The organism is Kitasatospora sp. P5_F3 (genome assembly GCF_054049135.1).
The window spans coordinates 55787-284587 of record NZ_JBFUMY010000012.1; the positions used below are offsets into that span (position 1 = coordinate 55787).

Sequence of the window (228801 nt, forward strand, 5' to 3'; positions counted from 1 at the left end):
AGGAGGACCAGGCCGAACTGCTGGCCGCCGAGCCCGAGGTGTACTCCTCGGCGCCGTACGTCGGGCGGCACGGCTGGGTGCTGGTCCGGCTCGTCGGGGTCGACCCGGACGAGCTGCGCGACCTGCTCACCGACGCCTGGCGGAGCATCGCGCCGAAGAGGCTGGTCAGGGAGTTCGAGGCATCCGGACCCACCCCCGAAACCATGTGACCCATCCCACAGTTTAGCCAGGCACGCCCCGCCTCCCCAGCCCATACGCTGGCTGGCAGTTGTCGGCGGGGGTACACCTACGCGGGCCCGAAGGATGGTGACCAGTTGCCGCAGCAGAACCAGCGCTCCGTGCAGCGTCGCAGGCGGATCAAGCGCCTGCTGATAGGCGTCTTCGCCACCACCGTGGTGCTGGTCGACACCGGCGCCGCCGCCGCGCAGGCCGCCGTGGGCAGCGAACAGCTCGCCATCACCACGCCCCCGGCCGGCAGCGACCGATGGGTCGCCGACCACTCGCTCGGCCGTGACCTGCCCGACCCGGCGACCGCCGACGCCCGCAGTGTGGCCGCCTTCTTCGCCGCGCTCACCGCCGCCCAGACCTCGCGGCTGGTCACCGACTACCCGCTGGTGGTCGGCAACCTGGACGGCGCCCCGCTCCAGCTCCGCTACCGGGCCAACCGGCTGGCGATCGCCGCCGAACGCGACCGCGCCCGGGCCCGCGCCGCCGACCCGCGACTGGACGCCGACACCCGCGCGCTGGCCGAGGCCAGGGCCAACGACAGCGACCACCTGCTCGCCCCCGAGCGCCAGATCCTGGCCTTCGACCCGCGCGGCCGGGGCCTGGTCAGCGAGGTGTACGGAGACCTGACGACCGCTCAGCGGGTGGCCGTCCTGGTGCCGGGCTCGGACGCCGACCTCGGCCACTTCGACCAGGCCGTCGACCCGCTCCGCTCCCCCGCCGGGATGGGCCGCGCCCTGTACGCCGAGGAGCACCGCCACGCGGCCGGCACCCGTACCGCCGTGATCGCCTGGACCGGCTACGTCACCCCCGACGGCCTCGGCCCCGACGCGGTCACCGACCGGCTCGCCCAGGCCGCCGCCCCCCGGCTCGCCCGTCTGCTGTCCGGCCTCGCCGTCACCAGCGACCCCGTCACGCCGCCGGCCCTGTTCTGCCACTCGTACGGGACCGTGGTCTGCGGCACCGCCGCCCCCGGTATCCACGACTCGACCCCCACCGACCTGGTGGTCTTCGGCAGCCCCGGGATGGGCGTGGCCGACGCCGCCGACCTCGGCACCGGCGTCCGGGTCTGGGCCACCCGCAACCCCACCGACTGGATCGGCAACGTCCCCTACCTGGAGGTCGGCGGCCTCGGCCACGGCGCCGACCCCACCTCCGCCGCCTTCGGTGCCACCAAGCTCTCCTCGGCCGGCGCCGACGGCCACACCGGCTACCTCGCCGAGGGCACCGCCAGCCTGCGCAACTTCGCCGACATCGCCCTCGGCGACTACGCCGACGTGACCCGGGCCGCCCGCAGCTGAGAACCGCGCGCGGCAATCGGGCGTCTGCACCGGCAGGGCCCTGCGTACCGAGCCGGCCCGGTCACCGAACCGACGAAGGTGAACGCCCGGATGGAACCAGCCGCCGTTTCCGCTCCCAGCCCGACGAACCCGGAGCGATGGCGGATCACCCTCCCCAACCGGATGGCCCTGGCCGGGCTGGTCGCCGGGGCGATCTGGGGAGTCGGCCTGGTCCTGATCACCCTGCCGGACCCCTACCTGATCCTGGTCGGCCTGGTCACGGGGTCCTGCCTCGGCGGCGTCCTGCTGTACCTGGGCGGCATCCTGCTCTCCTGGCTGCCCCGCCGGCTGGTCCTGCACCGAGTCGGTGCGGCCGTGGCGGGCTTCCTCTGGCTGCTGCCCGCGCCGTACCTGCTGGTGTACGCGGTGATGCCGGACGAGCCGCTCCGGATGCCGCTGCTGTACCCGCTGTCCGCCGCCCTCCTCGCCGCGATCGGCACCGCCTGCGCGGCCGAGCTGACGGCTCGGCAGTACCCGTCAGTGACCGGGCCTACGGTGGACCCCTCGGGACCTACGGAAGGCTGGTAGTTGAGGTGACGGTGATTCAGGAGGGGCTGTACCGCCTGCGCAACGTCGGCAGCGGGCAGCTGCTGGCGGTCGCGGGCGACAAGCAGCGCAGCGGCGCCAAGATCCGGCAGAGCCCGGCCGACGGCTCACCCGGTCAGCTCTGGCGGATCACCGCCGTGCACCCCGGCGGTGGCCTCTACCACCTGGAGAGCGACGGCAGCGGCAAACGCCTCGACGTCACCGGCGCCCGGACCGACAACGGGGTACCCCTCCAGCTCTGGGGCCCGAACGGCTTCGGCGCCCAGGAATGGCTGCTGGAGCAGCACGTCGACACCCCCGACACCTACAACCTGGTCAGCTTCGTCAGCGGCCTCACCCTCGAGATCGCCGACGACGACACCGCCCGCCAGTGGGAGGACCTCGACAGCCCGGCGCAGTGGTGGCAGTTGGAGCCCGCTGCGCCGTAGGCAGGCAATCCAGGGGCTCGGGGCTCTGCTGACTTGCGGCTCCGCCGCGTGGGCGAGGAGATCTGGCGCGCGGGTCACGGACGAGAGTGCCTGACCACCCACGGACGGATCACCTGATCCGAGGTCGGCGTCGCCCACGCGGCGGAGCCGCACATCAGCAGAGCCCCGAGCCCTTGATGGCTGAGCCCGGAGCGCCCGCCGGGCTACTCGCGGCCCGCCGAGGTGAAGCTCATGTCGGCGTAGCGGTTGCCGGTGACCTGGGCGGAGATGGGCTCCAGGGTGGCGAGTTCGGCCGGGGTGAGGTGCAGGGTGGCGGCGGCGGTGTTCTCGGCCAGGCGGGTGCGCTTGCGGGTGCCGGGGATCGGGACCACGGTCAGGCCGTGCACCTCGGCGCGCTGGTGGACCCAGGCGAGGGCGATCTGGGCGGCGGTGACGCCACGATCGGCGGCGATCTTCTGGATCGGGGCGACCAGGGCCGCGTTGGCGGCGGCGTTCGGGCCGCTGAACTGCGGGTGGTAGCGCCGGTAGTCACCCTCCGTCAGCTGTTCGGCGGCGGCGAAGGAGCCGGTCAGGAAGCCCCGGCCGAGCGGCGAGTACGGCACGAAGGTGACGCCCAGTTCGGCGGCGGCCGGGACGGCGGTGCGCTCGACGTCCCGGGAGAACAGCGACCACTCGGACTGCAGGGCCGCGATCGGGTGCACCGCGTACGCCTCGCGCAGCTCGTCCCCGGTCACCTCGGAGAGGCCCAACTCCCGTACCTTGCCTGCCTGGACGAGCTCGGCCATCGCGCCGACCGACTCGGCCAGCGGCACGGCCGGGTCGCGCCGGTGCATGTAGTAGAGGTCGATCACGTCGATGCCGAGGCGGCGCAGCGAGGCGTCCACGGCGGTCCGGATGTAGGCGGGGTCGTTGCGGACGGCCCGGTAGGTCGGGTCGTCGGCGCGGCGCTCGATGGCGAACTTGGTGGCCAGTACCACCCGGTCGCGGTTGGCCCGGACGAACGGGCCGACCAGCTCCTCGTTGGCACCGGAGCCGTAGATGTCGGCGGTGTCGAACAGCGTGACGCCCGCTTCGAGTGCGGCGTCCAGGGTGGCCAGGGCCTCGGCGGTGTCGGTCGGGCCGTAGAACTCGGACATGCCCATGCAGCCGAGACCCTGGGCTCCGATCAGCTTGCCGCTGCGGCCGAGGGGGACGGTGGGGAGACGCATTCGGTGCTCCTGCCTTCGAGTGCTTCGGAGGATTCGAGGGTGTCGAGGGTGTCGCCGTAGAGGTCGATCTTGTAGTCGAGGACCGCCAGGGTCGCGTGCAGATCCGCGAGCCTCAGCCGGACCTCCTCGCGGTGGGCCACCAGCAGATCCCGCCGGTCCGCCATGGTGTGTTCGCCCTCCCGGACCAGCTCGACGTAGCGCAGCATGTCCGCGACCGACATCCCGGTCAGCCGCAGCCGGCCGAGGAACTCCAGCCGCCGGACGTCGGCGTCGCTGTACCGGCGCTGCCCCGAGTGCGAGCGGTCGACCGGATCGAGCAGGCCGATCCGCTCGTACCAGCGCAGCGTGTGCGCGCTCAGGCCGGTACTGGCCACCATCTCGCTGATGGTGTGCCGGCCCGAACGGTCGGCGGTCTCGATGGCGACGCCGGAGTGGGCGCCGCAGTTCAGCAGGTTCGGTGCGGCGGTCTGCGGTGCTGCGGTCGTGGTCACGGTGATACCCCCGGTGGAAATCGACGTTGACGACGCTACTGACTTGGAGCGCACTCTAGGCAAGCCCGGCACTCCGGGGCGACCGGGCGAGTCGTTAGAGTCGAGGCCATGCAGAGCTTGCGGATGATCGAGGACTGGCCGGTGCCCACGGCGGCGGCTGCGGTGGTGCGAGGCAGTGACGGGACGGTGCTGGGTGCGGCCGGGCCGCAGGACCAGCTGTTCCCGCTGGCGTCGGTGACCAAGCCGCTCACCGCGTACACGGTGCTGGTCGCGGTCGAGGAGGGCGTCTTCGAACTGGACGACCCGGCCGGGCCCGAGGGTTCGACGATCCGTCACCTGCTCGCGCACACCTCCGGTCTGGCCTTCGACGAGCACCGGGTGATGGCCCCTCCCGGTGAGCGACGGCTCTACTCCAACGCCGGGTTCGACGTGCTCGCGGACGCCCTGACCAAGGCGTCCGGGATCAACTTCGCCCAGTACGCCGAGGAGGCGGTCTTCGCCCCGCTCGGGATGACCTCCACCCTGATCAACACCGCCCACCGGACCCCGGCCGGCGCCGGCGGCCTCTCCACCGTCGCCGACCTGGCCCGGTTCGCCGCCGAGCTCCAGGCCCCCCGACTGCTCGACCCCTCCACCGTCCGTGCCGCCACCCGCGAGGTGGCCTGGCCCGGGCTGGGCGGCGTCCTCCCCGGCTTCGGCCACCGGCGGCCCAACGACTGGGGGCTCGGCTTCGAGATCCGCAGCGAGAAGTCCCCGCACTGGACCGGCACCCACAGCTCCCCCGCCACCTTCGGCCACTTCGGCCAGTCCGGCACCTTCCTCTGGGTCGACCCGGCGGCGGGCGTCGCCTGCATCGCGCTCACCGACCGGGACTTCGGGCCGTGGGCGGCAGAGGTCTGGCCGACCTTCACCGACGCGGTGCTCGCCGAGCTCGCGTAGGACATGTGGCAGGCGAGCACCTGCCGAAGGATCAGCCGTACGCGACGGGTGAGTGCATCTCCCAGAGCAGCAGCTCCGCGCCGTCGGCCCCCGCCGTGGGGTCGGCGAAGGCGTCGCCGGTGGCGCGGACGCTGTCGCCCGGGTCCATCGACCGCCCGCCGCCCTGCGGTCCCGGCACCGTCCGGTAGCCCAGCGAACCCGCCGTCAGATGCACGTAGCGGAACGGCGCTTCGGGCAGCGGAGGGAGCGGTTCCCAGGGCCCGGCCGTGACCAGCCAGAGCGCCGCGTCGCTGCGCCGCAGCCGCAGCGCCTCCGAGGAGACGTCCCGCTCAAGCCCGGAGGCGAGCAGCGTCAGCCCGTCCGCCGCTCGCTCGACCCGCCGCAGGCCGTACGACGGGGGTGCGTCGAAGGCGTCCGGCTGGAGCCACATCTGGACGAAGCGGACCGGCTCCGCCGCGCCGCCGACGTTGCGTTCGGTGTGGGTGATCCCCGAGCCCGCGCTCTGCCACTGGACCATGCCGGGCCGGACCACGCCCGCGTGGCCGTGGCCGTCCCGGTGGGCGAGGGCGCCGGACAGCACCCAGGTGAGGATCTCGGTGTCCCGGTGCTTGTGTTCGTCGTAGCCGGCGCCGGGGGCGAGGGTCTCCTCGTTGACCGCCAGCAGGGCGCCGAAGTGGACGTTCTTCGGGTCGTAGTGGCCGGAGAAGGAGAACGCGTGCCGGGTGTCGATGCCCTCGGCCGGGGCGGATCGGTAGCGTTCGGAGGCCCGGCGCAGGTCGGCACGGGCACGGGTGGCGGCTTCGGTCACGGGACCACCGTAGTGCCAGAGCGGCACGGTCTCGAGGAGGCCACAGCGGGTCGATGTGACGTGGGCCACCGGTCCGATCGGCGGGGGCGGGTACGAGCTGCGCCGTACGTGAGGCAGTCTTGTCCCTGTGCCATCCGCTTCAGCGAGTTCCGACAAGAAGACCGCGGCCGAGCAGGCCACCGCGGCTGCCAAGCAGCCCGAGCAGCCGAAGCCCCGGCGGGGCAGTCGGCTGACCGCGCAGGAGCGCAGGCTGGCCACCGAGCGGGCCGAGCTGCGGGCTGCCACGCTCAAGCGCCTGGAGAAGTCCTCGGGCAAGCTGGCCACCGCCGCGATCACCCGGATGGACGACCAACTGGGCTGGTACCGGCGGATGCCGCCGGAGCACCGGTCCTGGATCGGTCTGGTCGCCCAGGCCGGTATCGCCGCGTTCACCGAGTGGTACCGGCACCCGGACGCCCCGCAGGCGATCTCCACCGACGTGTTCGGCACCGCCCCGCGCGAGCTGACCAGGGCCATCACGCTCCGGCAGACGGTGGAGCTGATCCGCACCACGATCGAGGTGATGGAGGAGGCCATCGACGAGGTGGCCGCGCCCGGCGACGAGGCGGGCATGCGCGAGTCGGTGCTGGTCTACGCCCGGGAGATCGCCTTCGCCACCGCGCAGGTGTACGCCCAGGCGGCCGAGGCGCGCGGCGCCTGGGACGCCCGGCTGGAGGCGCTGGTGGTCAACTCGCTGCTCTCCGGTGACGCGGACGAGGGTGTACTGTCCCGGGCGGCCGCGCTGGGCTGGGGCCAGCCGAGCCAGGTCCGGGTGGTGATGGGCAGTGCCCCGGACGGCGACAGCGAGCTGGTGGTGGAGGCGATCCGACGGGCCGCCAGATACGCCAAGCTGCACGTGCTGACCGGGGTGCTGGGCAAGCGTCTGGTGGTGGTGGTCGGCGGGGACAGGGAGCCGGTGCACGCCGCCCGGGCGCTGATCGGACAGTTCGCGCCAGGACCGGTGGTGGTCGGCCCGACCGTCGGTGACCTGCTCTCGGCGACCAGGTCCGCGCATGCGGCGGCGGCCGGGCTGAAGGCCTGTGCGGCCTGGCCGGACGCCCCGCGCCCGGTGCTGGCGGACGATCTGCTGCCCGAGCGGGCGCTGGCCGGGGACCAGGCGGCCCGGCAGCAGTTGGTGGAGGAGATCTACACACCGCTGGACGAGGCCGGGTCGGCACTCCTGGAGACGTTGAGTGTCTATCTGGAGCAGGCCTCCTCGCTGGAGGGCGCCGCTCGGATGCTCTTCGTTCACCCAAACACCGTGCGCTACCGGCTTCGACGTGTGACCGACGTCACCGGCTATGCTCCGTCCGACGTGCGTTCGGCCTTCACACTGCGGATCGCGCTGGCCCTGGGCCGACTCGGCTCGGCCACCACTCATGACTGACACGCTGTAGGGATTCCACAATCCGGCGTGCTTTTCTTCGTTACCGTCGCCTACCCGCCCTCGGGTGCCTGGCGAGAGAGGGTTGAACCGTGCTCGTAATCGTCGCCCCTGGACAGGGTGCCCAGACCCCCGGATTCCTCAACGCCTGGCTTGAGCTGGACGGCGCCGCCGACCGGTTGAAGGCCTGGTCCGACGTGGCCGGTCTCGACCTGGTCCGGTACGGGACCGAGGGCTCCGAGGAGGAGATCAAGGACACCGCCGTCGCCCAGCCGCTGCTGGTCGCCGCAGGCCTGCTCACCGCCACCGAGCTGTTCGGCGCTCCCACCGGCGGCCCGTTCGCCGCAGTTGCCGGCCACAGCGTCGGTGAGATCACCGCCGCCGCGCTGGCCGGGGTGCTCAGCGTCGAGGAGGCGCTGGTCTTCGTCCGCGAACGCAGCCTGGCGATGGCCGAGGCCGCCGCCGTGACGGCCACCGGGATGACCGCCCTGCTGGGCGGCGACCCCGAGATCGTCGCCGCGAAGCTGGCCGAGCACGGCCTGACCGCGGCCAACAACAACGGCGGCGGCCAGCTGGTCGCGGCCGGCACGCTGGACCAGCTGGCGGCGCTGAAGGCGGACCCGCCGGACGGGTCCCGGGTGATCGCGCTCAAGGTGGCCGGCGCCTTCCACACCGAGCACATGGCTCCGGGCGTGGAGCGACTGGCCAAGCTCGCGCCGACCCTGACGGTCCATGACCCGAAGGTCAGCTACCTGTCCAACAAGGACGGTGAGGTCGTACAGTCCGGTACCGAGGTGCTGGACCGCCTGGTCTCCCAGGTCTCCAACCCGGTCCGCTGGGACCTCTGCATGGAGACCCTGCAGCAGCTCGGTGCCACCGCCGTCATCGAGCTCTCCCCGGCCGGCACCCTCACCAACCTGGTCAAGCGCAACGTCAAGGGTGTCGCGACGCTGGCCCTCAAGACCCCGGCCGACCTCGACAAGGCGCGTGCCCTGATCGAGGAGCACGGCGGGCAGGAGCACGACGCATGACATCGCCTCAGATCCAGTCGTCCACCGGTGCCGCGTTCGCGCGCATCCACGGTGTCGGCGGCTACCGCCCCGTTCGGGTGATCCCCAACGCCGAGGTCCTGAACTGGATCGACTCCTCGGACGAGTGGATCCGCTCCCGCAGCGGGATCACCGAGCGCCGCTGGGCCGGCCCGGAGGAGAGCGTCGCCGAGATGTCGGTGCAGGCCGCCGGCAAGGCGATCGCCCAGGCCGGCATCGGCCCGGAGCAGATCGGCGGCGTGATCGTGGCCACCGTCTCGCACCTCAAGCAGACCCCGGCGATCGCCACCGAGATCGCCCAGCGGCTCGGCTGCGGCACCGCCCCGGCCTTCGACATCTCCGCCGCCTGCGCGGGCTTCGGCTACGGCCTGAGCCTGGCCGACGGCATGGTGCGCGGCGGCAGCGCCGAGTACGTGCTGGTGATCGGCGTCGAGCGGCTCAGCGACCTGACCGACACCTCGGACCGGTCGACCGCGTTCATCTTCGGTGACGGCGCGGGTGCGGCCATCGTCGGCCCGTCCGACACGCCCGGCATCGGCAAGGTGATCTGGGGCTCGGACGGCGCGCAGAAGGACGTCATCTCGCAGACCCAGGCCTGGGACACCGCGTTCGCCAAGGCGGACGCGGTCAACGGGACGGGCGAGGAGGTCAAGTGGCCGGCCCTGCGGATGGAGGGCCAGTCGGTCTTCCGCTGGGCGGTCTGGGAGATGGCCAAGGTGGCCCAGCAGGCGCTGGACGCCGCCGGGATCACCGCGGACCAGCTCGGTGCGTTCATCCCGCACCAGGCCAACATGCGGATCACCGACGCCATGATCAAGGCGCTCAAGCTGCCCGCCACGGTCCCGGTCGCCCGCGACATCGCCGAGACCGGCAACACCTCCGCGGCCTCCATCCCGCTGGCCATGGAACGCATGCTGGAGAGCGGCGAGGCCCGCAGTGGCGACCTCGCGTTGATCATCGGCTTCGGGGCGGGTCTCGTGTACGCCGCGGCAGTCGTTACTCTCCCCTAGGCGTCTACGTCTACGCCCCATCACAAACCTGCGACGGCCCGCCGGGTGGTCGCTGTCAACACCGAAGAGGAGCAGCCAGTATGGCTACCAAGGACGAGGTTCTGACCGGTCTTGCCGACATCGTCAACGAGATCGCCGGCATCCCGGTCGAGGACGTCGAGGCCGACAAGTCCTTCACGGACGACCTGGACGTCGACTCGCTCTCCATGGTCGAGGTCGTCGTGGCCGCCGAGGAGAAGTTCGACGTGAAGATCCCGGACGACGAGGTCAAGAACCTCAAGACCGTCGGCGACGCCGTGGACTACATCCTCAAGCACGCCGCCGCCTGATCCACGGTCAGTTCGAAAAACTGACCGCCCGGGCGGCCGGAGTGCACACCCCGGCCGCCCGGTCACCCCACCCCCGGCATCGCCGCCACCTGCCACACGTGAGAGAAGAAGAAACCAGTGACCGCTGAAAACCGCACCGTGGTCGTCACGGGTATCGGCGCCTTCACGCCGCTGGGCGGCGACGCCGCCTCGTTCTGGGAGGGCCTGATGGAAGGCCGTTCCGGCGTGGCAGTCCTGACCGAGGAGTGGGCCGCCGACCTGCCTGTCCGGATCGCGGCGCGCACCGCCGTCGAGCCGGGCGACGTCCTGCCCCGTCCGCTGGCCCGCAAGCTGGACCGCTCGGCGCAGTTCGCGCTGATCGCGGCCCGCGAGGCCTGGGCCGACGCCGGCTTCGAGACCCCCGCCACCGACGAGTCCTCCAAGCTCGCCCCCGAGCGCCTGGGCGCCGTCATCGCCTCCGGCATCGGCGGCGTGACCACCCTGCTCGACCAGTACGACGTACTGAAGGAGAAGGGCGTCCGCAAGGTCTCCCCGCACACCGTCCCGATGCTGATGCCCAACTCCCCGGCGGCCAACGTCGGCCTGGAGGTCGGCGCCCGCGCGGGTGTGCACACCCCTGTCTCCGCCTGTGCCTCCGGCGCCGAGGCGATCGGCTACGCGATCGAGATGATCCGTACCGGCCGCGCCGACGTCGTGGTGGCCGGCGGCACCGAGGCGGCGATCCACCCGCTGCCGATCGTCGCCTTCTCCAACATGATGGCGATGTCCAAGAACAACGAGAACCCGCAGCAGGCCTCCCGCCCGTACGACAAGGCCCGCGACGGCTTCGTGCTCGGCGAGGGCGCGGGCGTGGTCGTGCTGGAGTCGGCCGAGCACGCCGCCGTGCGCGGCGCCCGGGTCTACTGCGAGGCGGTCGGCCAGGGTCTCTCCTCGGACGCCCACCACATCGCCCAGCCCGAGCCGACCGGCTCCGGGGTGGCCCGCGCGATCGCTCAGCTCTTCGAGCAGAACGACCTCGACAAGGCCGACATCGTGCACGTCAACGCGCACGCCACGTCCACCCCGCAGGGTGACCTCGCCGAGATCAAGGCGCTCCGCAAGGAGCTCGGCGAGCACCTCGACCACGTCGCCGTCTCGGCCACCAAGTCGATGACCGGTCACCTGCTCGGCGGCGCCGGCGGCATCGAGACCGTCGCCACCGTGCTCGCCCTGCACCACCGGCTGGCCCCGCCGACCGTCAACCTGGACGACCCGGACCCGGAGATCGAGGCCGACATCGTCCAGGGCGAGCCGCGCAAGCTGCCCGAGGGCCGGATCGCCGCGCTGAACAACTCGTTCGGCTTCGGCGGCCACAACGTGGTGCTGGCCTTCCGCACCATCTGACCGTCCGTCACGTCAAAGCCCGGTACGCGAGTCCGCGTACCGGGCTTTTGACGTACTCAGACCACCTGGTGCAGCCAGCGCACCGGGGCTCCCTCGCCCGCGTAGCGGAACGGCTCCAGCTCGTCGTCCCACGGCTTGCCGAGCAGCCGGGACAGGTCGGCCTCCAGGTCGGTGCCCTCGTTCCTGGCCCGGAGCAGCACGGCCCGCAGCCGGTCCTCGGGGATCAGGATGTCGCCGTGGATGCCGGTGACGGCGTGGAAGATGCCGAGCGCGGGGGTGGAGCTGTAGCGCTCGCCCTCGGTGCTCGTGGTGGGCTCGCTGGTGACCTCGAAGCGGATCAACTGCCAGCCGCGCAGGGCGGATGCCAGCCGCGAGGCGATGCCGGACTCCCCCTGCCAGGAGAGCTCGGCCCGCCAGTGACCGGGCGCGGCCGGCTGGCGGATCCAGTCGAGACTGATCCGCACGCCGAGCACGCCCGCCACCGCCCACTCGACGTGCGGGCACAGCGCGCGGGGCGCGGAGTGGATGTACAGGACTCCACGTGTCGTCACCGGGACCTCCAGGCTGTGGACGAGGGTCGCCTTCCCCAGCTGCCTCGTGCCTGTTGCCGGTTGCGCCGCTTCTGTCGTGATTCGGTACTGCCCCCGTGCTGCCCAACTTATTCGACATATAGGTAATTAAGTTGAGCAAAACGGACAAGCTTTCACCCAATGCTAGCCCGATCCACCCCGAGGTCTACCCCTCGTCGGGATCTCTCCCCCGAACGGCCCCATCCCGGACCGGTTCCACCGTAGCGCCCTGCCAGGGGCCCCGCATGACGGTCCGTCGGATCGGGGCCGCGCGTCGGCCCACACGCGCCCGTACCCAAACCGCCCCCGCCCGGGAGGGCGGGGGCGGTGCACAACGGCCGGGCGTCGCGCGGGCGTTCGTCAGTGGGTCAGCCGGACCACCATCTTGCCGGTGTTGGCCCCGCCGAGCAGGCCGATGAAGGCGTCGACGGTGTTCTCCACGCCGTCGACCACGGTCTCGTCGTAGCGAAGCTGCCCACTGGTCAGCCAGCCGGCCATCTCGGCGATGAACTGACCCTTGAGTGCGGCGTGGTCGTTGACCAGCATGCCCTGCAGGCGCAGCCGCTTGCCGATCGCCAGCGCCAGGTTGCGCGGTCCTGACGGGGCGGTGGTGTCGTTGTACTGCGCGATGGCGCCGCACAGGGTGGCCCGGCCGTGCACGTTGAGCGCACCGATCGCGGCCTCCAGGTGGTCGCCGCCGACGTTGTCGAAGTAGACGTCGATGCCGTCCGGGGCGGCGGCCGCGAGCTGCTCGCGGACCGGGGCGTCCTTGTAGTTGAAGGCGGCGTCGAAGCCGTAACCGTCCACCAGGGTGGCCACCTTCGCCGCCGAACCGGCCGAACCGATCACCCGCTTCGCACCCTTGAGCCTCGCGATCTGGCCGACCAGCGAACCGACCGCACCGGCCGCGCCGGAGACGAAGACGGTGTCGCCCTGCTGGAAGCTCGCCACCTCCAGCAGGCCCGCGTACGCGGTCAGGCCGGGCATCCCGAGCACGCCCAGGTAGTAGGAGAGCGGGGCGAGTTCGGCATCCACCTTGACGGCGTGCTTGGCATCCAGGGTGGCGTACTCGCGCCAGCCGAGCCCGTGCAGCACCGCGTCGCCGACCTGGAAGCCCTCGGCCTCGGAGGCCACCACGTAGCCGACCGCGCCGCCGTCCATGGTCTTCCCGAGCTGGAACGGCGGGACGTACGACTTCACGTCGTTCATCCGGCCACGCATGTACGGGTCGACCGAGAGGTACTCGTTGCGGACCAGGATCTGGCCCGGGCCCGGCTGCCGGACCGGCGCCTCGACCAGCGCGAAGTCGGTCGGCTGCGGCCAGCCGTCCGGGCGGGCGGCCAGCTGCCACTCGCGGCCGGTGGTGGGCGTCGCCTGCTCTGCCATGGCGGTACTCCTCGTCGTTCCGAGCCTGAAAGGTTGACCTACTGAAGCAATCGTGGGCATGAAAGGTTCACCTTGTCAAATATTCAGCTAGACTGGTGTCATGGAGACGAAGCCCGCCCAGGAAGCCACCGCGCCCACCGACGCGATCACCCGCGAGGTCGTCGACCTGATGGCCGGCCTGGTCGCGCTCTTCCACCGTGAGTACGAGGAGGCCGCCGCGGCCCGTTCGCTCACCGGTGCCCAGGCCAAGGTGCTCGCCCTGCTCCGGCGCGGCCCGATGCCGATGCGGCACATCGCCCAGACCCTGAGCTGCGAGCCGTCCAACATCACCGGCATCGTGGACCGCCTGGAGGGCCGCGGCTTCGTGACCAGGGAGGCCGACCCGCAGGACCGCCGGGTCAAGCTGGTGGCCGCCACCGACTCCGGCGGCGCCGCCTCCGAGGAGCTCCGCGAGTCGCTCAACTTCGCCCGCGAGCCGCTCGCCGCGCTCGACGACCACGAGCGCACCCAGCTCCGCGACCTGCTCCGCCGGATCCTGGAGCACGCGGGCGAGGACGACCCCCGGGCCTGACCCCCGCCCGTCGCAGAGGGGGGCGATGCGGCTCGTACAGATCTTCCGGGTTAGATTGCGCATTCGTGTAACCGACCGCCGCGCCGAACCGTCTTTAGAGGTGAGGGCCCCCGACCAGGCCCCGCAACCCGACGGTGTCCGCCGAGCGGCCGCAGCAGAGAGTGCCTGAGACCTCATGAGCGACCCGAAGATCCGGCCTGCCTCCCGCCGAAAGCGGCTGGCCAAGTTCGCCGGCGCGACGGCCGCTGTCCTGGTGCTTGCCACCGCGGGCACCGGGGCCTGGTACTACCACCGCCTCGACGGCAACCTCAGCACCTTCGACGCCGACGGCATCGCCACCAGCCGTCCCCCGGCCCCCACCCCCAGCAAGGTGGGCGGCGGGCTGCCGGTCAACGTCCTGCTGCTCGGTTCGGACACCCGCAACGACGGCAACGACAACCTCGGCGGCGGTGACGAGGGCGTCGGGCACTCCGACACCGCGATCCTGCTGCACGTCTACGGCGACCGCAGGCACGCCGTCGCGGTCTCGATACCCCGGGACACCCTGGTCACCATCCCGCCCTGCAAGCAGGCCGACGGCAAGTGGACAACCCCGCGCGCCAACCAGATGTTCAACTCCGCCTTCACCATCGGCGGCTCCGAGCAGGGCAACCCCGCCTGCTCGCAGAACACCGTGGAGGCCCTCACCGGCCTGCGGATCGACCACACCATCGTGGTCGACTTCAAGGGCTTCGCCGCGATGACCGAGGCGGTCAAGGGAGTCGACGTCTGCGTGCCGAACGCCGTCGACTCCTACGGCATACACCTGGAGAAGGGCCGGCAGACCCTCGCCGGGCAGCTCGCCCTGGACTACGTCCGGGCCAGGCACGGCTTCGGCGACGGCTCCGACATCGGCCGGATCAAGCGTCAGCAGGCCTTCCTCTCCTCGCTCATCAAGAAGGTCCAGGCCCAGGGCTTCAACCTGACCACCCTGCTCCCGCTGGCGGACGCCGCGAGCAGGTCGCTCACCGTCGACCCCGGCCTCGGCACCCCGATGAAGCTGGTCGACTTCGCCCAGTCGCTCCAGGACATCAAGCTCGCCGACATCGAGTTCGTCACCGTCCCCTGGCGCTACCAGGGCGACCGGGTCGCCCTGGTCCACCCCGACGTCGACCAGCTCTGGAACCTGCTCCGCCAGGACCGCACCCTTGACGGTCAGTCAACCGGCCTGGTCACCACGGCCCCGTCGGAGACCCCCTCGGTCCCCGCCGTGACCATCCCCGTGGTGCTGCTGAACGCCACCCGGACCGCGGACCTGGCCGCCCGGACCGCCGACACCCTCAAGGCCCAGGGCTACACCGACGTCACCGTCGGCCCCACCCCCACCAGCACCCGCAAGGCCACCCAGATCGGCTACCCGCCCGCCCAGCTCGACGCCGCCGAGGCGCTGGCCCGCTACTTCCCCACCGCCGAGCTGCACCCCGACCGCACGGCCACCGGCCTCACCGTCACCCTCGGCCGCGACCTGTCCCCCACCACCCCCACCAGCACCCCGGCCCCGACCCCCACCGGCACCGGCGTCCCGACCGGGATAACCGACAACACCCGCACCGCCGACGCGGACCTCTGCTCCAACCTGACGTTCGGGTGAGCCCCTCCGGGGGACGGCTTGAACGGATGCCGACCACCCATCCCGGCTGAGTTGTACTCTGTGGCCCATCAGGCTCAGAACGGAGGTGTGCGATGACGGCGATCGAGGATCGGCCGCAGATGCTGGCCGAGGAGTTCGAGCGCATCGCTGTCGCAGCCGAGCGCGAGGGCGTCCGCCTGGAGTTCATCCACGGCAGGCTGGGGGTCAAGGCGGTCCCGGACGGCGACCACGACGAAGTCATCCGCTGGGTCATGGAGCGTTGCATGCAGCAGCGGCCCGACCTCTGGCTGTATCCCGAGCGCGGCCTGAAGGTCGACACCTACCGTCGTGGTTACGCCAAGCCGGACGGCACGCTCGCCCCTCGGGGGAGCTTCGCGGGCCAGGGCGAGTGGGCTGATGCCGATCTGGTTGCCATGGTGGTCGAGGTGACGTCCTACGACTCGGACACCGACCAGCGCGATCGAGTGGACAAGCCCCGGGCATACGCAGAGACCGGCATCCCGGTCTACCTGATGGTCGACCGCACCAACTGCGAGACCCTCGTCTACAGTCAGCCGGAAAACGGTGCCTACACCGTTCTTGTCCACTACGCGTTCGGCAAGACCATTGAAGTCCCCGCCCCGGTCGCGCTCACGATCGACACCGAGCCGTTCAAGCAGTGGGTCCGCTGACGCCCGTTCAACGGGACCACTGCTTGAGCCGTTCGGTGTCCGGATCTCAAACCGGGTCGGGCAGGCCGGTGATGATCACGGTGATGCGGGTGCCCGGGGGGAACTGGCCGGTGGTGGTGGCGTGGTGGACCGCCTGGAGGGTTTTGGCGACATAGCGACGTTCCAGGGCGAGACCGTGGCGTTGCTCGAACTCCTCGGCGAAGGCGGTGAGTTCGGGGGTGAGGCGGCCGTAGCCGCCGCCGTGGTGGGTGTGGGTGATCCGCCAGTTGGTGAACTGGCGGGCGTAGGTGGCCTGGTGGAGGTCGGCGACCTCGCTTTCCAGGTAGCCCTCGCCGCGGAGGACCGCGACACCGAGCGCGCGGGCCCCGGGCGGGAGACCGGCGGCGATACCGGCCAGGGTGCCGCCGGTGCCGACCGGGCAGGCCAGCAGGTCGGCCGGGCCGAGGTCGGGGATCTCGGCGGGGACGGCGGCGGCGCCCTGGACCGCCAGCGGGTTGGAGCCCCCTTCAGGGAGGACCAGCCAGCCGGGCGCCGGGGGCCGGCGATCCGTCAGGAGGGCGCGGTAGTCGGCCCGGGAGACGAAACGCAGCTCCATCCCGTACCCCTCGGCGGCCCGCAACGACCAGTTGCGCGGGGCTGCGGCGAGCTCGTCCCCCCGTACCACCCCGATGCTCGGCAGCCCGAGCGCCTGCGCCGCAGCCGCCACCGCCCGCAGGTGCGTGGAGTACGCCCCGCCGAAGGTGAGCAGCCCCCGGGCGCCGGTCTCCACCGCGTACGCCAGGTTCGGCGCGAGCTTGCGCCACTTGTTGCCCGGGACGGTCGGGTGCGCGAGGTCGTCCCGCTTCAGCCGCAGCTCCACCCCGGCCCGCGCGAAGTCGGGGTCGTCGAGCACCTGCAGGGGCGTCGGCAGGTCGGCGGGCAACAGCATCCGCCCAGCATAGGCACCCCGGTCCGGGCGGTTGATCTCGGATGAACAGTTGCTGTCCGGAGCGGGAACCGGCACTCCTCCGGGCCCGGCAGCGGCCAGGATGGCAACCGACCAGCCACCGCCGCAGAACCGCACGGGGACAGAACTTGGGAACCACCGCCACCGCCCTGTCCCTGGCCTCCGGCGCAGCCGTGCTGCACGCGGCCTGGAGCCTGGTCAGCAAGCGCCTCGCCCGGTACGACGCGACGGCCTTCGTCTGGCTGGCCTCGCTGGGCTCGTTCCTCGCGTACGCGCCGGTGGTGGTCTGGCTGACGAGCACCGGTGACGGGTGGCGGCTGACTGCCACTCAGGCGGGCTTCGTCGGTGGCAGCGTGGTGATCAACCTGGCCTACTTCCTGGTGATCCAGTACGGCTACCGGCTCGGCGACCTCTCGCTGGTCTACCCGATCGCCCGGGGCAGCGGGCCGATCCTGGCGATCGTGGGCAGCACGGTCTTCCTCGGGGTGCTGCCCAGCGCCGTCGGACTGTTCGGGGCACTGGCGGTGGTCGGCGGGGTGGTGGCGCTCGGGCTGTCCGCACGGCCGGTCGCCGGCAGCCTGCCCAACGACGGTGTCCCCGACGGCGGGCACGGCCGGGTGCTCGGCTACGCGCTGCTGTCCGGCGTCACGATCGCCGGCTACACGCTCTGGGACCAGCACACGGTGGGCCCGCTCGCGGTCTCCCCGCTGCTGCTCAACTGGGTGGACGACCTCGGCCGGGTCGTGCTGCTCGGCCCGCTGGTACGCCGCCGCCGGGCCGAGCTCGGGCGGCTGTGGCGGGAGTGCCGGCTGCTGATCCTGGGCGCGGCCACGCTGATGCCGCTGCCGTACCTCCTGTTCCTGTTCGCCCTGCGGCTGGCGCCCGCCGCCGTGGTCTCGCCGGTCCGCGAGGCCAGTGTGCTGCTGGTCGTACTGCTCGGCGGCACCTTCCTCGCCGAGGGCCGTCTGCGGGCCCGACTGCTGGCCGCCGGGGCCATCGTGACCGGCCTGGCCCTGATCGCCCTCGGGTAGGGCCGGGCCCGCACCGGCTGACGGTCCCTCATGACGGCGGCACCGCACCGCAGTTCACGCGGGTGTCAACGCTCCCCTAACGGGGTGAACTTCTTTACGAGGCCCTTGGATGTACGAAGGGATGCTCTAGAGTTCTCGCAGGTTAAGGGCGAGGTAAAGGCTGGACTGCCGCACAGCTGAATAGGTGGGGCGGGTGGGACTCGAACCCACGACCAAGGGATTATGAGGTTCCAGCTCCCCCGCCCCACACCGCACCAAGTCGCACCGCATTGCACTGCACTGCAGGTCAGGCGGGCGCTAGCTGATTCATGCTGCACTGCATCGCGCCGGGTTGCACCCCCGTGTCGTTCCCATCCGAAGTTGGCCGTGCAGCCACCGGCACACCTCAACCAATTTGAGCTGGGCCTTGGCCATCCCTCGAAACAGCTATCCAAGGGACCCGCCTTCCCGTGCGAAACGACCTTCGACTACCGCTCTGATGCCACCAGGCCGACGGCGGCACGACACATCGCCGTCGAACCCGGAGATCCGCCAGCGCCGCCTCGAAGGCACCCCAAGCTGCTGGACTTCTTTCCGCTCTCCGGCTCCCAGGTCAACGTCAACGCCCTCGCGTTCACCAACTCGCAGAGCGGCGCCAAGGCCACCCAGGTCGCCAACGCCGGCGCCCTCTACGAGACGGCGATCGGCACGCCCGCGGCGATTCCCGGCCTGCTGCTGGTCGTCAACGGCCAGCTCGCCCTGACCAGCGGCGCCGGCATCCCGGGCGGGTACGCGGCCGCCGACGCGAGCGTCCCGCTCACCAACACCAACCCCGCCGACGGCGCCGACTGGACCGGATGGACCGTCACCACCGCGCTGGTCAACAACCTGCCGGCGCTCTACGCCCGCAACACCGCCAACGGCGAGCTCTGGTACTACAGCCCGACCGTGCTCAGCAACTTGGCCGCTATCCAGCTCCAGGGCACCAACCCGACGCCCACCGCGCCGGTCAAGCTCGCCTCCAGCGGCTGGACCGCGCTCGACAAGACCGTGCTGCAGGCCGCGGACATCAACGGCGACGGCACCGCCGACCTGTGGGCCGTCGACAGCACCGGCAAGGCCGCGCCCTACCTGCTGAGCGGCACCACCCTCACCGGCAACGCCAACCAGGGCCTGTTCACGCCGACCCACACCTGGCAGCTGAACGACAGCACCGCCAACGGCACCACCGCCACCACGGCGAAGGACAGCACCGGCAACACCCCGCTGACCGGCCAGTCCGGGGCGACCTGGAACACTTCGGACATCTTCAGCCCGGACGTGCACTTCAACGGCACCAGCAGCGCCGTCCTGAGCGCTGGCTCCGTGCTCGACCTGACCCAGAGCTTCACCGTCTCGGTCTGGGCCAAGGCCGGCCCGAACGGCGGCGTGATGGTGTCCCAGGACGGCACCCAGAACTCCGGGTTCATGATCTACGCGGAGCCCCCGGGCGGCCAGTGGAAGTTCTGCATGTCCCGGATCGACAACGGCGGCTGGAACTATGACTGCGCCAATGCCGGCTCGGGCGGCGGCATCGTGCAGGCCGGCATCTGGACGCACCTGACCGCCACCTACAACCGGCTGTCCAACGTGATGGCCCTGTACATCAACGGCATCGCGGTCGGCTCGCTGACCCACACCCCGGTCTCCGGCTTCAACGGCAGCTTCCGGGTCGGCGACTTCGGCTCCTCGAACGGCGGCCACTTCGCCTTCTTCAACGGCGCCATCTCCAACGTCCAGGTCTGGAACGGCACCGCGCTCAGCCCGACCCAGTCGGCGCTGCTCTCCGGCACCCCGGGCTACGTGCTCTTCCCCGCCGACGACACCAACTACAACAGCGGCTCCAACTGGAGTGCCGCGCACGGCAACCTGTCCTTCACCGGCGGGCAGCTGAAGATCACGCAGACCGGCTGGGCCAACGGCAACACCTGGACCGCCGGCCCGACCGGCTACCCGAACGCCGTCCTCAGCCTGCAGCGCGACGGCAACCTGGTCATCTACCCGACCGCCGCGAAGACCTTCGGCTCCGCCCTGTGGGCGAGCGGCACCTACAACAACGGTGACGACTGCATGTTCCTGCAACCGGACGGCAACCTCGTCATCTACCGCATCGACGGCGTATCGCTGTGGAGCTCCAGCACCTACAACTGACCGACCGTTGACTGACCGGACCGGCCGCCGCCCTGCCAGGGCGGCTCCGCGTCAGCGCCCGCCCGGGCCGGCGGCCGCGACCGTGCGCAGCAGCGCCTGCCAGCCGTCGGCGACCGCGGCCAGGTCGAAATGCTCGATCGCGTGCGCCCGCGCGGCGCTCCCGGAGGCCACGCGGTCCGCGGCCAACAGCTTTCGCAACGCGCCCGTGAGGGCCGCCGCGTCGCCGCGCGGGGCCAGGAACAGCTGCTCGGCGCCCCCAAGGCCCGCCTGCTGACGCTGCTCCACGAGCCGCCCGCCACCACCGAACTGGCCCGCCGCCTCGGCGTCACCCCCGGCGCCGTCAGCCAGCACCTCGCCGTCCTGCACGCCACCCGCCTGGCCACCCGGGCCCGCCACGGCCGCCTGGTGCTCTACACCCGCAGCCCGCTCGTCGACCGGCTGCTCGGCGACTGACGCGCCCCTGGCCATGTGTCAACCCCCGTAAGGTGTAGACCTGTTGACGAGTCTGCCCGGTCCACCTGCCCTGCCAGTGGCTAGCTCCCCGGCACCCCTGTACGGAATCCCCCACACCAGACAGGGAGTACCGACGCACGTCCGATGAAGGCACCGTCCCAGGGCCCGTCTGCTGGCCCTGCTCGCAACGCTGGCACTGCCGCTCGCCCTGCTCACCGCCCAGCCGCGCACGCGGCCGGCAAGCTCACCGCCTCGTTCACCAGCGCCGACAACGGCTCCTGGTGGAAGGGCACGTACATCGTGAGGAACGCCACCACCACGGCCGTCACCGGCTGGACGCTGGAGTTCGACCTGCCGCCCGGCGCCACCGTCTCCGGCACGTACAACGGCCAGGCGCCCGTCACCGGCTCGCATGTGTCGGCAACGAACGCGTACTACAACGCCACGGTGCAGCCGAACTCCACCACCGAGCCGTACAGCTTCTGGTTCATCGGCAACGGCCCGAACGCCGCACCGCTCAACTGCCGCATCAACGGCGACAAGTGCGACGGCACCCCGGACGTCCCGCCGGGCGCCCCGGGCACGCCCCAGCTGGTCGACGCCACCGCGCACAGCCTGGCGCTGAGCTGGACGGTGGCGAAGGCCGGGGACTTCCCGGTCGCCTCGTACGAGGTGCTGAGCGGCTCCACCGTGCTCGGCACGGCCACCGGCGCCGCCACCACGCTGACCGGGCCTCACCCCGGCCACCACAGCCTGACCGTCCGCGCCAAGGACACCCGCGGGCAACCCCGGCCCGGTCAGCGCCGCACTGAGCGCCACCACCGTCGACCCGGCCACCGACACCGTCCCGCCGAGCACGCCCGGCAACCTGCGCGCCACGGCCGTCACCAGCACCACCGTCGCGCTGGCCTGGAACGCCGCCACCGACAACCAGCGCGTCGCCGCCTACGACGTCTACCAGGGCGCCGCGCTGGTGCAGACCGTCACCACCACCTCGGCCACCGTCGGGCAGCTCTCCCCAGCCACCGCGTACACCTTCACCGTGAAGGCCCGCGACGCCGCCGACAACAGCTCCGCCGCCTCTGCCCCGCTCAGCGTGATCACCGGCGACCTGGCCGGGCCCGGAAAGCCACCCGGGTCGGCTACTTCACCCAGTGAGGCATCTACGACCGACAGTACTTCGCCAAGAGCCTCGACACCTCCGGCAGCGCGCCAAGCTCGACGTCGTCAACTACGCCTTCGAGAACATCGACCCGGTCAACCTGACCTGCCTGTCCGGCGTCACCAAGGGCACCACCGCCGACCCGCAGGACCCCGACCAGGGCACCGGCGCGGGCGACGCGGACGCCGACTACTCCCGGCCCTTCAGCGCCGCGCAGTCCGTGGACGGCGTCGCCGACGACGGCTAGGCCCCGCTGCGCGGTAACCTCAACCAGCTGCGGAAGCTCAAGGCCAAGTACCCGAACCTCAAGGTCCTGGTCTCGCTGGGCGGTTGGACGTACTCCAAGTACTTCTCCGACGCCGCCGCCACCGACGCCTCCCGCAGGCAGCTGGTCTCCTCCTGCATCGACCTCTGGATCAAGGGCAACCTGCCCGCCTACAACGGCGCGGACGGCCCCGGCACCGCCGCCGGCATCGACCTCGACTGGGAGCGGCCCGGCTCCCCCGACGGCCACGCCGACAACCACTACTCCACCGGCGACAAGGCCAACCTGGCCCTGCTGCTGGCCGAGTTCCGCCGCCAGCTCGACGCCCTCGGCGGCCCGCACCGGCTGCTCACCGCCTTCACCCCCGCCGACCCGGCCAAGATCGGCCAGGGCTGGGACCTCGCGCAGATCTTCGGCTCCCTGGACATCGCCAACGTCCAGGGCTACGACTTCCACGGCGCCGGCAGCGACAACTCCTGGGAACCGGGCCGGACCGGCCACCAGGCCAACCTGCACGCCGACCCGGCCAACCCGTACGGCTTCCACTTGTCGATCGAGAACGCCGTGAACACCTACCTCGCCGCCGGCGTCAACCCGCGCAAGCTCACCATCGGCTTCCCGTTCTACGGGCGCGGCTGGCAGACCGTCACCGACGGCGGCGTGCACGGCGCCTGGCAGGCGGCCGGCGGCGCGGCCCCCGGCCAGTTCGCGGAGGAGGCCGGCACCCGCGGCTACCACAACCTGATCACCGGCGTCCCGAACCTGACCGTCTACCACGACCCGGTCTCGGTCTCCACCTACGGCTACACCGGCGGCGGCGGCCAGTGGTGGACCTTCGACGACACCTGGTCGATCGGCCAGAAGACCGCCTGGCTCAAGTCCCAGAACCTGCTCGGCGCGATGATCTGGGAGATATCGGGTGACACCCCGTCCGGCACCCTGATCACCGCCCTGGACAGCGGCCTGAAGTAACCCCCTGTCAGGGGCGCGGGGACCCCCCGAATCCCAACCCCCGCGCCCCACCCGGGAGTCCGTTCACTCCGCCCCGGCGGGCCACTCCTCGCCGGTGCCACCGTCCAGGCGCCGCATCCCGCTCTCGTCCGCGCCGAACAGGGCGACCCGGCCGCCCACCTCGACGGCGCACACCGCCTCGCAGTACTCGTCCCACCCGTCAACCGGCTCCCCCACCGGCTGCCCGGTGAGCCCGTCGTACCGGTAGAGACGGTCCGAGGCCGCCGCCAACACCGCCCGCCCGTCCACCTGGTAGGCGCACAGGCCCAGCGTGTTGTCGCGCTGCACCATCATCTCGCCGAGCGGCGTCCAGCTCTCCGCGTCCCAGATCCGCACCGCGTGGTCCGTGCCACCCGTGGCCACCCGGGTCCGGCCGTCCGCCGTGTACGGAACGACGTACTTGATGGGCCCGTTGTGCGCCTTGACCGGACCGCCCACCAGCTGCCCGGTCTCCAGGTCCCAGACCCGCAGCATCCCGTCGGCGTCCACGCCGACTAGCCGGGGCATGCCGTCCGCCGCCGCGAACGCGGCCAGCGACCGGACAGTGGTACGGCCGGTACCACTCATCCGGGGCCCGGTCGCCTCCCCGGTCACCGGATCGACCCGGTCGACCCGGCCGTCGCTCCACCCGAGGAGCAGGCTCCGCCGCTCGTCGGTGCCGCGGTGGGTCACCACCGCGGACATCTGCGGCCACTTCCGGCCCCACGGCTTGCGCCGCTTGCCCCAGATGTCGGGGCAGACCCGCTCACCCGTGGCCGGGTCGAACTGGACCAGCGTCCCGCGCAGCCCCTGGAAATCGTCCACCGCGACCAGCACCCGTCGCCCGTCACCGGCGTCGATGTGCGCCCCGCGCAGCCGACCGCCGATGAACCCGGCGCCGAGTGCGAACTCCCGTACTTGGGTGCCGTCTTCGGCGTCGAACGCCGCGAAGTCCCGGCCCCGGGCCGAGCTCAACGCCACGACCACCGGTCGCCCGTCGAGCTCGGCACCGAGCAGTTGAATCCCCGCGGCGGTCGAAAAACCGTCCCGGGCCGTGAAAGGGGCCACCCTACGCATTTCTGCCGAACCTCACTGTCCTCAAGAGGGAGGGAGACCGGCACCATCCGCGGGGCGGCCCCTGAACTGCCGCGACGCTACCTCAAGATGTTCCGTGGCCCACGCCGCGGCGAGTGCTGCGCCCTCCCTGGGCCGAGACCGATCTTGAGGCACTCCTCATCACGATCAGCCGACAGGTCATCTCCGTCGCGTACGCGCTCTTCGAAGAGGAGCCGAAGGCAGACAGCGAGCGGACCATCCCGATCGACCAGGAGACCGGGAAGCTGCTTCGGCTCCGGCGGGACCGGCAGCAGGCCGAGAGGGACCGGCGCCTGGCGGCCGGCCTGGAGTGGATCGAGAGCGGCTTGGTCTTCACCAAGGAGAACGGCAAAGGCTTTCACCCGGACTATCTGACCGCCCGCTTCAAGAGGCTGGTGGAGAAGGCGGGCTTGCCACCGACCCGGCTACACGATCTGCGCCACCTCGCTGCGTCACTCGCGCTGCTTGCCGGTGTCGCCATGAAGGTGATTCAGGTGCAGCTCGGCCACTCGTCCTTCCAGATCACCGCCGACACCTACACCAGCGTGCTCCCCCAGATGGAGCGAGCCGCTGCCGAGGCGACCTTGGCCGTGGTGCCACGCGCAGGGCAGACCGCTCGGAGCACGTCGCCAGAAGCACCGTCCCTGGCCGACCTACCCAGGGCAACGGAAGGCCCTGCGGCTGCTGGGAACATCGCCGCAGCGGCGTAACGATTCGCGTGATCCAACCGAGGGCCCAGCGGGAACGTTCCGCTGGGCCCTCGACGTATCCAGGCCCCATGCCTTGGCCCTGGGAACAGCTCTTCGAAGCGTTGTTCCCAGGATGTTCCCAGACGGGTGAATTTCGGCCCGGCTGTCGTGTCCATCGCCGCAATGTGCTCTACGCTACCGATCGGTGCGGAGCTGTTTTCCCAGGTCAGCGGCAACTCATGTGACGAACCATCAGATGCTGTGGGTGGGGCGGGTGGGACTCGAACCCACGACCAAGGGATTATGAGTCCCCTGCTCTAACCGGCTGAGCTACCGCCCCGGTTCGCCGTGCCTTCGGCCGCAAAGGGCCGGAGCAGCAGCAGACGGCCCATCAGGGCCGTCCTCCGCAGCATAGCCGGTCGGTCCGTCATGGTGCTCGCCGGGGGCGCATCCGAGTGCGCGGGCCGTGCGCTCCCCGTCCGGGTGAGCTGCGGTGGGCACCGGGCAGGCGGCCGCCGAAGACTGGAGGCTCGTGGGTCCGGTCGCAAGGGGCGGTGGTGGCAGTGCGCAGCAGGTGGGCGGCCGGTGTGGTGATCCTGGGGCTGGCGGCGGCGGGGTGCGGGTCGGGAGCGGCGCCGGAGAGCACGCCGAGCAGTAGCAGCAGCGCAAGCCTCCCGACCGGCACGAGCCTGAGCAGCGCGAGTGCGGCCGCCGCCGCGCACGGGTGGAGCCAGGACCGGATCAAGGCCGCAATCGCCAAGCACGCGGGCACCACCCGCACCGCCAAGCCGACCCCGCTGAACGCCCTGGTCGGCGCGGTGTTCACGCACAACTCGGACGGCGACCACTTCTGCACCGCCAGCGTGGTCGACAGCGCCGGGCAGAACCTGATCGTCACGGCGGCGCACTGCGTCTACGACCCGATCGCGGGCCAGCGCAGCGATCTGGTCTTCGTGCCCGGCTACCGCGAGGGGGACACCCCCAGCGGGGTGTGGCCGCTGGCCTCGGTCACGGTCGACCAGACCTGGACGGACCACGGCAACCAGGACATGGACGTGGCGTTCGCGATCGTCAAGCCGCAGAACGGCCAACAGGTGCAGCAGGTGCTCGGCGCCAACCGACTGGGCGTCAACAAGGGGTACGAGCTGCCCGTGAAGGTGACGGGGTATCCGAGCAGCGGCGAGGTGCCGATCACCTGCGGCAACAAGACCACCGAGGAGAGCCCGACCCAGCTGCGGATCGAGTGCCCCGACTACACCGGCGGCACCAGTGGCAGCCCCTGGGTGACCGACTTCGACCCGACCACGAGGACCGGCACGGTGGTCGGCGTGATCGGCGGTTACCAGGAGGGCGGGGACACCCCCGACATCTCGTACAGCAGCTACTTCGGCGACCAGGTGCAGGAGCTGTACGACCGCGCGACGGGGTAGCGCGTCGGCGGCCGGGGCTGGTAGATCTTGGCGGCAGGCACTCCCGGCAGCTGAGGACGGACGGCATGACACGCGTACGGCGGCACGGCGCAGCCCTCGGACTGGCCCTGGCGCTGGCGGGCTGCGCGCAGGGCACCACCGGCACCAGCGCCGCACCGGTCCCGGACGACATGCCGTCCGCCAGGCCCGCCCCGCAGAGCCGGACCGGGGACCGGATCGGCATGCTGTTCGTCGGCGACGAGGACGGCCCCCGGGCCTGCACCGCGAGCGTGGTGGACAGCCCGCGGCGGAATCTGCTGGTGACCGCCGCGCACTGCGTGCGTCCGACGTTCGGCCGGCTGGACAAGCTGGTGTTCGCCCCCGGGTACCGCAACGGGCAGCTTCCGTACGGGAGTTGGCAGGTGGACCAGGTGGTGGTCGACCAGGAGTGGACCGACCGGGCGGACCCGGAGTACGACGTGGCGTTCCTCACCGTGGCGCCGGTCGGCGGGCTGGAGATCGCGGACGTGCTGGGCGGGTTCCGGCTCGGTACGGACCAGGGGTTCGGGCTGCCGGTGTCGGTCACCGGCTACCCGCACGAGGCCGAGGAACCGATCACCTGCAGCAACCGGACCACCGAGCAGAGCACCACCCAGGAGCGCTTCGACTGCCACGGCTACACCAACGGCACCAGCGGCAGCCCCTGGCTGACCGGGGCCGGTGAGGTGGTCGGCGTGATCGGCGGCTACCAGGAGGGCGGGGACACCGACCGGACCTCGTACAGCATCACCTTCGACCACCGGGTCAGTGAGCTCTACCGCCGCGCCACCGCCTGAGCGCGGCCGGCGGCCGGTGGCCCCGGGAAAACACGAAAGCCCTTCGGCGATCCGAAGGGCCTTCGCTCTACGCAACTCACCTCAACTGCCGGTGAAGCTCCCCCAATTGGACTCGAACCAATAACCTGCCGATTAACAGTCGGCTGCTCTGCCAATTGAGCTATGGGGGAATGCACGTGTCGGACGGGCCTGGGCCCTTCCGCGCTCCCGCAATTGGACTCGAACCAATAACCTGCCGATTAACAGTCGGCTGCTCTGCCAATTGAGCTATGCGGGACCGAGCTTGCGTCCTGGTCCGGATCGGTGATCCGGGCTTCGGCGCTCGCTGCGGGTCATACATTAGCGCACTCAGGGGGGTGGTCCGCCAATCGCTTTCGCCGGGGCCGTCCGGGAGTGACCGGGAGCACGGCCGGTCGGGGCTCCCCCGGCGCGCCCGGAGGGCGACCCGGGCGCCCGGCGGGGATGCTGGAGCCTGGCTGGCCCGGGTGCCTCGGGCCCGCCTTCTGCCGGGCGGTTCGCCGCCGGGCCGGACGGGTAGGGCACGCAGGGCAACGCGGCAGGGTCCGCAAGGAAGGGTGGAGACCGAGCATGTGGAAGCTGACGTTCGTCGTGGGGGTCGGGGTCGGTTACGTCCTGGGCGCCAAGGCAGGCCGCAAGCGCTACGAGCAGATCGCCGGGGCGGCCCGGCAGGTGGCGCAGAACCCCAAGGTGCAGGACGTGGCCGGCAAGGCCAGGCAGCAGGCCGGAGTGGTGGCCGGGAAGGCGGCCGGCGCGGTGGCGGGCAAGGTCGGTGACCGGCTGCCGAACGCGCTCACCGACCGGGTCCCGTACTTCAGCGCCCGGGGCGCGGAGGACGACAGCTGGGGTACGTACCGCCCGTAGCGCCTCGGACGTACGGACTTCCGGGCAGAGTGTGGGCAACACTTCGCCCGGTCGGCTCCGTCCGGGCGCCGAGCTGAGGCATGATCTCGACATGGCCATCGTCGCGGGCATCGACAGCTCCACCACTCGCACCCGGATCGTCGCGTGCGACGCCGAGACCGGCGCCGTGCTGCGGGACGGCCGGGCGCCGCATCCCACGCCCGAGGGCGGTGATCCCCGGGCCACCGAGGTCGACCCCCAGCTGTGGCTGCACTCGCTCGGCGAGGCGGCCACCGGCGGCCTGCTGGAGGGCGTCCGGGCGATCGGGGTGTCCGCCCAGCAGCACGGGCTGATCGGGCTGGACGCGGGCGGGGTGCTGGTCCGTCCGGCGCTGCTGTGGAACGACCCGAGGTCGGCCGGGGCCGCCGCGCAGCTGATCGACGCGCTGGGTGGCCCCGAGCCGTGGGTGCGGGCGATCGGCTCGGTGCCCGCCCCGACCTACACGGTGGCCAAGCTGCGCTGGCTGGCCGAGTTCGAACCAACCTCGGCCAAGCGGATCGCCGAGGTGCTGCTGCCGCACGACTGGCTGGTCTGGCAGCTGCTCGGCCACCCCAAGCGCCGCACCACCGACCGGGGCGACGCCTCCGGCACCGGGTACTGGTCGCCACTCACCGGCGAGTACCGGCAGGACCTGATCGAGCTGGCCCTCGGGCACGAGCTCCTGGTGCCCGACGTGCTGGGCCCGGCCGAGCCCGCCGGACACACCCCCGAGGGCCTGCTGATCTCGGCCGGTACCGGCGACAACATGGCCGCCGCGCTCGGCCTCGGGCTCGGCCCCGGCGACGCGGTGGTCTCGCTCGGCGGCAACGGCACCATCTTCGCGGTGCACGACCAGGCCGTGGTGGACGTCACCGGCGCGGTCTCCTCGTTCGCCGACGCGACCGGCCGCCACCTGCCGATGGTCGGCACCCTGAACGCCGCCCAGGTGCTCCGCTCGATGGCCGGGCTGCTCGGCACCGACCTGGCCGGGCTCAGCGAGCTGGCCCTGCAGTCCTCCCCCGGCGCGTACGGGCTGGTGCTGCTGCCGTACCTGGACGGCGAGCGGACGCCCCAGCTCCCGCACGCCGCAGGCACCCTGACGGGCCTTCGGGCCGAGTCGATGACACCGCAGCACCTGGCCAGGGCCGCCGTGGAGGGCATGCTCTGCAACGTCGCGGACGCGGTGGACGTGCTGCGCGACAACGGCGTGACGGTCCGTCGGATCTTCCTGCTCGGCGCGGTCGGACGGCTGCCCGCCGTCCGGGAGGCCGCACCGCTGATCTTCGGCGTGCCCGTGGTGATACCGCCTGCCGGGGACCACGCCGCCCGGGGCGCCGCCCGGCAGGCCGCCTGGGCGCTGGCCGGTACGGCAGAGCCGCCGCACTGGGAGCTGCCGGAGGCGGTCACCCTGGTCGCCGAGCGGGACAGCGACCTGGCGGTCGGCGGCTCGGTCCGGCAGCAGTACCGGACCGTCCGGGACCAGGTGCACCCGGAGCTGGCCGCCTCCGACTGAGGTCAGCCCCTCCGTCGGTTGGAGGGGCTTAGTCGAGGTAGGCCCGCAGCTGGTCGGTGAAGGAGTGTGCGCGCAGGCGGCTCAGGGTCTTGGCCTCGATCTGCCGGATGCGTTCGCGGGTGACGCCGAACAGGTGGCCGATCTCCTCCAGCGTGCGCGGGTGTCCGTCGTCCAACCCGTAACGGAGCTGGACGACTTGACGCTCGCGCTCGCCGAGGGTGGCCAGCACCGCGTCCAGGTGCTGACGGAGCAGCAGGAAGGCGGCGGTCTCCACCGGTGAGGCCGCGTCGGCGTCCTCGATCAGGTCGCCGAGCGCGACCTCGTCCTCCTCGCCGACCGGGGTGTGCAGCGAGACCGGCTCCTGGGCCAGCCGGAGCACCTCGAGCACCCTGGTCTCCGAGAGCTCGAGCACCGCACCGACCTCGGCGGGGCTGGGCTCGGCGCCGCGCTCCTGCAGCAGCGTGCGCTGCACCCGGATCACCCGGTTGATCAACTCGACCACGTGCACCGGGACCCGGATCGTCCTGGCCTGGTCAGCCAGCGCCCGGCTCATCGCCTGCCTGATCCACCAGGTGGCGTAGGTGGAGAACTTGTAGCCGCGCGCGTAGTCGAACTTCTCCACCGCCCGGATCAGCCCGAGGTTGCCCTCCTGGACCAGGTCGAGCATGGTCAGGCCGCGACCGACGTAGCGCTTGGCGACCGAGACCACCAGGCGGAGATTGGCCTCGATCAGGCGGCGTTTGGCCCGTCGGCCGAGCTGCACCAGGTGCTCCAACTCCCGCTTCAGCGGCTCGTCGTGGCCCTGCCGGGCGAGTGCCTGTTCGGCGAACAGGCCGGCCTCGATCTGCCGGGCCAGCTCCACCTCCTCGACGGCGGTGAGCAGGCGGATCCGGCCGATCTCGCGCAGGTACTGCCGGAGCAGGTCGGCCGCCGGCCCGGACGAGTCGGTGAACTCCGGCGCCACGAGAGCCGGTTGTGCAGCGGAAAGGTCCACAGGGGCATCCCTCTCTCGGCCGACGCACGGCTCGTGGGGGAACCGCGCCACAGCAAGGGGGATACCCGCGTAGGCGGGTGATCAGCCATGTGAGACCAGGGTGTGAGAAGGTCCGGCGCCGAGGGTCACTGCGAAAGTGCCTGGCCCGACACGCAGCGATCACGCACCAGGGGCCGGCCTCGCAGTTCCCCGAGCCCCTGGCGTGTGCCACCAGGGCGTGTGCCTTGGCAGCCTGCCACCTAGAGGCCCGCGGAGCCTCGGGTGCGGAGGGTCTGGGTGTACTGCTGGAGGGCCCAGAGTTCGCCCTGGACGGCGGTGAGTTGCTCCGGGGTGCCCCGGTTGCCCAGGCGTTGGAGTTGGGCGCGGACCTCGGCGATCCGCCGGTCGACGGCCTGGAGCCGGAGCTTGACCAGGAACTCGCCCGCGTAGACGGCGTCGGGGGCCCGCCGGGTGCGGATCGGTTCGACGGTCAGCTCGGTGACCAGGGAACGGACCTGGTCGTCGGGACAGGCCTCCCGGACCACCGAGGTGAAGTCCGGCAGGGTGGCCCCGTACGCGGCGCCGCCGGCCTGCCGGATGGCCCGGCGGACGGCGGTGTACGGCGGGGTGGGGAACTCCTCGTCGCCGTAGTTGTCGAAGGCAGGGCTGACCAGGTCGGGGTGCTGGAGGGCGAGCTTGAGCAGCTCGCGTTCGACGAACTGGGCCGGGTCCTTGGGGTCCAGGCGGAACAGCGGGCGGACCGTCGCCGTCGGCTCGGGAGCGCCGGGGCGGCGCGCCTGCTGACGCTGCTGCGGGGGGTTGTCGCGCTGCCAGCGGGCCAGTTGGGAGATCCGGCGGACCACGAACTGCTCGTCCAGGATGCCGAGCAGACCGGCCAGCTGGACGGCGTACTCGTGCTGGATCGAGCGGTCCTTGATCTTTGTGATGATCTTCGACGCCTCCTCCAGCGCCGCCGCCCGGCCCTCGGCGGTGTCCACCCGGTGCCGCTCGACGGCCGAGCGGAGCGCGAACTCGAAGAGCGGGACGGGGTTCTCGATCAGCTCACGGACCGCGTCGTCGCCCTTGGCGAGCCGCAGCTCGCACGGGTCCATCCCGCCCGGGGTGATCGCGATGGAGGTGCGGGCAGCAAACTTCTGGTCGTCCTCGAAGGCCCGCAGGGCGGCCTTCTGCCCGGCGGCGTCGCCGTCGAAGGTGAAGACCGTCTCGCCCCGGTACTGGGAGGTGTCCATCAGCAGCCGGCGGATGATCTTGATGTGGTCCTCGCCGAAGGAGGTACCGCAGGTGGCCACCGCGCTGGTGACGCCCGCCAGGTGACAGGCCATCACATCGGTGTAGCCCTCGACCACCACCGCCCGGCCGGACTTGGCGATCTCCTTCTTCGCCAGGTCGAGGCCGTACAGCACGTTGGACTTCTTGTAGATCGGCGTCTCGGGGGTGTTCAGGTACTTCGGCCCGTTGTCGTCCTCGCGCAGCCGGCGGGCGCCGAAGCCGATCACCTCGCCGGTGGTGTCCCGGATCGGCCAGACCAGCCGGCCCCGGAAGCGGTCGATCAGGCCGCCGCGCTGGCCCTGCGAGGCCAGGCCACCGAGCAGGATCTCCTTGTCCGAGAATCCCTTGCCGCGCAGGTAGCGGACCAGGTGCTCCCAGCCCACCGGGGCGTAGCCGACCCCGAAGTGCTTGGCCGCCTCGGCGTCGAAGCCGCGCTCGGCCAGGAAACTGCGGCCGATCTCGGCCTCGGGCGTCTCGAGCTGCTCCTGGTACCAGTCGGCGGCCACCTTGTGGGCCTCGACCAGCCTGGTCCGCTCGCCCTTCTGGTGCCGGGGCGAGTAGCCGCCCTCCTCGTACCGCAGGGTGATGCCCGCCTGGGCGGCCATCCGCTCGACGGCCTCGGCGAACGAGAAGTGCTCGATCTTCATCAGGAAGGTGATCGAGTCGCCGCTCTCACCGCAGCCGAAGCAGTGGAAGACACCCTTGCTCGGGTGCACGTAGAACGAGGCGGACTTCTCGTCGTGGAACGGGCAGACGCCCTTGAGCTGGATCCCGCCCCCGTTGGTCAGCTGGACGTAGTCGTTGACGACAGCGTCGATCGGCAGTGCGTTACGCACCGCTTGTACATCTTCGTCCCTGATCCGCCCGGCCACCTCGGAAGTCTACGGCCCCGGCGTGACAAGCCGGCCGTGCAGAGCGAGCGCGGAGGCGTCGGTGAGGGTGGCGATCTGGTCGATCACCGCGCGCAGCGCGGCCCGGTCGTCCTCCGCCTCCTCGTACAGCGCGGCGAACACCGGGTCGAGCCCGTACGGCGCGGTGCGGGTCAGCGTCTCGGCCAGCTCGGCGATCACGATCCGCTGGCGGGAGCGGAGCTGGGCCTGCTCGTCGCGCTGCATCACGTAGCGGACCGCGACGGCCTTGAGCACCGCGCACTCGATCCGCACCTCGGCCGGGACGACCAGCTCGGCGGCGTACCGGGTGAGCGGGCCGGGGCCGTAGCGGGCCCGGGTGGCCTGCTCGGCGGACAGGCAGAACCGGCCGATCAGCTTGCTGGTGAGATCCTTCAGCCCGGCCCGGGCGCGGGCCGAGCCGTCGTACGCCCGGGGCCACCACTCCTCGGCCTGCAGGCGGTCGAGCGCAGCGCCGAACTCCTCCGGCTCGGCCTCGGCGTACCGCTCGGCGATCTTGAACAGCTCGGCGCGCTCCTCGGCGGCGCGCAGCGCGGCCAGGTCGATGTGACCGGCCTGGATGCCGTCCTCGACGTCGTGAGTGGAGTACGCCACATCGTCGGACCAGTCCATCACGGTGGCCTCGAAGCACTTCCGGTCGGCGGGCGCACCGGTGCGCAGCCAGCGGAAGACCGGGAGGTCGTCGCCGTAGACCCCGTACTTGGTGGAGCCCGGGTCGGTCGGGTGCGAGCCGCGCGGCCACGGGTACTTGGTGGCGGAGTCGAGGGCGGCCCGGGTGAGGTTGAGGCCGACGCTGCGGCCCGGCCAGGGGGCCAGCCGGGCCGGCTCCTCGTCGAGCGGGGCGAAGCGCTTGGGCTCCAGGCGGGTCAGGATGCGGAGCGACTGGGCGTTGCCCTCGAAGCCGCCGCAGGACTCGGCGGCCTGGTCGAGCGCCTCCTCGCCGGTGTGGCCGAACGGCGGGTGGCCGATGTCGTGCGCGAGGCAGCCGGTCTCCACCAGGTCGGGGTCGCAGCCGAGGGCGGCGCCCAACTCCCGGCCCACCTGGGCGCATTCGAGGGAGTGGGTGAGGCGGGTGCGGGGGAAGTCACTGCGCATCGGGGCCACCACCTGGGTGGTGCCGGCCAGTCGGCGGAGCGCGGCGGAGTGCAGCACGCGGGCGCGGTCACGCTGGAACGCCGTCCGGCCGGGCCGCTTGTCGGGCTCGGGCACCCAGCGGGCTTCGGCGGCGGGGTCGTACGTGGTGTCGTTCATATACGAGCACCGTACGCCGGGGTGGGGACATTCTGGAGGAGGTGCGAGGTACAGGTCAGAGAACAGTGCCTGACCTTTGCTCTCAGTGTGACGCTACAAGGGTCGGCGTCGCCCCGCGGCAGAGCCGCACATGAGCAGGGCCCCGAGCCCCTGTGGTGTACCGGTCGAGGATCAAGTTGACGATGAGTGGGTGCGCGCCCAGGGGGGTGGCCGTGATCCACGGGCCTGCGGCGGCGGCGAGGCGGGCGAAGTCGCCCGGGGCGGTGAAGTAGGAGGCGACGGCGACCCTGCGGTGGCCCTCGGCGGTGAGCCCGGCGACCGCCTCGGCCACCGAGCGGCCGCCGGTGACGGCGCCGGTGCGGACCGGGACGCCGAGGCGGGTGGCGAGCAGGGCGGCCTGGGTCTCGGTGTCCACGGCGGCGTCCGGGTCGCGGGATCCTGCGGCGGCGAGCACCACGGCGTCGCCGTCGGGGCCCCAGCCCGCTTCGAGCAGGCGGCCGTGCAGGACGTCGGTGAGCAGCGGGTCGGGCCCGAGCGGCGGGGCGATCAGCCCGGTCACCTGGGGTGCGGCGGCCAGCAGCGCGGGCAGGTCGACCTTGACGTGGTAGCCCCGGCTGAGCAGCAGGGGCACCAGGACGGCCGGGCCGCTCAGGCCGTCGAGGACGTCCGGGAGCAGGGGGGCGTTCAGGCCCAAGTGGGCGAGTCGTACGTCGAGTTCGGGGCGGGTGGCGCGGAGCAGGGCGAGCAGGCGGTGGATCTCGGCCGACGTCTCCGGGTCCCGCGAGCCGTGCGCGACCAGGACCAGGGCGGGGCGGCGGCGGGCGTGCAGCACCCGCACGGTGGAGGTCGTCGTCATGCGGACCAGCCTGCCGGTGGGCTGTTTCGGCCCCGTTGCCCGACCGTCACCGTTGATGAACCCGTCCTCACAGCGGTGCGGACCGCCCGCGAGAGGGCCGTGAACAGCAGTTGTAACCGGGCGGCCGCCGACCGGAAACAGCCTCGTAGCAGGCTGGCGGCCATGAGCGAGACTGCCACCGACACGCACTGCCCGTACTGCGCCCTGCAGTGCGGAATGGGCCTGCGCCGCACCGGGGGCGCGGTGCCGGTGGAGGTGGTGGAACGGCCTGGCTTCCCGGTCAACCTCGGCGCGCTGTGCGGCAAGGGGTCGAACGCCGCAGCGGTGCTCGCGCCCGGTGCCCGGCTGACCACGCCGCTGGTGCGGGTGGACGGCGAGCTGCGGCCGGCGGGCTGGGGCGAGGCACTGGACCGGATCGCCACCGAGCTGTCGGCCACCGCCGCCGCGCACGGACGGGACGCCGTGGGTGTGTTCGGCGGTGGCGGACTGACCAACGAGAAGGCGTATCTGCTGGGCAAGTTCGCCCGGGTGGTGCTCGGCACCTCGACCATCGACTACAACGGCCGGTTCTGCATGTCCTCGGCGGCGGCCGGCGGGATCAGGGCCTTCGGCCTGGACCGGGGGCTGCCGTTCCCGGTGGCGGACATCCCGAAGGCGGGCTGCGTGATCCTGGTCGGCGGGAACCCGGCCGAGACGATGCCGCCGTTCGTCCGCTACCTGCGCGAACTCCACGACAACGGCGGCACGTTGATCGTGGTCGACCCGCGCCGGACCAGGACCGCCGAGCTGGCCGACCTGCACCTGGCGCCGCGCCCCGGCACCGACCTGGCGCTGGCGCTGGGCCTGCTGCACCTGGTGGTCGCGGACGGCCGCACCGACGAGGCGTTCATCGCGGAGCGGACCACCGGCTGGCCCGAGACCCGGGCGGCGGCGATGGCGCACTGGCCCGAGCACGTGGAGTCGGTGACCGGCGTACCGCTGCCCCAACTGCGGGAAGCTGCCGGGATGTTCTGCGCTGCCACGAGCGCGATGGTGCTCACCGCGCGCGGGCCCGAGCAGCAGTCCAAGGGCACCGACACGGTGAGCGCCTGGATCAACCTCTGCCTGGCCACCGGCAACGCGGGCCGCCCGTACGCGGGTTACGGCTGCCTGACCGGCCAGGGCAACGGCCAGGGCGGCCGGGAGCACGGCCAGAAGGCCGACCAGCTGCCCGGCTACCGGAAGTTGGACGACCCGGCGGCCCGCGCACACGTCGCGGCGGTCTGGGGCGTGCACCCCGACAGCCTGCCGGGTCCTGGCCCGAGCGCGTACGAGCTGCTGGACTCGCTCGGCACAGCGGTCCGTTCGCTGCTGCTGATGGGCTCCAACCCGGTGGTCTCCGCGCCGCGGTCGACGCACATCACCGAGCGGCTGCGCTCGCTGGACTTCCTGGCGGTCTGCGACGTGGTGCTCTCCGAGACCGCCGCGCTGGCTGACGTGGTGCTGCCGGTCACCCAGTGGGCCGAGGAGACCGGCACCCTGACCAACCTGGAGGGCCGGGTCATCCTGCGCCGGAAGGCAGTTGACGCACCGCCGGGCGTCCGCAGCGACCTCGAGGTGCTGCACGGTCTGGCCGGGCGGCTGGGCCACGGCGAGGGTTTCGACACCGACGCCGAGAAGGTCTTCGACGAGCTGCGGCGGGCCTCCAGCGGCGGCCCGGCCGACTACGCGGGCATCAGCTACCGGCGGATCGCCGAGCAGGACGGGGTGTTCTGGCCCTGCCCGGACGGCGACCACCCGGGCACCCCCCGGCTGTTCCTGGACCGGTTCGCCCACCCGGACGGCCGGGCCAGGTTCACCCCGGTCCAGCACCGCCCGGCGGCCGAGGAGCCGGACGCCGAGTACCCGGTGCGGCTGACCACCGGCCGGGTGCTGGCCCAGTACCAGTCCGGCGCCCAGACCCGCCGGGTCGAGGCCCTGAACTCCGCCGCACCGGGCGCCTTCGTCGAGCTGCACCCGCAGCTCGCCGAGCGCCTCGGCGTGGCGGACGGGGACCGGGTCGCGGTGGTGAGCCGACGCGGACGGACCGTCACCCCCGCCCGGCTGACCACCGCGATCCGCCCCGACACCGTCTTCATGCCGTTCCACTGGCCCGGCGAGGCCAACGCCAACGTGCACACCAACCCGGCCCTCGACCCGACCTCCCGGATGCCGGAGTTCAAGGTCTGCGCGGTCCGGCTGGAGGCCGTCACCTAGACCACGGTCAGCACGAGCTTGCCCGAGGTCCGGCCGCTGTCCAGCAACTCGTGGGCCTTGGAGGCGAGTTCGAGCGGCAGTACGGTGTCCAGCACCGGCCGTAGCTGCCCGGCATCGACCAGCGCGGCCAGCTCCCGCAGGCCGGTCTGGTCCGCCTCGACCGCCATGAAGGCGGCCCGCTTGCCCAGCGGGCGAGCCTGCTCGGCCAGGTAGGCCTCGGCGGGGGAGGCGAGCGAGACCAGGAAGCCGCCCTCGCGGAGCAACCGCAGCGAGCGCGGCCCGTACTCGCCGCCGATGGTGTCGATCACCACGTCCACCGGGTCGGTCGCGGTCTCGAAGTCGGTCTCGGTGTAGTCGATCAGCTCGTCCGCGCCGAGCCCGCGCAGGAAGTCGTGCTTGGCCGCCCGGGCGGTGCCGATCACGTACGCCCCGCGTGCCTTGGCGATCTGCACCGCGACATGGCCGACCCCGCCGGCGGCGGCGTGGATCAGCACCCGCTGCCCGGGCTGCACGTCGGCGGTGTCCACCAGCGCCTGCCAGGCGGTCATCCCGACCAGCGGAAGGGCCGCCGCCTCCGTGTGGTCGAGCCCGGCAGGCTTGCGCAGCAGGTGCCGGGCCGGTGAAGTGACGTACTCGGCGTACGTCCCGGCAGCCACCGGATGGCGCGGCATGCCGAACACCTCGTCACCCGGCGCCAACGTGGTCACACCGAGGCCGACCGCCTCGACCACGCCGGAGACGTCCCAGCCCAGCCGGACCAGCTTGCCCCCCAGCCCACCGCTCCCCCGGTGCCACGAGTCGGTCGGGTTGACCCCGGCCGCGTGCACCCGCACCAGCACCTCGGCGGGGGCCGGCTCCGGGCGCTCCACCTCGACGATCTTCAGTACCTCGGGGCCGCCGAACTCGTCCTGGCCGATCGCACGCATCGTCATCTCCCTTGTCCCCGGCGGCCGGTCCGGCTGCCTGACGACAAGATTTCCGCATCGGGAGGGACCCAACGAGTGGCAAGAATGCCGAGATGTGCAAGGATCTTGCCATGCATCGCGTCGTGGTCCTGGCCCTCGAAGGCGTCTACCCCTTCGAACTGAGCATCCCGGTACGCATCTTCGGCACCGCCGAGGACCCCGACGGCAAGCCGCTGTACGAGGTGCTCACCTGCAGCCTGGACGGCGGCCCGGTGACCACCTCCGCCGACTTCACCGTCACCGTGCCGCACGGCGCCGAGGTGCTGCGGACCGCCGACACCGTGGTCGTCCCCCCGTTCGCCTGCGGCCCGGACGGCCTCCGGGACTGGCTGCCCGACGACCTGGCGGCAGCACTCGCCCTGCTGCCGCCGCAGGCCCGGATCGTCTCGATCTGCACCGCCTCGTACGTGCTCGCCGCCGCCGGGCTGCTGGACGGCCGCCGGGCCACCACGCACTGGACCGAGGCCGAGCACTTCCAGCGCACCTTCCCGCAGATCGAGGTGGACGCCGACGTGCTGTTCGTCGACGACGGCCTGGTCCTGACGGCGGCGGGGGTCGGCGCCGGGGTCGACCTCTGCCTGCACCTGGTCCGGCGCGACCACGGCAGTGAGATCGCCAACCGGGTGGCCCGGCTCTGCGTGGTGCCGCCGTGGCGCGAGGGCGGGCAGGCCCAGTACATCGAGCGGCCGCTGCCCGAGCCCGCCGCCGCGTCCACCGCCGCCACCCGGGTCTGGGCGCTGGAGCAGCTGCACCGACCGCTGCCGCTGGCCGAGTTGGCCGGGCACGCCCGGATGAGTGTGCGCACCTTCTGCCGCCGGTTCGGCGAGGAGGTCGGTATGCCGCCAGGACAGTGGCTGACCCAGCGGCGGGTGGACCGAGCCCGCCGTCTACTGGAGACCACCGACCTGCCGGTCGACCAGGTCGCCGCCGAGGCGGGCTTCGGCACCGCCGTCTCGCTCCGCCAGCACCTGACCGGCACCGTCGGCGTCTCACCTTCCGCCTACCGCACCGCGTTCCGCACCCGCACGGACGTCTAGGCATGTTGTCCGCGGACAACACGCCCTCGGCCGCGCGGGTTGAACAGAACGGACAATCAGCTAAATTTCGCACATCTCGGTCGTGTCGCGGGTTCTGACGACACCTCAGGGGTTAACTCCCCCACATGACCGTACAAAGCCCGTCCGACGACCGGGACAAGGTCGTCACCAGACTCCCCCCGCAGCTCCGGCGCGAGCTGAAGCTCCGCGCCGCCATCGCCGGCGTCGCCATCCAGGACGCCGTCACCGAAGGCATCCTGGCGTGGCGTCAGGCCGGCGGCCCGCTCACCACCGTCGACACCGCACGCGGCGCCTCGTTCTCCACGTACGTCCCCTCCGGCCTGTACCGGAGCTTCCGGGCGGACTGCTCCGAGCGCGGCATCCAGTACACCCAGGGGCTGGCCCAGTCGATCCGGCTCTGGCTGGACAGCCACCCCCTCCCCCAGCGCCGACGCGCCTCCGCCGGCCCCCGCCGGATCGCCCTGGGCAACCAGAAGGGCGGCGTGGGCAAGACCGCGCTGGCCGCCGGCATCGCCGCCGCCCTGGCCGAGACGGGCTTCCGGGTCTGCCTCGTCGACTTCGACCCGCAGGGCCACCTGACCAGGCAGCTCGGCCACGCGCACGTCCCCATCAAGGGCTGCAGCCTCACCAAGGTGATGGTCGGGGAAGGCGAGCACGACCTGCGCACCATCCTGATCCGGATCGAGGGCCCGGGGCTCGGCGACCGGCTGCACCTCCTGCCGGCCTGCACCGACGGCTTCCTGCTCGACGCCAAGCTCGTCACCTCCCGCGAGGTACGGGTCAAGGAGACCGCGCTCGAGAAGGCCCTCGCCGAGCTGGAGAAGGACTTCGACTTCGTCATCGTCGACTGCCCGCCCAGCCTCGGCTACGCCATGGACACCGCCCTCTACTACGTCCGCACCCGCGAGGCGGAGGACCGGGCCGACTCCGGGATCATCATCCCCGTCCAGGCGGAGGACTCCTCGGCCGACGCCTACGAGCTGCTCCGCGAGCAGATCGACTCGCTCTGCGACGACCTCGACATCGACATCGCCGACCTCGGCTTCATCGTCAACCTCTTCGACTCCCGCAAGGGCTTCGTCGTCAAGTCCGCCCTCGAGGGCTGGGAGTCGATCGGCACGCCGCCCGTCCTCGCCGTCGTCCCGGACCTCAAGGACCAGCGCGAGGCCGTCCGGATGAAGCTCCCGCTGCTCACCCACGCACCCGACAGTGAGCAGGCCGAACTCATGCGCACCATCGCCCGGAGGATCGCCCCGTGACCAGAGCAGCCGACCGCCTCGGCACAGGCGCCTTCGGCAGCCTCGGCCCCCGCGCGGAACGTACGGCCCGCAGCGAGCGGGGCCAGGCCAAGGCCGTCACCGAGGGCCTCATCCCCGCCTACGAGCTGCGCCGCCTCGATCTGGCGAAGGTCGTACCGGCCGCCAAGAACCCCCGGCTCGACTTCGGCAGCCACGAGTCCCAGCTCGCCCTCGGGAACAGCCTCGCCAAGCGGCAGCTGACCGCCTGCGTGGCGGTCACCCGGGAGGCCTACCTCCGGCTCTGGCCGCACGTCGCCGCGCAGCTGGGCGACGCCGAGTTCGTCATCCTGAACGGCGAGCGCCGGTACCGGGCCGCCCTGCTGGTGGGTCTGGCGCAGCTCGACTTCGTCGTCCGGGACGACCTCGCCACCACCCGCGCGGACTTCGTCGACAACCTGCTGCTGGAGAACGAGGACCGCGAGGACTTCAACGTCATCGAGCGGGCCCGGGGCGTCAAGCACCTGCTGGACGAGTGCGAGGGCAACGCCGCCGAGGTGGCCCGCCGCCGGGGCCGGGACCGCTCCTGGGTCGGCAACCAGATCGCGCTGCTCACCCTCCCCGACGAGATCCAGCTGATGCTGGTCAACGGGACGATGGCCGAGCGGTACGCCCGTCGGCTGGCTCGGGCCGTCAAGGAGGACGGCTCCCTGACGGCCCGTGAGCTGCTGGACCTCGAAGCGCAGATCAAGGGCGGCGAGAAGGCCAAGCGCGAGCAGGACCGCGCCCTGCTCGGCCTCGCCAAGGGGCAGGTGTTGTCCGCGGACAACACCGCCGTCCCCCGCCAGGGCAGCAGCCCCGCCGCACCTGACGGACCATCGGCCGCCGAGCTGGTGGCCGCGCTCGGTGCCACGCCGGCCGAGCAGGCCGCGACCCTCCGCCAGGGGCTGGACGGCGAGGCGTTGGCCGCCCTGCTCGAGGCGCTCTGCGCCTCGGCCTGACGGCCCGCTTGGTCAGACCTGCGAGCGGCGGCGCGAGGCCACCACCGTGCCGGCGCCCAGCAGGACGGCTGCGCCGCCGATGCCGGCGAGCTGCGCGAGCGGGGTGGTCGGGCCGGTGGCGGCCAGCGAGTCGACCGTGGCCTGGCCGTCCGTGGTGGTGACCGTGGTCGAAGTGGTCGTCGTGCCGGCGGTAACGGAGGCGGGGACCACGGTGGTGCCCGAGTTGTCCTGCGCGGCCTTGGCAGCAGCCTCGGCAGCCGCCTTCTCAGCCGCCTTCTCAGCCGCCTGGTCCTTGGCGCGGGCCGTGAACTGACCCTCCTTCAGGAAGGCCCGGACATCCTCGATGCTGCCGGACAGCGCGGCACCGGCGGCCTTCCGCACCTCCGGGCCACCGACAGACATGATCTGGCTGAGCAGGAGCCGGTCGTCGTCCTCCGCGGCCCTCTTCAGCCCCACCTTGAGGAACTGCTCGACGCCTGCGGCACTACCCGCGAGCGCCTTCTGCGCACCCTCACGCACACCCCGCCCGCTGCTCGGGTCGTCGAGGAGCCGCTGCACCTCGGCGCGGTTCTCGTCCTCGGTGCGGGCCGCGTACTGACCGACGGTCAGGAAGGCGCGGAACGTGGCGATGTCGTCCGACTCGAACGCGACGACGGCCGCCTTGTAGACGACCGGGCCGCCCACGCTCATGATCCGCGAGATCGCGACCCGCGCGTCGTCCCGGCGGATCCGGTCCACCTCTGCCGTGAGGAAGTGCGCCCGGTCCGCCGGGGTTCCGGCGAGAGCCGCCGCCGCATGCTCCCGGAGGTAGGCGCTCGGGGCGGTGACCAGGTAGTCGTTCGGGTAGACGAGCAGCCGCTCGATCGCTGCCCGGTTCTCCTCGTCCGCCTTCGCCTCGGCCGGGTCGGTCTGCTCCTGCCCCGCCGGGGTGGTGTCAGCGAACGCCGGGGTGGCGGCCATGACGACGGGCGCGGCAGCGGTGGCAAGGAAAACGGCAGCGGCAAGCGAACGACGAATCTTCAACGGTCCCCCGGGTTCTGCATGTGAATGAGCCCGCATCGCGACTTCACAGCGATCGGCGACGTGATCGTACAGCGACGAAACCCGATGGCGAACACATTTTCGCCACGTGCCAATGCTTCGACCACAGGGGGCTCACATCCACCCACCCCGCCGTTTGAGGTCGAAGTTCCGCCCGCGAAACAGCGCGGCCCCGGCCGGGTAACACCCCCGGATCATGCTCGTCGGCATGACAGCAACCGATTCCCGAGTGGTCGTGGTCGGCGGCGGGATGGCCGGCCACCGACTCGCCCAGCAGCTCGCGCTGCACGGCGGGCGCGAGGTGCTGCTGCTCGCCGAGGAGGAGCACCGCCCGTACAACAGGGTGCTGCTCGCCGAGGTGCTGGCCGGGCGGTACGCGCCGGAGATCGCCGAGCTGGCCGCGCTGCCGCCGACGGTCGAGCGGCGCCGGGCCCGGGTGGTGCGGATCGACCGCGAGCAGCGCCGGGTGCTGTGCGACGACGGCGCGGAGCTCGGGTACGGCGACCTGGTGCTGGCCACCGGGAGCAACCCGGTGCTGCCCCCGCTGCGCGGCCTGTTCGACGACTCCCTGGCCGGCCGCGAACGCCACGAACTGCCCGCCGGGGTCCACGCGTTCCGCACCATGGCGGACTGCGCCGACATCGACGCCCGGCTGCCCGAGGTGCGGCAGGCCGTGGTGGTCGGCGGTGGGCTGCTCGGGGTGAGCGCCGCCCGGGCGCTGGCCGCCCGCGGCATCCCGGTGGTGCTGGCCCACCAGGGCGAGCACCTGATGGAGCGTCACCTCGACCCGGAGGCGGCCGAGCTGCTCCGGGCCCATCTGACCGAGCTGGGCGTCGAGGTGCACACCGAGTGCCGGGCCCGCTCGGTGCTCACCACCGACCGGGCCGTCACCGGGGTCGAACTGGCCGACGGCTTCCGGCTGGACGCCGACCTGCTGGTGATCGCGGTCGGCGTCCGCCCCCGGACCGGCCTGGCCCAGGCCGCCGGTCTCGCCGTCCGCCGGGGTGTGCTGGTCGACGACCTGCTGCGCACCGACGACCCGCACATCCACGCGCTCGGTGACTGCGCCGAGCACGGCGGCACCGTCTACGGCCTGGCCGGGCCCGCCTTCGAGCAGGCCGACGTGCTGGCCCAGGTACTCACCGGCCGTCCGGCCGTCTACCGGGGCAGCCGGCTGCTCACCCGGCTGACCCTGGCCGCCACCCCCGACCGGGGCCCGCTGGACATCGCCGCTTTCGGCGTCACCAGCCCCAGCCCTGAGGACCGGGTGGTCCGCCTCGCCGACGCCGGCCGGGGCAGCTACCGCAAGGTGATCGTCCGCCGGGACGAGAACGGCGACCGGCTGGTCGGCGGCGTCCTGCTCGGCGACCTCGACACCGTCGGGCAGCTCGCCCACACCTGGGAGGGCGACGAGGCCCTCTCCGCCCACCCGCTCCACCTGCTCACCACCCGGAGCACACCCCCCGGAAGGCCCTCCAGATGAACGCCAGCCCGATGACCACCACCAAGCCCACCGTCGTCCTGGTCGGCTACGGCATGGTCGGCCACCGCTTCCTGGAAGCCCTGGCCGACACCGGCACCGCCGACCGCTTCCGCGTCGTCGTGCTCGCCGAGGAGCCCCGTCCGGCGTACGACCGGGTCGCGCTGACCTCGTACTTCTCCGGGAAGACCCCGGAGGACCTGCTGCTCGGCGAGCCCGGCTTCCTGGACACCCACGGCTTCGAGCTGCACCTGAACTCGCCGGTCGCCGAGATCGACCGGACCGGACGGACCGTCACCACCGCCGCCGGGCACACCGTGGCGTACGACACCCTGGTGCTGGCCACCGGCTCCTACCCGTTCGTCCCGCCGGTCGACGGCCGGGAGGCGGACGGCTGCTTCGTCTACCGCACCATCGAGGACCTGCACGCCATCGAGGCGTACGCGGCGGGCCGCAAGGTCGGCGCGGTGGTCGGCGGCGGACTGCTCGGCCTGGAGGCGGCCGGTGCGCTCAAGGGTCTCGGCCTGGAGACCCATGTGGTCGAGTTCGCCCCGCGCCTGATGCCCGTCCAGGTGGACGAGGGCGGCGGCGAGGCGCTGCGCCGCACCATCGAGGAGATGGGCGTCACGGTGCACACCGGGGTCGGCACCAACGCGATCGTGGTCACCGACGGCGCCGCCACCGGGATGACCTTCACCGACGGCGAGCGGATCGACACCGACCTGGTGGTCTTCTCGGCCGGCGTCCGCCCGCGCGACCAGCTGGCCAGGGACTGCGGCCTGACGGTCGGTGAGCGCGGCGGCATCGCCGTGGACGCGCTCTGCAAGACCTCCGATGACGCGGTCTACGCGATCGGCGAGTGCGCCCTGGCGGTGGACGGCCGGGTCTACGGCCTGGTCGCCCCCGGCTACGAGATGGCCGCCACCGTCGCGCACCAGCTGGCCGGGCAGGCCGCCAAGGAGTTCACCGGCGCCGACCTCTCCACCAAGCTCAAGCTGCTCGGGGTCGACGTGGCCAGCTTCGGCGACGCCTTCGGCACCACCCCGGGCGCGCTCGACGTGGTCTACTCCGACTCCCGCTCCGGCATCTACAAGAAGCTGGTGGTCACCCCCGAGGGCGCGCTGCTCGGCGGCATCCTGATCGGCGACGCGGAGGCGTACTCCTCGCTCCGCCCGCTGACCGGCACCGGCACCCCGCTGCCCGTCCCGGCCGAGTCCCTGGTGCTCCCCGCCGGTCTCGGCGCACCGGTCTCGCTCGGCAGCTCGGCGCTGCCCGACGACGCGGTGGTCTGCAACTGTCACAACGTCACCAAGGGCGCCGTCCGGGCGGCGGTGACGGACCACCGGTGCGGCACCGTGCCCGAGGTGAAGAAGTGCACCAAGGCGGGCACCGGCTGCGGCTCCTGCCTCAAGCTGCTCTCCACCATCGTCACCGACGAGCTGGAGGCCAGTGGCGTCGAGGTCGACAAGGGCCTCTGCCCCTGCTTCGCGCACACCCGGGCCGAGCTGTACGAGATCGTCCGGGTGAAGCGGATCGCGACGCACCGTCAGCTGCTGGCCGAGCACGGCCGCCTCAGCGGTGAGGGCTGCGAGGTCTGCAAGCCCACCGTCGGCTCGATCATCGCCTCGCTGGCCCCCGAGCTGCCCGCCTCCGGGCACATCCTGGACGGCGAGCAGGCCGCGCTCCAGGACACCAACGACCACTTCCTGGCCAACATCCAGAAGAACGGCTCCTACTCGGTCGTCCCGCGCATCCCCGGCGGCGAGATCACCCCCGAGAAGCTGATCGTGATCGGCGAGGTGGCCCGGGACTTCGGGCTCTACACCAAGATCACCGGCGGCCAGCGGATCGACCTGTTCGGCGCCGCCGTCGACCAGCTGCCGCTGATCTGGTCCCGGCTGGTGGCGGCCGGCTTCGAGTCGGGACACGCGTACGGGAAGTCCCTGCGCACCGTCAAGTCCTGTGTCGGGTCCACCTGGTGCCGCTACGGCGTGCAGGACTCGGTGGCGATGGCGATCCACCTGGAGCTCCGCTACCGGGGCCTGCGCTCGCCGCACAAGCTCAAGTCGGCGGTCTCCGGCTGCGCCCGGGAGTGCGCCGAGGCCCGGGGCAAGGACTTCGGCGTGATCGCCACCTCGAACGGCTGGAACCTCTACGTCGGCGGCAACGGCGGTGCCACCCCCCGGCACGCCGACCTGCTGGCCCAGGACCTCACCGACCAGGAGCTGATCCGGCTGATCGACCGCTTCCTGATGTTCTACATCCGCACCGCCGACCGGCTGGAGCGCACCTCCGCCTGGCTGGAGCGGATCGACGGCGGCCTGGAGCACGTCCGGCAGGTGGTGGTCGAGGACAGCCTCGGCATCGCCGCCGACCTGGAGGCCCTGATGGACCGTCACGTGGACGACTACCAGGACGAGTGGGCCGCCACCCTGGCCGACCAGGACCGGCTGCAGCGCTTCGTCTCCTTCGTCAACGCCCCCGGTGTGCCGGACCCGAGCATCCGGTTCACCCCCGAGCGCGACCAGGTCAAGCCCGACCTCGGCGTGCTGGCCACCGCCGAGGACCTGCTCGCCACCCTCTCCGCCGACCTCCTGGAGATCCGATGACCACCGTCACCGCCACCGCCCGGGTCGAACTCCGGACCCCCGAGGGCTGGGTCGCGGTCTGCGACCGGACCCGCCTGACCCCGGGCCGGGGAGTCGCCGTGCTGCTCCCGGACGGCAGCCAGGCCGCCGTCTTCACCGACCGGCAGGGCGGCCTCTACGCGGTCGCCAACCGGGACCCGTTCACCGGCGCGTACGTGCTCTCCCGGGGCCTGCTCGGCTCCACCCCCGAGGGCCGGGTGTACATCGCCTCCCCGCTGCTCAAGCAGCGTTTCGACCTCAGCACCGGCGAGTGCCTGGACGACCCGGCGGTCAGCATCGCCGTCCACTCCGCCCGGCTGGGCTGACCGACCCCGCTACCCCGGTGGCCGTGGACAACGCCCTGATCCACGGCCACCGGCCCTACCTCACCGCCGCCAGTACCGCCGCCGCCATCCCGCGCTGACCCGCCGCGTTCGGGTGCACCGGGGCCAGCCCGGCCGCCGGGAACGGCGGCTCGATCCACCGGGTGTCCGCCGCCGCGCACATGTCGTGCCCCGCCACCACGGTGTCCACGTACCGGGCACCGGCCGCCGCCGCCCGCCGCTTCAGCTCCGCGTTCAGCTCCTCGGCCTTCCCGGCCAGGTAGCCGAGGTCGGCGGCCGCGATCCTGACCCCGAGCGCCTTGGTGCAGCTCGCCGCGTCGGTGGGGAACAGCGCCGGGTAGCCGACCACGAAGACCTTCGCGGCCGGGGCCCGCCGCTGCGTCTCGGCCAGCACCGCGCCGAGCTTCTCCCCCGCCGTGCCGATCCGCCGGGTCACCTGGTCCGTCCCGTCGGCCGACTCGAAGGTCTTCCGGCAGCCCGCCCCGGTCAGCCCGGCCATCGCACAGCGGCTCAGCACGTCCAGGAAGCCGACGTCGTTGCCGCCGATCCCAAGGGTCACCAGCTTCGTCCCGGCCGACAGCGCGTCCAGCTGCGGCCGGTTGGCGCCGCCACCGGACAGCTTCTGAGCCCCCGTCAGATCGGCCGTGGTGGCCGAGCTGCAGCTGACGTCGGTGAACTCGGCCACCCCCAGCTGCTCGGCCACCAACGCCGGGTAGTTGACCGCCGACCGCCCGCACCCGGCCGGTTCACCGGTCTGCGGCGCGATCCCCAGGCCCGAGGTGTACGAATCCCCCAGCGCCACGTACGGGCCCCGGGGCGGCGTAGCCGGGGTGGCCTCGGTCGCGGTCGCGGTGCAGCCGGTCAGCAGGGCCAGGCCCAGCAGACCGGTGAGAACCTTCCGCACTACTCCGCGCCGCGCTCGTGCTCGGCCAGGAACTCCTCGAAGCGGCGCCCGAGTTCGTCCGCCGACGGCAGGTCGCTGCTCTCCGCGAGCAGGCTCTCCCGGTCCTCGGACCCGGCCACCGCGTCGTACTGGCTCTCCATCCCCCGGATCGCCGAGCTCAGCTCGCCGTCACCCTGGGCCAGCTGCTCCTCGATGTCCGCGTACACCTCGCCGACCCGGTCGCGCAGCTCGGTGCCGGGCAGCACCAGGCCGCTGGCGGACTGCACCGCCTCCAGGATCAGCACGGCGGCGGCGGGGTACGGCGAGCGGGCCACGTAGTGCGGCACGTGCACCGCGAAGCCCAGCACGTCGTGGCCGGACTCGGCGAGCCGGTACTCCAGCAGCGCCTGCGCACTACCGGGCACCTGGGCCTGGTCGAACCACTTCGGGTAGCCCGCGGCCAGGTCCAGCCGGGTGCCGTGCGGGGTGAGGCCGACCGGGCGGGTGTGCGGCACGCCCATCGGGATGCCGTGGAAGTCGACCGCGAGGCGCACCTCGAAGCGGTTCACCAACTCCTGTACGGCGGCGGCGAACAGCTCCCACTCGGTGTCCGGCTCCGGGCCTGTGATCAGCAGGAACGGGGTGCCGACCGCGTCCTCGACCAGCTGGAGCAGGATCTCCGGCGGGTCGTACGAGGTCCAGCGCTCGCGGTCGAAGGTCATCGCGGGGCGCCGGGCCCGGTAGTCCACCAGGCGGTCGTGGTCGAAGCGGGCGACCACCTGCGGGGAGCCCTGCTCCAGCAGGTGGGTGACCACCTGACCGCCGGCCTCACCGGCGTCCATGAAGCCCTCGAAGTGGTAGAGCAGCACCAGCCCTGCGGCGTCCGGACCGGCCTCGGCCTTCGCGGCGGCCAACGCGTCCACGCCCTGCTGCTCCAGCCGGTACAGCTCCTTGGCATCACGCACCGCGCACCCAACCCCGTCCGTCTAGTCGTTCGTCTCGTCGCTCAGTCCAGCGCGCCCCGGAGCGTCGGCATTCCCACTCTGCCGGGCCGCCGGTGTACGCGTGTGGCGAACGTCCGAGAATCATCGCATCCCCCCACGAAACCGCAGGTGAGGGCCCTGTCGAGGAGCGCGGGGCAGCGGTGACGGCGCGGGCCCCGGGGCCGCGCGCCACGGATGACGCGCCGTGAAGTGACGCACCGCCTTCGGACGGGTATCGTCCTCTCGCTGCCTCGCATCGCCGCGTCGTCGTCACGTCGTTCGTCACGCCGTCGTCACGTCCCGGCCCGGTGCGGTCAGCCACCCCCACATCGCACCTTGCCTTCACCTGGCCGCCTGTTTCTCTTCGCGCTCTCTTAGCTCTCTCGGCCATCTCGCGGACGCACACTGTCCCCTCGCTCATCCCTCGCCGGACCGGCCCCGTGGTTCCGTGTCCGTTCCGGCATCGCGCTGCCCGACTCCGGGCTGTCGCCGTCCCTCCGTACCGCCGGGCGTCTCCGGCGTACGCCGAGACCGGTGGCAGGCCCCCGGAGCGGGGCGAACGTCCCCTGCCCGAGTGCCGCTCCACGGTTCCCGGGCTCCTACGACAGCCGAAGGACCGAAGGTTCCGTGCCCGTACCCGTCACCCTCATCGGCCGCACCGTGCGGCTGGAGCCTCTCGCCGAGCACCACGCCGAGGCCCTCGCCGACGCCGGCGCCGAGGACCGTACGACCTACGCCTTCACGCCCGTCCCGCACGGCCTCGAAGCCGCCCGGGACTACATCGGGCGGGCGCTCGCCGACCAGGCCGTCGGACGGTCACTGCCGTTCGCCACGGTGGCGGTGGCGGACAACCGGGTGGTGGGCTCCACCCGGTTCCTGGAACTCGACTACTGGCAGGGCCCGGTGGTCTGGCCGCCGACCCCCGGTGTGCCGTACGGCGACCCGCAGAGCGCGGTGCCGGACGCGGCCGAGATCGGCGCCACCTGGCTGTCCGCCCGGGCCCAGGGCACCGGGATCAACACCGAGGCCAAGCTGCTGATGCTCCGGTACGCCTTCGAGCAGTGGCAGGTGCGCCGGATCTCGCTCCGGGCCGACGCCCGTAACCTGCGCTCGCGGGCCGCGATCGAACGGCTCGGTGCCACCTCCGAGGGCGTCCGCCGGGCCCACTCGCGCGGCCTGGACGGGGTGGTCAGGTCGACCGCCTTCTACTCGATCCTGGACGAGGAGTGGCCCGCGGTCCGCGACATCGTCGAGCTGCGGATCGCGGCCGCCAACTCGCCGAGCGCCCCGGACCGGGCCATCCCGCAGGAGTGCCTCAGACACGGTTCGCCGCTGATCACCGCCTAGCTTTTCGGAGCCGTCCGCCGACGGGCCAGCTCCCGGGTCTTCTCCGGGAGTTCGGCCACGTCCACCAGCTTCGGCAGCAGCGCGGGCTCGGTGGTCAGCGCCCGGAAGGTCTCGGCGACGGTCAGGTCGTGGGCCGGCCGGTACTCGACGGTGATCTGGTCCCCGGCCCGGATCACGCCGGGCTCCAGCACCCGCAGATAAGCCCCGGGCAGCGCCCGCTGGGTGAACCGCTTCACCCAGCCCTGCTCGGCCAGCCAGTCGGCGAAGGTCGAGCAGGGCACCCGGGGCACCGTCACCTCCAGCAGCACCTGCTCCCCGACCCGCCAGCGCTCCCCGATCAGCGCGTCGTCCACCGCGATCCCCCGGGTCGTCAGGTTCTCCCCGAAGCACCCGTCGGACAGCTCCCGCCCGAGCTCCTGCTCCCACTCGTCGAGCGCCTCCCTGGCATACGCGTACACCGCCTGCAGCTCACCCCCGTGGTGCGCGGTGTCGAAGATCGCGTCCCCGGCCAGCCCCGACCCGGCCTCCCCCGGAGCCCGCACCTCCACTGCCCGATCGGTCGGCCGCTTGTCGATTCCGGTGCTCCCGGTCTCCGGCTTGGCCGGGTTCGGGCGCGGGTGGGCAAGGTTGACGGAGCGCAGATGTCCCATACTCCGCAGCGTACGGCGGCCCTCGGCCCACCCGCAGCCCGATTTACCGCACTCCCGCCGTCCCGGGTGCGGCGGTGGCCCAGGCGGGCAGCGGTTCGGTGGCGGCCAGCCAGGCGGCCGGGATCCCGGCGCTGCCGGTGTGCGCGGCCACGATGCCGCCGACGATGGCGGCCGTGGTGTCCACGTCGCCGCCGGCCGAGACGGTCTCCCAGAGGGCCGCCTCGAAGTCGGCCAAGTTCCGGGCCGCTGCCCAGAGGGCGAACGGCACGGTGTCGGCGGCGCTGGTCCGGCTGCCGTTGCCGAGCACGTACGCGGCGGTGCGGTAGTCGGGCTCCCCCAGCAGCGCAATCGCCTCGCCGATCCCGGCACGCACCGCCCCGGGCGGGGTCAACGCCCTCACATCCGTCAGAAACCGTGCGGGGGTGGTCGGTTCGGTCCTGGCCCGGACCGCGTACGCGGCGGCCACCGCGACGGCGACCGCCCCGGCCACACCCTGCGGATGGGTGTGGGTGATCACGGCGCTGACCGTGGCGGGCCCGACCACGGCGGCCGGGTCGGCGGCGAAGGCCGCGCCGAGCGGGGCCACCCGCATCGCGGCGCCGTTGCCGAACGAGCCCTGCCCGTCGAACAGTCCGGCGGCCAGCGCCCGGGCGTCACCGCCCTCCCGGATCAGCCGGAGCAGCCGGTTGGCCGCCGGGCCGTAGCCCCGGTCGAAGTCGTGCCGCCGGGCGAAGGAGTACGTGAGCTCGGAGCTGTCCAGCGCCCCGCGCTCGGTCCAGCAGGCGTAGACCGAGCAGGCCATCTCGGTGTCGTCGGTCCACGGCCACGGTGCGGGCGGGAGCTGACGGTTGATCAGGTGCGGGCGGTTGGCGGGGACGAAGAACTGGGCGCCGAAGGCGTCGCCGACAGAGAGGCCCTGGAGGGCCTGGTAGGAGGGAGTCATTGCCCCCGATCCTGCCAGGCCCCGGGCTCAGCGGCCGAGGAATTCCCGGACGGCGCCGACGAAGCCGGCCGACTCGCCGACCCAGGGGAAGTGGCCGATCGCGGGGAGTACCGAGGACTCGCCGGCCGGGAAGGCGGCGGCGATCCGGGCCGCGAAGGCCGGGTTCGGGCTGCCGTCGTACCCGCCCGCCAGCACCAGGACCGGCGCGGTCAGGGCGGCCAGCGCGGCCCGGGTGGCTTCGGGGTCGAAGGCGCCCTCCGCGTAGTAGCGACCGCCGAGTTCGGGGTGCGCCTGGGTGGCGCGCTGGGCGACGTGGTCCTGTTCGGCGCTGCCCCAGCGGCCGTAGATCAGCGGGGCGAACGCCTCGAAGTCGAACACCCCCTGCCGGGTGGCCGCCAGCGCCGCCAGCGCGGCGGGGTGCCACGGCTCACCGGCCGTCAGCTCGGCGGCCTCGGCCCGGTCGTCCGGCCCCTCCGCGAGCCCGAGTGCGCCCGCCGCCGGGGTGACCAGCAGCAGCCGGCTCACCCGGGCCGGGTAGCGGGCGGCGTACAGCACGGCCAGGTCGGCCGCAGCGGAGTGCGCGAGCAGGTCGAAGGCGTCCAGGCCGAGGTGCTCGCGCAGCGCCTCGACGTCCTCGACCTGCCGGTCACAGCGGTAGCTCTCCGGATCGGCCGGCACGGCGGATTCGCCGGTACCGCGCAGGTCGAGGCGGATCAGCGTGCGGTGGGTGTCGAGCCCGCCGAGGTCGCCGAAGTACGCGGAGTCGCGCATCGGGCCGCCGGGCAGGCAGACCAGGGGCGCACCGTGCCCGGACTGGTGGTACGTCAGAACGGTGCCGTCGGCGGCGGAGAGAGTAGGCATCCGTAGATCATCTCCGCACCGCGCCGCCGGGACAACTGGCAGACCGTCAGCCTGACGACCCACCGGCTGCCGCGGCGGCACTGGCCAGTTGCTGGAGCGCGGCCAGGTGCCCGGCCAGCGCGCCCCGGCCCGCCCGGGTGGCGGCCAGCCAGGTACGGGGCCGCTTGCCCACGTACCCCTTCTTGACCTTGATGTAGCCGAGCTCCTCCAGGGTGGCGGCGGTCTTGCTCAGCACCGAGTCGGAGACCTGGCAGTAGTCCCGGACCGCGCCGAACTCGGCCTCCTGGCACCCGCTCAGGAAGGCCAGCACCGTCAGCCGGGTGGGGTGGTGCAGATTCGGGTCGAGGCCGGTCACCGGCCCTCCTCTCCCAGCTCGCGGCGGATCTGCCAGTTGACCCGGAGCATCGCCAGCCAGAACGCCCCACCGGCGGTGGCGCCCGCCACCAGGCCGACCGGCAGCATCGGCAGCCCGCCCCACCAGCCCAGGCCGCCGACCGCCAGATAGGCCGCGGCGATCACCAGCACGGTGACCACCGCCAGCTTGGCGACACCCGGCCTCGGCCGCTGGGCCACCCCGCTGGACCGGGCGGCGATCGCGGCCAGCATCCCGATCAGCGGGGCCGCCATCGCGCAGCCGACGATCCGCAGCCACTCCACCTCGAACTGGATCGCGGCCCCGACGAGCACCCCCTGCACCAGGAAGACGGCACCGATCCCCGGCCCGTACCAGTCGGGCAGCGGTATCGGCCGCTCGGCGGCGGCGGTGGCCCGGCCGGCCAGTGCGAGTGCTTCGGCGGGCGTGAGCGGCTCATCCATGGAAATCCCCCTCGGATCGGCAAGTGGTTCCATAGTGACATCTACTTTCCTAGTTGGAAAGTAGTTTCTCAGCACCGCCCGTCGATCTCCTCGAAGGTGTCGTAGTGGTCCGCCGTCCAGTACTGCTCCCCCGCCGACCCGGTGACCACCCGGCGGGCGCCCCGGGKCGGCGAGCCCGGGGTGACCACGGTGTACTCGTGGTAGTAGTCGCCCTTCATCCGGGGCAACCGCCCCTCCCGGTTCTCGAAGACGATCCCGTCCGAGCGGTAGGGGTACGGGCCGCCCTTGGCGACCAGCGCGAGGGTGTCCCTGGCCTGCACCGGCAGCTTGGTCCGGCAGACGTCGGCGTACGCGGCGCTGCTCGGCACCCAGCCGGCGCTCGCGGGGGCATCGGCCTGCTGACCACCGCCGCAGCCGAACAGCCCGAGGGCCGGCAACAGGACGGCGAGGAGACGGAGACGGCGGTTCATCCGCCCAGCTTGCCGCCCGGCCCCGCCGCGCAGAGGACAAAACGCCGCTGGGGCAGGTACGGACGCCATTGTCCGTACCGGGATCAGCGCGAATCGCTGCCCGCGGCTTCGAGGGCGGCGCGGCCTGCCTCCAGGCGCGCCACCGGAATCCGGAAGGGGGAGCAGGACACGTAGTCCAGGCCCACCTCGTGGAAGAAGTGCACCGACTCCGGGTCGCCGCCGTGCTCGCCGCAGACGCCGAGCTTGAGGTCGGGGCGGGTGGCCCGGCCGGCCTCGACGGCGTGCTTGACCAGCGCGCCGACGCCGTCCCGGTCGATGGTCTCGAACGGGCTGACCCCGAAGATGCCCTTCTCCAGGTAGGCCGTGAAGAAGGAGGCCTCCACGTCGTCCCGGGAGAAGCCCCAGACGGTCTGGGTCAGGTCGTTGGTGCCGAACGAGAAGAACTCGGCGGCCTCGGCGATCTGACCCGCGGTCAGCGCGGCGCGGGGCAGCTCGATCATCGTGCCCAGCTTGATGTCCAGCGCAACCCCGGTGGAGGAGACCACCTCGGCGAGTACTCGCTCGCACTCGTCCCGGACCAGCTCCAGCTCCTGCACGGTGCCGACCAGCGGGATCATCACCTCGGGACGCGGGTCGCCGCCGGCCAGCTTGCGCTCGGCGGCCGCCTCCGCGATCGCCCGGACCTGCATCCCGAACAGACCGGGGATGACCAGGCCGAGCCGGACGCCGCGCAGACCCAGCATCGGGTTCTGCTCGTGCAGCTTGTGCACCGCCTGGAGCAGCCGCAGGTCGTTCTCGTTCGGGTCCTTGCGGGCCTCGGCGAGGGCGACCCGGACCGACAGCTCGGTGATGTCCGGGAGGAACTCGTGCAGCGGCGGGTCCAGCAGACGCACCGTCACCGGGAGCCCGTCCATCGACTGGAACAGCTCCAGGAAGTCACCCTTCTGCAGCGGCATCAGGGTGGAGAGCGCGAGCTCCCGGTCCTTGTCGTTGTCCGCCAGGATCAGGTGCTCGACCTCCTTGCGGCGCTCCTCACCGAGGAACATGTGCTCGGTGCGGCAGAGGCCGATGCCCTGCGCGCCGTACCGGCGGGCGCGGTTGGCGTCCTCGGCGTTGTCGGCGTTGGCGCGGACCGCGAGCCGGCGGCGGACGTCGGCGTGCGACATCAGCCGGTGCACGGCCTGCACCAGGCCGCCCTGGACGTCGGCGCCCGCGTGCAGGGTGCCCTCGAAGTACTCCACCACCGGGGACGGCAGCACCGGCACCTCACCGAGGTAGACCCGGCCGTTCGCCCCGTCGATCGAGACGATGTCGCCCTCCTCGATCACCAGACCGTCGGAGGTGGTCATCCGGCGGCGCTTGGTGTCGACCTCGAGTTCCTCGGCACCGCAGACACAGGTCTTGCCCATGCCACGGGCCACCACGGCCGCGTGCGAGGTCTTGCCACCGCGCGAGGTGAGGATGCCCTCGGCCGCGATCATGCCCTCGAGGTCGTCCGGGTTGGTCTCCCGGCGGACCAGGATCACCTTCTCGCCGGAGCGGGACCACTTGACGGCGGTGTAGGAGTCGAAGACCACCTTGCCGACCGCCGCGCCGGGCGAGGCGGCGATGCCCCAGCCGACCTGCTTGGACTCGGCGTTCGGGGCGAAGCGCGGGAACATCAGCTGCGAGAGCTGACCACCCGTCACCCGGTGCAGCGCCTCGTCCAGGTCGATCAGGCCCTGGTCGACCAGCTGGACGGCGATCCGGAACGCGGCGGCGGCGGTGCGCTTGCCGATCCGGGTCTGCAGCATCCAGAGCTTGCCGCGCTCGATGGTGAACTCAATGTCGCACAGGTCGCGGTAGTGCAGTTCGAGCTTCTGCATGATCGCCATCAGCTCGTCGTACGACTTCTTGTCGAGCTGCTCCAGGTCGGCCAGCTGGAGGGTGTTGCGGATACCCGCCACCACGTCCTCGCCCTGGGCGTTGGAGAGGTAGTCGCCGTAGACGCCGACCGCACCGGTGGAGGGGTCGCGGGTGAACGCGACACCGGTGCCGGAGTCCTCGCCGAGGTTGCCGAAGACCATCGAGCAGACGTTGACCGCCGTGCCCAGGTCGTTCGGGATGCGCTCCTGGCGGCGGTAGAGCCGGGCCCGGTCGCCGTTCCAGGAGTGGAAGACGGCGTGGATCGCCAGGTCCATCTGCTCGCGCGGCTCCTGCGGGAACGCGCGGCCGGTCTCCCGGAGCACGATGCCCTTGAAGGTCTCCACCAGCACCTTGAGGTCCTCGGCCGTCAGGTCGAGGTCGTTCTCGGTGCCCTTGGCCTGCTTGGCCTCGTCCAGCGCCTCCTCGAACAGCTCACCGTCGACGCCGAGCACGGTCTTGCCGAACATCTGGACCAGCCGGCGGTACGAGTCCCAGGCGAACCGCTCGTTGCCGGACTGCGCGACCAGGCCGAGCACCGAGGTGTCGGAGAGGCCGATGTTCAGGACGGTGTCCATCATGCCGGGCATGGAGAACTTGGCCCCGGAGCGGACCGAGACCAGCAGCGGGTCGTCGCCCTGGCCGAGCTGCTTGCCCATCTCGGCTTCGAGGGACTCCAGGTGGCTGCTGATCTCCCGGTGCAGCGATGAGGGCTCGCTGCCGGTCTCCAGGAAGACCTTGCAGGCCTCGGTGGTGATGGTGAACCCCGGAGGGACCGGGAGACCGAGGTTGGTCATCTCGGCGAGGTTGGCACCCTTGCCACCAAGAAGGTCCTTGAGGTCCTTGTTTCCTTCGGTGAAGGAGTAAACAAACTTCTGCTCGGACGGCACGGGTCGTCTCCTCGCACACGGTTGCCCTGACGCCGGAGAACATACCCATTTCGAAGGCGCCGCCGCGCCCCCAACAGGCCCTATATGCCTAGGGGTGGCGGCCGACCCGACAGATCTAATGCCCGTCCAGGCGTTCACCTCTGTTGTTGAAATCGTCCGGCTGACGCTAGCAATGCTTCAAGTCTTGAACACAACGAAACGCCAAGATCACACGAACCGGACGGAGAGTAGCGGCAGATCGACTGCCGTGTTGCCCCGGCTTGATTTCCTGCAGCCAGTCCGGCGGTTCGGTGCTCGGGCCCTTCGGGAAGCGTTCGACCCCTCCGAAGCCCGTCCGGCCCACCTGACCGGCCGTCAGGGCCACGGTATGTGGCCAGCGTCACGGGCGCATCTCAGCCGTCGAGCGTACGCCGAACGGACGGTCGGTCACCTTGTGTCTACCTTCGACTGCCATGGGTCACCAAAATCTGCCACAAAGGAGCCCTCTTGGCCAGGTTGTCCAAGAGGGCTCGGCCAGGGCGGCCTGTGCGCCTTTGCGGCCGACTTGGCCACTCCGTAGCGGTCAGCCGCCAGATGTGTCCGATTCGGCGTCCAGGCTGGGTCGGGCGCAGTCGTACGGATCGTCCAACCAGCCCTCGGGGAGTACCACCCGGTTGTTGCCGCTGGTCCGGCCGCGCGGACCGTCGGCGCTCTCCGGCCAGAGCTGGGTCTGCTCGACCTGGGCCAGCGTCTCGGTGAGTTCGGCCAGTGAACTCGACATCGCCAGCTTCACCCGGAGCTCGGAGCCGACCGAGAAGCCCTTGGTGTACCAGGCGACGTGCTTGCGGAAGTCGACCACGCCGCGCGTCTCGTCCCCGATCCACTCCCCCAGCAGCTCGGCATGGCGCACCATCGCGCGGGCCACGTCGGCGAAGGCCGGCCGGGCGTAGTCCACCTCGCCCTCGAAGATCTGCACCAGGTCCTTGAACAGCCACGGCCGCCCCAGGCAGCCGCGCCCGACCACCACACCGTCGCAGCCGGTCTCGCGCATCATCCGGATCGCGTCCTCGGCCGCCCAGATGTCCCCGTTGCCGAGCACCGGCACGTGCGCCGGAACGGACTCGCGCAGCCGGGCGATCGCCGACCAGTCGGCGGTGCCGCCGTAGTGCTGGGCGGCCGTGCGGCCGTGCAGCGCGATCGCCGACACCCCTTCCTCCGCGCCGATCCGGCCGGCGTCCAGGTAGGTGAGGTGCTCGTCGTTGATGCCCTTGCGCATCTTCATGGTGACCGGCAGGTCCCCCGCGTTGGCCACCGCCTCGCGGAGGATCTCGCGCAGCAGGTTCCGCTTGTACGGCAGCGCCGAGCCGCCGCCCTTGCGGGTCACCTTGGGCACCGGGCAGCCGAAGTTCAGGTCGATGTGGTCGGCCAGGCCCTCGTCCGAGATCATCCGGGCCGCCTTCCCGACGGTACCCGGGTCGATCCCGTACAGCTGGATCGACCGCGGCTTCTCGCTCGGGTCGAAGTGGATCAGCTGCATGGTCTTGGCGTTCCGCTCCACCAGCGCCCGGGTGGTGATCATCTCGCTCACGTACAGGCCCTTGCCGCCACTCTGCTCCCGGCACAGGGTGCGGAACGGGGCGTTGGTGATCCCGGCCATCGGCGCCAGCACGACCGGCGGCCAGACCTCCATCGGCCCGATGTTCAACGGCTTGAACTCGGACGTCGGTGCAACGGGCGTGGTCGTCATGGCGCGGCAGGTCCTCGGGCGTCGGCGGGTGGGCAGGACTCTCTATTCTCCCCCACTCGGCGCAGCGTCCAGCCGCAGCAGCTTCTCCTGGCTCTCCTGGTCCCGCGGGGTGTAGGTGACCAGCCGGGTGCCAGGCCGGGGGCCGAGCCAGAGACTGGTGTACTCGAACCGGATCAGCCCCGCCTCGGGGACCAGGAACCGCTTGACCCCGTTGCCCGCCGCCGCGACCTCGTGGCGGCCCCAGAGCTCCTCGAACTCCGGCGAGGCCGTGCGCAGCCGGTGCAGCAGCGTCTTCCAGGCCGGCTCCGCCCCGTGGTCGGCCATCGCGGACCGGAACCGGGCGACCATCCCCTGCCGGTCCGTGTCCTGGTCCACCAGCCGCTGAGCGAAGGTGCCGCCCGTGAAGACCAGCCACATCAGGTTGCGCTCCTCGAACGGCAGCTCCTCCAGATCACCGGCCAGCCAGTGGTAGGAGCGGTTGAAGGCCAGCACGTCGTACCTGCTGTTGATCACCGCTGCCGGGTAGGGCGCCAGCTGCTCCAGCAGCAGCCGGACCGCCGGGGTCACGGTCGGGCACTCCGGCCGGGCCACCGGGTCCTCGCTGCCCGCCAGGACGAACAGGTGGGTCCGCTCGGTCGGGTCGAGTTGCAGCGCCCTCGCCACCGCGTCCAGCACCTGGGCCGAGACCTGGATGTCGCGGCCCTGCTCCAGCCAGGTGTACCAGGTGACCCCGACCGCCGAGAGCAGCGCCACCTCCTCGCGGCGCAGCCCCGGCGTCCGGCGGCGGCCGACCACCGGGAGGCCGACCTGCTCGGGGGAGATCCGTTCGCGGCGGCTGCGCAGGAACGCGGCCAGTTCGGTGCGGGCGGTGGTGGTCATGGTCATGGGTACCAGGATGCCGGTGGTCTTCTCCTGTTGCCAGGTGCTGCTGATACCAGGATAAAGACCATCTGGTACCCGGCTCGGCCCGGCGCCAGAGTAGCGGACGTGACTCAGCAACTGACGCTCCCCCAGCTCGCACCGTCCCGTTCCCTGCTCTCCACCGCCGGGCTCGCCACCGTCCTGCTCGGGGCCTTCCTCCCCTCGCTGGACTTCTTCGTCGTCAACGTCGCGCTGCCCACCATCGAGCACGACCTCAGCGCCGGGCCCGCCGTCCTGGAGCTGATCGCCGCCGGGTACGGGATCTCCTTCGCCGTCCTCCTGGTGCTCGGCGGCCGCCTCGGCGACGCGCTCGGCCGCCGCCGGCTCTTCCTGTACGGCGCGGTCGCCTTCGCGCTCACCTCGCTGGTCTGCGGCCTGGCCCCGGACGCCTGGAGCCTGGTCGCCGGACGGGCCGCCCAGGGCGCGGCCGCCGCACTACTGATCCCGCAGGTGCTCGGCACCATCACCGCCGCCACCGACGGCCACCGCCGGGCCCGGGCGCTCAGCGTGTACGGCGCGGCGGGCGGGGTGGCGGTGGTGGCCGGGCAGGTGCTCGGCGGGCTGCTGGTCGCCGCCGACCTGTTCGGCACCGGCTGGCGCTCGGTCTTCCTGCTGAACGTCCCGTTCGCGCTGCTCGCCGCCCTGCTGGCGCTCCGTCACGTCCCGGAGAACCGCGCCGACCGGGCCACCGGGGTCGACCTGCCCGGTACCGCTCTGCTCACCGCCGCCCTGCTCGCACTCTTCGTCCCGCTGACCGAGGGGCGGGCGCTGGGGTGGCCGGTGTGGGGCTGGGTGCTGCTGGCCGCCTTCCCCTTCCTCGCCTGGGCCTTCGTCCGCGTCGAACTGCGCACCGAGCGGGCCGGAGCCGTACCGCTGCTGCCCTTCTCGCTGCTCCGCCTCCCGGAGATGCGGCGCGGGCTCGGCATCGCGCTCCCCTACTTCACCGGCTTCGGCGGCTTCATGTTCGTGATCGCCGTCCTGCTCCAACAGGGCCTCGGGCTCGGTCCGGTGACGGCGGGCTGGACGCTGGCGCCGATGGCCGTCGGCTACTTCTGCGCCTCGCTGTCCGGCCCCCGGCTGGTCGGCCGGTTCGGCAGCCGGGTGATCACGGTCGGCGCGGTGGTCCAGGCCCTCGGCCTCACCACTCTGGCCGCCACCGCCCTGACCACCGACCTCACCCCGCTCCGGATGCTCCCCGGCGTCGCCCTCGCGGGCATCGGCCAGGGCCTGATCGGCACCCCGCTCTTCCGCGTCGTCCTCTCCCGCATCCCCACCACCCGGGCCGGCGTCGGCAGCGGCGTCCTCGCCACCACCCAGCAGTCCAGCCTGGCCCTGGGCGTCGCCACCCTCGGCACGCTGTACCTGGCGCTCGCTCCCTCGCTCGGCTTCGCGCACGCCCTGGTGGTGGTGCTCGCCCTGCAGACGCTCGGGTCGCTGGCGATCCTGCTGCTCAGCCTGCGGCTGCCCCGCTCGGTAGCATGAGAGGCAGGACAAAGGGCATGAGTGAACCCACCCAGAAGTACTCGATCACCATGCCCCGGGACATCGCCGAGGCCGCACGGGCCCGCAGCGGCCCGTCCGGCCTCTCCGCGTACGTCGCGGCAGCGGTCGCCCGCCAGGTCGAGCGGGACAATCTCAACGAGCTCATCGCCGTCGCGGAGGCTGAGCACGGCCCCCTCACGGCAGAGGAGATCCAGCAGAAGCGCGACCTTCTCCGCCACGCTCGCGAGGAGCAGAACGGCACTGGAGCGAGCGCGGCATGAGCCACGACCCCGCTCGATGTCATCCACCCCCGCATCAACCGGCCGGCGCTCGAGTGGACGCTGTCCCGCCTCGTGATCGAACCTGTCACCGAACCGATCGCTCGCCATGCTGCGGCCCTCCTCGACGACGCCGAGCCGCACGGGCACAAGTACGCCATTGACGCGATGCTGTCCGCCACCGCCCTGGCCGCCCCGGGGTCGGCCACCGTTCTGACCTCCGCACCGGAGGATCTCACCGCCCTGTGCGGACATCGCGTCACAGTGATCAAGGTCTGAGTCCGCCGCAGCGATTCCTGTGAGCTGGAGTCACAGGATGATTGGCTGTCTGGCTGCCCGTCAGCACGGGGCACACGCTGGGGTCTTCCTACAGGTGACTCCGAAAGCAGTGATGCCCCATGACCAGCGTCGCCGAGGCGCCAACCGCAACGTTCGACCGCCTGCGCTACGCGGGCGTGTTCGTGTTGCTGTTCCTGTTCGGCACCGAGACGTTCCTGATCTCGCCGTTGCTGCCGACCATTGCCGAGTCGATCGCCGTCAGCGAGTCGGCGGCGGCCGCCAGTGTGACCGCGTACGTGCTGGTGTACGCCGTGTTCGCGCCGTTCCTGGGGTTGCTGAGCGACCGGTTCGGCCGACGCAGGGCGTTGGTGGCGGGCACGGTGCTGTTCGTGCTGTCGAACGCCGGGGCCGCGCTGTCGAGTGATCTGACCACGCTGGTGCTCTCCCGGGGGCTGGCCGGGCTGGCGGCTGCGGCGGCCGGGCCGGCGATCTGGGCGCACATCGCCGAGACCGCGCCGGACGCGGTCCGGGGGCGGGCGCTCGGGCTGGGGATGGCGCTGTTCTCGACCGGGCAGGTGCTCGGGGTGCCACTGGGCGGGCTGTTGGCGGGGGCGGCGGGGTGGCGGTCGGCGTTCTGGGCGCTGACCGTGGGGACCGCCGCGGCGCTGCCGCTGCTGCTGCGTCAGGTCCCGGCGCAGGAGGCCGTCGGGGCCGCGCCGGGCGGCTCGGTGAAGGCGCTGCTCGCAGGCTGGGGTGACCCGGTGCTGCGGCGGGCGCTGCTGGTTAACACCGTGTTCAGCGCGGCCAACCTGGGGGCGTTCACCTTCCTCGGGGCGGTGCTGGTGCAGCGCTTCGACCTGTCGGTGGAGGCCCTGGGGCTGGTCGGCGTCCTGGTCGGCGCGGGCAGCATCGCCGGTTCGCTGCTGGGCGGGCGGCTCGGCGACCGGGCCAGGGCGGCCGGGCGGAACAACCTGCCGCTGCTGGCGCTCTGGGGCGTCCTGCTGGCGGTCGGCATCGCGCTGACGGTGCGCGGCCCCGGTCTGGTGGTCGCGCTGGCCGGGGTGGTGGTCTGGTTCCTGGCCAGCGGCGGGTTCGTGACGGACCAGCAGACGCTGGCCGGCACGGTGGCGCCCGAGCTGCGGGCCACCTCCAGCGCCTGGCTGACCTCCACCATGTACGCGGGGACCGGGCTGGGCGCCTGGGCGGTCGGCTCGTTCTCGGACGTCGCGGACGGCACCCTGCTGGTCGGCACCGTGCTGGCGCTGGTCGCCGCGCTCGGCGGGCTGCTGGTCAGCGCCGGACTGCGCCGCCGCTGAGTCCACGACTGAGTCCACCGCTGGAAACCGCCCGGGGCGCGCGCCCCGGGCGGTTCCGCGTCAGCCCGCCTCCCGCGCGGGCACCGAGCGCAGCGGACGATCGGCCAGCGAGGTCATCCGGGCCCGGTCCTCGGCCCCGGCCGGGGTGAAGAGCAGCACCAGCGCCGACGGGTCGTCCACCGGGTGGAAGGACGACAGGGTCAGCCGGACCGGACCGATCCCGGCCGGTTCCACCAGCACGGCCCGGGCGGTGAGTTCGGCCACCGAGTGGCAGCCCCACCAGTGCCTGAGCTCCGGTGCGTCCTCGTCCAGGTGGCGGTAGACCTCGCCGGTGCGCGGGTCGGCGAGGGCGGGCCCGGCCTGGGCCCGGAAGTGCTGGAAGACGTTCATGGCCAGCGGTTCCCAGTCGTGCAGCACCGTCCGCAGCCGCTGGTCGGCGGCCATCAGCCACATCAGGTTGCGCCGGTCGGCGGGCACCGCCTCGGGCGGGCCCCAGAGCGCGGACCAGGGCGCGTTCCAGCCGAGCAGGTCGAAGTGCCGGTCCAGCAGCACCGCCGGGCTCAACGGCCAGGCGTCCAGCACGGGTTGGACGGCGGCGGCCAGGCCGCCCGCCACCGGGGCGGGGCCGGCCGGCGCGGTGGATCTCAGGCCGACGTCGGCGGGCTTGAGCTGCTCGCGATGGGCGCGGAGGAAGGCACCGAGTTCCTGGCTGACGAGGGGAGTTGACATGCTGTGAGCTCCTCGGGCGGATGGTCGTTCCGTCGTACGTCAGCCTAGAGCGGCCCGAGCCTCCACAGGCGTACGGGCATGTGGCTCACCCAGCCGAGTTCGTCCTGCCGCCGCAGCGCGGTCTCGCCGATCGCCCGGAAGAACGCGGTGCGCAGCGCGGGAGGCACCAGCCGGCTGTAGTAGTCGCCGAAGGTGGCGGCGTGGAAGTGCTCGTACTGGGCGGCGTCCGCGACGGTGACCACCGCGTCCCGCTCCAGGTACGAGTCCACCGTGAAGTACCGGGCCAGCAGGGTGCCGAGCTCCTCGGCGGGCCTGGTCCTGGTGCCGATCGGCAGTACCTCGCCATGCTCGAACACCCTTGGCACATCGGTGAGTTCGACACCTGTAGCGACCAGTGCGGCCCGGACCAGCTCGTCCTCGCCGCCGAGCCCGAACGCGTCCCGGGCCGGGTGGTAGGTGGTCAGCAGGAAGCTGCCGTCGGGGGCGAGCCGGTCGGCCACCCAGGAGAAGATCCGGTCCTCCACGGGGTACAGCCAGTGCAGCACCGAGGTCATGGTGACCACGTCGGCGACCAGCGGCAGCGGCTGCGGGTCGGTCAGGTCGGCCTGGTGCAGGGCGGTCCGGCCGGGGAAGCGTGCCAGCCGCTGGGTGGCCTCGGCGATCCGGTGTTCGGAGCGCTCCAGGCCGACGGCGAGCCGCAGCGAGGAGTGGCGGTCCAGGGCGGTCTCCAGCAGCTGGCCGATGCCGCTGCCGAGGTCGATCAGGGTCTCGGGGCTGCCGGTCACCTGGTCCAGCACCCAGTCCCGGTCGAGGACTTGACGCAGTCGGCTGGCATCGGCGTAGCCGGCCAGCGTGCCGGCCTGGATCTCGACGGCGGATGCGGTGGTCACTGCTGGGCCTCCTCGGGGGCGGGGGTGTCGATGAGCTGCAGCAGCCGTTCCCGGACGCTGCTCTGGTCGTAGCGGCGGAAGATGTTGATCCGGTTCCGGGTCAGATCGCCCCGGTGGACGTACTCGTAGAGGTCCTGGCGCTGGCCGAAGCCGTCCCCGGTCAGCTCCCAGGCCAGCCGGAACAGCCGGGACTTGTGCTCGGCGTCGATCCCCCGGCCGCGCATGTAGCGGTCCAGGTGCGGGCGGAGCCGGGGGTTGGCCAGGTCGTTCGCGGTGGGCTGCATCAGCAGCCCGGAGGCGCCGATCTTGCGGACGATCTCGACCGCACTCGCCGCCACCTCGGCCGACCAGACCCGGCTGGCGGCGGTGTCGCCGGGTGCCAGCAGGCCGCTGTCGGTGACCTTGGCGCGGGCCTCGGCGGCGTCGATGAAGTACTCGGTGAGTTCGGCGTAGCCGGCCAGCCGGCCCAGGTCCTCCTGGACGTTGCGGAAGCCGTCCACCCCGATCGACTCGGCCACCAGGGTCGCGGTGGCCAGCAGGGTGCGCAGCCGCTCGCGGTAGCGGACGTGGCCGATGTACGCGCTCCAGGCGTTGATCCGCCCCAGGCCGGCCCGGGCCAACTCGCCGTCCCTGAGCAGGAAGACCCGGTCCCAGGGGACCAGCACGTCGTCGAAGAACAGCATCGCGTCCTGCTCGTCGAACCGGGCGCCGAGCGGGTGGGCGTGGCCCCACGGGGAGCTGCCGAGCGGCTCCCGGCAGAGGGTGACCAGACCGGGGGTGTTCAGTGGCAGCGCGAACCAGACCACGAACTGCTCGCCGCGCCGCTGGGTGAACGAGGCCGACAGGTAGACCAGCACCTCCTGGGCCAGCGGCGCCAGCGTGGTGAGCTGCTTGGCGCCGCGCACCACGATGCCCTGCTCGTTCTCCTCCAGCACCCGCAGCGCCAGGTCGGGGTCGTCCACCGGGTCGGCCGAGCGGTCGATCTGCGGGTCACCGAGGGCGTGCGAGAGCACCAGGTCGTTGCTCGACACGTGCCGGTACCAGGCTTCCGCGTTGGCGCCGAACCGGGCGTCGCTGCTGGCGAGCTGGTGCCGGAAGTCGTACACGCCGAGCGCGATCGAGGCCATGAAGGCCGGCGAACGGCCGTGCTGGCCGAGCGCCTCGGCGTGCCAGAACTCGGCGCTGCGGCGCTGCAGTCGGAGGTCCTCCAGGGTGCGCGGCGGCTGGAAGGCGCGGGCGATCCGCTGCCCGGTGTCCGGGTCCTGCCAGGTCAGCAGGTCCCGGTGCGCGGGGTCGTGCTGGAGGTCGAGCAGCCGGGCGAGCTCCTCGGCGGCGGGCCGGAAGGCGGGGTGTTCGGCGACGTTGTCGACCCGCTTGCCGTCGAGGTAGAGCTCGCGGCCGTCGTCGAGTTCGGCCAGGTACCGCTCACCCGTGAGCAGGCCCCGTCCGAGGGCGGGCGTGTCCAGCAGGGTCATGCGTTGGCTCCTGTCGAGGTCATGGCGTGGTGGGCGGCCAACTCGCGGTACTGGCCGTCGTGGTAGAGCAGCGGTTCGCCCGGGCGGCCGTCCACGGCCAGCACCTCGCCGATCAGCAGGGCGTGGTCGCCACCGGGCAGGGCGGCCTGGAGCCGGCAGTCGAACCAGGCCAGGCAGTGGTCGAGGACGGGGGCTCCGGTGACCTCGGTGTGCATCGGGACGGTGGTGAACATCCCGAGCGCACGGCCCGCGCCCGGAGTGGCGAACCGGCGGCCGACCGACTGCTGACCGGCGGTCAGCACCGAGACCGCGTACCGGCCGTCGGTACGGACGGCCGTGGCCAGCGGGCTGTGCGCGGCCACCGCGACGCTGATCAGCGGTGGGTCCAGGGAGAGGGTGGTGAAGGAGGAGACGGTCTTGGCGAACACCTCGTCACCGGACCGGGCGGTGAGCACCGCGACACCGGTGCTCCAGTACCGGGCGGCGGCTCGCAGCGCGTCCGACCGGGCCGCAGGGCGCGGGCTCACCGCAGCCCCACCCGGTAGGCCCGCAGCCACTCGTCGACCTGGACCAGGTGGTCGAGACCGCCGACCGGGTTGGGCGCGGTCCGGGGACTGGGCAACGGCCGTCCCTCGGCGAGCAGTTGCCGGACCAGCGCCCGGTCGACCAGGTCGAAGACCGGGGCCTGCGGGTCGGCCAGCAGCGCGTGCGCCCGCTCGGTGAGCACCTCGGTGTAGCGAACCGCCGGGGTGGACGGGTAGCCGCTCTTCGGACGGTCCGTCACCTGCGGGGGCAGCAGATCCCGGACGGCGTCCCGGAGCAGGCCCTTGGCCCGGCCTTCGGGTGCCTTGAGCGCCCACGGCACGTTCCACAGGTACTCCACCAGCCGGTGGTCGCAGAACGGCACCCTGACCTCCAGGCCGACCGACATCGACACCCGGTCCACCCGGTCCAGCAGTGGCGGCAGCCATCGGGTCAGCGCCAGGTGGAACACCTCGCGGACCCGGGCGTCGGCCGCCGACTCCCCGGCCAGCACCGGCACTTCGGCGATCGAACGGCGGTACGCCTCGGCGGTGTACTCCTCGGGGCGGACCTCGGCCCTGACCTCGGGGCGGAGCAGGTCGGCCGGGGTGGCCCGGCCGTGCAGCCAGGGGAAGGTGCCCGAGGCCAGCGCCGCGGCGTCGTGGAAGTAGGGGTAGCCGCCGAAGATCTCGTCGGCGGCCTCGCCGGAGAGCGCGACGGTGGAGCGGTGCCGCACCTCGCGGAAGAGCAGGTGCAGCGAGGCGTCCATCTCGCCCCAGCCGGGCCGGTCCCGGGCCCGAAGCACGGCGTCCCGGGCGAGCAGCAGGTCGTCGTCGGGTATCAGGACCGAGGTGTGCAGGGTGCCGATGTGCTCGGCGGCAGCCTGCACGTACGGTGCGTCCAGGCTGGTCCGCCAGGCGTCGGGGGTGCGGTCGGCGCTGCCGGGGAAGTCCACCGAGAAGCTGGTGATCTTGCCCTGGCCGTTCCGCTCCCGGGCGATCGCCGCCAGGGCGGTGATCGCGCTGGAGTCCACCCCGCCGGAGAGCAGCGTGCAGAGCGGTACGTCAGCGAGCAGCTGACGCTCCACCGCGTCGGCCAGCAGCTCCCGGACGTGCGCCCGGGTCGCCTCGGGCGAGTCGGTGTGCGCGGCCGACTCCAGCCGCCAGTACCGGACTTCGGTGGTGGCACCCCGGGTGATCCGGACCAGGTGGCCGGGACGGACCTCGTTCAGCCCCCGGAACAGCCCGTGCCCGGCGGTCGGGGCGGCGGGCAGGGCGAACAGCTCGGCCACCCCCGTCGCGTCGAGTTCTGCCGGGAACAGCGGGTTGGCCAGCAGGGCCTTGGGCTCGGAGCCGAACAGCACCCCGCTGCGGTGCGGGTGCCAGTACAGCGGCTTGATGCCCAGGTGGTCCCGGACCAGCAGCAGTTCCTCACCCCGGGTGTCCCAGACGGCGTACGCGAAGATGCCGTTGAACCGTTCCGGGGCCGCGGCGCCCCACTGCAGGTGCGAACGGAGCACCACCTCGGTGTCCGAGTCGGTCCGGAAGCGGTGCCCGTACGCCTCCAACTCCCGCCGCAGTTCGCGGTAGTTGTACAGCTCGCCGTTGTAGGCCAGCACCGCCTGCGGAGTCTCCGCGTCGGCCAGCGGCTGCAGCCCGCCGGCCAGGTCGATCACCGACAGCCTGCGATGGCCGAGGGCCAGGTGCCGGGAGAGCCAGACGCCCTCGGCGTCCGGGCCCCGGCAGGCCAGGGTGGCGGTCATCTCCCGGACGGTGCGGCCCGCTTGGCGCAGGTCGGTGTCCCAGTCGAGCCAGCCGGTCAGGCCGCACATCACGCCTCCTGGCGGGGGTCGGGGTGGGGTTCGACGTCGGGCGCCGTGGCTTCCCAGCGGCAGCCGTGCCCGGTCGGGCCGCTGCGCAGCCGGTACTCCGGGCGGAAGCCCTTGGCCCGGATGTTGGCGGAGGTGGCCTCGGTGCAGTAGGTGCACGGCGAGGCCAGGGTGAGCCGGACGCCGCTGCGGCGGGCCTGCTCGCGGTAGTCCCAGATCGCGCAGTGCGTGATGGTGAGCGCGGCCCGGTCGGCGCTCGGCGGCGTCTCGTCGTCGAACTCGTAGTCGGATCCGTACAGTTCGGCCTGCCGGGCGATCCGGTGGATCGGGTCGGCGGCGCCCCGGCCGTGGTCCGGCTCCACCTCGCGGTGCACGTCGGCGTTGGACCTGGCCCACTCGGCCAGGGCGGGCTCGCCGTACCGGCCGACCAGGAAACGCTCCATCAGCGCCTGGCCCCGGAAGAACACCCGCTGCCACTCCGCCGCCCCGGCGGTCGCCTGGTCCGGCAGGTCGGCGAAGATCGCGGACTGCAGGGCGAACCAGTCGGTCAGATGGACGCCGTCCCCCCGGGAGACCAGATAGCGGGTCAGCCCGGCCTCGGCCTCGTGCAGCCGCTGGCGCCAGAGCGCAGAGCGCTCGGCCTCCGGCATCGTGCGGTACGGCGATCTGGGCGCCTCGTCCCAGCGGCCGAGGCTGGGGACAGCCACGGGCTGGGGAAGGACGGCGGTGGCCGGCGCGGGCTGCGCGGGCGCTGCGGCACCCTCGGGCACATCGCTCAACGGACTGCTCCCTTCGGCGGGTTCTGGCGTGTACCTCCACGCTAGGAACCGGGCGACCTGCCGAAGTAGCCCCGAACGGACCCGGTTCGGGCGACCATCGGAGCACCGGACTACTCCGAAGGTCGCCTTCACAGGCAGGCGGACGCACACGCTGCACCACCAGGGGCTCGGGGAACTGCGACGCCCACCCCGAGACGGTTCACGGTGCGGAAGTGGTCAACCCCGGGCGCGGCTGACGTCTGCCTGGCGTGCGGGTTCAAGCGAAAGTGCCTGACCTTTTACGCGGCGATCACGCTCCTGAGGTTGGCGTCGCCCACGCGGCGGAGCCGCACATCAGCAGAGCCCCGAGCCCCTGGCTTCCGAAGCGTGTGCCAGAGGTCAGCCCGCCAGGCCGTGGCGGTGGGCGTACAGTGCGGCCCGCAGCCGGTCGGACTGGCCGATCTTGCGCATCGCCTGGGTCAGGTGCTTCTTCACGGTCGCCTCGGCCAGCGCCAGCTCCCGGCCGATCTCGGCGTTGCTCAGCCCCCGGGCCAGCTGCGCCAGCACGTCCCGCTCCCGGCCGGTCAACCCGACCTGCTGGAGCGGTGGTTCGGCCGCCTGCCCGGCCAGGCTGGCCGGGTGCACCCGGGCCGGCGGTGGTGCGGGCAGGAACACCGACCCGCCGGCGGCGGCGAGTTGGACCGCGCCGATGATCCGGTCCTCGGACAGGTCGAGCGGGAAGCAGCCGCTGGCCCCGGCCAGCAGGATCCTGCCTGCCTCGGTGGTGGACTCGGCCCGCCGCAGCAGCAGCACCCTGGCCTCCGGCGCACCGTCCGGGCCGCGCAGTGCGGCCACCATCGCCAGGTCGTCGCCGAGCGAGGCGCCCCGGCCGAGCAGGATGACGTCCGGCCGGACCCTGCGTACCGCCGCCACCGCTCCGGCCGGGTCGCCGGTGCTGCCGACCACGGCCAGGCCCGGCACGGTGGCCAGTACCGAGCGCAGACCGGCGCTGGCCACCGGGTGACGCTCCATCAGGAAGATCCGGGTCCGGTCCGTCCGGTGGCCGCCGCACACCGGGTGACCGCAGTCGCACTGCTGCGTGGCGGGGCGGCGGCCGGCCGGTTCGGTGAGCAGCTGGTGACCCGCGATCAGGTCGAGCGGGTTGTCGATCTCGGCGTGCAGGGCCTCCACGTACGGGGCTTCGCCGTACGGAGCCCCGACCGCCGGGCCGGCGCCGAGGTGCGGGTAGCGGCGCGGTCCGGCCCGGTGGCCGCGCGCGGTGGACGGTGCGCTCCGGCCGGCCAGGGCCGCCATCACACACCGTCCCGGTGCGGGGCGAGGGAGGTGGCGAGGGAGGTGGGATGAGCTGGCAGGACATGGTGAGGCATGGCGTTACGGTCCCCTCGGACGTGGCGGGCCGGGCCCGGGGGCTCGGCACTGCGGCGGGCTCGGTACGACGGCCGCTAGCCGTGGGGGACGGGCGGCGGGCCGGACGGGCCTGGAACGTAAGGGCGCTGCCGAGAGGGTGGCTGGGCGGTCAGCGCCGAGGTGCGCGGGGACACAGCTCGTCGAAACACCGTCGGTGCCACGAGCCGCCGATCCCGACCAGGGTGAAGTCGGTCCGCCGGATTGCCATACCGGCACCCTAGGTCGGGGCCCGTAGCAGGTCAAGGACGGGACTGCGGTCCGACGGCCAGGGCAGCACCCTGCCGGGGCCTGTTCGTCCTATGACCAGGGGTATCCGCATGAACTGCTGACTGGCTGCCAACCTCCCTGGCCCGCAACCTTCGTGACACCACCACCCCGCATTCCCGGAAGGAAGTCCGCCATGCCCGCCGCCCAGCCCACCACCCTGCCGAACGGGGTGTGCGGATGACCGGGTTCCTGCTGCGCCGGGTGCTGCTCGCGGTGCCGACGCTGTTGGGCGTGACGGTCGTGGTGTTCGCCACCGTGGCGCTGGTGCCCGGTGATCCGCTGACCGCCTTCCTCGGCCCCGGCGCACCCCCCGAGGCCCGGCAGGAGCTGTCCGAACGGCTCGGCCTGGAACGGCCGTTGCCGGTGCGCTACCTCGGCTGGCTGGCCCATGCGCTGCACGGGGACCTGGGAGTGTCGATCTCCGCCCAACGCCCGGTGCAGGACCTGCTCGGCTCGGCGCTCGGCCAGACCCTGCTGCTGACCGGCGCGGCCTTCCTGCTGGTGCTGGTCGGCGGGGTGCTGCTCGGCGCGCTCGGCGCCGTCCGGCCCGACCGCCTGCCGGGCAAGGTCTGCGACGCGCTGAGCACCCTCGCGGTGTCCGCGCCGCAGTACTCGGTGGCGCTGCTGCTGATCGCCGTGTTCGCGGTCCGGCTGCGCTGGCTGCCCGCCGGCGGGACGCACGACGTGTTCGGCTCCGGCGGCCCGGCCGACCTGCTGCGGCACCTGGTGCTGCCCGCCGTGGCCGCCGCGCTGGTGCCGCTCGGGCTGACCGCCAAGGTGTTCCGGGCCGCGCTGGCCGCGGTGCTGGCGGGCGAGTTGGCCGACAGCCTGCGGGCCCGCGGCCTGAGTCGGGCGGCTGTTCTGCGGCACTGCGTGCACAACGCCTCCCCCGCCCTGCTCACCATCGGCGGCCTCCAACTGGCCTACCTGCTGGAGGGCGTGGTGTTCGTGGAGACCCTGTTCGCCTGGCCGGGCATCGGCCGGCTGCTGTTCGACGCCCTCTCCGCCCGCGACCTGCCGCTGGTGCAGGGCGGGGTGCTGCTGGTGGCGGTCGCCTTCGTCGGCATCAACCTGCTGGTGGACGCGGCACACGCGGCCGTCGACCCCCGGGTGCGGGGCTGACCATGAGACCGACCCTCCGTCAGGACCCCGTCCTGCTGCTCTCCCTCGGCGCCGCTCTGCTGCTGCTCCTGCTCACGCTGGCCGCGCCGCTGGCCGCCCCGTACGACCCGGCGGCCGGCTCGCTGGACGCCCGGCTGCTCGACCCCGGCGCCGCCGGTCACCCGCTCGGCACCGACGGCCAGGGCCGGGACCTGCTCAGCCGGCTGATCTGGGCGGCCCGCGCCTCGCTGGTCGGTGGGCTGGTGCCGGTCCTGCTGGCCACCGTGCTCGGCACCCTGTTGGGTATCGCGGCCGGCCTCGGCGGCCGGATCACCGAACAGGCACTGCTCCGCTCGCTGGACGTGCTGTACGCCTTCCCCGGGGTGCTGCTGGCCATCGCGGTGGCCACCCTGCTGCGGCCCGGGCTCGGCGCGACCGTGCTAGCGCTCTCGGTGGTGCTCACCCCGGCGGTGGCCAGGGTCGGGTTCACCGAGGTCCGCCGGATCCGCACCGCCGAGTACCTGGAGGCGGCCCGGGTGAGCGGCGCGGGGGTGTTCGAGCTGGCGGTGCGTCAGGTGCTGCCGGTGGTCGCTCCGGTGGTGCTGGTGTACGCGTCCTCGCTGGTCGGGCTCGCCGTGGTGTACGCCGCCGGACTGTCCTTCCTCGGCCTCGGGGTGGCCCCGCCGACCGCCGAGTGGGGGGCGATGCTGGACGAGCTGCGGCCCGCCCTGCTCACCCACCCCTGGGTGGCGGTCCAGCCCGCCGTGGTGATCCTGCTGGTCTCGGTGCTCTTCAACACCCTCGGCGAACGCCTGCGCCGCCGCCTCGGCGACAGCGGCGCCCAACTCCCGGCGGTGGCCCGGTGAGCGCGGCCCTGAGCGTCACCGGCCTGACGGTCGGCTACCCGGGCGGGGTCCGGGCCGTGGCCGGGGTCTCGTTCGAGGTCGGCGCCGGGGAGGCGCTGGTGCTGCTCGGCGAATCCGGCAGTGGCAAGACCACCGTCGCCCGGACCGTGCTCGGCCTGCCCGGACGCGGCGCCGAGGTCTCCGGCGAGATCCGGCTCGGCGGCACCGAGCTGCGCGGGCTGAACGCCCGGGACTGGTCCCGGGTGCGCGGCAGCCGGATCGGCTACGTACCGCAGGACCCGACCGCCGCGCTGGACCCGCTGCGCCGGATCGGCCCGCAACTGGCCGAGGTGCTCCGGCGGCACGGCCGGGCCGACGGGCGGCGGGCTGCCCGGGAGGCGGTCCCCCGGCTGCTGACGCTGGCCGGGATCCCCGAGCCCGAGCGGGTCGCCCGGAGCTACCCGCACGAGCTGTCCGGTGGTCTGCGGCAGCGGGCCGCGATCGCCATCGCGGTGTGCTGCGGACCGGAACTGCTGATCGCCGACGAGCCGACCACCGCACTGGACGCGCTGGTGCGCGGCCGGATCCTGGACCTCTTCGACGAGCTGCGCCGGGAGTGCGGCCTCGCACTGCTGCTGGTCACCCACGACCTCACGGCGGCCCGCCGGATCGGCGGCACGGTCGCGGTGCTGCGGGACGGCCACGTCGTCGACTCCGGCCCGGCCGAACTCCTCGCCGCCGAACCAGGAGCCCTCCGATGACCCCTCCGGCAGACGATCAACCCCCAGGGGCCCGAGGAACGGCGGCGCCGACCCCAGAAGCGTTCAACGTACGTGCGGGGTCAGGCACTTTCGCAGTGATACCCGCCAGCCACGAACCGTCGCCCTGCGGCGGAGCCGCACATCAGCAGAGCCCCGAGCCCCTGGAAAGTGCAACCGTGCGCCCTGCAGAAAGCCTGCTGACGATCGAGGCGGTCCACAAGACCTACGGCACCCGCACCGCGCTGGCCGATGTCAGCCTCCGGGTGACCCCTGGTGAGACGGTCGGCCTGGTCGGCGAGTCGGGATCCGGCAAGTCCACCCTGGCCCGGCTGGCGCTCGGGCTGCTGGCGCCGGACGGCGGCACGGTCCGGTTCGCCGGGCACGACCCGTACCGGCTGCGCGGCCGAGGCTCCCGGGCGGTCCGGGCCCGGCTCCAGTTCSTGCCGCAGCACCCGCGCGGCTCGCTCAACCCGGCGCTGCGCGCGGGCGACGCGGTGGCCGACCCGCTGCGGCTGCACGGCACCCCGCGCCGGGACCGCCCGGCCCAGGTCGCCGAGCTGTTCGAACAGGTCGGCCTGAAACCGGAGTTGGCCCTGCGCTACCCGCGCGAACTGTCCGGCGGACAGCTCCAGCGGGTGGCGCTGGCCCGGGCCCTGGCCACCCGCCCCGAGCTGGTGGTCTGCGACGAGCCGACCTCGGCGCTGGACCGCAGCGTGCAGGCCCGGCTGCTCGACCTGCTGACCGGTCTGCAGGAACGGACCGGTCTGGCCTACCTGTTCATCTCGCACGACCTGGCCGTGGTCCGGCACCTCGCCCATCGGGTGCTGGTGCTGCGCAACGGCCTGGTGGTCGAGCAGGGCCCGGCCGACCAGCTCTGGTCGGCCCCGCAACACCCGTACACCCGCGCTCTGTTGGACGCCGCTACCGGCGCCCCTCGGACGTCCGATCACGCACTGAGGACCACATCATGACGCACCGTCACCTGATCGCCCGTACCCGCTCCAGAGCCGTCGCCCTGCCGGCCGCCGCCGTTCTGCTCACCGCCGTCGGCTGTGCCTCCGGCACCACCACCGCGCCGGGCTCGGACGCCGGCGGCAAGGGCCGGGGCGGCACCCTGGTGATCGGTGCCACCGGCAAGCTCCCAAACCCGGACACCGTGATCGGCGGGGCCGGCTTCGAGGGCAAGCGGCTGGTCAGCTTCCAGATCTACGAGGGCCTGACCCGCTACGACCTGTCGGTCACCGACAAGCCGCCGGCCGTCACCGGGGCGCTGGCCGAGTCCTGGCAGGTCGCCCCGGACGCGAGGACCTGGACCTTCACCCTGCGCAAGGGCGTCACCTTCCAGGACGGCACCGCCTTCGACGCCGACGCCGTGCTGTTCAACCTGGACCGCTACCTGAAGAAGGGCAGCGAGTACTGGACCGACGCACTCGGCGCCGCCGCCAAGGAGTACGCGGGCGGCATCACCGGCTACCGCAAGCTGGACGCGGACCACGTCGAGCTGGTCACCAAGGACCCCAACGGCCACTTCCCGGAGGACCTGGCGCACGTCCTGATCGCCAGCCCGACCGCCGTCAAGCTGACCGGCTCCGCCAAGTTCTCCCAACACCCGGTCGGTACCGGTCCGTTCGCGTTCTCCTCGTACACCGAGGGCCAGCAGATCGAGCTGGTCGCCAACAAGACCTACTGGCGCGGCGCACCCAAGCTGGACAAGCTGGTGGTCAAGCCGATCCCGGACGCCGCCGCCCGCACCGCCGCGCTCCGCTCCGGCGGGGTGAACTGGATCGAGTACCCGAACCCGGACGACCTCGACAGCCTGAAGGCCGACGGCGTCCAGGTGCTCACCAACAGCTACGACCACCTCTGGTACTGGATCCTGGACACCACCAAGGCGCCGTGGAGCGACCCCCGGGTGCGCCGGGCGGCCAACTTCGCGATCAACCGCCAGGCGATCGCCGACAAGCTGCTGCACGGCACCGCCGACCCGGCCTACCAGGCCGCGCCGCGGGCCACTGCCGCGTACGACAAGGCGGGCGACGCGTACTCCTACGACCCGGCCAAGGCCAAGCAGTTGCTCGCCGAGGCGGGTCTCTCCGGCGGCTTCGCCAGCTCGGTCACGGTGCCCACCGGCGGCTCGGGGAACCTGGTGCCGGTGCCGATCGCCGAGGCGATCCAGCGTGATCTGGCGGCCGTCGGCATCAAGGTCGAGCTGCGCACCACCGACTGGTCGACGCTGATCGGCGCCGAGGCCAAGGGCGAGGTCGCACTCGGCTCGGACGCCATCGCGCAGTCCACCACGCTGTTCCAGTCGGAGGCGCTGCTGCCGCTCTTCGTCGGCTCCAACAGCCCGTTCTGGACCGGCCATTACGCCAACCCGAAGGTGGACGAGCTGCTCAGGTCCGCCGCCGCCTCGCCCGACCAGACCAAGCGGCAGGGCGACTACCGGCAGGCGCTCAAGCTGGTGACCGAGGACGCGCCGTGGCTGTTCGTGGTCAACGACCGCAACCCCAGGGCCCTTTCGCCGAAGGTGCAGGGCCTGGTCCAGCCGCAGTCCTGGTTCCTCGACCTCACCACGGTCTCGGTCCGGCCGTGACCCCCGCCCGCAGGAAGGCCGCCCGATGACCACCGCGTACACCGCAGAACCGCCGAAGTGGGGCATCACGCTGCCGCTGCCCGGCCTGACCATCGACCGGCACCGCTTCATCGTCGAGCGGCTCCCCGACCTCGGCTACACCGACGTCTGGAGCGCCGAGGGCGGCGGCACCGACGCCTTCACCCCGCTGGCCGCGACCGCCGCCTGGTCGCCGAGCCTGCGGATCGGCACCGGCATCGTGCCGGTGCACACCCGGGGCCCCGCGGTGCTCGCGCAGACCGCCGCCACGCTGGCCCAACTCGCGCCCGGGCGACTGCTGCTGGGGATCGGCGCGTCCGTCCCGGCGCATGTCACCGACATCAACGGCATCCCGTTCGACGAGCCCTTCAAACGGACCAGGGACGTGCTGCGCTTCGTCACCCGGGCGTTGCGCGGCGAGCACATCGCCGGGGACTTCGACACCTTCTCGATCACCGGGTACCGGCTGCCGCACCCGCCGGCCGAGCCGGTCAAGGTGATCCTCGGCGCGCTGCGCCCCAACATGCTCCGGCTCGGCTTCACCGAGGGGGACGGCGCGATCTCCAACCTGCTGTTCCCCGAGGACGTGCCGAAGGTGCTGGACGCGGTCGGCCCGCAGCCGCCCGGCAAGGAGCTGGTGGTCAAGGTCTTCGTCTGCCCGACCGAGGACACCGACTACGCGCACCGGGCCAGCCGGCCGTTCCTGGCCTGGATCCTCAACCGGGAGCCGTACCGCAAGTTCCACGAGTGGCTGGGCCACGGCGACTTGCTCGCCGACACGCACAAGCTCTGGGCGGCCGGCGACCCGGAGGGCTCGCAGGCCGCCCTGCCCGACGAGGTGGTGGACGGCCTGTTCATCTCCGGCTCCCCCGAGGAGTGCCGGGAGCGGATCATGCGGTACCACCGCCCGGGCGTCACCACCATCCAGCTGTACGTGTCGCTGCCGCCGGAGGTGTTCGTCAGCCGGGCCCGGCTGTTGGACACCCTGGCCCGGCTCGGCCCGGCGGCGGGCTGAGGAGCCGTGATGGAACTCGAACTGCGCGGCGGCGTACGGGCCGCCCCGGTCACCGGCCGGACCCCTCGGGAACGGCAGGCGCTGCGGTTCGCCCCCGACCCCAGGGACCGCACCGCCGACCCCGGGCACGTGGCCAGGACAGCCAGGGAGAACGAGGAGGACGGGCTCGACAGCGCCCTGGTGGTGCAGTCGAGTTCCTGGCCCGACCCGTGGCTGGTGGCCAGTTGGGCGCTGGCTGCCACCAGCCGACTGCGGATCGCCGTCGCCCACCGGGTCGGCACCACCGCCCCCACCGTCGCGGCCCGCCAACTCGCCACCCTGGACCGGCTCTCCGGCGGCCGGGTGGCAGCGCATGTGATCGTCGGCTCCAGCGATCTGGACGTGGCCAGGGACGGCGACACCCTGGGCAAGCCGGACCGCTACCGGCGGGCCGACGAGTACCTGGGGCTGCTCCGGCGCTCCCTGACGGCTGATCAGGAGTTCGACCACAAGGGCGAGTTCTACCAGGTCAAGGGTGCGCTGGCCGGGCTTCGGCCCGAGCCGGGCGGTGAGCTGATCTCGTTCGGTGGCTCGTCCCCGGCCGGTGTCGAGCTGGCCGCCCGGCACGCCGAGGTGTACGCCCTGCCGTCGCTCCCGCTGCCCGACACCCGGCGCCGGATCGGCGAGATCCGGGCCACGGCAGCCGGGTTCGGCCGGAGCCTGCGGATCTGGCGGCACCTCACCCTGGTGCTGGCCGACACCGACGAGGCCGCCCGGCGGCGGGTCCAGGAGCTGCGCCGGGACGCTCTGCGGCTCACCTCGGGGCCGGACGGGCCCCGGTTCGCCGAAGCGGTGGCGCTTGACCGCGACCGCGAGCGCGGCTGGGTGCCCGACCAGCGGGCGGCCGACCAGGTGGCCGCGTACGTCCGCCGCTCGTTCGCCACCGCCTACGCCGGTTCACCGGCCACCGTCGCCGACCGGATCGGCTCGCTGCACTCGGCCGGGGTGGACATCGTCCAGCTCGACCTGGCGGTGGAGACCGACCAGGACCGGGCACTGCGCCGGGAGTTGGTCTCCCGGCTGCGGACCGGCAGCCATCGGCACGGCTGGTGACCGCCCCACCTTCCGAGGGAGCACCGATGACCGAGTACGCCGCCCACGGGCAGATCGTGATCAGTGGCTCGATCGCCACCGACCACCTGATGACCTTCCCCGGCCTGATCTCCGACCAGCTGCTGCCCGATCAACTGACCAAGGTCTCGCTCTCGTTCCTGGTGGACGGGCTGGAGATCCGGCGCGGCGGGGTCGGCGCCAACATCGCCCTCGGCCTCGGCCGGCTCGGCCTGCGTCCACTGCTGGTCGGGGCGGCCGGGGGCGACCACGGGGAGTACGACGACTGGCTGCGCGCCAACGACGTGGACACCCGGGGTGTGCTCACCGTCCCCGGCCGTTACACCGCCCGCTTCCTGTGCACCACCGACCGGGCGCAGAACCAGATCGCCTCGTTCCACCCGGGCGCGATGAGCCACGCCGCCGACATCAGCCTCCCCGAGGTGCTCGGCCGCACCGGCCCGGCCCGGCTGGTGCTGATCGGGGCGGACGACCCGGCGGCCATGCTGCGCCGCACCGAGGAGTGCCGGGCGGCGGGTATCCCGTTCGCCGCCGACCCCTCCCAGCAGCTCGCCCGGCTGACCGGCGATCAGACCCGCGCCCTGGTCGACGGCGCGCGGTGGCTCTTCACCAACGCGTACGAGCGCGGCCTGCTGCTGGAGCGAGCCGGGCTGACCGGGGCCGAGCTGCTCGGCCGGGTCGGCACCTGGTTCACCACTCTCGGCGCGGACGGTGTACTGATCGAGCGTCAGGGCGAAGCACCGATCGAGGTCCGCCCGCCGCAGGAGCTGCGCCGGGCCGACCCGACCGGCGTCGGCGACGCCTTCCGGGCCGGGGTGCTGGCCGGTGAGGTCTGGGGCCTGCCGCTGCCGGTCGCGGCCCGGGTCGGCTGCCTGCTGGCCACCCTGGCACTGGAGTCGGTCGGCACCCAGGAGTACCCGTACCGGCCGGACGACTTCCTCGCCCGGCTCGCCGAGGCTTACGGCCGGGAGACCGCCGAGCAGGTACGGCCGCACCTGGCCGGGGAAAACCGGAGGCCGGGTGTGGGTGGCGGGTGACAGCATGCCGGTATGACCGATGCTCCGCTCCCCTCCGCCACCCGTACCCGTGAGGACCTGGCCGCCCTGGTGGCGGCGGGCGCGCGGCCGAAGTACCTGATGTTCTGGGGCCACCGGCCGGAGCGGGACGGCCGCGTCGGAGCCGGCTCGCTGAGCCAGTGGTGGCCGTCCGAGTTCACCGTGGACGGGCTGAAGTTCTCCACTGCCGAGCACTGGATGATGGCGGGCAAGGCCCGGCTGTTCGATGACGAGAAGATGTTCTGGCGGATCCTGACGGCCCGCACGCCGGCCGAAGCGAAAAAGCTCGGCCGGCTGGTCCGCGGCTTCGACGACCAGCGTTGGACGGCCGCCCGGTTCGACCTGGTGGTGGCGGGCAACGTCGCCAAGTTCGGCCAGGACCCGGCCCTCCGGTCCTACCTGCTGGGCACCGCCAACCGCGTGTTGGTCGAGGCCAGCCCACTCGACCGGGTCTGGGGCATCGGCCTGGCCGCCGACGACGAGCAGGCCCTCCGCCCGGCCGACTGGCGCGGCCTCAACCTGCTCGGCTTCGCCCTGATGGAGGCCCGGGCCCAGTTGGCCTCCTGAGGCACACGGTTCGGAAGACAGGGGCTCGGGGAACTGCGACGCCGGCCTCAGGAACGTGATCGCCGCGTAAAAGGTCAGGCACCTTCGCTTGAACCCGCACGCCAGGCACACGTCAGCCGTGCCCGGGGTTGACCACTCCCGCACTTTGCCCCCGTCCCGGGGCCGGCGTCGCCCACGCGGCGGAGCCGCACATCAGCAGAGCCCCGAGCCCCCGGTGGTGCAGCGTGTGCCGCCCTACGCGGGGTGCCGCTCGCGGAAGGCTGCGACCTTGGCCCGGTTGCCGCAGGCCGCCATGTCGCACCAGCGCCGCACGCCCCGGCGCGAGCGGTCCACGTACAGCCGGGTGCACGGCTCGAACGCGCACTCCCGGATCGGCGCACCGAGCGGGAGCGCCAGCAGCTCCTGCGCCGACCTGGCCACCGTCGCCAGGGCGGCGGCTGCGCTGCCGGTCCGGCGCAGGGTGCCGTCCGGGCGCAGGTCGAGCCGGAGCGCAGGGCCACCGGCCAGCCGGTTGAGCAACCTGCGGTCGGCCGTCGGGTAGGGCTCGCCCGCCACTGCCGCCAGCCCCAACCGGTAGACTGCTTCCCGGAGTTGGCGCGCCTGCCCCAAGTCCTCGACCCCCGCCTCGACCGGCTGGTCGACCAGTCCGGCCGCAGCCGTCCAGGCCCCCAGGTCGGCCGGGGTCTGCAACAGGTCGCGGGCCAGGGTGGTGCGCCGCTGCACGGTACCGACCAGATCGAGAGCGGGATCACCGCCGACAAAGACGAACTCCATCTCGCCAGCATAACCAACTAACCCCTCAGACCGGTTGCACCGGTGATCGCCGACCCGTACGCTTCCAGTAACCACTTAGAGCGGTTACCAGCCGACGAAGCCTGGCATCCCACCAAGTGACCCCATCTGCAAGGGAGTCGAGAATGGCGATCAAGGTAGCGATCAACGGATTCGGCCGGATCGGCCGGGGCTTCGTCCGCGCAGCCCTCCAGCAGGGCACCGACCTGGAGATCGTCGCGGTCAACGACCTGACCGACGCCGCCACCCTGGCCCACCTGCTGTCCTACGACAGCACCATGGGCCGGCTGGAGCGCGAGGTCGAGGTGGACGGCGACAGCATCGTGGTCAACGGCCGCAAGGTGAAGGTGCTGGCCGAGCGCGACCCGGCCCGACTGCCCTGGGGCGAGCTGGGTGTGGACGTGGTGGTCGAGTCGACCGGGGTGTTCACCGACGCCACCAAGGCCCGGGCCCACCTGGAGGCGGGCGCCCGCAAGGTGCTGATCTCGGCCCCGGCGTCCAACGAGGACCTCACCCTGGCCTACGGCGTCAACCACGACCGCTACGACCCGGCCGTGCACCACATCGTCTCGAACGCCTCCTGCACCACCAACTGCCTGGCTCCGCTGGCCAAGGTGCTGGACGAGGGGATCGGCATCGAGCACGGCCTGATGACCACCGTGCACGCCTACACCCAGGACCAGAACCTCCAGGACGGCCCGCACAAGGACCTGCGCCGGGCCCGGGCCGCCGCCACCAACATCGTGCCCACCTCGAGCGGCGCGGCCAAAGCGATCGGCCTAGTGCTCCCGCAGCTGAACGGCAAGCTGGACGGCGCCTCGCTGCGTGTCCCGGTCCCGGTCGGCTCGATCACCGACCTGACCGCCTACCTGGCCCGCCCCACCACCGTCGAGGAGGTGAACGCGCTGTTCGCCAAGGCCGCCGCCGAGGGCCCGCTGGCCGGAGTCCTGCGCTACGCCGAGGCGCCGCTGGTCTCCAGCGACATCGTCGGCGACCCGCACTCCTGCATCTTCGACGCGCAGCTGACCACCGTCGGCGGGAACGGACGGCACGTCAAGATCTTCGGCTGGTACGACAACGAGTCCGGCTTCTCGCACCGGGTGGTGGACGTGGTCCGGCTGCTCGGCGCCTGACCTCCGCCGAAAAGAGCCGGACTTCGCTCCGTAACACAACTGCCTTGTTCTGCGGCCAGGATGACCCTCCAGGGACGGCCGGAAGACTCAGGACGGTGCGATGACGGTGCGCGAACTCGACCCCAGGACGGCGGAGGACGTCCAGGCCCTGCGGACGGAACTGGACGAACTGCTGCGGGCCCGCCGGTACGCGGCCCAGCGCGAACAGCGGCTCGCCGAGGCCCTGAACGCCGAATCCCGGTCCGGCAGCGCCGATCCCGAACTGCACCACCAGCTGGCCCAGATCCGCACCCTCCGGGACGGACTCGGCACCCGGCACCTGGAGTTGAGTGAACGTCTGCTCGCGCTGGAGGACCACCGGCGCGAGCAGACCGCCGTCCCAGGCCGGCGCCGCCCGACCGGAGCCCGGTTCGGCGGCGCGTACGAGGCGAGTGCGGCGCCGCAGCCCGCCCCGGTGGTCACCACCGCCCCGATGCGGGGCGCCAGGTTCGCCGGGGTCACCACCCCGGAGCCGGAGCCGGCCGCCCCACCGAAGCAGCCGGTACAGCCACCCCGGCCCAAGGCGCCCGAACCGCGCAGCGCAGCCGAGTTGGCCGCCCTCGCGGCCCGGATCACCGCCCTGCACAGCCGTGGTGCTGCCCAGGAGTCGGCCGCCGTCACCGCGCAGGCCGCGGTGGTGCTGGCCCCCGCCGACGTGGCCCGGCTGATCGCGCTGCTGCGTACCGAGGGCCCGTCCGGCGCGGCGGGCTACCTGGCCCGGGCGGTCGCCCACGGCGCCGCCGGTCAGGCCGCCGGCACCCTGGCCGAGCTGCGCCGGGGCGGTCTCGCCGAGGAGGCGGCCGCCCTGTTCCACGCCCTCTGGGGCTACCCGGCCGCCGAACTCCCCTCCCTGCTGGCCGCCTTGGAGCAGTCCGGGCTCTCCGCCGACGGCCTCACCCTGCTCTGGGAGTGGGGCTCGGCCCCGCCCGCCGACCTGGCCACCCTGGCCGACCACCTGCGCGCCGCGGGCCGCACCGAGGACGCGTACCGCCTGCTGCACCAGGCGGCGGGCCGCCGGACCGACGAACTCGCGGCCACCGCCCTGCAGTTGGACGACCAACTGGCCGCCGCACTGACCCACCAGGTCGCCCGGCTGCGCTCCGCCGCCGACCTGGCCCAGTACGCCACCGCCCTGACCCACTCCCCCACCCGCTACCGCGCTCTGCTGACCGCCGTCGCCACCCTGGACGAGGGCCGCCACCGCGCCGCCCGCGCCGCCCTCCGCTCGGCCGGCCTGCCCCTCGGGCCGTGACCCGCCCCCTCCAGCAGTGGGGGGACGGAACCGCTCCCGGCTCCCCGGCGTACTCACCGGAGGGCGATGCGCCCCGGAGCAGCCGGAGCAACAGGGGGTTCGGGATGCCGGGACGGGACGCGCAGGGGCCGGACACGGCCGAGCCGGCGCAGGCGCGTGCGGAGGTGGCGCGACTCCGGCGGTCGGCGGCCGGAGCCCCGGAGCAAGCAGATCTCGGGCTCGCCCTGTACCGGCTCGCCATGCTGCTCGGCAGCACGCCCGGCGGCCTGGCGGAGGGGGCCGAGCTGATGGCGGAGGCCGTGGCGGTCTTCCGCCGGCTCGCGGACCGGGACCAGGCCGGTTACCGGCCGGCCTTGGCATCCGCGCTGGACATGCTCGCGCTGTTCGTGGGTCTGCTGGGCCGCCGTGCGGAGGCCCGGGTGCTGGCCACCGAGGCGGTCGCCCTGCTCCGCGAAGCCGCCCGTCTGGAACCGGAGTTGGAGCCGGAGCTGGCCGGGGCGCTGGCCCGGCTCGGGAACCAGCTGGCCGAGACGGGCGCCCACCAGGAGGCACTGGCCCGGATCGAGGAGGCCGTGCTGCTCCGCCGCCGACTGGTGGCGAGCAGCAGAACATCCTTCGCCGCCTTCCCCTCGACGGCGAGCCATGGCATGGACGACGCCCGAGCCGAACTCGCGTCCGCCCTGGGGGACCTGGGCATCAAGCTCGCCGAGATGGGCCGAGGTGAGCAGGCCGTCCCGGTGCTCGAGGAGTCGGTCGGCATCTACCACTTGCTGGGCCGCCGCTCGCAAGCTCCGTCGGACCAAGCTGCCTACGGGGCAACCCTGTTCACGCTGACCGGAGTGCTGACCGAGCTCGGCCGGGCCACCGAGGCGGCACCCTACCGAGCCGAATCGGCGGGCCTGCGCGACAGGTTGGCCGCAACCGCCCCGGATCTGCTCGCCTCGCTGGACCACCTGGGCCAACAGCACGGCTTCCGCCTGACCCACGACGGTGAGTTCACCCGCACGTCCACCCCGGGGCCGCGAATACCGGCACCCGACCCGACCTTGTTGAAGCGGATCGGACGGCTGAACAGCGAGGGCCTCGCGCTGGGCCGTTCCGGGCGCGCCGGCGCGGGCGCCGAGCTGCTCCGGGACGCCGTCGGTCTGTCCGCCGGCCACGACCATCCCGGGCTCCACCTCGTCCACGCCAACTGCCTGCACAGTCTCGGCCTGCTGCTGGCCTGGGACGGCCGCGCCACCGAGGCGCTGTCCGTCACCGAGCAGGCGGTCCGGATCTACCGGCACCAACTCCCGCGTTTTCCGGGCCAGGTACGCCACCTCTACGCGGACGCCCTGGACAGCCTGGGCCGTCGCCTCGCCGTACTCGGACGGCACCGGGAGGCGCGGGCCGCCACCGAGGAGGCGGTCGTCCTGTACCGGCAGCTGGTCGCCGCCGGAGCGGCCGGACACACCGCCGGCCTCGCCACGGCGCTCAACCACCTGGGCATCCGGTACGCCGACACCGACGACCACACCGCCTCGCTGACCGTCACCAGCGAGGCCGCCGACCTCTACCGGCAGCTGTACGCGCAGGACCCGGAGCAGCACCGGTCCGGTGCCGTGCACGTGCTGTCCAATCTGGCGCTTCGGCACTCCCGGCTGGAACAGACCGAGCAGGTGCTGGCCCCGTTCCGGGAGGCCGTCGCGATCCTGGACAGCCTCGGCGCCCACTCACCCGGCAGCGACGTCGAGCAGCTCGCCGTATCCATGGAGTGGCTCGACCACTACCTGCGCCACCACGGCCACCGCAGCGAGGCCAGGGTCGCCCGCCGCACCGCCGACCGCCTGCGCCGGGCGAGCCGCTGACGTCCGACCGACCGGCACGCGAACGGCCCTCCCGCCGGAGCGGAAGGGCCGTTCGAGAACCGACGGAGCGTCAGCAGACGACAGAGCGTCAGCAGCCGATCAGGCGCGCACCCAGGTAGGCCTTCACCTGGTCGAGCGAGACCCGCTCCTGCGCCATGGTGTCACGCTCGCGGATGGTGACCGCGTTGTCCTCGAGGGTGTCGAAGTCGACCGTGACGCAGAACGGCGTGCCGATCTCGTCCTGACGGCGGTAGCGCTTGCCGATCGCGCCCGCGTCGTCGAACTCGACGTTCCACGCGGTGCGCAGGTCGGCCGCCAGGCCGCGGGCCTTCGGCGACAGGTCGGCGTTCCGCGACAGCGGCAGCACCGCGACCTTGACCGGGGCGAGCCGGGGGTCGAGCCGCATGCCGACCCGCTTCTCCATGACGCCCTTGGCGTTCGGCGCCTCGTCCTCGAAGTAGGCGTCGATCAGGAAGGCCAGCATGGCGCGGTTCAGACCGGCTGCGGGCTCGATGACGTACGGGTAGTACCGCTCGCCGGACTCCTGGTCGAAGTACTTGAGGTCCTGGCCGCTGGCCTCGCTGTGCACCCGGAGGTCGTAGTCGGTGCGGTTGGCCAGGCCCTCCAGCTCGGAGAACTCGCTGCCGCCGAAGTTGAAGCGGTACTCGATGTCCACCGTGCGCTTGGCGTAGTGGGACAGCTTCTCCTTCGGGTGCTCGAAGAAGCGCATGTTCTCGGTCCGCAGGCCGAGGCCGACGTACCAGTCCCAGCGCTGCTGGAGCCAGTACTCGTGCCACTGCTCGTCCTCGCCCGGCTTGACGAAGAACTCCATCTCCATCTGCTCGAACTCGCGGGTCCGGAAGATGAAGTTGCCGGGGGTGATCTCGTTCCGGAAGCTCTTGCCGACCTGGGCGATGCCGAACGGCGGCTTCTTGCGCGAAGTCGTCTGCACCGCCTTGAAGTTGGTGAAGATGCCCTGGGCGGTCTCCGGGCGCAGGTAGGCCAGGCCACCCGCGTCCTCGGTGACGCCGAGGTGCGTCTTCAGCATGCCCGAGAACTCCTTGGGCTCGGTGAAGCCGCCCTTGTTGCCGCAGTTCGGACAGTTGATGTCGGCCAGGCCGTTCGCCGGGACCCGGCCGTGCTTGGCCTCGTACGCCTCCTCCAGGTGGTCCGCGCGGAACCGCTTGTGGCAGGAGAGGCACTCGGTCAGCGGGTCGTTGAAGGTCGCGACGTGGCCCGAGGCCTCCCAGACCTCGCGGGCCAGGATCACCGACGAGTCGAGCCCGACGACGTCCTCCCGAGCGGTGACCATCGAACGCCACCACTGGCGCTTGATGTTCTCCTTGAGCTCGACGCCCAGCGGGCCGTAGTCCCAGGCGGCGCGGGTGCCGCCGTAGATCTCGCTGCAGGGGTAGACGAAGCCACGGCGCTTGCTCAGGCTGACGATCGTGTCGATCTTGTCGGCGGCCACAGTGCTCTCTTCAGTACGACGTCACGGGAGGACGGCACGGTCAAGGCGCGGCTGGTTGCACGCACCCGAATACCTCCAGAGGTTACCGGGCGTGGTGGGGCGGGGTTCAAATCGGTATTCCGCGGTCGCTCGGTGTGTCGAACCGACGATCCGCTTGTTCGATGGTCGATCGAGTTGACAATCATTTCCAGTTAAGTTGAGAATGGTTGTCATGATGTTGCGACGCGTCCCCACCTCCATAGCCCTGACCGCCACCGCCGTCGTCGGCGCCCTCGTCCTCACCGCCTGCGGCGGTTCGAGCAGCGCGAAGGGCAGCGACGGCAAGCTGGACGTGGTCGCGTCGTTCTACCCCATGGAGTACCTCGCCCAGCAGATCGGCGGCGAGCACGTGAAGGTGACCGGCCTCACCAAGGCCGGCGTCGAGCCGCACGACCTGGAGCTGACGGCCAAGCAGGTCGCCCAGGTCAAGGAGGCCGGCACGGTGGTCTACCTCAAGGGGCTCCAGCCGGCCGTCGACAAGGCGGTCGCGCAGAGTGACTCCAAGCACGTGGTGGACGCCACCGCCGCCTCCCCGCTGGTCGACCACCACCTGGACGAGGGCCACGCCGAGGGCGACGGCCACGAGCACGAGGCCGCCGCCGGCGACCCGCACATCTGGCTCGACCCGAACCGCTACGCCGCCGTCGCCAAGAGCGTCGGCTCCGAGCTGGCCAAGGCCGACCCCACGCACGCGGCCGACTACCAGCGGAACACCGACCGGATGGTGGCCGAACTCGCCACCCTGGACCAGGAGTTCAAGGCCGGCCTGCAGAACGCCAAGGGCAGGTCGTTCGTCACCAGCCACGCCGCCTTCGGCTACCTCGCCGACGCCTACGGCATCGACCAGATCGCCATCAACGGCGTCGACCCGGAGGCCGAGCCCACCCCGGGCAAGCTGGCCGAGGTCCAGCAGGCCGCCAAGCAGCACGGCGTCACCACGATCTTCTTCGAGACCCTGGTCAGCCCCAAGCTCGCCGACACGGTCGCCAAGGACCTCGGTCTGAAGACCGCGGTGCTGGACCCGCTGGAGGGCGTCAAGGACCCGGCCAAGGACACCTACTTGTCGGTCATGCGGCAGAACCTGCACAACCTCCAGGCCGCCTTCGGCACCACCGGCTGACGGGACATCGGATACTCATGAGCTCTGTCATACCCAAGGCCCAGCAGGCTGCAGGGACGGACTCCGCCCAGGCGCGGCACCCCCGTGAGGCGGGTGCCGCGCCCGCGGCCGTCTGTCTCTGCGACGCCGTCGCCTCGCTCGGCGGCCGTCCCGTGCTGCGCGGGGTGGACCTCAAGGTCCGCCCCGGCGAGGTGGTCGCGCTGCTCGGGGCCAACGGCTCCGGCAAGTCCACCACCGTGAAGTCGGTGATCGGCGCCGTCCCGCTGGAGCGCGGCGGCCTGGAGCTGTTCGGCACGCCGTTCGCCAAGTTCCGGGCCTGGCACCGGATCGGCTACGTGCCGCAGCGCACCTCCGCCGCCAGCGGGGTGCCCGCCACCGTCCGCGAGGTGGTCTCCACCGGGCGGCTGCCGCAGCACGGGCTGTTCCCGTTCCGCCGCAAGGACAAGGCCGCGGTCGACCGCGCGCTGGCCCAGGTCGGCATGCTGGACCGGGCCGGGGACGGCGTGGCCGGGCTCTCCGGCGGCCAGCACCAGCGGGTGCTGATCGCCCGCGCGCTGGTCGGCTCCCCCGAACTCCTCATCATGGACGAGCCGATGGCCGGGGTGGACGTGGCCAGCCAGCAGGTGCTCGCCGACACCCTGCGCCAAGAGGTCGGCCGGGGCGCCGCCGTCCTGCTGGTGCTGCACGAACTCGGGCCGCTGGAGCCGCTGATCGACCGCACCGTGGTGCTCCGCGACGGCTGCGTCGCGTACGACGGCCCGCCGCACCCCAACACCGGCCAGCACGCACTGCCCGGGCACGACCACGTCCACCCGCACGGGGACGACCACCTGACGACCCCTGGACTGCTCGCATGACCGAAATGCAGATGCCCTCCGGGCGGGTGGGTGGTGCTGAACGGCACGCGCTGACCGACCACCTGACGACCCCGGGACGACTCGCATGACCGAAATGCTCAGCTACGACTTCATGCAGCGCGCCCTGATCGCCGCCGTACTGGTCGGCATCACCGCGCCCGCCGTCGGCATCTACCTGGTGCAGCGCCGGCAGGCGCTGATGGGTGACGGCATGGGCCATGTCGCGCTCACCGGTGTCGGCCTCGGCTTCTTCTTCCAGACCAGCCCGGTCTGGATGGCCGTGCTGGTCTGCGTGCTCGGCGCCGTCGTCATGGAGCTGGTCCGCTCGCGCGGCAACCAGCGTGGCGACATCGCGCTGGCGATGCTCTTCTACGGCGGTATGGCCTGCGGGAAGATGCTGGTCAGCATGAGCGCCCAGGCGGGCAGCGGCAGTCTGGAGAGCTACCTCTGGGGCTCCATCCTGACCGTGGCGCCGAGCGACCTGATCACCATCACGGTGCTGGCCGGGGTGGTCGTCGCGGTCACCATCGGTCTGCGCCGCCAGCTCTTCGCGATCTGCCAGGACGAGGAGTTCGCCCGGGTCACCGGGCTGCCGGTGCGCGTGCTGAACCTGCTGCTGGCCGTGATGGCCGCGGTCACCGTCACGGTGGCGATGCGGGTGGTCGGCCTGCTGCTGGTCAGCGCGCTGATGGTGGTTCCGGTGGTCGCGGCGCAGCAGCTCACCCGGTCCTTCGCGATGACCCAGGCCGCCTCGATCGGGGTCGGCGTACTGGTCGCGGTGGCCGGGGTGGCCGGCTCGTACCAGGCCGACCTGCCCTCGGGGCCGACCATCGTGCTGCTGGCGATCGTGGTCTTCGCGGTGCTCAGCGCGGTCGCCACACCGCTGGCCCGGCGTCGGCACCGGGCCGCGAGCGACCACGGTCCCGAGGTCTGCGAGGTACGGCTGCCCGATCAGCAACAGGGCCGCGCGGAGGATTCGGTCACCAGTCGGGGGCTGGCACAATGAGGTGCCCCACCACCCCACGACCAGGAGGACCCACGGTGACCACCGCAGGCCCGTCGCGTGCCCGATCGACCAGGCAGCGTGCCGCCGTCTCGGCGGCCCTGGACGAGATCGAGGACTTCCGCAGTGCGCAGGAGCTGCACGACCTGCTCAAGCACCGGGGCGACTCGGTCGGTCTGACCACCGTCTACCGCACCCTGCAGTCGCTGGCCGACGCCGGTGAGGTGGACGTGCTGCGCACCGCCGACGGCGAGGCGGTCTACCGCCGGTGCAGCAGCGGGCACCACCACCACCTGGTCTGCCGCAGCTGCGGCTCCACCGTCGAGGTCGAGGGCCCGGCGGTCGAGCGCTGGGCCAACTCGATCGCGGCCGAGCACGGCTACAGCGACATCGCGCACACCCTGGAGATCTTCGGGACCTGCGCGGAGTGCACCAAGAAGTCCTGAACCACCAAGCACCGAGGGCCCGTACGCAGTCGCGTACGGGCAAGTCCGGCCAGAGCACGTCCTGGAACACGAACTCGGCGTAAGCACTCTGCCAGAGCAGGAAGTTGGAGGTGCGCTGCTCGCCGCTGGGGCGCAGGAAGAGGTCCACGTCCGGCATGTCCGGGTGGTAGAGGTACTTGGCGATGGTCTTCTCGTTGACCTTCGACGGGTCCAGCCGGCCGTCGGCCACGTCGCGGGCGATCCCCGCCATCGCGTCCGCGATCTCGGCCCGGCCGCCGTAGTTGACGCACATGTAGAGGGTGACGGCGTCGTTGCCCTTGGTCTGCTCCTCGGCGACCTGGAGCTCCTGCACCACGCTCTTCCAGAGCTTGGGCATCCGCCCGGCCCAGCGGATCCGGACGCCCATCGCGTCCATCTCGTCGCGGCGGCGGCGGATCACGTCCCGGTTGAAGTTCATCAGGAACTTCACCTCCTCCGGGGACCGCTTCCAGTTCTCGGTCGAGAAGGCGTACAGCGACACGTTCTTGACGCCCAGCTCGATCGCGCCCTTGAGCACGTCCAGCACCACCGACTCGCCGATCTTGTGGCCCTCGGTGCGGGGCAGGCCGCGCTCCTTGGCCCAGCGGCCGTTGCCGTCCATCACGATCGCGACGTGCTCGGGCACCAGCTCGCCCGGGAGCTTCGGCGGCACGGCGCCGCTCGGGTGCGGGGTCGGGGGGAGGTACTCCCGCTGCTTGCTGCCGAAGAGCCGTCGCGCTGCCATGCTCACTTCTCCACGTATCTCATCGAGCGGATACCCCGCTCCAGGTGCCACTGCAGGTAGGCCGCGACCAGGCCGCTGCCCTCCCGCCAGTACCGGGACTCACATCCGTCGGCCGTCCGCCAGTCCCCTGACAGCAGCGCGCCGAGCAGTACCAGTGTCTCAGGGGAGGGTACGGCACAGCCAGGCACGCGGCAGTCCGCGCAGAGCACCCCGCCTGCCTGCAGCGAGAAGAACCGGTTGGGGCCCGGCAGTCCGCACTTCGCGCAGTCGGTGAAGCTGGCGCCGTAGCCGTTGACGGCCAGTGAGCGGAGCAGGAACGCGTCCAGCACCAGGTGCGACTGGTGCGTCCCGGCGGCCAGCGTCCGCAGCCCGCCCACCAGCAGCAGGTACTGCTGGACGGCCGGCTCGCCCTCGTTCTCCGCGAACCGCTCGGCCGTCTCCAGCATCGCGGTGCCGGCGGTGTAGCGGCCGTAGTCGGTGACGATGGTGGCGCCGAACGGCGCGATGGTCTCCACCTGGGTACAGAGCGGCAGACCCCGGCCGATCAGATCCGCGCCACGGCTGAAGAACTGCACGTCCACGTGCGAGAACGGCTCCAGCCGCGCCCCGAACTTCGACTTCGTCTTACGGATACCCCGCGCCACCGCCCGCACCTTGCCGTGCTGACGGGTCAACAGGGTGATGATCCGGTCGGCCTCGCCCAGCTTCTGGGTGCGGAGCACGATGCCGTCGTCCCGGAACAGACTCATGCCCCCATTGTCCCGTACGCCACCGACACCCCCGCCCGGGGCCGGCAGCCCCGCCTGCGGCGGGCTCTCCGAGCCGAGATCGTCCCCGCCACCAGCAAGCCCGCCGCAGGCGGATCCGTACAGCCGTGGGCCCCGCACCCGGTCCCGTGGGGAGACCAAGTGGGTGCGGGTCACGGCGGGCCCGGAGGGGGGAGTCGGGCCCGGCCTGTGGGGGTCAGTGGGGAGCGTTGGTGGCTGCCTCCAGCAGTTCGTCGACCCGGCTGCCGGGGAGCTTGAGGCAGCGGCCGACGGCCGCCAGTGCGGCGCGCTCCTGGGGGAGGTAGGGCCCGTCGGCCAGGGCGATCCAGGCGCCCTGCAGCACCAGCCGCTCCCGGCCCTGCTGGGCCAGGTGCGGGGCCAACGGCTCGATCGCGGCGTGCAGTTCGACGGTCAGCCCGCTGCCGGCCCCGGCCAGGTCGAGCGGTGCCTCACCGCCGACCCCGGAGAGGGCGGCCAGTGCGGCCAGCACCTGGGCCTCGCCGCAGTCCTCGAACCCGGCCTCGCGGATCACGCCGCAGGCCGCGTCCCGGGCCGAGCGGCTGCCGGTGCCGCCGGCCGCGAGCAGGGCGAGCGCGACGGTGTACTGGGCGTCCCGCAGCATCGCGGCCAGCCGGACGCAGGTGAGTTGGTCGAGAGTCTCGACGCCGTAGCGGCGGTGGCAGGAGGTGCACTGCACGCAGCCGGTCACCGGACCGACGGGCAGCACCGGGGTGCCGAGCAACCGCAGCCACCGCCGACCGTGCTGCCGACGGTAGTTGCGGTCCCCACCACAGCCCGGACAGTAGAAATCACCGAGGACATCAGTCCGCCAACGAGGGCGGACACCCCACAACCCTGTCACGGCGCCACTCCCCAGACATGGCAGGCGGCCTGCACAACAATGGGCAGGTCACGCGACCGGACTCCGCGGTCGTCCCACCGACCCTGGTTCCGGTGGATAGATGCTGCCATGGTTACGCACGGGTGTCAGCACCCCGAACGGGTAAAAATGTGTCGCAGAACACATTCCCAGAAACCTCTCAGGAGGCCGCCATCGGCGGCCCCCTGAGGGAGGATCAGGCGCGCTGCGCCCGGTTGACGGCGCTGACCACGGCCTTCAGCGAGGCCAGCACGGTGTTGGCGTCGATGCCTACGCCCCACAGCACCTTGCCGTCCACCGCGCACTCGACGTACGCGGCGGCCTGGGCGTCGCCGCCCTCGCTCAGCGCGTGCTCGGCGTAGTCCAGCACCCGGACGTCCACGCCGATCCCGGCCAGCGCGTTGACGAAGGCGGAGACCGGGCCGTTGCCGGTGCCCTGCAGGGTGACGGGCCGTCCGTCCACCTCGGCCTCGGCGCGCAGCACGTCGCGGCCGTCCTCGGTGGTCAGGCTGCGCGAACCGGTCAGCGCGATCCGGCCCCAGGCGTTGCCGGGGGTGGGCAGGTACTCGTCCTGGAAGACACTCCAGATCTCGGCCGGAGTGACCTCGCCGCCCTCGGCCTCGGTCTTGGCCTGGATGATCCGGGAGTACTCGATCTGCTGACGGCGCGGCAGGTCCAGCTTGTGGTCGTTCTTCAGGACGTACGCGATGCCGCCCTTGCCGGACTGGCTGTTGACCCGGATGACCGCCTCGTAGCTGCGGCCGACGTCCTTCGGGTCGATCGGCAGGTAGGGGACGCCCCAGGTGTACTCGCCCACCGGCACCCCGGCCGCCTTGGCGTCGGCCTCCAGGGCGTCGAAGCCCTTCTTGATCGCGTCCTGGTGCGAGCCGGAGAAGGAGGTGTACACCAGGTCGCCGGCATAGGGGTGGCGCTCCGGCACCGGCATCTGGTTGCAGTACTCGGCGGTGCGGCGGATCTCGTCGATGTCGGAGAAGTCGATCATCGGGTCGACGCCCTGCGAGAACAGGTTCATCCCCACGTTGACCAGGTCCAGGTTGCCGGTTCGCTCGCCCTGCCCGAACAGGCAGCCCTCGACCCGGTCCGCCCCGGCCATGATGGCCAGCTCGGCGGAGGCCACGCCGGTGCCCCGGTCGTTGTGCGGGTGGGTGGACAGCGCGACGAACTCACGGCGGGTCAGGTTCCGCGACATCCACTCGATCTTGTCGGCGTAGACGTTCGGGGTGGAGCGCTCGACCGTGGTCGGCAGGTTCAGGATGATCTCGCGGCCCTCGCCCGGCTGCCAGACATCCATTACCCCTTCGCAGACCTCCAGCGCGAAGTCCAGCTCGGTGTCGATGAAGATCTCCGGCGAGTACTCGTAGCCGAAGACGGTGTCGTCCCGCAGGATCTTCTCGGCGTACTCCATCACCAGGCGGGTGCCGTCCACGGCGATCGCCTTGATGTCGTCCTTGCTGCCCTTGAAGACCACCCGGCGGAACAGCGGCGAGGTCGCGTTGTACAGGTGGACGGTCGCCCGGGGAGCGCCGACCAGGGACTCCACCGTTCGCTCGATCAGGTCCTCGCGGGCCTGGGTCAGCACCGAAATGGTGACGTCCTCGGGGATCGCGTCCTCGTTGATCAGCGAGCGGACGAAGTCGAAGTCGGTGGCCCCGGAGGACGGGAAGCCGACCTCGATCTCCTTGTAGCCCATCTTCACCAGCAGGTCGAACATCTTGCGCTTGCGGGCCGGCGACATCGGGTCGATCAGCGCCTGGTTGCCGTCCCGCAGGTCGGTGGACAGCCAGCGCGGCGCCTGGGTGATCACCTTGCCCGGCCAGGTCCGGTCCGGCAGGTCCACGGCGCCGAAGGGTACGTACCGCTGGAACGGCATGCCGGACGGCTTCTGCGGCGTGGCCGCGGCGGTGATCGGGGTGGGACGGTCGTTGAACGCGCGAGCGATGGAGGACTGCTCAGTCATGGAGGAGACTCTCGGCTTCCGAACTCGATATGCGGGCTTGGTCGGGGTGAATGGACACCCGACTCGGCCGACTACTGACCCGCATCGGTGCGGGTGCAGCACAGTCCCCCGCGGAGAGGGAGCCGGCCTTCAGTGGTCTACAGGCCCTCGCCGCGGCAGCTAAGAAGAAGCAGCCCGTAACGCATGATGTGTCCCAGCGTAACCCAGGCCCCTCCGTCCTCACAGTGAGCCTCGCCACCATTCCACCCTGTGAGACGGGGTCGAACTGACGATCCATCAGCTCGGCGGCGGCTCCCCCGCTCCGGAGCCCCGCCGACCTTGCACCGCATTTTCACGAAAATCGGCAGCGCGCCGACGGCGGTGCGTAGCACACTGGCAACCATGCGTATCCAGGTGACCCGGACCGGCGGCCTGGCCGGCCACCCCCTCCGAGCCGAGCTGGACACCACCGAACGGACCGACGCGCCCCATGTGCACGCGCTGGCCAGGGAGGCGGTGGCGGGCGGGCTGCGCGCGCCCTCGTACGGGGTGCCGGACGGCTTCCACTATGCGATCACCGTGGACGGGCGGACGGTGCACTGCGCCGACCCCCGGCTGACCGACTCGCAGCACGAGCTGGTCTCCCTGGTGCTGCGCGAGGGCGTGGGGCTGCATCCGCACCAGTAGTCCGCTTCCGGATAATCCGGAGCTTGCCGCAGTTTGTAGACTGCAGGTATGACCACCCGCACCGTTTTGGACCTGTCCGGCCTACTGGCCCACACCAGCCACGTACTGGCGACCCGGATGTCGGCCGCCTTCGCCGAGAGCGGTCTCGAGATCACCCCGCGCGGCTTCTGCGTACTCCTGCACGCACAGGAGCAGGAGCGGACCCAGATCCAGCTGGCCGAGATCGCCGACCTGGACAAGACCACCATGGTGGTCACCGTCGACGAGCTGGAACGCCTCGGCCTGGCCGAGCGCCGCCCGTCCAGCACCGACCGCCGGGCCCGGATCATCTCGGTCACCCCGAGCGGCGCCAAGGCGGTGACCGAGGGAGTGAAGATCGTCGACCGGGTGCACCAGGACGCCCTGGACGCCCTGCCCGGCGAGGACGGGGCGGCACTGCTGCGCGCCCTGACCACCCTTCAGGAGGGACACCTCGCCACGCCGGTCGAGAGCGACCGGCCGGTCCGCCGGGCCCGGCGGGCGCGAGGATAGTCCTGGAAAAGATAGTCCCGTACGGGACTATCTGATAATGTTCCATCCCGTAGCCACCGAACGGGAGGGACCCCATGACCCCGAACGCCCACTCCACCGAACGCTCACGCTGGTTGGCACTCGCCGTGCTCTGCGCCGGGATGCTGATGATCATTCTGGACGGCAGCATCGTGACGGTGGCGCTGCCCGCCATCCAGGCCGACCTGGCCTTCTCCCCGGAGAACCTGACCTGGACGGTCAACGCCTACCTGATCGCCTTCGGCGGGCTCCTGCTGCTGGCCGGGCGGCTCGGTGACCTGCTCGGCCGGCGCCGGATGTTCGTCGCCGGGCTGGTGATCTTCACCGCGGCCTCGCTGCTCTGCGGGGTGGCGGGCAGTCAGGAACTGCTGATCGGCGCCCGGTTCCTGCAGGGCATCGGCGGGGCGATGGCCTCCGCGGTCAGCCTCGGCATGATCGTCACGCTCTTCCCCGAGCCGGGCGAGCGCGGCCGGGCGATCGGCGCGTTCAGCTTCGTCGGCGCGGCCGGGGCCTCGATCGGGCAGGTGCTCGGCGGGGTGCTGACCGAGGCGGTCGGCTGGAACTGGATCTTCTTCGTCAACCTGCCGATCGGCCTCGCCGCCGTCCTGCTCTCCCTCAAGGTGCTGGCCGCCGACGGCCCGGCCCGCTCGCTCCGGGGCCTCGACCTGCCCGGCACCGCTCTGGTCACCGCCGGACTGATGACCGGTGTCTACGCCATCGTCTCGATCGACCGCCACGGCTGGGGCGCACTGCTGCTCGGCGGCCTCTCCGTGCTGCTGCTCACCGGCTTCGTGCTCCGCCAGCGGCAGGCCGCCGAACCGCTGCTGCCGCTGCGGCTGCTCCGCTCCCGCACCGTCGCCGGGGCCAATCTGGTGCAGGTCCTGATGGTCTCCGCGCTGTTCGGCTTCCAGGTGCTGATCGCGCTCTACCTGCAGAACGTGCTCGGCTACGGCGCCGCCGCCACCGGGTTCGCCATGCTCCCGGCCGCCCTGACCATCGGCACCGTCTCGCTCCTCCTGTCCGCCCGGCTGAACGCCCGGTTCGGCGAACGGGCCGTGCTGCTCGCCGGGTTGGCCCTGCTGGTGGCCGCCATCGGCCTGCTGACCAGGCTCCCGGTGGACGCCTCCTACCCGGTCCACCTGCTCCCCACCATGCTGCTCGCGGGCGGCTTCGGACTGGCCATCTCCGCCCTCACCTCGCTCGCCATGGCCGACGCGAGCCCCGAGGACGCGGGCGTCAGCTCCGGCCTCTTCAACACCACCCAACAGGTCGGTGGCGCCCTCGGCGTGGCCGTGCTGGCCACCCTGGCCGGCAGCCGTACCGACGCCCTGCTGGCCGACGGAGCGTCAGCCCAGGCCGCCCTGACCGACGGCTTCCGGCTCGCCTTCGGGATCGGCACCGGCCTGCTGGTCCTGGCCTTCCTGCTGGCCGCCACCCTGCTCCGCCGCCCCGCCCCGGCCGCCGCCCCCGCACCCGTCCACGCCCTGGTCTGAATTCCACCCGAAGGAGCCACCACGATGAGCACGCCGACGCTCGACCTCGAGGTCCGCGCCCTGCTGGACGCCCGGAACTTCGCCACCGTCACCACCCTGAACCCGGACGGCGGCCCGCAGTCCTCGGTGATGTGGCTGAAGCGCGAGGGCGACACCGTCCTGCTCTCCACCACCGCAGGCCGGCAGAAGGCCCGCAACCTGGCCCGCGACCCCCGGGTCAGCGTCTCGGTCTACGACCTCGCCAACCCCTACTCCTCGGTCGAGCTGCGCGGCACCGCCGAGCTGCTCCCCGACCCGGACCGGCAGCTGCCGTACGAGCTGTCGCACCGGTACCTGGGCACCGACCCGCCGCTGGCCGAGCCCGACGAGGTGCGGCTGGTCATCCGGGTGACCCCGGCCAAGGTGCTCAGGTTCGCGGTCTGAACCCGGACACCCGGGGCGCCGGCCGAACGGGGTGGTCAGTCCTCGGAGTTGAAGCCGGAGGCCGGATAGCACAGCGCCGCCGGGACGGCCGCGTCGATCGCCCGGACCGCCGGGGCGATGCCCTGGAACACGTCGGGCAGGACCGGCATCCAGCAGTTGCCCCGGCCGAACACCATCCGGCCGGGGCCGCGCTGCTCCACGCCGACCACGTCGGTGAACGGCAGGTGATGGACGGAGCCGTCGGACTGACTGGACCACAGGCCCTCGCCGGTGACCACCAGCCGGGTCTTCCGGGCCGCTGCGTAGCGCAGCCGGTCCTTCAGCGAAGGCCGGAACTCCTGCCCACCGCGCGGCAGTTCGGCCGCATCGGCGCAGCGGTAGCGGGCCAGCTCGGTGCCGTCGGGGAGCCGCAGCGCGACCTCGGTGTCCAGCGGTACAACCAGCAGCGCGGAGCGCAGCGCGGCCGCGAAGGCCGTCCGGAGCCCGTCCGGGGTGACCCGACGCATCGCGTCCAGCCGGTCGGCGGCCGGCCGGTAGGTCCCGCCGAGCAGGAACTCCCCTGCTGCCTCGCCGAGTTCGTAGACCACCGAGCGCGGGTCCTCGAAGACCTCGCGGGCCCCCTCGATCTCCTCGGCGAGCTCCGCTTCGGTCGCGTTCTCGGTGGCCAGCCGGACCGCCTCCTGCCAGAGCAGTTCGGCCACCCGCTGCTCCTGGCCCTCCCGGGCGTCCAGGCAGATCACCCGCTCGCCCCAGGCCGGCCCCGCGTGCACGACGTCGCCGCCCACGTCGTAGGAGAGGCCGTGCTGATGCCGGACCAGCTCGGTCAGCCGCTGCCGCAGCAGGTTCAGCGCCAGGTGCATGGCCGGGTCGTCCAGGTCGCAGGAGAGCGCCAGGCCCGGGCCCGGGACGTCGGCCTGCTGCCAGGACGGGCCGGCCTGCCGCGCGGGGTGGGCGGCGCTACGGTCCGGCCGCTCACCGGCCGGCAGCGGCAGCCGCAGCCCGGCGGGCGGCGGGCCGGTCAGCACCAGCACCGCGTTGCCGGAGTGGAAGTAGCGCGCGGCGAGCTCGGTCACCGCCTCGACCGGAATCCGGTCGGGGCCCGGGCCGGGGAACGAGGCCAGGCCGGGGCCCTGGGTGCCGAAGCGGCTGGAGAGCAGCTCGGCGGTGGTCGGGTCGGTCACCGCACCGTTCTCGGCGGCCAGCACCCCGGCCTCCCGCTCGATCCGCTCCAGCGGGAGCGCGCCGAGCGCCTCGCAGACCTTGGCCAGGAACTCGACCACCTGCTCCGGGCGGCCGGTCGCGGTGAACTGGGTCAGATTCAGATCCACCGAGGCGTTGTGGTCGTGGTGCAGCCGGGGCAGCGTACTCATCGCCAGGTGCTCCACCAGGTGGGTCACCCCCAGCGTGCGGAAGGTCTCGTCACTCGCCCCGCAGCCGAAGATCAGGACGGCTTCGAGCGGGCCGGGCGCCTCTGCCCACAGGACGGGGACGCCGTCGATGAGATCGCGTTGCATCAGGCGATCATATGGCCGGATTTCGCCTGCCCTGCCTCAGCTTTCGGCCACGGCTACCCGAACCGGCCGTTCACGTAGTCCGAGGTGCGCTGGTCCACCGGGGAGCCGAACATCGCGTCGGTCGGGCCGTGCTCCACGATGCCGCCCGGGGTGCCCTGCTCCGCCAGGAAGAACGCGCACTGGTCGGAGACCCGCTGGGCCTGCTGCATGTTGTGGGTGACGATCACGATGGTGACCTCGGCCACCAGTTCGCGGATGGTCTGCTCGATCCGGCGGGTGGAGGTCGGGTCGAGGGCCGAGCAGGGCTCGTCCATCAGCAGGATCTTGGGCCGGACCGCCAGCGAACGGGCGATGCAGAGCCGCTGCTGCTGGCCGCCGGAGAGCGCGCCGCCGGGCTGCCGGAGACGGTCCTGCACCTCCTTCCACAGGCCGGCCTTGCTCAGGCACTCCTCGACCAGGTGGTCCTTCTCGGCCCGCGAGGCCCGCACGCCGGTGAGCTTGAGCCCGGCCAGCACGTTGTCGTAGATCGACATCGCCGGAAAGGGGTTGGGCTTCTGGAAGACCATCCCGATGTCCCGCCGGGCGGTGGTGAGCCGCCGCTCGGGAGCGTAGATGTCGGCGCCGTCCAGCAGCACCTCACCGGCCAGCGCGGCGCTCGGGATCAGCTCGTGCATCCGGTTGAGGATCCGCAGGAAGGTGGACTTCCCACAGCCGGACGGACCGATCAGCGCGGTGACCTGCCCGGCCGGCATCAGCAGCGAGACCTGCTCGAGGACCTTGCGGTCGCCGAACCAGGCCGAGACCGCGCGGGCGTCCAGGGTGCCCGCCGAGCTCTGCTGGACGGTCGGCAGGACGGCCGTGGTGTCGAGGCTCACGGTACGGGCCCCTTTCTTGATGCTTGATGCTCGGTGACGGTCGGTCAGGTGCGGCGTCGTCAGGTGCGGTGCGGTCAGATCAGGTTGGGCAGCAGGCGGGCGACCTGGTCGGCGACCGCGAGGCCGAGCGCGCTCAGCACGGGCACCCCGACGATCCAGCTCTGGTGGCGTCCCCAGCGCGACCAGGCCAGCGCCAGCGCGACGGCGGCCAGCAGCAGCGCCTCGCCCCAGAGCACCAGCGGCACCCAGGCGCCGTCCTCGGTGCCGAGCGCCTTCTCGGCGGCGGGCAGCGCGGCGGCGGTGAGCGGCCTGGCGTTCGCCTCCTGGACCTCGCTGGTCAGGTCGGCGTCCACCAGCAGCAGGCCGGACGGCGCGTAGAGCGGGCCGTCGGCGGTGACCAGCACCACCCGGCCGGCGCCCTTCTTCAGCGCCGGCGGCACCGGGTCGCCCGCCCGGCGGACGGTGACCACCCGGAAGGTGTGCCGACCCTGGCCGGTGGTGACGGTGAAGGTCTCCCCCGCCCGCAGCTGGCCGATGCCGCCGAACGGGCCGCCGAACCCGGCCTGCCGGCCGAGCAGCACGCTGGACCCGGCCTGCCCCGGCATCGCGGTGTCCCGCCGGTGACCGGGCCCGGCCGCCAGCACCTCACCGGTGCTGCCCTCCCGGATCACCTCGCGCAGGCCCAGCTGCGGGATCTCCAGCAGGGCCACCGGGGTGCCCGGCAGGACCGGCTTGCCGTCGGCGTCCAACTGGCCGATCGGCGCGGTGCCCTGAGCCAGCGAGAGCCGCAACTCGGCGTAGCCGCTCTGGTGGTCGCGCAGGTGGCGCAGCCCGCCGAGCGGACCGAAGTCGAACAGCAGGCCGAGCAGCAGCCCGGCCAGGATGGCCAGTGCGGCACCGGCCAACTGCGGTCCGTCCGGCCGGAGTCGGCGCGCCGGCGGGACCGCGGGCGCGGCGGGTGGCACCGGTGGTTCGGGGTGGGTCCCGGCCAGGGGCCCGGCCGGGGTCTCGGCCGGGGTCTCGGCCGGGGTCTCGGCCATCACGGCGGTCATTCGGCAGCCTCCTCGGCGGACGCCCGACGGGCCCGGATCCGACGGACGTACGGCACGGCCAGCCAGCCGGTCAGCAGCAGTCCGGCGGTGACGGCGATCCAGGAGTACAGCGGCACCCCCGAGTCGGCGGCCTGGGCGGCGGCCGACTTGGCCGCGCCGGACGCCGTACCGGCAGCCGGGTTGGGCACCGGGTCGGCGGCGGCGGCCTGGTGCAGCATGCCTGCGGGAGCCACCGCGGTGGTGGTCCAGTTGGTCGGGTCGGTGAAGGTGAGTACGACGGTGAAGTCCTTGACCGAGACGGGCCTGACCTTGTGCCGGCAGCTGGCGGTGATGGTGTAGTCACCCTTGAGCGGGCCCGAACCCGCCCGGGTGGCCACCACCTTGAGGGTGTTGGCCAGCGGCAGGATGAAGCCGCCGCTGGGTGCGACCCGGTAGACCGACGCGGCCACCGTCCCGGTCAACGGGGCGCCCTCGGCCGGGAATCCGGCACCGTTGATCCGTACCGCCAGGTAGTTGGCCGGGTCGGGGCACGGACCGGAGCTGAGCAGGTCGATCGAGTCGTCGTCGTGCCCCTTCGGGTAGTCGAAGGACAGCGTGCCGACCGGCTCGGCGGCGGACGCCCGAGGGGCGTACGGGAGTTGGCACAGCATCAGGACGGCCAGCAGCGCGGCGGCGGCCACCGGGGCGGGCAGCACCGGCGGCTTGGCGGCCGCTCCGGGGAGCGGGCGGCGGCGACGCCGGGCCAGCCACCAGCGGCCGGCCAGCAGGGCGAGCAGCAGCAGCGCCGCCAGCGTGGTCCAGGGGATCAGCGCGAAGCGGTGCTTGGAGACGTCGCTGACCAGCTTCGGGTCCTTGTCACCGGCCACCGGCAGCGGGTCGATGGTGATTCCGGCGGTGCCCCACAGCGTGGGGTAGACCCCGGAGACGTCGAAGCGGTAGTTGACCGCGTTGCCGGGCAGCAACTCCTGGAGGTCGGCCGGGGCGTTGCCGGTGGCGATCGAACCGAACAGGTTGGTGATCCGGACCGCCTGCTTGCCGCCGAGCCGGATGTTGCCGGTGTTGCGGACGGTGTAGCTGACCGTGGTCCGGCCGTTGTCCAAGGGGTTGGCGCTCGGGTGGTACACCGCCTTGGCGTTCTCCACCTTGAGCTCGGCCTTCAGGTCACCGGAGACCCGGATGTTCACCCGGGAGCCGACCCGCTGGTCGACCGTGACCGCATTGCCCTTGGCGTCCTTGCTCTCGGCCCGGACCGCGACCACGATGCCGGCCGCGTGGTCGCCGGGCGAGGCCTGCGCCGGGACGGCCAGGGTGAACGGGACGATCTGGCGGCTGCGGCCCGGCAGGGTGACCGAGTCGACCGCGGTCCGGATCCAACTCCCGGCCTGGGTCGAGGGCTTGCCGTCGGGCAGCACGTCGTAGCCGCCGCTGTCGGTGTTGAAAGCGTCGGCCGGGTAGAGCCGCACGGTGAGCGGCTGCTCGCCGTAGTTCCAGACCGCGACGTGGTCCTTGAGCAGCGCGCCGGGGGTGGCCGCGTAGGAGAAGGTGCCCCGGGCGTCCGGCTCGGTGGCGGTCGCGGGCTGGATGCCGAAGGTCTGCGCAGCGGGTGCCGCCTGAGCGGCCGGCGGGTCGTCGGCGTACGCCGTCCCAGCGGTCATCACCAGAGCGGCGACCGCCAGCAGGGGCAGTAGGAACCATCGGCGCATCGGCGGCGTCATCCTCGCTTGCTGGTACGGAAGTTGGGCACCGGCGGCCGGGCCGTCCACGGGTTCGACGTAGTGTCGCGCGGACGGACCGGCCGCCGGGTTAAGGGCGCACTCGGTCCCGGTGAACTACCGGTGTCAGATCGCCGTCAGGGTGAGCAGGCCCTGGTACGTCCCGGCCAGCGTGGAGGTCGGGGCGAGCAGGGTGAGGTCGGCGCCGAGCTTGGCGGTGCCGAGGCCGGTCGCGGTGGCCAGGGTCCGGGAGGACTTCAGGCCGAAGACACCCGCGTCGGCAGCCGCGACGGCGTTGGCCGGAGCGATCTGACCGCCGAGGTTGATCTTGAGACCGTCACCCTTGGAGACCAGGTTCGGGGCCCAGCCGAGGTTCTGCGCGTTGATCTGGTTGGCGCCCGAGGCGAACTGGTCCACCCGGCCGCTGACCGACCAGCCCGGCGCACCCGCGCGGGTGTCCGTGACGGTGACGGTCTGGATCGCACCGGTGGTGGAGTACAGGGTGCTGTCGCCGTTCAGGGTGAGCGGCGGCAGGGTGACGTTGGTGCCCGCCACGCTGATCACCAGGGCGCCGGGGGCGACCGTGGTGGTGATGGTCTCGAAGACCGGCGACGGGGGCAGCGGGTCGCCCGGGTTCGGGACGACCACCGGCGGGGTGACGGTGAACGGCACGACCGGGGAGGTCGAGGCCGCGAAGTCGGCCGGGACGGCCGGGACGAAGGTGGCGGTCAGCAGGTGGTCGCCCTCCGCCAGGTTGGCGACGGTCAGCCCGGCGGTGCCGGCGTTCGCCGACTGGGTGCCGAGCAGCGTGCCGCCGTCACGGAACTCGACCGCACCGGGCGTGCCGGCCGGGGTCACGGTGGCGCTCAGCGCGACCGGGGTGTTCTTGGCAGCCGAGCCGGCCGGGGTGATGGCCAGCGCGGTGGTGGTCGCGGCGGCACCCTTGGGGCTGATGGTGTAGCTGACCGTGGAGGACGTCGAGCCCAGGAAGGCGGTCGAGGTCGAGGTGAAGACCGCGGACAGGTTGTGCGCACCCAGGGTCAGGGTGTTGACGGTCAGCTCGGCCGCACCGGCCGTCACGGCGACCGGGGTGCCCAGCGCGGTGCTGCCGTCCAGGAACTGGACGGTGCCCTGGGCGGCCGGGGTGACCGCGGCGGAGAGCTTGACGTCGCCGCCGACGGTGGCGGAACCGTTCGGGGTGACGGTCAGCGCGGTGCTGGTGGCGGTCGCGACCGGCGTGGTGTCCACCGTGGTGTAGCTGGTGGGCGTGTTGAAGTTGATCGCGCCGACGAAGTCACCGAAGTAGGTGGTGCCGAGCTTGGCACGGCAGCGCAGCCGGAACTCGTACTTGCCGGCCAGCGTGGAGAAGCCGTTCTTCTGCGCGAAGCCGCGCATGGTGTCGCTCAGCGGCACCGTCAGGTGGCCCTGGCCGTCGACCGGGAAGTTGGACTGGGCCTGGTTCGCGGTGACGCCGAAGCCGTCCACCGGGAAGCCGGCACCGAAGACCAGGCCCTGCAGGTTGGTACCGCCGGGGCAGGCGGCGGAACTGACCAGGCTGATCAGCTCCTCGTCGGTGCCTGTCGCCGGGTTGAGGGTCAGGGTGCCGACGGTCGGGACCGTCTCGGCCGCGTGCGCGGCGGTACCGGCCATGGTGATGCTGCCGGCGGCCAGGAGGGTGGCTGCGCCGATCGCGATGGTGCGCGGGATGCGAATGCTCACGGTTCTGGTGTGCCTTTCAGGCAGAGAGACGCGGAGGGTTGAGGGAAGGTCAGTTGCCGGAGTTGCGGGAGGTGTCACCGCAGTTGTCGTTGGTGCCGAAGCCGTACTGCTTGATCAGGTCGGCGCGCGAGCAGATCTTCGAGGTCTTGCCGACGAAGACGTCGCTCCACGGGCTGACGCCGACCTTGCTGGTCGGGATGACGTTGTAGACGTCACGGGTGGCGGCGGCACCGGTGTTCAGCAGCATCGACGGGACACCGTTGATGTTGCCGAGCTGGGCAGCGCCGCGGATGTCGGGGATGGTGCTGGCGCTCTGCGCGAGGTACTGGGCGATCGAGAACGGCACCAGCGACTTGCTGTCGAGCACGCGGCCGTCGTGCTCCTCGATCTTCTTGCCGCCCTTGGTGTCGGTGACACAGGGGTAGCGGTTGGCGCTCAGGTCGCCCTCGGTGATGCCGACCACGGTCAGCCAGTACGAGCGGGTGCCGGAGCCGCTCTGCGGAAGCAGCGGGCGGATGTCCCAGTTCGGGGCGGTGCCGACGAAGCCGGGGTCACAGGTGTAGAGGGCGTGCAGGTCGGCCGTGCTGAGGTCGAGCGGCAGCACGCTGCCCGCGCCGACGGCGTAGGTGACGGCGTCGACGGCGAACGGGACGTAGGTCAGACCGGGGGTGCTGGCGGTCACGTTGAGGCTGGAGGAACGGGAGAAGTCCAGGCAGCCGTTGCCCTTGTTCAGCTCGTTCAGCAGGGCGGTGCGGCCCGCACCGGAGCCGTTCGGGCGGGTCAGGCCCTGGCAGGCGGCGGCGGCCTTGGTGTTGATGGTCGCGGAGCCGGTCGCGTTGTAGGAGCCGATCAGCTTCTCACCGGTCGGGCCGGTGATGGCGTCGGCCATCGCGTTCATGACGCCCTGGGTGGTGTCGGAGCCGACGCCCGCGAGCTGACGGTAGACCGGGACGCCGGTCGGGTCCGCCTGGGCGGTCCCGGTACCGGCCACCACCAGGCCGAGGCCGGCGGCGACGGTCACACACTTGGCCAGGTTGCTCTTGGTGAGACTCTTCACTGTTCTTCGTCCTTTTCGGGCAGCTCTCAAGCACGGCCGGAGGGTTCTCCGGCCGCGTGGCGCACATGCGTTGGCGTGGTACTGGTGGTGGTGTGGTCTTGGGGCCCGCCGGGTCCCCGGCCGCTCAGGGCCGGGGACGCCGATTGCGGAGCAGGCGCGGCAGGAACAGCCCGGCTGCACCGGCCAGCAGACCGGTGATCAGCACGCCGAGCAGCAGGTAGCGGGCCGAACCCACGTCGCTGTCAGCCGTCCGGGCGACCGGGACGACCGGCTTGGGCGTGAGCACGACGGGAGTGTGCGCGGCGGTCGGGCCGGGGGCGGGCGGGGCGGTGGGCGCGTTGTCGACCGGCGGCTGGTGCTGGACCGTACCGGCTCCGGCCGGGGCCACGGCGGCCTCGGTGGCCGGTGGGGCGGCCCGCCGCGTCGGGGACGTGCTGGGCTCCGGCTCGGGCACGCCCGCGTTCTTCTCCACCAGCTCGGCCACCCGCCGGAGCTGGACCCGCATCTTCTCCGGCAACGGCACGTACCCGTCCGGCAGTTGGCCGAGCGAGACGCCGTGCACCTGGCCGGTGTCGGCCGCGTAGCGGAGCAGACCGGCGTACGCCTTGCCGCCGGCCGCGTCGAGGGCCGACGGGACGGTGGCGGCGAAGGTGGTGATGGTCAGCGGGTAGCCGCCGGCCACCGGCAGGCCAGGCGGAATGACCGCGATCCGGGCCGGGTCCGCAGGCGTCGCCGCGTTCGCCATGGCGAGCAGCGTGGTCTCGGTCGGGGCGACGAACTCGCCCGCACCGTTGCGGAGTTTGGCGGTGCTCAGCCCGTACCGCGCGGCCTGGGCGGTGGTGGCCAGTGCCATCAGCGACCGCAGACCCTGCGGCTGCGGCGGGTCCTTCTTCATCGAGGGCGGAATGCTGTCCGCACTCCAGACCGACTTGCCGGTGGTGTCACCGCGGGCGGCGAACCGGGCAGCGTCCCCCATCGAGGAGAGGTAGGGGTGCGACTCCGTGTTGCACCAGTCGGGGCGGCCCTCGGACTTCTCGAACTCCTGGCAGTAGTCGTCCTGCTTGGGGTAGTTCGAGCGGGGGTAGCTGGTTTCCAGCCTGGTGAAGGCCTGGTTGACCCGGTCCTTCCACTTCGGGTGGACTTCGCCGCTCAGGAAGGCCTTGGCCTCCGGGTCGCCTTGCAGCCACTTCCAGAGCTGCTGGGCGGCGTCGCTCGAACCCAGCGGCAGCATCAGGTCCGGCACCCGGGCTCCGAAGAAGTACTTGAACTGCGGGTTCAGCTCCAGGAACTCCGGGTCGCTGAGCAGGTCCAGCGGGTTGGTGTCCGGCACGTCCTTGTCACCCGGGTTGACCGCGTACTGGTAGCTCTGGGTGACCAGCTTGGCGACCAGACGGGGCGTCAGGTTCATCTCCGGCATCCGCTGCCCCTCCTGCTTGCGGACGTCCTCCGGGGCCCGGATCGAGGACTGGTTCTCGATGTCGAAGGCGATGGTGAGCCCGGACAGCGCGATCGGCGCGTAGACCGGGGTCCGGCCGGGCGTCTGCTCCTCGACCGCCAGCGGGTAGCCGAGGAAGTCGAGACCGGGGTTGCCGCCCTGCAGCCGCTCCCTGGCCGTGTCGTCGCTGCCCTGCGAGAAGTTGAAGATGCCGCCCGCCTGCCGGCACAGCACCGGCTGCCAGCGCTGCATCGCCTCGGACATCAACTCGTTGCCGTCCGTGGGCCGTTCGGAGCTGCCGATCGGGCAGGACAGGCCGACCTGTTCGAAGCCGAGCGGGACCACCAGGCGCTTGGCCCAGTTGGTGGTGGAGAGCGGAGTGGACTGGAGCTTGCCGCCGCCGGCGGTCGGCACCTTGCCGTCCACGTCCAGCTCGCCGCGCGGCACGATCACCAGCCAGCACCGGTGCAGCGGTGCGTCGGCCGCCTTGCTCACCGGCTGCCCGCAGCCCAGGCCCGGGGCCTCCATGCCGCTCTGCATCTCGAAGAAGAGCTGCCCACTGCCGTCGGCCCTGGTCGGGGCGAACGGCACCTCGTTGGTGGTCTGCGCGTTGTAGAAGGAGCTGGTGCCGCCGGTCTCCGGAGCCGCGCCGGTGGCGGAACGGAACGGGACGTAGACGTTCTCGTTCGGCTTGGTCTGCTTGATCGGCTCGGCGTCGTCGACCAGCGCCGGACCGAAGTTGAGCTGCCGCTGGGACACGAAGTCACCGGCCGAGATCCGGGAGTCCCCCTTGGTCGCCCCGTACTGGCACTGCTCCCGGTCCGGGCCGGTCGCGTCATCGCCCCAGCACTGCATGAACTGGAGGTAGTTGCGCCCGAACGCCCGCGGGTTCGGCACAGTCTGCTTGCCGCCCTTCCAGGTGATCTCGACCACCTGGTTCACCAGGTGGTCGGTCTGCGGGACGGTCACCTCCAGGTTGGCGAACTCACCGGCGCCCTTGACCGTGACCGGCTTCGGGTCGTTGGTCACCGGGCCCGAACTCGGAGAGCTCGCGGCCGACCCGACCGCGGCCGAACCGCCCGCCGTCGTCAAGGACTTCGCACCGGACTTCGCACCGGTGCCCGACTGTCCGGCAGCCTGGGCAGGGGCCTTCGGGTCGATCCCCACCGGGGCACCGGTGATCGGGTCGACCGGGATCTCGGGCTTGGCCGAAGTCCCGGCGGCCACCCCGACCGGGGTGTCGCCCGGGCCGGCCGAGAGCGCCGCTCCGGCCGCGGTGACGAGCAGCAGGCCGAGTACTCCTGCGGTCCGCAGCGCCCGCCGGGCACTGCCGTTGACGGTCCGTCGGCTCACAGCTCTTCATCCCGTCTGCGAGCCGCCCGGCCCGCGATCACCGGCGGCAGCACGATGACCGCGCCGAGCAGCAGCCCGGCGATCACCATCAGCGAGGTCCGCAGTCCGCTGCCCGCCGAGGCGGCCACCTCGATCGCGGTGGCACTCACGCTCTGCCCGCTGCCGCCACCGGCGGCTCCGCCGTCACCACCACCGAGCGCGGGGTCGTCCGCCGCTGCCTCGCCGCCCGTCCCGCCGACGGCTCCGGTGCCCGCCGCACCGCCGGCCGCCGCAGCCGCACCACCGGTCGCACCACCCGTTCCGGCCCCGTTGCCGTTCCCCGCGCCGCCGGTCGAGGTGCTGCTGCCCGTCTGGGTGCCGGTGGGCTTGGTGCCGGCGGCACCGCACTGGGACGTCGCGCCCTTCTTGTCGCACTCGGGCGGCTGGGGGGCACTGGCCACGTAGGGGTTGGTGCCGTCCTTGCCGAAGGTCGGATTGCTGCAGGCGGCCGGGTCGAAGGCCTTCTTCTCACTGCCCGGGATCTTCCCCAGCTGGTCGAAGCCGGAGGTGACCAGCTGCGGGGTGAGCGGCGAGTAGCCGTTGTCACCGACCTTCTTCTGGCCCTCGCAGAGGAAGTAGTAGCCGAAGGCGCTCAGTGCCGCGCCCTTGTCCTTGGTGAAGTTCTTCGTCTCGGCGGTGTGCACCACCATGTAGCTGTAGCTGGAGAGCGGGTAGGAGGCCGCTGCCGGGCTGTCGTAGACGTCGTCCAGCATCTGGGTCAGGTCCGGGTTGATCCGGGCGTTGACCAGGGCGACCGCGACGTTCTGCCCGGTCGGGCCGACGTAGTAGCCGGCCTTGTTGAGCACCTTGGCGACCGGGAACTTGGCCTCCTTGGCGTAGGAGTACTCGACGTAGGTGATGGCACCGTTGTTGCCCTCGTTGGCGACCGAGGAGGCCACCGTGATCGAGCTGCCCAGCGCCTTCCAGGTGGAGCCGTTCAGCAGCGGGAAGAACGAGGTCATCCCACAGGCCGCACCGCGCGGGGTGCGGCGGCAGTAGTCGTCCCAGATCGGCTGCTGACGCTTGCTCAGCCAGGTGGTGAACTGCGCGGTGGTACCGGAGCCGTCCGAGCGGACCACCGGGTGGACCTCGACGTGCGGCAGTTCCAGGCCCGGGTTGTCGGCCTTCACCAGCGGGTCGTCCCAGTGGGTGATGCCACCGGTGAAGAGCTTGGCGATCACCTCGCCGGAGAGCCGCAGGTCGGTCACCCGCTTGCCGTTGATCTTCAGGTTGTACATGAAGGAGGTGCCACCCGCGACGATCGGCAGGTAGGCCGACGGGAACGGCGGCGGTGCGTCGTACTGGCCGCCGTCGGTGAGCCCGTAGGGGATCTCGGTCACCGCGAAGTCGGTGGCGTCGTTCTTGAACTGGTTCCGGCCGAACGAGGACCCCTGCGGGTCGAAGTCGACGGTCATGCCGTACTGGCGGACGTTCTTGATCCAGCCGTCGACCGCGTTGTAGCTCCAGGTGGAACCCGCGCCGCTGATCCGCAGGTAGCCGGCGGCCTCGGCCCGGTGGGCCGCGCCGAACAGCAGCGAGGTGGCGAACACCGCGAGCGCGGTGAGCAGGGTGAGGGTGCGGGTGATCACGGGCGCCTTCCGGGCGGAGTGGACGACGGGGTTGGTCATCCGGACCAGGTCGGCCGCGGACTGCCGGACCCGGCTTTCACGCTGACGCCGGCTCAGCTCACCCGGGCCCCGGCCGCCGAGGGTCCGGGCGACCACGAAGAGCAGCAGCACCAGGCCGAGCAGCAGCGCCGCCGCTCCGAAGGCCCGGGCGGCCTGCAGCTCGGACGGGAACTTGATCAGGGTGAAGGCCATCAGCGGCAGCGAGGTCTGCGGGTCGCGGGTCGGGTCCAGGTTGAGGTTCTTGGTGTAGCCGGAGCAGAGCAGCACCGGCGAGGTCTCGCCGATCCCGCGCGCCGCGCCCAGGATCACCGCGGTGGCCAGACCCGACCTGGCGCTCGGCAGGGTCACCGTCCAGACCGTCCGCCAGCGTCCGGCGCCGAGCGCGTAGGACGCCTCCTTGAGCGAGGCGGGCACCAGCCGGAGCACCACGTCGGAGGCCCGGATCAGGATCGGCAGCATCATCACCGAGAGCGCCACCCCGGCGGCCAGGCCCGATCGGGGCAGCCCCAGGGTGAGCACCATCACCGCGTAGATGAACAGCCCTGCCAGGATCGACGGCAGCGCGGTCATCGCCTCGACCAGGGTGCGCACCAGCCGGCTGAACCGGCCCGGCACCTCGCTCATGAAGACCGCGCAGCTGAACCCGAGCGGGATGGTGATGGCCAGTGAGATGGCGATCTGCGTCAGCGTGCCGACCATCGCGTGCAGCGCACCACCGTGGTCCAGCGGGTCGGTCGGCCCGGCGTCGGCCAGGTCCTCGGTGAAGAAGTTGCTGTACGAGAGGGCCGACCAGCCCTTCATGAAGACGTAGCCGACCACCCAGAACAGGACCCCGATCAGCACCGCGGCCAGGCTGTGCACCACGGCCGAGGCCAGGCGGTCACGGACCGTCAGCGGGCCCTCGTCCCGGGAGACCAGCAGCGCGTACAGGCCGAGGAAACAGAGCCAGCTGCAGACCACGAAGCCGATCCCGCCGTTGAACGGGGTGAGCCGCTGGAACAGCACCGCGGAGGTCGCCACCGCCCCGGCCAGGCTGCCCCAGAAGGCGTAGTGGTCGGAGGCGCGGCGGGCGTTGATCCGGCGGGGGCGCTGCGGGGCCGCCCCGGCCGGCGGGGTGACCACGGTGGTCCTGGGGGGTGCGGTGGTGGTGGTCATGAGCTGGCCCCCGAGCGGCTGCGGGCGACCACGGCGGCCGCGGCGAAGTTGACCACCAGGGTCAGCAGGAACAGGGTGAGCCCGGCCGCCATCAGGGCGGAGACCGAGAAGTCGGTGGAGTCGCCGTAGCGCAGCGCGATCAGCGGGGCGACCGCGCTGCCGCCGCTCTGCAGCACGTGCGGCTGGATCTCGAAGTTCATCGACAGGATCAGGTAGACCGTGATGGTCTCGCCCAGTGCCCGGCCGAGACCGAGCATGGTGCCGCCGATGATCCCGCCCCGGCCGAACGGCAGCACCACCGAGCGGATCATGCCCCAGCGGGTGGAGCCGAGCGCGTACGCGCCCTCCCGCTCACCGGCCGGCGCCTGGTCGAACACCTCGCGCATGATCGAGCACATGATCGGCGTGATCATGAAGCCCACCACGATGCCCGCCATCAGCGTGGAGGCGGTGTACACCAGCGGCGGCGTCAGCGGGTCGTCCGGGTCGGCACCGTTGACCCGGAACAGCGGGATCCAACCGAAGTAGGTGGACACCCACCGTGCCACGCCGGTCAGTTGGTACTGCAGCAGCATGAAGCCCCAGACCCCGTAGACCACGCTGGGCACGGCGGCCATCAGGTCGACCATGCTGACCAGCGTCCGGCGCAGTTTCCGGGGCGCATACTCGCTGATGTAGAGCGCGCTGCCGAGTGCCAGCGGAACCGCCACCAGCACCGCCGTCCCGCCGATCAGCAGCGTGCCGATCAGCACCGCGGCGATCCCGAACTGGCCGTGGCCACCGTCCGGGTTCCAGGTCTCGGTGGTCAGGAAGGAGAGTCCGGCAACCGAGAGCGCCTCGGTGGCCCGGACCGCCAGATAGCCGCCGACGCCGAGCATCACCGCCAGCACGAACACGCCGCTGGTCCTGGCCCAGACCAGGAAGATCCGGTCGGCCAGACCGGGATTGACCGTGAGCGCCCTCGGGCGGTCCTGGACGATCGGGGTGTCGGCACTCATCCGACACCTCCACGGGCGGTGTCGGCCGCGCTCCGTGCACCTGCCAGAAAACGGGCGAGGTTGTACTGGCACTCGCGCTGCCGCCGGTAGCCGCGGGCCGAGTGGGCCACCGTCCGGCCGTCCAACTCAAGCCGCCAGAGCCACAGTTGGCCGTGCTCCATGGAGCAGATGGTGGTCCGGCCCTGGTCCACCCGGTGCTGGAACTCCTCGATCGCCACCCGGCAGGAGGCGGCATCCTGGAAGATCTCCTGACTCTGTCCCAGGTGCCGGTTGTTGGCACCGAGGAGTCGCCAGACCGTCCCACCCGACGCGATGTCAGGGCGGGCCGGTCTGCTGACGATCAGAAATCTGGGGTGTCCCATGCCGGTGCTCGCCCTTCCGCAGCGCTGCTTGGCCGAAAGCGACTGTCGCGGCTCAGAAACGCGGCTCAGGTGCGCCCGGATGAACACCGGACACGGGACGGCTTAACGAACGGTGCGCAGGTCCTCCACGGATCACACACCCCACGTACGAATCTGACGATACGTCAGGCCTGCCCCACCTCCAGCGCCAGCACCAACGGCCGGTCGGCCGAACTGCGGCCCGCCTCGACCGTGTACGTACCCGGCCGGGTGACCCAGCCCTGGCCGGCCATCCAGGTCTGCGCGGCCCGCTCCGGCACCGTCACCCGGGCCGTCACGCTCTCGCCCGGCGCCGCCTCCACCACCGCGAAACCGGCCAGCTGACGGTCCGGCCGGGTGCGGTCCACCCCGTCGGTGGCCAGATAGACCTGGACCACCTCACGGCCCGCCCTGGCCCCGGTGTTGCGGACCCGGACACAGACCTCGGCCAGCACGCCCGACTGCTCGCCGCGTCGCGCCTCCAGCCCCTCGTACGCCCACTCGGTGTAGCCCCGGCCCTCGCCGAACCAGTACGCGGGCTGCGCACCGGCCCGGCGCTGCCAGGCCCGGTAGCCGATGAACAGGCCCTCCTCGTAGACGAGTCGGCCGTCGGTCGGCTCGACCTCCCAGACCGGCGCGTCGGCCTCCTCGGCGGGCCAGGTGGTGGGCAGCCGCCCGCCCGGCTCGGCCAGGCCGACCAGCACGTCGGCCAGCGCCGCCCCGGCCTCCTGGCCGGGGAACCAGGCCAGCAGCACCGCTGCCGCCTGCTCGCGCCACGGCATCAGCACCGGGGCACCGGCGTTGACCACCACCACGGTGCGCGGGTTGACCGCCAGCACCCGGGACACCAGCTCGTCCTGCCGCCCCGGCAGCCGCAGCGCGGACCGGTCCACGCCCTCGCTCTCCACCTCCTCGGTGGTGCCGACCACCACCACCGCCACCTCGGCGGCGCGGGCCGCCTCGACCGCCTGCTCGATCAACTCGTCGGCGGAGGCGATCGGCTCGGCGTGGCCCAGGGTGAAGGAGACCAGCCCGAAGCCGGAGAACGCGCTCGCCTCCGGCAGCGTGCAGGTCAGCCTGACCTCGGCCGGGCCGGTCAGCTCCAGCCCGAACCGCCGCTCCGGCGGGCTCAGGAAGGCCGCCGCCGGGTCCTCGCCCTCGGGCAGCAGCAGGCCGTCGAAGAGCAGCTGGCCGGCCGCCTCCAGCCGGTAGTGGCCGACCCCTCGGATCGCCACCTGGTGCTCGCCGGACCGCTCCGGGGTCACCGTGGTCTCCAGCACCACCCTGCGCAGGTCACCGAACGAGACGTCGCCGGGCAGCGTGCCTAGCCAGCGCACACCGCCGTCCACGGTGGCCGCCGTCCCGAGCAACCCACCGTCCGCGTCCAGCAGTTCGGCGCGGCCGGGGAAGCCGGCCGGGGGCAGGAAGGTCCGCGGGTCGGCGCCGACCTCGAAGCCCAGCTCGACCTCCGCGCCGAGCGCGGCGCGCAGCCCCTCCAGCGGCGAGACCACCCGGGTCGGGAAGACCTGGGCACTGCCGCCGCCACCGATCCGGACCTCGGCCGCCGCCGCGCCGATCAGTGCCACCTTCGTGCCCGGGGCCGGGGCCAGCGGCAGCACGCCGCCCTCGTTGCGCAGCAGGACGAAGGAGCGCGCCGCCAGCTCCCGGGCCAGCGCCTCGCCGTCGATCTCGGCGGGCAGCCGGTCGGCCGACACCGCCGCCGGCGCACCGGCCAGCAGGCCCACCCGGGCGGCCAGCCGGAGGACCCGGCGGGCCAGCTCGTCCACCGTCCGCTCGGGCACCAGGCCCTCCTGGACCGCCTTCACCAGGTGCTCGCCGTACACCGTGGCCGGGCCCGGCATCGCCACGTCCAGCCCGCCCAGCGCGGACCGCACGGTGTCCCTGGCCCCGGTCCAGTCCGAGACCAGCACCCCGTCGAAGCCCCACTCCTCGCGCAGCACCCGGTTGTTGAGCTCGTCGTGCTCGCTCATGGTCGGGCCGTTCACCGAGTTGTACGCGGCCATCAGCCCCCAGGGGCTGGCCTTCTTCACGATGATCTCGAACGGGGCCAGGTAGAGCTCGCGCAGGGTGCGCTCGTCCAACCGCACGTCCACCGTGAAGCGGTCGGTCTCCGAGTCGTTGCCGACGAAGTGCTTGGGGGTGGTGGCCACCCCGCCGTCCTGCACCCCGGACACCAGCGCCGCGCCCAGCTCGCCGGTCAGCAGCGGGTCCTCCGAGTAGCACTCGAAGTGCCGACCGCCGCGCGGGCTGCGGTGCAGGTTCACGGTCGGCGCCAGCACCACGTGGGCACCCTTGCGGCGGGCCTCCTGGGCCAGCAACTGCCCGGCCCTGCGCACCAGTTCGAGATCCCAGGTGGCGGCCAGCGCGGTCGGCGAGGGGATCGAGACGGACGGGTCGTCCGGCGTCCACTGCTCGCCGCGCACCCCGGCCGGGCCGTCCGACATCACCAGCCGGCCGAGGCCGATCTCCTCGTTGGCGGGCAGCGACCACATGTCGGCACCGGCCAGCAGCGCCACCTTGGCGGGCAGGTCCAGCGTGGCGAGTGCGGCCTGGACGGCGGCTTCCCTGGCGAGCTCGGTCATCTGCGTCTCCTTGTCGTTCATGCTCAGATCCAGCCGTCGAGCGAGGTCATGAAGCCCTCGAAGTCGTCCCGGTGGATGGTGTGGCCCGCGCCCGGCACGGTGCGCACCTCGAAGCCCCGCTCCCGCAGCCGCTCCGCGTCCATCGGGCCCACCAGGAAGCTGGGGTCGGCGAGTTGGACCAGCGAGGGCACCACCGGGGCGGCCGGCAGGCCCGCGTACCCGAGGTGCGAGGTGAGCGACCGGGCGCTGTCCGGGTCCCAGGCGGCCAGCGTGGCCAGCTCGACCTCGACGTCCGCCTGCTCCCAGCGCGGGTTCATCGCGGTGATCTGCTCGGCGGTCGCCTGGCCGGCGAAGCCGACGAACAGCTCGGGGTCGATGCCGGAGTCGGCGAACAGCCAGGCGGGGTCGGAGAAGACCGCCCGCTGCGGCCGCAGCCGGTCCACCGCCCAGCGCAGCGAGAGCCCGCCGAGCGAGTGCCCGATGGCGAGTTCGGCACCGGCCGGCAGGGTGGCCACCAGGTCGTCCGCGTACTGGGCGGGGCTGTACCGATCGGCCGGGGTCTCCCCCGTGCCGCGCGGGCTCGTACCGTGACCGCGCAGGTCCACCGCGATCACCCGGTAACCGCGCTCGGCCAGCGCGGGGCCGACCCGGCGCCAGGTCCGGTGGTCGGACATGATGCCGTGCACCAGCAGCGCCACGCGGTCGCCGGTACCCCACTCCTGAGTGTGCAACTTCACTTGCTCGATACCTTTCTGACGGTTGGTCACCGGACGCTCCTGATCGGCCGCACGGCGAGCGCGCCGAGCACCGAGAGCAGGGCTCCGAGAACGAACAGCGGGGTGTAGCCGCCGAGGGCGACCACGGCGGAGGCCACGAAGGGGGCCAGGATCTGCGGTCCGGCGTTGGCGATGTTCAGCACGCCCATGTCCCGGGCGGCGTCCTCCGCCTTCGGCAGCACCATGGTGACCAGCGCGGTGTCGACCGCCATGAAGCAGCCGAAGGCCAGGCCGTTGACGGCGGCGAAGACCAGCATCCCCGGCCAGGTGGGGCTGACCACCGGGATCAGCAGGGCCAGCCCCGAGAGGGCGGCCGAGACGCCGACGAACAGCTTGCGCCGGTCCAGGCGGTCGGAGAGCACGCCGCCGACCACGGTGGAGAGCGCCATGGTGACCGCCGAAACCGGGGTCAGGATCGCCACCGCCTCGGTCGGCTCCAGGCCGGCCGGCAGGGCGATGTGGTCCTGCAGGATGTAGAGCTGGTAGCCGACCACCGCGAAGTAGCCGAGCACCAGCAGCCAGCGGCCGATGAAGGCCCAGCGGAAGTCGTGCTCACGCAGCACCCCGAGGAAGGCGGCGGCCTGCTCCCGCAGCGGCGCGGGGGACTTCGCCGGCATCCGCTGTTCCTTGGCGCCTGCCGTGAAGACCACCGCGCCCAGCGCGACCAGCAGACCGAGCACCAGGTACCCGGTCCGGTAGTGGTCGGAGGTGGCCGAGGCGACCAGCACGCCGATCGTGGAGCCGACCGGCAGGCCCAGGCCGACCGCCGCCGAGGCGGCGCCGCGTCTGCCGAGCGGCACCCGGTCGGGCACCACCGAGGTGAGCGCGGACTGGTAGAAGTTCATCACCGCCTGGCCGAGGCACCAGGCGATCGCGACCAGCAGCACGGTGTCCACGCTGCCGAGCAGGGCCATCGCGGCGACGGCGGCGAGACCGCCGCCGAGAATCCACGGGTTGCGCCGCCCGGAGCGGTCCGAGAGCGCACCCGCGAGCGGGTTGAAGAAGGTCGCGAAGATCGCCGCGACCCCGCCGATCAGGCCGAGGTTGGCCACCTTGTGCGCGGCGTCGATCTGCTCGACCTGGAGCGGCAGCAGGACGCTGCCGACCCCGATGTAGAGCGCGTACATGGCGGCGTTGCCGGTGAACAGCAGCGGCAGCAGGCCGCGGGTGGCACGGTGACCGTCGGCGGTCTCGGTCTCGGCACCGGGGTGGGTGGGGGAAAGGGCCACATTGCCCTCCAAAGTGACTCAGGGGGAAGTCATGCTGATGAGGTTACACGTGTAACGCTTGCACGTGTAAGCAGCCATGTAACCCGCCCGTCCGCCCCCCGGCCAGAGGTCAGGCATGAAAAGATTCGAACCGTTATGAGCAATCGACCCGCCGCCGCCACCCCACCGACCAGCGCCGACGTCGCGCGCCTCGCCGGAGTGTCCCGCGCCACCGTCTCCTTCGTGCTCAACGACACCGCAGGAGGCCGGGTCGGCGAACAGACCCGGCAGCGGGTCAGAGCGGCCGCCGCCGAACTCGGCTACGTCCCGCACGCCGCCGCCCGCTCACTGCGCGCGGGCCGCACCGGCGTGGTCCTGCTGGCGGGCTCCGCGGCCCCGATCGGCCCACTGTTCAGCGAGTTCTACCGCGAGCTCCAGGGCGCCCTGCGCCGACACGGCTACACCAGCGTGCTGTACGGCCCCAGCCCGGGCCAGGGCGACGAACCAGCCCGCGCCTGGGCCGAGTTGAGGCCTGCGGCGGTGCTCTGCATGGAGCCGGTCCTCACCCCCGCCGGGGTCGACCTGCTGCACCGCTCCGGCACCCGGGCGGTGTTCAGCATGAGCACCGCCCCGGTCGCCGGGGCGCATGCCCTGATCATCGACCAGCCCGAGGTCGGCGCGGTCGCCGGCGCCCACCTGCTCGCGGCCGGCCGCCGCCGGATCGGCGTCGTGATCCCCGCCGACCCGGAGCTCGACCAGTTCAGCGGCCCCCGCCTCGCCGGGGTCACGGCCGCCACCGCCTCGGCCAGGACCGGGCCGGTGGAGACCCTGCGGCTGGAATGCACCGAGGCCTCCGGGGCCGCCGCAGCAGCCCGCTGCCGCGAACTCGGGCTGGACGGGGTGTTCTGCTACAACGACGAGTACGCGATGCTCCTACAGCGCTCGCTGCAGGATCTCGGGGTCGACGTCCCCCGGCAGGTCGCCCTGGTCGGCGCGGACGACCTCCTGCTCGGACGCCTGCTCCGCCCCCGGCTCAGCACCGTCGGGATGACCCTGATCAGCGGCGAAACCCTCGCCACCCTGATCGACCAGGCCATCGCCGACCCCACCGCTCCCCCGGGCACCCAGAACCTGCTGACCCTCCGCCTGATCGCCCGCGACTCGTCCTGACCGTCGGCTCGGGCACACGCGCTGGTGGCACACGCCAGGGGCTCGGGGAACTGCGAGGAGATCTGGCGTTCGGGTCACTGCGAAAGTGCCTGACCATCTACGCACGGGTGACCTCGTCTGAGGTCGGCGTCGCAGTTCCCCGAGCCCCTGGACCGTAGATGCTCAGGCGCCTGCCAAAGGGTCAGAACCCCAGCTTGCGCAGCTGCTTCGGGTCCCGCTGCCAGTCCTTCGCCACCTTCACGTGCAGGTCCAGGAACACCGGAGTCCCCAGCAGCGCCTCGATGTGCTTCCGCGCTGTCGTCCCGACGTACTTCAGCCGAGCGCCCTTCGCCCCGATGACAATCGCCTTCTGGCTCTGCCGCTCGATGTAGACGATGGCGTGGATGTCGAGCAGCGGCCGGTCCGCCGGACGCCCCTCGCGCGGGATCATCTCCTCGACCACCACCGCCAGCGAGTGCGGCAGCTCGTCCCGGACGCCCTCGAGGGCGGCCTCCCGGATCAGCTCCGCGACCATCACCAGCTCGGGCTCGTCCGTCAGGTCACCGTCGGGGTAGAGCGGCTGGCCCTCGGGGAGCAGCTTGGTGATCAGGTCGCCGACCAGCTGGACCTGCTTGTCGCCGACGGCCGAGACCGGAATGATCTCGGCCCACTCGATGCCGAGCTCCTGGCCCAGCTGGTGGACGGCGATGAGCTGTTCGGCCAGCGTCTTGGAGTCGACCAGGTCGGTCTTGGTGACGATGGCCACCTTCGGGGTCTTCTTGACCTCGGCGAGTTCCTTGGCGATGAACTTGTCGCCGGGGCCGAGCTTCTGGTCGGCCGGGAGGCAGAAGCCGATCACGTCGACCTCGGCCCAGGTGGAGCGGACCAGGTCGTTGAGGCGCTCACCGAGCAGCGTGCGCGGCTTGTGCAGGCCGGGGGTGTCGACCAGGACGAGCTGGGAATCGGGCCGGTGCACGATGCCGCGGACGGTGTGGCGGGTGGTCTGCGGACGGTCCGAGGTGATCGCGACCTTCGTCCCGACCAGAGCGTTGGTCAGGGTCGACTTGCCGGCGTTGGGACGGCCGACGAAGCACGCGAACCCGGAGCGGTACGGGGAGGAAGGGGCAGTCATGCCGACCATTCTCCCTGATCCGCCGAGTGGGAACGGTCACCCGGTCTTCTTCCCGGTCACCGCGCCCACCAGAACCAGCAGAAACAGCACCAGGGAGCCGACCAACCAGTACGGCGATCCGGTCTCCTGCCACCGCCCCAACCCCATCAGGCTCAGCAACACCCCGGCGAAGAACGCGAACGGACCCATGCCGGTCAGATTATCGACCGCCGAGCCCGACGGGGTACGGCGTCTCAGAAACTGTGCCGCAGGACCCCGTCCGGACCGGCCAGGTGCAGCGGTGCCCCCGGGCCGCCGAGGTCCCGTACGGCGGCCAGGTCGGCCTCGGTGGGCGCGAGCGCCTCCGTCACCACGGCGGCCGCCTCCAGGCCCTTGGCACCGCTGGCCACGGCCATCGCGACGGCGGTCCGCAGGGCGCTCAGCTCCAGCGAGGGCAGCGCCACGCTGCCCGCCACGTACGTCCGTCCGGTCTCGTCCCGGACCGCCGCCCCCTCGGCCACGCCGTTGCGGGCGCGGGCCGAGCGGGCCAACGTGATGATCTTCTTGTCCTCGGCGTCCAGCTCAGTCAGCTCACTCATGCCGCCGAGCATAGGCGCCTGCCCCGAAGCCCCGAAGCCCGCCCGGGCTCAGTGCCTGAGCGCCGCCGGCGGTCCGGCCGGGCCGCGCATGTACGCGGCGTAGTTGGCGTGCCGCTTCCGCCAGTACGGGTTGTCGTGCGGCAGGTGGCGGCTGACCCGGCCGTACATGCCGAAGGTCGCGAGCACCAGGCCGAAGACGAAGCTGAAGATCACGTTGCTCATCCCGAAGGCCAGGAAGTTGGCGTCGGTCGAGAGAATCATCAGCCCGACGAACCCTGCCCCCACGAAGACGGTGCCGACCACCATGTTGATCCAGGACGCGATGTTGCCGCCGATCACCGCGCCGGCCATCAGGATCAGGCCGACCACGACCGACAGCAGGCCGAGCAGGCCGTTGCTGCTCATCCCGGCCACCCGGTCTCCCTGGGTGTCCAGGAAGCCCGGGCGGTCGATCAGCCCGAGGATGCCGAAGACCAGCAGGAAGACCCCGCCGAGACCGGCACCGAAGCGGTAGATCTGGGCCAGCCGGTGATCCACCGGCAGTTCGTCCTTGAGCTTCAGCATGACGTCCTCCAGGTGGCGCAGACCCCCTCAACCACGCTACTCCTCAGGCTCGGTGCCCTCCTGCGGGCCGGAGTCGGCCCGGACCGGGGCCACCAGCACGGTGCCGATCCGGTTCCGCCGCCCGGCCGCGCTCTCGGCGGTGAGCCGGATCGCGGTCAGGTCGGTGTGCGCGTCCTCGGGTATCGGCAGGTCGCAGGACGAGCCGGGGATCGGCACCCGGCCGAGGTTCTTGGCGAGCAGACCGCCGACGGTCTCCACGTCCTCGTCCTCCAGCTGGAGACCGAACAGGTCGCCGAGGTCCTCCACCAGCAGCCGGGCGGTGATCCGGTACGAGCCGTCGCCGAGGTCCTCGACCGGCGGGAGCTCCCGGTCGTACTCGTCGGTGATCTCGCCGACGATCTCCTCCAGGATGTCCTCGATGGTGACCAGACCTGCGGTGCCGCCGTACTCGTCGATCACGATCGCCACGTGCGAGCGCATCTGCTGCATCTCGCGCAGCAGGTCGGCCGCGGGCTTGGAGTCCGGGATGAAGACCGCGGGGCGGAGCACCGAGGAGACCGGCTCGTTCTCGGCGTCCCGGTTGATGTGGGTGCGCCGGACCAGGTCCTTGAGGTAGACGATGCCCACCACGTCGTCCTCGTTGTCGCCGACCACCGGGATCCGGGAGAAGCCGGAGCGGAGCGCCAGGGTGAGCGCCTGACGGACCGTCTTGTGCCGCTCGATCATCACCAGGTCGGTGCGCGGCACCATCACCTCGCGGACGATGGTGTCGCCGAGCTCGAAGACCGAGTGCACCATCCGGCGCTCCTCGTCCTCGATCAGGTCGTCCTTCTCCGCCAGGTCGACCAGCGCCCGCAGTTCGGCCTCGGAGGCGAACGGCCCCTCCTTGTACCCCTTGCCGGGGGTGAGCGCGTTGCCGAGCAGGATCAGCAGCCGCGGGATCGGGCCGAGCACCCGGGCCAGCGGCAGCAGCACGAAGGAGGCGGCGGTCACCGTGGTCAGCGGGTGCTGGCGGCCGATGGTGCGGGGCGAGACGCCGACCGCGACGAACGAGACCAGCACCATCACCCCGATCGCCAGCAGCACGGCCTCCCAGGTCTGGTGCAGGGAGCGTACGCAGACCACGGTGACCAGGACGGCGGCGGCCATCTCGCAGGCCACCCGGATCAGGGTGGCCAGGTTGAGGTAGCGGATCGGGTCGGAGGCCAGCGTCAGCAGCCGGTCCGCACCGCGCCGTCCGGCCCGGACGGCCTCCTCGGCGCGGAACCGGGAGATCCGGGAGATCCCCGCCTCCGCACAGGCGGCCAGCCAGCCGAAGCCGACCAGCAGGAGAGCTCCGATCAGGAAGCTCGTACTGTCACCACTCACAGACGGCCGTGCCCTAGTGGGTGGTCGGCGCCGGGGAGATCCCCGAGAGCCCGCGGCCGGCCCGCCAGTCGTCCAGGATCCGCTTCTGGAGGCCGAACATGACCTCCTTCTCCTCCGGCTCCTCGTGGTCGTACCCGAGGACGTGCAGCACCCCGTGGACGGTGAGCAGCTGGAGCTCGTCGTCCACGGAGTGCTTCGAGGGGGCCTCCTCGCCCTGCCGCTTCGCCACCTCGGGGCAGAGCACGATGTCGCCGAGCAGACCCTGCGGCAGCTCCTCGTCCTCCTTGCCAGGACGCAGCTCGTCCATCGGGAAGGACATCACGTCGGTCGGACCGGGCAGGTCCATCCACTGGATGTGCAGTTCTTCCATCTGGGCGCTGTCCACCAGGATGACGGAGAGCTCCGCCTGCGGGTGGATCCGCATCTGGTCGAGGGCGTAGCGGGCGACGTCGAGGATTGACTCCTCGTCAACCTCCCAGTCGGACTCGTTCGCGATGTCGATCGACATGTCGGGGTCGGTACTCAGCTTTCGGTGCGATGGGACTGGCGGGGGGCACGGGCGCCCTTCCGCTGAACTGGCTTACGGGGTACGGCGGGTGCGTCGGGCTCCTGCAGGGCGTCCCAGCGCTCGTAGGCGTCGACGATCCGGCCGACCAGCTTGTGCCGGACCACGTCGGTGCTGGTGAGCACGGAGAAGTGGATGTCCGGGACATCCATCAGGATCTCCTGGACCACCTTGAGGCCGGAGCGGGTGCCACTCGGCAGGTCGATCTGGGTGGTGTCACCGGTGACCACGACGCGGGAGTTGAAGCCCAGCCGGGTGAGGAACATCTTGATCTGCTCGGGCGAGGTGTTCTGGGCCTCGTCCAGGATGATGAAGGCGTCGTTCAGGGTCCGGCCGCGCATGTACGCGAGCGGGGCGACCTCGATGGTGCCCGCGGCCATCAGCCGGGGGATCGAGTCCGGGTCCATCATGTCGTGCAGCGCGTCGTAGAGCGGGCGCAGGTACGGGTCGATCTTCTCGAAGAGCGTGCCGGGCAGGAAACCCAGCCGCTCCCCCGCCTCGACGGCCGGCCGGGTCAGGATGATCCGGTTGACCTCCTTGGCCTGCAGCGCCTGGACGGCCTTGGCCATCGCCAGGTAGGTCTTGCCGGTACCGGCGGGACCGAGGCCGAAGGTGATGGTGTGCTTGTCGATCGCCTCGACGTAGCGCTGCTGGTTGAGGGTCTTGGGGCGGATGGTGCGGCCCCGGTTGGACAGGATGTTCGCGGTGAAGACCTCGGACGGTGCCGGGTGGTCCGGGTTGTCGGCGGCACTCCTGAGCATGGCGATGGAGCGCTCCACGGCGTCCTCCGTCAGGGGTTGGCCGGTGCGCAGCACCAGCATCATCTCGTTGAACAGCTCCTGGACCAGAGCGACCTCGGTACGGGATCCGGTGGCGGTCACCTCGTTGCCGCGGACATGGATGTCGGCGGTCGGGAACCCCTCCTCGATCACCCGGAGCAGAGAGTCGGTCGCACCGAGCAGGGTGACCATCGGGTGCTTCTCCGGAATGGTGAACCTGGCGGTGGCGGCGTCCCCGTCGGGACGCGGCTGTCCATTGGTACGGGTCTGCGGTGTCTCAGTCATGGGTCGGCGCTGTGGCCTGCCTCATCCCGTTCGTCTCGGGTGCCGCTCGGTCTTTCCGCGGTCACCAGGGTACGCCGCACCGTGGACCGTTGCGGCGGTGCGGCCCGCCGCCGGGGCGACGGAGTTCGATGGTCCGGGAGATGGGCCCGGGACGCGAGTGCTTTTCACTCAGAGCCGGGCCGGTACGGCGACGCGAGCCAGGTCCTCGGCCACCACCAGCTCGCCGTCGAAGTACTTCCTGGCCTCGGTCAGGTGCCCGGTCAGGTCCGGGTAGCGCTGCGAGAAGTGGGTCAGCACCAGGGTGCGCACCCCCGCCTCGGCGGCGGCCCTGGCGGCCTGGCCCGCGGTCAGGTGACCGTGGTCCTCGGCGAGCTGGGCCTCGCTCTCCAGGAAGGTCGCCTCGATCACCAGCAGGTCGGCGCCCTCGGCCAGTTCGCCGACGCCGTCGCAGAGCCGGGTGTCCATCACGAAGGCGAACCGCTGCCCCGGGCGGACCTCGCTCACCTCGGCCAGCGTGACGGTCCGTCCGGCCAGCTCGATCCTGCCCTCCCGCTGGAGCTGCCCGACGGCCGGGCCGCGCAGCCCGAACTCGGCCAGCTTCGCGGGCAGCAGCCGGGCCGAGTCGGGCTCGGTGAGCCGGTACCCGAAGGAGTCCACCGGGTGCGAGAGCCGGACCGCCGCCAGCTCGAACGGGGCACCGGGCGCGGGCAGCGGGCCCGGCTCCTCGATCGGGTGCGGGCGCAGCTCGGCGGTCTCGTGGAAGGCGGTGGCCTGCCGGAGCCGGTCGAAGAACACCTGGCCGCTGGCCGGGTAGTAGGCGTCCACCGGGTGCGGGACCCGGTCCAGGTTGATCCGCTGGATCACCCCGGCCAGGCCGAGCGAGTGGTCACCGTGGAAGTGGGTGACCGCGATCCGGGTCAGCTGGGTGGCCGAGACCCCGGCGTGCAGCATCTGACGCTGCGTCCCCTCGCCGGGGTCGAAGAGCAGGCCCTCGCCGTCCCAACGGAGCAGGTAGCCGTTGTGGTTCCGGTGCCGGGTGGGCACCTGGCTGGCGGTGCCGAGGACGACGAGTTCGCGCTGTGACACCGGATCAGACCATGCCCTCGCGCAGCGGCTTGCCGCCGAGCACGTGCACATGGGCGTGGAAGATGGTCTGCCCCGCCTTGGCACCGGTGTTGAAGATCAGCCGGTAGTCCTCGAGACCCTCGCCCTTCGCCACCGCACCGGCCTCTGTGAGGAGTTCGGCGGCGATCGCGGGCTCGGCGGCGGCCAGCTCGGCCGCGTTCGGGTAGTGCACGTGCGGGATCACCAGGATGTGGGTCGGTGCCTGCGGGTGGATGTCCCGGAAGGCCAGCGTCCGCTCGCTCTTCCGGACCACCGTCGCGGGGATCTCGCCCGCCAGGATCTTGCAGAACAGGCAGTCGGACTGCGGCTCGCCGGCCATTTCGCTCTCCTTTTCACGGTGATCGTCACTACCCGCCGCAGCCTAACCGAGACGGTCGTCGCAGGGGGCGGCCCGCTGCCGGGCCGCCCCCTGACGGCCTTACAGCTCCGGCCCGGTCAGCTCAGGACCGGTGACCGCCGGGGTCTCGGCCAGCGCGGCCAGCGCGATCCGGACACCCTCGGCGAGCTGCGGGTCCTCGCCGTTGGCCCACTGGTGCGGGGCGATCACCACCTCAACGTCCGGGTCGATGCCGTGGTTCTCCACGCCCCAGTCGTAACCCTCAAGCCAGAAGGCGTACTTGGGCTGGGTGACGCCGGTGCCGTCGACCAGGCTGTACTTGCCGTCGATACCGACCACGCCGCCCCAGGTCCTGGTGCCGACCACCGGGCCGATCTTCAGGGCCTGGATGGCGGCGTTCACGATGTCACCGTCCGAGCCGGCGAACTCGTCGGCCAGCGCGACCACCGGGCCGCGCGGGGCGTCCGCCGGGTACGGGGCGGCGCCGTCCAGGTCGCGGCCCACGTCCCAGCCGACGATCTTCCGGCTGAGCTTCTCGATGATCAGCTGCGAGGTGTGACCGCCCCGGTTCTCCCGGAGGTCGACCAGCACGCCCTCCTTCGACATCTCGACCCGCAGGTCACGGTGCAGCTGGGCCCAGCCGACGCTCTGCATGTCCGGGATGTGCAGGTACCCGAGCCGCCCGGCGGACAGCTCCCGGACGGCCGCCCGGCGCCCGGCCACCCAGTCGTGGTAGCGCAGCGCCTCCTCGTCGGCCAGCGGCACGATCACCGGGTGGCGCTCCGCGCCGTCCTTGGCCGCCACGGTCAGCTCGACCGGCTGGCCGGCCGTGCCCGCGAGCAGCGGGGCCGGACCGGTCACCGGGTCCACCGGGCGGCCGTTCACCGCCAGGACCGCGTCCCCGGCCCGGACCGCCGCACCGGGCGCGGCCAGCGGCGAGCGGGCCCGCGGGTCGGAGGACTCGCCGGGCAGCACCCGGGCCACCCGCCAGACCTCGCCGTCCCGCACCAGGTCGGCGCCGAGCAGGCCCTGCCGGCGCGCCGCCTCGGTGCCCCGCCCGGGCGGCATCACGTACGCGTGCGAGGTGCCCAGCTCGCCGACCGTCTCCCAGAGCACGTCGACCAGGTCGTCGTGGGTGCCCGCGCGGTCCACCAGCGGCCGGTACCTGGCCAGCGCACCGGCCCAGTCGAAGCCGCCGAGGTCGGCCCGCCAGAAGTTGTCCCGCATCAGGCGGCCGTTCTCGTCGAACATCTGCCGCCACTCGGCGGCGGGGTCCACGGTGGCCCTGATCCGGTCCAGATCGACCGTCAGATCGTCGTCGTCACCGGCCTTGTGGTCCGCCGGGAGAATGCGCAGGCCGCCCTCGTCGATGACCGCGATCCGGCTGCCGTCGCCGCTGACCCGGAAGTCGTCCAGCGCCTCCACCAACTGCTCGGCCTTGCGCTTCTTGAAGTCGAAGCGCTCCAGCGCCGGGCGCGGGTGCTCGTCCTCCAGCGAGGCGGCGTTGTCACCGAGCATGCCGAACAGCGGGTGCCTGGTCCACAGCACGCCGTCCTTGGCCGCCCGCAGGCTGCCGAACTGCCCGCCCTCGACCGGGAACGGGATGATCCGGTCGGCGATCCCGTCCAGATCCACCCGGGTCTCCGGGACGGTGGGCTCCTCCGCCGCCTCCTCGTCCTTCTTCTTCGGCTCCTCGTCCTCACTGCCGAGCGAACGCCCGGCCCGCTGCGGGCCGAACGGTGACGGGGTGTCGGCGGCCAGCGTGATCAGGAACGGCCGGGCGCCGGTCGGGAAGGACAGGTCGAAGACGTGCGCGTCGTAGACCGGGTCGAAGTTGCGCACCGACAGGAAGGCCAGGTGCTTGCCGTCCGCCGTGAAGGCGGGCGAGTAGTCCAGGAAGCGCTGCGGGGTGGCCTCGGCGACCGTACGGTCCGTCAGGTCGGAGAGCATGATCTGGCGCAGCGACTCCGAGTTCAGGGTCGGCTGCGACCAGGCCAGCCACCGCGAGTCCGGCGAGAAGGCCAGCCCGGAGACCTCGCCGTGGCCGCTCCTGGCCAGCTGGTGCAGGGTGCCGTCGGCGAGCGTGAGCAGCAGCACCCGGCCGTCGTGCGAGGCCAGCGCCAGCGTCCCGCCGTCCGGCGAGACGGCCAGGCCGAGCACCCGGCCGAGCTGCCCGGCGGCCAGCCGGCGGCGCTCGGCGCCGAGCACGGCGGGGGCGTACTCCACCGCGTCGTCGCCCTCGGCGTCGGTGATCCACACCGCGCCCTGCGCACCGTCCTGACCGGGCACGATCCGGGCCAGCCGGTGGCGGACGCCCGGGGTCTCGGCGAGCACCCGGGCCGGGCCCTCCTGGTGGGTCAGCCAGTGCACGCTGCCGCGCACCACCACGGCGCTGGCCCGGCCGGTCCGGTCCGGCGAGACGGTCTCCAGCTGGCCGGTGGCCGCGGTCGGCCGGGGCTGACGGCCCGTCCGGGGGCCCGCCAGCATGATCTCCAGGCGGCGCGGCTCGGCGCCCGCCAGGTCGTCCAGGATCCACAGGTCGCCGGCGCTGTGCCAGACGATCCGGGTGCCGTCGGTGGTGGCGTTCCTGGCGTAGAACTCACCGTCGCTGTGCCGCCGCAGGTCACTGCCGTCGGCCAGGCTGGAGTACAGCTGCCCGACGCCCTCGTGGTCGGAGAGGAAGGCGATCCGGTCGCCGACCCAGAGCGGCGAGTCGATGTTGCCGTCAAGACCGGCGTGCACCCGCTCGAACTCGCGCTCGCCGATCCACAACTTGCCCACCGTGCCGCCCCGGTAGCGCTTCCAGTACGCGGGCTCGGTACTCCGGGCGCTGATCAGCAGGGTGCGCTCGCCGTCCGGCTCCTGCGCCAGCCCGCCGACCGGCCCGTACGGCAGCCTGGTCGGCTCGCCGCCGTCCAGCGGGATCGCGAACGCCCAGCTGCGGCGCGAGGTCGCCTGCCCGGCGCTGGAGACGGCGACCGGAAGGCCGTTCTTGGTCCAGCCCCGCAGCCTGGTCCCCGGCACACCCCAGTACGTCAGCCGCCGGGCCTGGCCGCCGTCGGTGGGCGCCACGTGGATCTCCGGCGCACCGTCCCGGGTCGAGGTCCAGGCGACGTGCCGCCCGTCCGGCGCGAACCTCGGATGACTGACCGGCACCTGATCGGCCGTCAGCCGCCAGGCCCGTCCGCCGTCCAGCGGCGCGAGCCAGATGTCGTCCTCGGCGACGAAGGTCACCAGGTCGCCGTGCAGGTGGGGATGGCGCAGATACGCGCTCGCAGAGGTGGTCACTGCGTTACTTTACGCAGCGCGGGCGCTTCCGCACACGGATTAGTACATGCTCAGGCCCAGCGGTTGGTGCGACCAAGGAGCAATGCTCCCGCCGCAACACCCGCCGTGGAGGTACGCAGCACGGAGCTGCCCAACCGGTGCGGGGCGGCCCCGGCTTCGGCGAAGGCCGCGAGTTCGTCCGGGGAGACCCCGCCCTCGGGGCCGACGATCAGGATCAGGTCGCCGGTGTCGGGCAGCGGGGCGGTGGCGAGCGGGGCGGAGCCCTCCTCGTGCAGCACGGCGGCGAAGGCCGCCGAGGCCAGCACCGGGGCGAGCTGACGCGTCGTCATCAGCTCCCGGACCTCCGGGAAGCGCAGGCGGCGGGACTGCTTGCCCGCCTCCCGGGCGGTGGCCCGCCACTTGGCGAGCGCCTTGGCCCCCCGGTCGCCCTTCCACTGGGTGATGCAGCGGGAGGCGGCCCAGGGGATCACCACGTCGACCCCGACCTCGGTCATGGTCTCCACCGCGAGCTCGCCGCGGTCGCCCTTGGGGAGGGCCTGGACCACGATGATCCGGGGCGTGGGGACGGGCTCCTGACGGACGCTCAGCACGGTGACGTCCAGCACGTCCTTGCCGTGCACGGCCGCCACGGTGCCCTCGACGCCGAGGCCGAGGCCGTCCGCCAGGGTGAGCGCCTCACCCGGCTCCAGCCGCTTCACGGCGGCGGCATGCCGCCCCTCGGGCCCGTCCAGTCGGACCACCCCGCCGGGGGCGATCCCGGCGAGACGGTCGGTCTCCACGACGAACACGGGGGCGGTCATGCGCTTGCCTTACCTTCGTACTTTCCTGAACCGGACCGGATCAGCGGCCGTTGAACGCGTCCTTCAGACGGGAGAACAGACCCTGCTGCCCCGGTGCGAAGGTCCCGGAGGGCCGCTCCTCACCGCGCAGCACCGCGAGGCGCCGGAGCAGGTCCTCCATCTCGGGGTCGAGCTTGGTGGGGGTCTGCACCTCGACATGCACTATCAGGTCGCCACGCCCGCCACCGCGCAGATGCGTGATGCCGCGCCCGTGCAGCGGGATCGACTGGCCTGACTGGGTGCCGGGCCGGATGTCGACCTCCTCCAGGCCGTCCAGGGTCTGCAGCGGCACCTGGGTGCCGAGCGAGGCCGCGGTCATCGGGATGGTGACCGTGCAGTGCAGGTCGTCCCCGCGCCGCTGGAAGGTCGGGTGGTTGGTCTCGGCGATCTCCACGTACAGGTCGCCGGCCGGGCCGCCGCCGGGGCCGACCTCGCCCTCGCCCGCGAGCTGGATCCGGGTGCCGTTGTCGACACCGGCCGGGATCTTCACCGTCAGGGTGCGACGGGCCCGGACCCGGCCGTCGCCCGCGCACTCGGGGCACGGGGTCGGGACCACGGTGCCGAAACCCTGGCACTGCGGGCAGGGCCGCGAGGTCATGACCTGGCCCAGGAAGGACCGGGTGACCTGGGAGACCTCGCCCTTGCCGCGGCACATGTCACAGGTCTGCGCCGAGGTGCCGGGGGCCGCGCCCTCGCCGGAGCAGGTGGTACAGGTGACGGCGGTGTCCACCTGGAGTTCCTTGGTGGTGCCGAACGCGGCCTCCTCCAGGGTGATCTCCAGCCGGATCATCGCGTCCTGGCCGCGCCTGGTGCGCGAGCGCGGGCCGCGCTGACCGGAGGCCGCGCCGAAGAACGCGTCCATGATGTCGGAGAAGCCGAACCCCGCCGCGCCCGCGCCGAAGCCGCCCGCGCCGCCGCCGTTGGGCGACAGGGGGTCGCCGCCGAGGTCGTAGACCTGGCGCTTGGCCGGGTCGGACAACACCTCGTAGGCGGCGTTGATCTCCTTGAACCGCTCCTGCGTCTTCGGGTCCGGGTTGACGTCCGGGTGCAGTTCGCGGGCAAGGCGTCGGAACGCCTTCTTGATCTCGTCCTGCCCCGCATCCCGTCGGACGCCGAGTACCGCGTAGTAGTCCGTGGCCACCAAATGCTCCGCTTGTTCCGCCTCTAGAAGTGCTGCGACTGGTCTGACAGTGCTCTGTATAGGACTCGGTTAAGACTCGGCCAGGATCTGACCCACGTACCGTGCCACCGCTCGCACCGCCCCCATTGTGCCCGGGTAGTCCATCCGGGTCGGTCCGATCACGCCCAGCTTCGCGACACTCTGATCGCCCGAACCGTAGCCGACCGAGACGACAGAGGTGGAATTGAGCCCCTCATAGGCGTTCTCGTGCCCGATCCGGACCGTCATCCCCGCGTCCGCCGTCTCACCCAGGAGACGGAGCAGGACGACCTGCTCCTCCAGGGCCTCCAGCACCGGCTGGATGGTGAGCGGGAAGTCGTGGCCGAAGCGGGTCAGGTTGGCCGTACCGGCCAGCATGATCCGCTCCTCGTTCTGCTCGGCCAGGGTCTCGAAGAGGGTGGCCAGCACGGTGCTGACGGTGGGCCGGTCGGCGGGCTCGAAAGCCGCCGGCAGGTCCTCCAGCAGACCGGGCACCTCGGGCAGCGGCCGACCGACCGCCTGGGTGTTGAGCTTGGCCCGCAGGTCGGCCAGCACCGTCTCGCCGACCGTCCCGGGGCAGTCGACCATCCGCTGCTCGACCCGGCCGGTGTTGGTGATCAGGACCAGCATCACCTTGGCCGGGGCCAGCGCCACCAGCTCGACGTGACGCACCGTCGAACGGGACAGCGAGGGGTACTGGACCACCGCGACCTGCCGGGTCAGCTGCGCGAGCAGCCGGACCGTACGGGCCACCGTGTCGTCCAGGTCCACCGCGCCGTCCAGGAAGTGCCGGATCGCCCGGCGCTCGGGGGCGGTCATCGGCTTGACCTCGGCCAGCCGGTCGACGAACAGCCGGTACCCCTTGTCGGTGGGGATCCGGCCCGCACTGGTGTGCGGCTGGTGGATGTAGCCGTCCTCCTCCAGAGCCGCCATGTCATTGCGCACGGTGGCCGGGGAGACGCCGAGGTTGTGCCGCTCGACCAGGGCCTTGGAGCCGACCGGCTCCTCGGTGCCGACGTAGTCCTGGACGATCGCGCGCAGCACCGCGAGCTTGCGGTCATCCAACGGCCGCTCGCTGTACATGGCCACGCACCTCCGTCTTCGCTTCGTCCTGACCTGATCCGTCCCCTGGCACTCAGCTGGGCAGAGTGCCAGGACAGTACCTGCCAGTGTAAGGCCCGACCCCGGCGGCAGGAACGGCGCCGCCTGGTGATCCTTGCCGCCTTCTCGCCTGTGCCGCCCGCCGAATGCTCCCGGCAAGTGGCAGCATCGAAAGCGACAGATCAGGACATAAGGAGCAGTCATGTCATCAGGTCAGCACACCCGCTTCGCACCCGACCGGGGGCTGACCGGTCGGATGGTCACCACGATGTTCGTCATCGGACTGCTCTACGTCGGCTTCACCGGCGTGCTGATAGTGCTGTTCCGCGGGGCCTGGCCGCTGGTCGTCCTGATCTCCGGCGGGCTGTTCGTGGTCCAGTTCTGGTTCAGCGACAAGATCACCCAGCGGGCGATGGGCGCCCACGAGGTCACCCCCGAGGAGTACCCGCAACTGCACGGCACAATCGACCGGTTGTGCGCACTGGCCGACATGCCCAAGCCCCGGGTGGCGGTCACCGATACCGACATGCCGAACGCCTTCGCCACCGGCCGCAACCCCCAACGCGCCGTGGTCTGCGTCACCACCGGACTGCTCCGGCGGCTGGAGCCGGAGGAGCTGGAGGGCGTGCTCGCGCACGAGCTCTCGCACGTCGCGCACCGGGACGTGGCGGTGATGACCATCGCCGGCTTCCTCGGCGTACTGGCCGGGGTGATCACCCGGATCGCGCTGTACAGCGGCATGATGAACGGGCGCGGCCGCAGCAGCAGCAACGACAGCAACGCGGCGCTCGCGATGATCCTGGTCCCGCTGATCAGCATGGTGGTCTACGCGGCCAGCTTCCTGCTCACCCGGCTGCTCTCCCGCTACCGCGAGCTGGCCGCCGACCGGGCCGCCGCCCAGCTCACCGGACGGCCCAGCGCACTGGCCTCCGCACTGACCAAGGTGACCGGCCAGATCGCCGCCATCCCGAGCGAGGACCTGCGCCGGGCGCAGCCGTACAACGCCTTCTACTTCGCCCCGGCGCTGAGCGCCAGGGAGGCAGCGAGCCAGCTGATGTCCACTCACCCGTCGCTGGAGCAGCGGCTGGAGCAGCTCGGCCGGATCTCCGCCGAGCTCGGCCGCTGAGGAGCCACCGACCCCATGGGATTCCTGAACGCCCTCTTCGGCCGCAGCAAGCCGGTCAGGCCCGACCTCGACCAGCTCTTCGGCGTGCCCTCCGCCGCCCTCACCCTGGAGGCCGCCGCCGGCTTCCGCCCGACCGGCTTCGGCTCGGTCTGCTTCGCCGCCGTCGAGGGCGCCGCCTTCACCGAGGTGGCCGGCCAGATCCGGGCCCTGCTGGACGCCGACACCGAGCGGGGCGGCATCCCGGTCGAGGTCTCGCAGGACTCGTACGGCTACTCCTGGCTGCTCGCCCGACACCCGCCCGACGAGCTCCCCGCCCTGGTCAACGACCTGCACGCGGTCAACAGCGAACTGGAGGCGAACGGCTTCGGCCCCCAGCTGCTCTGCTCCATCGTCGGCTTCCGCAACGCCGCCGACCGCCCACTCGGCCTGGTCTACCTCTACAAGCGCGGCACCTTCTACCCGTTCGCCCCGCTCCCCGGCGAGAAGCGCGACAACCCGCTGGAACTCCAGGTCAAGGCGATGCTCGGCAACGACCTACGGGTGGAGCAGGACCTCACCCGCTGGTTCCCGGTCTGGGGCGCGCCGGGGCTGTGACCCTCTCGGTGACCCTCGGAGATCAGCCCGCTGCGGCCGCGCGGTAGGCCGCCACGGCGGGTGCGAGGACCGTCTCCACGCCGGACGACAGCTTCTGGGCGACCACCTGCTGCACCGTCAGTATCACGTCACCCTCGCGCGCGAAGCCGGGCCGATCCTGCAGCGGTACCCGGGCGGACGTCGTCGCACCCGTCGGGCCAGCGGAGGAGTCGGCGGAGCAAGCCGACGTACCGAGGACCGCCAGAGCGGCCATGGCCACCACTGCATGACGTGTGCGCACCGTTCTCCCACCGGATTCGTAGTCACCCGGACTCTGTCACAGGGCAGTTGGTGGCTCGTGCCCAGGCGGGGAGCTGTCCGTCTCGTAGACTCGGTGGAATGCGCAGCAGGGAGTACGGCCCCGATCTGACCCCGCCGTGGAAGCGGCAGCAGCCCGCCCCCGAGGTGGCGGCCGAGCGGGATTTGGTGGTGGAGGAGGCGGCCACCGGCTTCTGCGGCGCGGTGGTGCGGTGCGAACGGACGGCGGAGGGGTTCACCGTCACGTTGGAGGACCGCTTCGGCAAGCACCGGGTGTTCCCGCTGGTGCCGCGCGGGTTCCTGCTGGAGGGTCAGGTCGTGACGCTGGTCCGGCCGACCGCCGCTGCCCCGGCCCGTACGAAGCTGACCGCCTCCGGCTCGGTCGCGGTGCCCGGCGCTCGGGCCCGGGTGGCCCGGGAGTCGCGGATCTACGTCGAGGGCCGGCACGACGCCGAACTGGTCGAGCGGGTCTGGGGCGACGACCTGCGGATCGAGGGCGTGGTGGTGGAGTACCTGGAGGGCATCGACGACCTCCCCGCCATCGTCGCCGAGTTCGGCCCCGGCCCGGGCCGCCGGCTGGGCGTCCTGGTCGACCACCTGCTGCCCGGCACCAAGGAACACCGGATCGCCCAGCAGGTGACCGGTTCCGAGGTCCTGATCGTCGGTCACCCCTACATCGACGTCTGGGCCGCCGTGAAGCCCACCAGCGTCGGCATCCCCGGCTGGCCCGACGTCCCGCGCGGCGAGGAGTGGAAGCTCGGCGTCTGCCGCCGCCTCGGCTGGCCCGAGAACACCCCCGCCGCCTGGAAGCGCATCCTCGCCTCGGTGAACTCCTACCGCGACCTCGACCCAGCCCTGCTGGGCCGGGTCGAGGAGCTGATCGACTTCGTCACACTGCCCGGGTAACGGCACTCAGTCCACCAGGTCGCGGACCACGCCGTCGGCCAGCAGCCGCCCCCGCAGGGTCAGTGCGGCCCGCCCCTCGGCGTACGCGGCGTCGTCCAACAGGCCGTCGGCCAGCGCACGTTCGGCAGCGCGCAGGCCGTCTGCGGTCAGCAACCCCAGCGGGCAGCCCTCGCGCAGGCGGAGCTCCAGCAGGATGCGTTCGACCCGCCGGTCCTCCTCGGGGAGCACCTCGCGGCCCTGCCCCGGGGTGCGCTGCTCGGCCAGCGCCTGGGCGTACGCGGCGGGGTGCTTGGCGTTCCACCAGCGGACCCCGCCGACGTGGCTGTGGGCGCCCGGGCCCGCGCCCCACCAGTCGGCGCCGGTCCAGTAGAGCTCGTTGTGGCGGCAGCGGCCGGCCTCGGAGGTGGCCCAGTTGGAGACCTCGTACCAGGAGAAGCCGGCGGCGGAGAGCGCCTCCTCGGCGATCAGGTAGCGGTCGGCGTGCACGTCGTCGTCGATCATCGGCAGCTCGCCGCGCTTGACCCGGGCGGCCAGCTTGGTGCCGTCCTCGACGATCAGCGAGTACGCCGAGACGTGGTCGGGCCCGGCGCCGATCGCGGCGTCCAGCGAGGCCCGCCAGTCGTCGTCGGACTCGCCCGGGGTGCCGTAGATCAGGTCCAGGTTGACGTGCTCGAAGCCCTCCGCGCGGGCCTCGGCGACGCAGGCCTCCGGGCGGCCGGGGGTGTGGTGCCGGTCCAGCAGCTGGAGTACGTGCGGCTTGGCGCTCTGCATCCCGAACGAGAGCCGGTTGAAGCCGCCCGCGCGCAGCTCGGCCAGGTAGGCCGGGTCGACCGACTCCGGGTTGGCCTCGGTGGACACCTCGGCGCCGGGGGCCAGGCCGAACTCGTCCCGGATCGCGGCCAGCGCCTTCACCAGGTCGGCGGCGGGCAGCAGGGTCGGGGTGCCACCGCCGAGGAAGACCGTCTCGACCGGGAGGTCGACGTCACCGAGCACCCGGCGGGCCAGCCGGATCTCGGCCACCAGGTTGTCGGCGTAGGTCTCCTGCGAGGCCACCGCACCGGAGGAGCGCAGCTCGGTCGCGGTGTAGGTGTTGAAGTCGCAGTAGCCGCAGCGGCTGGCGCAGTACGGCACGTGCAGGTAGAAACCGAACGGCCGCCCACCGAGCCCTTCGAGGGCGGAGGCGGGCAGCGAACCGTCGGACGGCAGCGGTTCACCGTCGGGAAGTGCGGAGGGCATGTACCCATTGTCCGGTACGGCCCGAGTGGACCGTACCGGACAACAAGGTTCAGGCCTCGACGGTGCCCGCGTACATCTCGGTGACCGCGTCGGCGTAGGTCCGCTCGACCACCGGGCGCTTGATCTTCAGGCTCGGGGTCAGCTCGCCGTGCTCGATGTCCAGGTCCCGCGGGAGCAGGCTGAACTTCTTGACGGTCTGCCAACGCTGCAGCTCGCCGTTGAGGCGCTGCACGAAGCCGTCGATCAGCTGGTGCACCTCCGGGGAGGCCACCACCTCGGCGTAGGACTTGCCCGCCAGACCGTGCTCGGCGGCCCACGGCATGATCACCGCTTCGTCCAGGCCGATCAGCGCGGTGCAGTAGTTCCGGCCGTTGCCGATCACCAGGATGTTGCTGACGAACGGGCAGACCGCCTTGAACTTGCCCTCCACCTCGCTGGGCGCGACGTACTTGCCGCCCGAGGTCTTGAACATGTCCTTCTTGCGGTCGGTGATCCGCAGGAAGCCACCGTCCAGCTCGCCGATGTCGCCGGTGTGGAACCAGCCGTCGGCCTCCAGCACCTCCTCGGTCTGCTCGGGCAGGTTGTGGTAGCCGCGCATCACGCCGGGGCCCTTGAGCAGGATCTCGCCGTCCTCGGCGATCCGGACCTCGGTGCCGGGCAGCGGCTGCCCGACGGTGCCGACCCGGAAGTCCTCCTCGCGGTTGACCGTGGAACCCGCGCTGGTCTCGGTCAGGCCGTAGCCCTCCAGCACCGGCACACCCGCGCCGGCGAAGAAATAGCCGATCTCGGGGGCGAGTGCGGCGCTGCCGGAGACCGCGCCGCGCATCCGGCCGCCGAAGGCCGCCCGGATCTTCGCGTAGACCAGCTTGTCGGCGATCGTGTGCTGGATCGTCAGACCGATCGGGGCGGTGTTCTGCCCGGTGGCGATCCGGTTGGCCTGGGTGATCCGGGCGTAGTCCCGGGCCACCTTGGCGGCCCAGAGGAAGATCTTGTACTTGGCGCCGCCCTCGGCCCTGGCCTTGCCGGCGATGCCGTTGTAGACCTTCTCGAAGATCCGGGGGGCGCTGGCCATCATGGTCGGACGGATCACCGGGAGGTTGTGGATGATCCGGTCCACCCGGCCGTCCACCGCCATCACGTGACCGGTGGCGATCTGACCCGAGATCAGGGTCTTGCCGAACACGTGCGACAGCGGCAGCCACATGAACTGCACGTCGTCCGCGCGGAGCAGACCGCTCTCCTGCTGGGCCACGCCCTCGTACGCCCAGCAGTCGTGCACCAGGCGGACGCCCTTGGGGCGTCCTGTGGTGCCCGAGGTGTATATCAAGGTGGCCAGCTGCTCGCGGTCGAGCGCCTCGACCGACTTGGTCACCGCGTCCGGGTGCTCGGCCAGGTGCGCGGCGCCGCGCTGCTCCAGCTCGGCCAGCGTGAGCACCTCGAGGCCGCCGGTCTCCTGGTCGGCCGGTGCGGCGTCGAACAGGATCACGGTGCGCAGCTCGGGCAGCTCGGCGCGGCGGGAGACCACCTTGGCGAGCTGGGCGGCGTTCTCCGCGAACATCGCGCGGCTGGCCGAGTTCGCCAGGATGAAGGCGGTCTCCTCGGCGTTGGTGCTCGGGTAGACCGTGGTGGTCGCCGCACCGGCGCACATGTTGCCGAGGTCGGCGACGATCCAGTCGATCCGGGTGGAGGAGGAGAGCGCGACCCGGTCCTCGGGACCGATGCCGAGCGACATCAGACCGGCCGCCACGGCCGTGACCCGCTCCGCGGCCTGGGCCCAGGTCAGCGAGCGCCACTGCTCGGCGCCGGGGGCGCCGTCGGCCGCGTGCTCGTCCACGGGGACGGGGAACCGGTAGGCCTCACCGTTCGGGGTGGCCTCGACGCGGCTCAGGAAGAGGTGGGCCACCGAGGGCGGACGCCGGTCGATCGTGGACTGCGCGGAACTCAACGAGGACCTCCGGGGGGCGCGGGTGGCCGAGGGTGGAGCGCGGTGGCGTGGGGGGCCTGCCTACCGGCTGTTGGTTAACCAGCGAGTAACAAGCTGGCAATCAGCAGCCTAGGGGCTCGGCGGCCGATCCGTAAGGGGGTGAAGTGAGCTGGCACCCGGGCCGCCGCGCTGTGCAAAGACAGTACAAAACCGCTTGGTCGAGCCACCGTAAACCCCCACACGGCGCGCCGGAACCCCGAAAATGAGGTGCAACTCCCCCGGCCGACAACGAAAGTGTCACGGTGCTGATCAAACTTCTACGGGCTCATCTGGGCCCGTACTCCCGACCCATCACTCTGCTGGTGCTGCTCCAGCTCGTCTCCACCATCGCAGCGCTCTATCTGCCCGCTCTGAACGCCGACATCATCGACAACGGGGTGGTGAAGGGTGACACCGGACACATCCTGGCTCTCGGCGGGGTGATGATCGGCGTCACCGTGGTGCAGGCGATCTGCTCGGTCGCCGCCGTCTACTACGGTGCCAGGACCGCGATGGCGATCGGCCGGGACATCCGGGCCGCCGTCTTCGACCGGGTGCAGAGCTTCTCCGCCCGGGAGCTGAACTCCTTCAGCGCTCCCTCGCTGATCACCCGCACCACCAACGACGTCCAGCAGGTCCAGATGCTGGTGCTGATGGGCTTCACGCTGATGGTGGCGGCGCCGATCATGTGCTTCGGCGGCATCCTGATGGCACTCCGGCAGGACGTGCCACTGTCCGCGCTGCTGCTGGTCGTGGTGCCGGTCCTGGGCGCCGTGGTGATCACGCTGGTACGCCGGCTGCGGCCGCAGTTCCGCATCATGCAGACCCGGGTCGACACGGTGAACCGGGTGCTGCGCGAGCAGATCACCGGCATCCGGGTGATCCGGGCCTTCGTGAAGGACCGTCACGAACAGGATCGTTTCGCCGGTGCCAACGGCGACCTGACCGAGGTCTCGCTCAAGGTCGGCCGGATGCTGTCCTTCATGTTCCCCAGCGTGATGTTCGTGGTGAACGTCTCCAGCGTCGCGGTGATCTGGTTCGGCGCGCACCGGATCGACTCCGGCGAGATGGAGATCGGCGCGCTGACCGCCTTCATCTCCTACCTGATGCAGATCCTGATGAGCGTCATGATGGCCACCTTCATGTTCATGATGGTGCCGCGCGCCGAGGTCTGCGCCGAGCGGATCCAGGAGGTGCTGGCCACCGACAGCAGCGTGGTGCCGCCCACCGACCCGGTCACCGAGCTGCTGACCCGTGGTCAGCTGGAGCTGCGCGCGGTCGAGTTCCGCTACCCGGGCGCCGAGGCCCCGGTGCTGCGCGGCATCGACCTGGTCGCCCGGCCCGGTCAGACCACCGCCGTGATCGGCTCCACCGGCAGCGGCAAGTCCACCCTGCTCGGCCTGGTGCCCCGGCTGTTCGACGCCACCGGCGGCCAGGTGCTGCTGGGCGGGGTGAACGTCCGCGAGCTCGACCCGGTGCTGATCGCCGACACGGTCGGCCTGGTCCCGCAGAAGCCGTACCTGTTCTCCGGCACGGTGGCCAGCAACCTGCGCTACGGAAAGCCGGACGCCACCGACGCGGAGCTCTGGCACGCGCTGGAGGTGGCCCAGGCCAAGGAGTTCGTCGAGCAGCTGGCCGAGGGCCTGGACGCCCCGATCTCCCAGGGCGGTACGAACGTCTCGGGCGGTCAGCGCCAGCGGCTGGCGATCGCCCGCGCGCTGGTCAGCCGTCCGCAGGTGTACCTGTTCGACGACTCGTTCTCCGCGCTCGACTACGCGACCGACGCCAGACTGCGCAAGGCGCTGGCCCGGGAGACCGCCGAGGCGGCGGTGCTGATCGTGGCGCAGCGGGTCTCCACCATCCGGGACGCCGACCGGATCGTGGTGCTGGACGAAGGCGCCGTGGTCGGCAGCGGCACCCACCACGAGCTGATGGCCGACAACCCGACATACCGGGAGATCGTGCTCTCCCAGCTCACCGAGCAGGAGGCGGCATGAGTACCTCGGACCGCGGGGCCACCCCGAAGAAGCCCCAGGTGGAGAACTCCCAGGCCGCCGCCGCCCGACGCGGACCGGCCGGTCCCGGCCGGTTCATGGGCGGGCAGGCCACCGAGAAGTCGCTCGACTTCAAGGTCTCCTCCAAGCGCCTGCTCGGCATGCTCCGCCCCGAACGCCGGCTGCTGACCGGTGTGCTGACGCTCGGTGTGCTCAGCATCGGCCTCGCGGTGACCGGCCCCCTGGTGCTCGGCCACGCCACCGACCTGATCTTCGCGGGCGTGGTGGGCCAGCAGACCCAGGCCGGCCTGGACAAGGCCCAGGTGCTCGACAGCCTGCGGGCGAGCGGCCAGAGCGGCGTCGCCGACCTGCTCGGCGCGGTCGACTTCGTCCCCGGCCAGGGGATGGACTTCGGCGCGATCGGCACCGTGCTGTTCTGGACCCTGCTGCTGTACGTCGGCTCCGCCGTGTTCGGCATCCTGCAGGGCCGGCTGGCCGCCACCGCGATCAACCGGGCGGTCTACCGGCTGCGCGAGGACGTGGAGGCCAAGCTGTCCCGGCTGCCGCTGAGTTACTTCGACCGACAGTCCCGCGGCGAGGTGCTCAGCCGGGTCACCAACGACATCGACAACATCGGCCAGTCCATGCAGCAGACCATGGGCCAGGTGGTGAACTCACTGCTCACCATCGTCGGTGTGCTGGCGATGATGTTCTGGATCTCCCCGCTGCTCGCGGTGATCGCGCTGATCTCCGTCCCGGTCTCGGTGGTGGTCGCCACCAAGGTCGGCAAGCGGGCCCAGCCGCAGTTCATCGCCCAGTGGAAGACCACCGGCACGCTGAACGCGCACATCGAGGAGATGTACACCGGGCACGCCCTGGTGAAGGTCTTCGGCCGGCAGCAGGAGGCCGCCGAGACCTTCCGGGTGGAGAACGAGGCGCTGTACGCGTCGAGCTTCAGGGCCCAGTTCATCTCGGGCATCATCCAGCCCGCGATGATGCTGATCGGCAACCTCAACTACGTCCTGGTCGCGGTGGTCGGCGGCCTACGGGTGGCCAGCGGCGCGCTGTCCATCGGTGACGTGCAGGCGTTCATCCAGTACTCCCGGCAGTTCAGCCAGCCGCTCACCCAGGTCGCCAGCATGGCCAACCTGGTGCAGTCCGGCGTCGCCTCGGCCGAGCGGGTCTTCGAACTCCTGGACGCCCCCGAGCAGTCGGCCGAACCGCTCTCCCCCGAGCGGCCCGAGGAGCTGCGCGGGCTGGTCTCCTTCGACGGCGTCTCGTTCCGGTACGACCCGGAGAAGCCGCTGATCGACGACCTGTCACTGAAGGTCGAGCCCGGCCACACGGTCGCCATCGTCGGCCCGACCGGCGCGGGCAAGACCACCCTGGTCAACCTGCTGATGCGGTTCTACGAGACCACCGGCGGCCGGATCACCCTGGACGGCGTGGACATCGCGGCGATGTCCCGGGAGGAACTCCGGGCAGGCATCGGCATGGTGCTCCAGGACACCTGGCTGTTCGGCGGCACCATCGCGGAGAACATCGCGTACGGGGCCGAGGGCGCGTCCCGGGAGGCCGTGGTCGAGGCGGCGAAGGCGGCGCACGTGGACCGTTTCGTGCGGACCCTGCCGGACGGCTACGACACCCGGATCGACGACGAGGGCACCGGGGTCAGCGCGGGCGAGAAGCAGCTGATCACCATCGCCCGGGCCTTCCTGGCGCAGCCGTCCATCCTGGTGCTGGACGAGGCCACCTCATCGGTGGACACCCGGACCGAGGTGCTGATCCAGCGGGCGATGGCCCGGCTGCGCAGCGGCCGCACCAGCTTCGTGATCGCGCACCGGCTCTCCACCATCCGGGACGCGGACGTGATCCTGGTGATGGAGGACGGCTCGATCGTGGAGCAGGGGTCGCACGAGGAGCTGATCGCCGCGAAGGGCGCTTACGCGCGGCTGTACGCGGCCCAGTTCAGCGAGGCAGTGGCCGAGGTCGACTAGCGAGTTGAGCCGTCTACGGTCCAGGGGCTCGGGGAACTGCGAGGAGATCTGGCGTGCAGGTCACAGGCGAAAGTGCCTAGCCGTGCACGCGGGATGCGACCCTTTCTGAGGTCGGCGTCGCAGTTCCCCGAGCCCCTGTCTTCCGAACGCTGGTGCCGAAAAGTGCTCCCACTGCCGTGCCGCCCAAGGCGATGGCCATGCCCAGGAGTTGAAGGGGCGTCAGGGACTGGCCGAGGGCGAGCCAGCCGAGGGCGGCGGCGGAGACCGGGCTGAGCAGGCCGAGGAAGGCGACCGAGGAGGCGGGCAGCCTGCCGATGCCGCGGAACCAGAGCCAGTACGCGACGGCGGTGTTGACCACGGCGAGGTAGCCGTAGCCGAGCAGGTTGGTGCCGGTCATCGCGGGGGGCATGCCCTCGGCGAGCAACGCGACCGGGAGCAGCAGCAGCCCGCCCACCGTCAGCTGCCAGCCCGTCATGGCCAGCGGGCCGACGCCCTCGGGGCGTCCCCAGCGCTTGGTGAGGACCGTCCCCAGCGCCATGCAGGCGGCGCCCGCGAGGCCGGCCAGGACGCCGACCGTGTCCAGCTGCGCGGTGGCCCTGAGCACCACCAGGGAGACCCCGAACACCCCGGCCAGGCCGGCCAGCAGAGCCCGGCCGCCGGGCCGTTCACCGAGCAGCGGGATCGCCAGGCCGGCGGCCAGCAGCGGCTGGATCGCGCCCAGCACGCCCGCCACTCCCCCGGGCAGGCGGTACGCGGCGACGAAGAGCAGGGCCAGGAAGATCCCGATGTTCAGCGTCCCGAGCAGGGCCACCTTCCACCACCAGGCGCCCTTCGGGAGCCGTCTGGCGGCGGCCAGCAGGACCAGCCCGGCGGGCAGCGCGCGCAGGGTGGCGGTGAGCAGCGGACGGTCGGCCGGCAGGTACTCGGTGGTGACCAGGTAGGTGGTGCCCCAGGCGAGCGGGGCGAGGGCGGTCAGACCAAGGGTGGCAGGAGGCATGGAGATAACTTAGCACTAAGCTACTTTCTGGCAAGCTACTTCTGGCCAAGTCACTCTGTGCCAGACTTTCCCCATGGACAGCACCTCTCGCCCCGACGCCGTGGACGCCATCACCGGCCAGTGGAACGTGGTCCGCCCCGACCTCCCCACCGAGGCGATGGCGATCTTCGGCCGGATCTTCCGGATCTCCCGCACCATGACCGACCGGCTCGGCCAGGCCCATGCGGCGCACGGCATCGCCAAGGGCGAGTTCGACGTGATCGGCACGCTGCGCCGCTCCGGTGCCCCGTACACGCTCTCGCCCCGTGAGCTGACGGCCACTCTGATGCTCACCACCGGCGGGATGACCGGGCGGCTGGACAAGCTGGAGCGGGCCGGCCTGATCACCCGCTCCCCTGACCCGCACGACCGCCGGGGCCTGCGGATCACCCTCACCCCGGAGGGGCTGGCGCTGGTGGACCGCGCCGTCGACCCCGGGGTGGCGATCTACGAGGAGACGCTCGCCGTGCTCTCCCCCGAGGAGCGGGCCACCCTGGACGACCTGCTGCGCCGCCTGCTGGCATCGGCCGCGAACTGACCGGGTACGGTTCCGGACGTGATTGACGACGCATCAGGGGTGGATGTCTTCGAGTCGCTGCGGCGCTACCTGGGCTCGGTGGCCTACCGGCTGCTCGGTTCGGTGACCGACGCCGAGGACGTGCTGCAGGAGGCGTGGCTGCGCTGGCGCTCCACCGACCGGAGCACGGTCGACGAGCCGCGCGCGTACCTGACCACCGTCGTCACCCGGCTCTGCTACGACCAGCTGGGCTCGGCCCGGGTGCGCCGCGAGGCGTACTACGGCGAATGGCTGCCCGAGCCGCTGGTCACCGAGGAGAACACCCCCGACCGGATCGCCGAGCTCGGCGACGAGGTGTCGATCGCGCTGCTCGCGGTGCTGGAGGAACTCACCCCGGCCGAGCGGACCGCCTTCGTGCTGCACGACGTGTTCGCGGTCGGCTTCGAGGAGATCGCCTGCTCGCTGGACCGCACCCCGGACGCCGCCCGGCAGTTGGCCTCCCGGGCCCGCCGCCGGGCCCGCGAGCGCGGCCACCGGGGCCGGGTCGATCCGGTGGCGCACCGTCAGGTGGTGCACGCCTTCGCGGCGGCCGCCGCCGAGGGCGACATCCAGGGCTTGCTCGCCGTGCTGGACCCGGACGTGGTCTGGCACTCGGACGGCGGCGGCGTGGTCACGGCCGGCGCCCGCGCGGTACTCGGCGCCGACAAGGTCTCCCGCCTGGTACGCGGCCTGACCGCCAAGTGGCTCGGCCCGGACAGCGGCTACTTCACCAGCCCCGTTCTGGTGAACGGCGAAGCCGGCCTGGCCTGGCACGACGCCGAGGGCCGGATCGCCGGTGTGCTGGCGTTCCAGGTAACCGACGGGCGGATCACCGCGGCGTACGTGGCGCTCAATCCGGAGAAGCTGACCCATGTGACCCAGCTCACTGTCACAAGCTGACCGGCTGCGTCGTCCACCTTCCGAAAGCAGCACACACGCTTCGCAGGAGGACGAGATGACCGGTCAGCAGCAGCACATCGTCGTGATCGGCGCCGGCTACGCGGGCCTGGCGGCGGCCACCCGGATCGGCAAGCAGCACCGGGTCACCCTGGTCGCGCCGGAGAGCCGGTTCCTGCACCGGGTCCGCCAGCACGAGGCCGCGGCCGGACTGCCCGAGCACCGCCCCGCCCTGGCCGAGGTGGTGCGGGGCCGTCAGGTGACCCACCGCCAGGCCCGGGTCACCCAGCTCGACCTGGCCGGGCGGAAGGTCTTCCTCGACTCCGGCGAGGCGCTGAGCTACGACACCCTGGTGTACGCGCTGGGCAGCCGCACCGCCCTGCACGGCATCCCCGGCGCGGCCGAGCTCGCCTACCCCGCCGAGCGGGCCGCCGAACTGGCCGAGCGGATGCGCACCGCCGCGAAGCCCGGCACCGTCGCGGTGGTCGGCGGCGGCCCGACCGGCATCGAGCTGGCCGCCGAGCTGGCCGAGGCACACCCCGCCTGGCAGGTCCGGATCGTTGCGGCCGGCCAGGTCGGCGGATGGCTCGCGGCCAAGGGCCAGGCCCACATCCGGAAGGTGTTCGGGCGGCTCGGGGTCCAGGTGCACGACCGGTCGGCCGTCACCGCCGTGACCGCGGCCGGCCTCCGCACCGACCAGGGCACCATCGACGCCGACCTGGTCGCCTGGGCCGCCTCGATGGAGCCGCGCGAGCTGGCCGCCGAGGCCGGGCTGACCGTCACCCCCGACGGCCGGGCAGTGGTGGACGGCCACCTGCGCTCGGTCTCGCACCCCGAGGTGTACGTGATCGGCGACGCGGCCCAGGTCGTGGTCGAGGGCGTCGGCGAGCTGCGGATGAGCTGCGCCACCGCCCAGCCGATGGGCGTCTACCTGGGGAAGCTGCTGACCGGGGGCACCGACAAGCCGTTCGGCTACGGCTACGTGGTGCACTGCCTGAGCCTGGGCCGCAAGGACGGCCTGGTCCAGATGGTCCGCAAGGACGACTCGATGAAGCCGAGCGCCCTGACCGGGACCGCCGCGCGGCTGGTGAAGAGCCTCATCGTCAACGGGGTCCTGTGGCAGCTGCGCTGACGGCACGGCGAAGGGCCCGGTCCAGGTGGACCGGGCCCTCCTTCTGCTTCTCCAGCAGCTTCCGCTTACGCGAGATGTCACCGCCGTAGCACTTGGCGAGGACGTCCTTGCGGATCGCGCGGACCGTCTCACGGGCGATCACCCGGGAGCCGATGGCCGCCTGGATCGGCACCTCGAACTGCTGACGCGGGATCAGCTTCTGCAGCTTGCCGGCCATCATGATGCCGTAGCCGTACGCCTTGTCCTTGTGCACGATCGCGGAGAACGCGTCGACCGCGTCACCGTGCAGCAGGATGTCGACCTTGACCAGATCGGCCGTCTGCTCGCCGATCGGCTCGTAGTCGAAGGAGCCGTAACCACGGGTCTTGGACTTCAGGATGTCGAAGAAGTCGAAGACGATCTCGGCGAGCGGCAGCGTGTAGCGCAGCTCCACCCGCTCCTCGGAGAGGTAGTCCATGCCCTGCATGTTGCCGCGGCGGGCCTGGCAGAGCTCCATGACCGGGCCGACGAACTCGTTCGGCACCAGGATGGAACCCTTGACCACCGGCTCGTGCACCTCGGAGATCTTGCCGGTGGGGAACTCGCTCGGGTTGGTGACGGTGTGCTCGCTGCCGTCCTCCATCACCACCCGGTAGACCACGTTGGGGGCGGTGGAGATCAGGTCGAGGTTGAACTCGCGCTCCAGCCGCTCCCGGACGATCTCCAGGTGCAGCAGGCCGAGGAAGCCACAGCGGTACCCGAAGCCCAGCGCGACCGAGGTCTCCGGCTCGAACACCAGGGCCGCGTCGTTCAGCTGGAGCTTGTCGAGGGCGTCGCGCAGCAGCGGGTAGTCGCTGCCGTCCAGCGGGTAGAGGCCGGAGAACACCATCGGGCGCGGCTCCTTGTAGCCGCCCAGCGCCTCGGTCGCACCCTTGTGCATCGAGGTGATGGTGTCACCGACCTTGGACTGCCGGACGTCCTTCACACCGGTGATGATGTAGCCCACCTCGCCGACGCCGAGGCCGTCCGAGACCTTCGGCTCGGGCGAGATGACGCCGATCTCCAGCAGCTCGTGCGTCGCACCCGTGGACATCATCTGGATGCGCTCGCGCTTGGTGAGCTCACCGTCGACCACGCGGACGTAGGTGACCACGCCACGGTAGGTGTCGTAGACCGAGTCGAAGATCATCGCGCGGGCCGGGGCGTCCTTGACGCCGACCGGGGCGGGGATCTTCGCGACCACGTGGTCGAGCAGCTCCGGCACACCGAGGCCGCTCTTGGCGCTGACCTTGAGGACGTCCTCCGGCTCGCAGCCGATGATGTGCGCGATCTCGGCGGCGTACTTCTCCGGCTGGGCGGCCGGCAGGTCGATCTTGTTGAGGACCGGGATGATCGTGAGGTTGTTCTCCAGCGCCAGGTACAGGTTGGCGAGGGTCTGCGCCTCGATGCCCTGGGCGGCGTCCACCACGAGGATGGTGCCCTCGCAGGCGGCCAGCGAACGGGACACCTCGTACGTGAAGTCCACGTGGCCCGGGGTGTCGATCATGTTCAGGATGTGGGTCGTGCCGGTGTGCTCACCAGTCTTCGGTGCCCACGGGAGGCGGACCGCCTGCGACTTGATGGTGATGCCGCGCTCGCGCTCGATGTCCATCCGGTCGAGGTACTGGGCGCGCATCTGCCGGGGGTCCACCACGCCGGTGATCTGGAGCATCCGGTCGGCGAGGGTGGACTTGCCGTGGTCGATGTGGGCGATGATGCAGAAGTTGCGAATCAGCGCCGGGTCGGTACGGCTGGGCTGTGGCACATTGCTGGGGGTCGCGGGCACCTTGGTCCGATTCTCCGTATGTCCGGGGGTCCGGGCGCTCCGGCTCGTCGCTGACTGCGGCGACCGGCTTCCCGGGACCGGACGGTCTCGTCCGATCAAAATGGTTCCTGCCATCTTCCCACGAGCCCGGACCAGTGCGGTGTCCAGCTCTTCCGTTGCCCGCCGGGGTCGGACAGGATCAGTTCTCATGATCTTGGAAAGTGCACTGCTCGACGTCCGCCCGGGCCAGGAGGAGGACTTCCTGGCCGCCTTCACCGAGGCCCGCCCTCTGATCGCCGTCCAGCACGGCTTCCGCTCGCTGGAGCTGCGCCGCTGCCTGGACCAGGGCCGGAGCTCGCGGTTCCTGCTCCAGGTGGAGTGGGAGACCCTGGCGGACCACACCGAGGGCTTCCGCGGTTCGGCCGAGTACCAGCAGTGGCGCGAGCTGCTGCACCGCTTCTACGAGCCGTTCCCCGAGGTCGAGCACTACGGCGAGGCACTGCTCACGGCCTAGCCGGTTTGGGCCGAGGCCACCGCCTTTGGTAGCGTTGGCCGCTGCACCTGGCACCGGCATGCCCTCTCAGCCTGCCGCGCTCGGTGCAACCCGTTCAATCTCGACTCAAGACTGAGGCTATTTCGTGGCGAACATCAAGTCCCAGATCAAGCGCAACAAGACCAACGAGAAGGCGCGCCTGCGTAACAAGGCCGTCAAGTCCTCGCTGAAGACCGCTGTGCGCAAGGCCCGCGAGGCCGCCGCTGCCGGCGACACCGCGAAGGCCACCGAGCTCGCCCGGGCCGCCTCCAAGGCGCTCGACAAGGCCGCGAGCAAGGGCATCATCCACAAGAACCAGGCCGCCAACAAGAAGTCCGCGGTCACCAAGCTCGTCTCGGCCTGATCCCAGGCCCCTCCGGTCGACGGGTCAGGCGGCCCTCTACCCGCCTCCGACGACCAGCCCTCACGTCAACTTTCCGGCCCTCTATCCGGAACTCGTGAGGCGTAAAGAAACTCCGTACCGCACGCGGCCTGCGTTCGCCACGCGGGTGCGGTACACGACAGGCGTCGTAGCTTCGGCTACGGCGCCTGTCGGCGTCTGTCCGGGGGTTTTCTCACCCTCTGCCACCTTGTGTTCACCGATAGGGTTCGCTGCGACGTGGCCAGCACGCATCCCGGTTGGGGGCTCATCAGATGTCGTATCAGCTGCCGACGCCGACGGACACCGGTCCGGCGTTCCCTGGCCGCTCCACCCCGCCGCCCTACGGGCCGCCGCCCCGGGCCACCGCCCGCCTCCGGCGCCGGCCGCTGCTCTGGGGAGTCCTGAGCGCGGTGCTGACCTCGGCGATCTGGGCCGTCGCGGTGCTGACCGTACCGGGCCTGGTCACCCTGCCGGACGGCCCCGCCCCCGAGATCGGCAGTTACCGGGTGGTCGAGGACCTCTGCGCCACCGCCCGGCTGAGCCGCTTCACCCAGCTCTACCCCGCGCAGTCCGGCACGCCGTACCACTACTCCACCCGGCACGCGGCGCTGGACGACATGTACTGCAGCCAGTACCTGAAGAAGAGCGCCGGGGAGACCGAGCACTCCTCGCTCTACATGCAGGCGCAGCTGCACCGGCAGGTGAACCCCCGGGCCGAGTTCGAGGCCCAGCAGTCCGGGCTGCGGCAGCGGAAGTACCTGATCACCGACGTCCCCGATCTGGGTGACCAGGCGTACGTCGGCTACCTGGACGACCGGAGCAGCTCGGACCGGACCTGGCACTACCTCACCCAGGTGCTGTACGTCCGGGACGGCGGGCTGACGTACTACCTGAGCTGGTCGGGCTCGTACCAGGAGGGCAAGGCCGTGGCGCCCGACCGGGAGACCGTCCGGCAGGCGCTGCTGATGGACAGCCGGGACGTGCTGCACGCGCTGGCCGGGCTCTGACGCTCCGTCGGCCGGTCGTCAGCGCATCCGATCAGCGCATCCGGAAGACCGGGCCGCGCGGGGTGAACGGGAGCCCCACGCCCTGCGGGACCAGGTACGCGTGCTCGCGGCGGACCCGGAGCACGTCGCACTCGCCGTCGGTGATCAGCAGGACCGGGGCCCCGGGCGGGAAGTCCTCGGCCCGCTCCAGCAGGTCCACACCCGGCTGGAGGACGGTGCCGCCCCGGCCGCGGACCCGGACCCGGCCGGCGATCTCGTCGGTGGGCAGGTACCCGGCGTCGTGCGGGGCGGCGTCGCAGAACACCACCCGGGCGGCCGTGACGTCCCGGGCTGCGGCGTACGAGGCGATCGCGCCGAGCGCCTTGCCGAGCAGCTGACGGCTCATCGAACCCGAGGTGTCCAGCACCACGCCGAAGGTGCAGCGAGCCACCTCCTCGGGCGGGTAGTAGTGCCCGGCGCGCGGAATGTCGGGGGTGGCGGCCTGGCGGCGGGACGGCCGGGCGTAGCTCCGGACCGGCTGCGGGGACGGCACGAACTCGTCGAACCAGCGGGCCAGTCGGGCATCCCAGGGCAGTGGCGGGTGAGCGAGCGCGCGGATCTCCTCGACCAGCCCGGAGGGGAGCAGGCCGCGGTCGCGCCGGTGCAGTTCGAAACCCTGCTGGAGGCCGCGCCGGTAGAAGTCGTCCAGGTCGACGTAGTCGCGCGGGCGGCCCAGCGGTTCGCCGATCAGATCCGACTTGCCCTTGCCCGCCAGGGTGGCGAGCCGGCGGATCCGGCGCTGGTCCCGGACGATCCGGTCGTAGACCTCCTCGGTCGACAGGCCCTGCAACTGCGGGTCGTGCAGCAGTCCTTCGGGCATCGCGCCGACGCCCATCTCCAGCAGCCAGCCGTTGATCACGTAGTCCGCCGCGACGTTGAACAGGTACGGATCGCGGGCCCCGCAGCGCTCGCCGTGCCGCAGCGCGGCGTGCAGCAGCTCGTGCGCCAGGATGAACCGCCACTCCTCGTCGGTGTGGTGACGCAGCGGGTTGAGGTAGATCTCCCCGGCCTCCGCGTTCACGGCGGCCACCGAGATGCCCTGGGCGCGGGCCAGTTCGGCATCGGCGACCAGGGTGATCCCGGCGGCGATGCCGCCGAGCAGCGGATAGGAGGAGATGAACCAGTTGAGCGCCCTGGTCCAGGGGCGCTCCGGCAGCCGCTCCCCCGTCAGCTCCTCGCGGCGGCCGCCCGCCACGTCCATCGCGGCCGACATGGTGCGGGTGAGTGCGGCGGCGAAGGCCGTGGTCCAGTCCTCGGGGTCGGACCAGTGAGTCCAGCCCACCAGGAGCTGGTCGGAGCTGCCGCCCGCCACCCCGGGCACCCGGGGCAGGCCGTCCCGGCGCCAGCGGGCGGCCAGCTCCTCCTCGTCGCCGGACGGGACCGGGGGCGGCAGTTCGAACGGGGCGCGGCCGGTCGGGAAGGTGGCCAGGAAACGGTTCACCACGGCACACCGGGCGGTCCGCAGGTACTCGTCCGGGGCGGTGCGGCGGCCCCGCTCGGCGGGGACGTGGCCGAAGCCCAGGTGGAGCAGGCAGTGCGCCAACACCCAGGCCCACTCGGCCGGTTCGGCCCGGCGCTTGCGGTTGGCGTGCACGGTGCCGCCCGAGTCGACCACGGCCCAACCGTCCGGTGGGGCGGACCGGCAGTCCGCGTCCCAGCAGATGCTGACGTTCAGGGCGGCGAAGGCGTGGTTGTTCCGGAGCAGCCGGAGCCCTTCGGTGAACGCTTCGGCCGCCGGGTCCTTGGGGGCGGCGGCGGGCTTCACCGGCGGGCCTCGACCAGGCGCGGCAGGTCGCGGGCCGCCTCGATCAGGAACCAGGCGGGCAGCACCGGGTTCCCGTCCGGTCCGTCCGCGATCACGGTCTGCGCCACCTCGACCGAGATCTCGGCCAGTTGGACCAGCAGGCTCTTGGCCCGGAAGGCGGTCTGCCGAAGGGAGTTGGAGGCGTGCTCCTTGCGGGCCGGCAGCTCCTTGACCAGTCGGGAACGGAACGAGTCGGCCAGGTAGTAGAGCAGGTCGCGGTCCTCCAGCCGGTGCGGCCAGCGGGCGTCGCCCTTGAGGATCGCGTCCAGACCGTAGGAGTTGCGGACGATCTTCGCGTAGCCGCAGAAGGCCACCGCGTGCGGCGGGGTGAGCAGACCGTGCGCGAGCACCTTGAGGGTCGGCTCGTCCAGGGTCGGGCCGAAGGAGTGCAGGCTGTCCGAGAGCATGTGCCAGGCCCGGGGGGTCGAGAACGGCTCCTCGGTCTTCGGCGGCGCGGACCACAGATGGTCCGGGCGGTCGGTGAGGTAGTCCTGCACCCACGGGTGGATGCCGTTGGCCCCGGCCCAGTTGAGCCAGTCGGTGGCGCTGGCCCGCAGGTGTACGTGCACCAGGCGGTTGACCAGCGCCGAGGCCATCGGACGGGCCAGCGCCCCGTCGGTGGACCGGTTCCCGGCGCCGATCACGATCGAACCGGGCGGCAGCTCGTACGAGCCGATCCGGCGGTCCAGGATCAGCGAGTAGAACGCCTTCTGCACGTCCGGGGTGGCGGCGTTGAGCTCGTCCAGGAAGAGGCAGTAGGGCTCGTCCCTGGCGATCGACTCCGGCGGGCAGAACCGGGACCGGCCCTCGGCGGTGATCTGCGGGACACCGATCAGGTCCTCCGGCGCGAGCTGGGTACCGATCAGGCTGACGCACTCCAGCCCCAGCGAGTCGGCGAACTCCCGTACCAGGGAGGACTTCCCGATCCCGGGCGCGCCCCACAGGAACACCGGCCTGACGGTGGCCAGGCCCAGCAGCAGCTCGGGGACCTGGGACGGCGAGACGGTGACGGCACCCTGCAAGGCGGGCACTCCTTCGGAGGTTCGGGGGGATTCCGCGCCAGTCTGCGGGACGGTCCGACGGTCCGCACCTTGTTTTCCGGGGGCCGGGCGCGCAGTTACCGGCCCTTTTCCGCTGCCCTTTCGAGCGGAATCGAGTGGCCGTCCGGGCACTGTTGCGCAGAAAACCACCCGGAGCACCCGGCCGGGACTTGAGCCGCGCGGGCCGGACTGCTTCGATGTGCAGCAACTCCAGTTGGTCTAGTCCAATTGCTGGCACACTGACGCGACGCCCGACACGTGAACCGGAGCACCGACTTGCGCAGGATCTGCCTGACCCTTCCCACCAACCGCGCCTGCACCGGCACGATTTCGGACATCGGCGCCGAAGCGGCGTACGCGGCCGAGCAGTTCGGCGTCGAGGTCCGGCTGCTGATCCTCGACTCCTCGGACGAGTCGACGTTCACCGAGCACGCCAAGGCCGTCGGCGAACTTCCGGTGCTGCCGAACGTGATCGTGCACCACCTGGACGAGGCCGCCCAGCGCGACTTCCTGCGGGCGGTGATCGACCGGTCCGGTACCGCCGACCCGGAGTTGCTGCTCGAGCTGATGCTGCCGGACGCCGTCTCCTACGGTGCCTGTACCAACCGGGCGTTCCTGATCGCCGGTGCGCTCGGCTGCGCCTCGATCCATCGCCGGGACTCGGACAGTGGCTACCAACTCCTGGACGGCGTACCGGTGTTCCCCATCCACCAGGAGCTGCTCTCGCTCGGGAGGTCGGGCACCGAAGCGGCCGACGGCGTCACCGAGAACGCCCTCGACCCGGTGCACGGAGCCAAGCCGGTGTCCATGGTCGGCAGCTCGTTCATCGGTGAACTCTCCGTGGATGTCGGCGAGATCCGCGAACTGGACCCCGCGATCTACCACGAGGTGGTCAGTCTCTGGGCCCCGCCCGAGTGGTCGCGGGAGGAGATCGACGGACTGGTCGAGGAGTCCTTCATCGGCGGCGGCACCGATCCGTTCACCCACGACGTGTCGGTGCTGGACGTGCCGGACATCTGGCGGATCGACATGTGCAACATCGGCTTCGACCGCGAGCTGTACGAACGCGTCCCGCTGCCGCCCGCGACCGCCACCATCGGCAGCGACTACTTCCTGCTGCACGTGGTCCGGCACGCCCCGCTGCCGGCGGTCGTGCACAACCGGCACATCGTCAACTACTACACCCCGGAACGGCGGACCGGCGCCGGGTTCCTCGCGTACCAGCTGCGGTTCGTGAAGTTCCTGCTGTCGATGCTCTACTTCCACCCCGTCTACTTCGCCCTGGAGGCGGCCGGACCGGCGCTGCTCGACGAGGAGCACCATGTGCGTGCCGCAGGTATCGCCGGATTCGCCCGGCAGACCGCCGGGGCGGACCGGGCGGAGAACGTCCGGCGGCTGGACGTGGTCGACCGCTGCTACCGCCGACTGGGCGGAAAGTATGCCGAGTTCGCCGACCACCTGGCGCCGCTCCGGGACCGTCTGCTGGACGAGGCACAGGCCGACATCGAGTCCTTCGCGCTGCTGATCGACGCCTGGGGCCCGCTGGTGGCCGCCGCCCGGGCCGTCGGGCTGGAGCAGGCGTCCGAGGTCGGCATCCGGATCCGTCCGCTGGTGGAGCGCGACTGGGACGACCTGGTGGCGCTGGAGGCCCGCGCCTACGCCGAGAGCGGCCTCTCCGAGGGGTCCGAGGCGCTCCGGTCCAGGGCTGCCGTCTCGCCCGGTACCTGCTTCGCGCTGGAGTACGACGGGCAGTTCGGCGGCTATCTGCTGGCCCTGCCCTACCCGCTGGGTCAGTGCCCGGACCTGAGCCTGGCGGAGACTGCGGGCTTCGCTTCGGGCAACCTGCACGCGCACGACTTCGTGATCACCGAGGAGCTGCGTGGCCGGGGGCTGACACCGCACTTCGTCCGGCAGATCGAGGCGGCGGCGCGGGCCCGGGGCTTCGAGCGGCTCTCCATGGTCGCGGTGCAGCGCAGCCATGTGCTCTGGGCCCGGCTCGGATACACCGCGCACCGCGAGGTGGCCCTCCCGGAGAGCTACGGCACGGAGGCGGTCTACATGTCCAAGGCCCTCTGACCAGGCCGCGACCACCGGCTCGATGCACCACTCACCACCGAAGACGAAGAAGGCTGACTCACACATGCTCCGCGTTCACGACCCCTTCCGTAGAGCCCAGTTGGCGATCGCCGCCCTGTTCTTCTCTCTCGGGTTCCAGTACGCCACCTGGGTCTCCCGGCTCCCCGCGCTGAAGACGGAGCTGGACCTCACCGAGGCACAGCTAGGACTGCTGCTGATGGCCGGCGGCGTGGGCGCGGCGGCCTCCTACCCGCTGGTGGCGGTAGCAATGAAGCGGCTGGGGTCGCGGCGGCTGTCGCTGCTGGCCGCCCTCGTGCTGGCCGTGATCCTGCCGGTGCTGGCCGTGACGCCGAACTACCCGGTCACCCTGCTGGTGATCTGTCTGGACGGGGTCGCGGTGGGCTTCCTCAACGTCGCGATGAACGCCCAGGGCGCCGCCCTCGAGGTCGAGTACCAGCGCACTGCGATGGCCCGGTTCCACGCCACCTTCAGCGCCGGCTCGCTGACCGCCGCGCTGGTCGCCTCCGGCGTCAACCTCTTCACCTCGGCACTGACCGTGCACTTCGGCGTGGCCGCCCTGCTGCTGGTCCTGGTGGTCGGGCTCACCCGGTCCGGACTGCTGACGGGTGATCAGCCGGCCACCCAGGAACCGGCCGCGCAGGACGCTGTGGAGCAGCCCGAACCCGAACCCGCCGCCAAGCGCGGGCTGACCCTGCCGACCCGGGTGACCATCTGGATGGGTCTGGCCATGGTCTTCGGCACCATCACCGAAGGCGCCATGAACGACTGGTCGACGCTCTACATGAAGGACGTCGTCAGTGCCTCGGCCCAGGTCGCACCGCTGGGCATCGCCGTGGTCTCCGGGATGATGGTGCTGGCCCGGATCTTCGCCGACGGCTGGCGCGCCCGCTGGGGTGACGGCCGGATCGTCGTCGCGGGCAGTGCGCTGGCCGGCGCCGGTCTCGCCACCGCCCTGCTGGTCGGCGGGGTCGTCCCCGCGCTGATCGGCTTCGCCTGCGTCGGCCTGGGCACCGCTGCGATCACCCCGTGCGTCTACGTGGCCGCCGCCCGCCAGGGCTCGGACGCGCTGGCGCTGGTCGCCGCGATGGGCACCATCGGCCTGCTGGCCGGCCCGGCGATCATCGGCTTCATAGCGGACGGCAGCAGCCTGGTCTGGGGTATGGCCGCCGTCGCGGCGTCGGCCGGGCTGGTCTCGCTGTGCAGCACCCGGATCCGCTGGAAGGCACTCGCCGAGGCGTAAGGCCCTCGGGGCGCAGACCGCCGGAGGGCTTTACCTCTCCGGGCACCGACCCGCCCGCTCGTACCGACGGCCCGCCCGGGTGCCGGTCAGTACGGGCGGGCGCCCGCGCGTGAGGCCCTGGCCACCGCGACCACGGCGCGCTCGAGAGCGTAGGCCGGATCACCGGAGCCGCCCTTGACGTCGGCGTCGGCCCGGGCGATCGCGGTGAGGGCGGTGGCGACCCCGTCGCCCGTCCAGCCGCGCATCTGCTGGCGGACCCGGTCCACCTTCCACGGCGGCATGCCCAACTCCCGGGCCAGGTCGCCCGGCCGCATGTTCCGGCCCGCGCTGGCCAGTCGGCCGATGCTGCGGACGCCGGAGGCGAGCGCGTAGGTGATGCCGGTCGGCGGCTGACCGACCGCCAGCGCCCAGCGCAGCCGCTCCAGCGCCTCGGCCGTCCGGCCGGTGACGGCCAGGTCGGCCACCTCGAAGCCGGTGGCCTCGGCCCGGCCGCCGTAGTACCGGGCCACCACGGTCTCGTCGATCGCACCCTCGACGTCGGCGGTCAACTGACTGCAGGCGGCGGCCAGCTCGCGCAGGTCACTGCCGAGCGCATCGAACAGGGCCTGGCAGGCCTCGGGGGTGGCGGAGCGGCCCAGCGTACGGAACTCGCCCTTGATGAAGGCCAGTTTCTCCCCGGCCTTGGTGAGCTTGGGGCAGGCCACCTCACGGCCGCCGAGCTTGCGCCCGGCGTCCAGCAGGCCCTTGCCCTTGGCACCGCCCGCATGGACCAGCACCACCATGACCTCCTCGGCGGGCGCGTCGAGGTAGGCCCTGAGCTCCTTGACCGAATCCGCCGCGAGATCCTGCGCGGCCCGGACCACGATCACCTTGCGCTCGGCGAAGAGCGAGGGGGTGGTCAACTCGGCCAGGCTGCCGGGCTGCAGGGCTCCGGGGGCGAGGTCGCGTACGTCGGTGTCCGGATCGGCCGCCCGGGCGGCGGCGACCACGGCGGCGACCGCGCGGTCCAGCAGCAGCTCCTCCTGGCCGACCACCAGGGTCAGCGGGGCGAGCAGGTCGTCGGGTGCACTCTTCCTGGCCATCGCCTACCAGGATCGCACGTACCACCGACGGTGCTCCGCAACCGGTGGTCCGCAGCCCGTGGACGGTGTGGACAATGGTGTCCGTGACCATGAACCTCACCCGCCAACTGCTCGTGTTCCCCGACCGTGACGCCGCCGAGGAGGTGACGGAGGAGCTCTCCGCCCGCTGGCCCGACCTGGGCGGGATCGAACTCGTCCGGGACGCCCTGGCCGGCGAGGACGACGCGGAGGACGCGCAGTGGCTGGTGGTGCTGGAGGCGCCCGAGGAGGGCGGCTGGACGGCGGATCGGCTCGCCGCCCTGGACCGGCTGAGCGCCGAACAGGACGGCTGGCGCGAGGAGGGCTGACCAGGGCCGGCTCATCCTGTGACCGGACGTCAGCGCAGCAGGGCGAAGGTGAGCGCGGCCACGCCGCCCAGCGCGGTGCCGGCCAGCACCTGCGGCAGCGTGTGCGCCTTCAGGACCAGGCGCGACCAGCCGATGGCCGCGACCGCTGCGGCGGCGAGCGCGAGCAGCGGCCCGAAGACCAGCATCAGGATCAGGGCCGCGCCGCCGGCCACCGAGTTGTGGATGGAGATCTGCCACCAGACCGTCACCAGCAGGGAGGTGGCCAGCCCGACCAGCATCGCGACGGCCAGCGCGAACACCTCGGCCGGAGCGCCCAGGACGCGCAGCGCGGTCACGCCCGCCACCACGGAGACCAGGCTGGCTCCCATCGGGATCACCCGCTGCCTGCGGACCCGGATGTGCTTGTCCGTCAGCGCCCCGCGCCGGACTCCCAGCAGGATGATGCCGAGCGGGATGATGCCGCAGAACAGCGCGGCCAGCAGGCCCCAGCCGAGACCACGCCAGCTCTGGCTGGTGTGCCAACCGACAAGCAGGAGAAGGCCGATCACGAGATTGGCCGGGGCCAGCACGTCGGTGACCGCCTTCGCGGCCTTCTCCCGCGGTGTGGCCGCCTGGTAGACCGGCGTCTCGGGTGCGGTGAACGTACTCATCGGGGGGCTCCTGAGGCTGAGGCGACAACCAAGGCATTAGATACGATCACCGGCTCCCTTGGGTAACGGCGTGCAGGTTGGTGGACGTGCCGAGGACGGCGATGGCGCCTGAGTGGTCGGTGCGCAGGACGGTGGCCCCCAGCGATCGGAGCCGGTCGATGGTGGCGGCGGACGGGTGGCCGTAGGGGTTTCCGAGGCCACAGGAGATCAGCGCCAGGCGGGGGTCGAGGGTGCGGGTGAGCTCCTGGTCCTGGTGGGCCGAGCCGTGGTGGGCGACCTTGAGGACGTCGACCCTGGGCAGGGCCGGACGGGCCCGCAGGGCAGCCTGGGCCGGTGGTTCGAGATCGCCGAGCAGGGCGATCCGGAGCGCGTCGGGCGGTCGGCCGACGGTGGCGATCAGGGCGATGCTGGCGTTGTTGGCGCCCGGGGCAGCCGGGTCGAGCGGGTCGGTGGGCCAGAGCAGGTGCCAGGAGAGCTCGGGACCGGTGCTGCGCCGTTCGTCCTGCCGGGCCGGAAGAACGGGGACTCCCGAGGCGGCCGCCCAGGCCAGCACCCGGGCCCGCTCACCCGGCGGCGAGTCGAGGGTGGTGACCTGGACGGCACCGACCGTACGGCCACGCAGGACACCGGGCAGGCCCTCGACGTGGTCGGCGTGATAGTGGCTCAGGATGACCAACGGGACGATGGTGATGCCCAGTTCGCGCAGGCACCGGTCGGCGGCGAGCGGATCGGGGCCGGTATCCACCACGATCGCGCTGTCGGAGGGGGAACCAATCGGGAGCACGGACATGTCACCCTGGTCCACGTCGCACATGACGAACCGCCAGTCGGGCGGCGGCCAGCCGGTGGCGAGCCGGGCGAGCGGGGCCGGGCGGAGCACAGCGAGCAACAAGGTCAGGGCGAGGACGGCGGCGAGGACCGGCCGCAGTCGGCTCGCAGCGCGGAACGGCCGGGTGGACCAGGCCAGCGCAAGGGTGGCCAGCGCGAGCAGGACGGCCCCGAAGAGCCCGCCGGGCCAGTTGAGTTGGGCGCCGGGGAGGGCGGCGCCGTGCCGGGCGACGGCGGCCAGCCAGCCCGTGGGGACGGCCGCCAGATCGGCCAGCAGCCGGGCGGCGGGGCGGGAGAGCGGATCGACCGCCAGCGTGGCGAAGCCGAGCAGCGTGGCCGGGGCGACGGCCGCCTCCGCGAGCAGGTTGCAGGGAATGGCGACCAGGCTGATCCGGGGCGCCAGCAGGATGGTGGCCGGGGCGCAGAGCGCCTGGGCGGCTGCGGTGGCTCCGGCCGCGGCTGCCAGGTACCCGGGCCAGCCCCGGGCCCGCAGGGCGGCGGACCAGCGCGGGCCGAGCGTGAGCAGACCGGTGGTGGCGAGGACGGAGAACAGGAAGCCGAAGGACCGGGCCAGGTACGGGTCGAACAGGAGCAGCAGCAGGACGGCGGAACAGAGCGCGGGCAGGGCCTGCCGAGGGCGTCCGGTAGCGAGCGCGAGCAGGCCGACCAGCCCGGTGGCGGCGGCTCGCAGCACGCTGGGCTCCGGGCGGCAGACCGTCACGAAGGCCACCGTGAGGACCGCCCCGACCAGGGCGGTGGTGCGCAGGGGCAGCCCGAGCAGGCCCGCCAGTCCGCCTCGGGCCTGGCCTCCCGCCCGGGTGGGCGTGCCGAGCAGGACGGCCAGCACGATGGCCAGATTGGCCCCGGAGACAGCGGTCAGGTGCCCCAGGTCGGTGGCCCGGAACGCCTGGTCGAGGTCGGCGGGCAGCCGAGTGGTGTCACCCACCACCAGACCGGGGAGCAGGCCCCGGGGATCGGTGGCCAGATGGTCGGTGGCCGCCCGCAGGCCGGACCGCAGCCGGGCGGCCAACTGCTGGGTGTGGCCCGGGGCTTCGAGCTGTTGGGGTGGGCCGTGCGCCAGCAGGGCGGCGGCGGTGCTGCGGTACTCCTCGGTGGCGGGCAGCACTCGGACGTCCGCCCGCAACCGGGTGGACGGGATCACCTCACGCCAGGCGGCGACGTCCTGGGCGCGGACCACCACGGTGACGGGAGTCGTGGTGTCCACGTCCCCGCCGACCCGGTCGACGGTGGCGGTGAGGGTGAGCATGGACTGCCCGGGAGCGGTGCCCCGGGCCTGCGAGGTACGGGGCTTGGGGTCACCGGTGACGGTGAGTTCGACGGTCAGCGCGGGTGGGGCCTCGGACCGGGCGAGCGCGGGGATCGGGCCCCGGTGCAGGTCGGCGGTGTGCAGGGTGGTGCCGGCCGTCGCGGCGGCCGCGGCCAGCAGGGTGGCGGCGAGCAGGGCACCGGCCGGCCGGGAGCGGTACAGCAGCAGGACCAGGGCCGTGACGACGAGCAGGCCCGCCAAGCCGAGCAGCAGCGGCCGGTGCTGCTCACCGAGGCCGAGCACGGTGGCGGTGACCGCCCAGACCACGACCGTGGGCACCAGCAGCCGAAGGTCGGCCGGCTCGGCCGGGTGAGGCGTTGTCAGGTGCGGTGTCGGCGGATGAGGTGTCGGCGAGTGGGCTGTCACAGTGTCAGCAGCGCCCGGAGCTCGGCGTACTTGCGGTCACCGATGCCGCTGATCTGGCGGAGCTGGTCAAGGGAGCGGAACGGGCCGTGCTCCTGACGGTGCTGCAGAATCCGCTCGGCGAGCGTGGGCCCCACGCCGGGCAGGGCGTCGAGTTGCTCCTTGGTCGCCAGGTTGAGGTTCACCGGCCCGGCCCGGGCGCCCGGCGCAGCACCGGGGACGGCTCCCCCGCCGACCAGGATCTGCTCGCCGTCGGTGAGCACCCGGGCGAGGTTGAGCCCCTCGATGGCCGTGTCGGGCAGCGGGCCGCCCGCCAGCACGAGTGCGTCCGCCACCCGGGCTCCGCTCGGCAGCGTCCGCAGGCCCGGGTGCCGGACCTTCCCCGCGACGTCGACCACCACGGTCGGCCCCGACGGCGGCCCCGCCCCCGAACGCGGCCCGGCCGATGCCGAGGAGACCGCAGCCACGGTGGCCGGAACGGCAACCTCCGAGGGACGGCCGAGCCAGAAGTGCTGCACGGCGTACCCGACCGCGAGAAGCAGCAGCACCGACAGGCCGAGCACCGCCCGGCGGTCGAACAGCAGGCCGCGCACCACCGGAGGCGGCACGGGCGGCAGCACCGCCTCCTCGGCCGGCACATCAGGTCCAGCAGGTCCGGTCAGCTGCGCTGCCGGCGCCGCCGGAGCCGCCGGAGCAGGTGTCAGGAAGAGGTAGGTCAGCCGCCCACGGACGGTCTCGGCGGTCTCCTGGCGACGGGCTGCGCCCGGGGTCATCGTTCTCATGCCGAGGACGGTACGAGCCCCGGCCGACGGCCCCGGCGGACAGCCAAAAGCTGTGGAAAACCCGGGGGTTGTGGACAACCGAGGTCCCTCGAAGGAGGGAGTTTCAGCGCGGCGCGACCACCACGGCCAGCAGTCCGGGACCGACATGCGCACCGATCACCGCGCCCACCTCCACCACGGACAGCTCCCGCAGCCCTGGCACCCGCCCCCGCAACCGCTCCGCCAGCGGCTCGGCCCGGTCCTCGGCGGCCAGGTGGTGCACGGTGATGTCCACCTCGTCGGTGCCCGCCGTCTCGACCGCGATCTCCTCCAGCCGGGCGATCGCCCGGGAGGCCGTCCGGACCTTCTCCAACGGTTCGATCCGGCCGCCGGAGAGGTGCAGCAACGGCTTCACCGAGAGTGCGGAGCCGAGCATGGCCCGGGCGGCGCCGATCCGGCCGCCGCGGCGCAGGTACTCCAGGGTGTCCACGTAGAAGAAGCCGCTGGTCCGCTCCGCCCGGGCGGTGGCGGCGGCGGCCACCGCGTCCAGGTCGAGCCCGTCCTCGATGGCCTGAGCCGCCGTCAGGACGCAGTGGCCGAGTGCCATGCCGATCAGATGGCTGTCCACCACCCGGACCGGGACACCGGCCTCGGCGGCGGCCATCCGGGCGGCCTCCCCGGTGCCGGACAACTCGGCGGAGATGTGCACCGAGACGATGCCGGTGGCGCCCGCCTCGGCGGCGGCCCGGTAGGCGGCGGCGAAGGTCTCCGGGCTGGGGCGGGAGGTGGTCACCCGCTGCTTGGCGCGGAGCGCCTCGGCGACGTCCTTCGGGGAGATCTCGACGCCCTCGGTCAGGGCCGCGTCCCCGACCACCACGCTGAGCGGGACCACCGTGATCCGGTGCCGGTCGATGGCCTGCTGCGGAAGGTAGGCCGTGGAGTCGGTGACGAGCGCGAGGCGGTGGGACATGAGCCGGAGGGTACTCCCCGCTCGTCGGGTGCGGACACCACGGGTCGGTTCAGCGGTGGGTCAGCGGTGGGTCAGCGGTGGCTCAGGCGGACCGCTTGCGCAGCCGCTGGGCGAGGTCGCTCAGCCCGAGCAGCTCCTCGGCGCTCACCCCACGCTTGGCCGAGATGCCCGTGCGCTCAGTCTGAGAGGCGGCGGCCGAAGCGGCCGGGGCAGCCGAGTCCCAGTGCCGGAGCGCCCCCGCCTCGCTCTCGCACTCCTCCGCGAGCCGCGCGAGCTCGTCGTCGGCGAAACGCTGCATCCGGTCCTGCGCCGCCCAGCGCATCGACTCGGCCGCGTGCGTGATCCGGTCGGCCCGCTCGCGCAGCTCCGGGAGCTTGGTGGCGACCCGGCCGGCCTCCGGCTCCAGTTCCAAGGTCCGCAGCTCGCCGTCCAGTTCGGCGGCGTGCGTGTCCAGGCGGGTCAGCAGCTGGAGCGACTCGGCCAGCTGGGAGTCCTCGGCGAGCCCGGCGGCAAGCACCTTGCGGGTGCTGTCGAGCGAGGAGCGCAGCGCGAGGCGGACGGTGGAGATCTGGCCGTGGGCGCCCGGTTTGGCGAAGGACTTGGCCTTCAGCGCGGTGTTCTCGAAGGCGCGGCGGGCCTTGGCCTCCTCCTGGGAGATCTTGGCGGCGGCGGCCTTGCCCACCTTGACGGCACCGACCCCGAGCATGACCATCAACCCCACTCCGAACAGCAGGGCCAGACCGAGAACCACGCCGAGTACGTCCATCACGAGCCGCCTTCCAGCACACCGCACCACGCCGGCCACCGCAGCCGTACGCCCACCGCTCCCCCGGAGAACGGCGGTGCGACCACCCAGGGTTCCAAGGTAGCCGCACCGATCGGCGGAAGGGCCCGCAGGAACGCCCGGGCGGCAGGAATCAGGCAGAGATAGGGGGCGGGCCTCAGGGATGTCCCCGAGACCCGCCCCCTGACGGTCGGCCCGACCTCGGCTCGTCAGCCGGTGACGATGTTCACCAGCTTCGGCGCCCGGGCGATCACCTTGCGGACCGGAGCGTCGCCGATGGCGGCGACCACGGCCGGGTCGGCCAGCGCCAGCGCCTCCAGCTCCGCGTCCGTGATGGCCGGCGAGACCTCCAGGCGGGCCTTCACCTTGCCCTTGATCTGGATCACGCAGGTGACCGCCTCGGCGACCGCGTAGACCGGGTCGGCCACGGGGTAGTCGGTGTAGGTCAGCGACCCGTCGTGGCCCAGCCGGCGCCACAGCTCCTCGGCGATGTGCGGGGCCAGCGGGGCCACCATCAGCACGATCTGCTCCGCGACCGAACGCGGCGTGGAGCCGCGCTTGACCAGGAAGTTGTTCAGCTCGATGGCCTTGGCCACTGCCGTGTTGAAACGCAGCGCGGCCATGTCGCCGCGGATGCCGTCGATCGCCTTGTGCAGCGCGCGCAGGGTCGCCTCGTCGGGCTCCTCCTCCGTCACCACCAGCTCGCCGGTGGCCTCGGAGACGATGTTGCGCCACAGCCGCTGCAGGAAGCGGTACGAGCCGACCACCGCGCGGGTGTCCCACGGGCGGGAGACGTCCAGCGGGCCCATCGACATCTCGTACAGGCGCAGGGTGTCGGCGCCGTACTCGTCGGCGATCTCGTCGGGCGCGACCGCGTTCTTCAGCGACTTGCCCATCTTGCCGGCCTCGCGCTTGACCGCCTCGCCGTTCCAGAAGTACTGACCGTCGCGCTCCTCGACCTCGGCGGCGGGCACCGGGAAGCCCCGCTCGTCGCGGTAGACGTCGGCGGTGATCATGCCCTGGTTGAACAGCTTGTGGAACGGCTCGACCGAGGAGACGTGCCCCAGGTCGTGCAGCACCTTGTGCCAGAACCGCGCGTACAGCAGGTGCAGCACCGCGTGCTCGGCCCCGCCGACGTACAGGTCCGCGCCGCCGCCGGGCTTCTGCGCGGTCGGGCCCAGCCAGTACTGCTCGTTGGCGGGGTCGACCACCTTCTCGCCGTTGGCCGGGTCGATGTAGCGCAGCTCGTACCAGCAGGAACCGGCCCAGTTGGGCATGGTGTTGGTCTCGCGGCGGTACGTCTTGACGCCGTCGCCCAGGTCCAGCTCGACGTTGACCCAGTCCTCGTTGCGGGACAGCGGGGTCTTCGGCGAGGAGGTCGAGTCGAACGGGTCGTAGGTGTGCGGCGAGTAGTCCTCCACCACGGGGACCTCGACCGGCAGCATCGACTTGGGCAGTGCGTGCATCACGCCGTCGGCGTCGTAGACGATCGGGAACGGCTCGCCCCAGTACCGCTGACGGCTGAACAGCCAGTCGCGCAGGCGGTAGTTGACGGTGCCTTCGCCGATCCCGCGCCCGGCCAGCCACTCGGTGGCGGCGGCCTTGGCCTCGACCACGCTCAGCCCGTCCAGTGACAGGTCGTCATGGGCGGAGTTCACGATCACCGAGTCGTACGTGTCGAACGCGTCGTCCCAGGACGACGGGTCCTCGGAACGCCCGTCGGTCGGCTGCACCACGCAGCGCATCGGCAGTGCGAAGGCGCGGGCGAAGGCGAAGTCGCGGTGGTCGTGCGCGGGCACGGCCATGATCGCGCCGGTGCCGTAGCCCATCAGCACGTAGTCGGCGACGAAGACCGGGACGGGCTCGCCGCTGACCGGGTTGGTCGCGTACGCGCCGGTGAACACGCCGGTCTTCACCTTGGCGTCGACCTGGCGCTCGACGTCCGACTTGGCGGCGGCTTCGGCGCGGTAGGCCGCGACGGCCTCGGCCGGGGTGGCTGCGCCGCCCTTCCAGTCCTCGTGGGTCTCGGCCGGCCAGGCGGCGGGGACGATCGAGTCGACCAGCGCGTGCTCGGGCGCCAGCACCATGTAGGTGGCGCCGAACAGGGTGTCAGGGCGGGTGGTGAAGACGGTGATCGCGTCGGTGCCGACGGCACTGTGCTTATCGACTGAGAATGCGACGCGCGCACCCTCGGAGCGGCCGATCCAGTTGCGCTGCTGCAGCTTGATCGCCTCGGGCCAGTCCAGCAGGTCCAGGTCGGCGATCAGGCGGTCGGAGTACGCGGTGATCCGCATCATCCACTGGCGCAGGTTCGACTTGAAGACCGGGAAGTTGCCGCGCTCGGAGCGGCCGTCCGCGGTGACCTCCTCGTTCGCCAGCACGGTGCCCAGCCCGGGGCACCAGTTGACCGGCACCTCCTTGGAGTACGCCAGCCGGTACTCGCCCAGCAGCTCCTCGCGCTCGGCGGCGGACAGCTCGGCCCAGGCGGCGCCGCCCGGCACCTCACGCTGACCGGACTCGAACTGCGCGATCAGCTCGGCGATCGGGCGGGCCTTGCCGCCCTCGCCGGCCTCCTGGTCGTACCAGGAGTTGAAGATCTGCAGGAAGATCCACTGGGTCCAGCGGTAGTAGTCCGGGTCGATGGTGGCGATCGACCGGCGCGGGTCGTGCCCCAGGCCCAGGCGGCGCAGCTGCTGCCGCATGTTCGCCATCGCGGCCTCGGTGGTGATCCGGGGGTGCTGGCCGGTGGCCACCGCGTGCTGCTCGGCCGGCAGGCCGAACGCGTCGTAGCCCAGGGTGTGCAGCACGTTGTGACCGGTCATCCGCTGGTAGCGGGCGTAGACGTCGGTCGCGATGTAACCCAGCGGGTGGCCGACGTGCAGGCCCGCACCGGACGGGTACGGGAACATGTCCATGATGAAGCTGTGCGGCTTCGAGACGACGTCACCGGCGTTCGGGTCGGCCAGGGCGCCGGCCGGGTTGGGGGCGTTGAACGTCCCCTCCTTCTCCCAGATGTCCTGCCAGCGGGACTCGATCTCGGCGGCCAGCGTCGCGCCGTAGCGGAAGGGCTCGGTGGCAGCGGCCTCGGCCGCGGCGGGGGTCGTCTCGCTCATGGTCCTTCGGGCTCCATCTGATGTCAGTTCGCGAACGGCGGCGGGAGAAACAAAAAAGCCCCTCGCAGGAGGGGACGCCACGCCGACTCCGGCCCTCGGCCGGTCCTGGTCAGCGCGGCCGGCTAAGAAGCAGGCGCACAGTTCGCATGGCCACAGGGTACCGCACCGACCCTCAGCGCCCCGCGCACCTTTTCGGCACACGCACCGGAGAAGCGGGTGCCTCAGCGAACCGCTGCGTCGAACTCCCGCAGGGCCCGGGCGACTCGGGCGGACTGCATACCGGCCGCCAGGCTGCGGGCCTGGTCGGCGACCCGGGCGGCCTCCTCGCGGTCGCCGGTCCGCAGGTAGGAGTCGGCCAGCCGGACCATCAGCAGGGCCTTGGCCCGGGCCCGTTCGGGGGACAGTGCGGCGATCGCGCCCGCGAGCAGGTGCTGGGCCCGTTCGTGGTCGCCGAGGAAGAGGTAGCCCTCCCCCACCATGCCCTCCAGGTCGGCCCGTTCCTGACTGTGGTCCTGGTCGCTCCCCAGGGGTTGGTCGCCGTCCAGCGCCTGGAAGGCCCGCTCCGCGACCGCCTCCGCGCTGATCTGCTCACCCTTGCGCCCATGCGCCCGCGCGATCCGGCCCAGCTGGAGCGCCCGCTCACGGGGCGTCAGGACCTCGTCGGCCGCCCGCAGCGCGGTGGAGAGCATGGCGACCGCGTCCAGCCCCCGCCCGCCGGAGTTGTGGGTGGCCTGGACGGCGAGGCAGCCGACCACGCTGACCCCGAGCCGGGGATCGCCGGAGACGTGCGCCGCCCGCAGCGCGGCGACGAAGGCGCGCTGCGCCGCCGCGTCGTTGCCGAGGTCGTAGTTGGCCCAACCGACCAGCCGGGCAAGCCTGCTGGCCGCGCCGTACAGTTCGCGGCCGAGCGGCTCGTCGTACGCGCCGAGTTCGAGCAGCTTGCCGATCATGGCGAGCTCGGCCTTGGCCAGGTCGAGGATCAGGCCGCCGCCGTACGCCCGCTCCAGCCGCTGCTTGCTGTCGTAGCTGAGCCGGAGGTCGGCGAGCTGCTCGGTGGCTATTCGCAGCGCGCCCTCGCCACCGGTCAGTTCGGGGGCCGGGGAGGCCCAGTGCCGGGCCGCCTGCTGGAGTTCGTCGCCGCGGAACAGGTCGGTGAGCCGGACCGGGGCGGCGTCCGCACCGGCCTCGCGCAGCGCGGTCTGGGCGGTGTCGGCCGTCCACGGGTCGGTGAGCAGCCGGGGCGAGAGGATCTTGGCGCCGCGGCCGCTGCCCATCTGGCCCCAGAGCTGCTCGTACGTCACCGCGATGCCGACGGTGCGGCTGAGCACCTCACAGACCGTCTGGTCGTGCGGGCTGCGCGGCACCATGCCCCGGTCGCGCCACTTGTACGGGGCGGTGGAGCTGATCGCCAGCACGGGCGGGAGCGCGGCGTTGAGCTCGCGGGCCAGCCGCTCCGGGCTCCAGCCGAGCTGGTGCAGGATGCGGGCCAGCTCCTCGTTCCGTCTGCGCTCCAGGTCGGCCATGGCACCGACCGTATCGGGCCGCTCCGGTGACCGGCCAGGGAACCCCCGAAACGGAAGAGGGCCCCTCCCGTTACCCGGGAGGGACCCTCTTCTCGAACTGTGGAGCTACGGAGAATTGAACTCCGGACCTCTTGCATGCCATGCAAGCGCTCTACCAACTGAGCTACAGCCCCGCGTCATCCGGCGTTTCCCCCGGCGACGTCGTTCACTTTACACGGTCCCCGGCCTACTCCCCTAATCCCTTCCGGCGGCCGTCGCCCGCCGGGTACGGAGCGCGAAGCAGGCGGCGAGCACGAGCGCGAGGGCAACCGTCGAGACCGTCACCAGCAGCGCCCGGGCCGAGTCGGCGGGCGGGGCCGGCAGCGCGGCCCGGCCGAGGAAGAGGGTGCCGAGCAGGGCGACCCCGATCACCTGACCGAGCTGGATCACCGTCACCAGGACACCGCTGCCGTCCGCGGCGTCCGCCGGATCGACCCGGCCGAGGGCGGCGGCGAACAGCGGGCTGTACGCGCAGCCGACCGCCAGGCCGCCGACCGTGAGCACCAGTTCGGCGCCGAGGCCGATGTCCGCGCCGCCGCTCACCAGGGCTCCGAAGAGCAGGTATGCCCCGGCCGCGGTGCCCAGCGCCAACGGCGGCAGCCGTCGGTGCAGCCGCTGCGGCAGCCGGTGCCAGTGCAGGCTGGAGAAGCCGAAGCCGATCGCGACCGGAGCCGAGAGCAGGCCGGCCCGCAGCGCGCTGTACCCGAGCGCGGCCTGCTGGTGCAGGGCGAACGCGAACATCAGCCCGGCGAAGGCCACCATGACCAGGAAGATCGCCCCGGCCGCGGGCAGCAGGCCGGGCGCCCGCAGCACCCGGGCCGGCACCAGCGGCTGCCCGCCCCGGGCCGCGATCCGGCGCTCCACCACGACGAACACCCCGGACAGCGCCGCACTGCCGGCCAGCATCACCCAGCCCCAGACCGGCCAGCCCAGCTCGTGCCCGAGCACCAGCGGTACCACCAGCAGCCCGAGCGCGGCCGCCAGCACCACAAGACCGACCACGTCGAAGCGGCGGCTGCCGTCCCCCGGCGTCACCGGCAGCAGCCGGCGGCCGGCGATCAGCAGCACCAGCCCGATCGGGACGTTGACCAGGAAGACCGGCCGCCAGCCGGTGCCGAACAGGTCGGCGCTCACCAGGATCCCGCCGACCACCTGCCCGACGGCCATCCCACCGGCCAGCACCGCCGAGTACAGCCCGAGCGCCCTGACCCGGGCCGCCCCGCTGAAGGTCCGCTGGACCAGGCTCATCACCTGAGGCACCATCAGCGCCGCCCCGGCCCCCTGGAACACCCGGAAGCCGATCAGCCACCCGGTGCCCGGGGCCAGCCCGCAGGCGAGCGAGGCGACGGTGAAGGCCGCCAGACCGAGCAGGAAGAGCCGGCTGTACCCGTACCGGGCGCCGAGCCGGGCGCCGGTGATCAGCAGCACCGCGTACGCGATGGTGTACCCCGCCACCACCAGTTGCAGGGCGGCCCCCGAGGCGCCCAGGTCGGTCCGGATGCCGGGAACGGCGACGTTCACGATGGAGACGTCCAGCAGGGCCATGAACTGGCCCAGCAGGACGACGGCGAGCAGCCGCCCCGAGCGGGTCGGAGCCGTGGCCGGAGCGGCGGCGGTGGAGGTCTGAAGGTCCGTCATGCCGCCAGCCTGGCGGCAGGCCGGTACCGGTGGTTAGAGCCTGCTGATCCTGGTACCGGGAACACCCGTCAGCCGACCGTCCGTCAGGATGGGGGCATGACCGTGCTCGACGAACGGAACGCCACCGACCGACGCCGGCCCGAGCTGGCCGGCTTCCTGCGCGCCTGCCGGGCCCGGATCACCCCGGAGGCGGTCGGGCTGCCGCCGGGGCCGCGCCGCCGGACGCCGGGGCTGCGCCGCGAGGAGGTGGCGCAGCTCGCCGGGGTCGGGGTCACCTGGTACACGTGGCTTGAGCAGGGGCGCCCGATCAACGCCAGCGAGCAGGTGCTGGAGGCGGTGGCCCGGACGCTGCGGCTGGACGGCACCGAACGCGACCACCTGTTCCGGCTGGCCGGGCTCAACCTGGTCCGAGCGGCCGACGACACCTTCTCGGTGCTCGACCCGGCCACCCAGCTGATCCTGGACCAGCTCGACCCGCTGCCGGCCGCCGTCTGCAACGGCCGCTACGACCTGCTGGCGCACAACGCCGCGTACGACACCCTGTTCCCCGGCGCGACCCGCCCGAAGCCGCCGAGCGGGCGGCGGAACAGCATGTGGTGCGCGTTCACCGTGCCGTCCTGCTGCAACCCGTTCGTGAACCGGGAGACCGAGCTGCCCCGGATGGTCGGCGTGCTGCGCGGCGCGTACGGGCGGCACGTCGGAGAGCCCGCCTGGGAGGAGTACATCCGGGATCTGGCGGCGGCCAGCCCGGAGTTCCGCGAGCTGTGGGCCCGTCAGGAGGTGGCGCCACCCCGGTCCTCGCTCAAGGTGTTCCGGCACGCGGCCGTCGGCGACCTGCGGTTCCAGGCCTCCTACCTGACCATGCCGACCGCGCCCGAGGTCTACCTGGTGGTCTACACCCCGGAGGGCCCGGCCGACCGGGCCGGTCTCGAGTGGCTGGCCGCCCACCCGGACACCCCGCCGGCCGACCACCGACACGACTGAGCCGGCCGGGGAACGACCGAAGGCCGCCTCCCTGAGGGAGACGGCCTTCGGTGTGTTGTGGAGCTACGGAGAATTGAACTCCGGACCTCTTGCATGCCATGCAAGCGCTCTACCAACTGAGCTACAGCCCCGCGTGCCGCACGGTCCTTGACGGACCGCCGAAGCGGAGTGGAGCTACGGAGAATCGAACTCCGGACCTCTTGCATGCCATGCAAGCGCTCTACCAACTGAGCTACAGCCCCGCACTCGAAGGACTTCCCGCCGACCTTCCGGCCTGCGTTTCTTTCCTGCGAACGAGGAAGACTCTAGCTGGTCAGGGCCGGAACTGCGAAATCCGGGCCCCGCTCAGGTCTCGTCGCCGATCACCGGCTGCGGCAGCGTGCCCGCGTTGTGCTCCAGCAGCCGCCAGCCGCGCGCGCCCTGGCCGAGCACCGACCAGCAGCAGTTGGACAGGCCGCCGAACCGCTCCCACTGGGCCGGCTCCAGATCGAGCAGCCGGCCGAGCATGGTGCGGATCGTCCCGCCGTGGCTGACCACGACCAGGGTGCCGTCCTCCGGCAGCTTCTCCACCGCGGCCAGCACCACCGGGACGGACCGGTCCGCCACCTCGGTGCTCAGCTCGCCGCCGCCGCGCCGGACCGGCTCGCCGAGCGCCCAGGCGTCGTACTGCTCCGGGAACCGGGCCCGGATCTCGGCGTTGGTCAGGCCCTGCCAGTCACCGGCGTAGGTCTCCCGCAGGCCCTCGTGGTGGTCCACCTCGAGGCCGGTGACCCTGCTCAGCTCGGCGGCGGTCCGCCGGGCGCGCTTGAGGTCGGAGGAGATCAGCAGGTCGGGCCGGAGACCGGCGAGCAGCCTGGCCGCCCGCTGCGCCTGGAAGACGCCCTGGTCGGTCAGCTCGATGTCGGTGCTGCCCTGGAACCGCGACTCGAGGTTCCAGGAGGTCTGGCCGTGCCGCCAGAAGACGATGCGCGGACCCCGCGCCTTGCCGCTCAGCTCTCGTCCTCGATGATCGCGTCGTCCTCGGAGACCGCGTTGCCCAGGGCGTCGGTGAGGACGCTGTCCGGGCGGTTCCGGGTGGCCAGCGCCTCGGCCGGGACGGGCAGCTCGGGGCAGTCCTTCCACAGGCGGTCGAGGGAGTAGAAGGAGCGCTCCTCGGAGTGCTGGACGTGCACCACGATGTCCAGGTAGTCCAGCAGGATCCAGCGGCCCTCGCGCTCGCCCTCGCGGCGGACCGGCTTGACGTCCAGCTTCTCGCGGAGCTGCTCCTCGATCTCCTCGGCGATCGCCTTCACCTGGCGGTCGTTGCTGGCCGAGGCGATCAGGAAGGCGTCGGTGATCGACAGCACGTCGCTGACGTCGAAGGCGATGATGTCGTGGGCCAGCTTGTCGGCCGCCGCGAGGGCGGCGACGTTGATGAGGTCCTGGCTGTACTCGGTGGCAGTCAAGGTGTTCTTCCGGCTCGTCCTATGAGATTCGCCTTCCAGGATCTCACGAACCCGCCCGGGCCCCGGTCGGGTCGACCGGGGCCGGGTGCGGTGCGGGGTCCGCTACTGCGCCTTGGGCGGCGAGTAGTCCTTGCCGAGCACCACCACGAGGTCCGCGTTCTGCACCGTGGTGACCTTCTTCACGGCGGTCTCCTTGAACCCGAGGCTGATCGCCAGCTGCTGGGCGGCGGCCTGCTTCGCGTCGTCGGTGTAGCGGATCTCGCTGGCAGGCTGGACCGGCGCCTTGGCACCGCTGGGCAGCAGCTCCAGGCCCGAGTTGGTGACCTGGCTGCCGGCCGTGTTGGCCGCCTCGTCGATGCCCGAGGCGTTCAGCACCGAGACCCGGGTGGTCTTGTTCGCGGCCGCGGCGTTCTTCACCGTGCCGCCCAGCACGTCCTTGACCTGCTTGCCTGCGGTGGCCTCGTCCAGCGTGCCGTCCGGCTGCACCGAGAGGGCGCTGGTGGTGAGGTGGTTCTCCTTCGTGAACTGGGCCAGCTGCACCAGCACTCCGGCCAGCGCCTGCTCCGGCAGCGAGGGGTCGGGCACCGCGCCGACCCGGTGCACCAGATCCTGCGCCTCCTTCAGGTCCGTCGGCATCACCCGGAGCACCCCGTCCAGCACCTGCCCGAACCGGGCCAGCTGGGCGTCGGTGCTCTCCCCCGGCGCCTGGTACGTGGCGTACGCCACAGCGGCCTGCGCACTCAGCGAGACGGCCTTGCCGGCCGGGGCCAGCTCCTTGCCGCCGGGCTGGTTGCCCTCCCGCACCGCAGCGTTGGTGTCCACCTTGATCCCACCGAGGTGGGCCACCAGCAGCAGCAGGTACGGGGTGTCCAGCCGCCAGGTCCCGGCGACCGGGGCGCCGAGCACGGTGGTCAGACCCTCCCTGGTACCGGAGGCCCCGACGGTGTCCAGCGACTTGCCGAGCGGCTCGGTGGCCGAGACCCCGGAGCCGGGCAGCTTGAGGCTGTCGGGCAGCAGCAGCACCGAGGCCCGCTGGCCGGACAGGTCGTTCACCAGCAGCGCACTGGTGACCTTGCCCTGAAGGTCCCTCAGGTGCACCACGTTCACCGTCCGGCCGCCGGCCGCCTTGGCCGCCGACCCTGGCCCGCCGAGATCGCCCTGCCACCAGAGGTAGCCCGCGGTGCCGCCCGCGACCAGCACCAGCGCGAGCACCGCACCGAGCAGCCGGTTGCGCAGCTTGCGCCGACGCTCGTCCCGGCGCTCGGTCCTGGACTCGGCGAACTTCAGCCAGTCGATGACGTCCTCGGACTGCTCCGCCTCCTCGTCCACGAAGGTGAACTCGTCGGTCGGGTAGTCCGGTTCCGGGGCGGCGGCCTTCCGGGCCTGCGGCGGTACGGCGGTCACCGGCTGCTCGACCACGGGGGGCCGGACCGGCTGGACCGGCTGCACCGGGGCGACCGGCTGCTGCGGCTGCTGGTACGCGGGCTGCTGCTGGTACGGGTCCTGGACGTACTGCTGCGGCTGACCGTAGGCGTCGTAGTACACCTGGGGCTGCTGCGGCTGCTGGTAGTACTGCTGCTGCTGGTACGGGTCCTGGACGTACTGCTGCGGCTGACCGTAGGCGTCGTAGTACACCTGGGGCTGCTGCGGCTGCGCCTGGTACTCCTGGTAGGGCTCCTGCGGATACCACTCCTGGTTGCCGCGCTCCTCGGGACCCGTCACGCCGTACCTCCCCGCGCGTACAGCGCCCGCTTGTGGATGTACCGGACCACACCGTCCGGGACGAGATACCAGACCGGATCGCCCTTGGCGACCCGGGCCCGGCAGTCGGTCGAGGAGATCGCCAGCGCGGGCACCTCGACCAGCGAGACCCCACCGACCGGCAGACCGGCGTCGGACAGCACGTGGCCGGGGCGGGTGCAGCCGATGAAGTGGGCCAGCGAGAACAGCTCCTCGGAGTCCCGCCAGGACAGGATCTGGGCCAGCGCGTCGGCGCCGGTGATGAAGAACAGGTCCGCGTCCGGGTGCAGCGCGCGAAGGTCGCGCAGGGTGTCCACGGTGTAGGTCGGGCCCTGGCGGTCGATGTCGATCCGGCTGACCGAGAACTGCGGGTTCTCCGCCGTGGCGATCACCGTCATCAGGTAACGGTCCTCCGCCGGCGTGACCACGCGGTCGCTCTTCTGCCACGGCTGCCCGGTCGGCACGAAGATCACCTCATCGAGGTGGAACGCGCTCGCCACCTCACTGGCGGCGACCAGGTGTCCGTGGTGGATCGGGTCGAAAGTGCCACCCATCACGCCGAGGCGCTTACGTGCCCGCACTCCGGGGGTCTCGGCCTGCTGTCCCATGCCGCCACACCTTACGCGACCCGCATTGCGGCCGGGCAAGCCCGCCCGGCCGCTGCTGTGCTCTCCGACTTCCGGGGAACCGGCTCAGCGGTCGCGGTTGAAGCGGGTGGTGATCCAGAGCAGCAGCAGCAGGATGCCCAGGCCGGCGCCGCCGGTCAGGTACGGGCTGAGGCTGTCGTGGTTGCCGCCCTCGGAGGCGCCTTCGGCCAGCTGGGTCAGGAGGGGCAGTGCGGAAGTGCTCATGGTCGGCAGGACCTTCTCGACTCGGTGAGGGGTGGGGCCAGGCTTGTCTGCGCGCTCATCGTACGGGGGTGGTACGCGCAACCGCGCGGCGCCCCACCGCGTCTGACTCGGCGTGGGCCGCTCGGACGTGGCGTCAGTTGTCGCGCCCGGCCCGGGCCAGCACCCAGACCAGCAGGCCGATACCGACCACGGAGCTGATCAGGATGATCCGCAGGAACAGCCCGGGGCCCGGCTCGGTGGAGACCGGTCCGGCCAGCTGGGCGAAGGTGGCGGGGTTCATCAGCGGTCTCTCCTCGGTCCGTTCGGCTCGGCCCCAGCGTAGACCCGGACGTACCGGACATCGGACCGGACCCCCGGGCGTACTGTGGCCGGCGGGGACGAGTACACGCGAACAGACGTTGTAGCGAACAGCAGCGGGGGCCGGGCAGAGCCGGTGCCGGCGTCGAGCAGGAGGTACTCAGCACATGACGGACATGACCAAGGACAACACGCCGAGCCGCCGCCGTGAGCGTTTCCCCGGGATCTCCACCCGGGCCTGGGAGCACCCGGCCGACCGCTCGGCGCTGGTCGCCCTGCGGAAGCTGTCCGGCTTCGACGACGTCCTGAAGAAGCTGGCCGGCCTGGTCTCCGAGCGCAGCGTGCGCCTGATGTTCCTGGCCACCGCCGTCCGCACGTCGGAGCGTCAGTTCCCCGAGCTGCACGCCATGGTGCGGGACGCGGCCTACATCCTGGACCTGGAGAAGGTCCCCGACCTGTACGTCACCCAGGACCCGACGGTGAACGCGATGTGCATCGGGATGGACACCCCGATCATCGTGGTCACCAGCGGACTGGTCGACCTGCTGGACGAGGAGGAGCTCCGCGCGGTGATCGGCCACGAGGTCGGCCACGCGATGTCCGGCCACGCGGTCTACCGGACGATGCTGCTGATCCTCACCAACATCGCCACCCGGATCGCCTGGATCCCGCTCGGCACCCTCGCCATCACCGCCGTGATCACCGCCCTCAAGGAGTGGTTCCGCAAGGCCGAACTCTCCTGCGACCGGGCCGGTCTGCTGGCCGGTCAGGACCTGCAGGCCTCGATGCGCGGCCTGATGAAGCTGGCCGGCGGCCACAACCTGGCCGAGATGAACGTCGACGCCTTCCTGGAGCAGGCCGAGGAGTACGACAAGGCCGGCGACCTGCGGGACGGCGTGCTCAAGCTGCTCCAGGTCCTCCCGCAGACCCACCCCTTCGCGGTGGTCCGGGTCGCCAAGCTGAAGAAGTGGGCCGACAGCGACGACTACCGCTCCATCCTGGCCGGGGCCTACCCCCGCCGCACCGACGACCCGAACGCCTCGGTCGGCGAGCAGTGGAAGGCAGCGGCCGATTCCTACTCCAAGTCCATGAAGGAGACCAAGGACCCCCTGATGGGCCTCATCCGCGACGTCGCCGGCGGCGCCGCCACCGTGGGCGGCAAACTCCGCGACACCTTCACGGGGCCCCGCAACACCGGCGAGTAGTTTCTGCAGGCGCCCAGGCATCTACGGTCAGGGGCTCGGGGAACTGCGACGCCGACCTCGGGACAGGTGATCCGTACGTAAATGGTCAGGCACTTTCGCAGTGACCCCGGCGCCAGATCTCCTCGCCCCGCGGCGGAGCCGCCGATGAGCAGAGCCCCGAGCCCCTGGACCGTAGATGCCTGGGCGCCTGCCTAAGGCTTGAGCACCGCACACACCGCCCAGGCCGACCGCCCGTGGTCGCCCGGGTCGGTGACCGCGGCCGAGGCGGTGCCGCCGAGCATCGGCTGCAGGTAGGCCGCCAGCCGGCTGTTGCACGGGGTCGGCCCCGTCTGGACGACCGAGTCGACCAGGCGGAGCCGCCCCGCCGACAGGTCGGCCCGGTCGAACTCGAAGTGCAGCGCCCGCCGCACGGTGTGCAGCGTGACCGGCCCACTCGGTGCGTCGGCGGGCCGGAGCGCGTAGACGAAGGTGTGGTCAGTGTCGATCGCCAGCGTGCCCGCGTCCACCTCGTCGATCTTCATCGCGCCGACCGCCTTCACGGTGTCCACCGCGAGCGCGACCTGGCCGGGGTCGAAGCGGACCAGCCAGCCGGTCGCCGCGTGGTGCTGGTCGTCGCTGGGAGTGGCCATGCTCTGGTCGTACTGGGTCTGCTGCCCGGGGGTGACCAGGCGGCGGGCCTCCGCCGTGTCGCCGTGCACCAGGGTGCCCGGGGCCAGCGAGGAGATGCTCAGGTAGCGCTGGACGCTGTCGAGCGCCCGGACCACCTCGGCCCGGGTGAAGTGCACGGTGGCCGAGCCGCCCGGGGTCCCGAGGCCGACCACGCCGTCCCGGTAGCTCGCGGGCAGGCCAGCGAACGGGGCGTTCGGGTCGGTCACCGGTGCGACGGCCGAACTCGGGGCCAGCGCCACCAGGCTGACGGTCAGTTGGCTGCCGCTCGGCCGGCCGGACTGCGGTTGGGGGGCGGAGACCCCGAAGTACACCGCCGCCGCGAAGGCCAGCACCACCACCAGCAGCAGCGCCAGCGCCTGGCGGGACAGCGAGCCGAACAGACCGCGCCGACGAACCGCACGAGAGTAGTTGCCGCCCAGTCGCTCCCGGGCCGAGAGCTCCTGGATCCGGGCAGCTCGGACGAACGACTCGTCGAAGACGACGGATCGGTACTCGTCCTCGTTACCGGAACCACCGTCGGGCGTACCCTCCGGAGGCTCGACCGGGTCACCCATGACTCAAGGGTAGAGCCGGTGCCGACGCGCCACGAGAGGCTGTGCGTAACTTCTTCATGGCTGCCGGTGAGATGCCGGTGAGCTGCCGGTCGCACTGCCGGTGGGGCCTCAGCGGCTGGTCGAAACCGTCACCGGTGGCACCTGCGAGGTTTCGCCCCGTGGCGGCGCCCCACTGGTGCTGGTGCCGGTCTCCGGGCGGCTGGCCGGCTGCTCCCCGCCGCCCGTACCGCGGTAGATCGCGGCCACCGCGACGGCCACCACGCTGACGCCCATCACCACCGCGAGCACCCAGGCGACCGGGCGGTGCCAGCGCTGCTGGGCGACCTGCCGGCCGCCGTTCACCCGGCTCGGATCGAAGCCGTCCGCGCGGCCCCGGCGCAGCCGCCGGGCGGCCCGGCTGCCGCCGGACCAGGGGTCGGTGTAGTGCCGGTCGTCGTCCAGGCCGCTCGGGTGCGGGCGCAGCTCCAGCGGCAGCCCGTCCGTCGCGGTGAACTCCGGAACCCGGCCGAGTGCCGCCGTGTCGGGCTCGAACCTCGCCTCGGCAGCGGCCAGCTGCCGCTCCTCGGCGCTCGGCTCGTGCACGGCGGCGGACCGGATGAATGCCTCGTCAAGGACCACGGTGGCGAACTCGTCGTCCGCTCCACCGTGGTCGGCGCCGTCGGAGTACGGCGAGCCCCCCACGTCCTCAGCCACGGATTCAATGTATTACCGGGCGGGGGTTTTGTCTGTGGGTCCCGGTAGTTCATCCGGGGACGCGAGCCGGAACCGCGCCCACCGCTGAGCCTGCGTCAGCCGTTCGTACCACCCACGGTAGGCGTAGCGCCGCCCCTGACGTGGCCGTCACCGGTGACGATGTACTTGGTCGAGGTCAGCTCCGGCAGCCCCATCGGCCCGCGCGCGTGCAGCTTCTGGGTGGAGATCCCGATCTCGGCGCCGAAACCGAACTCACCCCCGTCGGTGAACCGGGTCGATGCGTTGACCGCCACGGTGGTGGAGTCGACCAGCTGGGTGAAGCGGCGGGCGGCGGCCTGCGAGGTGGTCACGATCGCCTCGGTGTGGCCCGAGGACCAGCGCCGGATGTGCGCGACTGCGGCGTCCAGCGAGGGCACCACGGCGGCCGCGATGTCGTAGCTGAGGTACTCGGTCTCCCAGTCCTCCTCGGTGGCGGGCAGCACGGTGGCCGCCGAGCCCTCGGCGGCCTTGAGCACCGCGTCGTCGCCGTGCACGGTCACCCCGGCCTCGGCCAGCGCGGCGAGCGCGAGCGGCAGGAAGGCGTCCGCGACGTCCTGGTGGACCAGCAGGGTCTCGGCGGTGTTGCAGACGCTGACCCGCTGGGCCTTGGAGTTCAGCAGGATGCCGACCGCCATCGCCAGGTCGGTCTCGGCATCCACGTAGACGTGGCAGTTGCCGGTGCCGGTCTCGATCACCGGCACGGTGGAGCCCTCGACCACGGTCTTGATCAGCGAGGCGCCACCGCGCGGGATCAGCACGTCCACCAGGCCCCGGGCCCGCATCAGCTCCTGCACCGAGTCCCGGCTCTCACCGGGCACCAGCTGGATCACGTCGGCGGGCAGGCCGACCCCGGCCACCGCGTCCCGGAGCACGCCGACCAAAGCGGTGTTGGAGCGGTACGCGGAGGCCGAGCCGCGCAGCAGTACGGCGTTGCCGGACTTCAGGCAGAGCGCGGCGGCGTCCACCGTGACGTTGGGGCGGGCCTCGTAGATGATGCCCACCACGCCCAGCGGGACCCGGATCTGACGGACGTCCAGACCGTTCGGCAGCGTATAGCCCCGGATCACCTCGCCGACCGGGTCGGGCAGGCCGACCACCGAGCGGACGTCGGCGGCGATCGCCGCGATCCGCTCCTCGGTGAGCGTGAGCCGGTCGATCACCGACTCCGGGGTCTCCGCCGCGCGGGCCTTCGCCACGTCCTCGGCGTTGGCGGCGGTGATCTCCCCGGTCCGGGCGAGCAGCGCGTCGGCGATCGCCAGCAGCGCGGCGTCCTTCACCGAACGCGGCAGCGGGGCGAGCACGGCGGCCGCCTCACGGGCACGGCGCGCGACGGCGAGGACGGGGCTGTCGGTGGTCTGGTCGCTGGTCATGCGGCCAAGGGTAGCGACTGCGCCCGACCGCCCGGACCTGCTGATCGACCGCTGAGACGACCCCAACGGACGGACCTAGTACGGGTGCACCCCTCCCAGGTGCGGCGGCGGATCACCGAAGCCCTCGGCGATCCGCTTGTGATAGGTCGGACGGTCCACCACCTCGAGGCCGACGATCTCCCACGGAGGTAAGTTCGCCGAGCTCTTGTGCTCGCCCCAGAGCCGGAGCGCGATCGCGGCGGCGTCGTGCAGGTCGCGGGCCTGCTCCCAGTACCGGATCTCGGCGTGGTCGGCCGCGTAACGGGCCGTCAGGAAGAACGAGTGGTCGTGGGCCAGCTGTTCGAGCCCGGACCGGAGCTCGGCCAGCGAGGTGACATTGCCCGCCACGCTCAGCACGACGTGCCAGAGCCGCGGCTGCTCCTCCTCTGGGAGCTCGGCCCGGTCGTGCAACTGGCGTACGGTGGCCCGGGGTTCTTCGGGTGCCTGTTCGCCCCGGCCGCCGTCGATGCTGGTCAATCTTCGTCCCACCGGCGGCCTCCTGTTCGGCGACGTCGTGTCGTGGCCGCTGCGGACGGCCTAGGGGTCCGGCCCGTCAGCCGCGCAGGATGACCAGGTCGTCGCGGTGGATGACCTCGCGCTCGTACGCGGCACCGAGCTCCTGGGCCAGCTCTCTGGTGGACCGGCCGAGCAGACGGGGCAACTCCCTCGCATCAAAGTTGACCAGTCCACGGGCGACGATGTGGCCGTTTTCGCCAAGAAGGTCCACCGGATCACCGGCGGAGAACTCCCCGTCCACCCGGGTCACCCCGGCGGGCAGCAGCGACTTCCCGCCGGTCACCACCGCCTCGACCGCGCCCGGGTCCAGCTGAAGGGCGCCGCGCGGGCTGCTGGCGTGCTCCAGCCAGAGCAGCCGGTCGGCGGAGCGGCTGCCGGTGCGCAGGAACAGGGTGCCGGTCTGACGGCCCGCCAGCGCGTCGCCGGCCTGGCTGGCGGCGGTCAGCACCACCGGGATTCCGGCCCCGGTGGCGATCCGGGCGGCCTCCACCTTGGTGACCATGCCGCCGGTGCCGACACCCGCCTTGCCGGTGCTGCCGATCTCGATGCCGTCCAGGTCGTGCGGGCCGCTGACCTGGTCGATCCGGCTGGTGCCGGGCTTGCTCGGGTCACCGTCGTACAGGCCGTCCACGTCGGAGAGCAGCACCAGCAGGTCGGCCCGGACCAGGTGGGCGACCAGCGCGGCCAGCCGGTCGTTGTCACCGAACTTGATCTCGGCGGTGGCGACGGTGTCGTTCTCGTTGACGATCGGCATCGCGCCCATCGCCAGCAGCTGGTCCAGGGTCCGGTACGCGTTCCGGTAGTGCGCCCGGCGGCTGGCGTCCTCGGCGGTCAGCAGCACCTGGCCGACCCGGACGCCGTACCGGGCGAACGAGGCGGTGTACCGGGCGACCAGCAGGCCCTGGCCGACGCTGGCGGCGGCCTGCTGCCGGGCCAGGTCCGGCGGGCGGCGGTCCAGCCCGAGCGGGGCCAGGCCGGCCGCGATCGCACCGGAGGAGACCAGCACGATCTCGGGGGCGTCCGGCCGGTTGCGGGCCTTGGCCAGGGCGTCCACCAGCGCGTCCACCCGGTCCGCGTCGAGCCCGCCGGCCGCGGTGGTGAGCGAGGAGGAGCCGACCTTGACCACGATGCGGCGTGCGGTCAGGACCTCCTGACGCAGGGTCTGGTCCGTCATCGGGCTTGCCTCCACAGGAGAATCGACGGGTCGTAATCTACGCGATCCGGGCCTCCGCCCCCGACGGCCTTTCAGCCCGTGGACACGCCACAGGGGCGCGGGCAGCCGGTCGGCTTCCCACGCCCCTGTGGCGGCAGGCGAGTTACTCGTCGTCGCCCGAGTCGCCCGAGTCGTCCATGTCCAGCGCCGCCGGGCGCTTGCTGGAGAGCGCCTCGAAGGCGAGGAACTCGTCCTCGGCCGAGTCGCGCAGCTTCTGCTTGTCGCGACGGCGGTCCAGCGCGGGGCGCTGGGTGTCCAGGCGATGGTCCTCGCCACGGCGGCCGAGCATCTCGGCGCCGGCGGCCAGGGTCGGCTCCCAGTCGAAGACCACGGCGTTCTCGTCCGGGCCGATGATGACGGTGTCGCCCTCGGTGGCACCGACCTTCCAGAGCTGGTCCTCGACGCCGAGCCGGGCCAGCCGGTCGGCCAGGTAACCGACCGCCTCGTCGTTCGAGAAGTCGGTCTGCCGGACCCAGCGCTCGGGCTTGAGGCCGCGCACCCGGAAGGCGCCGTCCTCCTCGGTGACGGTGAAGCCGGCATCGTCCACGGCGGTCGGCCGCAGCACGATCCGGGTGGCCTCCTGGAGCGGCTTGGCGGCCCGTGCCTCGGCGACGATCTGGGCCATCGCGTAGTTGAGCTCGCGCAGGCCCGCGCGGGAGGCGGCGGAGACCTCGAAGACGCGGTAGCCGAGCTCCTCCAGCGAGGCCCGGGTCAGGTCGGCGATGTCCTGGCCGTCCGGCACGTCGATCTTGTTGAGCGCGACCAGGCGCGGGCGGTCGTCCAGACCGCCGTACTGGGCGAGCTCGGCCTCGATGGTCTCCAGGTCGGTGACCGGGTCACGGCCCGGGTCCAGGGTGGCGCAGTCCAGCACGTGCACCAGGACGGTGCAGCGCTCGACGTGGCGGAGGAACTCCAGGCCCAGACCGCGGCCCTGGCTGGCGCCGGGGATCAGGCCGGGGACGTCGGCGACGGTGTAGACCGTCTCGCCCGCGGTGACCACACCGAGGTTGGGGATCAGGGTGGTGAACGGGTAGTCGGCGATCTTCGGCTTGGCGGCCGAGATCACCGAGATGAGCGAGGACTTGCCGGCGCTCGGGTAGCCCACCAGGGCGACGTCGGCGACGGACTTGAGCTCCATCACGATGTCGCGGGCCTCGCCGGGCTCGCCGAGCAGGGCGAAGCCGGGGGCCTTGCGACGGGCCGAGGAGAGCGCCGAGTTGCCCAGACCGCCACGGCCACCGGCCGCAGCGATGAAGCTGGTGCCGTGGCCGACCAGGTCGGCCAGCACGTTGCCCTGCTTGTCCATCACCACGGTGCCGTCCGGCACCGGCAGGATCAGGTCCCCGCCGGTCGAGCCGGTGCGGTGAGCGCCCGCGCCCGGCTTGCCGTTGGTGGCCTTGCGCTTGGGCGAGTGGTGGTACTCGAGCAGGGTGGTGACCTGGGCGTCGACCATGAGGATGACGCTGCCGCCCTCACCGCCGTTGCCGCCGTCGGGCCCGCCGAGCGGCTTGAACTTCTCCCGGTGAACGGAGGCGCAGCCGTGGCCCCCGTTACCCGCGGCGACATGCAGTTCGACGCGGTCCACGAAGGTGGTCATGGGGTGTGCCTCCAGATACAAGGAAAAAACAGGTATTCGTACTTCAAAGCATGGAGGGTGGACCGGAAAATTCCGGCCCACCCTCCATGTGAGTTCCGACGCTAGGCCAGAAATCAGGCCTCGACGGCCACGATGTTCACAACGCGGCGACCGCGGTGGGTGCCGAACTGCACCGCACCGGCGTTCAGCGCGAACAGGGTGTCGTCGCCACCGCGACCGACGCCCGCACCCGGGTGGAAGTGGGTGCCACGCTGGCGGACCAGGATCTCGCCGGCGCTGACGACCTGACCACCGAAACGCTTGACGCCGAGGCGCTGGGCGTTCGAGTCACGGCCGTTCCGGGTAGAGCTTGCGCCCTTCTTGTGTGCCATCTCGCTATCCCCTTACTTGCTGACGGAGTCGATGCTGGTGATCCGGACAGCGGTGTGGCGCTGACGGTGGCCCTGGCGGCGACGGTAACCGGTCTTGTTCTTGTAGCGCAGGATGATGATCTTCTCACCCTTGGTGTGGTCGACCACCTCGGCGTGAGCCTTCACGCCGGCGAGGACCCACGGGTCGGAGGTGACATCGTCACCGTCGACGACCAGGATGGTCGAGAGCTCCACCGAGTCACCCGGCTTGACGTCAACACGGTCAATCTCCAGCACGTCGCCGACGGCGACCTTGTGCTGGCGGCCGCCTGCGCGAACGATCGCGTACATGCGGTACCTGCTTTCTCTAACTCGATCGGAACTCTCGATGCCAGCCACCTGGGTACGGACACAGGCGGCCTCCCTCGAAACGAGTTTCGAGAGGTGATGTGCTCGGGAGCGCGGCGCTAGACACGCCAAGGGTCAAGAATACGGACCGGCACCCACTTGGGCAAACCGGGCCCTACCGAGGCCGGGGCGGTTCGTTCGAACCACCCCGGCCCAAGGGCTTACTCAGCCGCCGAATCACCCTCGGCGGCCGCGGCCTTCTTGGCCGCCGCGCTGGTCCGCTTGGTAGCGGTCTTGCGGGCGGTGGTCTTCTTCGCAGCCGTGGTCTTCTTGGCTGCGACGGCCTTCTTGGCCGGGGCCTTGCGGGCCGCACGCTTCTTCGGCGCGGGCTCCTCCTCGGCCGGAGCCTCGGCTGCGGGCTCCTCGACCGCGGGCTCCTCCACGACGAGCTCCTCGGCCTCGGCCGCCTCGACGACCTCCGCCACCGGCTCCTCGACCACCGGGGTGGCAGCAGCCGTCAGCGCGGCCTCCATCGCGGCCTCGGCGCGAGCCTGCAGCACCACGATCTCGGCCTCGCCCGGCGCACCGGCCGGAGCCGTCGCCTTGCGGACCGCCCGACGGCGGGTCCGGCCCGCCGGAGCGGCCGGGGCCGCCTCGATCTCGACCAGGTCGACCTGCGGAGCGGGCTCGGCGACCGGCGCCTCGACCACGACCTCGACGGTCTCGACGACCTCGGCGGCCGGCTCCGGAACGGCGATCTCCAGCTGCTCGCCACCGTTCGGGATGACCTCGAACTCCTCGTGGTCGTGCTCCTGGTCGTGCTCGTCCTCGACGGTCTCGGTGACCTGCTGCGACTCCTCCGACGAGGTGCCGCCCTTGCCCCGGCGACGACGCTTCGAGCTGCCGGCCGCAGCCGCCTCGCCCGAGGTGCCGACCGGGCCACCGCCGCCGCCCACCGAGGTGGGCTGCTCCATGTGGACGATCACGCCGCGGCCGTTGCAGTGCACGCAGGACTCGGAGAAGGACTCCAGCAGGCCCTGGCCGACCCGCTTGCGGGTCATCTGCACCAGGCCGAGCGAGGTGACCTCGGCCACCTGGTGCTTGGTCCGGTCCCGGCCCAGGCACTCCAGCAGTCGACGCAGCACCAGGTCCCGGTTGGACTCGAGCACCATGTCGATGAAGTCGATCACGATGATGCCGCCGAGGTCACGGAGCCTCAGCTGACGGACGATCTCCTCGGCCGCCTCGATGTTGTTCCGGGTGACGGTCTCCTCGAGGTTGCCGCCCTGGCCGACGAACTTGCCGGTGTTGACGTCGACCACGACCATCGCCTCGGTCCGGTCGATCACCAGCGAACCACCGCTCGGCAGCCAGACCTTGCGGTCCAGCGCCTTCATCAGCTGCTCGTCGATCCGGTAGGTCGCGAACACGTCCACGTCCGAGGTCCACCGCTGCAGACGCTCGGTCAGATCCGGCGCCACGTTGGTGACGTACTCGTGGATGGTGTTCCAGGCCTCCGAGCCGGAGACGATGACCTTGGTGAAGTCCTCGTTGAAGATGTCGCGGACGACCCGGACGGTCATGTCCGGCTCGCCGTACAGCAGCGCCGGGGCGTTGCCGGTGGCGGCCTTCTTCTGGATCTCCTCCCACTGCGCCTGCAGGCGCTGCACGTCGCGGGTCAGCTCGTCCTCGCTGGCGCCCTCGGCGGCGGTGCGCACGATCACGCCCGCGTCGTCCGGGACGATCTTCTTGAGGATCTGCTTGAGACGCGCCCGCTCGTTCTCCGGGAGCTTGCGGCTGATGCCGGTCATCGAGCCCTCGGGCACGTAGACCAGGTAGCGGCCGGGCAGCGAGATCTGGCTGGTCAGGCGGGCGCCCTTGTGGCCGATCGGGTCCTTGGAGACCTGGACCAGCACGGACTGGCCGGACTTGAGCACCGACTCGATCCGGCGCGGGCCGCCGTGGCCGCCCAGCGCACCGAAGTTGACCTCACCGGCGTACAGCACCGCGTTGCGGCCCTTGCCGATGTCGACGAAGGCGGCCTCCATCGACGGCAGCACGTTCTGGACCTTGCCCAGGTAGACGTTGCCGACGTACGAGGTGGCCTGCTCCTTGTTCACGTAGTGCTCGACCAGGACGTTGTCCTCGAGGACACCGATCTGGGTGCGCAGGCCGTTCTGACGGACCACCATGACCCGCTCGACCGACTCACGGCGGGCCAGGAACTCGGCCTCGGTGATGATCGGCACCCGGCGGCGGCCCAGCTCGCGGCCCTCGCGGCGGCGCTGCTTCTTGGCCTCCAGACGGGTGGAGCCCTTGATGGACTGCACCTCGTCCGGGTCGAAGGCCGGCTCGGTCGAACGGCGGCGCGGCTCCCGGACCTTGACGACCGTTCGGACGCCGTCCTCGGTGGTCTCGGCGGCCAGCTCGACGCCACCACCGCTGTCACCACTGCGACGACGACGGCGACGGCGACGGCGGGACGAGGCCAGGCCACCGGCCAGGTCGTCCTCGTCGTCCTCCTCGGCCTCGTCCTCGGGCTCCTCGACGGAGGCGGCGGCGACGGCCGGCTCGGTGCCCTGCTCGGCCTCGAACTCCTCGGCCTCACCGCGACGGCGGCGACGGCCACCACGACGGCGACGGCGGGACGGACGGTCGTCCTCCCACTCGCTCTCGGCCTCAGGTCCTGCGGTCACCTCGGCGGGCGCCTCCTCGACCTCGACCTCGATCTCGACCGGGGCCGGGGCCTCGGCCTTGGGCACCTCGCGGGCCGGCTGCTCCTGGCGCGGCGCAGTCGCCTTCGGCTCCTGACGAGCCTCCTGACGGGCCTCCTGACGCGCCTCGTGCCGAGCTTCCTGGCGGGTCTGGCGCGGCTGGGTCTGCACCCGGACCTGGCGGCTGGTGCGGCGACGACGGCCGACACCGCTGTACTCGAACTCGTCCTCCTCCTGGGCCGCGGCCGGAGCCGCGACGGGGGCGGCGGCGCGGGCCGGAGCGGCGGCACGGGCAGGTGCGGCGGCGGCACGGGCGGGAGCAGGCGCCGAAGCGGCGGCCGGGGCGCTCACCGGAGCAGCGGGTGCGGCCGGGGCGGTGAAGGGCGCGGGCTCCTGGAAGACCGGGGCCTGGAAGATCGCGGTGGACGGGCGGACCGCACGACGGCGGGCCCGCGGCGGGGCGGCGTCCTCGACCACGGGGGCGGGCTCGGCGACCGGGGCCTCGGCCACCGGCTCCTCGACGGGAGCCTCGGGCTCCTCCTCGACGACCGGCTCCTCGGCCACGACCGGGGCGGCCTCGACCACCCGGCGGCGACGGGCGCGGCGCGGCGGGGCGGCGTCCTCGACCGGGGCGGGCTCCTCGGCCACGGCCACGGCCTCGACCTCGGGGGTCTCCTCGACTGCGACCGGGGCGACCGGGGCGGCCTCGGCGCGCTTACGGGGGGTGCGGCGGGCCCGGACGGGCTTCTCGGGCGCGGGCTCCTCGGCAGCGGCGACCTCGACCGGGATCACGGTCTCGGTGACGATCTCGACCGCCTCCGGCGCACCGGCCGGGGACTCGACGCGCTTACGGGGGGTGCGACGGGCCCGGACGGGCTTCTCCGGCGCGGGCTCCTCGGCAGCGGCCACGGCCGGGGACTCGTGCGTCTCGGCCGGCAGGACCGTCTCGGCGGTCTCGGTGACGGCGCCCTGCGGGGTACCGGCCGGGCGGGACACCGCGCGGCGGCGGCGACGCGGCGGGGCCGCGCTGTCGTCGGCCGCGGACTGCTGCGGTTCGTTGTTCTCGTTCTCGAGCATGCGGGTGGATCTCCCGTCAGGCCCCCGGGCTCCGCATCCGGGCACGGCACGACGCCGCTGGTTCCGGTCGGTCGCGAGATTCGCGGGGCCGACCTCCACGGCGTCGCCGTGCGGGACGCCGATGCCGCACAGGGGCTCGTAGTCTCGCTCGGCGCCCCGCACAGTGCGGGGTGTCGAAAGTCTTCTGGTTGTGACCAGTCTTCAAGTTTATTTCCGGGCCGGTGCCGTCCCCCGTCCCGGATGGCTGCCGGAGGGGTCCTCGGACCTACCGCCCATCCGGGGCGGCGGGCCACAAGGGGCTGGCCTGCGTTCGACGGCGCTCGCTCCCCTGGGGAGCCGCGGCGGCCGGAGGGACCCGGCCCGACTCGCCTCGAAAGGCTGCCGGGCCGGTCCTCCTCCCGCTAGGCGGACGCAGGTGCGCGCGGCCCGGCGGCCTACAGGCCGGCCGGGGCCGCGGCGCGGTCGAGCGCCAGCGGGTCGGTCACCGTGCCGGTCTCCTCGTCGAGCGGCCCCTGCGCCAGCCTGGTCACCTCAGCGGGGACCGGCGGCGCCAGGTCGGCCGTCACACGGAGACCGGACAAAACGTCGTCGGGTCGTACGGCGGGTGTGGCGTGTCGTACTACCAGCCGCAGTATCGCACAGGGAATGGTGGTACGAACATCGGCGGTACCGTCCGTGCCGGTCTCGTTACCGTCGCCGACCTGCGGCGAAAGCAGTTCGAGTGCCGCGACAGGACCGCGCGAGTCGAAGACCCGGACGCCGTTCTTGGTGCGGCGTTCGACCTCGACCTGTTCGGCGGCCAGGAAAGCGGCGATCGCGCGGCCCGCCTCCTCGGGCGTGACCTGGTCCAGTCGGACCTGCCACTCGGAGGCCTCAAGACGCTCCACGAAGTTCGGGGTGCGGACCTCGACGGCGTCGGTGATGTCCAGACCGTCCGGCAGCGACTCGTCGAGCAGCGCGCGCAGCACCTCCGGGTCGCGGACCTCGGCCAGGCCGATCTCCAGGTACTCGGCCTCGCTGGCCACCCCGGTCGGGGCGGCGTTGGCGTACGAGACCTTCGGGTGCGGGGTGAAACCCGCCGAGTACGCCATCGGGACGGCCGAACGGCGGAGCGCGCGCTCGAACGCCCGCTGGAAGTCACGGTGGCTGGTGAAGCGCAGACGGCCGCGCTTCGTGTAGCGGAGACGGATGCGCTGCACCGTCGGAGCGGGCGGCGGACCGTCAGGCGTGCGGCGTGCCAGGGTCGCTCAGTCCTTAGTCAGTGGGCCGGTCCGGCCGCTCACATGATGGGCTCTGGCCGGACTCTGTCAGGCTCAAGGGTACGGCCTGCGTCAGCCCACCAGCGCCCGCCTGGCCTCCCTGGCCGCCACCCGGACGGACACCCAGGCCCGCCGCAGCTCGTCCTTGACCGGCCACCAGACGTCCCGCCGCAGCCAACGGCACGGCCGCACCACCAGGAACCGCCACAGTCGGCCCCCCAAGTGCCAGGCCAGACGCACCGCCTGACCGACCGTCCGGAGCACCGGATACAGCACCGTCCACCACAACCACCCGAGCGGCAGCACCAGCAGATACCGCACCAGCCACGCCAGCCCCCGGCCGAGCAGCACCGCCACCTTCAGCAGCCCACGCCCCAGGGCGGCCACCCCCGCGACCAGACCGCGGCCGAGCGGCGTGAGCACGGACTCCCACCCCCACACCAGCGGGACCACGACCAGGTACCGCACCAGCCAGGCCAAGGCCCGGCCGATCCAGGCCACCGTTCGCGCCAGACCCCGGCCGGCCGGAGTCAGCACCCACTCCCAGAGCCACACCAGCGGGGCCACCACCACCCACCGCACCAGCCAGAGCAGCGGCAGGGCCACGCCGTTGCGGCCGAGCCAGACCAGGGCCCGGCCGACCGCGAGCAGCGCCGTACCGACGGCGAACAGCGCCACCAGCAGGCCACGCCCGCTCGGCCGGAGCACCCGGCGAGCGAACCAGGTGCCCGGCCGGACCACCAGTTCGGCGGACAGCCAACGCGCCGCCGCCACCAGACCCCGACCGGTCCACCCCAGCCCGTGCCCGGTCGCCAGCACGGCCACCAGCAGGGCCCGGCCGATCGGTGCCAGTACGCGCACACCGGTCCACACCAGCGGCCGCAGTACGAACACTCCGATCACCCAGCCGAGCGCGTGGCCCAGCGCCGTCACAGCGATCTCCGTACCCCGCCCGAGCGGCGCCAGCACGTACCTGTGGAAGCCCTTCGCCGACCAGATCGCGGCACGGCCTAGCAGCTGCCCCGACCGGGCCAGCCCGCGCCCGAGCGCCCGCACCCCCGCCGCCGCACCGCGCCCCAGTGGCGCCAGCAGATACCCGTACAACGCCCGGCCGGTCCAGGCCAGTGCCTGGCCGAGCGGCGTGAGCAGGTACCGGTAGAGCATCAGCAGCGGCCAGCCGACCAGGCCGTAGCAGACCTTGCCGATCAGCCACCCGAGCCAGTCCAGCGCTCGGCGGACCGGTCGCCAGGCCAGCACCAGCAGCTCCCAGACGAACCGCAGCGGCACCACCACCGCGAAGGCCAGCACCCTGGCGGGTATCCGCACGGCGGCGACCAGGCACCCCTCGGCCGGTCTGTCCTGCTGCTCCATCGTTCTCTCCCCCTTGAATGCCCTGACGGCCCCTGCCGTGCAGCACGCACGGGAGGGGCCGTCAGGTTGCGGACCGGTACTACGAGTTGACGACCGTCAGCGGCAGCAGCTTCACGCCGGTCGGGCCGATCTGGATCTCCGTCTGCATCTGCGGGCAGACACCGCAGTCGAAGCACGGGGTCCAGCGGCAGTCCTCGACCTCGACCTCCTCGAGGGAGTCCTGCCAGTCCTCCCAGAGCCAGTCCTTGTCGAGGCCGCTGTCCAGGTGGTCCCAGGGCAGCACCTCCTCGTAGCTGCGCTCACGGGTGGTGTACCAGGCGACGTCGACGCCGGTGCCGGCCAGGCCCTTCTCGGCGGCCGCGATCCAGCGGTCGTAGGAGAAGTGCTCGCGCCAGCCGTCGAACCGGCCGCCGTCCTCGTAGACGGCCCGGATGACCGCACCGACCCGGCGGTCGCCGCGGGAGAGCAGGCCCTCGATGATGCCGGGCTTGCCGTCGTGGTAGCGGAAGCCGATGTTCTTGCCGTACTTGCGGTCGTTCCGGATCGCGTCGCGGAGCTTGCCGAGCCGGGCGTCGGTCTCCTCGGCGGAGAGCTGCGGGGCCCACTGGAACGGCGTGTGCGGCTTGGGGACGAACCCGCCGATCGAGACGGTGCAGCGGATGTCGTTCTGGCCGGTGACCTCGCGGCCCTTCTGGATGACGTTCTTCGCCATGGTGGCGATCTGCAGGACGTCCTCGTCGGTCTCGGTGGGGAGGCCGACCATGAAGTACAGCTTCACCTGGCGCCAGCCGTTGCCGTAGGCGGCGGCGACGGTGCGGATCAGGTCCTCCTCCGACACCATCTTGTTGATCACCTTGCGGATGCGCTCCGAGCCGCCCTCGGGGGCGAAGGTGAGACCGGACCGACGGCCGTTCCTGGTCAGCTCGTTGGCCAGGTCGATGTTGAAGGCGTCGACCCGGGTGGACGGCAGCGAGAGGCCGATCTTGTCCTCGGTGTAACGGTCCGCCAGGCCCTTGGCGATCTCACCGATCTCGGTGTGGTCGGCACTCGACAGCGAGAGCAGGCCGACCTCCTCGAAGCCGGTCGCCTTCAGCCCGCGCTCGACCATCTCGCCGATGCCGGTGATGCTTCGCTCCCGCACGGGGCGCGTGATCATGCCGGCCTGGCAGAAACGGCAGCCGCGGGTGCAGCCGCGGAAGATCTCCACGGACATCCGCTCGTGCACGGTCTCGGCGAGCGGGACCAGCGGCTGCTTGGGGTAGGGCCACTCGTCCAGGTCCATCACGGTGTGCTTGCTGACCCGCCACGGCACGCCCTCGCGGTTGCCCACCACGCGGGCGATCCGGCCGTCCTCCAGGTAGTCCACGTCGTAGAACCGCGGGACGTAGACACCACCCGTACGAGCCAGCCGGAGCAGCACCTCGTCGCGGCCACCGGGGCGGCCCTCGGCCTTCCAGGCCCGGATGATCTCGGTCATGTCGAGCACGGCCTGCTCGCCGTCACCGATCACCGCGCAGTCGATGAAGTCCGCGATCGGCTCGGGGTTGAACGCGGCGTGGCCGCCGGCCAGCACGATCGGGTCGTCCAGACCCCGGTCGGCGGCGTTCAGCGGGATGCCGGCCAGGTCGAGCGCGGTCAGCATGTTGGTGTAGCCGAGCTCGGTGGAGAAGGAGAGCCCGAACACGTCGAAGGCCTTGACCGGCCGGTGCGCGTCCACGGTGAACTGCGGGACGCCGTGCTCGCGCATCAGCGCTTCGAGGTCCGGCCAGACGCTGTAGGTGCGCTCGGCGAGCACGCCCTCGCGCTCGTTGAGCACCTCGTACAGGATCATGACGCCCTGGTTGGGCAGCCCGACCTCGTAGGCGTCGGGGTACATCAGGGCCCACCGGACGTCGGCGCTGTCCCAGTCCTTGACGGTCGAGTTGAGCTCGCCGCCGACGTACTGGATCGGCTTCTGGACGTGCGGGAGGAGGGCCTCCAGGCGTGGGAAGACCGATTCGACTGGCATGCGGTGAGCCCTTTTCGGTGGAGACAAGGTGACCCTCAAGGGTAGCCGAACCGCGTAGGCGTCAAATCCCTATCGGTCGCTGGGTGCGGACGCACTGGAGCAGGCCGACGCCGATCCAGACTGCGAACATCGAGGAACCGCCGTAACTGACGAACGGCAGCGGGATACCCGCGACCGGCATGATGCCGAGGTTCATCCCGATGTTCTCGAAGGCCTGGAAGGCGAACCAGCTGACCACGCCGGCCGCCACGATGGTGCCGAACAGGTCGGTGGCCTGCCGGGCGATCTTGCAGGCCCGCCAGAGCATGAGCCCGAGCAGCAGGATCAGGCCGAGCGCGCCGACGAAGCCGAGCTCCTCGCCGGCCACCGTGAAGACGAAGTCGGTCTGCTGCTCGGGGACGAACTGGCCGGTGGTCTGGGTGCCCTTGAAGAGCCCCATCCCGGTCAGGCCGCCGGAGCCGATGGCGATCCGGGCCTGGGCGGTGTTGTAGCCCACCCCGGCCGGGTCGAGCGCGGGGTTGGCGAAGGCGGCGAACCGGTCGATCTGGTACTTGCTCAGCACCCCGAGCTGCCAGATCGCGCCCGCGCCGAGCGCACCGGCGCCGATCAGGCCGAAGACCCAGCGGTTGGCGGCGCCGGAGGCGAGCAGGATGCCGAGGATGATGACGCCCATCACCATGACCGAGCCGAGGTCGGGCATCAGCATGATCACGGCCATCGGCAGCGCGGCCAGCCCGAGCGCCTGGAGCACGCTCCGGGTGGGCGGGTACTCCCGCTCCCCCGCGTCCACCCGGGCGGACAGCACCACGGCCATGGTCAGGATGATGGCGAACTTGGCGAACTCGGCGGGCTGGATCGAGAACCCGCCGCCGAACTGGATCCAGGCCTTGGCGCCGTTGATGGTCGAGCCCAGCGGGGTGAGCACCGCAAGCAGCATCAGCACCACCAGCACGTACACCACCGGCACGGCGGTGCGCAGGCGCCGACTCCCTATCAGGACCACGATCCCGCACAGCGCCAGACCGATCGCCAGGTTGGTGAGGTGCCGGAGCAGGAAGTACTGCGGGTCGCCGTGGGTCAGCGAATCCCGCCCCCGGGTGGCCGACCAGACCAGCAGCGAGCTGCCGAGCGAGAGGCCGAGGGCGGCCAGCACCATGATCCAGTCCAGCCGGCGGAGCGGGGAGCCCTTGGCCAGCGCCCGGCCCACCGTGCCGCGCTGCGGCGCGAGCCGGTACTGGCTGTACGAGGAGGTCATGCCCGGCCCCTTCCGGCGGTGCGGGTGGTGGGTTCGAGCGCGGCCAGGGTCAGGGTGCCCGGCGCGCCGGGGGCGGTCGGCGGCTGCGGGTCCAGGAAGAACGAAACCGGGTGGACGGCGGTGCCGTCCGGGTTGAACTTCGGCAGCTCGGCCTGCGGCTTGCTGAGCAGGGCCTTGCCGTTGTCCACGTTGCCCTTGTCGTCCACGCCGTAGATGGCCTGGTAGATCCGGCGGACGGCGTCACCGGAGGCGCCGGAGCCGGTACCGGCCTGACTCATCGTCATGACCACCGCGTAGTCGCGGCTGTAGGTGGTCAGGTACGAGGTGGTCTGCTTGCCGAAGACCTCGGCGGTGCCGGTCTTGGCGTGCAGCTCGATCTTGCCCTGCGGCCAGCCCGCGCCGGTGAACTTCCAGGCGGCGGAGCCCTGTTCGATGACGCCCTTGGTGGCCTCGTCGATGTACTGCAGAGTGCGCTGGTCGGCGGGGATCTTCCCGTCCTCGTGCGGGGCGATCTCGCGGACCAGCGTGCCGTCCGGGCTGACCACCGCCTTGGCGATGGTCGGGCGGTAGAGCGTGCCGCCGTTGGAGAGCGCGGAGTAGATCCGGGCCATCTGGAGCGGGGTCACCAGGGTGTCGCCCTGGCCGATGGAGTAGTTGACGGCGTCACCGGCGCGCATCTGGTTGCCGTCGGCGCAGTTCTCCTTGGCCACCAGGGTGCCGTAGTCGTTGCCGCCGGACTGCGCCTGCTTGCACCAGGCGTCCTTGTTGGCGTCGTAGTACTCCTGCTTCCACTTCCGGTCCGGGATCCGGCCGGTGGCCTCGCTGGGCAGGTCGATGCCGGTCTTGGCGCCGAGGCCGAACTGCTTGGCGGTCTTGAAGAACCAGTCCGCCGGCTCCTTCTTGGGCTTGATGCCGCCGTCGGCCATCCACTGGTCGTAGGCCAGGCCGTAGAAGACGGTGTCGCAGGAGACCTCCAGCGCGCGGGCCAGGCTGATCGAGCCGTAGCCCTTGCTCTCGAAGTTCTTGAACTCGCGGCCGCCGATGGTCATGCTGCTCGGGCAGGCGTAGTTGCCGTTCAGCGAGTAGCCGGCCTGCGCGGCCGCGGTGGCGGAGACCACCTTGAAGGTGGAGCCGGGGGCGGACTGACCCTGTATGGCCCGGTTGAGCAGTGGGTAGTTGGAATCCTTGCTGGTCAGGCTCTCGTAGTCCTTGCCCGCGATGCCGCCGACCCAGAGGTTGGGGTCGTAGGTCGGGGCGCTGGCCATCGCGACGATCCGGCCGGTGTGCACGTCCATCACCACGGCCGCGCCGGAGTCGGCCTCGTAGTTGCGCTTGGTGTCCTTGTCGAAGGCCTTGCGGGCGTCCACCATGGCCTGCGCGAGATTGTCCTCGACGGCCTTCTGCACCCGGGCGTCGATGCTGGTGACCAGGTTGTTGCCGGGCACCGCCGGGGTCTTGCCCGCGCTGCCGATCACCCGGCCGAGGTTGTCCACCTCAAGCCGGTCGATGCCGGTGGTGCCGCGCAGGTCGTTGTCGTATACCGACTCCAGGCCGGCCCGGCCGATCTGGTCGACCGGCAGCCGGCGCTCCCGGCCCTCCTTGTCCTTGGACTTGGTGACCTCGTCGTCGGTGACCGGCGAGAGGTAGCCGAGCACCTGGGCCAGGTTGGCGCCCTCGACGCCGGTGTAGCGGCGCAGCGAGGTGGGCTGGGCGGTGACGCCGGGGAAGTCCTCGTGACGTTCCATTATCTGCATCGCCTGCTGGGTGGTGGCCGCCTTGGTCACCGGGATCGGCTGGTAGGGCGAGCCGTTCCAGCAGGGCTGCGCGGTCTTGGCATCACAGAGCCTGACCTTGTCCTGGACGTCCTTGGCGGGCATCCCGAGCACGTCGGCGAGCCGGGCCAGCACCGCCTTGCCGTGGTCCTTCTGCTGGAGCAGCGAGGTACGGCTGACCGAGACCACCAGCTTGGCCTCGTTCCCGGCCAGGATCCGCCCCGAGGCGTCCAGGATCTCGCCGCGTACGGTCGGCTCGACCACCTCGCGGACGTGGTTGCCCGCCGCCTTCTCCACGTACTCGTGGCCGGTGCGGATCTGCAGGTACCAGAGCCGCCCGCCCAGGGTGGCGAGCAGCGACAGCACCAGGACCTGCAGGACGATCAGACGGATCGTCACTCGCTGGGTGCGGCCGGTCTCCGGGATGTTGCTCAACGGTGCTCGCTCCTCAGGGGCGCTTGGCCAGGCCGGGAATCCGCCGCTTCCGGCCGTAGCCGGGCAGTGGGGACGCCTCACGGGTGGTGCGGTAGCGGGCCAGCGTGCCGAGGCCCGAACCGCCGGAGTCCTCGGACTCGGTGACCACGCTGCCGCCGTCGAAGCGGCGGGCCAGCATCATCACGGCGGGCACCACGAAGGGGGCCAGCAACACGTCGTACAGCAGGGCGCTGAACACCAGCCCGGTCAGGCCGACGTGCCGGGCGGCGGTGTCGCCGACCAGGGCGCCGACCGTCGCGTACAGCAGGGTGGAGGCGACCGCGGCGACCGCGACGATCAGCAGGGCGCTGACCGCCGAGCGCTGCCGGGCGCCGTCCGGGCGGAGCAGCCCGGCGACGTAGCCGAGCAGGCAGAGCACCAGGGCGTAGCGGCCGATGGCGTGGTCGGAGGGCGGGGCCAGGTCGGCCAGCAGGCCGGCCGAGAAGCCGACCAGGCAGCCGCCGGTGGGCCCGTAGACCAGCGCCAGGCCGACCACCACGAGCAGCAGCAGATCCGGTGTGGCGCCCGGGAGTTGGAGCCGCCCGAGCACGCTGACCTGGATCACCAGGCCGAGCAGGATCAGGACGGCGGAGAGCAGGATGCGGTTGATCCGCATGGTCAGTTCCCCCCTGCGGGTTTCGAGGCGGGCGGCTGGGCGGGCGGCAGCACGGCATCGCGCGGGTCGGTCCGCGGCGGGACCACCACCACGCCGACCAGGTCGAGCCGGGTGAACTGGACGTACGGCTCGACCAGCACGGTCTTGGTGAGCTGACCCGGCGTCGCCTCCACCTCGACCACCGTGCCGACCGGGACGCCCGGGACGAACGGGCGGCCGCTCTGCGAGCCGAAGGTGACCAGCCGGTCCCCGGCCTTGACCGGGGCCTTGCCGTTGAGCAGCGAGACCTTCATCGGTCCGGTGCCCTGGCCGTTGGCGAAGCCGATCTCGCCGCTGCCCTCCATCCTGGTCCCGACGCTGAAGCCGGGGTCGGAGGCGAGCAGCACGGTGGCGGTGGTGGGCGCGATGGTGGTGATCCGGCCGACCAGGCCCTGACCGTTGATCACGGTCATGTCCCGGGTCAGGCCGTCGTCGCTGCCCGCGTCGATGGTGATGGTCCAGGAGAAGCCCTGGGCGGCGCCGATCGCGATCACCTGGGCGGCCTTGACGGTGTATCCGCCGTTCCCGGCGGTACGCAGCAGCTCGTCCAGCTGCTTGGTGCGGCCTGACGCGGTGTCGGAGGAGGCGACCCGCTGACGCAGGTCGGTGTTCTCCCGGGTGATCTGGTCCAGTCGGGCCTGGTGGGTGCCCGCGTCCCGGACCGCCCGGACGGTGCCTGCCACCGGGTCGACCACTCCGGCCGCGCCGCGCTCGACCGGGCCGAGCACGCTCGCGGCGGCCCGTCGGGCACCGCTGAGCGGAGAGCTCTCGCCGCCCTTGATGTCCACGGTGATCAGGGCGAAAGCGACTGCGACCAGCAGGACGAGCAGCAGTCGGCTCTCTCGGGTGTCCCTCACGATGCTGGAGCTGCCCCTTCGGTGCCGGGGCCCCCACCCGCTGTGGACGACTGAGGGCCCTTCCGTTGACTTTTCTGTTGTGCTGACTAACGACGGGGCTGGGCGTCCAGTACCTGCTGGAGCGCCTCGAACTCCTCGACGCACTTGCCGGAGCCGAGCGCGACCGAGTCGAGCGGGTTCTCCGCGATGTGGATCGGCATCCCGGTCTCCCGGCGCAGCCGCTCGTCCAGGCCGCGCAGCAGGGCGCCGCCGCCGGTGAGCACGATCCCACGGTCCATCACATCGCCCGCCAGCTCCGGCGGGCACTGGTCCAGGGTGGTCTTCACCGCGTCGATGATGGAGTTGACCGGCTCGTCGATCGCCTCGCGGACCTCGGCCGCGGAGATCACCACGGTCTTCGGCAGACCGCTGACCAGGTCGCGGCCACGGATCTCGGCGTGCTCGTCCTTCTCGCCCTCCAGGGCGAAGGCCGAGCCGATGCTCATCTTGATCTGCTCCGCGCTGCGCTCACCGAGCAGGAGGCTGTATTCCTTCTTGATGTGCTGCACGATCGCGTTGTCCAGCTCGTCGCCGGCCACCCGGATGGACTGCGCGGTGACGATCCCGCCGAGCGAGATCACCGCGACCTCGGTGGTGCCACCGCCGATGTCCACCACCATGTTGCCGGTGGCCTCGTGCACCGGCAGCCCGGCGCCGATCGCGGCCGCCATCGGCTCCTCGATGATGTGCACCTGGCGCGCGCCGGCCTGCGAGCTGGCCTCGATCACGGCGCGGCGCTCGACTCCGGTGATGCCGCTGGGCACGCAGACCACCACCCGGGGGCGGGCCAGGTAGCGGCGCTTGTGGATCTTGAGGATGAAGTACCGCAGCATCCGCTCGGTGATCTCGAAGTCGGCGATCACACCGTCCTTGAGCGGGCGGATGGCGACGATGTTGCCGGGCGTGCGCCCGATCATCTTCTTCGCCTCGGACCCGACCGCCAGGATGCCGCCGGTGTTGGTGTTCACCGCGACCACGGAGGGCTCGTTGAGGACGATCCCCTTGCCCCTGACGTACACCAGCGTGTTGGCAGTGCCCAGGTCGATCGCCATGTCACGGCCGATGAACGACAGATTGTTGGCCATGGGGTGTGTGGTGCCTTCCCGAGCTCGGAATCAGATGGCGGGGAGATGGGGGCGGACGACGGCTGACCAGCCGTACCGAGCCCGTGAGTTGTGCTCCATCGTAGCCACGCCGGTCGTCTCGGACTGCGAGGTACGGCGTGCTGCCCATTCTCCGGCGGCTGCTCGGCATCTCCGAGGATTGGGACGCCGTGTCGGGGCTTCGAGTTCCGTATTTGAGGATGAAACGCCTGGATTCACCTGGTCGGGCCTGGCGGTGCGTGGTCCGACCAGGTGAGAGCCCGTCAGGCCAGGACCGTCAGGCCTGGGCCGGGAAGAAGATCTTGATCTCGCGCTCGGCCGACGCCTCGGAGTCGGAGGCGTGGATCAGGTTCTCGCGGGTGATGGTGGCGAAGTCACCACGGATGGTGCCGGGGCCCGCCTGCAGCGGGTCGGTGGCACCGGCCAGCGCGCGGATGCCGGGGACGACGTTCTCGCCCTCGACGATCAGCACAATCGACGGGCCCGAGGTCATGAACTCGAGCAGCGGCTCGTAGAACGGGCGGCCGACGTGCTCGGCGTAGTGCTGCTCCAGCGTCTCCCGGTCGAAGGTGCGCAGCTCGACAGCGGCGAGCTGCCAGCCGGCCTTGCGCTCGATCCGGCTGATGATCTCGCCGGCCAGGCCGCGCTTGACGGCGTCGGGCTTGAGCAGGACGAGAGTGCGCTGCGACACGGTGAGAGCTCCTGGGGACTAGGGGTCGGTCACCCGAAAGGCTACCTTGCGTGAGCACGGCCCGATCTTCGGGACCGGTGGTCGGCCACCTACGCGGTGGCGGCCTCCCGGGCGGCCTTGATCTCGTCGATGCGGCGGCCGTAGTGGACCGAGCACCACCAGAGTGCGGCGAAGACCAGACCGAGCACGAACATGGTGGGCAGTACGAAGCCGCTGACGATCAGTCCGATCTGGAGCGCCCAGCCGACTGCCACCGCTCCCGGTCGGGTGATCGCGCCGCAGAGCAGCACACAGAGCAGCATCGCGATCCCGCTGACGATCCAGACCGTCGCGGTGGAGACGTCCGAGAGCTGCATCGCGACCAGCGCCGCGAACATGATCAGCAGGGCCTCGCCGATCAGCGTCGAGGAACAGAGAACGCGCATGTCACTTCCTCCCGAGCAGGATGCGGGCCTCGCCGACGGTGATCACGGAGCCGGTGATCAGGACCCCGGCACCACCCAGGTCCTCGTCCTCGGCCATCGTGACGGCGGCGTCGATGGCGTCGTCCAGCCGGGGTTCGATCCGGACCCGGTCCTCGCCGAAGATCTCCACCGCGATCGCGGCCAGCTGGTCCACCGGCGTGGCCCGGTGGGTGGAGTTCTCGGTGATGACCACCTCGGCCAGGATCGGCTCGAAGGCTGCCAGGAACCCGGAGGCGTCCTTGTCGCCGCTGGTGGCGACCACGCCGACCAGCTTGTTGAAGGCGAACGACTCGGCGATCGCCGCGACGCTGGCCTCGGCCCCGTGCGGGTTGTGCGCGGCGTCCAGGATCACGGTGGGGCTGCGGCGGACCACCTCCAGCCGGCCGGGCGAGCTGACGCCGGCGAACGCGGCCCGGATCTTCTCCGCGTCCAGTGCGCCGCCCCGAGCGCCGCCGACGCCGAAGAAGGCCTCGACCGCGGTGAGCGCGAGCGCCGCGTTGTGCGCCTGGTGGGCGCCGTGCAGCGGGAGGAAGATGTCCTCGTACTCCGCGCCGCCGAGTCCACGGATGGTCACCAGCTGTCCGCCGACCGCGACCTCACGGCGGATCACCCCGAACTCCATGCCCTCGCGGGCGACGGTGGCGTCCACCTCGACCGCGCGCCGCAGGATCGCCTCGGCGGCGTCCAGCGGCTGCTGGGCGACCACGGCCAGCGCGTCGGCCTTGATCACGCCGGCCTTCTCGATGGCGATCTTGCCGGTGGTGTCACCGAGCCGGTCGGTGTGGTCCAGGCCGACCGGGGTGATCACCGCGACGGCGGCGTCGATCACGTTGGTGGCGTCCCAGGAGCCGCCCATGCCGACCTCGATCACCGCGACGTCCACCGGGGTGTCGGCGAAGACGGCGTACGCCATGCCGGTGAGCACCTCGAAGAAGGACATCGGGATCGGCTGCTGGGCGTCGACCATCTGTACATAGGGCTCGATGTCGCGGTAGGTCTCGATGAACTTGGCGACGCCGATCGGCGCGCCGTCCAGACTGATCCGCTCGGTCACCGACTCGACGTGCGGGCTGGTGTAGCGCCCGGTGCGCAGCTCGAAGGCGAGCAGCAGCTGCTCGATCATCCGGGCCGTCGAGGTCTTGCCGTTGGTGCCGGTGATGTGGATCGACGGGTACGCCCGCTGGGGCTGGCCGAGGATGTCCATCAGCGCGGCCATCCGGTCGAGCGACGGCTCCAGCTTGTTCTCCGGCCAGCGGGTGGAGAGGGCGGTCTCGATCTCGCGCAACTCACCGGCCGGGTCGGCGGAGTCCGGGTTGTTGGGGCGGATCGTGTACGGGTTCTGCGGGGCCTTGTCGCTCACGCGCCCAGTCTACGGAGCCGCCGCCGCGCTCCCGTCCGGGTGGTCCACGACTCACGTGAGTGCGATCACCTGGCAAACGATTGACCACGGCAAAGGTTTACCATGTGAATAGATGATGGATGAGGCAATTCACCATCAGATCGAAGATCATTTCGTCGATGGAGCCTTGCAATGGATGCCGTTCACGCCTACTTCCTCAGCCACCAGGCCCAGGTGCTGTGGACGGCCCAGCTGCTCTCCCTGACCCTGCTGGCGTACATGGTCCTGGTGTTCGGCCGGTTCCTGCTCTACTGGGCCGGCTCGGCCCACGCCTTCCGGCACAACCGACCGGCCGAACCGGGCGATCCGGCCGCCTTCCAGTGGCACCTGGTGATCCCCTGCCGGGACGAGGAGCCGGTGGTCGGGCAGACCCTCGCCGGGCTGCGCCGGTCCTCCCCCGAGGCCCACCTCTGGGTGGTGGACGACGACAGCGAGGACCGCACCCGCGAACTGGTGCTGGCCGCCGCCGACCGCGACCCGATGATCCACCTGGTGCAGCGCCGCCGCCCGGACGCCCGGATCGGCAAGGGAGCCGCCCTGAACGCCGCCTACCGGCAGATCTCCGGCTGGCTGCCGGCCGGCACCGACCACGAGCGGGTGGTGCTCGGCGTGATCGACGCCGACGGCGAGCTCGGCCCCGACACCCTCGCCCTGGTCAGCACCGGGAAGGCGCTCGGCCGCCCGGACAACGGCGCGGTGCAGATCGGCGTCCGGATGCGCAACGCCGACGATCCGCGCCCGTTGCCCGATCGCGGCCGGGCCGCCAACGCGTTCGCCCGGGCCCTGGTCCGGATGCAGGACGTCGAGTTCCAGGCCGGCAACGCCGGGATGCAGTTGCTCCGCCGCCGCACCGGCAGCGTCGGCCTGGGCGGCAACGGCCAGTTCGTCCGGCTCGCCGCGCTCGACGCACTGGCGGGCGACGGGCAGCGCCCCTGGCCCGAGCGGGCACTGCTGGAGGACTACGAGTCCGGCCTCGAACTCCGGCTCGCCGGTTACCGGTTGACGCATGTGCAGGAGGCGAGGGTGGCGCAGGAGGGCCTGGTCTCGGGCCGCCGCTTCCTGACCCAGCGGACCCGCTGGGCGCAGGGCAACATGCAGTGCCTGCGGTACACCCGGCGGGTGCTGGGGTCGAAGCACTACTCCCTGGCCGGCAAGGCCGAGGTGATGTACACCTTCCTGCAGCCCGTGGTCGCGGTGCTGCTCGTGCTGCTCCTCCCCGTCTCGCTCGGCATCTCGCTGGCCACCCGGATCTTCTTCCGTGCGGACGCGGCCGCCTTCGAGTCCACGTACGGCCCGCTGATGCTGCTCGCCTTCGTGCTCGCCGCACTGCCGCTGGTCGGCTGGGGCTTCGCCTACCGCCGCACCGTGTACCCCGACCGGAGCCGACTGCTGGGCCTGCTCTGGGGGTTGGCGCTCTGGCTGTACACCTACCACGTCTTCCTGGTGGCCACCCGGGCCGCCGTCCGGCTGCTGCTCGGCCGCAACGGCTGGGCGAAGACCCGCCGCAACGCCGAGCGGTCCACCGCCGGTGCCCCGACCGCGCTCGAAGCCTGAACGAAAGCAACTGCCATGACCTGCCTGTCCCAACGAAACGTCGCCGTGGTGCTGGGCACCCGCCCCGAGCTGGTCAAGCTCGCCCCGCTGATCCACGAACTCGGCCCCGCCGCACGGTTGGTGCACACCGGCCAGCACTGGGACGAGGCGATGTCCGGCCGCTTTCTGCGTGAACTCGACCTGCCAACACCGGAGTTGCTCTCCGGCGTGGGCGGCAGGCCACGAGCCGGGCAGATCGCCGCCTCGCTGGAGCAGCTGGACGCCGCCTTCACCGCCGAGCGCCCCGGCGCCGTGGTGGTGCAGGGCGACACCAACGCCACCCTGGCCGGGGCGCTGGCCGCCAACGCCCTCGGCATCCCGCTGGTGCACGTCGAGGCCGGCCTGCGCAGCCACGACCGGGCGATGCCCGAGGAGCACAACCGGGTGATGGTCGACCACATCGCCGACCTGCTCTGCGCCGCGACCGAGGAGAACGCCGCCAACCTGCGCACCGAGGCGCTGGCCGAGCAGGCCATCGCACTGACCGGCAACACCGTGGTCGAGGTGGTGCACCGTCAGCTCCCGGACGCCGGGGCCAGGGCAGCACTGCTGGCCCGGTACGGGCTGCGCGCCGACGCCTACGTGCTGGCCACCGTGCACCGGCCGGAGAACACCGACACCGCCGAGGCGCTCGGCGCGGTGCTCGGCGAGCTGGACGCGCTCGCGGCGGCGGGCACCGCAGTGCTCCTCCCGATCCACCCGAGGACCCGGGCCGCCGTCGAACGGCACGGCCTGCAGTCGCTGTTGGCCCGTCTGACGGTCACCGAGCCGGTCGGCTACGGCGACTTCCTCGGGCTGGCCAGGCACGCCGCACTGCTGGTCTCCGACTCCGGCGGCGTGCAGGAGGAGTGCACCGTGCTCGGCCGCCCGCTGCTGGTGGTCCGGCGCTCCACCGAGCGCCCCGAGTCGGTGGCCGCGGGCTTCGCCGCCCTGGTGCGACCCGGCCCCGAACTGGGCGCGCTGGCCGCCGCCTGGCTCGCCGACACCCCCGAACGGCTGGCCCGGCTGGCCGCCACCCCGAGCCCGTACGGCGACGGAACGGCCTCCGCCCGGATCGCCCGGCTCACCCTGGCCCTGGCCGAACCGGGACGGCCGGCTGTCTGACGCATTCCGGCGACGGTCTTGACAGCGGGATTGGTCTACTCCACCTTGTGACACAAGTCACTGGTACAGACCAGGACTTGACCCTGCACCGCACCATCCTCACTCCCCCACATGGAGATGGCATGCGCGCAAGACCGCTCGACAAGCTCAGCCTCCTGCTCATCGGCCTGGTCTCGACGGCGCTGGCCCTGGTCGGCCTACTGCTGGCCACCCCGGGCGCCCAGGCCGCCGCCACCAACGTGGAGTTGATCGAGAACGGCGGCTTGGACAACGGCAACCACGTCTTCCCCTGGACGTGTTCCAACAACTCCGGCCAGCCCGCCACCGACCCCTCCCACGGCTTCGTCCTGAAGGTCACCCCCACCGCCAGTGACAACGGCCAGTGCACCACCACCGCTCCGGTCAAGCCCTCGTCCACCTACACGCTGAGCGCCTGGGTGCTCGGCCCGTACGTCTACCTGGGCGCCACCGGTACCGGCGGCAGCGACCCCAGCACCTGGACCAACGGCACCAGTTGGACGAAGCTGACGACGACCTTCACCACCGGGGCGAACGCCTCCAACGTCACGGTCTACCTGCACGGCTGGTACGGCCAGGGCTCCTTCCTGATGGACGACATCTCGCTGTTCGGGCCGGGCGACCCCAAGCCCTCCTCCAGCGTGACCACACCCAAGCCCAGCACCAGCGTGACGGTCACCCCGTCGCCCAGCCCGAGCCCGTCCACCAGCCCCAGCCCGAGCGGCAGCCCGACCACCCCGCCGTCGGCCAACAAGCACCTGCTGACCGGCTACTGGCAGAACTTCGACAACGGCGCCACGGTGCAGAAGATCAGTGACGTCCCGGCCGCCTACGACATCATCGCGGTCTCCTTCGCCGACGCCACCGGCAGCGCGGGCGGGATCAGCTTCACCCTGGACAGCACGCTCTCCAGCCGCCTCGGCGGTTACACCGCCGCGCAGTTCAAGGCCGACATCGCGGCCAAGAAGGCGGCCGGCAAGAAGGTGGTCGTCTCGGTCGGCGGCCAGAACGGCACCGTCTCGGTGAACAGTTCGGCCTCCGCCGGCAACTTCGCCGACACCGCGTACGCGGTGATCCAGGAGTACGGCTTCAACGGGATCGACATCGACCTGGAGAACGGCGTCAGCGCCACCTACATGGGCCAGGCCCTGCACTCGCTGGCGAGCAGGGTCGGCAGCGGCTTCGTGCTCACCATGGCGCCGCAGACCATCGACATGCAGTCGGCCGGGGCCGAGTACTTCAAGCTGGCGCTGAACGTGAAGGACATCCTCACCATCGTCAACATGCAGTACTACAACTCCGGCACCATGCTCGGCTGCGACGGCAACGTCTACGCCCAGGGGACGGTCAACTTCCTGACCGCGCTGGCCTGCATCCAGCTCAAGAACGGCCTGGAGCCCCGGCAGGTCGGCCTCGGCGTCCCGGCCTCCACCAGCGCGGCCGGCGGCGGCTACGTCAGCCCGAGCGTGGTCAACGCGGCACTGGACTGCCTGGCCCAGGGCACCAACTGCGGCACCTTCAAGCCGGACACCAGGTGGCCCGGCATGGGCGGCGCGATGACCTGGTCGACCAACTGGGACGCCAAGGCGGGCGGCGGCATCGCCTCCACCGTCGGCGGCCACCTGCACGGCATGCCGTAACCGGCACCGGACTCCAGGGCCGCGGGCCCAGGGCCTAGGCCTGGCGCGGGATGCTCCGGGTGCCGTGCCGGTGCCGGAGTTCGGCGGTGATCTCCCCCAACTCCCCGTCGGGGAGGAAGGGGAGCATCATCGCCACCGCCTGGAGCAGGCCGCCGACCAGGAAGGTGGTGTCCGGGGTCGAGGCGACCAGCGAGCGGACGGTGCCCACGTCGCCGGCGTCGACGGCCTCCACCAGCTCGGCCACGTCCACGAGTTCCTCGTCCAACGCGACCCCGGAGGTGTCCGCCGGGGCGAGCCTGGCCAGGCCGCGCAGCACCCGGTCGCCGACCTCGGGCGCGTACGCCTTGCGGACCGCCTCGGCGGCGATCCACACCAGCAGGGTGGTCACCTCCTGCTCGGCCTGGTCGGCCAGCAGGCGCTCCAGCTCGCGGTCGAAGGCGAGTTGGTTGCCGTGCCGGAAGGCGATCAGCAGCGCCGCCGCCCTGGCCTTGGCCACGTCCACCGCCTCCGCAGGCAGTTCGTCGGCCAACTCCTTGGTCACCACCACGCCGTGCCCTCCCGTCAGTCGACATCCGCTGCCCAGAACTCCCACTTACCGTACACAGTCGAACTGCAAACGCCCCTTAACCCGCGCGCAAAAGAACCAGACCCGATCGGCCGAACGCCAATTCAGGAATTCACTGATTCACGGTCGGACACTCGTCGCGAAGGTCCGCCGCAGCTCCCCGATCTGCTCGACGCACTTCCCCGATCCGACCGCGACACAGTCCAGCGGCACGATGACCTGGCCCATCACGTCGCCCGCCGGCTCCGGCGGCGCCGCGTCCAGGGTCTGCCGGACCGCGAGCACGATCTCGGCGACCGGCTCGTCCAGCGCCTCGCGGATCTGAGCGGCCGTCACGACGGCGCTCCTGGGCAGGCCGCCGACCGCGTCCCGGCCCCGGACCTCCAACTCGCCCGGGCTCTGCTCACCTGAACTCTTCGTGCACATCCGCCACCGGCCGGCGTACGTGACGGAATTCGGCCGAACGGGCTATCCGGAACTCGGCCGGGTTCAGGAAATAGCCAACGGGTAATCAACTTCCTTTGCGCCGCCAAACACTGAGGGCCGTACCTCCGCGTGCGTTACGCGGAGGTACGGTTGGCGGTGGCCTGCACCTTCTCCTTCTCGGCGGCGGCCAGGTCCTTGGCCAGGCGCTTGCGCTCGGCCGGCACGTCGATGGTGCCGGACAGGTCGAGCGCCACGGTGACACCGGCGACCGGCAGCGAGGCGGTGGCGGTGAAGCCCTCCTCGGGCTCGGTCAGCCGCGCCAGCGAACGGATCGCGGCCTCGTGCGCGGCCAGTACGGTACCGGCCAGCTCCAGCCGGGCGGGCACCCGCTGACCCGGGTTCAGATCCTGGTCGGAGCGGAACCGGCGGACCTCGGTGACCACCTGCTGGACGGTGGCGACCTCGGCCTCGGCGGCGGCGTCGATCCGGCCGGCGTCGGCCTTCGGCCACTCGGCGATCACCAGCGACTCCCCGCCGGTCAGCGTGGTCCACAGCGTCTCGGTGACGAACGGGACGATCGGGTGCAGCAGGCGCAGGGTCTTGTCCAGCACCTCACCGAGCACCCGGCGGGCCGCGTCGGCCTGCGGGCCACCCGCGAACAGCGTGGTCTTGGAGAGCTCGACGTACCAGTCGAACACCTCGTCCCAGGCGAAGTGGTACAGGGTCTCCGAGACCTTGGCGAACTCGTAGTCCTCGTAGAACGCGTCCACCTCGGCGATGGTCGCGTTCAGCCGGGACAGGATCCACCGGTCGACCGCGGTGAGCTCCTCGGGCGCGGGCAGCGGGCCCTCGACCGTGGCGCCGTTCATCAGCGCGAACCGGGTGGCGTTCCAGATCTTGTTGCAGAACTTGCCCGAGGCCTTGACCCAGTCCTCGCCGACCGGCACGTCCGCACCGGGGTTGGCGCCGTTGGCCAGGGTGAACCGGACGGCGTCGGCGCCGTACTGGTCCATCCAGTCCAGCGGGTCGACCGCGGTGCCGGAGGACTTGGACATCTTCTTGCCGAACTGGTCGCGGACCAGGCCGGTCAACGCCACGGTGCGGAACGGCGCCTGACCGTCCATCGCGTACAGGCCGAACATCATCATCCGGGCGACCCAGAAGAAGATGATGTCGTGCCCGGTGACCAGCACGTCGGTGGCGTAGAACTTCTCCAGGTCCGGGGTCTGCTCCGGCCAGCCGAGGGTCGAGAACGGCCACAGGCCGGAGGAGAACCAGGTGTCCAGCACGTCCGGGTCCTGGTGCCAGCCCTCGCCGACCGGCGGCTGCTCGTCCGGGCCGACGCAGACGACCTGGCCCTCGGGGCCGTACCAGACCGGGATCCGGTGGCCCCACCAGAGCTGGCGCGAGATGCACCAGTCGTACATGTTGTCGACCCAGTCGAAGTACCGGCGCTCCAGCTCCTTCGGGTGGATGTCCACCCGGCCGTCGCGGACCGCGTCGCCGGCGGCCTGCGCCAGCGGCTCGACCTTGACCCACCACTGCAGCGACAGCCGCGGCTCGACGATGGTGTGGCAGCGCGAGCAGTGGCCCACGGAGTGGTCGTACGGACGCTTCTCGGCGACGATCCGGCCCTGCTCGCGCAGTGCGCCGACCACGGCCGAGCGGGCCTCCAGGCGGTCCAGGCCGAGGAAGGGGCCGTGCACGGTGATCGCGCCGTGCTCGTCCATCACGGTCAGGTTCGGCAGGTTGTGGCGCTGGCCGATGGCGAAGTCGTTCGGGTCGTGCGCCGGGGTCACCTTGACGGCGCCGGTGCCGAACTCCGGGTCGACGTGCTCGTCGGCGACGACCGGGATCTCACGGTCCGTCAGCGGCAGCTTGATGGTGCGGCCGACCAGGTGCCGGTAGCGCTCGTCGTCGGGGTGGACGGCGACCGCGGTGTCACCGAGCATCGTCTCGGCCCGGGTGGTGGCGACGACCAGCGAGTCCTCGCCCTCGCCGTAGCGGATCGAGACCAGCTCGCCGGGGACGTCCTTGTGCTCCACCTCGATGTCGGAGAGCGCGGTCAGGCAGCGCGGGCACCAGTTGATGATGCGCTCGGCGCGGTAGATCAGGCCGTCGTCGAAGAGCTTCTTGAAGATGGTCTGGACGGCCTTGGACAGGCCCTCGTCCATGGTGAAGCGCTCGCGCGACCAGTCCACGCCGTCGCCCAGGCGGCGCATCTGGCCGAGGATCCGGCCGCCGTACTGCTCCTTCCACTCCCAGACCTTCTCGACGAAGGCCTCCCGGCCCAGGTCGTGCCGGGACAGGCCGGACTCGGCGAGCTGCTGCTCCACCTTGTTCTGGGTGGCGATACCGGCGTGGTCCATGCCCGGGAGCCAGAGCGTCTCGAAACCCTGCATCCGCTTACGGCGCGTCAGGGCGTCCATCAGGGTGTGCTGGAAGGCATGGCCGAGGTGCAGCGCACCGGTGACGTTCGGCGGCGGGATGACAATGGTGTACGCGGGCTTGTCGCTCTTGGCGTCGGCGGTGAAGTAACCGCGCTCCTCCCAGCGCTGGTACAGCACGCCCTCTACCTCCGCCGGGGCGTAGGTCGTCGGGAGGGTGGCTGCGTTGTCCCCGTCGAAGGTTCCGGGGCGCTGGTTCGTCGTGTCGGTCACGACACACAGTTTACGTAAACCTGGGGACCGACTTCGACCGCATTCCCGGCGACCACCCGGACGGGGCCGGTCTTGACCCGTGCGATAACGTGCCCCGATACTCGCACGCCCGTCTGGCGCGCACTGACGAACAGTCACAACCGACGTGGGGGAGACCGATGAACGGGCCGGGGCAGCAGTATCCGCAGGGCCAGCCGCCGCAACAGCCGCAGCAGCCGTACGGCCAGCCGCCTCAGCAGCAGCCCTACGGCGCGCCGCAGCCGCCGTACGGACAACAGCAGCCGCCCCAGCAGTACGGCTACCCGCCCCAGGCCCAACCGCCCGCCGGACCGTACGGCGCGCCGCCGCAGCAGCCGGGCCCGCCGCAGTTCGGCCAGCCCCAGGCACCCCAGTTCGGCACCCCGCCGCCGTACGGCCAGGCCCCGCAGTACGGTGCGCCGCAGCCCCCGTACGGGCAGCAGCCGTACGGCCAGCAGCAGTTCGGCGGGCCGATGCCGGGTGAGCCGCGGAAGAGCAGCGCCGGACTGGTGATCGGCATCGTGATCGGTGCGCTGGTGCTGGTCGGCGGTGGCCTCGGGGTCTGGGCACTGACCTCCTCCGACTCCGACTCGCCGCTGTCCGGCGGCGCGGGCGACTCCAGCGCGGGCAAGTACAAGCTGGCGGCCCCGGCCACCCTGCCCGGCGGCTACACCCAGAAGTCGACCAAGCCCGAGTCCGCCGGTGCACTCGGCGCGGGAGGCATCTCGTACGACGGTGGCATTGCCGCGAGCTACACCAAGGGCAAGGACGCGACGGACACCATCTCGGTAGGCGGTTCGTGGGGCAAGTTCAACGATCCGGCCGCCGTCATCAAGGCGGGCACCGAGAGGTTCGCCACCGGCGCCAATGCCGGCGCCGAGGAGAAGGTGACCTGGAAGACCCCGCTGGCCTCGGTCGACGCCAACGACGCCAAGGACCCGGGCGGCAAGCTCTCCTGCGGCGTTGCGTCCCTGGGAACCATGGACGTCCCGCTGTGTGTCTGGGCCAACCACTCCACCGTGGGAACGGTCGCCTTCATCAAGGTCTCCCTGACCGGTAAGACCACCCCGGTCTCCCCGACCCAGGCCGCCGAGCAGGCGCGGGCGATCCGGGACCTCGTGGTGGTCGCCAAGTAGTCCGCGACAGCGAGAAGGCCCCGCACCCTGTSACAGGGTGGGGCCACGTCCTGCCGGGACGGCACCTCGTACATCACGGACATCAGCACCTCCTCCATGATGGCCCGCAGGCCACGGGCACCGGTGCCGCGCAGGATCGCCTGGTCGGCGATCGCCTCCAGCGCGTCGCGGCTGAACTCCAGCTCCACGCCGTCCAGTTCGAAGAGCTTGCGGTACTGCTTGACCAGCGCGTTCTTCGGCTCGGTGAGGATCTGCAGCAGCGCCTCGCGGTCCAGGTTGTGCACGCTGGTGATCACCGGGAGCCGGCCGATGAACTCGGGGATCATCCCGAACTTCACCAGGTCCTCCGGCATCACCGAACGGAAGTGGTCGCTGCTGTCCGACTCGCGCTTCGAGCGGATGTTGGCGCCGAAGCCGATGCCCTTGCCACCCGCCCGGCCCTCGACGATCCGCTCCAGACCGGCGAACGCGCCACCCACGATGAACAGCACGTTGGTGGTGTCGATCTGGATGAACTCCTGGTGCGGGTGCTTGCGGCCGCCCTGCGGCGGCACACTCGCGGTGGTGCCCTCCAGGATCTTCAGCAGCGCCTGCTGGACACCCTCGCCGGAGACATCGCGGGTGATCGACGGGTTCTCGCTCTTGCGGGCGACCTTGTCGATCTCGTCGATGTAGATGATCCCGGTCTCGGCCTTCTTGACGTCGTAGTCAGCGGCCTGGATCAGCTTGAGCAAGATGTTCTCGACGTCCTCGCCGACGTAACCCGCCTCGGTGAGGGCGGTGGCGTCGGCGATCGCGAACGGCACGTTCAGCATCCGGGCCAGGGTCTGCGCGAGCAGCGTCTTGCCGGAGCCGGTCGGGCCGAGCAGCAGGATGTTGGACTTCGCCAGCTCGATCGCGTCCTCGCGGCCGTTGCCACCGCTGCGCCCGGCCTCGCCGGCCTGGACGCGCTTGTAGTGGTTGTAGACCGCGACCGACAGCGACTTCTTGGCGGTGTCCTGGCCGACCACGTATTGATCCAGGAACTCGTAGATCTCACGGGGCTTCGGGAGCTCCTCGAAACGCACCTCGGAGGTCTCGGCGAGCTCCTCCTCGATGATCTCGTTGCACAGGTCGATGCACTCGTCGCAGATGTACACGCCAGGCCCGGCGATCAGCTTCTTCACCTGCTTCTGGGACTTGCCACAGAACGAGCACTTGAGCAGGTCGCCACCGTCTCCGATGCGTGCCACGAGGTGCTTCCCCTTCGCCAGGGGCCCCGCGGGGGTCCGGGGCCTGGTGCTGTGGACCGGTCGCCGTCGAGCGATCGGTCTCGCTATCCGACGGTACTCTGCCGAACCGCCAATTCCGCCGTCTTCGACAGCTCTGCGGTACGCCCAGGGCGAATTGATACCGAACAGATGCCGTCGAAGAGACAGGCGGAGCATGGCCGTCCGCCATGCCCCGCCCGGTGAACCCAGCGGGGTTCAGGAGGTCATGGAGGACTTCCGGGTGGAGATGATCTGGTCGATCAGCCCGTACTCCAGGGCCTCCTCGGCCGTCAGGATCTTGTCCCGCTCGATGTCGTCGCGGACCTGCTCGACCGGCTTGTTGGAGTGCTTGGACAGCATCTCCTCCAGCTGCTCGCGCATCCGGAAGATCTCCCGGGCCTGGATCTCCAGGTCGGAGACCTGGCCCCGGCCGGTCTCGGTGTACGGCTGGTGGATCAGGATCCGGGCGTTCGGCAGCGCCATCCGCTTGCCGGGGGTGCCCGCCGCCAGCAGCACGGCCGCCGCGGAGGCCGCCTGGCCCATGCAGACGGTGGTGATGTCGGGCTTGACGTACTGCATGGTGTCGTAGATCGCGGTCAGCGCCGTGAAGGAGCCGCCGGGCGAGTTGATGTACATCTGGATCTCGCGGTCCGGGTCCATCGACTCCAGGCAGAGCAGCTGCGCCATGATGTCGTTGGCCGAGATGTCGTCCACCTGGGAGCCGAGGAAGATGATGCGCTCCTCGAACAGCTTGGCGTACGGGTCGTACTCGCGGATGCCCTGCGAGGTGCGCTCGACGAAGCGCGGGACGATGTAGCGGCCCTCGGCCCTCGGGGCGGTGAACTCGGTGCGCACGGTGTTCATGGGGTGTTCGGTCCTCCGAAGCGTGACGGTCGGTTGGGTCTGCTGCCGGCTGCTGTCAGGCGCCGGTGCCGCCGCCGCCGGGAACGTCCGCGGCGCTGTGCATGATCGAGTCGATCAGGCCGTACTCCTTGGCCTGCTCCGGGGTGAACCAGCGGTCCCGGTCGGAGTCCGCGGTGACCCGGTCGAACGACTGGCCGCTGTGCGCGGCGATCAGCTCGGACATCCGCTTCTTGGTACGGAGCAGCTGCTCGGCCTGGATCCGGATGTCGGTGGCCGAACCGCCGAGACCGGCGGAGGGCTGGTGCATCAGGATGTTGGCGTTCGGCAGCGAGAAGCGCTTGCCCTTCGCACCCGCGGTCAGCAGGAACTGACCCATCGAGGCCGCCATGCCCATCGCGATGGTGACCACGTCGTTCTTGATGTACTGCATGGTGTCGTAGATCGCCATGCCCGCGGTGATCGAGCCACCGGGCGAGTTGATGTACAGGTAGATGTCCTTGTCCGGGTCTGCGGCAAGGAGAAGCAGCTGGGCCGTGATCTTGTTGGCGATATCGTCGTCGACCTGCTGGCCGAGGAAGATGATTCGCTCGTTGAGCAGCCGGTTGTAGACCTGGTCACCCAGGCCGCCGAGCACGTCACCACCGGCGGCGTGCGGCGCCATCAGGCCAGGCATCTGCATCTGCGGGAACGTCACTTAGCCACCTGCTCAGTCGAATTGGACGGCCGCGCTACAGCCGCCGCTCTGTCGCACAGCTAGATATCACTGCGTGAATGTCACTGTCTAAGGACCCTAACGCGCAGGCCCGGCCGCAGAATCCCCCACGCAGAACTGTTCGCTGTGAGCGCAGGGTCGGAGCGGGAACAACGGACGGCCCGGACACCCCGCTGACGGGGTGTCTGGTCTCGGCCGCAGCCTCGACAGCCTCGGTCGACGCCTCGGCGGTGTCCTCGTCCTCGTCGTCCTCGAAGGAGACGACGTCACCGTTGGTGTCGGTGACCTTGGCGGCCTCGACCACCAGCGCCAGCGCCTTGCCACGGGCGACCTCGCCGACCAGCAGCGGCACCTGGTTGCCCTGGACGACCTGCTGGGCGAACTGGTCCGGCGTCATGCCGGAGCCCGCCGCACGGCGGATGAGGTGCTCGGTGAGCTCCTCCTGGTTGACGCCCAGCTTCTCCTTGTCGACGATCTCGTCGAGCACGAACTGGGTCTTGATGCCCTTCTTGGCCTGGTCCTCGGTCTCCTTGGCGAAGTCCTCGACGGACTTGTCCTGGGTGGCGAGGTAGGTCTCGAGGGTCAGGCCCATGGGCTCGAGCTGGTGGTGCTCGAGGTTGTGCTTGCGGGTCTCGACCTCGTCCTTGAGGAGCTTCTCCGGGTAGTCCATCTCGACCAGCTTCAGCAGCTCGTCGAGCACCCGCTCCTGGGCCTGGGTGGCCTGGTCGAACTCGCGCATCCGCTCAAGGCGCTTGCGGGAGTCGTCCTTCAGCTCCTCCAGGCTGTCGAACTCGCTCGCCATCTGGGCGAACTCGTCGTCCAGCTCGGGGAGTTCCTTCTCCTGGACGGCGGTCACGGTGACGGTGACCTCGGAGCTCTGGCCGGCCTGGGTGCCGCCCTTGAGCTCGGTGGTGAAGGTCTTGGTCTCGCCGGCGGACAGGCCGATGACGGCCTCGTCGATGCCGTCCAGCAGGCGGCCGGAGCCGATCTCGTAGCTCACGCCGGTGGCGGTGCCGTCGTCCGGCACCTCACCGTCGACCTTGGCCTCGAGGTCGACGACCACGACATCGCCCTCGGCGGCGGCGCGCTCGACGTCCTTGACCGAGGAGAAGCGCTCGCGCAGCTGCTCCAGCGACTTCTCGACATCCTCGTCCTCGACCACGATCGGGTCGACGACGACCTCGATGCCGGCGAAGTCCGGGAGGGTGATCTCGGGACGCACGTCGACCTCGGCGACGAAGCTGAGGTCACCGCCGTCGGCGAGGTTCTCGACACCCTTGATGTCGGTGATGTCGGGCTGTCCGAGGACCTCGATCTTGCCCTCGTCGACGGCCTGCGTGTAGAAGCGCGGCAGCGCGTCGTTGACGGCCTCTTCCAGCACGGCGGCACGGCCGAAGCGCTGGTCGATGACGCGGTTCGGGATCTTGCCCTTACGGAAGCCCGGGACCGAGACCTGCGAGTTGATCTTCTTGTAAGCCGCGTCGAGGCTCGGCTTGAGCTCCTCGAAGGGCACCTCGACGGTGAGTCGAACCCGGGTCGGGTTCAGAGTCTCGACGGCGCTCTTCACGGTTGGGTCTCCTAGGGGCTTGCGGTCAGGTTGTCTACGCCGTCCGACGACCGGCCGTGGGCCGATCGGGTTCGGGCGAGACGGGCGATGGGCGGTTGGAGCTGCATCTCCCGTACGGGGGTGGACGGTGAGCGTGACTCCTCGCCCTCGGGCGGTCTGACCTGTGCACATGCCACAGGGACGACCGCCAGCGGCCCATCCTACCGGTACCACGAAAGGCGGACGCCAGGGCGCCGCGGTTCGAGTGACGACGGCCCCCTGATGGCCACTGTGACGGCCGCTGCGCGGGCCCGGAATTCACCCTCCTCGCACCCGCCACGCACCCACCCGGCATCCCCAAACGCCAACAGGGCCCCGCCCGTTGACGAGACCCTGCCGCACTGTCGGGGTGGCCGGATTCGAACCGACGGCCTTCCGCTCCCAAAGCGGACGCGCTACCAAGCTGCGCCACACCCCGTGGTGCCGAGAGGAAGCGTACACGCCACCCAAGCCGCCCCATTGGTCATATCGGAGACCCGCCGAACGGGCCGAACCGCCAAAGCGGTGTGCGAGCAACCGACCCGACCAGGTACGCTGACCCTGTCCTCGCGACCGGCAACGGCCCCGAGGTCACTGTGTGCTCCGGCACCACCCGCGGGTGTAGCTCAATGGTAGAGCCCCAGTCTTCCAAACTGGTCACGCGAGTTCGATTCTCGTCACCCGCTCCAACGCTTCGGCCCCCCSGTCAATGACCGGGGGGCCGAAGTCGTCTGAGGCGGGGTCAGACGGATCAGACGTTGACGCCGTGCGCGCGGAGGTAGGCGACCGGGTCGATGTCGGAGCCGTAGGACGGGCCGGTGCGGACCTCGAAGTGCAGGTGCGGGCCGGTCACGTTGCCGGTGGCGCCGGAGAGGCCGAGCTGCTGGCCGGCCGAGACGGTCTGGCCGACCTTGACGGAGATCGAGGAGAGGTGGGCGTACTCGGAGTACTTGCCGTCGGCGTGCTTGACGACGACCTCGTTGCCGTAGGACCCGCCGTTGCCGGCCGAGACCACGGTGCCGGTGGTGATGGCCTTGACGACGGTGCCGGTCGAGGCGCGGAAGTCGACACCGGTGTGGTAGCCGCTGGACCAGGAGGAACCGGAGGCGTGGTACGCGGTGGAGGTGCCACCGCTGACCGGGGCGACGTAGCCGCCGGCCGCCACGGTGGTCGACTGGGCCTTCGGAGCCGCAGCAGCCTTCGGGGCCGTGCTGGCCTTCGGGGCGGCGGCGGCCTTCGGGGCCACGGTGGTCGACTTGGAGCGGGACGCCTTGGTGGAGTCCGTGGTGCTCGCGGAGGAAGAGGAAGACGAGGAGGACTTGGTCTCGGTCTTCGGCGCCTCGACGGCGGCCTTCGGGGCCTCCGCGGCGGGCTGCGGCGCGGCGGCCACGGCCTGGCCGGCGAGCGAGAGCTGCTGGCCCGGGTAGATCAGGTTCGGGTTGCCGCCCACCACGGTGCGGTTGTCCTGGTAGAGCTTCTCCCAACCGCCGTCCACCTGCTTGGCGTTGGCGATCTTCGAGAGGGTGTCGCCACTGACGACCTGGTAGCTGCTCGCGGCCGGAGTGGCGGCGGCGACCGGCACCACGGCGGGCGCAGCGGTCTCGGTGGCGATGGTGGTGACGGCAGCCGGGGCGGCCTGGGGCACGGAGGCGGCGGCGTGGCCCTGGTGGGCGCTGGCGGCGGCCACCGGGAGTGCGAAGGTGGCGCCGAGTACGCCGGTCGCGACGGCGATCCGGGTCAGGTGGGACAGCTGGACGCGACGGTGCTTGCCCTGTGCGGACATGGGGGTAGTCCTCTCCGACGCCTACGAGGTGAGCTGTCGGGTTCGGGCGGGAGATGCCCGGCCGCAGGAATGCGGCTTCACCCCAAGCCGTCCCGGTTCACACCGGTTCGGCGACTTACCTTGGGTCCCCCGCTCCTGCCATGCGTGCCTTGTTCGAGGCGCCGGGCGGCGGCAGGACTCGGCGTTCCGCCCGGTTGAGCCCGTCCGGTCGTTCACCGGACAGGCCTCGAAGCAAAGCCGATCGACCGCTTCGTGGCAAGCCCCGGTTGAACGGTGAACAAGGATGATCAGGGACGTAGGTCACGTCCCGGCCGGGACTTGCGACCCGGACGGCCCGAATCGGCGACGCTTCGTCCCCGATCGGTTCACGGAGGGTGGCCGATATCGCCGTCCGTACCCACCTGGACCCGCTCCGCCAGCGTGCGCCGTGACACCGGTCACGCCGGGCCGATACGCTCGCCCACGGTCGAGCTCGAACGCCGGTGTTCGAAGCACCCGCTGAGCAAGGAGCCCGCCTGTGCGCCCCCAGGAACGGCTGGCCGTCATCCAGCGCGCGGTGATCCGCGAGATGGCCGGGCTCGGTCAGGACTTCACCGTGGACGGCCCGCTGGTCCGCGGGCCCGGCACCACGGCGGTGGCCTTCCGCGACCACGACGAGCGCGGCACCGGCGGCGGCCATGTCGACCTGGGGTACGTGCTGCGGCTCGGCCAGGGCGACGCACCGGTGATCTGGGACTGCGCAGCCGGCGTGGGCGGCACCGAGGTGGAGCAGCTGGACAGCGCGGTACGGATGTGGGCGGGCACCACGGCGTCCGCCGTGGTGAGCCTGCTGACCGGCAGCGGCGACCACTACGACGCCCCCGAGTTCCCCGGCTGGCACGTCGTACAGGGCCCGGCCGCGGTGTTCGGCGCCGACACCGACCCGCTGTTCGACTGGGTCACCGAGCGGGACCTCGGCCCGGTGCTGGCCGCCGCCGTACTGCCGAAGCTGACCGAGCGTCAGGTCAACGGCGTGAAGCTGTTCTTCGGCGGCAAGGCGGGCGACGACGTCGCCGAGGTCCGGATCAACGGGACGGTCTGCGAGCAGGCTTCGGCCGCCCTGCGTGCGCTGGACTGGCCCCGCGGCGAACGGCTCTGCTGGGCCCGGCTGTTCCTGCTGCTGGTCGCCGAGCACCCCCGGTCGGAGGCATCCGGGCAGGCCGAACCCCCGCCGCAGCGCCACTGGTTGGGCCGCTGGTGGCGGAGCCGTCGCTGAGACCGGCCGGTCCGTGACCGGCCGCGGCCGGCCCGACCCGGGTCAGCCGTGCCTGGTCAGCTGGCGACCGAGGAGATGGTCTGCGCGAGCTGGGTGAGGAAGTCCTGGATCGGCTTGGCCGCCGTGGACTGGCTCAGCATGAAGCCGAAGAGCGCAGCCATGATCGCATGACTGGTCTTCAACTGCCCGTTGCGGATGAAGATGACCACGATGATCCCGAACAGGACCAGCGCTGAGACGGAGAAGGCCACCAGGACTCACTTCCTCATTCTTTCGTAGCGAGCTTCGTGGCGGGCCCAATCCCCCGAGACCCCCCGAGAACCGACCGTCCCACCCGAACTCAGTGTGGTCGTTCGTGCCGACTGCGTAAAGGACTTGCCGGAACGCAGCCGCGAAGATCCTGCGATGTGAGACGAATTTCCGCCGACCGAGACGATAGCCCAGTTGACCTGACGGGCCGTCGAACGGGTACCCCTAACTGGAAGTTGACCGTTTCCGCGCTGGTGGGAGCGGACCTAGATCCACTCCATTGGGCTGCCGTCAGGAATGGCCGAAGACCGGTGCACCGACTTGACACGGTCCGACCATCGGTCGGTCACCCGCGCCAGAGCAGCAGGACCGCCCGGTCGTCGTTGACGTCCTTGGCCACCGACTCGATCAGCTTCACCGCCGAGCCCCGGCCGCCGTGTTGGGAGAACGGGGCGCCGCCGACCAGCCGGTCGGCCTCTCCCATCAGCCGGTCCATCCCCTCGGTCAGGTCCCGGCCGGGGATCTCCACCATGCCGTCGGTGCAGAGCATCAGCACGTCGCCCTGGTCCAGCCGGCCGCGCACCGCCTCGAACACCGCGCCGTCGTAGACCCCGAGCAGCGCGCCCTCGACGGACTCCTTGACCTCCCAGCGACCGCTGCCGGCGTGCCGCTGCATCCCGGGCAGGTGCCCGGCCGACAGCAGCTCGTACTCGCCGGTCTCCAGGTCCAGCACCAGGTGCACGGCGGTCGCGAAGCCCTCGTCCCAGTCCTGGCGGAGCAGGTAGCCGTTGGCGGCGGGCAGGAACTGATGGGCCGGCAGCGAGCCGAGCAGCCCGCCGAACGCGCCGGAGAGCAGCAGGGCCCGGGAGCCCGCGTCCATGCCCTTGCCCGAGACATCGGCGAGCACCACCTCCAGGGTCCGCCGGCCCGGACCGGTCCTGGTGGCCACCACGAAGTCGCCGGAGAAGGACTGGCCGCCGGCCGGGCGGAGCGCCATGTCGGCGGACCAGCCCTCGGGCAGCGCGGGCACCCGGCTCTGCACCCGCAGCCGCTCGCGCAGGTCGAACAGCATCGAGCCGCCGCCCCGCCAGGGCACGCCGACCCGGCTGCGGAACTGGGCCAGCAGCAGCCCGGCCACCCCGACCGCGCCGACCACCAGGGCGGCGCCGGGGGTGACGCCGAAGACGTACATGTCGGGGCGGTCGCTGGCCACCCGCTCGCCGGTGTGGATCAGCGACTCGACCGAGAGCCCGAGCGCGGCGGCCGCGTAGAGCACCACCAGGGTGCCCGGGCGCAGCAGCAGCGCCCCGGCCAGGATCGGCAGTACCAGTGCGGTGGGCGGGGCCCAGGCCGGGATCAGGATGTTGAGCACCACCAGCAGCGGGACGGCCGCGAACAGCACCGCGAAGGCGAGCCAGTCGGAGGCGTCGCCGCGGAAGTAGTCCACCCCGGTCCGGCGCAGCACTCGGCGGACCCGGTAGAGCCTGCTGCGCAACCGGGCCGTCCACGGGGTGTCGGCCGCCTGTGCGACCGGGCCCGTCTCAGTCGGCCGGGGCGTGAAGCCCGGCGTGCTGCCAGCCATGGGCTATGACCTTATCCACCGGCGGAGCCCGCCGTCGACGGTTGGGGCGCCGCCGGGCGCATCGTTCCGCTCGGGTTCAACGGATTTCGGCCGCCGGAGCCGCCCACCAGCCGCTGGAACCCGGGAGGTCAAGCCGCCGAAAGCCGGTCGCGCACGATGCAACTCGGTGATAGCTGTTGGCATATGACCGCAGATACCGAGACATTTGACAGCCCGAGCATTGACGGCCTGACGGTACGTACCCTGACGGGCGAGGAGTGGGACGGCTGGTACCGGACCCTGGAGGTTGCCTTCGGCGGCCAGGAGGAGCATCCCGAGGAGCGCGCGCTCTGGCGCGAACTGACCGAGCCGGACCGCTCGCTGGGCGTCTGGGACGGTCCCGACCCGGTGGCCTGCGCCGGGGCGTTCTCGCTGCGGATGACCGTGCCGGGCGGCGCGGTGGTCCCGGTCGCGGCGGTCACCATGGTCGGCGTGCTGCCGACCCACCGGCGGCGCGGCATCCTCACCGGGCTGATGCGCCGTCAACTGACCGGGTTCCGGGACGGCGGCGAGGCGCTCGCGGTGCTGACCGCCTCGGAGTCCGGCATCTACGGCCGGTTCGGGTACGGACTGGGCAGCTGGCGGATGGCGCTGACCGTGCCGACCCGCAAGGTCAGGGTGCAGGCGCCGGTGGATCGCGGCGTCCGGCTCCGGCTGGCCGACCCGGCCGGGAGCGGCCCGGCCTGCGAGGAGCTGTACGCCCGGCTGGTGCCCGGGCGGCCGGGGATGCTGGAGCGCCGCCCCGGCTGGGAGCGGCTTCCGCTGCTCGACCCGCCCGCCGGACGGGACGGCGCCTCCCCGCAGCAGTGCGTCCTCGCCGAGGACCGGGAGAGCGGCCGGCTGCTCGGCTACGCCCGCTACTCGGCCTCGGTCGCCTGGGGCACCGAGGACATCCCGGACGGCACCGTCCGGGTCCGGGACGTCGAGGCGCTGACCCCCGGGGTGTACGCGGCGCTCTGGGACTACCTGCTGAGCCTGGACCTGGTCGACCGGGTGACCGTCGCCAACCGCCCGGCGGACGACCCGGTGCTGCACCTGGTCGACGACCCCCGTCGGCTGGAGCCCCGGCTGGGCGACGCGCTGCACGTCCGGCTGGTCAGGATCGGCGAGGCGCTGGAGCTGCGCGAGTACGCGACGGCGCTGGACGTGGTGCTGGAGGTGACCGACCGGTTCTGTCCGTGGAACGCCGGACGCTGGCGGCTGCGCAGTGCCGGGCCCGGCAAGGGGGCGAGCTGCGTCCGTACCGAGGACCCGGCCGCTCTCGCGCTGGACGTACGGGAGTTGGGGGCGGCCTACCTCGGCGGGGTCAGGCTCGCGGCGCTCGGCCGGGCCGGGCTGGTACGGGAGCTGGGCGACGGCGCACTGGCCGAGGCCGACCGGGCCTTCGCCTCGGACCTCGCCCCGTGGCTGCCGCACGGCTTCTGACCGCCCGTCAAACCGACGGGGCCCGGGGACGTGCTCGTCGCACGGCCCCCGGGCCCCGGAGGGTCGGGAAGGTCAGACCTGCGGGTGGTGGGCGGGGATCGGGGGGAGCTCGCCGGTGGTCTCGTACTCGGAGAGCATCTCGATCCGGCGGGTGTGCCGCTCCTCGCCGCTGTACGGGGTGTTGAGGAAGATCTCGACGAAGCGGGTGGCCTCGGCCTCGGTGTGCATCCGGCCGCCGACGCTGATCACGTTGGCGTTGTTGTGCTCGCGGCCGAGCGAGGCGGTCTGCTCGCTCCAGGCCAGCGCCGCCCGGACACCCTTGACCTTGTTGGCCGCGATCGCCTCGCCGTTGCCGGATCCGCCGATCACCACGCCCAGCGACTCCGGGTCCGCGGCGGTGCGCTCGGCCGCCCGGAGGCAGAACGGCGGGTAGTCGTCCACCGCGTCGTAGATGTGCGGGCCGCAGTCGACCGGCTCATGGCCGTTCTCCTTCAGCCACTGGACGAGGTGGTTCTTGAGGTCATATCCGGCATGGTCGGAACCCAGGTACACGCGCATGCGCAGATTGTGGCACGCGCGGGTCCCCGGACCGCCGTCGGCAGGTCGGATCAGGAGGCGCGCCGGACCAGCTTCCAGGCCAGCGGCAGCGCGCCCATCGCCAGCACCAGCTTCAGCGCGTCGCCCACCAGGTAGGGGTAGAGCCCCAGTTCGGCCGCGCGGGCCAGCGGGACGTGCAGCGAGGCGGCCAGGTACGGGACTCCGACGGCGTAGATCACCAGGGTGCCGAGCAGCATCGCGCCGGCCGTCCGCAGCGGGCTGCGGTCCGCGCCGCGCCGGGCCAGCGCGCCGACCAGGCCGGCCGCCAGCACGAAGCCGACCACGTAGCCGAGGCTGGGCATCGCGAAGCCGGAGCTGCCGCCGGCGAACCAGGGCAGGCCCGCCATCCCGGCCAGCAGGTAGAGGCTGAGGGCGGCGACGCCGCGCCGGGTGCCGAGCGCGGTGCCGACCAGCAGGGCGGCGAAGGTCTGGCCGGTGACCGGGACCGGCGAGCCGAGCACCGGCACCGAGAGCTGGGCGGCCAGGCCGGTGACCGCCGCTCCCCCGGCGGCCAGGGCGAGTTCGCGAGCCTGGGCGCCGAACCGGGAGCCGGCCTGCGGGAGCAGGTCGGCGAGGACCGGGGTGGCGGTGGCGGACGTGGCGGTGGCCATGGGCGGGTCTCCTGACGACTCGTTGGGTGATCACTTGTGAACCTATGTCGTCGCCCGGGCCGGCGAGGGCGTCGGATCCGACCAAGAGGCAGTGCACCGACTTGTCGTGTCCGACCTGTTCCAGCCAGTACGAGTGAAGAAGCGATCACTTTCCGTCAGATGATCGTCCGGATGGCGGTCTCCTTGCCCTGGATCTTGGCATGCCCACCGTTCGTACCGAATAGTGAACGGGTCCTCCCGCTATCCGTACAGAGTCTGGACCCGCCTGATGACGTCCCCCACTCCCCAGCCGACGCTGGAGCAGACCGAGCAGTCGGCCGGGCCCGCCCCGTCCGGGCAGCTGTCCCACGGCCTGAAGCAGCGTCACCTGTCGATGATCGCGCTCGGCGGCGTGATCGGTGCCGGTCTCTTCGTCGGCACGGGCAAGGGCATCGCCGCCGCGGGCCCGGCCATCATCCTGGCGTTCACGCTCTCCGGCCTGCTGGTCATGCTGGTGATGCGGATGCTCGGCGAGATGTCCGCCGCCCGGCCGTCCTCCGGTTCCTTCTCGGTGCACGCCGAGCGGGAGATCGGGCCCTGGGCCGGAGTGACGGCGGGCTGGATGTTCTGGGTGATGCTCTGCTGCGGCGTCGCGGCCGAGGCGACCGCCGCCGGGACGATCATGAACGGCTGGATCCCGGACGTACCCGGCTGGGCCTGGGTCGCCGTCTTCATGGCGTTCTTCTGCGCCAGCAACCTCACCGGTGTCAAGAACTTCGGCGAGTTCGAGTTCTGGTTCGCCGCCGTCAAGATCACCGCGATCGTGGCCTTCCTGACCCTCGGCGTCCTCGGTGTGGCCGGTGTCCTCGGCGACGGGGCGCCCGGCACCGCCAACCTCACCGGTCACGGCGGCTTTCTGCCGAACGGGATGGACGGTCTGATCGTCGGCCTGCTGGCCTCCGTCTTCGCGTACGGCGGGCTGGAGACGGTGACCATCGCCGCTGCCGAGTCGGACAACCCCCAACGCAACGTGGCGAACGCGGTGCGCACCGCGGTCTGGCGGATCGCCGTCTTCTACATCGGGTCGATGGCGCTGGTGGTCACCCTGGTGCCCTGGAACGACCCGCAGGTCGCCTCGGATGGCCCGTACGTGACGGTGCTTCGGCACCTGGACGTCCCTGGCGCGGACACCATCATGCAAGCCGTGGTGTTGATCGCACTGCTGTCCGCGATGAACGCCAACATCTACGGCGCCTCGCGGATGGCCTACTCGCTGGTCGGCCGGGGCGAGGGGCCGAGGGTGCTGGCCAAGGTCAGCGGCGGCGTGCCGCGCCTGGCCGTGCTGGTCTCCTGCGCCTTCGGCTTCGGCGCGGTGCTGGCGGGCAAGGTCTGGCCGGACACGGTGTTCACCTGGCTGATGAACACCACCGGGGTGGCGATCCTGGTGGTCTGGATCTTCATCTGCGTCGCCCAACTGCGGATGCGCCGACGGCTGGAGCGCGAGTCGCCCGAGCTGCTCACCGTCCGGATGTGGGGCTACCCGTACCTGACCTGGGCCGCGCTGCTCGCGAACGTCGGCATCCTGGCCCTGATGACCACGACCGAGGGCAACCGCGACCAGCTCTACGCCGCAGGGGTCCTGGTCGCGGCGCTGGCCGCGGCGGGTTACTGGAAGCAACGCCGGAACGCCTGAGCAACGCCGATGGGCCGGTACGCGCGTCGCGTACCGGCCCATCGGCGTGCCGTCACTCGAAGGACGGGCCTGCGGTGCGGGTGCGCTTGATCTCGTAGAAGCCGGGGGTGCCCGCCACCAGCAGGGTGCCGTCCCACAGCCGGGCGGCGGCCTCGCCGCGCGGGGTCGGGGTGACCACCGGGCCGAAGAAGGCGACCCGGCCGCCGTCCGGGCCGTCCACCGCGATCACCGGGGTGCCGACGTCCTCGCCGACCAGGCCGATGCCCTCGGCGTGCGAGGCGCGCAGCGCCTCGTCGTACTCGGTGGAGTCGGCGGCGTCGGCCAGCTCGACCGGCAGACCGGCCGCGACCAGGGCCGCCTCGATGGTGGCCCGCTCGTTGGGCAGCCCCTGGTTGTGGAAGCGGGTGCCCAGCTCGGTGTAGAGCGGGCCGAGCACCTTGTCACCGTGCGCCTGGGCGGCGGCGATCAGCACCCGGACCGGGCCCCAGCCCTTGGCGACGAAGTCCTTGTACTGCTGCGGCAGGTCCTCGCGGTGCTCGTTCAGCACCGACAGGCTCATCACGTGCCAGCGGGTCTGCACCGGGCGGAGCTGCTCCACCTCCAGCATCCAACGGGACGTCATCCAGGCCCACGGGCAGGCCGGGTCGAACCAGAAGTCGGCGATCTTCTTGGAGTCTGCGGTCGTCACTGACGCGTCCTTCGCTCGTATGGGCGGTTCCACGGGTCAGCAACAGCGGCCGGCCGCCACTGATTCCGGCGGACCTGTGCAATGGCACCACGCGGCCCCCGTGAAAGGATGCGCCTGGGACGACCTCCCGACAGAGACCGTGCGAGCCGGACAGAGGAGTAAACCACCGTGCCGGGCAAGAACCTGAGCCGCGAGGAAGCCCAGCAGCGGGCCGCCATCCTCTCCGTGGACAGCTACCGCGTCCACCTCGACCTGACCTCGGCCGTCGATCCGACGGCCGCCACCTTCCGGTCGACCACCACCATCGCCTTCCGCTCCACCGAGGCCGGGGCGGCGACCTTCGCCGACCTGCTGGCCCCGAAGGTGCGGGCGGTGACCCTGAACGGCCGCTCCCTGGACCCGGCCGAGGTCTTCGACGGCACCCGGGTGACGCTGGCCGGCCTGGCCGAGCAGAACCTGCTGGTGGTCGAGGCGGACTGTGCCTACAGCCGGACCGGCGAGGGCCTGCACCGCTTCGTCGACCCGGTGGACGGCGAGACCTACCTCTACACGCACTTCGAACCGGCCGACTCCCGGCGGGTGTTCGCCAACTTCGAGCAGCCCGACCTGAAGGCCCCGTTCACCTTCACGGTGACCGCCCCGGCGGCCTGGGACGTGTACGCCAACGCGGTGCACACCGCGATCACCGAGGACGGCACCGCCCGGGTCTGGGAGTTCGCCCCCACCCAGCCGATCTCCACCTACCTGACCGCCGTGGTGGCCGGCCCGTACCACGTCGAACGCGACCACTACAGCCGCGAGTCGGCCGACGGCTCGACGCTGGAGATCCCGCTCGCGGCGACCTGCCGCAAGTCGCTGTCGAAGTACTTCGACGCCGACGAGATCTTCACCGTCACCAAGCAGGGCCTGGACTTCTTCCACGCCGAGTTCGACTACCCGTACCCGTTCGGCAAGTACGACCAGTGCTTCGTCCCGGAGTACAACATCGGCGCGATGGAGAACCCGGGCTGCGTGACCTTCCGCGAGGAGTTCGTCTTCCGCTCGAAGGTCACCGAGGCCGCGTACGAGGGCCGGGCCAACGTCATCCTGCACGAGATGGCGCACATGTGGTTCGGCGACCTGGTCACCATGAAGTGGTGGGACGACCTCTGGCTGAAGGAGTCCTTCGCCGACTTCATGGGCTCGTACGCCCTGATCGGCGCGGGCACCAAGTACAAGGCGGCCTGGATCACCTTCGCCAACCGGCGCAAGGCCTGGGCGTACCGGCAGGACCAGTTCCCCACCACCCACCCGATCACGGCCGACATCCGTGACCTGGAGGACGCCAAGCTCAACTTCGACGGCATCACCTACGCCAAGGGCGCCTCGGTGCTCAAGCAGCTGGTGGCGTACGTCGGCGCGGAGGCGTTCTTCGAGGGCTCCCGGCAGTACTTCAAGCGGCACGCCTTCGGCAACACCGTGCTCGGCGACCTGCTCGGCGCGCTGGAGGCGACCAGCGGACGGGACCTCACCTCCTGGGCCGCCGCCTGGCTGCAGACCTCCGGGGTCAACTCGCTCACCCCGCAGCTCACCGTGGACGCCGAGGGCCGGATCACCGAGCTGGCCGTGCTCCAGGACGGCGACACGCTGCGCCCGCACCGGATCGCGATCGGCTTCTACCAGCGGGACGCCGACGGCGCGCTGGTGCGCACCGAGCGGGTCGAGCTGGACGTGGACGGCGCCCGCACCGTGGTGCCCGAGCTGGCCGGCAAGCCGCGCCCGGCGCTGGTGCTGCTGAACGACGACGACCTGACGTACTGCAAGATCCGGTTCGACGACCACTCGCTGGAGACCCTGCGCGAGGGCCTCGGCGAGATCGCCGATCCGCTGTCCCGCGCGCTGGCCTGGTCGGCCGCCTGGAACCTGACCCGGGACGGGCTGATGCCGACCCGGGACTACCTCGACCTGGTGGACCGGTTCGCCGGCCCCGAGTCGGACATCGGGGTGCTGCAGTCGCTGCACCAGCAGGCCAAGAGCGCCCTCGACCTGTACGCCGCGCCGGACCACCGGGCAGCGGGCGCACGGCAGTTGGCGGCCTGCGCGCTGCGCGAGCTGCGCGCCGCCGAACCCGGCAGCGACCACCAGCTGGCCTGGGCCCGGTTCCTGGCGCTGACCGCCGACCAGTCCGAGCAGCTCCAGCTGGTCGAGGGCCTGCTGGCCGGCACCGCCCGGATCGACGGTCTGGCGGTGGACCAGGAACTGCGCTGGGCGCTCTGGCTGTCCCTCGCCTCGGCCGGGCGGGCGACCCCCGAGCAGCTGCGCGGCGAGCTGGAGCTGGACAACACCGCGAGCGGGCGCCAGCACCTGACGCACGGTCTGGCCGCCCTGCCCACCCCCGGCGCCAAGGCCACCGCCTGGGCCTCCGTGGTGGAGTCCGACGAGCTGCCGAACGCGCTGGTGGAGGCCCAGATCGCGGGCTTCGCCCAGCCCGGCCAGCGCGAGCTGACCGCCGGGTACACCGACGCCTACTTCGACGTGATCGAGTCGGTCTGGGCCCAGCGCTCGATCGAGATCGCGATGCGGATCGTCGGCGGCTTCTTCCCGCGGTTCCAGACCGACGAGGCGACGCTGGCCGCCGCCGACGCCTGGCTGACGGGGCACCAGGGCGCCGCTCCCGCGCTGCGCCGCCTGGTGCTGGAGTGCCGGGACGACCTGGCCCGCGCGCTGCGCGCGCAGGCGGTCGACCAGGGCTGAACGCACTGAAGGGGCCGCCCACTTGGACAAGTGGGCACTACTTCAGGGCGACTACTTCAGGGTGGCCGAGGTGAGACCCGACTGCACCTGCCGCTGGAAGGACAGGTACACCACCAGCACCGGCAGCATCGCGATGGTCATACCCGCGAACAGCGCCGGGGCGTCGCTCTTGTAACCGGACTGCAGGGCGAGGTTGACCAGGCCCTGGGCCAGCATCGAGTGGTCGGCCTCGCCGGCCGAGGTCGGCTGCATCAGGGTGACCGGCAGGATGTACTGGTTCCACTGCCCCAGCACGTTGAAGATGCCGACGCTGATCAGGCCGGGCTTGGCCATCGGCACCATCACCTGGAAGAACGCCCGCGCGTGCGAGCAGCCGTCCAGCATGGCCGCCTCGTGGATCGCGGTGGGCAGCGTGCGGAAGAACGAGTGCAGGAAGAACACGGTGAACGGCAGCGAGTACGCCGTGTACACCAGGATCAGGCCGCCGTAGCTGTTCAGACCCAGGTACGGGCTGATCTCGCCGAGGTTGCGGACCATGAAGAACAGCGGGACGAGCGCGAGGTAGACGGGGAACATCGCGCCCGCGACGAACAGGAAGTAGATCGACCGGTTGCCCTTGAACTCGTAGCGGGCCAGCACGTAGGCCGCCATCGCGCCGAGCAGCATGGTCAGGGTCAGCGAACCCGCCAGCACGATCAGGGTGTTGGCGAAGAAGCCGCCGATGCCCTTCTCCCAGGCGCTGCCGAAGTTCTTGAAGCTCCAGGAGGTCGGCCAGCTCCAGGCGCTGGTGTTGATCTGGGTGTCGGTCTTGAACGAGCCGAGCACCACCCAGGCCAGCGGGAACAGGATCAGCAGGGCCCAGATGGCCAGGAAGCCGTGCGAGAACACGTTCAGCACCCCGCCGCCGTCGGCGAAGCGCGCCTCCTTGGCCGGCGGCCGGGGCTTGACGGAGCGTTGGGCCGGAACGGTCGTGGTCTTGTCGATGCTGGTACTCATGCCATGCCCCGCTCAGTACTCGATGCGCTCGCGCCGGGTGACCCGCAGCGAGACGACGGACAGGATGAGGGTGAAGAAGAAGATCACAACACCCATCGCGCAGGCGTAGCCCGCCTCACCGAAGGCGAGGAAGTTGCGCATCAGGTACGTCGACATCAACTCGCTGTGGTGGTCCGGGCCACCGCCGTAGGTGCGGCCCGGGGTCATGCTGGCGACCAGCGCGAAGGCGTCCATCGCCACGATGGCGAGGTAGACCCAGGCGGTCTGGATGGTCTCCCAGAGCAGCGGCAGGGTGATCTTGAAGAAGGTCTGGCCACGCTTGGCGCCGTCCAGCAGCGCCGCCTCGTAGATGTCCTTCGGGATCGACTGCATGGCCGCCGAGAACAGCACCAGGTAGAAGCCGACGCCGCCCCAGATCAGGACGCCCATGATGCACCAGAGCACCAGGTTCGGGTCGTTCAGCCACTCGACCGGGTGCTGCGGGTCGCCCAGGCCGAGCTTGAGCAGCGCGCCGTTGGCCAGGCCCGCGCCGTCGCTGCGGTACACCGCCTGCCAGAGCACCGCCAGGATGGCGATCGACAGGACCTGCGGGAAGAAGAAGACCACCTTGTAGAAGGCGGCACCCGCGACACCCTGGACACCGCCGGTGCCGCCCTTGCCGCCCACGTTGAGCATGAAGGCGAAGAACAGCGCGATCAGGATGGTGGCGACCGGAAGCACGGCGAGCAGGAGCAGGTTGTGCCAGAGCGCGCCGAGGAAGACCTCGTCACCGAGGAGCTTGGTGTAGTTGTCCAGGCCGACGAAGTTCATCTCCTGGCTCTGCCCGGACCAGTCGGTCAGGGAGTATCCGAACGTCTGCGCGTAGGGCCAGAGCACCAGGCCCACGTACAGCAGGATCGGAAGAAAGAGGAACCCCACGATGAAGGGGTACTTGCCGTGACGCATGGTCACATCTCCTGTCCGTCAGGCGTGAGCGCACCGGGGGCCTGGTGCGGGAGGCCCCCGGTGCGCCGGAACACATCGCCGGTCAGGCGCTCTTGTTCTTGGTGGCCGACTCCTTGGCGCGCTTGATCCACTCCGCCGGAGTGATGCGCTTGGCCAGGAGCTCGCCGGAGGCGTTCTGCAGGTCCTCGTCGAACTTGCTCGCGGTGTTCGGGTACTGGAAGTTGAAGACCTTGTCGCCCGCCGCCTTCAGCGCCACCACGGTGGACTTGGTGCCCGGCTTCAGCTGGACGTCCGGGCCGACACCGTCCTTGAGGCAGGTGAGGCTGTTGGCGGCCTGGGCGAACTTGCCCGAGGCCTCCTTGGTCAGCATCATCCGGAGGAACTCCAGGCCGCCGGGCACGTTCTTGGCCTTGGTCGGCACCACGAACGGCTCGCCGGAGCCGGCCCGGATGGCCTCGAACGGGAGCTTGTCGCCGGGGAGCGACGGCATCGGCAGGAAGGTCATCTCGAAGTCGGCCGGGGTGGAGGCGAGCTGCTCGTTCTCCAGCCAGGAACCGGACGGGATGAAGACCGCCTTGTACTGGTTCCACGCGGTCTGCGACTCGGTGTGGGTCATGCCGTTGGTGCCGGGGAGCAGGAAGTCCTTCTCCACCACCTGGAAGAACGCCTCGACGGCGGTCTTCACGGCCGGGTCGTCCCACGCGGTCGGGTCGAGCTTGTCGATCCGGGCCATCAGGTCGAGGCCGCCCTGCTTGGCGATCATGTCCAGGATGGCGACGTTGATGTAGTACGGGTACTTGCCCTGGTGGGCGAGCGGGGCGATGCCCTTGGCCTTGGCCTGCTCACAGATGGTGATGAAGTCGGCCCAGGTCTTCGGCACGGTCCAGCCGTTGTCCTTGAAGAGCTTGCCGGAGTACCACAGGCCCCACATGGTGTACGCGTACGACAGGTTGTAGACCTTGCCGTCGATCGTGCCGGACTCGATGGTCCCGGGCATCAGGACCTCGCGGACCTTCTTCGACGGGTCGTCGATGTACGGCGCGTCCAGCAGCGGGGCCAGGTCGACCAGGCTCTTGTCCTTGGCCAGCACGTCGAGCTTGATCTGCTTGTTGCCCGAGTCGTCGATGACGTCCGGCGGGGAGCCGGCGTTGAAGCGCGGCTGCAGCTTGCCCGTGATGTCCTTGTCGGCCTGCTGGTCGATCTTGGCGTCCGGGTAGGTCTTGGCGTAGATCGCGGCGAACGCGGCCAGGTAGTCCTTGCCGTAGCCACCGTCGAAGATGAAGGCCTCAAGACCCTTCTTGGGGTCCACGCCGAACGGGTTCTTGGCGTCCTTCAGGTTGTACTCGCCGGCCTTCTTGCTGTCGCTGCTGCCACTGCCACCGGCGCAGGCGGCGAGCAGCGAGCCGCTGCCGGCCGCGAGCACGGTGATGGCCGCGGCCCGCTTGAAGATGTCACGGCGGTTGTACTCGGTTGCAGAGCCCATGAGTGCCCTAACCCCTCGGTGTCCAGAAGATGCGTACAGGTACTGACGGATCGTCAATTCCTGCCAGTGAGGCGCGCCCAGCGGCCAAGGGGCCGGTCAGAGGCGGTTTCTGTGATGGGCAAAGGTATAGTCCACTGTTCATCTGACAGCAATAGCCGAACCGCCTGATGCGGCCCCTGGGGGCCAAAGCGTTGTCGGCGATGCAGCATGTGCAATGTGCAGGGGGCCTGCATATTTGCCCATCCGGCCCGTCGATGCAGGAGAATCTAGCGCGCTTGTGTTCGTTTGAACATAGAAACGCGCAGCTTCGCGC

The 228801-nt window shown here is 71.7% G+C and carries 195 protein-coding genes, 8 tRNA genes, 6 pseudogenes and 1 riboswitch (1 of these 210 running past the window's edge); of the genes and pseudogenes, 81 read left to right on the top strand and 128 right to left on the bottom strand.

Annotation, left to right across the window (positions count from 1 at the left end; genetic code table 11):
• The 4 genes from ACXJMZ_RS10630 to ACXJMZ_RS10645 all read left to right on the top strand — a co-directional run.
• Nucleotides 1–209, top strand: the 3' portion of a protein-coding gene (locus tag ACXJMZ_RS10630; protein WP_457029757.1) for an MmcQ/YjbR family DNA-binding protein. It extends 154 nt beyond the left edge of the window; 209 of the gene's 363 nt are visible here — the last part of the coding sequence; the start codon falls outside the window, past its left edge; the stop codon is at nucleotides 207–209.
• A gap of 105 nt (nucleotides 210–314) precedes the next feature.
• On the top strand, nucleotides 315–1526 hold the full coding sequence (locus ACXJMZ_RS10635; RefSeq protein WP_457029758.1) for an alpha/beta hydrolase: 1212 nt from the start codon (nucleotides 315–317) through the stop codon (nucleotides 1524–1526).
• 90 nt (nucleotides 1527–1616) lie between these two features.
• Nucleotides 1617–2093: a hypothetical protein gene (locus tag ACXJMZ_RS10640; protein ID WP_457029759.1), complete on the top strand. Its 477-nt coding sequence runs from the start codon at nucleotides 1617–1619 to the stop codon at nucleotides 2091–2093.
• A 5-nt stretch (nucleotides 2094–2098) separates the two neighbouring features.
• Nucleotides 2099–2539 carry an RICIN domain-containing protein gene (locus tag ACXJMZ_RS10645; protein ID WP_457029760.1) on the top strand — a complete coding sequence of 147 codons (441 nt, stop codon included), beginning with the start codon at nucleotides 2099–2101 and terminating at the stop codon, nucleotides 2537–2539.
• A 203-nt stretch (nucleotides 2540–2742) separates the two neighbouring features.
• Here ACXJMZ_RS10645 and ACXJMZ_RS10650 read toward each other — a convergent pair whose 3' ends face one another.
• Together ACXJMZ_RS10650 and ACXJMZ_RS10655 are read right to left on the bottom strand one after the other, a co-directional pair.
• Nucleotides 2743–3747: an aldo/keto reductase gene (locus tag ACXJMZ_RS10650; RefSeq protein WP_457029761.1), complete on the bottom strand. Its 1005-nt coding sequence runs from the start codon at nucleotides 3745–3747 to the stop codon at nucleotides 2743–2745.
• Complete coding sequence (locus tag ACXJMZ_RS10655; RefSeq protein ID WP_457029945.1) at nucleotides 3705–4244, bottom strand: MerR family transcriptional regulator; 540 nt, start codon at nucleotides 4242–4244, stop codon at nucleotides 3705–3707. The genes ACXJMZ_RS10650 and ACXJMZ_RS10655 overlap by 43 nt, the downstream gene beginning before the upstream one ends.
• 102 nt (nucleotides 4245–4346) lie before the next feature.
• Between ACXJMZ_RS10655 and ACXJMZ_RS10660 the strand changes: the two genes are divergently transcribed.
• Entirely contained in the window at nucleotides 4347–5177 is an 831-nt protein-coding gene (locus ACXJMZ_RS10660) for a serine hydrolase domain-containing protein (protein ID WP_457029762.1), read from the top strand.
• Nucleotides 5178–5208: 31 nt separating this feature from the next.
• On the opposite strand, the gene ACXJMZ_RS10665 is transcribed toward ACXJMZ_RS10660, so the two are convergent.
• On the bottom strand, nucleotides 5209–5985 hold the full coding sequence (locus tag ACXJMZ_RS10665; RefSeq protein WP_457029763.1) for a pirin family protein: 777 nt from the start codon (nucleotides 5983–5985) through the stop codon (nucleotides 5209–5211).
• Nucleotides 5986–6214: 229 nt separating this feature from the next.
• On the opposite strand from ACXJMZ_RS10665, the gene ACXJMZ_RS10670 reads away from it, so the two are divergent.
• The 5 genes from ACXJMZ_RS10670 to fabF all read left to right on the top strand — a co-directional run bounded on the left by ACXJMZ_RS10670 (nucleotide 6215) and on the right by fabF (nucleotide 11179).
• Complete coding sequence (locus tag ACXJMZ_RS10670; protein ID WP_457029946.1) at nucleotides 6215–7411, top strand: PucR family transcriptional regulator; 1197 nt, start codon at nucleotides 6215–6217, stop codon at nucleotides 7409–7411.
• A gap of 89 nt (nucleotides 7412–7500) precedes the next feature.
• Nucleotides 7501–8439: an ACP S-malonyltransferase gene (locus ACXJMZ_RS10675; RefSeq protein ID WP_457029764.1), complete on the top strand. Its 939-nt coding sequence runs from the start codon at nucleotides 7501–7503 to the stop codon at nucleotides 8437–8439.
• Nucleotides 8436–9467 carry a beta-ketoacyl-ACP synthase III gene (locus ACXJMZ_RS10680; protein WP_457029765.1) on the top strand — a complete coding sequence of 344 codons (1032 nt, stop codon included), beginning with the start codon at nucleotides 8436–8438 and terminating at the stop codon, nucleotides 9465–9467. Before ACXJMZ_RS10675 ends, ACXJMZ_RS10680 begins: the two co-directional genes overlap by 4 nt.
• Before the next feature lie 80 nt (nucleotides 9468–9547).
• Entirely contained in the window at nucleotides 9548–9796 is a 249-nt protein-coding gene (locus tag ACXJMZ_RS10685; RefSeq protein WP_457029766.1) for an acyl carrier protein, read from the top strand.
• 117 nt (nucleotides 9797–9913) lie between these two features.
• On the top strand, nucleotides 9914–11179 hold the full coding sequence (gene fabF / locus ACXJMZ_RS10690; protein ID WP_457029767.1) for a beta-ketoacyl-ACP synthase II: 1266 nt from the start codon (nucleotides 9914–9916) through the stop codon (nucleotides 11177–11179).
• Between the two features lie 56 nt (nucleotides 11180–11235).
• On the opposite strand, the gene ACXJMZ_RS10695 is transcribed toward fabF, so the two are convergent.
• Together ACXJMZ_RS10695 and ACXJMZ_RS10700 are read right to left on the bottom strand one after the other, a co-directional pair.
• Complete coding sequence (locus ACXJMZ_RS10695) at nucleotides 11236–11730, bottom strand: DUF3145 domain-containing protein (protein ID WP_057238779.1); 495 nt, start codon at nucleotides 11728–11730, stop codon at nucleotides 11236–11238.
• 378 nt (nucleotides 11731–12108) lie between these two features.
• Entirely contained in the window at nucleotides 12109–13134 is a 1026-nt protein-coding gene (locus ACXJMZ_RS10700; protein WP_457029768.1) for an NADP-dependent oxidoreductase, read from the bottom strand.
• A 100-nt stretch (nucleotides 13135–13234) separates the two neighbouring features.
• On the opposite strand from ACXJMZ_RS10700, the gene ACXJMZ_RS10705 reads away from it, so the two are divergent.
• From ACXJMZ_RS10705 to ACXJMZ_RS10715, 3 genes are all read left to right on the top strand, one after another.
• The gene (locus ACXJMZ_RS10705; RefSeq protein WP_457029769.1) at nucleotides 13235–13705 is read left to right on the top strand and encodes a MarR family winged helix-turn-helix transcriptional regulator; all 471 of its coding nucleotides are present in this window, start codon (nucleotides 13235–13237) and stop codon (nucleotides 13703–13705) included.
• A gap of 175 nt (nucleotides 13706–13880) precedes the next feature.
• Nucleotides 13881–15335, top strand: a complete 1455-nt coding sequence (locus ACXJMZ_RS10710; protein WP_457029770.1) for an LCP family protein — start codon at nucleotides 13881–13883, stop codon at nucleotides 15333–15335.
• A gap of 92 nt (nucleotides 15336–15427) precedes the next feature.
• A complete protein-coding gene (locus ACXJMZ_RS10715; protein ID WP_457029771.1) occupies nucleotides 15428–16006 on the top strand; it encodes a Uma2 family endonuclease in 579 nt (192 codons plus the stop codon).
• 46 nt (nucleotides 16007–16052) lie between these two features.
• Here the strand turns inward: ACXJMZ_RS10715 and ACXJMZ_RS10720 are convergent, their stop codons facing one another.
• The gene (locus ACXJMZ_RS10720; protein ID WP_457029772.1) at nucleotides 16053–16934 is read right to left on the bottom strand and encodes a 1-aminocyclopropane-1-carboxylate deaminase/D-cysteine desulfhydrase; all 882 of its coding nucleotides are present in this window, start codon (nucleotides 16932–16934) and stop codon (nucleotides 16053–16055) included.
• 146 nt (nucleotides 16935–17080) lie between these two features.
• Between ACXJMZ_RS10720 and ACXJMZ_RS10725 the strand changes: the two genes are divergently transcribed.
• The 4 genes and pseudogenes from ACXJMZ_RS10725 (at nucleotide 17081) to ACXJMZ_RS10740 (ending at nucleotide 23004) form a co-directional block, all read left to right on the top strand.
• Nucleotides 17081–17983 carry an EamA family transporter gene (locus ACXJMZ_RS10725; RefSeq protein WP_457029773.1) on the top strand — a complete coding sequence of 301 codons (903 nt, stop codon included), beginning with the start codon at nucleotides 17081–17083 and terminating at the stop codon, nucleotides 17981–17983.
• 366 nt (nucleotides 17984–18349) lie between these two features.
• Nucleotides 18350–20152, top strand: a complete 1803-nt coding sequence (locus ACXJMZ_RS10730; RefSeq protein WP_457029947.1) for a LamG-like jellyroll fold domain-containing protein — start codon at nucleotides 18350–18352, stop codon at nucleotides 20150–20152.
• Between the two features lie 129 nt (nucleotides 20153–20281).
• The gene (locus ACXJMZ_RS10735) at nucleotides 20282–20605 is read left to right on the top strand and encodes an ArsR/SmtB family transcription factor (RefSeq protein ID WP_457029774.1); all 324 of its coding nucleotides are present in this window, start codon (nucleotides 20282–20284) and stop codon (nucleotides 20603–20605) included.
• A gap of 169 nt (nucleotides 20606–20774) precedes the next feature.
• Nucleotides 20775–23004: pseudogene (locus ACXJMZ_RS10740) on the top strand (glycosyl hydrolase family 18 protein).
• Nucleotides 23005–23067: 63 nt separating this feature from the next.
• On the opposite strand, the gene ACXJMZ_RS10745 reads toward ACXJMZ_RS10740, so the two are convergent.
• A complete protein-coding gene (locus ACXJMZ_RS10745) occupies nucleotides 23068–24090 on the bottom strand; it encodes a WD40 repeat domain-containing protein (protein ID WP_457029775.1) in 1023 nt (340 codons plus the stop codon).
• Between the two features lie 122 nt (nucleotides 24091–24212).
• On the opposite strand from ACXJMZ_RS10745, the gene ACXJMZ_RS10750 reads away from it, so the two are divergent.
• Complete coding sequence (locus tag ACXJMZ_RS10750; RefSeq protein ID WP_457029776.1) at nucleotides 24213–24827, top strand: tyrosine-type recombinase/integrase; 615 nt, start codon at nucleotides 24213–24215, stop codon at nucleotides 24825–24827.
• A gap of 245 nt (nucleotides 24828–25072) precedes the next feature.
• Here the strand turns inward: ACXJMZ_RS10750 and ACXJMZ_RS10755 are convergent.
• Nucleotides 25073–25146 (bottom strand) — tRNA-Ile (locus ACXJMZ_RS10755).
• Nucleotides 25147–25363: 217 nt separating this feature from the next.
• Between ACXJMZ_RS10755 and ACXJMZ_RS10760 the strand changes: the two genes are divergently transcribed.
• On the top strand, nucleotides 25364–26236 hold the full coding sequence (locus ACXJMZ_RS10760; RefSeq protein ID WP_457029777.1) for a trypsin-like serine peptidase: 873 nt from the start codon (nucleotides 25364–25366) through the stop codon (nucleotides 26234–26236).
• A 65-nt stretch (nucleotides 26237–26301) separates the two neighbouring features.
• Nucleotides 26302–27051 carry a trypsin-like serine peptidase gene (locus ACXJMZ_RS10765; RefSeq protein ID WP_457029778.1) on the top strand — a complete coding sequence of 250 codons (750 nt, stop codon included), beginning with the start codon at nucleotides 26302–26304 and terminating at the stop codon, nucleotides 27049–27051.
• 97 nt (nucleotides 27052–27148) lie between these two features.
• Here ACXJMZ_RS10765 and ACXJMZ_RS10770 read toward each other — a convergent pair.
• Nucleotides 27149–27221 (bottom strand) — tRNA-Asn (locus ACXJMZ_RS10770).
• A 34-nt stretch (nucleotides 27222–27255) separates the two neighbouring features.
• A tRNA-Asn gene (locus tag ACXJMZ_RS10775) sits at nucleotides 27256–27328 on the bottom strand.
• 311 nt (nucleotides 27329–27639) lie between these two features.
• On the opposite strand from ACXJMZ_RS10775, the gene ACXJMZ_RS10780 reads away from it, so the two are divergent.
• Together ACXJMZ_RS10780 and ACXJMZ_RS10785 are read left to right on the top strand one after the other, a co-directional pair.
• Nucleotides 27640–27933: a hypothetical protein gene (locus tag ACXJMZ_RS10780; protein ID WP_403033289.1), complete on the top strand. Its 294-nt coding sequence runs from the start codon at nucleotides 27640–27642 to the stop codon at nucleotides 27931–27933.
• A 91-nt stretch (nucleotides 27934–28024) separates the two neighbouring features.
• Nucleotides 28025–29464, top strand: coding sequence for an FGGY family carbohydrate kinase (locus ACXJMZ_RS10785; RefSeq protein ID WP_457029779.1), 1440 nt, complete (start codon nucleotides 28025–28027; stop codon nucleotides 29462–29464).
• 28 nt (nucleotides 29465–29492) lie between these two features.
• Here ACXJMZ_RS10785 and ACXJMZ_RS10790 read toward each other — a convergent pair.
• The 4 genes and pseudogenes from ACXJMZ_RS10790 to ACXJMZ_RS10805 form a co-directional block, all read right to left on the bottom strand.
• Nucleotides 29493–30416 (bottom strand): annotated as a pseudogene (locus ACXJMZ_RS10790) (RNA polymerase sigma factor); the annotation flags it as partial.
• Nucleotides 30417–30697: 281 nt separating this feature from the next.
• Nucleotides 30698–32599 carry a DNA primase gene (gene dnaG, locus ACXJMZ_RS10795; protein ID WP_457029780.1) on the bottom strand — a complete coding sequence of 634 codons (1902 nt, stop codon included), beginning with the start codon at nucleotides 32597–32599 and terminating at the stop codon, nucleotides 30698–30700.
• A 9-nt stretch (nucleotides 32600–32608) separates the two neighbouring features.
• A complete protein-coding gene (locus tag ACXJMZ_RS10800; protein WP_457029781.1) occupies nucleotides 32609–33886 on the bottom strand; it encodes a deoxyguanosinetriphosphate triphosphohydrolase in 1278 nt (425 codons plus the stop codon).
• An 82-nt stretch (nucleotides 33887–33968) separates the two neighbouring features.
• Nucleotides 33969–34742 carry a sirohydrochlorin chelatase gene (locus tag ACXJMZ_RS10805; protein ID WP_457029782.1) on the bottom strand — a complete coding sequence of 258 codons (774 nt, stop codon included), beginning with the start codon at nucleotides 34740–34742 and terminating at the stop codon, nucleotides 33969–33971.
• 162 nt (nucleotides 34743–34904) lie between these two features.
• Here ACXJMZ_RS10805 and ACXJMZ_RS10810 point away from each other — a divergent pair, with 162 nt between their 5' ends.
• Entirely contained in the window at nucleotides 34905–36977 is a 2073-nt protein-coding gene (locus ACXJMZ_RS10810; protein ID WP_457029783.1) for a molybdopterin oxidoreductase family protein, read from the top strand.
• Here the strand turns inward: ACXJMZ_RS10810 and ACXJMZ_RS10815 are convergent.
• The gene (locus ACXJMZ_RS10815) at nucleotides 36974–37909 is read right to left on the bottom strand and encodes an NADP-dependent oxidoreductase (RefSeq protein ID WP_457029784.1); all 936 of its coding nucleotides are present in this window, start codon (nucleotides 37907–37909) and stop codon (nucleotides 36974–36976) included. The genes ACXJMZ_RS10810 and ACXJMZ_RS10815 overlap by 4 nt on opposite strands.
• A 104-nt stretch (nucleotides 37910–38013) precedes the next feature.
• On the opposite strand from ACXJMZ_RS10815, the gene ACXJMZ_RS10820 reads away from it, so the two are divergent.
• The 3 genes from ACXJMZ_RS10820 to ACXJMZ_RS10830 all read left to right on the top strand — a co-directional run bounded on the left by ACXJMZ_RS10820 (nucleotide 38014) and on the right by ACXJMZ_RS10830 (nucleotide 41236).
• On the top strand, nucleotides 38014–38979 hold the full coding sequence (locus ACXJMZ_RS10820; RefSeq protein ID WP_457029785.1) for a GlxA family transcriptional regulator: 966 nt from the start codon (nucleotides 38014–38016) through the stop codon (nucleotides 38977–38979).
• Between the two features lie 125 nt (nucleotides 38980–39104).
• Complete coding sequence (locus ACXJMZ_RS10825; RefSeq protein ID WP_457029786.1) at nucleotides 39105–40259, top strand: ParA family protein; 1155 nt, start codon at nucleotides 39105–39107, stop codon at nucleotides 40257–40259.
• Nucleotides 40256–41236, top strand: coding sequence for a ParB/RepB/Spo0J family partition protein (locus ACXJMZ_RS10830; RefSeq protein WP_457029787.1), 981 nt, complete (start codon nucleotides 40256–40258; stop codon nucleotides 41234–41236). Before ACXJMZ_RS10825 ends, ACXJMZ_RS10830 begins: the two co-directional genes overlap by 4 nt.
• A gap of 12 nt (nucleotides 41237–41248) precedes the next feature.
• Here ACXJMZ_RS10830 and ACXJMZ_RS10835 read toward each other — a convergent pair whose 3' ends face one another.
• The gene (locus ACXJMZ_RS10835; protein ID WP_457029788.1) at nucleotides 41249–42196 is read right to left on the bottom strand and encodes an ALF repeat-containing protein; all 948 of its coding nucleotides are present in this window, start codon (nucleotides 42194–42196) and stop codon (nucleotides 41249–41251) included.
• 289 nt (nucleotides 42197–42485) lie between these two features.
• Between ACXJMZ_RS10835 and ACXJMZ_RS10840 the strand changes: the two genes are divergently transcribed.
• From ACXJMZ_RS10840 to nirD, 3 genes are read left to right on the top strand one after another with little or no spacing between them, the layout of a single operon-like run.
• The gene (locus ACXJMZ_RS10840; protein ID WP_457029789.1) at nucleotides 42486–43760 is read left to right on the top strand and encodes an NAD(P)/FAD-dependent oxidoreductase; all 1275 of its coding nucleotides are present in this window, start codon (nucleotides 42486–42488) and stop codon (nucleotides 43758–43760) included.
• The gene (nirB, locus tag ACXJMZ_RS10845; RefSeq protein ID WP_457029790.1) at nucleotides 43757–46366 is read left to right on the top strand and encodes a nitrite reductase large subunit NirB; all 2610 of its coding nucleotides are present in this window, start codon (nucleotides 43757–43759) and stop codon (nucleotides 46364–46366) included. Before ACXJMZ_RS10840 ends, nirB begins: the two co-directional genes overlap by 4 nt.
• Nucleotides 46363–46710 (top strand): nitrite reductase small subunit NirD, encoded by a 348-nt coding sequence (gene nirD / locus ACXJMZ_RS10850; RefSeq protein ID WP_457029791.1) that lies wholly within the window; start codon nucleotides 46363–46365, stop codon nucleotides 46708–46710. The genes nirB and nirD overlap by 4 nt, the downstream gene beginning before the upstream one ends.
• 55 nt (nucleotides 46711–46765) lie before the next feature.
• Here nirD and ACXJMZ_RS10855 read toward each other — a convergent pair whose 3' ends face one another.
• The gene (locus tag ACXJMZ_RS10855; RefSeq protein ID WP_457029792.1) at nucleotides 46766–47632 is read right to left on the bottom strand and encodes an SGNH/GDSL hydrolase family protein; all 867 of its coding nucleotides are present in this window, start codon (nucleotides 47630–47632) and stop codon (nucleotides 46766–46768) included.
• Nucleotides 47632–48576: a proteasome assembly chaperone family protein gene (locus tag ACXJMZ_RS10860; RefSeq protein ID WP_457029793.1), complete on the bottom strand. Its 945-nt coding sequence runs from the start codon at nucleotides 48574–48576 to the stop codon at nucleotides 47632–47634. The genes ACXJMZ_RS10855 and ACXJMZ_RS10860 overlap by 1 nt, the downstream gene beginning before the upstream one ends.
• A 645-nt stretch (nucleotides 48577–49221) precedes the next feature.
• Here ACXJMZ_RS10860 and ACXJMZ_RS10865 point away from each other — a divergent pair.
• Complete coding sequence (locus ACXJMZ_RS10865; RefSeq protein WP_457029794.1) at nucleotides 49222–49941, top strand: GNAT family N-acetyltransferase; 720 nt, start codon at nucleotides 49222–49224, stop codon at nucleotides 49939–49941.
• Here the strand turns inward: ACXJMZ_RS10865 and ACXJMZ_RS10870 are convergent.
• The 9 genes from ACXJMZ_RS10870 to ACXJMZ_RS10910 form a co-directional block, all read right to left on the bottom strand.
• Nucleotides 49938–50591, bottom strand: a complete 654-nt coding sequence (locus ACXJMZ_RS10870) for an MOSC domain-containing protein (protein ID WP_457029795.1) — start codon at nucleotides 50589–50591, stop codon at nucleotides 49938–49940. The two genes, ACXJMZ_RS10865 and ACXJMZ_RS10870, sit on opposite strands and share 4 nt — an antisense overlap.
• A gap of 43 nt (nucleotides 50592–50634) precedes the next feature.
• Entirely contained in the window at nucleotides 50635–51534 is a 900-nt protein-coding gene (locus tag ACXJMZ_RS10875; protein WP_457029796.1) for an ADP-ribosylglycohydrolase family protein, read from the bottom strand.
• 27 nt (nucleotides 51535–51561) lie between these two features.
• The gene (locus ACXJMZ_RS10880) at nucleotides 51562–52395 is read right to left on the bottom strand and encodes an alpha/beta fold hydrolase (RefSeq protein ID WP_457029797.1); all 834 of its coding nucleotides are present in this window, start codon (nucleotides 52393–52395) and stop codon (nucleotides 51562–51564) included.
• 46 nt (nucleotides 52396–52441) lie between these two features.
• A complete protein-coding gene (locus tag ACXJMZ_RS10885) occupies nucleotides 52442–52750 on the bottom strand; it encodes a transcriptional regulator (RefSeq protein ID WP_457029798.1) in 309 nt (102 codons plus the stop codon).
• The gene (locus tag ACXJMZ_RS10890) at nucleotides 52747–53211 is read right to left on the bottom strand and encodes a hypothetical protein (RefSeq protein ID WP_457029799.1); all 465 of its coding nucleotides are present in this window, start codon (nucleotides 53209–53211) and stop codon (nucleotides 52747–52749) included. The genes ACXJMZ_RS10885 and ACXJMZ_RS10890 overlap by 4 nt, the downstream gene beginning before the upstream one ends.
• 68 nt (nucleotides 53212–53279) lie before the next feature.
• On the bottom strand, nucleotides 53280–53681 hold the full coding sequence (locus tag ACXJMZ_RS10895; protein ID WP_457029800.1) for a ribonuclease domain-containing protein: 402 nt from the start codon (nucleotides 53679–53681) through the stop codon (nucleotides 53280–53282).
• Nucleotides 53682–53764: 83 nt separating this feature from the next.
• A complete protein-coding gene (gene ppdK / locus ACXJMZ_RS10900) occupies nucleotides 53765–56473 on the bottom strand; it encodes a pyruvate, phosphate dikinase (protein WP_457029801.1) in 2709 nt (902 codons plus the stop codon).
• A gap of 562 nt (nucleotides 56474–57035) precedes the next feature.
• Nucleotides 57036–58199 carry a tRNA dihydrouridine synthase DusB gene (dusB, locus tag ACXJMZ_RS10905; RefSeq protein ID WP_057238719.1) on the bottom strand — a complete coding sequence of 388 codons (1164 nt, stop codon included), beginning with the start codon at nucleotides 58197–58199 and terminating at the stop codon, nucleotides 57036–57038.
• Nucleotides 58200–58241: 42 nt separating this feature from the next.
• Complete coding sequence (locus tag ACXJMZ_RS10910; protein WP_457029802.1) at nucleotides 58242–59084, bottom strand: helix-turn-helix transcriptional regulator; 843 nt, start codon at nucleotides 59082–59084, stop codon at nucleotides 58242–58244.
• A 102-nt stretch (nucleotides 59085–59186) separates the two neighbouring features.
• Between ACXJMZ_RS10910 and ACXJMZ_RS10915 the strand changes: the two genes are divergently transcribed.
• The 4 genes and pseudogenes from ACXJMZ_RS10915 (at nucleotide 59187) to ACXJMZ_RS10930 (ending at nucleotide 62475) form a co-directional block, all read left to right on the top strand.
• Nucleotides 59187–60602: an MFS transporter gene (locus ACXJMZ_RS10915; protein WP_457029803.1), complete on the top strand. Its 1416-nt coding sequence runs from the start codon at nucleotides 59187–59189 to the stop codon at nucleotides 60600–60602.
• Nucleotides 60603–60619: 17 nt separating this feature from the next.
• Nucleotides 60620–60883, top strand: a complete 264-nt coding sequence (locus tag ACXJMZ_RS10920) for a CopG family transcriptional regulator (protein WP_457029804.1) — start codon at nucleotides 60620–60622, stop codon at nucleotides 60881–60883.
• 15 nt (nucleotides 60884–60898) lie between these two features.
• Nucleotides 60899–61159, top strand: a pseudogene (locus tag ACXJMZ_RS10925) (type II toxin-antitoxin system VapC family toxin); the annotation flags it as partial.
• Nucleotides 61160–61278: 119 nt separating this feature from the next.
• Nucleotides 61279–62475, top strand: a complete 1197-nt coding sequence (locus tag ACXJMZ_RS10930; RefSeq protein WP_457029805.1) for an MFS transporter — start codon at nucleotides 61279–61281, stop codon at nucleotides 62473–62475.
• Between the two features lie 60 nt (nucleotides 62476–62535).
• Here ACXJMZ_RS10930 and ACXJMZ_RS10935 read toward each other — a convergent pair whose 3' ends face one another.
• The 7 genes from ACXJMZ_RS10935 to ACXJMZ_RS10965 all read right to left on the bottom strand — a co-directional run bounded on the left by ACXJMZ_RS10935 (nucleotide 62536) and on the right by ACXJMZ_RS10965 (nucleotide 69991).
• Nucleotides 62536–63204, bottom strand: a complete 669-nt coding sequence (locus ACXJMZ_RS10935) for an MmyB family transcriptional regulator (RefSeq protein WP_457029806.1) — start codon at nucleotides 63202–63204, stop codon at nucleotides 62536–62538.
• A 44-nt stretch (nucleotides 63205–63248) separates the two neighbouring features.
• On the bottom strand, nucleotides 63249–64094 hold the full coding sequence (locus ACXJMZ_RS10940) for a class I SAM-dependent methyltransferase (RefSeq protein ID WP_457029807.1): 846 nt from the start codon (nucleotides 64092–64094) through the stop codon (nucleotides 63249–63251).
• Nucleotides 64091–65569 (bottom strand): 4-hydroxyphenylacetate 3-hydroxylase family protein, encoded by a 1479-nt coding sequence (locus ACXJMZ_RS10945; RefSeq protein ID WP_457029808.1) that lies wholly within the window; start codon nucleotides 65567–65569, stop codon nucleotides 64091–64093. The genes ACXJMZ_RS10940 and ACXJMZ_RS10945 overlap by 4 nt, the downstream gene beginning before the upstream one ends.
• On the bottom strand, nucleotides 65566–66096 hold the full coding sequence (locus ACXJMZ_RS10950) for a flavin reductase family protein (protein ID WP_457029809.1): 531 nt from the start codon (nucleotides 66094–66096) through the stop codon (nucleotides 65566–65568). The genes ACXJMZ_RS10945 and ACXJMZ_RS10950 overlap by 4 nt, the downstream gene beginning before the upstream one ends.
• Nucleotides 66093–67922 carry an asparagine synthase (glutamine-hydrolyzing) gene (asnB, locus tag ACXJMZ_RS10955; protein WP_457029810.1) on the bottom strand — a complete coding sequence of 610 codons (1830 nt, stop codon included), beginning with the start codon at nucleotides 67920–67922 and terminating at the stop codon, nucleotides 66093–66095. The genes ACXJMZ_RS10950 and asnB overlap by 4 nt, the downstream gene beginning before the upstream one ends.
• Nucleotides 67922–68698, bottom strand: coding sequence for a hypothetical protein (locus ACXJMZ_RS10960; RefSeq protein ID WP_457029811.1), 777 nt, complete (start codon nucleotides 68696–68698; stop codon nucleotides 67922–67924). The genes asnB and ACXJMZ_RS10960 overlap by 1 nt, the downstream gene beginning before the upstream one ends.
• Before the next feature lie 378 nt (nucleotides 68699–69076).
• Complete coding sequence (locus ACXJMZ_RS10965) at nucleotides 69077–69991, bottom strand: LuxR C-terminal-related transcriptional regulator (protein ID WP_457029812.1); 915 nt, start codon at nucleotides 69989–69991, stop codon at nucleotides 69077–69079.
• 558 nt (nucleotides 69992–70549) lie between these two features.
• Between ACXJMZ_RS10965 and ACXJMZ_RS10970 the strand changes: the two genes are divergently transcribed.
• From ACXJMZ_RS10970 to ACXJMZ_RS11010, 9 genes are all read left to right on the top strand, one after another.
• The gene (locus ACXJMZ_RS10970) at nucleotides 70550–71494 is read left to right on the top strand and encodes an ABC transporter permease (protein ID WP_457029813.1); all 945 of its coding nucleotides are present in this window, start codon (nucleotides 70550–70552) and stop codon (nucleotides 71492–71494) included.
• A gap of 2 nt (nucleotides 71495–71496) precedes the next feature.
• Nucleotides 71497–72339, top strand: coding sequence for an ABC transporter permease (locus ACXJMZ_RS10975; RefSeq protein WP_457029814.1), 843 nt, complete (start codon nucleotides 71497–71499; stop codon nucleotides 72337–72339).
• Complete coding sequence (locus ACXJMZ_RS10980; protein ID WP_457029815.1) at nucleotides 72336–73079, top strand: ABC transporter ATP-binding protein; 744 nt, start codon at nucleotides 72336–72338, stop codon at nucleotides 73077–73079. The genes ACXJMZ_RS10975 and ACXJMZ_RS10980 overlap by 4 nt, the downstream gene beginning before the upstream one ends.
• Before the next feature lie 176 nt (nucleotides 73080–73255).
• Complete coding sequence (locus ACXJMZ_RS10985) at nucleotides 73256–74050, top strand: ABC transporter ATP-binding protein (RefSeq protein ID WP_457029816.1); 795 nt, start codon at nucleotides 73256–73258, stop codon at nucleotides 74048–74050.
• Complete coding sequence (locus ACXJMZ_RS10990; RefSeq protein ID WP_457029817.1) at nucleotides 74047–75672, top strand: ABC transporter substrate-binding protein; 1626 nt, start codon at nucleotides 74047–74049, stop codon at nucleotides 75670–75672. Before ACXJMZ_RS10985 ends, ACXJMZ_RS10990 begins: the two co-directional genes overlap by 4 nt.
• Before the next feature lie 25 nt (nucleotides 75673–75697).
• Entirely contained in the window at nucleotides 75698–76705 is a 1008-nt protein-coding gene (locus tag ACXJMZ_RS10995; RefSeq protein ID WP_457029818.1) for an LLM class F420-dependent oxidoreductase, read from the top strand.
• Nucleotides 76706–76714: 9 nt separating this feature from the next.
• Nucleotides 76715–77797, top strand: a complete 1083-nt coding sequence (locus tag ACXJMZ_RS11000) for an LLM class flavin-dependent oxidoreductase (RefSeq protein ID WP_457029819.1) — start codon at nucleotides 76715–76717, stop codon at nucleotides 77795–77797.
• 26 nt (nucleotides 77798–77823) lie between these two features.
• Entirely contained in the window at nucleotides 77824–78852 is a 1029-nt protein-coding gene (locus ACXJMZ_RS11005; protein ID WP_457029820.1) for a PfkB family carbohydrate kinase, read from the top strand.
• 12 nt (nucleotides 78853–78864) lie between these two features.
• Nucleotides 78865–79437 (top strand): NADAR family protein, encoded by a 573-nt coding sequence (locus tag ACXJMZ_RS11010; protein WP_457029821.1) that lies wholly within the window; start codon nucleotides 78865–78867, stop codon nucleotides 79435–79437.
• 234 nt (nucleotides 79438–79671) lie between these two features.
• Here the strand turns inward: ACXJMZ_RS11010 and ACXJMZ_RS11015 are convergent, their stop codons facing one another.
• Entirely contained in the window at nucleotides 79672–80211 is a 540-nt protein-coding gene (locus ACXJMZ_RS11015; protein ID WP_457029822.1) for a CGNR zinc finger domain-containing protein, read from the bottom strand.
• A gap of 143 nt (nucleotides 80212–80354) precedes the next feature.
• Here ACXJMZ_RS11015 and gap point away from each other — a divergent pair, with 143 nt between their 5' ends.
• The 3 genes from gap (at nucleotide 80355) to ACXJMZ_RS11030 (ending at nucleotide 84500) form a co-directional block, all read left to right on the top strand.
• Nucleotides 80355–81362 carry a type I glyceraldehyde-3-phosphate dehydrogenase gene (gene gap / locus ACXJMZ_RS11020; protein ID WP_457029823.1) on the top strand — a complete coding sequence of 336 codons (1008 nt, stop codon included), beginning with the start codon at nucleotides 80355–80357 and terminating at the stop codon, nucleotides 81360–81362.
• A gap of 100 nt (nucleotides 81363–81462) precedes the next feature.
• The gene (locus tag ACXJMZ_RS11025) at nucleotides 81463–82653 is read left to right on the top strand and encodes a hypothetical protein (protein ID WP_457029824.1); all 1191 of its coding nucleotides are present in this window, start codon (nucleotides 81463–81465) and stop codon (nucleotides 82651–82653) included.
• Between the two features lie 104 nt (nucleotides 82654–82757).
• On the top strand, nucleotides 82758–84500 hold the full coding sequence (locus tag ACXJMZ_RS11030) for a tetratricopeptide repeat protein (RefSeq protein WP_457029825.1): 1743 nt from the start codon (nucleotides 82758–82760) through the stop codon (nucleotides 84498–84500).
• 88 nt (nucleotides 84501–84588) lie between these two features.
• Here ACXJMZ_RS11030 and ACXJMZ_RS11035 read toward each other — a convergent pair whose 3' ends face one another.
• A complete protein-coding gene (locus tag ACXJMZ_RS11035) occupies nucleotides 84589–85971 on the bottom strand; it encodes a glycine--tRNA ligase (RefSeq protein WP_457029826.1) in 1383 nt (460 codons plus the stop codon).
• A gap of 211 nt (nucleotides 85972–86182) precedes the next feature.
• On the opposite strand from ACXJMZ_RS11035, the gene ACXJMZ_RS11040 reads away from it, so the two are divergent.
• The 4 genes from ACXJMZ_RS11040 to ACXJMZ_RS11055 all read left to right on the top strand — a co-directional run bounded on the left by ACXJMZ_RS11040 (nucleotide 86183) and on the right by ACXJMZ_RS11055 (nucleotide 89436).
• Nucleotides 86183–87130 carry a metal ABC transporter substrate-binding protein gene (locus tag ACXJMZ_RS11040; RefSeq protein ID WP_457029827.1) on the top strand — a complete coding sequence of 316 codons (948 nt, stop codon included), beginning with the start codon at nucleotides 86183–86185 and terminating at the stop codon, nucleotides 87128–87130.
• Nucleotides 87131–87147: 17 nt separating this feature from the next.
• Nucleotides 87148–87987, top strand: a complete 840-nt coding sequence (locus ACXJMZ_RS11045) for a metal ABC transporter ATP-binding protein (protein WP_457029828.1) — start codon at nucleotides 87148–87150, stop codon at nucleotides 87985–87987.
• A gap of 85 nt (nucleotides 87988–88072) precedes the next feature.
• The gene (locus tag ACXJMZ_RS11050; RefSeq protein WP_457029829.1) at nucleotides 88073–88993 is read left to right on the top strand and encodes a metal ABC transporter permease; all 921 of its coding nucleotides are present in this window, start codon (nucleotides 88073–88075) and stop codon (nucleotides 88991–88993) included.
• Nucleotides 88994–89028: 35 nt separating this feature from the next.
• Nucleotides 89029–89436, top strand: a complete 408-nt coding sequence (locus ACXJMZ_RS11055; RefSeq protein WP_057238670.1) for a Fur family transcriptional regulator — start codon at nucleotides 89029–89031, stop codon at nucleotides 89434–89436.
• 10 nt (nucleotides 89437–89446) lie between these two features.
• On the opposite strand, the pseudogene ACXJMZ_RS11060 reads toward ACXJMZ_RS11055, so the two are convergent.
• The 4 genes and pseudogenes from ACXJMZ_RS11060 to leuA form a co-directional block, all read right to left on the bottom strand.
• Nucleotides 89447–90199, bottom strand: a pseudogene (locus ACXJMZ_RS11060) (isoprenyl transferase); the annotation flags it as partial.
• Between the two features lie 2 nt (nucleotides 90200–90201).
• Nucleotides 90202–90948 (bottom strand): DNA repair protein RecO, encoded by a 747-nt coding sequence (gene recO / locus ACXJMZ_RS11065; RefSeq protein WP_057238666.1) that lies wholly within the window; start codon nucleotides 90946–90948, stop codon nucleotides 90202–90204.
• 214 nt (nucleotides 90949–91162) lie between these two features.
• Nucleotides 91163–91708, bottom strand: coding sequence for a TerB family tellurite resistance protein (locus tag ACXJMZ_RS11070; protein WP_457029830.1), 546 nt, complete (start codon nucleotides 91706–91708; stop codon nucleotides 91163–91165).
• A gap of 334 nt (nucleotides 91709–92042) precedes the next feature.
• Nucleotides 92043–93824 carry a 2-isopropylmalate synthase gene (gene leuA / locus ACXJMZ_RS11075; RefSeq protein WP_457029831.1) on the bottom strand — a complete coding sequence of 594 codons (1782 nt, stop codon included), beginning with the start codon at nucleotides 93822–93824 and terminating at the stop codon, nucleotides 92043–92045.
• 381 nt (nucleotides 93825–94205) lie between these two features.
• Here leuA and ACXJMZ_RS11080 point away from each other — a divergent pair, with 381 nt between their 5' ends.
• The 4 genes from ACXJMZ_RS11080 to ACXJMZ_RS11095 all read left to right on the top strand — a co-directional run bounded on the left by ACXJMZ_RS11080 (nucleotide 94206) and on the right by ACXJMZ_RS11095 (nucleotide 96955).
• Nucleotides 94206–94490 carry a protealysin inhibitor emfourin gene (locus tag ACXJMZ_RS11080; RefSeq protein WP_457029832.1) on the top strand — a complete coding sequence of 95 codons (285 nt, stop codon included), beginning with the start codon at nucleotides 94206–94208 and terminating at the stop codon, nucleotides 94488–94490.
• A gap of 48 nt (nucleotides 94491–94538) precedes the next feature.
• Nucleotides 94539–95021: a MarR family winged helix-turn-helix transcriptional regulator gene (locus ACXJMZ_RS11085; protein WP_457029833.1), complete on the top strand. Its 483-nt coding sequence runs from the start codon at nucleotides 94539–94541 to the stop codon at nucleotides 95019–95021.
• 74 nt (nucleotides 95022–95095) lie between these two features.
• Nucleotides 95096–96532: an MFS transporter gene (locus ACXJMZ_RS11090; RefSeq protein WP_457029834.1), complete on the top strand. Its 1437-nt coding sequence runs from the start codon at nucleotides 95096–95098 to the stop codon at nucleotides 96530–96532.
• A gap of 24 nt (nucleotides 96533–96556) precedes the next feature.
• A complete protein-coding gene (locus tag ACXJMZ_RS11095; protein ID WP_457029835.1) occupies nucleotides 96557–96955 on the top strand; it encodes a PPOX class F420-dependent oxidoreductase in 399 nt (132 codons plus the stop codon).
• Between the two features lie 35 nt (nucleotides 96956–96990).
• Here ACXJMZ_RS11095 and ACXJMZ_RS11100 read toward each other — a convergent pair whose 3' ends face one another.
• From ACXJMZ_RS11100 to ACXJMZ_RS11160, 13 genes are all read right to left on the bottom strand, one after another.
• On the bottom strand, nucleotides 96991–98469 hold the full coding sequence (locus ACXJMZ_RS11100; protein WP_457029836.1) for a M16 family metallopeptidase: 1479 nt from the start codon (nucleotides 98467–98469) through the stop codon (nucleotides 96991–96993).
• Between the two features lie 53 nt (nucleotides 98470–98522).
• Nucleotides 98523–99344, bottom strand: a complete 822-nt coding sequence (locus ACXJMZ_RS11105; protein ID WP_457029837.1) for a phosphate ABC transporter ATP-binding protein — start codon at nucleotides 99342–99344, stop codon at nucleotides 98523–98525.
• 74 nt (nucleotides 99345–99418) lie between these two features.
• Nucleotides 99419–100396 carry a sortase gene (locus tag ACXJMZ_RS11110; protein WP_457029838.1) on the bottom strand — a complete coding sequence of 326 codons (978 nt, stop codon included), beginning with the start codon at nucleotides 100394–100396 and terminating at the stop codon, nucleotides 99419–99421.
• Complete coding sequence (locus ACXJMZ_RS11115; RefSeq protein WP_457029839.1) at nucleotides 100393–102099, bottom strand: hypothetical protein; 1707 nt, start codon at nucleotides 102097–102099, stop codon at nucleotides 100393–100395. Before ACXJMZ_RS11115 ends, ACXJMZ_RS11110 begins: the two co-directional genes overlap by 4 nt.
• A gap of 135 nt (nucleotides 102100–102234) precedes the next feature.
• Nucleotides 102235–103827 (bottom strand): Ig-like domain-containing protein, encoded by a 1593-nt coding sequence (locus ACXJMZ_RS11120; RefSeq protein ID WP_457029840.1) that lies wholly within the window; start codon nucleotides 103825–103827, stop codon nucleotides 102235–102237.
• Between the two features lie 49 nt (nucleotides 103828–103876).
• The gene (locus ACXJMZ_RS11125; protein WP_457029841.1) at nucleotides 103877–104884 is read right to left on the bottom strand and encodes a hypothetical protein; all 1008 of its coding nucleotides are present in this window, start codon (nucleotides 104882–104884) and stop codon (nucleotides 103877–103879) included.
• A 124-nt stretch (nucleotides 104885–105008) separates the two neighbouring features.
• Nucleotides 105009–107672, bottom strand: a complete 2664-nt coding sequence (locus ACXJMZ_RS11130) for a hypothetical protein (RefSeq protein WP_457029842.1) — start codon at nucleotides 107670–107672, stop codon at nucleotides 105009–105011.
• Nucleotides 107669–110494: a phosphate ABC transporter permease PstA gene (pstA, locus tag ACXJMZ_RS11135; protein ID WP_457029843.1), complete on the bottom strand. Its 2826-nt coding sequence runs from the start codon at nucleotides 110492–110494 to the stop codon at nucleotides 107669–107671. The genes ACXJMZ_RS11130 and pstA overlap by 4 nt, the downstream gene beginning before the upstream one ends.
• On the bottom strand, nucleotides 110491–111492 hold the full coding sequence (gene pstC, locus ACXJMZ_RS11140) for a phosphate ABC transporter permease subunit PstC (RefSeq protein WP_457029844.1): 1002 nt from the start codon (nucleotides 111490–111492) through the stop codon (nucleotides 110491–110493). Before pstC ends, pstA begins: the two co-directional genes overlap by 4 nt.
• Nucleotides 111489–111854, bottom strand: coding sequence for a hypothetical protein (locus tag ACXJMZ_RS11145; RefSeq protein WP_457029845.1), 366 nt, complete (start codon nucleotides 111852–111854; stop codon nucleotides 111489–111491). Before ACXJMZ_RS11145 ends, pstC begins: the two co-directional genes overlap by 4 nt.
• 164 nt (nucleotides 111855–112018) lie before the next feature.
• A complete protein-coding gene (locus ACXJMZ_RS11150) occupies nucleotides 112019–114496 on the bottom strand; it encodes a beta-glucosidase (RefSeq protein WP_457029846.1) in 2478 nt (825 codons plus the stop codon).
• 2 nt (nucleotides 114497–114498) lie between these two features.
• Nucleotides 114499–115212, bottom strand: coding sequence for an alpha/beta fold hydrolase (locus ACXJMZ_RS11155; RefSeq protein ID WP_457029847.1), 714 nt, complete (start codon nucleotides 115210–115212; stop codon nucleotides 114499–114501).
• Nucleotides 115213–115238: 26 nt separating this feature from the next.
• Entirely contained in the window at nucleotides 115239–116480 is a 1242-nt protein-coding gene (locus ACXJMZ_RS11160; protein WP_457029848.1) for an MFS transporter, read from the bottom strand.
• A gap of 135 nt (nucleotides 116481–116615) precedes the next feature.
• Here ACXJMZ_RS11160 and ACXJMZ_RS11165 point away from each other — a divergent pair, with 135 nt between their 5' ends.
• The gene (locus ACXJMZ_RS11165; RefSeq protein WP_457029849.1) at nucleotides 116616–117629 is read left to right on the top strand and encodes a LacI family DNA-binding transcriptional regulator; all 1014 of its coding nucleotides are present in this window, start codon (nucleotides 116616–116618) and stop codon (nucleotides 117627–117629) included.
• Between the two features lie 181 nt (nucleotides 117630–117810).
• On the opposite strand, the gene era is transcribed toward ACXJMZ_RS11165, so the two are convergent.
• The 13 genes from era to hrcA form a co-directional block, all read right to left on the bottom strand.
• Nucleotides 117811–118740 carry a GTPase Era gene (gene era / locus ACXJMZ_RS11170; RefSeq protein ID WP_157531887.1) on the bottom strand — a complete coding sequence of 310 codons (930 nt, stop codon included), beginning with the start codon at nucleotides 118738–118740 and terminating at the stop codon, nucleotides 117811–117813.
• Between the two features lie 36 nt (nucleotides 118741–118776).
• Nucleotides 118777–118929, bottom strand: a complete 153-nt coding sequence (locus ACXJMZ_RS11175; RefSeq protein ID WP_457029850.1) for a hypothetical protein — start codon at nucleotides 118927–118929, stop codon at nucleotides 118777–118779.
• A 44-nt stretch (nucleotides 118930–118973) separates the two neighbouring features.
• Nucleotides 118974–119330: a cytidine deaminase gene (locus ACXJMZ_RS11180; RefSeq protein WP_457029851.1), complete on the bottom strand. Its 357-nt coding sequence runs from the start codon at nucleotides 119328–119330 to the stop codon at nucleotides 118974–118976.
• 36 nt (nucleotides 119331–119366) lie between these two features.
• Complete coding sequence (locus ACXJMZ_RS11185; RefSeq protein WP_457029948.1) at nucleotides 119367–119879, bottom strand: DUF4383 domain-containing protein; 513 nt, start codon at nucleotides 119877–119879, stop codon at nucleotides 119367–119369.
• Nucleotides 119880–119918: 39 nt separating this feature from the next.
• Nucleotides 119919–121250, bottom strand: a complete 1332-nt coding sequence (locus tag ACXJMZ_RS11190; protein WP_457029852.1) for a hemolysin family protein — start codon at nucleotides 121248–121250, stop codon at nucleotides 119919–119921.
• A 13-nt stretch (nucleotides 121251–121263) separates the two neighbouring features.
• A complete protein-coding gene (ybeY, locus tag ACXJMZ_RS11195) occupies nucleotides 121264–121758 on the bottom strand; it encodes an rRNA maturation RNase YbeY (protein WP_057238632.1) in 495 nt (164 codons plus the stop codon).
• A 14-nt stretch (nucleotides 121759–121772) separates the two neighbouring features.
• Nucleotides 121773–122879, bottom strand: a complete 1107-nt coding sequence (locus ACXJMZ_RS11200; protein WP_457029853.1) for a PhoH family protein — start codon at nucleotides 122877–122879, stop codon at nucleotides 121773–121775.
• 168 nt (nucleotides 122880–123047) lie between these two features.
• Nucleotides 123048–123965: a ribonuclease Z gene (locus tag ACXJMZ_RS11205; protein WP_457029854.1), complete on the bottom strand. Its 918-nt coding sequence runs from the start codon at nucleotides 123963–123965 to the stop codon at nucleotides 123048–123050.
• Between the two features lie 4 nt (nucleotides 123966–123969).
• Nucleotides 123970–124323: an HIT domain-containing protein gene (locus ACXJMZ_RS11210; RefSeq protein WP_457029855.1), complete on the bottom strand. Its 354-nt coding sequence runs from the start codon at nucleotides 124321–124323 to the stop codon at nucleotides 123970–123972.
• A 99-nt stretch (nucleotides 124324–124422) separates the two neighbouring features.
• On the bottom strand, nucleotides 124423–127629 hold the full coding sequence (locus ACXJMZ_RS11215; RefSeq protein WP_457029856.1) for a S41 family peptidase: 3207 nt from the start codon (nucleotides 127627–127629) through the stop codon (nucleotides 124423–124425).
• 50 nt (nucleotides 127630–127679) lie between these two features.
• Nucleotides 127680–128429 carry a 16S rRNA (uracil(1498)-N(3))-methyltransferase gene (locus tag ACXJMZ_RS11220; RefSeq protein ID WP_457029857.1) on the bottom strand — a complete coding sequence of 250 codons (750 nt, stop codon included), beginning with the start codon at nucleotides 128427–128429 and terminating at the stop codon, nucleotides 127680–127682.
• Between the two features lie 40 nt (nucleotides 128430–128469).
• The gene (dnaJ, locus tag ACXJMZ_RS11225; RefSeq protein ID WP_057238619.1) at nucleotides 128470–129609 is read right to left on the bottom strand and encodes a molecular chaperone DnaJ; all 1140 of its coding nucleotides are present in this window, start codon (nucleotides 129607–129609) and stop codon (nucleotides 128470–128472) included.
• Between the two features lie 69 nt (nucleotides 129610–129678).
• A complete protein-coding gene (gene hrcA / locus ACXJMZ_RS11230; protein WP_057238618.1) occupies nucleotides 129679–130710 on the bottom strand; it encodes a heat-inducible transcriptional repressor HrcA in 1032 nt (343 codons plus the stop codon).
• 220 nt (nucleotides 130711–130930) lie between these two features.
• On the opposite strand from hrcA, the gene htpX reads away from it, so the two are divergent.
• Nucleotides 130931–131854, top strand: coding sequence for a zinc metalloprotease HtpX (htpX, locus tag ACXJMZ_RS11235; RefSeq protein ID WP_457029858.1), 924 nt, complete (start codon nucleotides 130931–130933; stop codon nucleotides 131852–131854).
• Between the two features lie 15 nt (nucleotides 131855–131869).
• Nucleotides 131870–132448 carry a PspA-associated protein PspAB gene (gene pspAB, locus ACXJMZ_RS11240; RefSeq protein WP_457029859.1) on the top strand — a complete coding sequence of 193 codons (579 nt, stop codon included), beginning with the start codon at nucleotides 131870–131872 and terminating at the stop codon, nucleotides 132446–132448.
• A gap of 22 nt (nucleotides 132449–132470) precedes the next feature.
• On the opposite strand, the gene ACXJMZ_RS11245 is transcribed toward pspAB, so the two are convergent.
• On the bottom strand, nucleotides 132471–132701 hold the full coding sequence (locus ACXJMZ_RS11245) for a hypothetical protein (RefSeq protein WP_457029860.1): 231 nt from the start codon (nucleotides 132699–132701) through the stop codon (nucleotides 132471–132473).
• A 125-nt stretch (nucleotides 132702–132826) separates the two neighbouring features.
• Here ACXJMZ_RS11245 and ACXJMZ_RS11250 point away from each other — a divergent pair, with 125 nt between their 5' ends.
• Nucleotides 132827–133651: a DUF3097 domain-containing protein gene (locus ACXJMZ_RS11250; protein ID WP_457029861.1), complete on the top strand. Its 825-nt coding sequence runs from the start codon at nucleotides 132827–132829 to the stop codon at nucleotides 133649–133651.
• Nucleotides 133652–133657: 6 nt separating this feature from the next.
• On the opposite strand, the gene hemW is transcribed toward ACXJMZ_RS11250, so the two are convergent.
• The gene (gene hemW / locus ACXJMZ_RS11255) at nucleotides 133658–134887 is read right to left on the bottom strand and encodes a radical SAM family heme chaperone HemW (protein WP_457029862.1); all 1230 of its coding nucleotides are present in this window, start codon (nucleotides 134885–134887) and stop codon (nucleotides 133658–133660) included.
• Nucleotides 134888–134936: 49 nt separating this feature from the next.
• Nucleotides 134937–136832 (bottom strand): AMP-dependent synthetase/ligase, encoded by a 1896-nt coding sequence (locus tag ACXJMZ_RS11260; protein WP_457029863.1) that lies wholly within the window; start codon nucleotides 136830–136832, stop codon nucleotides 134937–134939.
• 281 nt (nucleotides 136833–137113) lie between these two features.
• Here ACXJMZ_RS11260 and ACXJMZ_RS11265 point away from each other — a divergent pair, with 281 nt between their 5' ends.
• A complete protein-coding gene (locus ACXJMZ_RS11265) occupies nucleotides 137114–138847 on the top strand; it encodes an ABC transporter ATP-binding protein (RefSeq protein ID WP_457029864.1) in 1734 nt (577 codons plus the stop codon).
• Nucleotides 138844–140841, top strand: coding sequence for an ABC transporter ATP-binding protein (locus ACXJMZ_RS11270; protein WP_457029865.1), 1998 nt, complete (start codon nucleotides 138844–138846; stop codon nucleotides 140839–140841). The genes ACXJMZ_RS11265 and ACXJMZ_RS11270 overlap by 4 nt, the downstream gene beginning before the upstream one ends.
• A gap of 76 nt (nucleotides 140842–140917) precedes the next feature.
• Here the strand turns inward: ACXJMZ_RS11270 and ACXJMZ_RS11275 are convergent, their stop codons facing one another.
• Nucleotides 140918–141838, bottom strand: coding sequence for an EamA family transporter (locus tag ACXJMZ_RS11275; RefSeq protein WP_457029866.1), 921 nt, complete (start codon nucleotides 141836–141838; stop codon nucleotides 140918–140920).
• Between the two features lie 73 nt (nucleotides 141839–141911).
• Between ACXJMZ_RS11275 and ACXJMZ_RS11280 the strand changes: the two genes are divergently transcribed.
• Genes ACXJMZ_RS11280 through ACXJMZ_RS11290 form a run of 3 tightly spaced genes read left to right on the top strand, consistent with a single transcriptional unit; the run spans nucleotide 141912 to nucleotide 144462 of the window.
• Nucleotides 141912–142415 carry a MarR family winged helix-turn-helix transcriptional regulator gene (locus tag ACXJMZ_RS11280; RefSeq protein WP_457029867.1) on the top strand — a complete coding sequence of 168 codons (504 nt, stop codon included), beginning with the start codon at nucleotides 141912–141914 and terminating at the stop codon, nucleotides 142413–142415.
• 18 nt (nucleotides 142416–142433) lie between these two features.
• Nucleotides 142434–143333: an RNA polymerase sigma factor SigJ gene (gene sigJ, locus ACXJMZ_RS11285; protein WP_457029868.1), complete on the top strand. Its 900-nt coding sequence runs from the start codon at nucleotides 142434–142436 to the stop codon at nucleotides 143331–143333.
• A 55-nt stretch (nucleotides 143334–143388) separates the two neighbouring features.
• Nucleotides 143389–144462, top strand: coding sequence for an NAD(P)/FAD-dependent oxidoreductase (locus ACXJMZ_RS11290; RefSeq protein ID WP_457029869.1), 1074 nt, complete (start codon nucleotides 143389–143391; stop codon nucleotides 144460–144462).
• On the opposite strand, the gene lepA is transcribed toward ACXJMZ_RS11290, so the two are convergent.
• Nucleotides 144434–146455 (bottom strand): translation elongation factor 4, encoded by a 2022-nt coding sequence (gene lepA, locus ACXJMZ_RS11295; RefSeq protein WP_457029870.1) that lies wholly within the window; start codon nucleotides 146453–146455, stop codon nucleotides 144434–144436. The genes ACXJMZ_RS11290 and lepA overlap by 29 nt on opposite strands.
• On the opposite strand from lepA, the gene ACXJMZ_RS11300 reads away from it, so the two are divergent.
• From ACXJMZ_RS11300 to ACXJMZ_RS11310, 3 genes are all read left to right on the top strand, one after another.
• Entirely contained in the window at nucleotides 146454–146759 is a 306-nt protein-coding gene (locus tag ACXJMZ_RS11300) for an antibiotic biosynthesis monooxygenase family protein (protein WP_457029871.1), read from the top strand. The genes lepA and ACXJMZ_RS11300 overlap by 2 nt on opposite strands.
• Nucleotides 146760–146883: 124 nt before the next feature.
• Nucleotides 146884–147141 carry a 30S ribosomal protein S20 gene (gene rpsT / locus ACXJMZ_RS11305; protein WP_057238597.1) on the top strand — a complete coding sequence of 86 codons (258 nt, stop codon included), beginning with the start codon at nucleotides 146884–146886 and terminating at the stop codon, nucleotides 147139–147141.
• A 290-nt stretch (nucleotides 147142–147431) separates the two neighbouring features.
• The gene (locus ACXJMZ_RS11310) at nucleotides 147432–148166 is read left to right on the top strand and encodes a hypothetical protein (RefSeq protein ID WP_457029872.1); all 735 of its coding nucleotides are present in this window, start codon (nucleotides 147432–147434) and stop codon (nucleotides 148164–148166) included.
• Nucleotides 148167–148197: 31 nt separating this feature from the next.
• Here the strand turns inward: ACXJMZ_RS11310 and ACXJMZ_RS11315 are convergent, their stop codons facing one another.
• Both ACXJMZ_RS11315 and ACXJMZ_RS11320 read right to left on the bottom strand, forming a co-directional pair.
• A complete protein-coding gene (locus tag ACXJMZ_RS11315; RefSeq protein WP_457029873.1) occupies nucleotides 148198–149970 on the bottom strand; it encodes a vWA domain-containing protein in 1773 nt (590 codons plus the stop codon).
• A complete protein-coding gene (locus ACXJMZ_RS11320) occupies nucleotides 149967–151031 on the bottom strand; it encodes an ATP-binding protein (RefSeq protein ID WP_457029874.1) in 1065 nt (354 codons plus the stop codon). Before ACXJMZ_RS11320 ends, ACXJMZ_RS11315 begins: the two co-directional genes overlap by 4 nt.
• 294 nt (nucleotides 151032–151325) lie before the next feature.
• Between ACXJMZ_RS11320 and ACXJMZ_RS11325 the strand changes: the two are divergent.
• From ACXJMZ_RS11325 to ACXJMZ_RS11335, 3 genes and pseudogenes are all read left to right on the top strand, one after another.
• A pseudogene (locus ACXJMZ_RS11325) lies at nucleotides 151326–152621 on the top strand (DUF6271 family protein); the annotation flags it as partial.
• 63 nt (nucleotides 152622–152684) lie between these two features.
• A complete protein-coding gene (locus tag ACXJMZ_RS11330) occupies nucleotides 152685–153125 on the top strand; it encodes a GNAT family N-acetyltransferase (protein WP_457029949.1) in 441 nt (146 codons plus the stop codon).
• Between the two features lie 64 nt (nucleotides 153126–153189).
• Complete coding sequence (locus ACXJMZ_RS11335; RefSeq protein ID WP_457029875.1) at nucleotides 153190–154386, top strand: MFS transporter; 1197 nt, start codon at nucleotides 153190–153192, stop codon at nucleotides 154384–154386.
• An 86-nt stretch (nucleotides 154387–154472) separates the two neighbouring features.
• On the opposite strand, the gene holA is transcribed toward ACXJMZ_RS11335, so the two are convergent.
• A complete protein-coding gene (gene holA / locus ACXJMZ_RS11340; protein WP_457029876.1) occupies nucleotides 154473–155468 on the bottom strand; it encodes a DNA polymerase III subunit delta in 996 nt (331 codons plus the stop codon).
• A gap of 89 nt (nucleotides 155469–155557) precedes the next feature.
• On the opposite strand from holA, the gene ACXJMZ_RS11345 reads away from it, so the two are divergent.
• Complete coding sequence (locus tag ACXJMZ_RS11345; protein WP_057239148.1) at nucleotides 155558–155815, top strand: hypothetical protein; 258 nt, start codon at nucleotides 155558–155560, stop codon at nucleotides 155813–155815.
• A 29-nt stretch (nucleotides 155816–155844) separates the two neighbouring features.
• Here ACXJMZ_RS11345 and ACXJMZ_RS11350 read toward each other — a convergent pair whose 3' ends face one another.
• The 9 genes from ACXJMZ_RS11350 to ACXJMZ_RS11390 all read right to left on the bottom strand — a co-directional run bounded on the left by ACXJMZ_RS11350 (nucleotide 155845) and on the right by ACXJMZ_RS11390 (nucleotide 167811).
• Nucleotides 155845–156465: a hypothetical protein gene (locus ACXJMZ_RS11350; RefSeq protein WP_457029877.1), complete on the bottom strand. Its 621-nt coding sequence runs from the start codon at nucleotides 156463–156465 to the stop codon at nucleotides 155845–155847.
• A gap of 46 nt (nucleotides 156466–156511) precedes the next feature.
• On the bottom strand, nucleotides 156512–158899 hold the full coding sequence (locus ACXJMZ_RS11355; RefSeq protein WP_457029878.1) for a ComEC/Rec2 family competence protein: 2388 nt from the start codon (nucleotides 158897–158899) through the stop codon (nucleotides 156512–156514).
• An 83-nt stretch (nucleotides 158900–158982) separates the two neighbouring features.
• Nucleotides 158983–159765, bottom strand: a complete 783-nt coding sequence (locus ACXJMZ_RS11360) for a helix-hairpin-helix domain-containing protein (protein WP_457029879.1) — start codon at nucleotides 159763–159765, stop codon at nucleotides 158983–158985.
• 103 nt (nucleotides 159766–159868) lie between these two features.
• Nucleotides 159869–160714, bottom strand: coding sequence for a DegV family protein (locus tag ACXJMZ_RS11365; RefSeq protein ID WP_457029880.1), 846 nt, complete (start codon nucleotides 160712–160714; stop codon nucleotides 159869–159871).
• 82 nt (nucleotides 160715–160796) lie between these two features.
• Nucleotides 160797–161480 (bottom strand): hypothetical protein, encoded by a 684-nt coding sequence (locus tag ACXJMZ_RS11370; protein ID WP_457029881.1) that lies wholly within the window; start codon nucleotides 161478–161480, stop codon nucleotides 160797–160799.
• A gap of 227 nt (nucleotides 161481–161707) precedes the next feature.
• On the bottom strand, nucleotides 161708–164611 hold the full coding sequence (gene leuS / locus ACXJMZ_RS11375) for a leucine--tRNA ligase (RefSeq protein ID WP_457029882.1): 2904 nt from the start codon (nucleotides 164609–164611) through the stop codon (nucleotides 161708–161710).
• Between the two features lie 221 nt (nucleotides 164612–164832).
• The gene (locus tag ACXJMZ_RS11380) at nucleotides 164833–166134 is read right to left on the bottom strand and encodes a hypothetical protein (protein WP_457029883.1); all 1302 of its coding nucleotides are present in this window, start codon (nucleotides 166132–166134) and stop codon (nucleotides 164833–164835) included.
• Between the two features lie 100 nt (nucleotides 166135–166234).
• Nucleotides 166235–166307 (bottom strand) — tRNA-Ala (locus tag ACXJMZ_RS11385).
• Between the two features lie 61 nt (nucleotides 166308–166368).
• Nucleotides 166369–167811, bottom strand: a complete 1443-nt coding sequence (locus ACXJMZ_RS11390; RefSeq protein WP_457029884.1) for an MFS transporter — start codon at nucleotides 167809–167811, stop codon at nucleotides 166369–166371.
• Between the two features lie 96 nt (nucleotides 167812–167907).
• Here ACXJMZ_RS11390 and ACXJMZ_RS11395 point away from each other — a divergent pair, with 96 nt between their 5' ends.
• Nucleotides 167908–168795 (top strand): helix-turn-helix transcriptional regulator, encoded by an 888-nt coding sequence (locus ACXJMZ_RS11395; RefSeq protein WP_457029885.1) that lies wholly within the window; start codon nucleotides 167908–167910, stop codon nucleotides 168793–168795.
• Nucleotides 168796–168853: 58 nt separating this feature from the next.
• Here the strand turns inward: ACXJMZ_RS11395 and ACXJMZ_RS11400 are convergent.
• The 8 genes from ACXJMZ_RS11400 to ACXJMZ_RS11435 form a co-directional block, all read right to left on the bottom strand.
• Nucleotides 168854–168926, bottom strand: a tRNA-Ala gene (locus tag ACXJMZ_RS11400).
• Between the two features lie 38 nt (nucleotides 168927–168964).
• Nucleotides 168965–169037, bottom strand: a tRNA-Ala gene (locus tag ACXJMZ_RS11405).
• Nucleotides 169038–169140: 103 nt separating this feature from the next.
• Nucleotides 169141–169788 carry a histidine phosphatase family protein gene (locus ACXJMZ_RS11410; RefSeq protein WP_457029950.1) on the bottom strand — a complete coding sequence of 216 codons (648 nt, stop codon included), beginning with the start codon at nucleotides 169786–169788 and terminating at the stop codon, nucleotides 169141–169143.
• Nucleotides 169785–170240 carry a ribosome silencing factor gene (gene rsfS, locus ACXJMZ_RS11415; RefSeq protein WP_057238576.1) on the bottom strand — a complete coding sequence of 152 codons (456 nt, stop codon included), beginning with the start codon at nucleotides 170238–170240 and terminating at the stop codon, nucleotides 169785–169787. Before rsfS ends, ACXJMZ_RS11410 begins: the two co-directional genes overlap by 4 nt.
• Before the next feature lie 102 nt (nucleotides 170241–170342).
• Nucleotides 170343–171962, bottom strand: coding sequence for a LytR C-terminal domain-containing protein (locus tag ACXJMZ_RS11420; RefSeq protein WP_457029886.1), 1620 nt, complete (start codon nucleotides 171960–171962; stop codon nucleotides 170343–170345).
• Nucleotides 171959–172588 (bottom strand): nicotinate-nucleotide adenylyltransferase, encoded by a 630-nt coding sequence (nadD, locus tag ACXJMZ_RS11425; RefSeq protein WP_057238574.1) that lies wholly within the window; start codon nucleotides 172586–172588, stop codon nucleotides 171959–171961. The genes ACXJMZ_RS11420 and nadD overlap by 4 nt, the downstream gene beginning before the upstream one ends.
• Before the next feature lie 84 nt (nucleotides 172589–172672).
• On the bottom strand, nucleotides 172673–172831 hold the full coding sequence (locus ACXJMZ_RS11430; RefSeq protein WP_457029887.1) for a hypothetical protein: 159 nt from the start codon (nucleotides 172829–172831) through the stop codon (nucleotides 172673–172675).
• 133 nt (nucleotides 172832–172964) lie between these two features.
• On the bottom strand, nucleotides 172965–173111 hold the full coding sequence (locus ACXJMZ_RS11435; protein WP_457029888.1) for a hypothetical protein: 147 nt from the start codon (nucleotides 173109–173111) through the stop codon (nucleotides 172965–172967).
• Between the two features lie 184 nt (nucleotides 173112–173295).
• On the opposite strand from ACXJMZ_RS11435, the gene ACXJMZ_RS11440 reads away from it, so the two are divergent.
• The gene (locus ACXJMZ_RS11440; RefSeq protein WP_457029889.1) at nucleotides 173296–174333 is read left to right on the top strand and encodes a M48 family metallopeptidase; all 1038 of its coding nucleotides are present in this window, start codon (nucleotides 173296–173298) and stop codon (nucleotides 174331–174333) included.
• 191 nt (nucleotides 174334–174524) lie between these two features.
• Here ACXJMZ_RS11440 and ACXJMZ_RS11445 read toward each other — a convergent pair whose 3' ends face one another.
• From ACXJMZ_RS11445 to folC, 20 genes are all read right to left on the bottom strand, one after another.
• Nucleotides 174525–175556: an SCO2583 family membrane protein gene (locus tag ACXJMZ_RS11445; protein ID WP_457029890.1), complete on the bottom strand. Its 1032-nt coding sequence runs from the start codon at nucleotides 175554–175556 to the stop codon at nucleotides 174525–174527.
• A 108-nt stretch (nucleotides 175557–175664) separates the two neighbouring features.
• Nucleotides 175665–176249 carry an SCO2584 family spore wall biosynthesis protein gene (locus tag ACXJMZ_RS11450; protein ID WP_457029891.1) on the bottom strand — a complete coding sequence of 195 codons (585 nt, stop codon included), beginning with the start codon at nucleotides 176247–176249 and terminating at the stop codon, nucleotides 175665–175667.
• A gap of 95 nt (nucleotides 176250–176344) precedes the next feature.
• Entirely contained in the window at nucleotides 176345–177658 is a 1314-nt protein-coding gene (locus ACXJMZ_RS11455) for a glutamate-5-semialdehyde dehydrogenase (protein WP_457029892.1), read from the bottom strand.
• Nucleotides 177659–177733: 75 nt separating this feature from the next.
• On the bottom strand, nucleotides 177734–178186 hold the full coding sequence (locus tag ACXJMZ_RS11460) for a hypothetical protein (protein ID WP_457029893.1): 453 nt from the start codon (nucleotides 178184–178186) through the stop codon (nucleotides 177734–177736).
• 64 nt (nucleotides 178187–178250) lie between these two features.
• Complete coding sequence (gene proB, locus ACXJMZ_RS11465; RefSeq protein ID WP_457029894.1) at nucleotides 178251–179387, bottom strand: glutamate 5-kinase; 1137 nt, start codon at nucleotides 179385–179387, stop codon at nucleotides 178251–178253.
• Nucleotides 179388–179529: 142 nt separating this feature from the next.
• A complete protein-coding gene (gene obgE, locus ACXJMZ_RS11470; protein ID WP_457029895.1) occupies nucleotides 179530–181023 on the bottom strand; it encodes a GTPase ObgE in 1494 nt (497 codons plus the stop codon).
• A 113-nt stretch (nucleotides 181024–181136) separates the two neighbouring features.
• A complete protein-coding gene (gene rpmA, locus ACXJMZ_RS11475; protein WP_057238555.1) occupies nucleotides 181137–181394 on the bottom strand; it encodes a 50S ribosomal protein L27 in 258 nt (85 codons plus the stop codon).
• 12 nt (nucleotides 181395–181406) lie between these two features.
• On the bottom strand, nucleotides 181407–181724 hold the full coding sequence (gene rplU / locus ACXJMZ_RS11480) for a 50S ribosomal protein L21 (RefSeq protein WP_184919524.1): 318 nt from the start codon (nucleotides 181722–181724) through the stop codon (nucleotides 181407–181409).
• Nucleotides 181725–181942: 218 nt separating this feature from the next.
• Nucleotides 181943–185512 (bottom strand): Rne/Rng family ribonuclease, encoded by a 3570-nt coding sequence (locus ACXJMZ_RS11485; protein ID WP_457029896.1) that lies wholly within the window; start codon nucleotides 185510–185512, stop codon nucleotides 181943–181945.
• A 434-nt stretch (nucleotides 185513–185946) separates the two neighbouring features.
• The gene (locus ACXJMZ_RS11490) at nucleotides 185947–186711 is read right to left on the bottom strand and encodes a TIGR03936 family radical SAM-associated protein (RefSeq protein WP_457029897.1); all 765 of its coding nucleotides are present in this window, start codon (nucleotides 186709–186711) and stop codon (nucleotides 185947–185949) included.
• Nucleotides 186712–186843: 132 nt separating this feature from the next.
• Nucleotides 186844–188142: a hypothetical protein gene (locus tag ACXJMZ_RS11495; protein ID WP_457029898.1), complete on the bottom strand. Its 1299-nt coding sequence runs from the start codon at nucleotides 188140–188142 to the stop codon at nucleotides 186844–186846.
• Nucleotides 188143–188221: 79 nt separating this feature from the next.
• On the bottom strand, nucleotides 188222–190150 hold the full coding sequence (locus ACXJMZ_RS11500) for a TIGR03960 family B12-binding radical SAM protein (protein WP_457029899.1): 1929 nt from the start codon (nucleotides 190148–190150) through the stop codon (nucleotides 188222–188224).
• Between the two features lie 61 nt (nucleotides 190151–190211).
• Complete coding sequence (gene rodA / locus ACXJMZ_RS11505) at nucleotides 190212–191405, bottom strand: rod shape-determining protein RodA (RefSeq protein ID WP_457029900.1); 1194 nt, start codon at nucleotides 191403–191405, stop codon at nucleotides 190212–190214.
• Entirely contained in the window at nucleotides 191402–193612 is a 2211-nt protein-coding gene (mrdA, locus tag ACXJMZ_RS11510; RefSeq protein ID WP_457029901.1) for a penicillin-binding protein 2, read from the bottom strand. The genes rodA and mrdA overlap by 4 nt, the downstream gene beginning before the upstream one ends.
• A gap of 13 nt (nucleotides 193613–193625) precedes the next feature.
• Complete coding sequence (gene mreD, locus ACXJMZ_RS11515) at nucleotides 193626–194267, bottom strand: rod shape-determining protein MreD (protein ID WP_457029902.1); 642 nt, start codon at nucleotides 194265–194267, stop codon at nucleotides 193626–193628.
• Between the two features lie 2 nt (nucleotides 194268–194269).
• Nucleotides 194270–195163, bottom strand: coding sequence for a rod shape-determining protein MreC (gene mreC / locus ACXJMZ_RS11520; protein WP_457029903.1), 894 nt, complete (start codon nucleotides 195161–195163; stop codon nucleotides 194270–194272).
• Between the two features lie 86 nt (nucleotides 195164–195249).
• Nucleotides 195250–196275 (bottom strand): rod shape-determining protein, encoded by a 1026-nt coding sequence (locus ACXJMZ_RS11525; RefSeq protein ID WP_057239138.1) that lies wholly within the window; start codon nucleotides 196273–196275, stop codon nucleotides 195250–195252.
• Nucleotides 196276–196582: 307 nt separating this feature from the next.
• Nucleotides 196583–196996, bottom strand: coding sequence for a nucleoside-diphosphate kinase (gene ndk, locus ACXJMZ_RS11530; protein WP_457029904.1), 414 nt, complete (start codon nucleotides 196994–196996; stop codon nucleotides 196583–196585).
• 89 nt (nucleotides 196997–197085) lie between these two features.
• Nucleotides 197086–197421 (bottom strand): DUF4233 domain-containing protein, encoded by a 336-nt coding sequence (locus ACXJMZ_RS11535; RefSeq protein ID WP_457029905.1) that lies wholly within the window; start codon nucleotides 197419–197421, stop codon nucleotides 197086–197088.
• Between the two features lies 1 nt (nucleotide 197422).
• Nucleotides 197423–198820 (bottom strand): bifunctional tetrahydrofolate synthase/dihydrofolate synthase, encoded by a 1398-nt coding sequence (gene folC / locus ACXJMZ_RS11540; RefSeq protein ID WP_457029906.1) that lies wholly within the window; start codon nucleotides 198818–198820, stop codon nucleotides 197423–197425.
• Between the two features lie 171 nt (nucleotides 198821–198991).
• Between folC and ACXJMZ_RS11545 the strand changes: the two genes are divergently transcribed.
• The 3 genes from ACXJMZ_RS11545 to ACXJMZ_RS11555 all read left to right on the top strand — a co-directional run bounded on the left by ACXJMZ_RS11545 (nucleotide 198992) and on the right by ACXJMZ_RS11555 (nucleotide 203214).
• A complete protein-coding gene (locus ACXJMZ_RS11545) occupies nucleotides 198992–200413 on the top strand; it encodes a glycosyltransferase (protein ID WP_457029907.1) in 1422 nt (473 codons plus the stop codon).
• A 15-nt stretch (nucleotides 200414–200428) separates the two neighbouring features.
• Nucleotides 200429–201556: a non-hydrolyzing UDP-N-acetylglucosamine 2-epimerase gene (gene wecB, locus ACXJMZ_RS11550; RefSeq protein WP_457029908.1), complete on the top strand. Its 1128-nt coding sequence runs from the start codon at nucleotides 200429–200431 to the stop codon at nucleotides 201554–201556.
• Nucleotides 201557–201678: 122 nt separating this feature from the next.
• Entirely contained in the window at nucleotides 201679–203214 is a 1536-nt protein-coding gene (locus ACXJMZ_RS11555) for a chitinase (protein ID WP_457029909.1), read from the top strand.
• Between the two features lie 34 nt (nucleotides 203215–203248).
• On the opposite strand, the gene ACXJMZ_RS11560 is transcribed toward ACXJMZ_RS11555, so the two are convergent.
• The 3 genes from ACXJMZ_RS11560 to ACXJMZ_RS11570 all read right to left on the bottom strand — a co-directional run bounded on the left by ACXJMZ_RS11560 (nucleotide 203249) and on the right by ACXJMZ_RS11570 (nucleotide 206865).
• Nucleotides 203249–203761 (bottom strand): hypothetical protein, encoded by a 513-nt coding sequence (locus tag ACXJMZ_RS11560; RefSeq protein ID WP_457029910.1) that lies wholly within the window; start codon nucleotides 203759–203761, stop codon nucleotides 203249–203251.
• A 138-nt stretch (nucleotides 203762–203899) separates the two neighbouring features.
• Nucleotides 203900–204205, bottom strand: a complete 306-nt coding sequence (locus ACXJMZ_RS11565) for a rod shape-determining protein (protein WP_457029911.1) — start codon at nucleotides 204203–204205, stop codon at nucleotides 203900–203902.
• Between the two features lie 134 nt (nucleotides 204206–204339).
• Entirely contained in the window at nucleotides 204340–206865 is a 2526-nt protein-coding gene (locus ACXJMZ_RS11570) for a valine--tRNA ligase (protein WP_457029912.1), read from the bottom strand.
• Nucleotides 206866–207023: 158 nt separating this feature from the next.
• On the opposite strand from ACXJMZ_RS11570, the gene ACXJMZ_RS11575 reads away from it, so the two are divergent.
• Nucleotides 207024–208019, top strand: a complete 996-nt coding sequence (locus ACXJMZ_RS11575; protein WP_457029913.1) for a hypothetical protein — start codon at nucleotides 207024–207026, stop codon at nucleotides 208017–208019.
• Nucleotides 208020–208060: 41 nt separating this feature from the next.
• Here the strand turns inward: ACXJMZ_RS11575 and clpX are convergent.
• The 5 genes and pseudogenes from clpX to ACXJMZ_RS11600 all read right to left on the bottom strand — a co-directional run.
• Nucleotides 208061–209251 (bottom strand): annotated as a pseudogene (gene clpX / locus ACXJMZ_RS11580) (ATP-dependent Clp protease ATP-binding subunit ClpX); the annotation flags it as partial.
• A gap of 234 nt (nucleotides 209252–209485) precedes the next feature.
• The gene (locus ACXJMZ_RS11585) at nucleotides 209486–210133 is read right to left on the bottom strand and encodes an ATP-dependent Clp protease proteolytic subunit (RefSeq protein WP_057238513.1); all 648 of its coding nucleotides are present in this window, start codon (nucleotides 210131–210133) and stop codon (nucleotides 209486–209488) included.
• A gap of 55 nt (nucleotides 210134–210188) precedes the next feature.
• On the bottom strand, nucleotides 210189–210806 hold the full coding sequence (locus ACXJMZ_RS11590) for an ATP-dependent Clp protease proteolytic subunit (RefSeq protein WP_369824370.1): 618 nt from the start codon (nucleotides 210804–210806) through the stop codon (nucleotides 210189–210191).
• Nucleotides 210807–210861: 55 nt separating this feature from the next.
• Nucleotides 210862–212412 (bottom strand): trigger factor, encoded by a 1551-nt coding sequence (gene tig, locus ACXJMZ_RS11595; protein ID WP_457029914.1) that lies wholly within the window; start codon nucleotides 212410–212412, stop codon nucleotides 210862–210864.
• A 383-nt stretch (nucleotides 212413–212795) separates the two neighbouring features.
• Nucleotides 212796–212869, bottom strand: a tRNA-Pro gene (locus ACXJMZ_RS11600).
• A 176-nt stretch (nucleotides 212870–213045) separates the two neighbouring features.
• Here ACXJMZ_RS11600 and ACXJMZ_RS11605 point away from each other — a divergent pair.
• Nucleotides 213046–213119, top strand: a tRNA-Gly gene (locus ACXJMZ_RS11605).
• A 62-nt stretch (nucleotides 213120–213181) separates the two neighbouring features.
• Here ACXJMZ_RS11605 and ACXJMZ_RS11610 read toward each other — a convergent pair.
• Nucleotides 213182–214213, bottom strand: a complete 1032-nt coding sequence (locus ACXJMZ_RS11610; protein WP_457029915.1) for a M23 family metallopeptidase — start codon at nucleotides 214211–214213, stop codon at nucleotides 213182–213184.
• A gap of 5 nt (nucleotides 214214–214218) precedes the next feature.
• Nucleotides 214219–214372: riboswitch (cyclic di-AMP (ydaO/yuaA leader) on the bottom strand.
• A gap of 358 nt (nucleotides 214373–214730) precedes the next feature.
• Between ACXJMZ_RS11610 and ACXJMZ_RS11615 the strand changes: the two genes are divergently transcribed.
• Entirely contained in the window at nucleotides 214731–215468 is a 738-nt protein-coding gene (locus tag ACXJMZ_RS11615) for a DUF6348 family protein (protein ID WP_457029916.1), read from the top strand.
• A gap of 56 nt (nucleotides 215469–215524) precedes the next feature.
• Here the strand turns inward: ACXJMZ_RS11615 and ACXJMZ_RS11620 are convergent, their stop codons facing one another.
• Entirely contained in the window at nucleotides 215525–215719 is a 195-nt protein-coding gene (locus ACXJMZ_RS11620) for a hypothetical protein (protein WP_457029917.1), read from the bottom strand.
• 344 nt (nucleotides 215720–216063) lie between these two features.
• Complete coding sequence (locus ACXJMZ_RS11625) at nucleotides 216064–217212, bottom strand: PP2C family protein-serine/threonine phosphatase (RefSeq protein WP_057239135.1); 1149 nt, start codon at nucleotides 217210–217212, stop codon at nucleotides 216064–216066.
• 270 nt (nucleotides 217213–217482) lie between these two features.
• On the opposite strand from ACXJMZ_RS11625, the gene ACXJMZ_RS11630 reads away from it, so the two are divergent.
• Nucleotides 217483–218763 carry a GNAT family N-acetyltransferase gene (locus tag ACXJMZ_RS11630; RefSeq protein WP_457029918.1) on the top strand — a complete coding sequence of 427 codons (1281 nt, stop codon included), beginning with the start codon at nucleotides 217483–217485 and terminating at the stop codon, nucleotides 218761–218763.
• Nucleotides 218764–218835: 72 nt separating this feature from the next.
• Here ACXJMZ_RS11630 and ACXJMZ_RS11635 read toward each other — a convergent pair whose 3' ends face one another.
• A complete protein-coding gene (locus tag ACXJMZ_RS11635; RefSeq protein ID WP_057238497.1) occupies nucleotides 218836–219321 on the bottom strand; it encodes a ribose-5-phosphate isomerase in 486 nt (161 codons plus the stop codon).
• Between the two features lie 50 nt (nucleotides 219322–219371).
• Nucleotides 219372–219971 (bottom strand): biotin transporter BioY, encoded by a 600-nt coding sequence (locus ACXJMZ_RS11640; RefSeq protein ID WP_457029919.1) that lies wholly within the window; start codon nucleotides 219969–219971, stop codon nucleotides 219372–219374.
• A 268-nt stretch (nucleotides 219972–220239) separates the two neighbouring features.
• Here ACXJMZ_RS11640 and ACXJMZ_RS11645 point away from each other — a divergent pair, with 268 nt between their 5' ends.
• Nucleotides 220240–221643: an amino acid permease gene (locus tag ACXJMZ_RS11645; protein ID WP_457029920.1), complete on the top strand. Its 1404-nt coding sequence runs from the start codon at nucleotides 220240–220242 to the stop codon at nucleotides 221641–221643.
• A gap of 52 nt (nucleotides 221644–221695) precedes the next feature.
• On the opposite strand, the gene ACXJMZ_RS11650 is transcribed toward ACXJMZ_RS11645, so the two are convergent.
• Nucleotides 221696–222331, bottom strand: coding sequence for a mycothiol-dependent nitroreductase Rv2466c family protein (locus ACXJMZ_RS11650; protein WP_457029921.1), 636 nt, complete (start codon nucleotides 222329–222331; stop codon nucleotides 221696–221698).
• A gap of 168 nt (nucleotides 222332–222499) precedes the next feature.
• Here ACXJMZ_RS11650 and pepN point away from each other — a divergent pair, with 168 nt between their 5' ends.
• Complete coding sequence (gene pepN, locus ACXJMZ_RS11655; RefSeq protein ID WP_457029922.1) at nucleotides 222500–225064, top strand: aminopeptidase N; 2565 nt, start codon at nucleotides 222500–222502, stop codon at nucleotides 225062–225064.
• Nucleotides 225065–225115: 51 nt separating this feature from the next.
• Here pepN and ACXJMZ_RS11660 read toward each other — a convergent pair whose 3' ends face one another.
• From ACXJMZ_RS11660 to ngcE, 3 genes are all read right to left on the bottom strand, one after another.
• Nucleotides 225116–226060: a carbohydrate ABC transporter permease gene (locus tag ACXJMZ_RS11660; RefSeq protein ID WP_057238476.1), complete on the bottom strand. Its 945-nt coding sequence runs from the start codon at nucleotides 226058–226060 to the stop codon at nucleotides 225116–225118.
• Nucleotides 226061–226072: 12 nt separating this feature from the next.
• A complete protein-coding gene (locus tag ACXJMZ_RS11665; protein WP_457029923.1) occupies nucleotides 226073–227005 on the bottom strand; it encodes a carbohydrate ABC transporter permease in 933 nt (310 codons plus the stop codon).
• Between the two features lie 82 nt (nucleotides 227006–227087).
• Nucleotides 227088–228488: an N-acetylglucosamine/diacetylchitobiose ABC transporter substrate-binding protein gene (gene ngcE, locus ACXJMZ_RS11670; protein ID WP_457029924.1), complete on the bottom strand. Its 1401-nt coding sequence runs from the start codon at nucleotides 228486–228488 to the stop codon at nucleotides 227088–227090.
• Nucleotides 228489–228801: the final 313 nt, after the last annotated feature.

Bases quoted from the DNA above. Each gene is read 5' to 3' on its own strand.
- ACXJMZ_RS10640 (WP_457029759.1), top strand. From the start codon at position 1,617: ATGGAACCAGCCGCCGTTTCCGCTCCCAGCCCGACGAACCCGGAGCGA.
- ACXJMZ_RS10650 (WP_457029761.1), bottom strand. From the start codon at position 3,747: ATGCGTCTCCCCACCGTCCCCCTCGGCCGCAGCGGCAAGCTGATCGGA.
- ACXJMZ_RS10660 (WP_457029762.1), top strand. From the start codon at position 4,347: ATGCAGAGCTTGCGGATGATCGAGGACTGGCCGGTGCCCACGGCGGCG.
- ACXJMZ_RS10680 (WP_457029765.1), top strand. From the start codon at position 8,436: ATGACATCGCCTCAGATCCAGTCGTCCACCGGTGCCGCGTTCGCGCGC.
- ACXJMZ_RS10685 (WP_457029766.1), top strand. From the start codon at position 9,548: ATGGCTACCAAGGACGAGGTTCTGACCGGTCTTGCCGACATCGTCAAC.
- ACXJMZ_RS10700 (WP_457029768.1), bottom strand. From the start codon at position 13,134: ATGGCAGAGCAGGCGACGCCCACCACCGGCCGCGAGTGGCAGCTGGCC.
- ACXJMZ_RS10705 (WP_457029769.1), top strand. From the start codon at position 13,235: ATGGAGACGAAGCCCGCCCAGGAAGCCACCGCGCCCACCGACGCGATC.
- ACXJMZ_RS10710 (WP_457029770.1), top strand. From the start codon at position 13,881: ATGAGCGACCCGAAGATCCGGCCTGCCTCCCGCCGAAAGCGGCTGGCC.
- ACXJMZ_RS10715 (WP_457029771.1), top strand. From the start codon at position 15,428: ATGACGGCGATCGAGGATCGGCCGCAGATGCTGGCCGAGGAGTTCGAG.
- ACXJMZ_RS10720 (WP_457029772.1), bottom strand. From the start codon at position 16,934: ATGCTGTTGCCCGCCGACCTGCCGACGCCCCTGCAGGTGCTCGACGAC.
- ACXJMZ_RS10735 (WP_457029774.1), top strand. From the start codon at position 20,282: ATGCTCGATCGCGTGCGCCCGCGCGGCGCTCCCGGAGGCCACGCGGTC.
- ACXJMZ_RS10765 (WP_457029778.1), top strand. From the start codon at position 26,302: ATGACACGCGTACGGCGGCACGGCGCAGCCCTCGGACTGGCCCTGGCG.
- ACXJMZ_RS10780 (WP_403033289.1), top strand. From the start codon at position 27,640: ATGTGGAAGCTGACGTTCGTCGTGGGGGTCGGGGTCGGTTACGTCCTG.
- ACXJMZ_RS10785 (WP_457029779.1), top strand. From the start codon at position 28,025: ATGGCCATCGTCGCGGGCATCGACAGCTCCACCACTCGCACCCGGATC.
- ACXJMZ_RS10800 (WP_457029781.1), bottom strand. From the start codon at position 33,886: ATGAACGACACCACGTACGACCCCGCCGCCGAAGCCCGCTGGGTGCCC.
- ACXJMZ_RS10805 (WP_457029782.1), bottom strand. From the start codon at position 34,742: ATGACGACGACCTCCACCGTGCGGGTGCTGCACGCCCGCCGCCGCCCC.
- ACXJMZ_RS10810 (WP_457029783.1), top strand. From the start codon at position 34,905: ATGAGCGAGACTGCCACCGACACGCACTGCCCGTACTGCGCCCTGCAG.
- ACXJMZ_RS10815 (WP_457029784.1), bottom strand. From the start codon at position 37,909: ATGACGATGCGTGCGATCGGCCAGGACGAGTTCGGCGGCCCCGAGGTA.
- ACXJMZ_RS10820 (WP_457029785.1), top strand. From the start codon at position 38,014: ATGCATCGCGTCGTGGTCCTGGCCCTCGAAGGCGTCTACCCCTTCGAA.
- ACXJMZ_RS10825 (WP_457029786.1), top strand. From the start codon at position 39,105: ATGACCGTACAAAGCCCGTCCGACGACCGGGACAAGGTCGTCACCAGA.
- ACXJMZ_RS10835 (WP_457029788.1), bottom strand. From the start codon at position 42,196: ATGGCCGCCACCCCGGCGTTCGCTGACACCACCCCGGCGGGGCAGGAG.
- ACXJMZ_RS10840 (WP_457029789.1), top strand. From the start codon at position 42,486: ATGACAGCAACCGATTCCCGAGTGGTCGTGGTCGGCGGCGGGATGGCC.
- nirB (WP_457029790.1), top strand. From the start codon at position 43,757: ATGAACGCCAGCCCGATGACCACCACCAAGCCCACCGTCGTCCTGGTC.
- nirD (WP_457029791.1), top strand. From the start codon at position 46,363: ATGACCACCGTCACCGCCACCGCCCGGGTCGAACTCCGGACCCCCGAG.
- ACXJMZ_RS10870 (WP_457029795.1), bottom strand. From the start codon at position 50,591: ATGGGACATCTGCGCTCCGTCAACCTTGCCCACCCGCGCCCGAACCCG.
- ACXJMZ_RS10875 (WP_457029796.1), bottom strand. From the start codon at position 51,534: ATGACTCCCTCCTACCAGGCCCTCCAGGGCCTCTCTGTCGGCGACGCC.
- ACXJMZ_RS10880 (WP_457029797.1), bottom strand. From the start codon at position 52,395: ATGCCTACTCTCTCCGCCGCCGACGGCACCGTTCTGACGTACCACCAG.
- ACXJMZ_RS10890 (WP_457029799.1), bottom strand. From the start codon at position 53,211: ATGGATGAGCCGCTCACGCCCGCCGAAGCACTCGCACTGGCCGGCCGG.
- dusB (WP_057238719.1), bottom strand. From the start codon at position 58,199: ATGACGACCACGCCCGTTGCACCGACGTCCGAGTTCAAGCCGTTGAAC.
- ACXJMZ_RS10910 (WP_457029802.1), bottom strand. From the start codon at position 59,084: ATGACCATGACCACCACCGCCCGCACCGAACTGGCCGCGTTCCTGCGC.
- ACXJMZ_RS10920 (WP_457029804.1), top strand. From the start codon at position 60,620: ATGAGTGAACCCACCCAGAAGTACTCGATCACCATGCCCCGGGACATC.
- ACXJMZ_RS10930 (WP_457029805.1), top strand. From the start codon at position 61,279: ATGACCAGCGTCGCCGAGGCGCCAACCGCAACGTTCGACCGCCTGCGC.
- ACXJMZ_RS10935 (WP_457029806.1), bottom strand. From the start codon at position 63,204: ATGTCAACTCCCCTCGTCAGCCAGGAACTCGGTGCCTTCCTCCGCGCC.
- ACXJMZ_RS10945 (WP_457029808.1), bottom strand. From the start codon at position 65,569: ATGACCCTGCTGGACACGCCCGCCCTCGGACGGGGCCTGCTCACGGGT.
- asnB (WP_457029810.1), bottom strand. From the start codon at position 67,922: ATGTGCGGCCTGACCGGCTGGCTCGACTGGGACACCGACCTGCGCCAA.
- ACXJMZ_RS10965 (WP_457029812.1), bottom strand. From the start codon at position 69,991: ATGGCGGCCCTGGCCGGCCGGAGCGCACCGTCCACCGCGCGCGGCCAC.
- ACXJMZ_RS10970 (WP_457029813.1), top strand. From the start codon at position 70,550: ATGACCGGGTTCCTGCTGCGCCGGGTGCTGCTCGCGGTGCCGACGCTG.
- ACXJMZ_RS10975 (WP_457029814.1), top strand. From the start codon at position 71,497: ATGAGACCGACCCTCCGTCAGGACCCCGTCCTGCTGCTCTCCCTCGGC.
- ACXJMZ_RS10990 (WP_457029817.1), top strand. From the start codon at position 74,047: ATGACGCACCGTCACCTGATCGCCCGTACCCGCTCCAGAGCCGTCGCC.
- ACXJMZ_RS10995 (WP_457029818.1), top strand. From the start codon at position 75,698: ATGACCACCGCGTACACCGCAGAACCGCCGAAGTGGGGCATCACGCTG.
- ACXJMZ_RS11000 (WP_457029819.1), top strand. From the start codon at position 76,715: ATGGAACTCGAACTGCGCGGCGGCGTACGGGCCGCCCCGGTCACCGGC.
- ACXJMZ_RS11005 (WP_457029820.1), top strand. From the start codon at position 77,824: ATGACCGAGTACGCCGCCCACGGGCAGATCGTGATCAGTGGCTCGATC.
- ACXJMZ_RS11010 (WP_457029821.1), top strand. From the start codon at position 78,865: ATGACCGATGCTCCGCTCCCCTCCGCCACCCGTACCCGTGAGGACCTG.
- ACXJMZ_RS11015 (WP_457029822.1), bottom strand. From the start codon at position 80,211: ATGGAGTTCGTCTTTGTCGGCGGTGATCCCGCTCTCGATCTGGTCGGT.
- gap (WP_457029823.1), top strand. From the start codon at position 80,355: ATGGCGATCAAGGTAGCGATCAACGGATTCGGCCGGATCGGCCGGGGC.
- ACXJMZ_RS11025 (WP_457029824.1), top strand. From the start codon at position 81,463: ATGACGGTGCGCGAACTCGACCCCAGGACGGCGGAGGACGTCCAGGCC.
- ACXJMZ_RS11030 (WP_457029825.1), top strand. From the start codon at position 82,758: ATGCCGGGACGGGACGCGCAGGGGCCGGACACGGCCGAGCCGGCGCAG.
- ACXJMZ_RS11040 (WP_457029827.1), top strand. From the start codon at position 86,183: ATGATGTTGCGACGCGTCCCCACCTCCATAGCCCTGACCGCCACCGCC.
- ACXJMZ_RS11045 (WP_457029828.1), top strand. From the start codon at position 87,148: ATGAGCTCTGTCATACCCAAGGCCCAGCAGGCTGCAGGGACGGACTCC.
- ACXJMZ_RS11050 (WP_457029829.1), top strand. From the start codon at position 88,073: ATGACCGAAATGCTCAGCTACGACTTCATGCAGCGCGCCCTGATCGCC.
- recO (WP_057238666.1), bottom strand. From the start codon at position 90,948: ATGAGTCTGTTCCGGGACGACGGCATCGTGCTCCGCACCCAGAAGCTG.
- leuA (WP_457029831.1), bottom strand. From the start codon at position 93,824: ATGACTGAGCAGTCCTCCATCGCTCGCGCGTTCAACGACCGTCCCACC.
- ACXJMZ_RS11080 (WP_457029832.1), top strand. From the start codon at position 94,206: ATGCGTATCCAGGTGACCCGGACCGGCGGCCTGGCCGGCCACCCCCTC.
- ACXJMZ_RS11085 (WP_457029833.1), top strand. From the start codon at position 94,539: ATGACCACCCGCACCGTTTTGGACCTGTCCGGCCTACTGGCCCACACC.
- ACXJMZ_RS11090 (WP_457029834.1), top strand. From the start codon at position 95,096: ATGACCCCGAACGCCCACTCCACCGAACGCTCACGCTGGTTGGCACTC.
- ACXJMZ_RS11095 (WP_457029835.1), top strand. From the start codon at position 96,557: ATGAGCACGCCGACGCTCGACCTCGAGGTCCGCGCCCTGCTGGACGCC.
- ACXJMZ_RS11100 (WP_457029836.1), bottom strand. From the start codon at position 98,469: ATGCAACGCGATCTCATCGACGGCGTCCCCGTCCTGTGGGCAGAGGCG.
- ACXJMZ_RS11110 (WP_457029838.1), bottom strand. From the start codon at position 100,396: ATGACCGCCGTGATGGCCGAGACCCCGGCCGAGACCCCGGCCGAGACC.
- ACXJMZ_RS11115 (WP_457029839.1), bottom strand. From the start codon at position 102,099: ATGCGCCGATGGTTCCTACTGCCCCTGCTGGCGGTCGCCGCTCTGGTG.
- pstA (WP_457029843.1), bottom strand. From the start codon at position 110,494: ATGACCACCACCACCGCACCCCCCAGGACCACCGTGGTCACCCCGCCG.
- pstC (WP_457029844.1), bottom strand. From the start codon at position 111,492: ATGAGTGCCGACACCCCGATCGTCCAGGACCGCCCGAGGGCGCTCACG.
- ACXJMZ_RS11145 (WP_457029845.1), bottom strand. From the start codon at position 111,854: ATGGGACACCCCAGATTTCTGATCGTCAGCAGACCGGCCCGCCCTGAC.
- ACXJMZ_RS11150 (WP_457029846.1), bottom strand. From the start codon at position 114,496: ATGAACGACAAGGAGACGCAGATGACCGAGCTCGCCAGGGAAGCCGCC.
- ACXJMZ_RS11165 (WP_457029849.1), top strand. From the start codon at position 116,616: ATGAGCAATCGACCCGCCGCCGCCACCCCACCGACCAGCGCCGACGTC.
- era (WP_157531887.1), bottom strand. From the start codon at position 118,740: ATGACTGCCCCTTCCTCCCCGTACCGCTCCGGGTTCGCGTGCTTCGTC.
- ACXJMZ_RS11175 (WP_457029850.1), bottom strand. From the start codon at position 118,929: ATGGGTCCGTTCGCGTTCTTCGCCGGGGTGTTGCTGAGCCTGATGGGG.
- ACXJMZ_RS11180 (WP_457029851.1), bottom strand. From the start codon at position 119,330: ATGCTCGGCGGCATGAGTGAGCTGACTGAGCTGGACGCCGAGGACAAG.
- ybeY (WP_057238632.1), bottom strand. From the start codon at position 121,758: ATGTCGATCGACATCGCGAACGAGTCCGACTGGGAGGTTGACGAGGAG.
- ACXJMZ_RS11200 (WP_457029853.1), bottom strand. From the start codon at position 122,879: ATGACTGAGACACCGCAGACCCGTACCAATGGACAGCCGCGTCCCGAC.
- ACXJMZ_RS11210 (WP_457029855.1), bottom strand. From the start codon at position 124,323: ATGGCCGGCGAGCCGCAGTCCGACTGCCTGTTCTGCAAGATCCTGGCG.
- ACXJMZ_RS11220 (WP_457029857.1), bottom strand. From the start codon at position 128,429: ATGACCGCCCCCGTGTTCGTCGTGGAGACCGACCGTCTCGCCGGGATC.
- hrcA (WP_057238618.1), bottom strand. From the start codon at position 130,710: ATGTACAGCGAGCGGCCGTTGGATGACCGCAAGCTCGCGGTGCTGCGC.
- htpX (WP_457029858.1), top strand. From the start codon at position 130,931: ATGTCATCAGGTCAGCACACCCGCTTCGCACCCGACCGGGGGCTGACC.
- pspAB (WP_457029859.1), top strand. From the start codon at position 131,870: ATGGGATTCCTGAACGCCCTCTTCGGCCGCAGCAAGCCGGTCAGGCCC.
- ACXJMZ_RS11245 (WP_457029860.1), bottom strand. From the start codon at position 132,701: ATGGCCGCTCTGGCGGTCCTCGGTACGTCGGCTTGCTCCGCCGACTCC.
- ACXJMZ_RS11250 (WP_457029861.1), top strand. From the start codon at position 132,827: ATGCGCAGCAGGGAGTACGGCCCCGATCTGACCCCGCCGTGGAAGCGG.
- hemW (WP_457029862.1), bottom strand. From the start codon at position 134,887: ATGCCCTCCGCACTTCCCGACGGTGAACCGCTGCCGTCCGACGGTTCG.
- ACXJMZ_RS11270 (WP_457029865.1), top strand. From the start codon at position 138,844: ATGAGTACCTCGGACCGCGGGGCCACCCCGAAGAAGCCCCAGGTGGAG.
- ACXJMZ_RS11275 (WP_457029866.1), bottom strand. From the start codon at position 141,838: ATGCCTCCTGCCACCCTTGGTCTGACCGCCCTCGCCCCGCTCGCCTGG.
- ACXJMZ_RS11280 (WP_457029867.1), top strand. From the start codon at position 141,912: ATGGACAGCACCTCTCGCCCCGACGCCGTGGACGCCATCACCGGCCAG.
- ACXJMZ_RS11290 (WP_457029869.1), top strand. From the start codon at position 143,389: ATGACCGGTCAGCAGCAGCACATCGTCGTGATCGGCGCCGGCTACGCG.
- ACXJMZ_RS11300 (WP_457029871.1), top strand. From the start codon at position 146,454: ATGATCTTGGAAAGTGCACTGCTCGACGTCCGCCCGGGCCAGGAGGAG.
- lepA (WP_457029870.1), bottom strand. From the start codon at position 146,455: ATGAGAACTGATCCTGTCCGACCCCGGCGGGCAACGGAAGAGCTGGAC.
- ACXJMZ_RS11310 (WP_457029872.1), top strand. From the start codon at position 147,432: ATGTCGTATCAGCTGCCGACGCCGACGGACACCGGTCCGGCGTTCCCT.
- ACXJMZ_RS11335 (WP_457029875.1), top strand. From the start codon at position 153,190: ATGCTCCGCGTTCACGACCCCTTCCGTAGAGCCCAGTTGGCGATCGCC.
- holA (WP_457029876.1), bottom strand. From the start codon at position 155,468: ATGGCCAGGAAGAGTGCACCCGACGACCTGCTCGCCCCGCTGACCCTG.
- ACXJMZ_RS11345 (WP_057239148.1), top strand. From the start codon at position 155,558: ATGAACCTCACCCGCCAACTGCTCGTGTTCCCCGACCGTGACGCCGCC.
- ACXJMZ_RS11350 (WP_457029877.1), bottom strand. From the start codon at position 156,465: ATGAGTACGTTCACCGCACCCGAGACGCCGGTCTACCAGGCGGCCACA.
- ACXJMZ_RS11360 (WP_457029879.1), bottom strand. From the start codon at position 159,765: ATGAGAACGATGACCCCGGGCGCAGCCCGTCGCCAGGAGACCGCCGAG.
- ACXJMZ_RS11365 (WP_457029880.1), bottom strand. From the start codon at position 160,714: ATGTCCCACCGCCTCGCGCTCGTCACCGACTCCACGGCCTACCTTCCG.
- ACXJMZ_RS11370 (WP_457029881.1), bottom strand. From the start codon at position 161,480: ATGGACGTACTCGGCGTGGTTCTCGGTCTGGCCCTGCTGTTCGGAGTG.
- leuS (WP_457029882.1), bottom strand. From the start codon at position 164,611: ATGAGCGAGACGACCCCCGCCGCGGCCGAGGCCGCTGCCACCGAGCCC.
- ACXJMZ_RS11380 (WP_457029883.1), bottom strand. From the start codon at position 166,134: ATGGCCGACCTGGAGCGCAGACGGAACGAGGAGCTGGCCCGCATCCTG.
- ACXJMZ_RS11390 (WP_457029884.1), bottom strand. From the start codon at position 167,811: ATGACGGACCTTCAGACCTCCACCGCCGCCGCTCCGGCCACGGCTCCG.
- ACXJMZ_RS11395 (WP_457029885.1), top strand. From the start codon at position 167,908: ATGACCGTGCTCGACGAACGGAACGCCACCGACCGACGCCGGCCCGAG.
- nadD (WP_057238574.1), bottom strand. From the start codon at position 172,588: ATGGGACAGCAGGCCGAGACCCCCGGAGTGCGGGCACGTAAGCGCCTC.
- ACXJMZ_RS11430 (WP_457029887.1), bottom strand. From the start codon at position 172,831: ATGAGCACTTCCGCACTGCCCCTCCTGACCCAGCTGGCCGAAGGCGCC.
- ACXJMZ_RS11435 (WP_457029888.1), bottom strand. From the start codon at position 173,111: ATGAACCCCGCCACCTTCGCCCAGCTGGCCGGACCGGTCTCCACCGAG.
- ACXJMZ_RS11440 (WP_457029889.1), top strand. From the start codon at position 173,296: ATGACGGACATGACCAAGGACAACACGCCGAGCCGCCGCCGTGAGCGT.
- ACXJMZ_RS11445 (WP_457029890.1), bottom strand. From the start codon at position 175,556: ATGGGTGACCCGGTCGAGCCTCCGGAGGGTACGCCCGACGGTGGTTCC.
- ACXJMZ_RS11455 (WP_457029892.1), bottom strand. From the start codon at position 177,658: ATGACCAGCGACCAGACCACCGACAGCCCCGTCCTCGCCGTCGCGCGC.
- proB (WP_457029894.1), bottom strand. From the start codon at position 179,387: ATGACGGACCAGACCCTGCGTCAGGAGGTCCTGACCGCACGCCGCATC.
- obgE (WP_457029895.1), bottom strand. From the start codon at position 181,023: ATGACCACCTTCGTGGACCGCGTCGAACTGCATGTCGCCGCGGGTAAC.
- rpmA (WP_057238555.1), bottom strand. From the start codon at position 181,394: ATGGCACACAAGAAGGGCGCAAGCTCTACCCGGAACGGCCGTGACTCG.
- rplU (WP_184919524.1), bottom strand. From the start codon at position 181,724: ATGTACGCGATCGTTCGCGCAGGCGGCCGCCAGCACAAGGTCGCCGTC.
- ACXJMZ_RS11485 (WP_457029896.1), bottom strand. From the start codon at position 185,512: ATGCTCGAGAACGAGAACAACGAACCGCAGCAGTCCGCGGCCGACGAC.
- ACXJMZ_RS11495 (WP_457029898.1), bottom strand. From the start codon at position 188,142: ATGGAGCAGCAGGACAGACCGGCCGAGGGGTGCCTGGTCGCCGCCGTG.
- ACXJMZ_RS11500 (WP_457029899.1), bottom strand. From the start codon at position 190,150: ATGCCAGTCGAATCGGTCTTCCCACGCCTGGAGGCCCTCCTCCCGCAC.
- rodA (WP_457029900.1), bottom strand. From the start codon at position 191,405: ATGACCTCCTCGTACAGCCAGTACCGGCTCGCGCCGCAGCGCGGCACG.
- mreD (WP_457029902.1), bottom strand. From the start codon at position 194,267: ATGCGGATCAACCGCATCCTGCTCTCCGCCGTCCTGATCCTGCTCGGC.
- ACXJMZ_RS11535 (WP_457029905.1), bottom strand. From the start codon at position 197,421: ATGCGCGTTCTCTGTTCCTCGACGCTGATCGGCGAGGCCCTGCTGATC.
- ACXJMZ_RS11545 (WP_457029907.1), top strand. From the start codon at position 198,992: ATGGATGCCGTTCACGCCTACTTCCTCAGCCACCAGGCCCAGGTGCTG.
- wecB (WP_457029908.1), top strand. From the start codon at position 200,429: ATGACCTGCCTGTCCCAACGAAACGTCGCCGTGGTGCTGGGCACCCGC.
- ACXJMZ_RS11555 (WP_457029909.1), top strand. From the start codon at position 201,679: ATGCGCGCAAGACCGCTCGACAAGCTCAGCCTCCTGCTCATCGGCCTG.
- ACXJMZ_RS11565 (WP_457029911.1), bottom strand. From the start codon at position 204,205: ATGTGCACGAAGAGTTCAGGTGAGCAGAGCCCGGGCGAGTTGGAGGTC.
- ACXJMZ_RS11575 (WP_457029913.1), top strand. From the start codon at position 207,024: ATGAACGGGCCGGGGCAGCAGTATCCGCAGGGCCAGCCGCCGCAACAG.
- ACXJMZ_RS11585 (WP_057238513.1), bottom strand. From the start codon at position 210,133: ATGAACACCGTGCGCACCGAGTTCACCGCCCCGAGGGCCGAGGGCCGC.
- ACXJMZ_RS11590 (WP_369824370.1), bottom strand. From the start codon at position 210,806: ATGCCTGGCCTGATGGCGCCGCACGCCGCCGGTGGTGACGTGCTCGGC.
- ACXJMZ_RS11610 (WP_457029915.1), bottom strand. From the start codon at position 214,213: ATGTCCGCACAGGGCAAGCACCGTCGCGTCCAGCTGTCCCACCTGACC.
- ACXJMZ_RS11630 (WP_457029918.1), top strand. From the start codon at position 217,483: ATGACCGCAGATACCGAGACATTTGACAGCCCGAGCATTGACGGCCTG.
- ACXJMZ_RS11635 (WP_057238497.1), bottom strand. From the start codon at position 219,321: ATGCGCGTGTACCTGGGTTCCGACCATGCCGGATATGACCTCAAGAAC.
- ACXJMZ_RS11640 (WP_457029919.1), bottom strand. From the start codon at position 219,971: ATGGCCACCGCCACGTCCGCCACCGCCACCCCGGTCCTCGCCGACCTG.
- ACXJMZ_RS11645 (WP_457029920.1), top strand. From the start codon at position 220,240: ATGACGTCCCCCACTCCCCAGCCGACGCTGGAGCAGACCGAGCAGTCG.
- ACXJMZ_RS11660 (WP_057238476.1), bottom strand. From the start codon at position 226,060: ATGAGTACCAGCATCGACAAGACCACGACCGTTCCGGCCCAACGCTCC.
- ACXJMZ_RS11665 (WP_457029923.1), bottom strand. From the start codon at position 227,005: ATGCGTCACGGCAAGTACCCCTTCATCGTGGGGTTCCTCTTTCTTCCG.
- ngcE (WP_457029924.1), bottom strand. From the start codon at position 228,488: ATGGGCTCTGCAACCGAGTACAACCGCCGTGACATCTTCAAGCGGGCC.